This window comes from Enterococcus sp. AZ188 (assembly GCF_050544075.1).
Taxonomy (GTDB): domain Bacteria; phylum Bacillota; class Bacilli; order Lactobacillales; family Enterococcaceae; genus Enterococcus_D; species Enterococcus_D entomosocium.
This window is the reverse complement of sequence record NZ_CP172943.1, coordinates 1,305,211-1,535,896: the sequence shown is the minus strand read 5'-3', so window position 1 is coordinate 1,535,896 and position 230,686 is coordinate 1,305,211. Positions and strand designations below refer to the sequence as shown.

At 42.6% G+C, this 230,686-nt stretch carries 200 protein-coding genes, 1 tRNA gene, 3 riboswitches and 3 other annotated features (2 of these 207 running past the window's edge); of the genes, 50 read left to right on the top strand and 151 right to left on the bottom strand.

What is annotated here, in order from left to right; translation table 11 throughout:
* The 21 genes from IGI86_RS07080 to IGI86_RS06980 form a co-directional block, all read right to left on the bottom strand.
* A protein-coding gene (locus tag IGI86_RS07080) for a serine hydrolase domain-containing protein (protein WP_008381404.1) crosses the window boundary here: on the bottom strand, positions 1 to 619 show its 5' portion. Its footprint begins 365 nt before the window's first position; the window shows 619 of its 984 coding nt (coding positions 1-619); it begins with the start codon at positions 617 to 619; its stop codon lies off the left edge, out of view.
* A 140-nt stretch (positions 620 to 759) separates the two neighbouring features.
* The gene (locus IGI86_RS07075; protein ID WP_061054032.1) at positions 760 to 1,296 is read right to left on the bottom strand and encodes a CDP-alcohol phosphatidyltransferase family protein; all 537 of its coding nucleotides are present in this window, start codon (positions 1,294 to 1,296) and stop codon (positions 760 to 762) included.
* A 143-nt stretch (positions 1,297 to 1,439) separates the two neighbouring features.
* Positions 1,440 to 2,123: a M23 family metallopeptidase gene (locus IGI86_RS07070; protein ID WP_034878607.1), complete on the bottom strand. Its 684-nt coding sequence runs from the start codon at positions 2,121 to 2,123 to the stop codon at positions 1,440 to 1,442.
* Between the two features lie 302 nt (positions 2,124 to 2,425).
* Positions 2,426 to 4,399, bottom strand: coding sequence for an FtsX-like permease family protein (locus IGI86_RS07065; RefSeq protein ID WP_430617859.1), 1,974 nt, complete (start codon positions 4,397 to 4,399; stop codon positions 2,426 to 2,428).
* Between the two features lie 3 nt (positions 4,400 to 4,402).
* A complete protein-coding gene (locus IGI86_RS07060) occupies positions 4,403 to 5,161 on the bottom strand; it encodes an ABC transporter ATP-binding protein (RefSeq protein WP_005236354.1) in 759 nt (252 codons plus the stop codon).
* Positions 5,162 to 5,254: 93 nt separating this feature from the next.
* Positions 5,255 to 6,238, bottom strand: coding sequence for a sensor histidine kinase (locus IGI86_RS07055; RefSeq protein WP_086317327.1), 984 nt, complete (start codon positions 6,236 to 6,238; stop codon positions 5,255 to 5,257).
* On the bottom strand, positions 6,231 to 6,923 hold the full coding sequence (locus tag IGI86_RS07050; RefSeq protein ID WP_086299510.1) for a response regulator transcription factor: 693 nt from the start codon (positions 6,921 to 6,923) through the stop codon (positions 6,231 to 6,233). The genes IGI86_RS07055 and IGI86_RS07050 overlap by 8 nt, the downstream gene beginning before the upstream one ends.
* A gap of 107 nt (positions 6,924 to 7,030) precedes the next feature.
* On the bottom strand, positions 7,031 to 7,861 hold the full coding sequence (locus IGI86_RS07045; protein ID WP_086299511.1) for a prenyltransferase: 831 nt from the start codon (positions 7,859 to 7,861) through the stop codon (positions 7,031 to 7,033).
* Between the two features lie 331 nt (positions 7,862 to 8,192).
* A complete protein-coding gene (locus IGI86_RS07040) occupies positions 8,193 to 8,621 on the bottom strand; it encodes a VOC family protein (protein WP_008381416.1) in 429 nt (142 codons plus the stop codon).
* A 74-nt stretch (positions 8,622 to 8,695) separates the two neighbouring features.
* The gene (locus IGI86_RS07035) at positions 8,696 to 10,357 is read right to left on the bottom strand and encodes a phosphoenolpyruvate carboxykinase (ATP) (protein WP_086299513.1); all 1,662 of its coding nucleotides are present in this window, start codon (positions 10,355 to 10,357) and stop codon (positions 8,696 to 8,698) included.
* Between the two features lie 423 nt (positions 10,358 to 10,780).
* Positions 10,781 to 12,148, bottom strand: a complete 1,368-nt coding sequence (gene rlmD, locus IGI86_RS07030; protein ID WP_008381419.1) for a 23S rRNA (uracil(1939)-C(5))-methyltransferase RlmD — start codon at positions 12,146 to 12,148, stop codon at positions 10,781 to 10,783.
* A gap of 244 nt (positions 12,149 to 12,392) precedes the next feature.
* On the bottom strand, positions 12,393 to 14,222 hold the full coding sequence (typA, locus tag IGI86_RS07025; RefSeq protein ID WP_005236363.1) for a translational GTPase TypA: 1,830 nt from the start codon (positions 14,220 to 14,222) through the stop codon (positions 12,393 to 12,395).
* A 127-nt stretch (positions 14,223 to 14,349) separates the two neighbouring features.
* Entirely contained in the window at positions 14,350 to 15,687 is a 1,338-nt protein-coding gene (locus IGI86_RS07020; RefSeq protein ID WP_061054025.1) for a sensor histidine kinase, read from the bottom strand.
* Between the two features lie 27 nt (positions 15,688 to 15,714).
* Positions 15,715 to 16,416, bottom strand: coding sequence for a LytR/AlgR family response regulator transcription factor (locus tag IGI86_RS07015; RefSeq protein ID WP_087627605.1), 702 nt, complete (start codon positions 16,414 to 16,416; stop codon positions 15,715 to 15,717).
* Between the two features lie 197 nt (positions 16,417 to 16,613).
* Positions 16,614 to 17,075, bottom strand: coding sequence for a hypothetical protein (locus tag IGI86_RS07010; protein ID WP_086317321.1), 462 nt, complete (start codon positions 17,073 to 17,075; stop codon positions 16,614 to 16,616).
* On the bottom strand, positions 17,072 to 20,143 hold the full coding sequence (locus tag IGI86_RS07005; protein WP_260661680.1) for a glycoside hydrolase family 3 protein: 3,072 nt from the start codon (positions 20,141 to 20,143) through the stop codon (positions 17,072 to 17,074). Before IGI86_RS07005 ends, IGI86_RS07010 begins: the two co-directional genes overlap by 4 nt.
* Positions 20,144 to 20,223: 80 nt before the next feature.
* Complete coding sequence (locus tag IGI86_RS07000; RefSeq protein WP_016611074.1) at positions 20,224 to 21,798, bottom strand: MFS transporter; 1,575 nt, start codon at positions 21,796 to 21,798, stop codon at positions 20,224 to 20,226.
* A complete protein-coding gene (locus tag IGI86_RS06995; protein WP_228766594.1) occupies positions 21,795 to 24,356 on the bottom strand; it encodes an alpha-L-rhamnosidase in 2,562 nt (853 codons plus the stop codon). The genes IGI86_RS07000 and IGI86_RS06995 overlap by 4 nt, the downstream gene beginning before the upstream one ends.
* 10 nt (positions 24,357 to 24,366) lie before the next feature.
* The gene (locus IGI86_RS06990; RefSeq protein ID WP_101698954.1) at positions 24,367 to 26,751 is read right to left on the bottom strand and encodes a glycoside hydrolase family 2 TIM barrel-domain containing protein; all 2,385 of its coding nucleotides are present in this window, start codon (positions 26,749 to 26,751) and stop codon (positions 24,367 to 24,369) included.
* A 190-nt stretch (positions 26,752 to 26,941) separates the two neighbouring features.
* Entirely contained in the window at positions 26,942 to 27,952 is a 1,011-nt protein-coding gene (locus IGI86_RS06985; RefSeq protein ID WP_101698953.1) for a glycosyltransferase family 2 protein, read from the bottom strand.
* 91 nt (positions 27,953 to 28,043) lie between these two features.
* Entirely contained in the window at positions 28,044 to 30,476 is a 2,433-nt protein-coding gene (locus IGI86_RS06980; RefSeq protein ID WP_430617858.1) for a glycoside hydrolase family 3 C-terminal domain-containing protein, read from the bottom strand.
* 234 nt (positions 30,477 to 30,710) lie between these two features.
* Between IGI86_RS06980 and glf the strand changes: the two genes are divergently transcribed.
* Positions 30,711 to 31,838: a UDP-galactopyranose mutase gene (glf, locus tag IGI86_RS06975; RefSeq protein ID WP_086317311.1), complete on the top strand. Its 1,128-nt coding sequence runs from the start codon at positions 30,711 to 30,713 to the stop codon at positions 31,836 to 31,838.
* A gap of 132 nt (positions 31,839 to 31,970) precedes the next feature.
* On the opposite strand, the gene IGI86_RS06970 is transcribed toward glf, so the two are convergent.
* From IGI86_RS06970 to IGI86_RS06960, 3 genes are all read right to left on the bottom strand, one after another.
* Positions 31,971 to 32,738, bottom strand: a complete 768-nt coding sequence (locus tag IGI86_RS06970; RefSeq protein ID WP_005236366.1) for an inositol monophosphatase family protein — start codon at positions 32,736 to 32,738, stop codon at positions 31,971 to 31,973.
* 8 nt (positions 32,739 to 32,746) lie between these two features.
* Positions 32,747 to 33,019, bottom strand: a complete 273-nt coding sequence (locus tag IGI86_RS06965; RefSeq protein WP_008381425.1) for a UPF0223 family protein — start codon at positions 33,017 to 33,019, stop codon at positions 32,747 to 32,749.
* 207 nt (positions 33,020 to 33,226) lie between these two features.
* A complete protein-coding gene (locus IGI86_RS06960) occupies positions 33,227 to 34,132 on the bottom strand; it encodes a hypothetical protein (protein ID WP_430617857.1) in 906 nt (301 codons plus the stop codon).
* A gap of 188 nt (positions 34,133 to 34,320) precedes the next feature.
* Here IGI86_RS06960 and IGI86_RS06955 point away from each other — a divergent pair, with 188 nt between their 5' ends.
* On the top strand, positions 34,321 to 34,845 hold the full coding sequence (locus IGI86_RS06955) for a type 1 glutamine amidotransferase domain-containing protein (RefSeq protein WP_005236373.1): 525 nt from the start codon (positions 34,321 to 34,323) through the stop codon (positions 34,843 to 34,845).
* Between the two features lie 72 nt (positions 34,846 to 34,917).
* On the opposite strand, the gene IGI86_RS06950 is transcribed toward IGI86_RS06955, so the two are convergent.
* The 19 genes from IGI86_RS06950 to purC all read right to left on the bottom strand — a co-directional run bounded on the left by IGI86_RS06950 (position 34,918) and on the right by purC (position 60,292).
* Entirely contained in the window at positions 34,918 to 36,117 is a 1,200-nt protein-coding gene (locus IGI86_RS06950) for an MFS transporter (protein WP_142424589.1), read from the bottom strand.
* A gap of 162 nt (positions 36,118 to 36,279) precedes the next feature.
* The gene (locus IGI86_RS06945) at positions 36,280 to 37,551 is read right to left on the bottom strand and encodes an O-acetylhomoserine aminocarboxypropyltransferase/cysteine synthase family protein (protein WP_430617856.1); all 1,272 of its coding nucleotides are present in this window, start codon (positions 37,549 to 37,551) and stop codon (positions 36,280 to 36,282) included.
* 50 nt (positions 37,552 to 37,601) lie between these two features.
* Positions 37,602 to 37,855: a binding site (T-box leader), on the bottom strand.
* Between the two features lie 110 nt (positions 37,856 to 37,965).
* Positions 37,966 to 39,372: a dihydrolipoyl dehydrogenase gene (gene lpdA, locus IGI86_RS06940; RefSeq protein WP_430617855.1), complete on the bottom strand. Its 1,407-nt coding sequence runs from the start codon at positions 39,370 to 39,372 to the stop codon at positions 37,966 to 37,968.
* A 7-nt stretch (positions 39,373 to 39,379) separates the two neighbouring features.
* On the bottom strand, positions 39,380 to 41,026 hold the full coding sequence (locus IGI86_RS06935) for a dihydrolipoyllysine-residue acetyltransferase (protein WP_005236379.1): 1,647 nt from the start codon (positions 41,024 to 41,026) through the stop codon (positions 39,380 to 39,382).
* A 25-nt stretch (positions 41,027 to 41,051) separates the two neighbouring features.
* Positions 41,052 to 42,029 carry an alpha-ketoacid dehydrogenase subunit beta gene (locus tag IGI86_RS06930; protein WP_005230047.1) on the bottom strand — a complete coding sequence of 326 codons (978 nt, stop codon included), beginning with the start codon at positions 42,027 to 42,029 and terminating at the stop codon, positions 41,052 to 41,054.
* Positions 42,030 to 42,031: 2 nt separating this feature from the next.
* Complete coding sequence (gene pdhA, locus IGI86_RS06925; protein WP_430617854.1) at positions 42,032 to 43,141, bottom strand: pyruvate dehydrogenase (acetyl-transferring) E1 component subunit alpha; 1,110 nt, start codon at positions 43,139 to 43,141, stop codon at positions 42,032 to 42,034.
* Between the two features lie 434 nt (positions 43,142 to 43,575).
* Positions 43,576 to 46,167 carry a magnesium-translocating P-type ATPase gene (mgtA, locus tag IGI86_RS06920; RefSeq protein ID WP_429969912.1) on the bottom strand — a complete coding sequence of 864 codons (2,592 nt, stop codon included), beginning with the start codon at positions 46,165 to 46,167 and terminating at the stop codon, positions 43,576 to 43,578.
* Positions 46,168 to 46,354: 187 nt separating this feature from the next.
* A riboswitch (M-box (ykoK) riboswitch) is annotated at positions 46,355 to 46,526 on the bottom strand.
* A gap of 398 nt (positions 46,527 to 46,924) precedes the next feature.
* Positions 46,925 to 48,025 (bottom strand): non-hydrolyzing UDP-N-acetylglucosamine 2-epimerase, encoded by a 1,101-nt coding sequence (gene wecB, locus IGI86_RS06915; RefSeq protein WP_430617853.1) that lies wholly within the window; start codon positions 48,023 to 48,025, stop codon positions 46,925 to 46,927.
* A 121-nt stretch (positions 48,026 to 48,146) separates the two neighbouring features.
* Positions 48,147 to 49,124 carry a GMP reductase gene (gene guaC / locus IGI86_RS06910; RefSeq protein WP_005230038.1) on the bottom strand — a complete coding sequence of 326 codons (978 nt, stop codon included), beginning with the start codon at positions 49,122 to 49,124 and terminating at the stop codon, positions 48,147 to 48,149.
* A gap of 210 nt (positions 49,125 to 49,334) precedes the next feature.
* A complete protein-coding gene (locus IGI86_RS06905) occupies positions 49,335 to 50,249 on the bottom strand; it encodes an aldo/keto reductase (protein WP_086317297.1) in 915 nt (304 codons plus the stop codon).
* A gap of 167 nt (positions 50,250 to 50,416) precedes the next feature.
* Positions 50,417 to 51,703, bottom strand: coding sequence for a phosphoribosylamine--glycine ligase (gene purD, locus IGI86_RS06900; RefSeq protein WP_430617852.1), 1,287 nt, complete (start codon positions 51,701 to 51,703; stop codon positions 50,417 to 50,419).
* Positions 51,704 to 51,719: 16 nt separating this feature from the next.
* Positions 51,720 to 53,255: a bifunctional phosphoribosylaminoimidazolecarboxamide formyltransferase/IMP cyclohydrolase gene (gene purH, locus IGI86_RS06895; RefSeq protein ID WP_430617851.1), complete on the bottom strand. Its 1,536-nt coding sequence runs from the start codon at positions 53,253 to 53,255 to the stop codon at positions 51,720 to 51,722.
* A complete protein-coding gene (gene purN, locus IGI86_RS06890) occupies positions 53,248 to 53,832 on the bottom strand; it encodes a phosphoribosylglycinamide formyltransferase (RefSeq protein WP_016620869.1) in 585 nt (194 codons plus the stop codon). Before purN ends, purH begins: the two co-directional genes overlap by 8 nt.
* Positions 53,829 to 54,875: a phosphoribosylformylglycinamidine cyclo-ligase gene (gene purM, locus IGI86_RS06885; protein WP_430617850.1), complete on the bottom strand. Its 1,047-nt coding sequence runs from the start codon at positions 54,873 to 54,875 to the stop codon at positions 53,829 to 53,831. The genes purN and purM overlap by 4 nt, the downstream gene beginning before the upstream one ends.
* Positions 54,876 to 54,999: 124 nt before the next feature.
* Positions 55,000 to 56,424: an amidophosphoribosyltransferase gene (gene purF, locus IGI86_RS06880; protein ID WP_016613330.1), complete on the bottom strand. Its 1,425-nt coding sequence runs from the start codon at positions 56,422 to 56,424 to the stop codon at positions 55,000 to 55,002.
* Positions 56,409 to 58,637, bottom strand: coding sequence for a phosphoribosylformylglycinamidine synthase subunit PurL (gene purL / locus IGI86_RS06875; RefSeq protein ID WP_430617849.1), 2,229 nt, complete (start codon positions 58,635 to 58,637; stop codon positions 56,409 to 56,411). The genes purF and purL overlap by 16 nt, the downstream gene beginning before the upstream one ends.
* Entirely contained in the window at positions 58,630 to 59,307 is a 678-nt protein-coding gene (purQ, locus tag IGI86_RS06870) for a phosphoribosylformylglycinamidine synthase subunit PurQ (RefSeq protein ID WP_016613328.1), read from the bottom strand. The genes purL and purQ overlap by 8 nt, the downstream gene beginning before the upstream one ends.
* The gene (gene purS / locus IGI86_RS06865) at positions 59,304 to 59,576 is read right to left on the bottom strand and encodes a phosphoribosylformylglycinamidine synthase subunit PurS (RefSeq protein ID WP_005230018.1); all 273 of its coding nucleotides are present in this window, start codon (positions 59,574 to 59,576) and stop codon (positions 59,304 to 59,306) included. Before purS ends, purQ begins: the two co-directional genes overlap by 4 nt.
* Positions 59,567 to 60,292, bottom strand: coding sequence for a phosphoribosylaminoimidazolesuccinocarboxamide synthase (purC, locus tag IGI86_RS06860; protein ID WP_016620872.1), 726 nt, complete (start codon positions 60,290 to 60,292; stop codon positions 59,567 to 59,569). The genes purS and purC overlap by 10 nt, the downstream gene beginning before the upstream one ends.
* Positions 60,293 to 60,506: 214 nt before the next feature.
* Here purC and IGI86_RS06855 point away from each other — a divergent pair, with 214 nt between their 5' ends.
* The 3 genes from IGI86_RS06855 (at position 60,507) to IGI86_RS06845 (ending at position 63,698) form a co-directional block, all read left to right on the top strand.
* Positions 60,507 to 60,941: a hypothetical protein gene (locus tag IGI86_RS06855; protein WP_005236409.1), complete on the top strand. Its 435-nt coding sequence runs from the start codon at positions 60,507 to 60,509 to the stop codon at positions 60,939 to 60,941.
* Between the two features lie 101 nt (positions 60,942 to 61,042).
* Complete coding sequence (locus IGI86_RS06850; protein WP_430617848.1) at positions 61,043 to 61,648, top strand: DUF1054 domain-containing protein; 606 nt, start codon at positions 61,043 to 61,045, stop codon at positions 61,646 to 61,648.
* A gap of 1 nt (position 61,649) precedes the next feature.
* Positions 61,650 to 63,698 carry a penicillin-binding transpeptidase domain-containing protein gene (locus IGI86_RS06845; RefSeq protein WP_016620874.1) on the top strand — a complete coding sequence of 683 codons (2,049 nt, stop codon included), beginning with the start codon at positions 61,650 to 61,652 and terminating at the stop codon, positions 63,696 to 63,698.
* A 45-nt stretch (positions 63,699 to 63,743) separates the two neighbouring features.
* On the opposite strand, the gene purB is transcribed toward IGI86_RS06845, so the two are convergent.
* The 9 genes from purB to IGI86_RS06800 form a co-directional block, all read right to left on the bottom strand.
* Entirely contained in the window at positions 63,744 to 65,042 is a 1,299-nt protein-coding gene (gene purB, locus IGI86_RS06840) for an adenylosuccinate lyase (RefSeq protein WP_008381467.1), read from the bottom strand.
* Between the two features lie 13 nt (positions 65,043 to 65,055).
* Positions 65,056 to 66,183 (bottom strand): 5-(carboxyamino)imidazole ribonucleotide synthase, encoded by a 1,128-nt coding sequence (gene purK, locus IGI86_RS06835; protein ID WP_016613325.1) that lies wholly within the window; start codon positions 66,181 to 66,183, stop codon positions 65,056 to 65,058.
* Positions 66,167 to 66,655, bottom strand: coding sequence for a 5-(carboxyamino)imidazole ribonucleotide mutase (gene purE, locus IGI86_RS06830; protein ID WP_005236418.1), 489 nt, complete (start codon positions 66,653 to 66,655; stop codon positions 66,167 to 66,169). The genes purK and purE overlap by 17 nt, the downstream gene beginning before the upstream one ends.
* Positions 66,656 to 66,986: 331 nt before the next feature.
* Positions 66,987 to 68,291 (bottom strand): nucleobase:cation symporter-2 family protein, encoded by a 1,305-nt coding sequence (locus tag IGI86_RS06825; RefSeq protein WP_016613324.1) that lies wholly within the window; start codon positions 68,289 to 68,291, stop codon positions 66,987 to 66,989.
* The gene (locus tag IGI86_RS06820; RefSeq protein WP_430617847.1) at positions 68,291 to 68,872 is read right to left on the bottom strand and encodes a xanthine phosphoribosyltransferase; all 582 of its coding nucleotides are present in this window, start codon (positions 68,870 to 68,872) and stop codon (positions 68,291 to 68,293) included. Before IGI86_RS06820 ends, IGI86_RS06825 begins: the two co-directional genes overlap by 1 nt.
* Before the next feature lie 77 nt (positions 68,873 to 68,949).
* Positions 68,950 to 69,047: riboswitch (purine riboswitch) on the bottom strand.
* Positions 69,048 to 69,129: 82 nt separating this feature from the next.
* Positions 69,130 to 69,807 (bottom strand): hydrolase, encoded by a 678-nt coding sequence (locus tag IGI86_RS06815; protein ID WP_008381475.1) that lies wholly within the window; start codon positions 69,805 to 69,807, stop codon positions 69,130 to 69,132.
* Between the two features lie 20 nt (positions 69,808 to 69,827).
* Positions 69,828 to 70,433, bottom strand: a complete 606-nt coding sequence (locus IGI86_RS06810) for a glycoside hydrolase family 73 protein (RefSeq protein WP_005236425.1) — start codon at positions 70,431 to 70,433, stop codon at positions 69,828 to 69,830.
* Positions 70,430 to 71,440, bottom strand: a complete 1,011-nt coding sequence (locus IGI86_RS06805; protein WP_016620877.1) for a M15 family metallopeptidase — start codon at positions 71,438 to 71,440, stop codon at positions 70,430 to 70,432. The genes IGI86_RS06810 and IGI86_RS06805 overlap by 4 nt, the downstream gene beginning before the upstream one ends.
* Before the next feature lie 32 nt (positions 71,441 to 71,472).
* Positions 71,473 to 71,976 carry a hypothetical protein gene (locus IGI86_RS06800; RefSeq protein ID WP_430617846.1) on the bottom strand — a complete coding sequence of 168 codons (504 nt, stop codon included), beginning with the start codon at positions 71,974 to 71,976 and terminating at the stop codon, positions 71,473 to 71,475.
* A gap of 123 nt (positions 71,977 to 72,099) precedes the next feature.
* Between IGI86_RS06800 and IGI86_RS06795 the strand changes: the two genes are divergently transcribed.
* The gene (locus IGI86_RS06795) at positions 72,100 to 73,056 is read left to right on the top strand and encodes a Gfo/Idh/MocA family protein (protein ID WP_016613320.1); all 957 of its coding nucleotides are present in this window, start codon (positions 72,100 to 72,102) and stop codon (positions 73,054 to 73,056) included.
* A gap of 33 nt (positions 73,057 to 73,089) precedes the next feature.
* Here the strand turns inward: IGI86_RS06795 and IGI86_RS06790 are convergent, their stop codons facing one another.
* Positions 73,090 to 74,052: an aromatic acid exporter family protein gene (locus tag IGI86_RS06790; RefSeq protein WP_034872222.1), complete on the bottom strand. Its 963-nt coding sequence runs from the start codon at positions 74,050 to 74,052 to the stop codon at positions 73,090 to 73,092.
* A gap of 98 nt (positions 74,053 to 74,150) precedes the next feature.
* Between IGI86_RS06790 and IGI86_RS06785 the strand changes: the two genes are divergently transcribed.
* Positions 74,151 to 74,750, top strand: a complete 600-nt coding sequence (locus IGI86_RS06785) for an FUSC family protein (RefSeq protein ID WP_005231932.1) — start codon at positions 74,151 to 74,153, stop codon at positions 74,748 to 74,750.
* Between the two features lie 44 nt (positions 74,751 to 74,794).
* On the opposite strand, the gene IGI86_RS06780 is transcribed toward IGI86_RS06785, so the two are convergent.
* The 5 genes from IGI86_RS06780 to IGI86_RS06760 form a co-directional block, all read right to left on the bottom strand.
* A complete protein-coding gene (locus IGI86_RS06780; RefSeq protein WP_430617845.1) occupies positions 74,795 to 78,217 on the bottom strand; it encodes an FtsX-like permease family protein in 3,423 nt (1,140 codons plus the stop codon).
* A complete protein-coding gene (locus IGI86_RS06775) occupies positions 78,218 to 78,919 on the bottom strand; it encodes an ABC transporter ATP-binding protein (RefSeq protein WP_008381485.1) in 702 nt (233 codons plus the stop codon).
* A 160-nt stretch (positions 78,920 to 79,079) separates the two neighbouring features.
* Positions 79,080 to 79,919 carry an SDR family oxidoreductase gene (locus tag IGI86_RS06770; RefSeq protein ID WP_430617844.1) on the bottom strand — a complete coding sequence of 280 codons (840 nt, stop codon included), beginning with the start codon at positions 79,917 to 79,919 and terminating at the stop codon, positions 79,080 to 79,082.
* 122 nt (positions 79,920 to 80,041) lie between these two features.
* Entirely contained in the window at positions 80,042 to 81,187 is a 1,146-nt protein-coding gene (gene nagA / locus IGI86_RS06765; protein WP_005236444.1) for an N-acetylglucosamine-6-phosphate deacetylase, read from the bottom strand.
* 68 nt (positions 81,188 to 81,255) lie between these two features.
* Positions 81,256 to 82,101, bottom strand: a complete 846-nt coding sequence (locus IGI86_RS06760) for a helix-turn-helix domain-containing protein (RefSeq protein ID WP_008381491.1) — start codon at positions 82,099 to 82,101, stop codon at positions 81,256 to 81,258.
* Positions 82,102 to 82,261: 160 nt separating this feature from the next.
* On the opposite strand from IGI86_RS06760, the gene IGI86_RS06755 reads away from it, so the two are divergent.
* A complete protein-coding gene (locus tag IGI86_RS06755; protein WP_005236448.1) occupies positions 82,262 to 82,441 on the top strand; it encodes a hypothetical protein in 180 nt (59 codons plus the stop codon).
* Between the two features lie 55 nt (positions 82,442 to 82,496).
* On the opposite strand, the gene IGI86_RS06750 is transcribed toward IGI86_RS06755, so the two are convergent.
* The 4 genes from IGI86_RS06750 to IGI86_RS06735 all read right to left on the bottom strand — a co-directional run bounded on the left by IGI86_RS06750 (position 82,497) and on the right by IGI86_RS06735 (position 87,092).
* Entirely contained in the window at positions 82,497 to 83,714 is a 1,218-nt protein-coding gene (locus IGI86_RS06750) for a pyridoxal phosphate-dependent aminotransferase (protein WP_005236450.1), read from the bottom strand.
* Positions 83,715 to 83,882: 168 nt separating this feature from the next.
* Positions 83,883 to 84,758 (bottom strand): ABC transporter ATP-binding protein, encoded by an 876-nt coding sequence (locus tag IGI86_RS06745; RefSeq protein WP_144330945.1) that lies wholly within the window; start codon positions 84,756 to 84,758, stop codon positions 83,883 to 83,885.
* Positions 84,759 to 84,768: 10 nt separating this feature from the next.
* Positions 84,769 to 85,983 carry an ABC transporter permease subunit gene (locus IGI86_RS06740; protein WP_005236453.1) on the bottom strand — a complete coding sequence of 405 codons (1,215 nt, stop codon included), beginning with the start codon at positions 85,981 to 85,983 and terminating at the stop codon, positions 84,769 to 84,771.
* Positions 85,980 to 87,092: a hypothetical protein gene (locus tag IGI86_RS06735; RefSeq protein ID WP_430617843.1), complete on the bottom strand. Its 1,113-nt coding sequence runs from the start codon at positions 87,090 to 87,092 to the stop codon at positions 85,980 to 85,982. Before IGI86_RS06735 ends, IGI86_RS06740 begins: the two co-directional genes overlap by 4 nt.
* A 196-nt stretch (positions 87,093 to 87,288) precedes the next feature.
* Here IGI86_RS06735 and IGI86_RS06730 point away from each other — a divergent pair.
* The 3 genes from IGI86_RS06730 (at position 87,289) to IGI86_RS06720 (ending at position 90,483) form a co-directional block, all read left to right on the top strand.
* A tRNA-Leu gene (locus tag IGI86_RS06730) sits at positions 87,289 to 87,371 on the top strand.
* Between the two features lie 404 nt (positions 87,372 to 87,775).
* Complete coding sequence (locus tag IGI86_RS06725; RefSeq protein ID WP_430617842.1) at positions 87,776 to 89,011, top strand: Ltp family lipoprotein; 1,236 nt, start codon at positions 87,776 to 87,778, stop codon at positions 89,009 to 89,011.
* A gap of 200 nt (positions 89,012 to 89,211) precedes the next feature.
* A complete protein-coding gene (locus IGI86_RS06720; RefSeq protein WP_430617841.1) occupies positions 89,212 to 90,483 on the top strand; it encodes a hypothetical protein in 1,272 nt (423 codons plus the stop codon).
* A gap of 92 nt (positions 90,484 to 90,575) precedes the next feature.
* Here IGI86_RS06720 and IGI86_RS06715 read toward each other — a convergent pair whose 3' ends face one another.
* From IGI86_RS06715 to IGI86_RS06660, 12 genes are all read right to left on the bottom strand, one after another.
* Complete coding sequence (locus IGI86_RS06715) at positions 90,576 to 90,803, bottom strand: hypothetical protein (RefSeq protein ID WP_005229963.1); 228 nt, start codon at positions 90,801 to 90,803, stop codon at positions 90,576 to 90,578.
* Positions 90,804 to 90,867: 64 nt separating this feature from the next.
* A complete protein-coding gene (locus IGI86_RS06710) occupies positions 90,868 to 91,740 on the bottom strand; it encodes a VOC family protein (RefSeq protein WP_430617840.1) in 873 nt (290 codons plus the stop codon).
* A gap of 165 nt (positions 91,741 to 91,905) precedes the next feature.
* Entirely contained in the window at positions 91,906 to 92,739 is an 834-nt protein-coding gene (locus IGI86_RS06705) for a sugar phosphate isomerase/epimerase family protein (RefSeq protein ID WP_430617839.1), read from the bottom strand.
* A gap of 149 nt (positions 92,740 to 92,888) precedes the next feature.
* Entirely contained in the window at positions 92,889 to 94,382 is a 1,494-nt protein-coding gene (locus tag IGI86_RS06700) for an extracellular solute-binding protein (protein WP_086317253.1), read from the bottom strand.
* Positions 94,383 to 94,385: 3 nt separating this feature from the next.
* Positions 94,386 to 95,978: a glycoside hydrolase family 43 protein gene (locus IGI86_RS06695; RefSeq protein WP_430617838.1), complete on the bottom strand. Its 1,593-nt coding sequence runs from the start codon at positions 95,976 to 95,978 to the stop codon at positions 94,386 to 94,388.
* Positions 95,975 to 96,421 (bottom strand): DUF4064 domain-containing protein, encoded by a 447-nt coding sequence (locus tag IGI86_RS06690; protein ID WP_430617837.1) that lies wholly within the window; start codon positions 96,419 to 96,421, stop codon positions 95,975 to 95,977. Before IGI86_RS06690 ends, IGI86_RS06695 begins: the two co-directional genes overlap by 4 nt.
* Complete coding sequence (locus IGI86_RS06685; RefSeq protein ID WP_430617836.1) at positions 96,418 to 97,335, bottom strand: pectinesterase family protein; 918 nt, start codon at positions 97,333 to 97,335, stop codon at positions 96,418 to 96,420. Before IGI86_RS06685 ends, IGI86_RS06690 begins: the two co-directional genes overlap by 4 nt.
* A complete protein-coding gene (locus IGI86_RS06680) occupies positions 97,296 to 98,186 on the bottom strand; it encodes a dienelactone hydrolase family protein (protein ID WP_061053997.1) in 891 nt (296 codons plus the stop codon). The genes IGI86_RS06685 and IGI86_RS06680 overlap by 40 nt, the downstream gene beginning before the upstream one ends.
* On the bottom strand, positions 98,183 to 99,499 hold the full coding sequence (locus tag IGI86_RS06675; RefSeq protein ID WP_373193282.1) for a glycoside hydrolase family 28 protein: 1,317 nt from the start codon (positions 99,497 to 99,499) through the stop codon (positions 98,183 to 98,185). Before IGI86_RS06675 ends, IGI86_RS06680 begins: the two co-directional genes overlap by 4 nt.
* Positions 99,496 to 100,617: a glycoside hydrolase family 88/105 protein gene (locus IGI86_RS06670; RefSeq protein WP_430617835.1), complete on the bottom strand. Its 1,122-nt coding sequence runs from the start codon at positions 100,615 to 100,617 to the stop codon at positions 99,496 to 99,498. The genes IGI86_RS06675 and IGI86_RS06670 overlap by 4 nt, the downstream gene beginning before the upstream one ends.
* A gap of 166 nt (positions 100,618 to 100,783) precedes the next feature.
* Positions 100,784 to 101,461, bottom strand: a complete 678-nt coding sequence (locus IGI86_RS06665; protein WP_194199470.1) for a YesL family protein — start codon at positions 101,459 to 101,461, stop codon at positions 100,784 to 100,786.
* Positions 101,462 to 101,476: 15 nt separating this feature from the next.
* Positions 101,477 to 102,445 carry an ABC transporter permease gene (locus IGI86_RS06660; protein WP_008381525.1) on the bottom strand — a complete coding sequence of 323 codons (969 nt, stop codon included), beginning with the start codon at positions 102,443 to 102,445 and terminating at the stop codon, positions 101,477 to 101,479.
* A gap of 259 nt (positions 102,446 to 102,704) precedes the next feature.
* Here IGI86_RS06660 and IGI86_RS06655 point away from each other — a divergent pair, with 259 nt between their 5' ends.
* Positions 102,705 to 103,592, top strand: coding sequence for a carbohydrate ABC transporter permease (locus IGI86_RS06655; protein WP_008381527.1), 888 nt, complete (start codon positions 102,705 to 102,707; stop codon positions 103,590 to 103,592).
* 62 nt (positions 103,593 to 103,654) lie between these two features.
* On the opposite strand, the gene IGI86_RS06650 is transcribed toward IGI86_RS06655, so the two are convergent.
* On the bottom strand, positions 103,655 to 105,868 hold the full coding sequence (locus IGI86_RS06650; RefSeq protein WP_430617834.1) for an AraC family transcriptional regulator: 2,214 nt from the start codon (positions 105,866 to 105,868) through the stop codon (positions 103,655 to 103,657).
* A gap of 162 nt (positions 105,869 to 106,030) precedes the next feature.
* On the opposite strand from IGI86_RS06650, the gene IGI86_RS06645 reads away from it, so the two are divergent.
* The 5 genes from IGI86_RS06645 (at position 106,031) to IGI86_RS06625 (ending at position 112,100) form a co-directional block, all read left to right on the top strand.
* Positions 106,031 to 107,011: a LacI family DNA-binding transcriptional regulator gene (locus IGI86_RS06645; RefSeq protein ID WP_430617833.1), complete on the top strand. Its 981-nt coding sequence runs from the start codon at positions 106,031 to 106,033 to the stop codon at positions 107,009 to 107,011.
* Between the two features lie 70 nt (positions 107,012 to 107,081).
* Entirely contained in the window at positions 107,082 to 108,485 is a 1,404-nt protein-coding gene (locus tag IGI86_RS06640; RefSeq protein ID WP_429969927.1) for a tagaturonate reductase, read from the top strand.
* Between the two features lie 12 nt (positions 108,486 to 108,497).
* Entirely contained in the window at positions 108,498 to 110,009 is a 1,512-nt protein-coding gene (locus IGI86_RS06635) for a UxaA family hydrolase (protein WP_430617832.1), read from the top strand.
* Positions 110,010 to 110,029: 20 nt separating this feature from the next.
* Positions 110,030 to 111,418, top strand: coding sequence for a glucuronate isomerase (gene uxaC, locus IGI86_RS06630; RefSeq protein WP_430617831.1), 1,389 nt, complete (start codon positions 110,030 to 110,032; stop codon positions 111,416 to 111,418).
* A gap of 10 nt (positions 111,419 to 111,428) precedes the next feature.
* Positions 111,429 to 112,100, top strand: coding sequence for a rhamnogalacturonan acetylesterase (locus tag IGI86_RS06625; protein ID WP_430617830.1), 672 nt, complete (start codon positions 111,429 to 111,431; stop codon positions 112,098 to 112,100).
* A gap of 258 nt (positions 112,101 to 112,358) precedes the next feature.
* Here IGI86_RS06625 and IGI86_RS06620 read toward each other — a convergent pair whose 3' ends face one another.
* The 5 genes from IGI86_RS06620 to IGI86_RS06600 form a co-directional block, all read right to left on the bottom strand.
* A complete protein-coding gene (locus IGI86_RS06620; protein WP_005229917.1) occupies positions 112,359 to 113,165 on the bottom strand; it encodes a gluconate 5-dehydrogenase in 807 nt (268 codons plus the stop codon).
* 21 nt (positions 113,166 to 113,186) lie between these two features.
* The gene (gene kduI, locus IGI86_RS06615) at positions 113,187 to 114,029 is read right to left on the bottom strand and encodes a 5-dehydro-4-deoxy-D-glucuronate isomerase (RefSeq protein WP_005229915.1); all 843 of its coding nucleotides are present in this window, start codon (positions 114,027 to 114,029) and stop codon (positions 113,187 to 113,189) included.
* 12 nt (positions 114,030 to 114,041) lie between these two features.
* Complete coding sequence (locus IGI86_RS06610) at positions 114,042 to 115,040, bottom strand: PfkB family carbohydrate kinase (protein WP_430617829.1); 999 nt, start codon at positions 115,038 to 115,040, stop codon at positions 114,042 to 114,044.
* A gap of 1 nt (position 115,041) precedes the next feature.
* Positions 115,042 to 115,689: a bifunctional 4-hydroxy-2-oxoglutarate aldolase/2-dehydro-3-deoxy-phosphogluconate aldolase gene (locus IGI86_RS06605; RefSeq protein WP_430617828.1), complete on the bottom strand. Its 648-nt coding sequence runs from the start codon at positions 115,687 to 115,689 to the stop codon at positions 115,042 to 115,044.
* A gap of 110 nt (positions 115,690 to 115,799) precedes the next feature.
* The gene (locus IGI86_RS06600; protein WP_016621204.1) at positions 115,800 to 116,552 is read right to left on the bottom strand and encodes an IclR family transcriptional regulator; all 753 of its coding nucleotides are present in this window, start codon (positions 116,550 to 116,552) and stop codon (positions 115,800 to 115,802) included.
* A 151-nt stretch (positions 116,553 to 116,703) separates the two neighbouring features.
* Between IGI86_RS06600 and IGI86_RS06595 the strand changes: the two genes are divergently transcribed.
* Positions 116,704 to 117,444 carry a MurR/RpiR family transcriptional regulator gene (locus IGI86_RS06595; protein ID WP_008381545.1) on the top strand — a complete coding sequence of 247 codons (741 nt, stop codon included), beginning with the start codon at positions 116,704 to 116,706 and terminating at the stop codon, positions 117,442 to 117,444.
* 18 nt (positions 117,445 to 117,462) lie between these two features.
* On the opposite strand, the gene IGI86_RS06590 is transcribed toward IGI86_RS06595, so the two are convergent.
* From IGI86_RS06590 to recQ, 15 genes are all read right to left on the bottom strand, one after another.
* The gene (locus IGI86_RS06590; protein WP_430617827.1) at positions 117,463 to 118,836 is read right to left on the bottom strand and encodes a gluconokinase; all 1,374 of its coding nucleotides are present in this window, start codon (positions 118,834 to 118,836) and stop codon (positions 117,463 to 117,465) included.
* A gap of 220 nt (positions 118,837 to 119,056) precedes the next feature.
* Entirely contained in the window at positions 119,057 to 120,388 is a 1,332-nt protein-coding gene (locus IGI86_RS06585) for a 6-phospho-alpha-glucosidase (protein WP_086338716.1), read from the bottom strand.
* Positions 120,388 to 122,016, bottom strand: coding sequence for a PTS transporter subunit EIIC (locus IGI86_RS06580; RefSeq protein ID WP_430617826.1), 1,629 nt, complete (start codon positions 122,014 to 122,016; stop codon positions 120,388 to 120,390). The genes IGI86_RS06585 and IGI86_RS06580 overlap by 1 nt, the downstream gene beginning before the upstream one ends.
* A gap of 164 nt (positions 122,017 to 122,180) precedes the next feature.
* Positions 122,181 to 122,759, bottom strand: a complete 579-nt coding sequence (locus IGI86_RS06575) for a hypothetical protein (RefSeq protein ID WP_430617825.1) — start codon at positions 122,757 to 122,759, stop codon at positions 122,181 to 122,183.
* Between the two features lie 15 nt (positions 122,760 to 122,774).
* A complete protein-coding gene (locus IGI86_RS06570) occupies positions 122,775 to 124,418 on the bottom strand; it encodes an ABC transporter (RefSeq protein WP_430617824.1) in 1,644 nt (547 codons plus the stop codon).
* A gap of 18 nt (positions 124,419 to 124,436) precedes the next feature.
* Entirely contained in the window at positions 124,437 to 125,312 is an 876-nt protein-coding gene (locus tag IGI86_RS06565) for a carbohydrate ABC transporter permease (protein WP_005236529.1), read from the bottom strand.
* Between the two features lie 12 nt (positions 125,313 to 125,324).
* Positions 125,325 to 126,272, bottom strand: a complete 948-nt coding sequence (locus tag IGI86_RS06560; protein WP_086317229.1) for an ABC transporter permease — start codon at positions 126,270 to 126,272, stop codon at positions 125,325 to 125,327.
* Positions 126,273 to 126,329: 57 nt separating this feature from the next.
* Entirely contained in the window at positions 126,330 to 127,247 is a 918-nt protein-coding gene (locus tag IGI86_RS06555) for an ROK family protein (protein WP_176273492.1), read from the bottom strand.
* Between the two features lie 13 nt (positions 127,248 to 127,260).
* On the bottom strand, positions 127,261 to 128,262 hold the full coding sequence (locus IGI86_RS06550) for a LacI family DNA-binding transcriptional regulator (protein ID WP_430617823.1): 1,002 nt from the start codon (positions 128,260 to 128,262) through the stop codon (positions 127,261 to 127,263).
* A 223-nt stretch (positions 128,263 to 128,485) separates the two neighbouring features.
* Positions 128,486 to 130,630: a glycoside hydrolase family 3 N-terminal domain-containing protein gene (locus tag IGI86_RS06545; RefSeq protein ID WP_430617822.1), complete on the bottom strand. Its 2,145-nt coding sequence runs from the start codon at positions 130,628 to 130,630 to the stop codon at positions 128,486 to 128,488.
* A gap of 303 nt (positions 130,631 to 130,933) precedes the next feature.
* A complete protein-coding gene (locus IGI86_RS06540; protein ID WP_430617821.1) occupies positions 130,934 to 133,249 on the bottom strand; it encodes a WxL domain-containing protein in 2,316 nt (771 codons plus the stop codon).
* 45 nt (positions 133,250 to 133,294) lie between these two features.
* Positions 133,295 to 133,660, bottom strand: coding sequence for a hypothetical protein (locus IGI86_RS06535; RefSeq protein WP_008381556.1), 366 nt, complete (start codon positions 133,658 to 133,660; stop codon positions 133,295 to 133,297).
* Between the two features lie 545 nt (positions 133,661 to 134,205).
* Positions 134,206 to 134,946, bottom strand: coding sequence for a MurR/RpiR family transcriptional regulator (locus tag IGI86_RS06530; RefSeq protein ID WP_005236546.1), 741 nt, complete (start codon positions 134,944 to 134,946; stop codon positions 134,206 to 134,208).
* A 57-nt stretch (positions 134,947 to 135,003) separates the two neighbouring features.
* Positions 135,004 to 135,423 (bottom strand): GNAT family N-acetyltransferase, encoded by a 420-nt coding sequence (locus tag IGI86_RS06525; protein ID WP_005236549.1) that lies wholly within the window; start codon positions 135,421 to 135,423, stop codon positions 135,004 to 135,006.
* A gap of 57 nt (positions 135,424 to 135,480) precedes the next feature.
* A complete protein-coding gene (recQ, locus tag IGI86_RS06520; RefSeq protein ID WP_061053985.1) occupies positions 135,481 to 137,247 on the bottom strand; it encodes a DNA helicase RecQ in 1,767 nt (588 codons plus the stop codon).
* Between the two features lie 118 nt (positions 137,248 to 137,365).
* Between recQ and IGI86_RS06515 the strand changes: the two genes are divergently transcribed.
* Positions 137,366 to 138,481 carry an NAD(P)/FAD-dependent oxidoreductase gene (locus tag IGI86_RS06515; protein ID WP_430617820.1) on the top strand — a complete coding sequence of 372 codons (1,116 nt, stop codon included), beginning with the start codon at positions 137,366 to 137,368 and terminating at the stop codon, positions 138,479 to 138,481.
* 93 nt (positions 138,482 to 138,574) lie between these two features.
* On the opposite strand, the gene IGI86_RS06510 is transcribed toward IGI86_RS06515, so the two are convergent.
* Together IGI86_RS06510 and IGI86_RS06505 are read right to left on the bottom strand one after the other, a co-directional pair.
* The gene (locus IGI86_RS06510) at positions 138,575 to 139,585 is read right to left on the bottom strand and encodes a plasmid pRiA4b ORF-3 family protein (protein ID WP_008381564.1); all 1,011 of its coding nucleotides are present in this window, start codon (positions 139,583 to 139,585) and stop codon (positions 138,575 to 138,577) included.
* 65 nt (positions 139,586 to 139,650) lie between these two features.
* Entirely contained in the window at positions 139,651 to 141,189 is a 1,539-nt protein-coding gene (locus tag IGI86_RS06505; protein ID WP_430617819.1) for a metal ABC transporter solute-binding protein, Zn/Mn family, read from the bottom strand.
* Positions 141,190 to 141,512: 323 nt separating this feature from the next.
* Positions 141,513 to 141,612, top strand: a riboswitch (TPP riboswitch).
* Positions 141,613 to 141,706: 94 nt separating this feature from the next.
* Between IGI86_RS06505 and IGI86_RS06500 the strand changes: the two genes are divergently transcribed.
* Genes IGI86_RS06500 through IGI86_RS06485 form a run of 4 tightly spaced genes read left to right on the top strand, consistent with a single transcriptional unit; the run spans position 141,707 to position 144,941 of the window.
* Positions 141,707 to 142,330, top strand: coding sequence for a YkoF family thiamine/hydroxymethylpyrimidine-binding protein (locus IGI86_RS06500; protein WP_005236559.1), 624 nt, complete (start codon positions 141,707 to 141,709; stop codon positions 142,328 to 142,330).
* Positions 142,323 to 142,925, top strand: a complete 603-nt coding sequence (locus tag IGI86_RS06495) for an ECF transporter S component (protein WP_430617818.1) — start codon at positions 142,323 to 142,325, stop codon at positions 142,923 to 142,925. The genes IGI86_RS06500 and IGI86_RS06495 overlap by 8 nt, the downstream gene beginning before the upstream one ends.
* On the top strand, positions 142,922 to 144,334 hold the full coding sequence (locus tag IGI86_RS06490; protein WP_008381568.1) for an ABC transporter ATP-binding protein: 1,413 nt from the start codon (positions 142,922 to 142,924) through the stop codon (positions 144,332 to 144,334). Before IGI86_RS06495 ends, IGI86_RS06490 begins: the two co-directional genes overlap by 4 nt.
* Entirely contained in the window at positions 144,261 to 144,941 is a 681-nt protein-coding gene (locus tag IGI86_RS06485; RefSeq protein WP_086299561.1) for an energy-coupling factor transporter transmembrane component T, read from the top strand. The genes IGI86_RS06490 and IGI86_RS06485 overlap by 74 nt, the downstream gene beginning before the upstream one ends.
* A 62-nt stretch (positions 144,942 to 145,003) precedes the next feature.
* Here IGI86_RS06485 and IGI86_RS06480 read toward each other — a convergent pair whose 3' ends face one another.
* Positions 145,004 to 145,522, bottom strand: a complete 519-nt coding sequence (locus IGI86_RS06480) for a signal peptidase I (RefSeq protein ID WP_016613282.1) — start codon at positions 145,520 to 145,522, stop codon at positions 145,004 to 145,006.
* A gap of 306 nt (positions 145,523 to 145,828) precedes the next feature.
* Here IGI86_RS06480 and IGI86_RS06475 point away from each other — a divergent pair, with 306 nt between their 5' ends.
* Both IGI86_RS06475 and proS read left to right on the top strand, forming a co-directional pair.
* Complete coding sequence (locus IGI86_RS06475) at positions 145,829 to 147,541, top strand: hypothetical protein (RefSeq protein ID WP_196044345.1); 1,713 nt, start codon at positions 145,829 to 145,831, stop codon at positions 147,539 to 147,541.
* Positions 147,542 to 147,637: 96 nt separating this feature from the next.
* Positions 147,638 to 147,842, top strand: a binding site (T-box leader).
* Between the two features lie 41 nt (positions 147,843 to 147,883).
* Positions 147,884 to 149,317: a proline--tRNA ligase gene (proS, locus tag IGI86_RS06470; RefSeq protein ID WP_005236573.1), complete on the top strand. Its 1,434-nt coding sequence runs from the start codon at positions 147,884 to 147,886 to the stop codon at positions 149,315 to 149,317.
* Between the two features lie 47 nt (positions 149,318 to 149,364).
* On the opposite strand, the gene IGI86_RS06465 is transcribed toward proS, so the two are convergent.
* From IGI86_RS06465 to IGI86_RS06440, 6 genes are all read right to left on the bottom strand, one after another.
* Positions 149,365 to 150,369: a lipoate--protein ligase gene (locus IGI86_RS06465; protein ID WP_005236575.1), complete on the bottom strand. Its 1,005-nt coding sequence runs from the start codon at positions 150,367 to 150,369 to the stop codon at positions 149,365 to 149,367.
* An 18-nt stretch (positions 150,370 to 150,387) separates the two neighbouring features.
* Positions 150,388 to 151,128: an MBL fold metallo-hydrolase gene (locus IGI86_RS06460; RefSeq protein ID WP_086317214.1), complete on the bottom strand. Its 741-nt coding sequence runs from the start codon at positions 151,126 to 151,128 to the stop codon at positions 150,388 to 150,390.
* A gap of 207 nt (positions 151,129 to 151,335) precedes the next feature.
* Positions 151,336 to 152,121, bottom strand: a complete 786-nt coding sequence (locus IGI86_RS06455) for a DUF975 family protein (RefSeq protein ID WP_228100676.1) — start codon at positions 152,119 to 152,121, stop codon at positions 151,336 to 151,338.
* Positions 152,122 to 152,130: 9 nt separating this feature from the next.
* Entirely contained in the window at positions 152,131 to 153,213 is a 1,083-nt protein-coding gene (locus IGI86_RS06450) for a M42 family metallopeptidase (protein ID WP_008381585.1), read from the bottom strand.
* Between the two features lie 189 nt (positions 153,214 to 153,402).
* On the bottom strand, positions 153,403 to 155,457 hold the full coding sequence (locus IGI86_RS06445) for an FtsX-like permease family protein (RefSeq protein ID WP_005236604.1): 2,055 nt from the start codon (positions 155,455 to 155,457) through the stop codon (positions 153,403 to 153,405).
* On the bottom strand, positions 155,447 to 156,211 hold the full coding sequence (locus tag IGI86_RS06440) for an ABC transporter ATP-binding protein (RefSeq protein WP_005236606.1): 765 nt from the start codon (positions 156,209 to 156,211) through the stop codon (positions 155,447 to 155,449). The genes IGI86_RS06445 and IGI86_RS06440 overlap by 11 nt, the downstream gene beginning before the upstream one ends.
* A gap of 286 nt (positions 156,212 to 156,497) precedes the next feature.
* Between IGI86_RS06440 and nrdD the strand changes: the two genes are divergently transcribed.
* Together nrdD and nrdG are read left to right on the top strand one after the other, a co-directional pair.
* Positions 156,498 to 158,693 carry an anaerobic ribonucleoside-triphosphate reductase gene (gene nrdD, locus IGI86_RS06435; RefSeq protein ID WP_005236607.1) on the top strand — a complete coding sequence of 732 codons (2,196 nt, stop codon included), beginning with the start codon at positions 156,498 to 156,500 and terminating at the stop codon, positions 158,691 to 158,693.
* Between the two features lie 80 nt (positions 158,694 to 158,773).
* Complete coding sequence (gene nrdG, locus IGI86_RS06430) at positions 158,774 to 159,370, top strand: anaerobic ribonucleoside-triphosphate reductase activating protein (RefSeq protein WP_005236608.1); 597 nt, start codon at positions 158,774 to 158,776, stop codon at positions 159,368 to 159,370.
* Between the two features lie 136 nt (positions 159,371 to 159,506).
* Here nrdG and IGI86_RS06425 read toward each other — a convergent pair whose 3' ends face one another.
* The 13 genes from IGI86_RS06425 to dnaX all read right to left on the bottom strand — a co-directional run bounded on the left by IGI86_RS06425 (position 159,507) and on the right by dnaX (position 169,983).
* Positions 159,507 to 160,163, bottom strand: a complete 657-nt coding sequence (locus IGI86_RS06425) for a DNA alkylation repair protein (protein WP_420657389.1) — start codon at positions 160,161 to 160,163, stop codon at positions 159,507 to 159,509.
* 20 nt (positions 160,164 to 160,183) lie between these two features.
* Positions 160,184 to 161,308, bottom strand: a complete 1,125-nt coding sequence (gene dinB, locus IGI86_RS06420; protein WP_005236610.1) for a DNA polymerase IV — start codon at positions 161,306 to 161,308, stop codon at positions 160,184 to 160,186.
* 150 nt (positions 161,309 to 161,458) lie between these two features.
* Positions 161,459 to 161,800, bottom strand: coding sequence for a P-II family nitrogen regulator (locus IGI86_RS06415; RefSeq protein ID WP_005229830.1), 342 nt, complete (start codon positions 161,798 to 161,800; stop codon positions 161,459 to 161,461).
* Positions 161,801 to 161,816: 16 nt separating this feature from the next.
* A complete protein-coding gene (locus IGI86_RS06410) occupies positions 161,817 to 163,034 on the bottom strand; it encodes an ammonium transporter (protein WP_005236611.1) in 1,218 nt (405 codons plus the stop codon).
* Between the two features lie 172 nt (positions 163,035 to 163,206).
* Positions 163,207 to 164,067, bottom strand: coding sequence for a 16S rRNA (cytidine(1402)-2'-O)-methyltransferase (gene rsmI, locus IGI86_RS06405; RefSeq protein ID WP_400450159.1), 861 nt, complete (start codon positions 164,065 to 164,067; stop codon positions 163,207 to 163,209).
* 74 nt (positions 164,068 to 164,141) lie between these two features.
* Entirely contained in the window at positions 164,142 to 164,489 is a 348-nt protein-coding gene (locus tag IGI86_RS06400; protein ID WP_077452675.1) for a DNA replication initiation control protein YabA, read from the bottom strand.
* A 19-nt stretch (positions 164,490 to 164,508) separates the two neighbouring features.
* On the bottom strand, positions 164,509 to 165,309 hold the full coding sequence (locus IGI86_RS06395) for a PSP1 domain-containing protein (RefSeq protein WP_086317208.1): 801 nt from the start codon (positions 165,307 to 165,309) through the stop codon (positions 164,509 to 164,511).
* Positions 165,310 to 165,338: 29 nt separating this feature from the next.
* Positions 165,339 to 166,271, bottom strand: coding sequence for a DNA polymerase III subunit delta' (holB, locus tag IGI86_RS06390; protein WP_005236622.1), 933 nt, complete (start codon positions 166,269 to 166,271; stop codon positions 165,339 to 165,341).
* Positions 166,272 to 166,285: 14 nt separating this feature from the next.
* Positions 166,286 to 166,615, bottom strand: a complete 330-nt coding sequence (locus IGI86_RS06385) for a cyclic-di-AMP receptor (RefSeq protein WP_005229817.1) — start codon at positions 166,613 to 166,615, stop codon at positions 166,286 to 166,288.
* A 32-nt stretch (positions 166,616 to 166,647) separates the two neighbouring features.
* Entirely contained in the window at positions 166,648 to 167,295 is a 648-nt protein-coding gene (gene tmk / locus IGI86_RS06380) for a dTMP kinase (RefSeq protein WP_005229815.1), read from the bottom strand.
* Positions 167,296 to 167,315: 20 nt separating this feature from the next.
* Positions 167,316 to 167,912 (bottom strand): recombination mediator RecR, encoded by a 597-nt coding sequence (gene recR / locus IGI86_RS06375; RefSeq protein WP_005229813.1) that lies wholly within the window; start codon positions 167,910 to 167,912, stop codon positions 167,316 to 167,318.
* Between the two features lie 14 nt (positions 167,913 to 167,926).
* Positions 167,927 to 168,241 (bottom strand): YbaB/EbfC family nucleoid-associated protein, encoded by a 315-nt coding sequence (locus tag IGI86_RS06370; protein WP_139960206.1) that lies wholly within the window; start codon positions 168,239 to 168,241, stop codon positions 167,927 to 167,929.
* Positions 168,242 to 168,261: 20 nt separating this feature from the next.
* Positions 168,262 to 169,983, bottom strand: a complete 1,722-nt coding sequence (gene dnaX / locus IGI86_RS06365) for a DNA polymerase III subunit gamma/tau (protein ID WP_016621226.1) — start codon at positions 169,981 to 169,983, stop codon at positions 168,262 to 168,264.
* 283 nt (positions 169,984 to 170,266) lie between these two features.
* Between dnaX and IGI86_RS06360 the strand changes: the two genes are divergently transcribed.
* The 5 genes from IGI86_RS06360 to IGI86_RS06340 all read left to right on the top strand — a co-directional run bounded on the left by IGI86_RS06360 (position 170,267) and on the right by IGI86_RS06340 (position 175,544).
* The gene (locus IGI86_RS06360) at positions 170,267 to 171,493 is read left to right on the top strand and encodes an SPFH domain-containing protein (RefSeq protein WP_086338102.1); all 1,227 of its coding nucleotides are present in this window, start codon (positions 170,267 to 170,269) and stop codon (positions 171,491 to 171,493) included.
* Between the two features lie 16 nt (positions 171,494 to 171,509).
* Complete coding sequence (locus tag IGI86_RS06355) at positions 171,510 to 172,631, top strand: TFIIB-type zinc ribbon-containing protein (RefSeq protein WP_430617817.1); 1,122 nt, start codon at positions 171,510 to 171,512, stop codon at positions 172,629 to 172,631.
* Positions 172,628 to 173,449 (top strand): TPM domain-containing protein, encoded by an 822-nt coding sequence (locus IGI86_RS06350; protein WP_005236637.1) that lies wholly within the window; start codon positions 172,628 to 172,630, stop codon positions 173,447 to 173,449. The genes IGI86_RS06355 and IGI86_RS06350 overlap by 4 nt, the downstream gene beginning before the upstream one ends.
* Positions 173,450 to 173,546: 97 nt before the next feature.
* Positions 173,547 to 175,097, top strand: coding sequence for an ATP-binding cassette domain-containing protein (locus tag IGI86_RS06345; protein ID WP_430617816.1), 1,551 nt, complete (start codon positions 173,547 to 173,549; stop codon positions 175,095 to 175,097).
* Positions 175,098 to 175,106: 9 nt separating this feature from the next.
* Entirely contained in the window at positions 175,107 to 175,544 is a 438-nt protein-coding gene (locus tag IGI86_RS06340) for a helix-turn-helix domain-containing protein (RefSeq protein WP_008381614.1), read from the top strand.
* 95 nt (positions 175,545 to 175,639) lie between these two features.
* On the opposite strand, the gene IGI86_RS06335 is transcribed toward IGI86_RS06340, so the two are convergent.
* Positions 175,640 to 176,608, bottom strand: coding sequence for a pyridoxal-phosphate dependent enzyme (locus tag IGI86_RS06335; protein ID WP_005236650.1), 969 nt, complete (start codon positions 176,606 to 176,608; stop codon positions 175,640 to 175,642).
* 210 nt (positions 176,609 to 176,818) lie between these two features.
* On the opposite strand from IGI86_RS06335, the gene IGI86_RS06330 reads away from it, so the two are divergent.
* Positions 176,819 to 177,838, top strand: coding sequence for a branched-chain amino acid aminotransferase (locus tag IGI86_RS06330; protein ID WP_430617815.1), 1,020 nt, complete (start codon positions 176,819 to 176,821; stop codon positions 177,836 to 177,838).
* A 149-nt stretch (positions 177,839 to 177,987) separates the two neighbouring features.
* Positions 177,988 to 178,161: a hypothetical protein gene (locus IGI86_RS06325; RefSeq protein WP_005236653.1), complete on the top strand. Its 174-nt coding sequence runs from the start codon at positions 177,988 to 177,990 to the stop codon at positions 178,159 to 178,161.
* Positions 178,162 to 178,280: 119 nt separating this feature from the next.
* Here the strand turns inward: IGI86_RS06325 and rplL are convergent, their stop codons facing one another.
* The 4 genes from rplL to rplK all read right to left on the bottom strand — a co-directional run bounded on the left by rplL (position 178,281) and on the right by rplK (position 180,681).
* Positions 178,281 to 178,652: a 50S ribosomal protein L7/L12 gene (gene rplL / locus IGI86_RS06320; RefSeq protein ID WP_003127081.1), complete on the bottom strand. Its 372-nt coding sequence runs from the start codon at positions 178,650 to 178,652 to the stop codon at positions 178,281 to 178,283.
* 60 nt (positions 178,653 to 178,712) lie between these two features.
* A complete protein-coding gene (gene rplJ, locus IGI86_RS06315) occupies positions 178,713 to 179,213 on the bottom strand; it encodes a 50S ribosomal protein L10 (RefSeq protein ID WP_005236672.1) in 501 nt (166 codons plus the stop codon).
* Positions 179,214 to 179,278: 65 nt separating this feature from the next.
* Positions 179,279 to 179,405: a sequence feature (ribosomal protein L10 leader region), on the bottom strand.
* Positions 179,406 to 179,468: 63 nt separating this feature from the next.
* Positions 179,469 to 180,158, bottom strand: a complete 690-nt coding sequence (rplA, locus tag IGI86_RS06310; protein ID WP_005229790.1) for a 50S ribosomal protein L1 — start codon at positions 180,156 to 180,158, stop codon at positions 179,469 to 179,471.
* 100 nt (positions 180,159 to 180,258) lie between these two features.
* Positions 180,259 to 180,681: a 50S ribosomal protein L11 gene (rplK, locus tag IGI86_RS06305; RefSeq protein WP_005229787.1), complete on the bottom strand. Its 423-nt coding sequence runs from the start codon at positions 180,679 to 180,681 to the stop codon at positions 180,259 to 180,261.
* Between the two features lie 318 nt (positions 180,682 to 180,999).
* On the opposite strand from rplK, the gene sdaAB reads away from it, so the two are divergent.
* Entirely contained in the window at positions 181,000 to 181,665 is a 666-nt protein-coding gene (gene sdaAB, locus IGI86_RS06300; protein ID WP_005229781.1) for an L-serine ammonia-lyase, iron-sulfur-dependent subunit beta, read from the top strand.
* Between the two features lie 13 nt (positions 181,666 to 181,678).
* Positions 181,679 to 182,551: an L-serine ammonia-lyase, iron-sulfur-dependent, subunit alpha gene (gene sdaAA, locus IGI86_RS06295; protein WP_008381622.1), complete on the top strand. Its 873-nt coding sequence runs from the start codon at positions 181,679 to 181,681 to the stop codon at positions 182,549 to 182,551.
* A 160-nt stretch (positions 182,552 to 182,711) separates the two neighbouring features.
* On the opposite strand, the gene IGI86_RS06290 is transcribed toward sdaAA, so the two are convergent.
* The 4 genes from IGI86_RS06290 to rpmG form a co-directional block, all read right to left on the bottom strand.
* Positions 182,712 to 184,196 (bottom strand): DUF1576 domain-containing protein, encoded by a 1,485-nt coding sequence (locus tag IGI86_RS06290; protein ID WP_430617814.1) that lies wholly within the window; start codon positions 184,194 to 184,196, stop codon positions 182,712 to 182,714.
* 129 nt (positions 184,197 to 184,325) lie between these two features.
* A complete protein-coding gene (gene nusG / locus IGI86_RS06285; RefSeq protein ID WP_005229769.1) occupies positions 184,326 to 184,868 on the bottom strand; it encodes a transcription termination/antitermination protein NusG in 543 nt (180 codons plus the stop codon).
* Positions 184,869 to 184,987: 119 nt separating this feature from the next.
* Positions 184,988 to 185,158 (bottom strand): preprotein translocase subunit SecE, encoded by a 171-nt coding sequence (gene secE, locus IGI86_RS06280; RefSeq protein ID WP_005229766.1) that lies wholly within the window; start codon positions 185,156 to 185,158, stop codon positions 184,988 to 184,990.
* A gap of 12 nt (positions 185,159 to 185,170) precedes the next feature.
* On the bottom strand, positions 185,171 to 185,323 hold the full coding sequence (gene rpmG, locus IGI86_RS06275; protein ID WP_005229764.1) for a 50S ribosomal protein L33: 153 nt from the start codon (positions 185,321 to 185,323) through the stop codon (positions 185,171 to 185,173).
* Between the two features lie 155 nt (positions 185,324 to 185,478).
* On the opposite strand from rpmG, the gene cbpA reads away from it, so the two are divergent.
* Positions 185,479 to 186,117, top strand: coding sequence for a cyclic di-AMP binding protein CbpA (gene cbpA / locus IGI86_RS06270; RefSeq protein WP_008379786.1), 639 nt, complete (start codon positions 185,479 to 185,481; stop codon positions 186,115 to 186,117).
* An 83-nt stretch (positions 186,118 to 186,200) separates the two neighbouring features.
* Here cbpA and IGI86_RS06265 read toward each other — a convergent pair whose 3' ends face one another.
* Positions 186,201 to 186,710: a QueT transporter family protein gene (locus tag IGI86_RS06265; protein ID WP_005236682.1), complete on the bottom strand. Its 510-nt coding sequence runs from the start codon at positions 186,708 to 186,710 to the stop codon at positions 186,201 to 186,203.
* Between the two features lie 628 nt (positions 186,711 to 187,338).
* Positions 187,339 to 188,037 carry a hypothetical protein gene (locus IGI86_RS06260; protein ID WP_430617813.1) on the bottom strand — a complete coding sequence of 233 codons (699 nt, stop codon included), beginning with the start codon at positions 188,035 to 188,037 and terminating at the stop codon, positions 187,339 to 187,341.
* Between the two features lie 367 nt (positions 188,038 to 188,404).
* Here IGI86_RS06260 and IGI86_RS06255 point away from each other — a divergent pair, with 367 nt between their 5' ends.
* Positions 188,405 to 188,932, top strand: a complete 528-nt coding sequence (locus IGI86_RS06255) for an FUSC family protein (protein ID WP_016621330.1) — start codon at positions 188,405 to 188,407, stop codon at positions 188,930 to 188,932.
* Positions 188,933 to 188,990: 58 nt separating this feature from the next.
* Here the strand turns inward: IGI86_RS06255 and bsh are convergent, their stop codons facing one another.
* Positions 188,991 to 189,965, bottom strand: a complete 975-nt coding sequence (gene bsh, locus IGI86_RS06250) for a choloylglycine hydrolase (protein ID WP_005236690.1) — start codon at positions 189,963 to 189,965, stop codon at positions 188,991 to 188,993.
* 394 nt (positions 189,966 to 190,359) lie between these two features.
* On the opposite strand from bsh, the gene IGI86_RS06245 reads away from it, so the two are divergent.
* The 3 genes from IGI86_RS06245 (at position 190,360) to IGI86_RS06235 (ending at position 192,570) form a co-directional block, all read left to right on the top strand.
* Positions 190,360 to 190,872 (top strand): membrane lipoprotein lipid attachment site-containing protein, encoded by a 513-nt coding sequence (locus IGI86_RS06245; protein ID WP_008379783.1) that lies wholly within the window; start codon positions 190,360 to 190,362, stop codon positions 190,870 to 190,872.
* Between the two features lie 16 nt (positions 190,873 to 190,888).
* Positions 190,889 to 191,137 carry a hypothetical protein gene (locus IGI86_RS06240; RefSeq protein WP_005236692.1) on the top strand — a complete coding sequence of 83 codons (249 nt, stop codon included), beginning with the start codon at positions 190,889 to 190,891 and terminating at the stop codon, positions 191,135 to 191,137.
* Between the two features lie 461 nt (positions 191,138 to 191,598).
* Positions 191,599 to 192,570 (top strand): diacylglycerol/lipid kinase family protein, encoded by a 972-nt coding sequence (locus tag IGI86_RS06235; RefSeq protein WP_005236695.1) that lies wholly within the window; start codon positions 191,599 to 191,601, stop codon positions 192,568 to 192,570.
* A 52-nt stretch (positions 192,571 to 192,622) separates the two neighbouring features.
* Here the strand turns inward: IGI86_RS06235 and IGI86_RS06230 are convergent, their stop codons facing one another.
* Genes IGI86_RS06230 through IGI86_RS06220 form a run of 3 tightly spaced genes read right to left on the bottom strand, consistent with a single transcriptional unit; the run spans position 192,623 to position 195,873 of the window.
* Positions 192,623 to 193,795 (bottom strand): ABC transporter permease, encoded by a 1,173-nt coding sequence (locus IGI86_RS06230; RefSeq protein WP_086299576.1) that lies wholly within the window; start codon positions 193,793 to 193,795, stop codon positions 192,623 to 192,625.
* The gene (locus tag IGI86_RS06225) at positions 193,782 to 194,927 is read right to left on the bottom strand and encodes an ABC transporter permease (RefSeq protein ID WP_086299577.1); all 1,146 of its coding nucleotides are present in this window, start codon (positions 194,925 to 194,927) and stop codon (positions 193,782 to 193,784) included. Before IGI86_RS06225 ends, IGI86_RS06230 begins: the two co-directional genes overlap by 14 nt.
* 13 nt (positions 194,928 to 194,940) lie before the next feature.
* Complete coding sequence (locus IGI86_RS06220; RefSeq protein ID WP_005236700.1) at positions 194,941 to 195,873, bottom strand: ABC transporter ATP-binding protein; 933 nt, start codon at positions 195,871 to 195,873, stop codon at positions 194,941 to 194,943.
* Positions 195,874 to 195,959: 86 nt separating this feature from the next.
* Between IGI86_RS06220 and IGI86_RS06215 the strand changes: the two genes are divergently transcribed.
* Positions 195,960 to 197,069 (top strand): sensor histidine kinase, encoded by a 1,110-nt coding sequence (locus IGI86_RS06215; protein WP_430617945.1) that lies wholly within the window; start codon positions 195,960 to 195,962, stop codon positions 197,067 to 197,069.
* Positions 197,066 to 197,689, top strand: a complete 624-nt coding sequence (locus IGI86_RS06210; protein WP_430617812.1) for a response regulator — start codon at positions 197,066 to 197,068, stop codon at positions 197,687 to 197,689. The genes IGI86_RS06215 and IGI86_RS06210 overlap by 4 nt, the downstream gene beginning before the upstream one ends.
* A gap of 99 nt (positions 197,690 to 197,788) precedes the next feature.
* Here the strand turns inward: IGI86_RS06210 and IGI86_RS06205 are convergent, their stop codons facing one another.
* The 5 genes from IGI86_RS06205 to IGI86_RS06185 all read right to left on the bottom strand — a co-directional run bounded on the left by IGI86_RS06205 (position 197,789) and on the right by IGI86_RS06185 (position 203,165).
* Positions 197,789 to 198,016: a hypothetical protein gene (locus IGI86_RS06205; protein ID WP_005236708.1), complete on the bottom strand. Its 228-nt coding sequence runs from the start codon at positions 198,014 to 198,016 to the stop codon at positions 197,789 to 197,791.
* Positions 198,017 to 198,112: 96 nt separating this feature from the next.
* Entirely contained in the window at positions 198,113 to 200,773 is a 2,661-nt protein-coding gene (recD2, locus tag IGI86_RS06200; protein WP_086372734.1) for an SF1B family DNA helicase RecD2, read from the bottom strand.
* A gap of 20 nt (positions 200,774 to 200,793) precedes the next feature.
* The gene (locus IGI86_RS06195) at positions 200,794 to 201,447 is read right to left on the bottom strand and encodes a histidine phosphatase family protein (protein WP_430617811.1); all 654 of its coding nucleotides are present in this window, start codon (positions 201,445 to 201,447) and stop codon (positions 200,794 to 200,796) included.
* A 17-nt stretch (positions 201,448 to 201,464) separates the two neighbouring features.
* Positions 201,465 to 201,968: a tRNA (uridine(34)/cytosine(34)/5-carboxymethylaminomethyluridine(34)-2'-O)-methyltransferase TrmL gene (gene trmL / locus IGI86_RS06190; RefSeq protein ID WP_008379765.1), complete on the bottom strand. Its 504-nt coding sequence runs from the start codon at positions 201,966 to 201,968 to the stop codon at positions 201,465 to 201,467.
* Positions 201,969 to 202,322: 354 nt separating this feature from the next.
* A complete protein-coding gene (locus tag IGI86_RS06185) occupies positions 202,323 to 203,165 on the bottom strand; it encodes a methyltransferase domain-containing protein (protein ID WP_086338095.1) in 843 nt (280 codons plus the stop codon).
* Positions 203,166 to 203,267: 102 nt separating this feature from the next.
* On the opposite strand from IGI86_RS06185, the gene IGI86_RS06180 reads away from it, so the two are divergent.
* Positions 203,268 to 203,909 carry a copper homeostasis protein CutC gene (locus IGI86_RS06180; RefSeq protein ID WP_016621321.1) on the top strand — a complete coding sequence of 214 codons (642 nt, stop codon included), beginning with the start codon at positions 203,268 to 203,270 and terminating at the stop codon, positions 203,907 to 203,909.
* Between the two features lie 75 nt (positions 203,910 to 203,984).
* On the opposite strand, the gene IGI86_RS06175 is transcribed toward IGI86_RS06180, so the two are convergent.
* Complete coding sequence (locus tag IGI86_RS06175) at positions 203,985 to 205,766, bottom strand: ABC transporter ATP-binding protein (RefSeq protein ID WP_430617810.1); 1,782 nt, start codon at positions 205,764 to 205,766, stop codon at positions 203,985 to 203,987.
* Positions 205,753 to 207,504, bottom strand: coding sequence for an ABC transporter ATP-binding protein (locus IGI86_RS06170; protein WP_061053974.1), 1,752 nt, complete (start codon positions 207,502 to 207,504; stop codon positions 205,753 to 205,755). Before IGI86_RS06170 ends, IGI86_RS06175 begins: the two co-directional genes overlap by 14 nt.
* 144 nt (positions 207,505 to 207,648) lie before the next feature.
* Here IGI86_RS06170 and IGI86_RS06165 point away from each other — a divergent pair, with 144 nt between their 5' ends.
* Positions 207,649 to 208,485, top strand: coding sequence for an AraC family transcriptional regulator (locus IGI86_RS06165; protein WP_005236722.1), 837 nt, complete (start codon positions 207,649 to 207,651; stop codon positions 208,483 to 208,485).
* 59 nt (positions 208,486 to 208,544) lie between these two features.
* On the opposite strand, the gene mgtE is transcribed toward IGI86_RS06165, so the two are convergent.
* From mgtE to IGI86_RS06145, 4 genes are read right to left on the bottom strand one after another with little or no spacing between them, the layout of a single operon-like run.
* Complete coding sequence (mgtE, locus tag IGI86_RS06160; RefSeq protein ID WP_005229714.1) at positions 208,545 to 209,909, bottom strand: magnesium transporter; 1,365 nt, start codon at positions 209,907 to 209,909, stop codon at positions 208,545 to 208,547.
* Between the two features lie 17 nt (positions 209,910 to 209,926).
* Positions 209,927 to 210,826, bottom strand: coding sequence for an RluA family pseudouridine synthase (locus tag IGI86_RS06155; RefSeq protein WP_034872214.1), 900 nt, complete (start codon positions 210,824 to 210,826; stop codon positions 209,927 to 209,929).
* A 4-nt stretch (positions 210,827 to 210,830) separates the two neighbouring features.
* Entirely contained in the window at positions 210,831 to 211,628 is a 798-nt protein-coding gene (locus IGI86_RS06150; RefSeq protein WP_430617944.1) for an NAD kinase, read from the bottom strand.
* Positions 211,629 to 211,633: 5 nt separating this feature from the next.
* A complete protein-coding gene (locus IGI86_RS06145) occupies positions 211,634 to 212,302 on the bottom strand; it encodes a GTP pyrophosphokinase (RefSeq protein ID WP_005236729.1) in 669 nt (222 codons plus the stop codon).
* Positions 212,303 to 212,498: 196 nt separating this feature from the next.
* Between IGI86_RS06145 and IGI86_RS06140 the strand changes: the two genes are divergently transcribed.
* Positions 212,499 to 213,077 (top strand): CYTH domain-containing protein, encoded by a 579-nt coding sequence (locus IGI86_RS06140; protein ID WP_005236734.1) that lies wholly within the window; start codon positions 212,499 to 212,501, stop codon positions 213,075 to 213,077.
* A 105-nt stretch (positions 213,078 to 213,182) separates the two neighbouring features.
* The gene (locus IGI86_RS06135; protein WP_008379746.1) at positions 213,183 to 213,839 is read left to right on the top strand and encodes a DsbA family protein; all 657 of its coding nucleotides are present in this window, start codon (positions 213,183 to 213,185) and stop codon (positions 213,837 to 213,839) included.
* A 135-nt stretch (positions 213,840 to 213,974) separates the two neighbouring features.
* Here the strand turns inward: IGI86_RS06135 and pepF are convergent, their stop codons facing one another.
* From pepF to IGI86_RS06110, 5 genes are all read right to left on the bottom strand, one after another.
* Positions 213,975 to 215,792: an oligoendopeptidase F gene (gene pepF, locus IGI86_RS06130; RefSeq protein WP_430617809.1), complete on the bottom strand. Its 1,818-nt coding sequence runs from the start codon at positions 215,790 to 215,792 to the stop codon at positions 213,975 to 213,977.
* Between the two features lie 60 nt (positions 215,793 to 215,852).
* Positions 215,853 to 216,851 carry a competence protein CoiA gene (locus IGI86_RS06125; RefSeq protein ID WP_430617808.1) on the bottom strand — a complete coding sequence of 333 codons (999 nt, stop codon included), beginning with the start codon at positions 216,849 to 216,851 and terminating at the stop codon, positions 215,853 to 215,855.
* A 100-nt stretch (positions 216,852 to 216,951) separates the two neighbouring features.
* The gene (locus IGI86_RS06120) at positions 216,952 to 217,602 is read right to left on the bottom strand and encodes an adaptor protein MecA (protein WP_005236753.1); all 651 of its coding nucleotides are present in this window, start codon (positions 217,600 to 217,602) and stop codon (positions 216,952 to 216,954) included.
* 152 nt (positions 217,603 to 217,754) lie between these two features.
* A complete protein-coding gene (gene spxA / locus IGI86_RS06115; RefSeq protein WP_003127030.1) occupies positions 217,755 to 218,153 on the bottom strand; it encodes a transcriptional regulator SpxA in 399 nt (132 codons plus the stop codon).
* 704 nt (positions 218,154 to 218,857) lie between these two features.
* A complete protein-coding gene (locus tag IGI86_RS06110) occupies positions 218,858 to 220,594 on the bottom strand; it encodes an ABC transporter ATP-binding protein (protein ID WP_430617807.1) in 1,737 nt (578 codons plus the stop codon).
* 244 nt (positions 220,595 to 220,838) lie between these two features.
* On the opposite strand from IGI86_RS06110, the gene IGI86_RS06105 reads away from it, so the two are divergent.
* Positions 220,839 to 221,573 (top strand): HAD family hydrolase, encoded by a 735-nt coding sequence (locus tag IGI86_RS06105; protein ID WP_430617806.1) that lies wholly within the window; start codon positions 220,839 to 220,841, stop codon positions 221,571 to 221,573.
* Between the two features lie 46 nt (positions 221,574 to 221,619).
* On the opposite strand, the gene IGI86_RS06100 is transcribed toward IGI86_RS06105, so the two are convergent.
* Genes IGI86_RS06100 through IGI86_RS06090 form a run of 3 tightly spaced genes read right to left on the bottom strand, consistent with a single transcriptional unit; the run spans position 221,620 to position 229,053 of the window.
* Positions 221,620 to 224,784 (bottom strand): SNF2 helicase associated domain-containing protein, encoded by a 3,165-nt coding sequence (locus tag IGI86_RS06100; RefSeq protein WP_430617805.1) that lies wholly within the window; start codon positions 224,782 to 224,784, stop codon positions 221,620 to 221,622.
* 16 nt (positions 224,785 to 224,800) lie between these two features.
* Positions 224,801 to 227,929 carry an SbcC/MukB-like Walker B domain-containing protein gene (locus IGI86_RS06095; RefSeq protein ID WP_430617804.1) on the bottom strand — a complete coding sequence of 1,043 codons (3,129 nt, stop codon included), beginning with the start codon at positions 227,927 to 227,929 and terminating at the stop codon, positions 224,801 to 224,803.
* Positions 227,930 to 227,931: 2 nt separating this feature from the next.
* Positions 227,932 to 229,053: an exonuclease SbcCD subunit D gene (locus tag IGI86_RS06090; RefSeq protein WP_005236763.1), complete on the bottom strand. Its 1,122-nt coding sequence runs from the start codon at positions 229,051 to 229,053 to the stop codon at positions 227,932 to 227,934.
* 254 nt (positions 229,054 to 229,307) lie between these two features.
* Between IGI86_RS06090 and anmK the strand changes: the two genes are divergently transcribed.
* Together anmK and IGI86_RS06080 are read left to right on the top strand one after the other, a co-directional pair.
* A complete protein-coding gene (gene anmK / locus IGI86_RS06085; protein WP_034872212.1) occupies positions 229,308 to 230,468 on the top strand; it encodes an anhydro-N-acetylmuramic acid kinase AnmK in 1,161 nt (386 codons plus the stop codon).
* 21 nt (positions 230,469 to 230,489) lie between these two features.
* On the top strand, positions 230,490 to 230,686 hold the start of the coding sequence (locus IGI86_RS06080) for a PTS sugar transporter subunit IIC (RefSeq protein WP_008379718.1). 1,099 nt of this gene lie beyond the right edge of the window; the window shows 197 of its 1,296 coding nt (coding positions 1-197); the start codon lies at positions 230,490 to 230,492; its stop codon lies off the right edge, out of view.

Here is a 230,686-nt window from a genome sequence, read left to right as displayed (position 1 = left end):
AAGGATCGCAAAACCAAACTGGTTTTTTTGGTGCCTTGCTCATTGTAAAGTGCTTATGTTCTTGTGCCGTTTTCGCATAATAATTGGTTATTTCGGCTACACCAAGAGGGCGAAATAAATAATGGTTCGCATAATCAACGGTCGTCATTCCAGAAGCTTTCGCTAACAAACCAGTGAGGATCTGCAGACAAACGGTTTGATAATTGAATTCATTTGTCACTCCTTTTCTTCCTCCCAATAAATCAAGGGAGGCGCTGGTCCAGTCGTCACTCGAACAAACTTTTGTCCATGGATCACCTTTGCATTTATACGGGGCTCGCATCGTTAATAGGTGTTTGATGGTAATATCGTGAATCGTTTTTTCGCCCCGTTTTACGGAATAGTCTGGAAAATAATCGAGTACTTTGTCATTGACACTCCTGATGAGGCCTTGATCTATCGCTATTCCGACTAGTAGAGAAACGATACTTTTCGTAGCGGACATAAGGTGGCAAGTATCGTCTGGCTTATACTCATGCCATTCATCCGAGTAAACTTCCTTTCCATTTTGGTAGGCAGAAATTTGGCAAATATTGGGCTGGTTTTTACTGATACATGCATGCAGTTCTTGTCTGTTCATTTGTGAAGCCTCCCTTCAAAGATAAGCATAGTACCATTAAAAATTGTTTTCAATGTTATTTTTAAAATTGTTTTTGAAAGGACTTTTAAAAGACTACTTCAGAGGAACAAACAAAAAAGGCCCTCAATGATAGAGGTACCTTACATAAAACTTTCGAATATCGATTTTTGATTTCTATCCAGTTTTTTTGCGAGGATCGTTATCAACAATTCTTCTAATGCCGAAATAGTGGCGATGGTCCCCAAAATCAAGACAACAATTCTTTCATGGAATACGATGAGCAGCAATGGAAAAATACATAAAAGAAATCCGACTGCTTTGTTGAGCCATGTATGCAGACTGCTAAAAGACTGAAATTTTACATAGCCAATCAGATAACTGACGAAGCGGATGATAGCGATCACCAAGATCCAAACCATGATCGTTTGGGTTTCCAAAAGCTGCGGTAGAAAAGAAAGAAAGACAGCGAGAAAAAAGCTTACATCTGCGAAACTATCTAGTAAGGCACCGACCTCACTCGTGAGGTTCATCCTTCTTGCTAGTAGCCCATCGACAAGGTCACTTAAAAAACAATAGGAATAAAGCAGCCAAAACCAGCCAGACATTGGCTGAAGGAATAGTAAAAGTGGTGCTAGAATCAGTCGAGAAGTAGTAATGATATTGGGTAATTGCTTCATTTGTTCCCCCTGAAATACATTTTCTGAATACCTAAGATTGTTGCAAGTTTTTTAAAGAAGCTCAGAAACGTTAAAATGTTCTTTCTTCTAAGCATTTCGGCGATGCCCCCCTATCAAAGTCTCACAGCTAGTCCCTAATGCTCCTATAAAAATCGTATCCGTTCTGTACTATCTGGTATCTGATTCCGAACTTTTATCCATCGTCCTGCTCGGTAAACCTCGTATTCTTCAAAGCGACAAGGCAGCCCTTTTGCATAGGCGATATCGTTACTGTCCATCACTTGAAAATGCAAATGAGGTGAAGTCGAATTGCCGGAATGCCCGACATTGCCAATCACCATCCCTTTGGTGATTTTTTGTCCTACGGAAACTTTGATGGATCCTTTTTGCAAATGGACGAATGCCATATATACGCCCTCAGAAGCTTTTATCACAATGTAGTTGCCAGCTATTTGTTGATACTCATCTTTTTGTTCATTAAAAAACAAGCCATTTTTTAAAGCAATCGAAAAATCGACAACCCAATGAACGACTTTGCGTTCCCGATAGCCCTCTCTTACAACAATCACTTCACCATCACAGGGCGCATAGATTTCTTTGCCCCAACAATAACAGTTCTCAAGGGGAACTCCTAAGAAGAAATAGCGCAGAAAGCTTCGGTCGTGAAAAGCTTTTGTTTTCCCCTCAAAATCGACTTGTAAAAAATCAAACGCATAACGTAACCCCATTCGATCAGTGCCATGACTAGGAATCTTCTTGGCTGGTGTAGTCGGCGCAAGCCACTCACCTCTTAAGGGAAATTCAATGGTTATCGGCTGCTCTTTCATAGGACTTTCTCCTTTTTGGATCACATGATCTCTTTTATTTGGAAATGACTATCAGCCTCGCGGCAATCTATACCTGTGCTTTACTCCTTTTCACTATAGGTCACCTAAGCCTTTTTTTCAACTCTAAAAAAGTGGGCTAATAGGAGTAGCTAAAAAAAAACACCTCAATCATATAGTGATTCCAAAAAGTTAGATCAAAAATTCTAACTTCTAGAAGTCGCTTCATGGATGAGGTGTTCTCACATTCTATTTTACTGTAGGTCCTGTCGGTGACGACTCGTTCGACTAACTTTTTTTAACGGCTATTGTTTTCGCTCCACAAGTCGGTAGTAGACTCTTGCAGTGATGAAATACACCATTAAATAGATCATTGTAAACAGCAGAACAGAGATCATCGATACCGTGATCAATAAGTTGCGATCTGTCAGACCAAAAAGAAGCAACAACTTCCGAATCATCGGCAAAGCAAATGCGAGATGGATGATCGCTGCCGCCAATGGAAATGAGAAAATCATCAAGACTTGCTGCTGGATCACTTGTTTGACTTCCTTATGGCTTAACCCAACTTTTTGCAAGATCTCGAAGCGTTCTTTGTCCTCCATCCCTTCGGAAACTTGTTTATAATAAATGATCAATGCGGCAGCTAAAATAAAGACCACACCAAAAATCAAGCCTAAGAAGAAGAAGCCGCCGGTAAAGGTTTTGGTCTCACCTTCAAAAAGATCTTTTGACTGAACGCTCGCATTAGCATCTGCTGCCAGAAGTTCGCTGCGAATCTCTTTTGCGATCGCTTCGCGATCGCTTTCTTCTGCTGCTTGAAAATTAAAGACTGTTGTTGTCATTGGTTGCTGGTAAAGTTGAAAATCTTCTTTTTGATACCAAGAGCTTAGCTTTTCAGTAAGCCACTGATCATCCGCCACAAGAACAAGATGCTGAACCGGGTTTTCTGTTTTCGTGAATGTTGGCAGTTCCTTCACTTCCCGCAAACGAAATTGACGATCATCGATCGTGGTCTTTTCTGGTAATGCTTGTTGGGTCCAAGTTGCGGGAAAAACAAATAATTCATCTTCAGCAGGTCCTGTTTTCCCGCTGATTTCATGGTATTCAGACCTGGTAAGAAAAGTAAGGTACACGGCTTTATCTAAACTATCACTATTTTCTTCAAAAGTGGTTGAAGGAACAAAGTTTAGGCCCTCAAAGGTAAAAAGCAATGGTCTTGTTGTAGTGACTTGCTGGCGCTCTTTGATCGTTAGCTTCTCTTCAAGTCCATCAATCACTGTGTTGATTTGCTGGGAATCAGCCGCTGACTCAATTTGAACATCGTATGGAAAACGAGTTTCGATCACATTCTTTTGTCCAAAGTAAAGACTGGCGGTCGTAGCAACTGTCACTAACACCATCGTTGATAAAATACAAATACTTGCTAAACCAGCCGCATTTTGCTTCATCCGATACAGCATGGTAGAGATATTGATAAAATGGGTCGTTTGATAATAATAGGTCGTTCGTTTTCTTAAAAACTGCAATGCTTTGATACTACCAGCAATAAACAACAGATAGGTAGCCAAGATTACGAGGATGACGGCGACAAAGAACAGGCCTAAGGCACTGATGGGAGACTTGATCGTCACAGAGATCGTATAGCCCGCCACTAAACAAAGGACACCTAATAGTGCTAAAATGCCTTTCGCGCGAGGCTCTTTTTCATTACGCTTGCTTCCCTGTAGTAATTGAAGTGGATTGGTTTTGCGTACTTGCAACAGGTCAAATAAAAATAGACAACCAAACACGCACATAAAATAGAGGATCACAAATCCAATGCTCTCAAATGAAAGTTTAAAAACAAAGAATTCACCTACGGCTAAGATTTTCTTCAGAATCAAAAATCCTAATCGTGCAAACAATAAGCCACTGATCAACCCGGCCGCAAGACTAATAAGAAAACTGTAAAAGAGTTCCCAAAAGACCACGAAGGCTATCTCGCGTTTTCCTAGTCCCAAAACATTGTAGAGACCAAATTCTTTTTTTCGCTGCTTGATCAAAAAGTTATTGGTGTAAAAGGAAAAGATCGCCGCAAAGATCATCAGGATGATATTTCCTAAATGAAACATGAAAATGGCGCTTTGACTACTAGGAAGTTCCTTCATCCCCGGATTGTTCACGATGATTTGCGTCATCATCAAAACAGCTACCAAGAAACTCATGGATACTAAAAAGGGTGTGTAGGCTTTGGCATTTTTACGTAAATTGGAGAAGGCGATTTTTTGAAAGAACATTCGTTACTCCTCCTTCGCAAAAACAGCAGTCATTGTTTCGGCGATTGCTTCTAGAAAAGCGGTATCACTCCGTTCTCCTCGATACAACTGGTGAAATACATACCCGTCTTTGATAAACAAGACGCGTTGTGCGCGACTGGCTGCGATCGAACTGTGGGTGACCATCACGATCGTCTGTCCGTTTTGATTGATCTGCTGAAATAATGTCAGTAGTTGATCAGAGGTTTTCGAATCCAGCGCTCCGGTTGGCTCATCTGCTAATAGCAGTTCTGGTTTTGTGATGATCGCTCGTGCGACGGCAACACGTTGCTTTTGTCCGCCAGACAATTCATACGGGTAATGCTGCAATAAATCGGCGATCCCTAAAGTTTGTACAATAGGCTGAAGCTGCAATTCCATTTGTTTGACGGAAACTTTCGATAAAACTAATGGCAATAAAATATTGTCCTTTACCGTAAAAGTGTCCAATAAATTAAAGTCTTGAAAGACAAAGCCTAAGTGATCCCGTCGAAAACTTGCTGCATCTTTTTCTTTGATGGTGGTCAAATCGATGCCATTCAGCTGCATCTCACCCGCTGTCGGTTGGTCTAACGTCGCCATCAAGTTCAGTAGCGTACTCTTCCCCGAACCTGATTCCCCCATGATGGCTACATATTCCCCTTCTTCTACCTTAAAGGTGATATTCTTCAACGCTTCGACGGGTTGCCCATTCAGCTGGCTTTGATAGATTTTTTTTACTTGTTGAATGTTTAAAAGTGTCATCTTGTTCCCTCCTTCCTTTTTAGAATAAGCTGACTGGCAGAAAAAAGCGACTTACAATAAAAACCGCAAACTTACAGTGTTGAAAGTTTGCGGCTATCGGTTATTTGTGGTGGGAAAATGAAGTGTGACGATGGTTCCCTGTCCCACTTCAGAATCAATCGCTAAACGGCAGCCGATTTTTTCAGCCGCTTGTTGACTCATATATAAGCCTAGCCCGCTCGCTCGTTGCTGAAAGCGACCATTTTGTCCCGTATATCCTTTCTCAAACACCCTTGGCAAGTCTTCCTTACGAATACCAATGCCGCTATCTTGAATCACTAAGGCATTGTCTTTAGTGAAAACATTAATGCCACCGGTTTCAGTATACTTCAAGCTGTTGAAAAGAACCTGTTCAAAAATAAAAATGAGCCACTTTCGATCAGATGTCACCGTCAAATCCACTGCCATATCCAGTTGCAGATTCTTTTTCGAGAAAAACAAGGCATACTTTTTGATTGTTTGACGAACAAGGGGCTCTAAAGCAATCGACTCAAAGACAAAATCATCATTCGCTAAATTTTGTCGCAAATAATTCAACATCATTTGCAAGTAATCGTTCACCTTAAATAATTCCGCTTTGACCTCCGTCGGTGACAGGGTATCGCTTTGAACCAAAAGATCCAACGCCGCTAGAGGCGTTTTGATTTGATGAAGCCACAAGCCGAAATCTTCATAAATTTCTTCATTTTTCACGGTCGCTTTGTATTCAGACAGAGTTTTTTCTTTTGCCATCTGCCTAAGAAGCGTTTGATACTCGTCTTCTAGCCGATTTCGAGTGGTCGGCAAGAACGCCAACGCCGCTTCCGTCATACGTTCTTTTCTTAATAAATGCTGTAGCTGCTTTCTTTTTTGTGCGTAACGAAAATAATGAAAAAGGGAAAGACCTCCTAAAATCACCCCTGAAAAAACCGCATAGTCAATGAAGGGTTCTAATGGAAGGCTGTGAAGAAAGAATAACCCTAGTAGACCCGCACTAAATAGCAGGTAAACGAGATAAAACTTTCCATACAACACGAAATATTCTTTCACATTAGTCATAGGCGTGTTCCTTTTCTATCAAATAGCCTTTATTCTTTACCGTTTGGATCAAATCGGATAGTTCGATCTGGCTCAATTTTTTTCGCAAACGAGTCATATTGACGGCTAATGTATTGTTATCGATGAACTCTTCACTATTCCAGAGCATTTCAATGATGGTCTCTTTGGCTACGATCTTCCCTCGATGCTGCAAAAGCAAGGAAAGAATCCGAGCTTCATTTGGAGAAAGCGGCAACTGTTCCCCCTGATTTTTTAATACATTTTCTGTTGGATAAAAGGTTACTTGCCCTATGTCAAAGGTCAGCGATTGTTGGTGGCTATACTGATAGCTGCGCCGCAGCAACGCTTGGATTTTTGCCAAAACGAAGGCTAAATCAAAGGGTTTTGTTAAATAATCATCCGCCCCCATGTTCATCGCCATGATTTGATTCATCTGCTGATCCATCGACGAAAGAAAAATGATCGGTACTTCTGACGCCTTGCGAATTTCTTGGCACCAATGATACCCATTGTAATAAGGCAAGGAGATATCTAAAAGAACGAGATCAGGTTTGATGTCGTGAAACTCTTGCAAGAGTTCAGCAAAATTCTTGGCCGAATGGCATTCGTATCCCCACTGCTGCAAATAATCGGCTAAAACAGAGACGATCGTCGCATCATCTTCAACCAGATAGATTCTTTGCATGTCTTTCTCCCCTCTGTTGATTATTCGGTCGGTTCTTTAGAGACAGTGTACCAGAAAAGAAAAAGAATCGTCTAGATGGAGGAACATTCCAAAGGTCTGTTTTTTCCTTAATCTTCTGCCAAGTGAGCAAGGATTTCTTGGTACCGTCGGGTGGCGAAGGAACTAATTTGTCCTTTTTTACAAAAATTCAGTTTCCCCAGTTTTGGTACAACCCGTTCTACAATAACATTGCCATTTTTAACTTTCGATTCAAACTGCTGCAAAGCCTCCAGAAACCGTGCGTCTTTTCTGGCAGAAGGATAAAAAGACAAGACATACAGATAATAAAAAAGATTGTACCCTCTAAAGGGGTATTCTGTCTGCATAAACAATGTGCCCATTCCGTAATGACAGGGACTGATTGGCTGACGAATCTCCCAATGAGCAAGCAAGCATTCGATTGCTTGATTAAGTGTTTCCATCTGTTCACGATCATGAGTATATCGAAAGGCATCAAGGACCGTTAACGTCGTCATCGGGGTTGAATAGCGGGTCTCCGGGCCGCGACCAAAACTGTATTTATTGCACTTCCAGCCGCCATCTGTTTCCTGAGTATCAAGAAAATAGTGAAAGGTCTGTTGTAGCCGCGGGTCCCTTGCGTTACCAAGAGCACACAGCGTTCGCAAAGCCAGCGCTGTATGACAGGGATAAATCCCCCCTGATGGCGAAATTTTAAATCTGCCATCTTCTCTCCATCCTTGAAAGATCAATGCAGCGGTCTCTTTTAATAAGTTCTCCTCAGGCGACATACCAAGTTCAAGCAAATAATGAGGACACTCTAAGGTTGTAAAGGGTGCTCCTTTCAGTAATTTATGGTCTGGCGTCGACCATAAATCGGCGCCATGATCATATTGACGGGAAATGATCGCTTCGATATCTTGCTGAACCGTCTGATCCATATTGTTCCTCCTCCATTTCTTAAGTGCCCTGCAATCAACGCAACAATCCTTATTGACCCACAATGCAACAGCTTCTAGAATGATAAAATCGACGTTTTTCAACACATGAGTTAGATTTTTGTATTCGAATTGTCCAAATAAATTTTAGGAACCAACGAGTTTTTCAGGATGGACGTACTTAAAAAAAGAGTGTTCAGATTTTCCTGATGACAGGTTCTAAAATAGTTTCTCTCTAAACTCGCCTGATTATGCTAGCCCCTTAATGAAAGATCACCTTAATAAGAACGCGCTCACGCAATAATTTAATGCCACACTCTTCTAGTTAAAGGAATCAGGCATAATGAAATAGTTCAAAACGAATGCCTTCTGGGCTTTCAAAGAATAAGGCATAGTAGTTAGGAGCGATGCGCTCTTTGTACTCCATTGGTCGATCGTGAAGGATCTTTACCCCTAAGGCTTTTATTTTGGGAAAGATCGCATCTACTACTTCGCGGCTTTCCGCCTTAAACGCCATGTGCTGAACCGAGCCAGGTTTTCTTGAATCGATTTTCTCCTTCTTCCATTCTTTTCGTGGGGAACAAATACCGAAATCAAATGAATCCCCTATATATTCTACTACTTCCATATCGGCATGTTCTAAATACCCAGAATATTTCTTCTGAAGGTCGAAACCTAATAGTGCAAATAATTGATCATAAAAACCTTCTGCTTTTTTTACATCATTGACTGTGATTTGGATATGGTGAAACTGAATGTTCATAATCGCTCCTTTCTGGCTAACAAAATAAGTGTTTCAGGAAGAAAAGCCGCTTGCGGAAGTTTGATTCAATGGGATTAGCCAGGAAGCTCATTTAATGTAGAAATCACATTTCCCATTGCCTTTGCTACCTCTTTAGGCAACTTATTATAGCCATCATTTTCTGTTTCTTGAGCCAAAATAAAGTCCAGCCGTCCTTGCATCCGCTCTCTTAAATGAGCAACATAGGAGGCATCTTGAAAATCGACTTCGAACCCTGTTACTGGCAGGTAACTCATTTCTGTGATTTCACCAAACCTCTTAAAATTGGCCTCGCCTTCCACAATTTTTTCAATCGATGTCAGCGTGACTTCAGGTGTGACCTTCTTGTCTTTGTAAAAGCCTGTATTTAAAATATAACAAGCCGTTTGGTTTTCTTTGAATAAGTTCATGAAATGGGCAAAATCTTCTTTTAAAGGATAGACTCTAAATGGATTGGCATAAGGCTCGATGACCAGTTTATCTATATCCGTGGTCTCGACAACATGTTCAGCTGTCGTGCGCTTCGTAGCTAAGGTCAAACCAAAAACAGCGGCTAAAATCGGATCGTCAATTTTTACTACAGGAGGTAGCGTGTCATCTTTCATGATCCAAAATACTGCATCGATCGGCGAATCTAAATGATCCACCCGGTTAGGTGTGACATACCGTGATTTGACGGTTCGACCATTCCCGTTACGAATATCTTGGGTGACGATGACCTTTTTTCCTTCCTCGTCTAAAGTGACCCCAACATTTTGACAGGTGATAAAGTAGCGGACATTTGGGTTGGTTAATGGATAGTCTTGCGTTTTATCAAAATAAGAAGGCTCCAGAGCAGTGGACGCACCATTTGTTCGATTGATCACAAACGCATCGTCATGCAGAACCTTGATATCATATTTGCCATCATGTTCTGCCAATGTAATGGTCGATTTTCCTGATCCTGAAAGACCAAAAGCAGCTATCGTAAATGTTCGATTCGGTAGCTGATATTGCTTCATTCCTCCATGACACGCCACAAAGCCATTGCGATGCGCGGTAGCCCAAGCCAAAGTTAATGTCGCTTTTTTCAATTCACCAAAATAGTTTAAGCCTAAGACTGCCGCAACATTGTGTTCAGGATCAAAGAGAGACAGCCCATAAGGAAAATCAGGATGTGTCCAGTCCGGATCAGCGTACAAGAAAATATCTGTCTCTGGATAGTTCTTGGAATGTTGATACCTTTCCTGCCATGATTTCGTCAGCATTTGAAAATTCAACAAATAAGAATAAAAATTGGTTTCATAGTACTCTGGTAGCAACAGGTGTGCTTTGACCATAAACGCTTCGTCTAACCCTACGACAACTTCACCGCCATAGAATTTTTTACGTGTCCCTTGAAATAAAGCATCTCTTAAAATCCCTTCATACAATTTTCGATCAATCCCGGGATGTCCGATGATGCGTCGAGCTGCCGCTGTCCGTCCAACAACTTTTCCGTCATTAAACACGATGACTTTAGCATCCTCTGGTAGTCCTAACTCCTTGGTGTGTGTGACCGGCATATCCGTAAGAATAGCACCTGAAGATTCTTTTGCTAAGCAATAGGCCGTGGCTAGATCATGAATCCAAGTGACATTGTTCCCATAAAAAGCTGACTCTATCAACACTTTAAAACTCGACAAATGCGTATTCTGCGGTGTAATCTCTTTGTGTGAAAATGCACGAATCGTTGCCATGTGTAATCCCTCCTAACAAAAATTTTCTATTCACTACGTTTATTATAATACTTTCTAATCACCACACGCCATATTTTTATACACATTAACTATAAATTGCCGACAAACCATTTTGTTAAAGGATTTGGATCTCTGCATATTTGAAGCTTCACTGCTTTTTGCATTGATTTTTTCCCCGCTCATCAATAGTGAGAAAGAACAAAAAAACTGGCACAGAAAGAGTATCTTTCAGTTCCAGTTTCTGGTTTTATATTTCATCCATTCTAAACGTCACAATCGACGTAACTAGATAGACAGATGGGTTTTAGTTGCTTATTTCTCAATTGACTTGCTTTCTCTAGTAACTTTGCTATCGTAAGATTTTATGACAATTACCATAAAAAGAATTCAAGATCAAAATTGCTGAAAAAAACTTGTTGTTTCTTAACGACGTTCTAACAACACGACACACTCCACATGGGTCGTTTGTGGGAACAAATCAACAGGTTGGACTTCTTTTGTCACATACCCTTCTTCCGCAAATAACGCGAGGTCACGAGCCAAGGTTGCTGGATTGCAGGAAATGTAGACGATGCGCTCTGGTTTAACCGCAGCAGTCGTTTCGATAAAGCTAGCATCTAAACCTTTGCGAGGTGGATCAACGAAGACGACTGTCGGTTGAATGCCTTCGCGTAGCCATTGCGGCATGATTTTTTCGGCTTTACCGATAAAATAATGCACGTTTTCGACACCATTTCTTTTGGCATTGGCTTTGGCATCGTTCACTGCTTCAGGAATGACTTCCATCCCTAACACTTCTTTCACGCGATCAGCCAAACTAATCCCGATCGTTCCGATTCCTGCATAAGCATCCACAACGACATCATTTTCAGACAGTTGCGCCATCTCGAAGGCGGTTTGATACAAGACTTCTGTTTGCGCTGTGTTGACTTGGTAGAAAGATTTCGCTGAGATTTGGAAGGTTTTACCTAATAATTGATCATCGATCGATGACTTGCCATACAACACACGCTCGAATTCCCCCATGATCACATTGGTTTTTTCTTCATTGATGTTTTGAATGACAGAAACAACTTCTGGAATCTCTTCGTGGATCACTTCCGCGATTTCTTCTCCTTTGAAGAATTTCGGTTTACGTGTCACTAATACGACCATCATTTCACCTGAGTGATGCCCACGACGAACGACAATGTGGCGTAAGAACCCTTCATGGGCTTCTTCATTGTAGGCTTTGACATTGAACCGCTGCAAAATATCTCTGACTTTGATGATTGCTTGATCGATGTTTGGATCTTGAATATAAAAGTCTTCGATCGGTACCAGAGTATGGCTGTTTTTGCGGTAAAATCCAGTCGTTAATTCCCCATGGATTTTTTGCACAGGGATTTGCGCTTTGTTGCGGTAACCAAATGGTTTTTCCATTCCGATTGGCGCATTGACTGTGATTTCAGGCAATTTGGCGATTTTAGCCAAAACATTCTCTACTTGCTGCTGTTTGAAGGCTAATTGTTTGTCATAGCTCAAATGACTCAATGGAGCGATCCCGGTGCGCAACAATGCTTCATTCGGCAATTCTTGCCGATCAGGACTTGCTTGCAACAATTTCATCACTTTGGCAAAACCAAATTTGTTGCCGACTTTCAACACTTTGACTAAGGCACGTTCATTTGGCAGGGTGTTTTCAATAAATAATAAGTACCCATCGACTTTGGCGATCCCATTTCCTTCATGGGAAAGATCCAAAATATCAACTTCAAGTTCCTGATTCTTTTTAACAGGATAATTTTTCATAGATTTCTCCTTTGTGCTTGCTTTCTTCATTTTAAAAAGGAATGGCCGAAATTGCAAGCGGTGTTTATTCTAACGGTTCAACTTGACTTCGAGCAAAAAAGAACCGAAGGAGGGAAATCGGCTGATTGCTTTTTCTGGGTCCTGCGGCGAAGAGCCGCTGCAACACAGGAGCAATCCCTTTTCCATCCTTCGGAAAATCGAACAGATCAGAAGTGTTTAAAACTTTTGATCACTGTTTTAGTTATCAGTTATTTTTCTTTTTCTGTGATTTTTCCCGTTCGCTCTTGTTCAAGATTTGTTTTCTTAAACGAATGCTTTCTGGTGTTACTTCACAGTATTCATCATCATTCAAGAATTCCAGTGATTCTTCCAAAGAAAGAATACGAGGTTTCTTGATAACTGAGGTTTGGTCTTTGTTTGCAGAACGGACGTTGGTCATTTGTTTTGCTTTCGTGATATTGACCGTTAAGTCTTTGTCACGAGAGTTTTCACCAATGATCATTCCTTCGTACACTTCGGTACCTGGTTCAACGAAGACCGTTCCACGTTCTTCAATACTCATGATCGAGTAAGTCGTTGCTTTTCCTGTATCGATCGATACAAGTGCGCCTTGATGACGGCCACCAATTTGTCCTTGGATCATTGGCAAATATTGATCGAAGGTGTGGTGCATGATGCCGTAGCCGCGAGTCATTGATAGGAATTCTGTCGTGTAACCGATCAAGCCACGAGCTGGTGCCAAGAAAATGATCCGTACTTGTCCATTCCCTGTATTGATCATATCTTGCATTTCTGCTTTACGCATTCCCAATGATTCGATTACTGATCCCATGTATTCTTCTGGGGTATCGATTTGCACCCGTTCAAATGGTTCGCATTTCACGCCATCGATTTCGCGTTCGATAACTTCTGGACGAGAAACTTGCAATTCAAAGCCTTCACGACGCATATTTTCGATCAAAATTGACAAATGAAGTTCGCCACGTCCAGAAACGATCCATGAATCAGGTCCGATTGGATCCACACGCAATGAAACGTCTGTTTGCAATTGCGCCATTAAGCGTTCTTCAATTTTACGAGCGGTTACGAATTTTCCTTCGCGACCCGCAAATGGTGAATTGTTCACGATAAAGGTCATTTGCAAAGTTGGTTCATCAATGTGTAAAACAGGTAATGAATCTTGATGATCGATTGGTGTAACAGTTTCACCAACGAAGATATCTTCCATCCCAGAAACAGCAATCAAATCACCGGCTTTGGCTTCTTGGATTTCCAAACGTTTCAAACCGAAGAAACCGAAAAGTTTCGTCACACGGAATTTTTTAACTTCTCCGTTTAATTTCATCAATGCAACTTGGTCGCCGACTTTGATTGATCCGCGGAAGACACGGCCAATACCGATACGTCCAACGTAGTCATTGTAATCAAGCAATGATACTTGGAATTGCAATGGTTCGTCGCTGTTGTCGATTGGCGCTGGAATATGTTCGATGATCGTATCAAACAATGGTGCCATCGTTTTTTGTTGATCAGCAGGATCATCTGATTCACTTGAAGTTCCGTTAATCGCAGAAGCGTAGATCACTGGGAAGTCCAATTGGTCATCGTCGGCACCTAATTCGATAAATAGTTCTAAGACTTCATCGACAACATGCTCAGGACGAGCAGATGGTTTGTCGATTTTGTTGACAACTACGATTGGCACTAAGTGTTGTTCCAACGCTTTTTTCAATACGAAACGTGTTTGAGGCATCGTTCCTTCATAAGCATCAACAACCAAAACAACACCATCGACCATTTTCATGATCCGCTCTACTTCACCACCAAAGTCCGCGTGTCCTGGGGTATCCATGATATTGATTTTTGTACCGTTGTATTCAACCGCTGTATTTTTCGCTAAGATCGTGATGCCACGTTCTTTTTCGATCGCATTTGAATCCATCGCCCGTTCTTGTAATTGGGTATGGCTATCTAACGTTTGGGATTGTTTCAATAATTCATCAACTAATGTAGTTTTTCCGTGGTCAACGTGGGCAATAATAGCGACGTTGCGGATATCATTTCTAATATTCAATTTATAAACTCCTTTTTTGGTGACATTGCACTCGACAAGCCATTATACCAGAATTTCTTTCTGAAATATAGTGCAAAGTTTTCATTTTTACAGAAAAAGCAGACATCTTAGCGATATCTGCTCCAATTTATCCTCGTTTTGGCATAGAATGCCTTACGGGAAACAGCAATTTCAGTTCAAACCAGCCATCTTCTGTTTGGATCACCATCGTTCCTTTGTATTTATTCACCGTTTCGCGGACACTTTTTAATCCATACCCATGAAAATGTTTGTCTTTCTTGGTAGTGATCGGCAAGCCGTTTTCAAACGTTAAGGGTTCTTCGTAGCGATTTTCTAGGCAGATCAAAAGCATCTCCCCTTTACGGCTGATTTTCAATTGAATCAAGCGATTATCTTCTTTGGTGATTTTGCGGACACTTTCAATGGCATTGTCGATAATATTACCAAAAAGCGTACTGATATCCACTGAATTCATAAAAGAAAGGCTTGCCCCATCTGCAATCACGGTGAAGGTGATTTTTTCTTTCTGACAAAAGATTTGTTTTCCTGTCAAAACAATATCTAACACACTATTGCCAGTGTCCATCCTTAAGTCATACGAGTTGATTTCTTTTTCCATGACAGCCAAATAATCCTGTGTCTCCTGCGAGAGAGGATCATTTTTCAAAATATTGATCAAGTGTTTCAGGTCGTGATACTTTTGATTAATGATCTCAATGCTTCTTTCCGAGGTTTGATAATTGATCATTTGATTTTTTAGCAAGCTTTCTAACTTCTGAACCTCAAATTTTTGTTTCATTTCATTCAATTGAACGTGGTAGGCAAACAGCAGCGCCACTCCCCCAAAATCCACCATCGTTCGAATATTAAAAATATCTCTAGCCATGCTGCCACTAAAAGGAGTATTTTGATACACATAGCTGATATTGCTCATGGTGAAAACAACGATCACGATAATCATCACCGAAGTGATTTCTCGATAGGTGATCACTTGTTCGGCACTTTCGATCACAAATCGTTTTTCCAATTTGTACAAAAGGCCTAACAGCATACTGCATCCCAAAAAAATAAACGCATAGGTCCCGATATAATCGAAGGAAACTTTGAAATCCAGTACAAGGAAATAGTAGATTTGATACGTGAGTGATGCAGCAAATTCACCTACGATAAATGCCCGTGCAGTGAAATACAAGGCATTTTTCCACGGAATCTCAGCAGTGGTAAAAAGAAATAGAAACATTATAAGTGCTGAAATGATAATGATCGGAATAAAATAGACTTGTGAGACATCGGCATTGATGATTTCCATATGCAGATACAAGATCAAAAGGAATACAAAGACCCGCCCAATTTTTTTCTTGGTTAGCTTCTCTGTTTTCGTCAGTAATACGAAAAGTAAGGTACTCATCCAATAAGCGATCGCATAAAAAATACCTGGAGTTTCTGATAGTTGATACGGGGACAAAATTGCTTCACCTCATCTAATAGTCATTTAGACATGCCATTGTTTCGCCAGTGTATCCATGATCAATTTGCGTTTTCCTCGGCTGATAGGCAACTCTGCTTCTCCAACGATCACAGTCGAATGATTAATACCCGTGATATGCCTCAGATTGACAATAAACCCACGATGGATCCGTAAAAAACGATCTGGTTGTAACTGCTGTTCCAATTCCCGCATGACACCGATCGATTCTAATTCTTGATCCGTTAATTTAAAAATCAATTTATGTCCTTGGCTTTCCACGTACTGAATCGCGTCTTGATTGACGCGATAATAATTCTGTCCGGCTTTAATACGCAGAAAACTGTCTTCTTTCATCTTCAGTCGCTTGATTGTTTTTTTTAAATACTCCGACAACGAATAATAATTAAAGGGTTTAAGGATATAGCCAATTGCATTGACATCATAGCCTTTGACTGCATATTGCGCCGTACTGGTAATAAAAATGACGAAGACATCGGAATCCCGCTTGCGAATTTCCTCGATCGCTGACATTCCATCGATCAATGGTAGATGGATATCCATCAACAGCAAATCAAATTCCGAGTCATAACGCTCTACGAAATCATACCCATCATGAAAGGTTTCTACTTGAAAAACGACTCCTTCTTTTTCTTGAAAAGTTTGTAAATAAGACAAGAGCTGTTGCCGATATTCTTCTTGATCTTCCACGATTCCAACACGGATCATGCGCTCACCAGCCCGCTGCGTTTTTTTATAGTCATAGTATTCAATCTCCCTCCTCATAAAAAGTAAAGCGTTTTTTTTGTCGTTTTTCTTTTTTTATTTTAACATAGTTCGTTATTTGTGAATCGATTGTTTTTACGCAGGAAAAGCATAGAGAACGAACGCTTTCACGTCATCTCTATGCTTTATTTTTTATCGCTTTAACCAGTAACTGTTTTCTTCTGTCCAACATCGAAAAAGGCTGCGATGACAGAGATCAACCAAGTGGCTACGAAGATAACGATGATCATGATGGCTTGTGAGCCCGCATCGAACGCCGCTTCATTGTTCATTTCAAGGTTAGAGCCGAAAATATAGCCAAAGGATTCAAGTCGCATGCTGATGAAGCGCACTCCACCTAAGATAATCAATAAACTAGCTACGATACGGCTGATATCAGCTGCCATTAACAGTGATTTGGTTTTTGCATGAAAGGATAACCCAATCGTCAAAAGCAGGAATACTAGCGCTGCTGCTAACAAATACAAAACATTGACTTGCATGTCTTGATAATACGCTTTATTAACGTTGGAGATATACAAGAAGACCAAACTCGTCGTAAGGACGAAAACCAGCAGATAGATATACAAACTGATTTTTTGTTTCTTTAGCATTGTCATCATTGTTCCGCTCCCTTCTTCTTCATTGAAATAAAGACATAGCCACCAAAGCTAATAACTGCTACTGCAAGGCCGCCATAGATTCCGACGGTCATGGCTGTCTCCCACCATGGCGTAATTCGGATCGTCTGAACATTTTGGGCGGCACTTTGGGCATAGGCATATAATTGATACTTCATGTTTTCTCTCGCTTGTTCAACAAATTGCGCATCTTGGGCTGCCAAATCAACGGTCAGATAAGGCCAAGCCTCTAAGACATTCGCCATCGTCTCATTTGAGGCAAAATCTGCCATCATCGTAACGCCTGCCATAATAATGGATTCTGGACGGAAGTAGCCGTTGTTGTTGACCATATCTGTCGTCAATAAGCCATTAAAGCCCCACTCTTCTCGTAAAATATTGATCAACATTGGGACAGAATTATTCCCATTCGTTGCACCGATCCGACTGAAGGTCACCATTGCACCTAACGCGCCCGCATCCTCAAATGATCCTTGGAAGGCACGTAAATCGCCTTCACGTGCTTTTTGCTCCGTCATATAAGGCGCGATGCCACTTCGTTGTGTTTCTTGATCATTAAATGCCAGATGTTTTGGACCGATTATGATTCCGTAGTCCAAGGCACCTTTGACTGTATTTGCCGACATATAATTAGACAACATTGGGTCTTCCGAATAGTATTCATGGTTTCTTCCGTTGTAAGGGGTCCGATGAATATTAGCTGCTGTCCCCCAAATCAAGTAATTTCCACTCCATAGACCGTCATTACCAAGTAAGTTGCCCCATTCTTCTGCCAGCTCATGACTAAAGGTGCTGCCGATGATCGTAGCATTTGCCATCGTTCCTAGATGGTAATCAGCATTTTCATCATCTTCATTTAACCCTCGACCACTTAGCGTTGTGCCGAAACCATTCGGACCGTCATTTTGATAAACGAGTGGCGAATTGATTTCTTCAATGACATCACTCGTACTTCCACCTTTAGCGATTCGCGGTATCAAAATGTCTAAAGGAATCTGATTGACTAGCTGATCCCAACGAATATCATCGATGTCAGTGACCCCTGCCATATCAGAAAACATCAATGGGTCTTCGATTCCATCTACATTGGCTTCCCCATTTTCCGTAAATTGATAGTTTTCATTCGCAAGGTTTTGGACCCATTCTTCCACTTTGTCACCGTCGATCGTCAAATCGTCATAGGTTCGAGGAAAAGTTCCTGCCCAATCTTGTCGAGTAAGATAGGTGGCATAGTCTGGTTTGTAGTAGTTGATGTCGGCATCTTCCAGCTGATTCACGATCGCCGTGCCATTTTCAGAATAAGCAAATGTTTCTTCGTCAACGGTTCCTTCTTCACCGATCGCCACACTCACTACCTGAGCTTCATTTCCATCGGTATCATGCCCTTTAGCTGCCAATACTGCATTGACGGCTTCGTGTGCTCCATCACCAACAGCAAAATAATAATCGCCGCCATCTAAAATATACCCGCCTAATCCGTCTTTCGCTGTCGAATCCCAGCTAGCCATATATTTCATGTCAACTTCGATCGTAACTGTTTGCGATTCAGAAGGCTCTAATAGCTCTGTTTTCTCAAATCCGATGAGATTGACAGCTGCCTTTTCGATGTTTTGCTCACGATTATAGTCCGTGTATGGCGCATTAAAGTATAGCTGACTAGCAAATTTACCGCTTACATTTCCTGTATTGGTAACAGTCACTGTCGCAGTTACTTTATTGTTTTCTTCGTCGATATCGATCGCATCTAAACGCTGGTCAAAGGTCGTATAAGAAAGACCAAACCCAAAATCATAGGTCACTTCATTGGCATAATCCCAAACGTCTGCCCCATCGATCGCACCGACGTTGCTATCGGCTTGTCCAGCACCGACCACTGTATCATAATAGCGGGTTTCATAATATTTATAACCGGTATAAATTCCTTCGGCTTGGATCAAGTAGTGGTCGGCAGCTAATGACGCATCCCCACCAAAGCTTCCTAAAGGAGAAGTTGCTGGCAGTTCCCCCATCAAGGATTCCTCAAAACGAATTTGAGATAGATCATCCAACTCAATTTTACCAAAATTCTGCATCGCAGGGGAATTCGCAGTTGCAACAGCATAGGTGTCCGTCAAGCGTCCTGAAGGATTGACTGCTCCCGTCAAAATATCGGCAACACCTAAGAAGCCATAAGCACCAGGGAACCCAACGTACAAAATAGCATCGATGGCATCGTCTTTTTCCAGCTCGTCGATTTCCATCGTCGAACTGCTGTTGATCATAACGATCACGCGATCGAAGTTTTCTTTCGCAAGCTCAATCAAGGCTTTCTCATTTTCAACTAGACCTAGCGGCGTATCCGTACCATAAACTTCTTGATCGATGCCTTTTTCTCCAGGATAGTAATCACTGCCCTCAGAGCCTGGTCGTGAAATCACCACAATGGCGGCATCATTATACTCAGCAAAGCTTTCTGTAAAGTCGGAATCATCATTTTGTGCCGTCTCATAAAGATCTGTTGCTGGTTCAGATGGTTCATAAGGGGTTGAAAAATTAGCTGGACGATGCCCGTAGATCGGAACGGTATTCCCAAAACGCTCAAAAGAGCCGGTCTGGATCTCCCCCAGACCATTGTAGATCTCCGTCATCGTAGGATTTAATTCAAATCCTCGTTCCTCTAAAGCTTCTTGCAGATTGATTTGGGAATCGCCAACAACGGTACTCCCCATTGTCCCACCTAAAAATGGATAAGCACTCCCCATCCCCAACAAGGTGACCCGATTCTCTGTTTCCGCTAGGGGCAACGCTTGATTTTGATTTTTTAATAAAACGGTCCCTTCTGCTGACATTCGTTCACCCAGGTCACGATGTGCTTGGATCAGCTCCGCACTAGTTTCGTAATCAGAAGTGAATTTGTCATCATTGATGATTTTGGTACTTGAAGTCCCAAGGGCACCATCAATGATCGGGCGCCACTGATCTGCAACGCCGGTCAAGCCCATCAAAGCACCTGACATCGATAATGACAGTGCAGTCATCCCTCTGCATAGTCGTGATAGATTTTGATTCATGTAGATTTCCTCCTTTTTTCAACTCATGTTTTCCCTTTGGATATGTTTCTTGAATGGTATTTTCTTATCTACTCCCTCCTTTAGGTTTTCATCGCTTCTTGCGATTGTTTTGCCCGTTGTTCTTCTAAAATCAATCGTTCTTGGGGATCGATCCATTCTCCGCCAGATTGGAGAACCTTTTCCTTCTGACTAGCTAAGATCAGCGCCTGATCTTCTTTCGTGTGCTTTTCTACGGTTAGAAAAAGGAGCAAGATCGCAATACCCGCATAACAAATCAACTCAAACCCTAAAAATGCCCAAACAAGAACGGACGAAACTTGTGCGTTTTGGGTGACAGCAGTCGGGTCATAGCCGCTGAGCGTCAGCAAACTGTTGACTAAGGCATTCCCAACCCCTGTCAGACCTACCATGATCGAACCGTAAACAGACATCGTAAACCCATCGCTACGAAAGCCATTTTTGGCTTCTAAGTGATCCAGCACATCTGAAAGTAGCGCTAGTGTCACAAACATCGCAGGCACAGCACCGATCCCTTTTAAAACCAAACCGATGGCAACCGTTGTGAAATCATGGACATCGATAAAACTGATCAGGCCACCTACCACAGCAAAAACGATCCCTAGCAAAACGGAATTGCGTTTACCCAGTTTGTTTGCCAGCGGCCATGCCACCAACATCCCAATTGCGGTCGGTAAACCAGCGATCAAACCTAGTGAGCCCATTGCGACACCGGCAGAGGCTTCGTCGACCACGGAACTAAACATCCAGCGAGCGTAATACCCCATCGATCCGTTTTTTACGAGCCCACCGAACTGGAACAAGAAGAAGTAAGAGATGATCAACCACCAATACTTATCCGAAATACAGGCGGAGAACTGCTTTTTCAAAGAAATCTTCTCTTCTTTGATCGCTAGTTTGGCGTTTTCTTCAGTGATTCGTTCTCGGGTAAAGTAATACTCTAAGAAAATGGCTAGAAACGTCGTGACACATAAAAAGATCATCATCACGCGCCAGTTGTTATAGCTAGCTGCTCGATCGATCACACCCTCCGTCGAAACGAAAAGATAGCTTTGTAACAAGATCGGCACTAAGATACTTCCGCCTAACCCGACAGCCGCTACACCCGAGGCATTAGAAAATGTCGCTAATTTGCCGCGCTGATTACTATCTCGTGTGGATAAGGCGACCATGGAACTATGTGCTGTGTAAAAGAATGGATAGGCTACGGCGTAATAAAAATTATAGGAAAACGCCAGCCAGATCATCTGTAACGTCGGGGATGCGTTCGTTGGTGTAATGAATAGAAATACGATCGCTATCACCAATAACGGTGCAGAAATCAACATATACGGTCGAGCTTTTCCCTGGCTGGTTCGCGTATTATCGATTAATCGACCAACGAATAAGTTACCCAAAATGACAAAGACCACTGAGATTAATGGTAATAAGGCTGAAAAATGCCCGAACTGATTTGTATCTGTCCAACCAATCACATCTGAATAATAACGGTTCAAATAGGCACCGAAGATCGCATTGGAAAGCAATGCCAAAAAAGGCCCAATAAAATATCCTAGAAAAACTTCTTTCTTTTCGACTTTTGCGGTGGTGATTTTAGTCTTGAAGGCGGGCGCTTCAAAGAGTGTTTTGACTTTCATGCGCTGCTTCCTCCTATTGCTTCTGAAAAATGATACTGTCCGTTGGTCAACTGATGGCGCTGACCACTAGGCATTTGTAAATAAGCGGTCGTCCCGATAGGTACCTGCACTTCAATCGAAAAGTAACCATCAGCGATCTGCCAATTGCTGATAATTTCGCCATAACTACACCTTACTTTCGTCTTGGCAAAGGTCAGATCACCACCAATGATCGGTCGCACAGTGAACGCTTGATAGCCGCCTTTGATCGGTTCGATCCCGGCGATCCGCCGATAGAAAAAGTCGCCGACTGCCCCGCTGGCATAATGATTGAAGGAAACCATTCCATTGGTTCCATCATCGGCACCCGTATTACTAGTACCGTCTTCTCTCAAGGCATCCCAGCGTTCCCAAATCGTTGTGCCGCCAGCTTTTACTTGAAAAAGCCAAGATGGGCAGGTATCTGTTAAAAGCATTCGATAGGCTTCTTCTACATACCCATTATCTGCCAATGCAAACAAAATATACGGGGTACCAGGAAAACCGGTGCCGATATGATATTCGTTTTCTCGTACCAAACGTGCCAGGTTGGCTGCCGCTTTTTTCGCATCTGTCTCTGAAAGCATTTGGTAATAAAGCGGTAAGACATACGCAGTTTGAAATTCTTTTTTCACACGGGCATCTTTGTCCATCAGTAATTGGCGATAAGCAGTGGATGTTTCATGAAAAATTTTCTGATAGTACGTGCTATCTTCAGAATAGCCCAAGATCGTTGCAATCTGTGCTAAAAGATTGCTGGTGTTGGCAAGGCTAGCCGTGCCTGTCCATTTGCCCCGCAGCATCCACGTCCAAAGTTTGCCTTCAGGGGCGACCCAATCGCCATAATGATGCAGCAAACGCCAAATTCGTCGGTGCTTGCCAAAGGAAAACAGTTGTGCCCAAAACAGACACGCTTTGTGGTATTTCTTCATCGCATGGTATGTGGTGCGCAGGATTTCTGGATCACCACTACTTAAGTACTCCGCCCATGGAACCAAAATCACGGCATCTCCCCAGTGATCAACGGCCATTGGGATCATGATCTCCCATTGAAAAGGCACGACCACCAGCGGTACGGTTACTGGAATTCCGCCACTTTTTCTTTGTTCTGAACGGACATCTTGAAGCCACTTCTCATAAAAACGACGCATATCAAAGTTAGTAGAAGCCGTTCGAGCAAACAAAGCAATATCCCCGGTCCAGCCCATTCGTTCATCCCGTTGGGGGCAATCGGTGGGAATATCGACAAAATTAGATTTTGCTCCCCACAAAATGTTGCTTTGCAACTGATTCAACTGAGGATTAGAACAAGTAAAAGAGCCGGTTTCCCTTACGTCAGAATACAAAGCGATTCCTTCAATGGTGATTGCTTCTGGATCGATTCCTTCGACACTCAGATAGCGAAAGCCCATGTAGGTCAACCGTGGCTGATAGACTTGCTTTCCCTCCTTGCAGGTGTAAATAATTGCTTGCTTCGCAGTCCTGAGCGGTTCGGTAAACAGTTCGCCATCCATCAAAATTTCAGCATGTCTGATCGTTAGTTTCTGACCTTCATTTCCTTGAATGGTCAGCTTGACAATACCGGCAAAATTTTGCCCCATGTCATAGAGCCATTTTCCACTCGGTGATCGTGTCATTGACGTTGGCTCAAAAACCTCATGCTCTCGCACAGGTACACCAATTTGGGCAATGATCCGCGGCTTGATTTTGACTGTTTCAAGGGAAGCTGGTTGCCACGAGCGTTGCGTTTCATGGAACCGTGCATCGTAAATTTCGCCGTTGTAAAATTCCGCCTCTTTTAACGGACCCTCCATTGCTGTTTGCCAGTTTGTATCAGTAACGATCTTCTCAAAAGACCCATCACTGTATTCAATGTGAACCTCCGCTAAAAAGGCTTGTCTTTTGGCATAGACGCGGTTGCGTCGTGCGTAGGTAAACGCACCAGAAGCCCATCCTCCTGCCACGACAACTTCCATTTCGTTGCTCTTTGCCAACTGTTTTGTGATGTCATACGTTTGATACTGCAACTGATGTTTATAAGAGGTGAAACCTGGAGCAAAATAGTCGCGACCAATTTTTTCTCCATTCAGGGTCATCTCATAGATCCCTAACGCTGTGGCATAAATCCGTGCCTTAACAACTGACTTTTCACAGGAAAAGGTATGTTTGAAGTACATCGGTTTTGGCGATGCTTTCTTCTCCGTAAAACGATAACTTCCATTGGTGATCCATGATGCTAAAAATGAACCGTCCATCTTCCCCGTCTCAAAATCGCAACTGGCTGCTGCTTGATTTCCTTGATCATCTTCTACTGTCAAATGGACGGTATAGGTGGCGAAAGGCTCCAATGGCGGACCATCGTAATAATGATGGTTCCCACTGGTCGCATCGCACGTCCATTCCCCCAGCGTTAAGACTGCTTTTTTGATCGTTGTATTTTGTCTTTGACTGGCAACGGTATAGGAAAAACAAGGATTGGACTTATCAGTGACGCATTCTTTTTCTAAATCTTCAACAGTAAAACGCGTAATCTCTAGCATACATCCTCCTTCATTTCGTGTCATTGCTTTTTTTCACTACTTCGTTTATCTGAATGGCTGTACGCTCAGACCTACTTCCGTCAGCTGCCATCAGTTCGATTTCGTTTGCTTCAGAATCAGCTTGCACGATCGCTAGTGCTTCGCCATAATAGGTTTTCGTTTTCGAACCAGTATAGCCTTCTGGGTTGTAAGGACAAGCATGACCTAACCCTAATAGCTTACCGCCTTTGACAGAAACCGCGACTTCATGGTTTTCCATCGGCTTTAAAATGCCGTTGCGATCGGTATACCGCAAACGAATAAAGGCCAGCCCTCGAGGAGAAACAGTACTACTTTCAGGTTCAAGCGTTAACTGAGTTTCTTTTTGTGCGGTCACTAAAGAACTACGGCCAATTTCTTGCTCATTTTCGTCATAGGAAACAACGGTCAATGTGCCACTTTGATAAGTGGTCTTGACGACGGTTCGACAATCATTTTTCATTTTTTTCTTAACGACGAGCTGATCATTCAAATAAAGAGCGATTTGAGCCGCTCGAGCATAGACTTCTACTTCGGCTTTCTGACCTTCGCAGCCCGGCCATGTCCAAGAAGGCATCGCATCCGTCAATTTCCATGCGGATGGTGAATGTTTGCCTTTTTGATAAACAGGCTTCACCGCTAAAAGGGGCGTTGTGGTTTTTTCGAATGCCACTTTTGTGTAAAGGGTTTCGCCACCTGCTGCACCGGTGATATCCAAGCGACCGCTTCCAGCGGTCAACCAACCAGCTGGACTGGCATTTTTAGGATAGGCATCTTCATAAACCCACGAACCAATACCGGCTTCACCGATATAGTCCATGCCTGCCCACACGAAATCCCCAATAATACGAGGGTGTTTTTTTGCCAGTTCCAAGAAATAAAAAGCATCCTTACAGAAAGTTTCTGTGCCTAAAATCAGGCGCTTTGGATATTTTTTCAGGTCTTTTTTATAGCGTAAAATGCCGTAATTGTAGCCGGCTATGTCCATATTGGCAAATGATTCATAGGTCGTGCGGTCACTTCCTCTGAGGGTGGCCCCCAACTTCATGGTTTTATCGCCCAACAAACCAGCCAGCTTATTATAAAACTCACTTCCGACAGCTTTTTTCTTTTCTTTTTGGGCTTTTTCATCAGTATAGACCCCAAAGCCTAATGAGCTTAGATAATTGAAAAAGATGTTGACACCACATGTTACCGGTCGCGTTGGGTCCAACCCATGCAAGTGTTCCGTTAACTCTTTCGTCAGCTCGATCCCCCGTGGTTCGGCTGTTTCCGAGACTTCATTCCCCGTCGAATAGAGGATCACGCTAGGATGATTAAAATCTTTGTCCACCATATCAGCAAGATCCTGACGCCACCAATCACTAAAATCATTGGCATAATCGTAACGGGTTTTATGGGTGTACCACATGTCGACATATTCATCCATGACCAGCATTCCCAACTCGTCACAAGCATCAAGTAGTGCTTTTGAGCAAGGATTATGGGCTGAACGAATCGCATTATAGCCAGCTTCTTGCAAGAGCTTGACTTTTCGTCTTTCGGCATCTGGAAAAGCAGCGGCGCCTAACAAGCCGTTGTCATGATGTATACAGGCCCCTTTTAAGATGCGACGAACCCCATTGATCAAAAGCCCCGCTTCCGAATCCCAAGTCAAGGTCCTCAGACCAAAACGTGTCTGGTATTGACTCCCTTCGTACTCAACTTGACACTCGTATAAGTTCGGCTCTTCTGGTGACCATGCCTTTGCATTGGGCAGCGGTAGGTTGATCTGTGCTGATCCGTCGATCGAGACATTCGTCCTTGCGATCACTTCCTCCCCATCGACAATCGAGACCCGCGCTTCGCCGTTACTGTTGGATTTTAAAGTCAATGAAATCACTGGTGGTTTTGTTGATACAGTAGTGATTTTTATGCCATTTAGCAAAAGATGCTTTTTCGGTAAAACCAGCAGATTGACGGGACGGTAAATCCCTGTGCCAGTGTACCAGCGACTATTTGGCTGATCGGCATTTCGGGCAATGACCTCAATGGTATTTTCCGATCCAAAGTGCAAAAACGCATCCGCTTCGACATAAAAGTTGGTGTATCCGTATGGACGAAAACCAGCCTTTTTTCCATTGATGATCACTTCGGCGTTGCGATAGACTCCTTCAAATTCAAAAACGACTTTTTTATCTTGGTAGTCCTCAGGCACGAAAAATGTTTTCTTATAGAGGTAATCAAGTCCTTCATACCAGCCGATGTTGGCAGCGCCTAAACTCGATTCGCTTCGTGGCTCTTCGCGCATTGCATCATGTGGGATGGAAACAGGTTTCTGATTGTTTGTGCCTAAAACACCACAGACCCAACCTTCATTAAAATTTATGATCTCCAAAAGAATCCCTCTTTCTTCCTCAATTCTTTACGAAACCAATTATAGCGTGCACAACACGCAAAAAAACGCTTTCTCACGAATGGTCGACTTTTTTGCACGAACGGTTATGATCTCCAAAAAAAAGACAAACCTCATTGATTCATAAGGTTTGTCCACTGTCTTGAAATAATCTTATCTGAATTGATTTCCTTCAATTAAAGCCATAAAATTTTTGAGCAAGGTGGTAAAAGCCTAACGAAGCTTTTCGCCCGATGGCACCTGGGAAATGGACGCCGTGTCCTAAGAGACCGAACCGTAAACGAAAATACAGCAGCTGATCACGAGAGCGAATCAACTTCCACAGCTCCTTTTTCTTTAGCAAGCTTTCTTTCGACCCTTCTTTGATCAACAAAATCGTTGAAACAGTTGTGATTGCTTCTAAATATCGACGCATATAACGAGTGAGTTCTTTGCCGGTTTGATCCAGTGAAAGATAGTAATCGATCATTGTCCGGTTGACTTTCAATTGCTGGTCGATACGACTGATCATCACTTTTTCATTGACGGACTGATCCGATCGACCAATATAATAGCGATAAAAATCGACATTTAAGTAGACCATTTTTTTGACGTAGGGCAATGGTTCATAGACATACAGATTATCTACATAAAAGGTATGTTTGGGCAACTGCAAGTTTGCTTTTTCTAATACGCTTTTGCGATAGATCACCGAGTGCATCAATAGGTACTTACTGAACGGAAATCGCACGTCCCCCCAGCCGAATGGTTCATTTTCTGGCAAGAAGCGCTGATAATGAATGCAACGCTTGTTTTTCTTCCACTGGGTTTCATAGACGTAATTACTAATAACCATATCGACCGAATTTGCCTGTGGATCGCTTGTCAAAAAGATCAAAATTTGTTGATAGGCCTTTTCATCTACCCAATCGTCGCTATCTACGATTTTGATGAAGGTCCCACTAGCAGCTTGTAAGCCCGTATTGATCGCTTGACCATGACCGCCGTTTTCTTGATGGACTGCTTTGATTTGCCTTGGGTAAGATCGCTGATAGCGTTCAGCGATCGCTCCGGTTTGATCATGGGACCCGTCATTTACAATAATGATCTCAACGGTCTCTCCCCCTACTAATAATGAATCAATACAGCGTTCCATATAATCTTGCGAATTGTAGCATGGAACAATTATACTTAAAGTTTTCACACTTGATCCCTTCCCCACATTTAACTTTTCTGCTTCTTTCCCCAAAGTGTTGCAGCAGATTTATTTTTGTCTTTTGAAAAACATGTAACGATCAGTGAAGCTGCGATAGTTGTTTCTTGTACTTTCTTTGAAGCTTTTTGTTGCGGATAAATGCCCGACAAAGCCCGAAGCTTCCTTTGAAGAAATGCCCATTACACATAACCAACAATTGGTCGATCATTGCCATGCTGACCATTCCATTGGTCATCTTGGCGATGCCACGAAACGGCATGTTCCAAATGAACAATAAGTTTAGAGCCAATTTTCCTTTCTTTTCATTGCGCTTCCTCATGGTATTCAAGACAAGAAAAATCAAACGACCTAGAGGACTTTTTGCCTGCTGCAACTCTGCAATGGTACTGTTTTTGGCTAATGGCTGATTGCTTGATTCTTGCGGTAATGGTTGGTTCAAAAACTGTGCAAAATCATGTAGCGTTGCTTGTTCGATCCGCTCAGGATAAATAGCTTGTTCGTTCACCGTTCTTGGTCGTAAAGTGGCGGCTTTCTGATCGATCAAAAGCGTGCCTTGAAGTTGGCTCTCTTCACAATTCCCACCAATAAATAGGGTATATTCTCCTGCCTCAACTGCCCAGCAATTTTGTTGGCTGTCATAAACACGAAAGGTCTTATCATCAAAAGGCAATGTGATCGTACGTTTTTCACCACTGGCTAAGGCTACTTTTTTGAATCCTTTTAATTCTTTTTTCGGTCGCATCAGTTGACTGTCTTTCAAACCAACATACAATTGGACCACTTCTTCACCGTCTCGATTCCCAACATTTTCAATTGTAAATTTTACTTGATTTTCTTCAATGATTAAACCACTATAAGCAAATTCCGTATAACTTAGACCGTAGCCAAATGGAAACAAAACTGGTTTTTTAAACGTGTCATAATAACGATAACCGACAAACAGTCGCTCTTTGTAATAAGCGAAACGACCTCTTGCTGGGAATTCTTGACCGAACAAAACATCGTCATAGGAATAAGGATAACTTTCTGCTAGTTTTCCGCTCGGATTATACCGACCGAAGATCACATCCAGCATCGCAGAAGCCCCGGCTTGTCCACCTAAGTAGCCATGGAGCACACCAGCAGCTTTATCTAGCCAGGGCATTTCAACAACCCCTCCCGCAGACAAAACAACGATTACTTTTGCAGTCGTCTGACAAAGTTTTTCGATCAACTGATTTTGATTTGCGGGCATCGCCAACGTCTCACGATCGATCCCTTCACTTTCATAGCTCTCATCAAGTCCGGCAAAGACCAGCACAACCTCACAGTCAGCTGCTAAAGAAACAGCTTCTTCGATCAATGCTGCTTGTTCTGTTGCTGTTTTACTACTACTTTTTCGGACATAGCCTTGTGCATAACCTGCCATTTCAGGAGTATAATCGCCAATCTTTTCTAAAATCGACTCGACTTGTTTCGCATTTACCATCGAAGACCCCGCACCTTGGTACCGAGGTGTTTGAGCAAAATCGCCAATAATTCCAACCTTTTGCTTAGGATTTAAAGGCAAGCAGTTGTCATCATTTTTAAGCAGAACCACGCTGCTTCTGGCTGCTTCTCTTGCGACTGTATGATGCTTTGCCCAATCGATCGCATCTGTTCCAGATTGCTTCTTCGTCTCTGAGAAGACCGCTGCTAGTTCAGCAACCCGTACATCAAGCTCCGACTCAGCCAAACGATTCCTTTCAATTGCTTCAATAATTTCTTGTGCGCCAGCGATCCCTTGCCCTGGCATCGCCAAATGACAGCCATTTCTGACCCCTTCAACATGGTCATTATCCCCGCCCCAGTCGGAGACAACAAAGCCAGCAAATCCCCATTCATCTCGGAGAATCTCTTGTAATAAGCGTTTGTTTTCATTGGCGTAAATGCCATTGATCATATTATAGGCGCTCATGATACTTTTAGGTTTTCCTTCAGTGACGGCGATTTCAAAATTTGTTAAATACATTTCTCGTAATGTCCGCTGATCAACGATGGAATCCGATGCCATTCGTCTCGTTTCTTGACTATTGACAGCAAAATGCTTCGGGCAGGCAATCGTCCCGTTTTCTTGAATACCTCTGATATTTGCAGCCGCCATTTTCCCTGCCAAATAAGGGTCCTCACTGAAATACTCAAAATTGCGCCCGCCTTTAGGATTTCGCTTGATGTTCAGACCTGGACCCAAAACGACATCAACCTCTAACGCTTTTGCTTCTAATCCAATACATTCACCAACCTTCGCAGCAAGTTCACAGTCCCAGCTGTTTGCAATTGTTGCCGCCGGCGGAAAACAAGTTGCTGGAACGCTTTCATTCAGCCCCAGGTGATCTGCTTCTCCCATTTGTTTACGAATACCGTGCGGACCATCTGCCATAAAAATCGATGGACAGATCGCTGGCAGCTCATGTGTCTCCCAAGTATTTTTTCCTGAAACAAACAATGCCTTTTGTAAACGTGTTAATTCTGCGATTTTTTCTTGGCTATTCATCTAAACCCAACTTTCTGCTATGTATAAATCATACGTCTATAAATCTACTAGCAGTAGTTTATCATGGAAACGCCAAGCAATGAGCGCCCTTTCATGAACGGTCGCTTTTTGCTCATGAATAACCAGCCAATTATAAAGATTCTTTGACTCTTTCAGAAAACGCTTGCTTTGATCGGTGGCAGCCTTTATCTTAGAATTTGTATATCTTAAACAAAAGCTGAGAGGAGCGAACACATGAAGACTGGCAACTACCAGTACTTGATCGTTGGTGCGGGCTTATTCGGGTCGATCTTTGCCCATGAAGCAGCCAGAAAAGGGCATCGTTGTCTGGTGATCGATAAGCGTGACCACATCGGAGGCAACTTGTATACTTATCAAGAAGACGGCATCACGGTTCATCAATACGGCGCCCATATTTTCCACACGGATAGCAAAGAGATTTGGGCTTATATGAATCGCTTTGCTGACTTCATTCCTTTTACCAATCAAGTCTTGGCGAACTACCAAGACCAACTCTATAACTTGCCTTTTAATATGAATACCTTTTATCAACTGTGGGGCGTGCGAACGCCTGCAGAAGCGCAAGAAGAGATTAAACAGCAAATTGAAAGTGCCGGTATAACAGGAAAGCCTAAAAACCTTGAAGAACAGGCGATCCAATTAGTGGGAACCGATATTTATCGTAAGCTGATAGCCGGTTATACGCAGAAGCAATGGGGAAAGCCCCCTAGCGAGTTGCCGAGCTTTATCATTCGTCGACTGCCGATTCGTTTCACCTATGATAACAATTATTTCAACCATCGGTTTCAAGGAATTCCCGAAGGTGGCTATACGCCGATTTTCCAGAAATTATTAGATGATGATCGGATCGATGTTTGTTTGAAAACGGACTTTGAAGCTGAAAAAGCAGCCTATTTAGCACGTTTTCCTAAAATAATCTATACAGGACCGATCGATGCCTTTTTCGACCAAAGATACGGTCCTCTAGAATATCGTTCGTTACGTTTTGAAACAACCAAACATCCATCACCAAACCTTCAAGGAAATCCCGTAATCAATTACACGGATGAAAAGATTCCCTTTACCCGCAGCATGGAATGGAAACACTTCGATAAGCAAGGTGAGTCAGATACAACCATTCTTACCAAAGAATATCCAGCCCCATTCACGATTGGTGCTGAACCCTATTATCCTATCAATGACGAAAAAAATAACCAGCTGTATAAAAAATACAAACAGCTGGCTGCGAAACAGCCGCAAGTCCTGTTCGGAGGACGTCTCGGCTCGTATCGGTATTTAGATATGGATCAAATCGTCAGTGAAGCATTAAAGCTAGCACAAAAAGAACTTACTGCGAACTAAAAAGGCTGGGCTGCCGTTTTCGCTACTTAGGGACAGCGTTGACTACCACCAGGTCCAACTAGTGGGAAACGGAGCCAGCCTTTTTTTCTATGAGCGTCAGTTCATCGGTTATCAGATAGTAGGCATGCTTTCTTATTGATTAACGATCGCCAATAATTCTTCAAAAGCTTTCGGTGTACCGCCGACAAACAATTCCCGTCCATTCAGGGATAGTGGCTCTCCTTTGATGTTTGCCATTTTTAATCCAAGGGTTTCTAACAAAACACCCCCTGGCGCATAATCCCATGGCGCAAGATGAGAAAGATAGCCTGCTCTTTGTCCTTTAGCGAGGGCGATCAACTCTACCCCAGCACATCCAGTCATACGAATGCCTAATGCTTTGTCACTGACTTCAGTTTCGTGGTGGCGGTTATGGATCAACATGGGTGAATTCAAGCCAACGAGACCCTCGGATAAGGCAATATCTTTCGGCGGTTCGATCTTCTTGCCATTGTTATAAACACCAATCTCTGGACCCCCCCATAAGAATTCATCTTTCATGACATTATAGACAAAGCCAAAGCGCCCTTTGCCCTCTTCGTAGATCGCGATCATGATACAAAAGTTTTCTTTTTCCAACACGAAATTCATGGTTCCATCGATCGGATCAATGATGAAGACCCGTCCACTCATGTCGGCAAGTGTGTCCAGTCCGTTTTCTTCACCTAAAATTTTGGCATCCGGATCATAGGATTGGATCTTACCAATCAGAAAATCTTGCGTGGCTTTATCCAATTCTGTCACTAAGTCTTTCCGTCCTGATTTTGTCTCGACCACCAAGTCTTCTTTATTTAAATTGCCTTTGATCCTTTCGCCTGCAGCGATCATCCACTGGCGAACTTCATTAACGATTTCATGCATTCGTTGATCTACCCTTTCATTTTTAGTTTTCCCTCAGTCTTTTTCGCTGCCTGCACGGCATGGTATAACGAATAGCCTGATAGTTCTTCAAATTCTCTACCTAAACGGCGTTCCTCGCCAATGCTGGGAACGACTTTCTTAAAGGCTTGATACGCCTCAAGAAACGTGCTGCTAGGAAGGCCTTTTTCATAGGCTTGTTCTAACCGTTCCCACATCTTCATGACGACGACCATTTCATCCGTCGACCAATCTAAGTCCAGAGGATATTGATAATCCCGCATATTACCACTCCTATTCATCTTATTCAGTGTACCACAAAATTGAAAATAGGTCAGAGCCTCCGCTGCAAAAAAGGTACATTCTGGCAATGAATGTACCTCTGGTTTACAAACTATTTGGATTTCTAGAAGCTGAACTCCATGAATCTCAAATAAGAAGGAAATTCCTTTGTTCTTTCAACGAGATCGCTGATTAAAAGATGACCGATTTCAAAAAGGTTCGTCTAGAAAAGCCCGCAAAAACAAAAAATTTTTAATGATAGCAATTGATTTCCACCACTGTTTACTAATGAAAAACTCTGGGTAATCTGTTCCCCATTGCCATGGAATGACAAATGATCCGTCTGCTTGTTGGTGTTCTAAAATTTCTTCGGCTTCTTTTTTACATATTTCTTCACTAAAAATCCCAAGCAGCTGCTCTCTTGTAAAGAAAAAATTTGAAGGTTTGCTGACATAAGACGTGAACCACTCTTCTGGCTCGTTTGAGACAGTATGGCGAATTTGCTGGAATAAGATCTCGCGAAAGCGGTCATTTGCTAAAACAGGCTGATACTGGATTTCTTCACAGTCTTGTAATAATTCTAGATAGACGACTAATGTGTGCATTTCACTGGTTGGCTCCTTAAGGAAACTTGCAACTGCTGTTTCGGCGATTTCTTGTGCTTTTTGATAGAGGGTCGTTTCGCCTGTTCTTAAGATCGTACCAGCTAGACTGGCCGTTGGGTTGTCTGCTGGCACGCCCACAGGACTCTCCCACCAAATCGCATGCGGATAGGATACCATTGACGGCACTTGGTTGAACCATTTCCCTTTAGAAAATTCTTTTCCACTAGCTAAATACCTTAGAATCCCTTGGACTTGTGGATTTGACGAATGAAGGCATTCAAGCTCTCGTAAAATTCGACATGCCTCCCACACTGCAATCGGTGTACTATTGGGATTCCAATAATCAGGTTCCAAACCATGCCCATAACCACCATCTTCATTTTGGTAGACTTGTAACGCCTGTAATACAGCCTCGCGAGATCCATTTTCAAAATGGTACTGCCAACGAGCAAGGTCTAAAGGGCGTGCGTTTTTGTAAATAAATTTTCGTGCTTTTTCGAATGCTTCCATATCTTCGCCTCCTTTGGCTTTCTTTTATTATCGCTTACTCCCCTAATGATTACAACGCTTACATCAATATCATTTCTCTGAACGACCATTCTCAGAATAGCTTCTTGGCATTTTTCAGGAAGCATACTTTTGGTGTTTCCCTTGGCATGATGTTACAGTAAGAATAACAAGAAAAAGGAGGAATTCTCTTGCGTTTAGAAAACAAAAAAATCATTGCCTTAGTCGACAATGATTTCGAAGATTTAGAACTTTGGTATCCGGTCCATCGGTTACGGGAAGAAGGCGCACAAGTCGATTTAGTCGGTGAAGAAGCGCATAAAACGTATATTGGCAAATATGGTGTACCCGCAGAATCAGCCTATGCTTTTTCTGATATTCACGCCGATGACTACGATGCCATCTTAGTTCCGGGTGGTTGGGCACCTGATAAATTACGGCGTTTCCCAGAGGTCATCTCTTTCGTGCGAACGATGGACAAAGACCAAAAAATCATTGGACAAATCTGTCATGCAGGCTGGGTCTTGATTTCTGCGAATATCCTGCAAGGCAAGACGGTTACCAGTACACCAGGCATCAAAGATGATATGACAAATGCTGGAGCCACATGGGTCGATACACCTGTGGTTACGGATGGACATATCGTTTCCAGCCGCCGTCCCCCAGATCTACCAGACTATATGCGGGAATTTATTGCTGTTTTAGAAAAGAAATAGTACCCATTGATCAGATTCAAAAGAGTTGCGACCGAAGGAAATACGGCCGCAACTCTTTTTTCTACCTATCGATCATTCGCTTATGATCGCTAATTTTTTGTTGCTTTTAGGGATTTTTTTCACACCGATAAAGGTCAATGCAGCACCCAAAACGGCAAACCCAGTCCCAATCAAAAGCATTTCCCAGACACCGAAGCTTTGGATCAGCATCCCCCCTAAAAGGTTGCCGATCACGCCACCGATCGTGGTAGCGATAATGATGATCGTTTGTCCAAAAACCCGGTCTTCATCTGCCAAACTATGGTTGAACAAATAAGCAGAAGCAGGAATAAACAAGGCAAAACTAACCCCTTGCATCAAATGGCTAATTTCCATCAGGATGATGGAGCTGATCAACAGCATCAGCACCCCACGAATGGCAAAGGCAACACTGGACAGCAACAGCCAAAAACGGCTAGACCGTATCCTCACTAACTGTTCAAAGAAAATCATACCCGGCAATTCGCATAACGCCGCAATCATCAGGGCGATGCCAACTTCCTTACTGCCACCGCCAATATCGGCAAAAATTTGTGCCAAAAAACTGTTGATCATCGTGTGGAAGCTAAAGAGAAAGCTAAACCCGACAAAGAGAAAGAGCAAAAAAGGATATTTTTTCAAAAAGGCACCTGAATGACTTTGTTCTGTAAGCATCACGGGCATTTCTGGCTTCTTGATCGCTGGCAGCAAAAGCAAAATAATGAGAAACAAAACGGCTTGCCCGATAGCGATCATTGGTAAAAGGGCTGCCGAAAACTCCTCTAAGAGCTGCCCCAGTAAAAAGGAGGTACCCGCAAATCCTAGTGACCCACCGGCACGGGAAAAGCCAAAATTGATTTTGTTGCCGCTATTTGTGTATTCAAACGCCAAGGCGTTGAGAAAGGACTGCATGGAAACGAGCAAAATCCCTCCTAAAACATAGGTCAGTATTGATAATCCAGGGACCATCACACCTGCTAAGAGCACCGCGACCACGCCGATTGTCATCGTTTTCAAGACAACGATCAGTGGTACTTTGCTTTTTTTGATAATGACTTGACTGATGAAGGGCTGCAAAATCGTAGACGCAATATTGACTAGGGCTAAAATACCGCCAATTTTTGCTGGATCGACCTTGAAATAAATCAAAAAGAGTGTCGCAAAGCCATAGATTGAGCAAAACATCATCCAATAAAGAAATTGCAAACTTGTGTAGTAAAACCGAATCCTCTTGTCACTTGCATGATTACGCATACATCCCCCACCTTATCCATATTCCTTAGCAACTAAATATAGCATAGAACCGATGGATTTACTATCCTTCTATCAACAGAAACCGCAGTTTTATTTGAAACACTAACTAGCAACAAAAAAGCGCAGCATAGTATCCTGCGCTTTTCCTACTGCTTCAACTATTTAGAGCTGTTGGAAGGCTTGCGTGAGATCTTCCAATAGATCGTTGATGTTTTCCAATCCAATGGATAGGCGAATCGTCTCTGGACGAATTTTGGCTGCTGCAAGTTCTTCTACGCTAAGCTGGGAATGGGTCGTCGAAGCTGGATGGATGATCAAGGACTTTGCATCCCCGACATTTGCCAGCAAAGAGAAGAGCTTGGTTGCGCCACAAAAGGTTTTGCTTGCTTCTGCCCCACCCTTTAATCCAAAGGAAAAGACGGAACTGGTCCCTTTGGAGAAATACTCCTGCGCCCGTTCAAAATAGGGGCTGTCCGGCAGGGTTGGGAAATGAACCCAAGAGACTTCCGAGTGCTCGGCTAAAAATTCAGCAACTTGTTGCGCATTTTCTACATGACGTTCCATCCGCAACGAGAGGGTCTCGATTCCTAACAGCAACACCCATGAATTGAAGGGAGAAATCGCAGCACCTGTATCCCGTAAAAGAATCGTTCGAGCCCGAGTGATATAGGCAGCGTTACCAGCGGCTTCTACCCATGAGATTCCATGGTAGCTATGATCGGGAACGACCAGCTTGGGAAATTTGCCGTTTGTCCAATCAAAGTTGCCGCTGTCGATAATGGCCCCTCCCAAAGCAGCACCGTGACCACCGAGGTATTTTGTCGTGGAATAAACGACGATGTCCGCCCCATGCTCAAATCCTCGAAACAGATAGGGAGTCGCAAAGGTATTGTCAATGATGAGGGGAATCCCTGCTTCATGAGCGATCGCTGCAATCTTTTTAAAGTCGGCAATATCAATATCTGGATTGCCTAAAGACTCTAGAAAAACTGCTTTGGTATTTTCTTGGATGGCTGCTTTTAGTGCTGCCAGATCTTCACTATCAACAAAGCTTGTAGTGATGCCAAAATCTGGCAACGTATGAGCGAATAAATTATAGGTCCCCCCATAAATTGAAGCAGCAGAAACGATATGATCTCCTGCTTGTGCAAGATTTAAAATCGCATAGGTGATCGCTGCTGAGCCAGAAGCCGTTGCTAACGCACCGACACCGCCTTCTAAGAGGGCTAGTCGTTCTTCTAGAACAGCCGTTGTTGGATTGGTAATACGGGTATAGATATTGCCATTCTCACTAAGACTAAATCTCGCTGCCGCTTGATCTGCGTCCTCAAACACATACGATGTGGTTTGATAAATGGGTACGGCGCGACTCCCTGTGGTAGGATCTGGTGTTTGTCCTCCGTGTAATTGAATCGTCTCAAATCTTTCTGTCATACTATTCCTCCTTAATAATACAAATAAAAAAGCCCTCTGATATCGAAATATCAAAGGACGTGTTTACGTGTTACCACCTTTATTCAAGCAAACTTTCCAGCATGCTTCTCAGCAAGTACGCGACAAATAAACGTCGTTATACTCTGACGCGATAGCGGGCGCACCCGGATCTTCTTATCTTTCGTACAAGTTCAGAAGATCACCTCTGAGGCCATTTTCGATTGATTCTACAAGTTCTTCTTGCACCCTACGAAGACTCTCTAGGCTTGCCAAATCAATGTACTTTCCTCATCAACGGTTGAAATATTAAGAGCATCGTATCATTTCCAGAAGATTCTGTCAATAGCATAGGATCGCTTTATTTCTGGTGATAAAAAAACTCGTTCACCAAATGATGAACGAGTTTCACAAAGCTTAAATGTGGATTGGTAATCCTAGAGCTAACTCAGCAGCATCCATTGTGATCTCACCTAGAGATGGATGTGGATGGATCGTTAACGCGATATCTTCTGCGTTCATGCCAGATTCAATAGCAAGAGCAAGTTCTGAAACCATATCGCTTGCTCCTAGACCAGCAATTTGCGCACCGATGATCACATTGTCTTCAACCGTTGTTACTAAGCGGATGAATCCTTCAGTTTTTCCTAGAGATAACGCACGACCGTTACCTGAGAATGGGAATTTGAATGCTTTTGCTTCAATTCCAGCATCTTTGGCATCTTTGATCGTCATACCGACAGAAGCCAATTCTGGGTCAGTAAAGGCAACTGCTGGCATTGCTTTGTAATCAACGGCAACTTTTTTACCAGAGATTGCTTCAGCAGCGATTTTTGCTTCGTAGCTAGCTTTATGTGCTAATGCAGCACCAGGTACGATATCACCAATTGCGTAGATGTTTGATACGTTGGTACGGCCTTGTTTGTCAACCATGATCAATCCGCGTTCGCCTACTTCAACACCTGCTTGTTCTAAGCCCATGTCATCAGTATTTGGACGACGACCAACAGTAACCATCACGTAATCAGCAGTAACTGATTCTTCTTTACCATCTACGGCATATTTGACAGTTACGCTATCGCCATTGTCAATTGCTTCTTTCGCCATTGCGTTCGTAACGACTGTTACACCTTTTTTCGCAAAGTCTTCTTCAACCAATTTGACCATGTCTTTTTCATAGGTTGGCAAGATTTGAGGAGAGCCTTCAAGGATCGTTACTTCTGCCCCTAGGTTTGCATAAGCTGCACCTAGTTCAGAACCGATGACACCGCCACCGATAACAACGAATTTTTTAGGAACTTCTTTTAATGCCAATCCGCCAGTTGAATCAAGAACACGTCCGCCGAATTTGAAACCAGGGATTTCAATTGGGCGAGAACCTGTTGCGATGATTGCATTGTTGAAAGAGTATGTTTGTGCTGAATCTGGGTGGATGACACGCAATGTGTGATCATCAACGAAGAAAGCTTCTCCTTCAATCGTTTCTACTTTGTGTTTTTTCAATAGGAAACCAACACCTGAAGTTAACGTTTTAACGACTTTGTTGTCTTTCCATTCTTGTGTTTTGGTAAAATCAAGGGAAACATTTTCACTTGTTACACCAAACATTGTTGAATCCAAAGATTCTTGATAATGATGACCTGCAGCGATCAAGGCTTTTGAAGGGATACAACCAACGTTCAAACAAACGCCGCCGATGTATTCTCTTTCAATGATTGCTACTTTTTGTCCCATTTCAGCAGCGCGGATGGCAGCTACATAGCCGCCAGGTCCCGCACCGATTACAACTGTATCTAATTCAACAGCAAAATCTCCAACTACCATTTGTTAATCATCCTTCCATCATTAATAGCTCTGGATCAGCTAATAGACGTTTGATATTATTCATTGCTTGTTGCGCTGTTGCGCCATCAACGATACGGTGGTCGAAGCTTAATGAAAGTTTCATCACACGTCCGACAACGATTTCGCCTTCAGCGTTTACGATTGGTTGTTGCGCGATTGTACCTACACCCAAAATAGCTACTTCAGGGTAGTTGATTACTGGAGTGAACCAGCCGCCACCAACTGAACCGATGTTACTGATTGTGATGGTACCATTACGCATATCATCTGCAGCCAATTTGCCGTCATGAGCAAGTTTTGCTTTTTCGTTGATTTCATCAGCGATAGCAAACATGCCTTTACGATCTGCATCTTTTACGTTTGGTACATACAACCCATGGTCAGTATCTGTTGCGATACCGATGTTGTAATAGTTTTTGTATACGATCTCTTGTTTTGCATCATCGATCGACGCATTCAAGATAGGGAATTTTTTCACTGTTGCAGTCAATGCTTTTACAACATATGGTAAGAAAGTAAGTTTTGTGCCGTTTGCAGCAGCAACTTCTTTGAATTTCTTACGATTATCCCATAGGTTTGTTACTTCAACTTCATCATGCAAGGTTACATGAGGTGCTGTTTGTTTGCTGTTTACCATCGCTTTAGCGATTGCTTTACGTGTAGGTGTTAAGGCAACACGTTCTTCTAAATCACCTAAGTTTGATTTGAAGGCTTTTGCTGGAGCTGCTGGTTTGCTTTCAGTTGCTGCAGCTTTTGTTTCTTCTTTCGCAGGAGCTTGAGTTTCAGCTTTTGCAGCTTGTCCGCCACCTGATAGGAAGTTTTCGATGTCTTCTTTTGTTACACGTCCGCCTTTACCTGTTGCTGATACTTGGGAAATATCCACATCTTTTTCGCGAGCGAATTGACGGACAGAAGGCATAGCCAAGACACGTTTGTTAGGATCTGCTGCTTCAACAACACTTGCTGAACCAGAAGTTTCCACTTTTTCTTTTGGTGCTTCTGCAGGTGCGCTTGATGAAGCAGGCGCACTGTTGTGACCAGGTGCGTCGATTTCAACTAAAACATCACCAACATTTGCAACTGTTCCTTCAGCAACAACGATGTTTTTCACTGTTCCTGTTACTGGAGATGGGATTTCTTCGACTGATTTGTCGTTTTGAACTTCAAGCAACGTATCGTCTTCATTGATGGTATCTCCTGCTTTAACGAACCATTTTACGATTTCGCCTTCTGCAATTCCTTCACCGATATCTGGTAATTTGAATTGGAAAACGCCTGCGCCTTCAGAAGAACCAGCTGATGCTTCAGCCGTTTCCGTTGTAGGTTCTGCTGCTGGTTTTGCTGGTGTTTGAGACTCTGCTGCTACACCTGCATCGCCTTCGTTGTCTTCATGTCCTGGTGCATCGATCTCAACAAGGACATCTCCAACGTTTGCGACTGTACCTTCAGGGACAACGATGTTTTTCACTGTTCCTGTTACTGGAGATGGAATTTCTTCCACTGATTTATCATTTTGAACTTCTAGTAAGGTATCATCTTCATTGATGGTATCCCCTGCTTTGACGAACCATTTTACGATTTCGCCTTCTGCAATTCCTTCACCGATATCCGGTAATTTAAATTGAAATGCCATTTTCTATTCTTCCCTTCTTCAACTATTAAAAGTTCACGATTTCTTTCACTTTGTCTTCGATGTCTTTTGCATTTGGCAACCAAATGTTTTCAGCTTGACCGAATGGGAAGATCGTATCTGGTGCAGACACGCGTCCGATTGGAGCTTCTAGTGATAGAACCGCACGTTCAGAAATTTCAGAAACGACTTGAGCGCCAACACCTGCTTGTTTTTGTGCTTCTTGAACGACAACCACACGACCAGTTTTTTCAACTGATTTGATGATCGTTTCAACATCAAGAGGAGCAACTGTACGCAAGTCGATAATTTCAGCGTTGATGTTTTCTTTCGCTAAGTTGTCAGCAGCTTTGATTGCTTCACGAACCATTGCACCATAAGTGATGATTGAAACATCAGAACCTTCACGAGTTACTGCTGCTTTGTCTAAAGGAACTTCGTATGCTTCTTCTGGCACTTCTTCACGGAATGAACGGTAAAGTTTCATGTGCTCTAAGAAAACAACTGGGTCATTGCTGCGGATAGAAGCAATCAATAATCCTTTTGCATCATATGGGTTTGATGGAATAACGACACGGATACCAGGTGATTGAGCGATCAATCCTTCCAAGTTATCTGAGTGCAATTCTGGTGTGTGCACACCGCCACCAAATGGTGAACGAATAGTGATTGGTAAATTACGTGTACCACCCATACGGTAACGAGTACGCGCCATTTGACCAACGATTTCGTCAAATGTTTCAAATACGAAACCAAAGAATTGGATTTCTGGAACTGGACGGAAACCTTCTAATGCTAAACCGAAAGCCAAGCCGCCGATACCAGATTCAGCAAGAGGGGTATCGAAGACACGATCTTCGCCGAATTTTTCTTGTAAACCTTCTGTTGCACGGAAAACCCCGCCGTTTTTACCGACATCTTCACCAAAGACTAAAATCTCTTTGTCATTTTCCATTTCAACAGCTAAGGCATCTGTAATTGCTTGAATCATTGTTTTTTGTGCCATGACTATTTCGACTCCTTCGCTTCGTAAGTTGCAATTTGTTCTTTAATGTTTTGTGGTTGTACTTCAAACATGTTTTTCAAGAAATCTGAAACTTTTTGTTTTGGCACGCGGTCCGCTTCAGCGATCGCTGCTTTGATTTCTTCTTTTGTTTGTTCAATGACTTGTTCTTCTTTTTCTTCAGACCAAAGTCCTTTTTCAGTTAGGTAAGTACGGAAACGTACCAATGGATCTTTTTGTTGCCATTCGCTGTCCATGTCTTTTGAACGGTAACGGGTTGGATCATCACCAGACAATGTATGTGGACCGTAACGGTAAGTCAAGGTTTCAATCAATACAGGACCGTTGCCGTTTGCTGCCCATTCACGAGCTGCTTTAGAAACATAGTACACTGCCAATGGATCCATACCGTCAACTTGGATACCAGGGATCCCAGCTGCTGCAGCTTTTTGTGCCAATGTTGGTGCCGCGCTTTGTACTTCACGAGGTGTAGAGATCGCAAAACCATTGTTTTGGATATAGAATACAGCGTTTGCATGGTAAGCCCCTGCAAAGTTGATTGCTTCATAGAAGTCCCCTTGTGAAGAACCGCCATCACCTGTATAAGTGAATACAACATTTTTCTTGTTGCGTTTTTTCAATCCTAAAGCAACACCGGCTGCTTGGACGTATTGTGCACCAATAATGATTTGTGGTGGCAATGCTTTTAAATCTTCTGGATAAAGGTTCCCAGCAGCGTGGCCACGTGACCATAAGAAAGCTTCTTTCAATGGCAGACCGTGTTGGATCAATTGTGGTACATCACGGTAACCAGGTAATAAAACGTCTTCTTTTTCAAAAGCAAATTGACTTGCTAATTGGCTTGCTTCTTGTCCAGCAGTTGGCGCGAAGAAACCTAAACGACCTTGACGGTTTAACGCAGTTGAGCGTTGGTCTAATACACGAGACCATACCATACGAGTCATCAATTCAACTAATTCGTCGTCACTTAAATCTGGTACTAACTCTTGATTTACAATTTTCCCGTCTTTGTCCAAAGCTTGGTAAGTTGGAAAATCCGCATTGACTTGCTCCAAAATCGCTTGGAAATCAAGTGCTTTTTGTTTTTTTGCCATCTTGACACACTTTCCTCTCTGATATAAAAATTCACTTTCGTATGTAACAGGGTTTAAATCTGTACTATCGAAATTTCATTTACTCTTATAAATTATCATTTAACTTCGAAAATGACAAGTGAAAAGGGTATTTTTTTTAATAAAAGAATTCCCACTGTAGCAACTCTTAAGAAAACATTAGTGAAATTAATCACATTAAAGCAATCGCTTTCTTCAATTTTTTCTTTTCAGATTCTTTTTTTTATTTAAGAATAGTACAGCATCCACCATTCCGCTAAACAGATTTATCATTAACCTCCTTTTATCACTTGTGAAGGATTCGACTTGAATCAAAGAGAAATTTCTTAATATGAGAAAAAAATAATACAGAGAACAGATAAAAAGAAACAGATCGGCGATTTTCCCCCTGTTAGGAAGAACGCCGACCTGTTTTTTTAAATCCATTCTCTCGTGACATGAATGTAAATGCGTTTCGCAAACTCAACTGTTACTAAATAAGCTAGATTGATACCGACATACCATGGCCAGTAACTTGATGGCAGTGCTGCAAAATCAAAGACGGTATGCAATGGCGTCAAGATGACCAAGAAGCCAATTGCAATCGCTAGAACACTTGAAATCAAAACTGCAGGTGATGCGATACTTTTGATAAATGGTAATTTTCTCGTTCTGATCATGTGAACGACTAAGGTTTGTGTCGTCAAGCCAATCATAAACCATCCTGCTTGGAACAAGGCTTGCTCTTGGATGGTATTTGCACTAAAGACATGCCACATCATAAAGAAAGTCAAAATATCGAAGATGCTGCTGACAGGTCCAATGCCGACGGTAAACTTCAATAGTCCACCCACTTGCCATTTAACTGGTTTTTCTAACTCTTCTTTATCTACGTTGTCCCATGGGATCGTCAATTGGGCCATATCGTACACCAAGTTTTGAACCAACAGTTGAATGGACAACATTGGTAAGAAAGGTAAAAAGGCACTAGCAACTAAGATCGAGAACACATTCCCGAAATTCGAACTCAAAGTCATTTTGATGTACTTCATCATATTGGTAAATACTTTGCGGCCTTCGATGACCCCTTTATCAAGGACATTCAAACTTTTTTCTAATAAAATGATCGAGCTGGCATCTTTGGTGATATCTGCTGCGGTATCAACCGAGATACCAACATCTGCTGTACGTAAAGCAGGCGCGTCGTTGATGCCATCTCCCATAAAGCCGACCGTATGGCCTGCCGCTTGAATGGTTTCAATGATTCGGGATTTTTGCATTGGATTTAATTTTGCAAACAGATTAGTTTTTGCAGCTTTCTCTGCTAACTCTTCATCTGACAGATGATCTATATCGGTTCCTAACAAGTATTCATCTGCATCAATACCAACATCTCGACAAACTTTTTGCGCAACGATCGCATTATCTCCCGTTAACACTTTGACATTGATGCCATGACCGTGTAAAGAAGCAATCGCTGTTTTTGCTGTTTCTTTTGCTGGATCTAAGAAGCCCATAAAGCCAATCATGATCATATCTTGTTCATCTTCTACAGAATAAACGGCATCTGCGTGGGCATCTCGTTTTACAGCAACAGTCAACACGCGCATTCCTTGTTTATTCAAGCGCAAATTCACTTGACGCAATTGTTTTCTCAATTGAGGAGTCAATTCCATCACTTTGCCATCAACTTCTACGTACTTGCAGACTTGTTCCATTTCCTCGGCGGCACCTTTAGTGACCATCAGTTGATGACCATCTGCATTGACAACAACCGTCAAGCGGCGACGTGAGAAGTCAAACGGAATCTCATCGATTTTTGTCACATCGTTAAATGGCGCTGCCAAGCCTTCTTCTTCATAGTAGTTTAAGACAGCAATATCCATCAGGTTTTTCCACCCTGTTTGATAGTAAGAATTTAAATACGTCATATCAAGGACTTGTTTATCTTCTACGCCAAATGGGTTTAAATGCTGTACCAGTACAACACGATCTTCGGTGATCGTACCCGTTTTATCGGTACATAGTACATCCATTGCACCTAAGTTTTGAATCGAAGGCAATTCTTTGACGATCACTTTTTCTTTTGATAAAGAGATCGCCCCTTTGGCTAAGTTACTGGTGACGATCATTGGTAGCATTTCTGGCGTCAAACCAACTGCTACTGCAATCGCGAAGAACAACGCTTCGCCCCAATCGCCCTTGGTCAAACCATTGATCAATAAAACGATTGGGAAAAGAACCATGACCATTCGCAACAATAGCTTGCTGACTTTTGTTAAGCCATCTTCAAAGGTTGTTTTGCCCCGTTTCGTGGTCGCATTTTTGGCAATATCACCGAAGAAAGTACTTTGACCGGTTTTCAAAATAATGGCTTTTCCTTGACCACTTAAGACATCGGTACCCATGAAAACAAGATCTTGCATATCTAGTGCAGAAATTTGTTCATCGCTTTCTTTGATCCCAGCATCGACAAATTTTTCAACGGGCATTGATTCGCCTGTTAATGAAGATTGATTGATAAATAAATCTTTGGTCCAAATCAAGATCGCATCCGCAGGGATCATGTCGCCAGTTGCTAAGGTGACGATGTCTCCAGGAACGACTTCATCCATTGGAATTTCTCTCGTGATTCCATCTCTGGTTACGGAACAAGTATTTTCAATAAGTTCTTTTAACGCTAAGCTTGCTTTTTGGGAACGGTATTCTTGGACGAAAGTAATCATGACACTGGCTAAAATCATGATTCCCATCACGATCACTGCTTCAATATCGCCTGTTACAAAAGAAATAACCATTAATAATGCCAAAACTAACACAAAAGGATCTTTGAAAGCACCTAGGATCATCAACCAAGCAGGTGTTGGTTTTTGCGCATCCACTTTGTTTGGACCGTACTCTGCCAAACGTTCTGCAGCATCTTCTTCCGATAACCCTTGGAAGGATGTCCGCATTTCCATCAGCAATTCTCTTTCGGTCAATTTTGCCAGTAATTTTAGTTCTTGATCTTTCGATAGTTTTTTTAACATCTTTTTTTCCTCCTAGCACTTAGGAGTTGCTTACGCCACCCCTAGCGATTCGATAATTACTCCGCTGTTTCATCTGGGGACTGGGGTATTCCATGTGAATCTTCCTTTCTTTTTATTAGGTAAGTCACTGTGGAACATGCGTAAAAGACACAAAAAAACGCACGCTCCCAATAAGCATGCGTAAAAAACTCATGATCATTGTAGAGCTTTAGCACTATAGGGCGTAGATAGCAAATCTGCTATCAGCTACTTTGGGTTTAACCTTCACGATTAGACCTGTCCTACCAACTAAGTATCTCTCGATACTTTTGCGGCAGCAGCTTGTGTCCATATAGGAGCCTCACCTAACAATTATTTGTATAAAATGTCAGTTCGCCGGAAGTCTATCTTCCAACTACCCACATAATAACTGCTATCCTAGCCAATGTCAACCGCAACAATGGAAAATAGCACCCTTTTTTCATAGATTTTCGTTGGTTTTCAAATGAAAGGTCTTACAATAAAATAACAACGTTAAAGAACTGCTGTGATTTTATATGTGACAAAACTTCTTTTACACGAATAGATAGAGAGAAATCCTCTCAGGGCAAAACCCAGAATCCATCAAGTCACTTCGGCTATCTCATTGAAGGAGAGAATGTAATAAATTTCCAAACTCGAATAAAAAATAGACAGCCATTTAAATAAACAGCTGCCTATTTCTCTTTCATATCCGATTCTGAAAAATGATTTTTTCTATATTCTTTCGATCCAGCTCTCACGAAAAATGATCTGCTAAAATTTTCAAGATTCGCCGACTAGCTTTCCCATCGCCATAGGGATTTTCTGCATGTGCCATGGCATTGTAAGCTTCTGGATCCTCTAGTAGTCGCTTCGTTTCTTGATAAACCGCAGCTTCAGACGTACCGATCAGTTTTAACGTACCTGCAGCAATTCCTTCTGGGCGCTCTGTTGTATCTCGCAAGACCAAAACAGGAACGCCTAACGACGGTGCTTCTTCTTGGACACCACCAGAATCCGTCAAAATCAATGTGCTTTGATTGGCAACATTGTGAAAATCAATGACATCTAAAGGCTCAATCAGCGTGACATTTTCTAGTTCCCCAAGTATCTCCATAGCAATCCCTCGGACTTGAGGATTTTTATGCATAGGAAAAACCACTTTGATGGTTGGTTTCTCCTTAGCGATCTTCGCTAAAGCGCGGAAGACTTGCTTCATCGGAACACCTAAGTTCTCGCGACGGTGCATTGTCAGAAGAATCATGGTTTGATCTGCTGCAGAAAGTTCTGGATGCTGATAGTCCTCCGAGATCGTATAACGCATCGCATCAATGGCGGTATTTCCCGTTACAAAAATTGCAGCTTTATTGCGATTTTCCGCTAATAAATTTTCTTTGCTTTGGACAGTTGGCGCAAAATAAAAATCCGCTAATACATCGATCAGCTGACGATTGGCTTCCTCCGGATAAGGAGATTTTTTGTTCCATGTGCGCAAACCGGCTTCCACATGCCCCACAGGAATTTGCTGATAAAAGGCGGCCGTTGCGGCTGCATAAGCGGTGGTCGTATCCCCATGAACCAGCACGATATCAGGAGTTTCTTTTTGCAGGATCGGTTCTAGATCTAGTAAAACTTTGGTGGTGATCCCTGTTAAAGTTTGCCCTAAAGTCATAATATCCAGATCATAGTCTGGTGTGATCTCAAAAACCGTTAATACTTGATCCAACATTTCTCGATGCTGCGCCGTCACCACAACGATCGATGCAAAACGCGGGTCGTTTTCCAATTCCTTTACTAGTGGCGCCATTTTGATGGCTTCCGGTCTGGTACCGAACACTGACATCACTTTGATTGTCATTTGGTCACCCGCTCCTCTACTCTTCGTTGCTTCTATTATAACGAAGAAAACAGAAAAACAAAATGGTTCTTCTTACAAAAAAAGAAACGACCAATAGAAGGTCGCTTCTTTAGTATCCTGTTTAGATCGTATCTCCATTAAAAATCGAATTTTTCACGATTACGTAATCCACTTTACGAATCGATTCTAAATCTTTTCCACCTGCATAAGAGATCGATGACTGCAAGTCTTGCTGCATTTCAACTAACGTGTCTTTCAAAGAACCTTTGTATTGAATCCAAATTTTCTTTCCTTCCACGTTTTTCTTTTCACCTTTTTGAAATTCTGATGCAGAACCAAAGTATTCTTTCATCACAACGCCGTTTTCTACCTTGGTTTCTCCTGGTGATTCTTCATGACCTGCAAACAATGAACCGATCATGACCATTGTTGCACCGAAACGGACAGATTTAGCGATATCGCCGTGTGTCCGAATGCCGCCATCTGCAATGATTGGTTTGCGAGCAGCTTTGGCACACCAGCGTAGTGCTGCTAACTGCCAGCCGCCAGTCCCGAAACCAGTTTTGATTTTTGTGATACACACTTTCCCAGGTCCAATGCCGACTTTTGTTGCATCTGCACCAGCGTTTTCCAATTCACGAACTGCTTCTGGCGTTCCAACATTTCCAGCGATCACAAACGTTGCTGGCAAATGCTTCTTGATGTGTTGGATCATATTGATCACGGCGTTTGAGTGGCCATGAGCAATATCGATCGTAATAAAATCAGGAACAAGCTCTTTGTCAGCTAGTTCTTCCACAAAGGCATATTCATTTTCTTTGACACCTACGCTGATAGAAGCAATCAAGCCACGGCTCTTCATTTTTTTGATAAATGGAATCCGCGCTTCTTCATCAAAGCGGTGCATAATATAAAAATAGCCATTTTCAGCTAAAAATTCTGCGATCGAATCATCAATAATCGTTTGCATATTTGCAGGAACAACAGGCATTTTAAACGAGTGTCCGCCTAATGTCACCGTGGTATCACATTCTGAACGGCTGTTCACGATACACTTGTTAGGAATCAGTTGTATATCTTCGTAATCAAAAACTTTCATGTCAAACATAAAAATATCCTCCAAATCTTACTAAGAGTGAAGCAAGCATCAAATGGCCTCAGCCTATTTTTAACGCCCACAACAATTTAAACCACCTGGAAATGAAATACAAGCTTTTTAGAAATACTTTTTGAAAAAAAAGGATGAATGTTCGTCTTTCGCGAACATTCATCCTTATAACAACTGAATAAAACGGAATTTACGTATAAATTAAGGCAAGATGTTCCCTGCTGCTTTATACACTTCATACCATTCATGGCGGGTCAATACGATCGAAGATGCTTGCGCGATTTCTTCGATCCGATGTGGAGTCATCGTTCCAGCAATCACTTGCATGTTTGCAGGGTGACGTAAGATCCACGCAGAAGCAATACCTGTCGGTGTCGTTTGATACTTGTCCGCTAGTTCGGTCAATTTTTCGTTCAACTCTGGGAATTTCTCGTTACCGATAAAGACACCTTCGAAGAAACCATATTGATACGGAGACCAAGCTTGGATCGTCATCTCATGCAAGCGAGAATATTCAAGAATTTCTCCATCATGATCGACACTACCAGCATCCGTCATGTTGACATGAATTCCTTGATCGATCATTCCTGTATGCATGATCCCGAATTGCAGTTGATTCGCTACTAAAGGTTGGGAAACATATTTTTTCAATAGCTCGATTTGACCAGGTTTTTGATTGCTGACACCGAAGTATTTCACTTTACCGTCTTTTTCTAATTGGTCAAAGGCTGCTGCCACTTCTTCTGGTTCAAACAAAGTGTCAGGGCGATGCAATAATAACGCATCTAAATGATCAGTTTTCAATCGTTGCAAACTACCTTCCACAGAAGAGATGATATGCTCTTTCGAAAAATCAAACATTTCACCTGGAACGATGCCGCATTTTGATTGAATAAATAAATCTTCTCTTTTAGCTGCCGTTTTTGCTAACGCTTCTGCAAAAATCGTTTCACATTCACCGCGACCATAAATATCCGCATGGTCAAAGAAGGTAATGTCATTTTCAATCGCAGTCGTCAAGACCTTCACAGGATCTTTGGCATTGTTGATTCGCATCAAGCCTAAAATCACGCTGGATACTTCTAAATCAGTGGGACCGAATTTAATTTTTTTCACGTAAAGTTCCTCCTTATTTAAACTACATTCCTATTTTATCACAACAAGATGAAAACGCTATACCAACGTCAAAAAAACCTCCCATAAAACGAAAACCACCAGCACAACCGATTGGTTCTACTGGCAGCCCTCCTTTTTTCAGTTTGTGTTATGCACAGAAATGTTCTTTACTTCATCGCCTTTGATGAGTTGCTATATTGCAAGGCTTTATCGCCGATATCGTTTCGGTAATATAAGCCAGATAAAGACAACCTGCTGATTGCTTCATAGACCTTCTTTTGTGCAGCAGCTAAATTCTCTGCTGATGCTTCCACAAGAAAAACGCGCCCACCAGCTGCCGTCAAACCACCTTGGTCGGCAGCTTCATCCACTCCTGCATAAAAGAATTGCGTTCCTTCTCCTTCAGGGCTTGGGACAGGCATTCCTTGCTGATACTTGCCTGGATATCCTTGAGAGGCAATCACGACACCGATCGAAGCCGATTGATTCCATTGGATCGTAGGTACTTGGTCCTGTAAGAGATCATCAATGATCTGGGCTAGACTGCTTTTTAAACGACTTAACACGACTTGTGTTTCTGGATCGCCGAAACGCGCATTGAATTCGATGACTTTCGGTCCATCATTGGTAGCAATCAGACCTGCATAGAGAATCCCCGTAAACGGTGTATTGTTGCGAATCATCCCTTTTGCTGCAGGAAGTAAAACTTCTGCTACCGCTTGATCGACCATTTCTTGCGGAATCTGCGGTACCGGCGTATAAGCCCCCATACCTCCTGTATTCGGACCTAAATCGCCATCGAAGGCACGTTTATGGTCTTGGGCAATGACCATTGGATAGACGGCTTCGCCCTTCACAAATGCCAATAGCGAAAACTCCTCGCCAGCCAAAAACTCTTCGATCACCACTTTTGCACCACTTTCACCGAAAGCATTTTGCTCCAGCATCGCTTCGACTGCTGCGTTTGCTTCTTCAATGGTTTCCGCGACAACCACGCCTTTGCCCGCCGCTAAACCATCTGCTTTGATGACGATTGGCGCACCTTTACGTTGGATATAGGCTTTTGCCTGGGCACTATCTGTAAAGCTTTGATAGTCTGCTGTTGGAATGTGATTGGTTCGCATCAATTCTTTGGCAAACTCTTTTGATCCTTCAATCATCGCTGCTTGGCGATTGGGGCCAAAAATTTCCAATCCCGCCCCCTGAAAATCATCTACGATGCCATTTAGCAACGGAACTTCCGGACCAACGAAGGTCCAATCAACCTCCTGCTCTTGAGCAAAAGCAATTAGACTTTCATGATCGGACTCTTCAATTGCGACTGTCTTAATCCCGTCTTTTCGCATACCGGGATTGCCCTTCGCACAAAAGACTGTTTCCACTTGAGGATCCTGCAGAAACTTTTTTGCGACGGCATGCTCTCTACCGCCACTACCAATAACAAGTATTTTCATCGTCTTCTCCTATTTCTTAGTGTTTAAAATGACGAACACCAGTAAAGACCATCGCCACACCGTATTTATCTGCCATGTCGATCGACTCTTGATCTTTGATACTGCCACCAGGTTGAATAATCGCTTTGATTCCTTGTTGCGCTGCATATTCAACACTGTCATCCATTGGGAAAAAGGCGTCGCTTGCCAGCACTGAACCAGCCAGTTTTTTGTTTTCACGGGCTTGTTCGACGGCGATTTTCACCGAACCCACGCGGTTCATTTGACCAGCGCCGATCCCGACGGTTTGCTGTTGATTGGCTAAAACGATCGCATTGGACTTCACGTGTTTCACCGCTTTCCAAGCAAATGCCAAGGCTGCGATTTCTACTGGTGTCGGCTGTCTTTTGGTCACCACGGTCCAATCTGCTGGTGACTCCATTTGATCATCTGGTTCTTGCACCAATAAGCCTCCAAGGACAGAGACAACTTCTGGCTGTTTGGCTGCTTTTTCGAAATCAACAACCAGCAGGCGCAGATTTTTTTTCTTCGTTAAGATTTCTAGTGCTTCTTCTTCAAATGCAGGTGCAATGATGATCTCAAGAAAAATCCGCTGCAGTTGCTCCGCAGTTGCCACATCAACTGGACGATTCAAAACAATGATCCCGCCAAAAATCGACACTGGGTCTGCTTCGTAAGCTTCTTGGAAAGCTTCAGCAATCGTTTCTCCACTTCCGATCCCACAGGGATTCATGTGCTTGAGGGCTACTGCAGTTGGCTCTGTAAATTCTTCTGCGATCCGCAAGGCAGCGTCAGCATCTTTAATGTTGTTGTAAGACAATTCTTTGCCGTGGATTTGTTTTGCGCTGGCAATCGAATAGGGCACGGGTAATGCATCTTGATAGAAGGAAGCTTTCTGATGACTATTTTCACCATAACGCAATGTTTGTTTCAAAACATAGGTTTTCGTCAAGGTCTCTGTTTCTGTTTCAGCCACCGCTTTGGTCAAGTATTCACCAATCAAGGCATCGTAAGCGGCGGTATGGCGGAAGACTTTGGCAGCTAATTTCTTTCTTGATGCCAACGTCGTATTGCCTTCCTTCAGCTCAGTTAAAACCCAGTCGTAATCGTTGGGATCAACGACAACAGTTACTGAGGCATGATTTTTCGCCGCAGAACGTAGCATGCTTGGTCCGCCGATGTCGATATTTTCGATTGCGTCGGCTTCTGTGACGTCAAGCTTACTGATGGTTTCTTTAAATGGATAAAGATTGACGACAACAAGGTCGATCGGTAAAATGCCATGCTCAGCCATTGCCTCCATATGAGAAGGCAGATCACGCCGTCCTAACAGACCACCATGCACCCGTGGATGTAGCGTCTTGACCCTACCATCCATCATTTCAGGAAATTCTGTGACCGCTTCGATGCCGATCGGTTGAAGCCCCGCTTGTTCCAAGGCCGTTTTTGTCCCGCCAGTTGAGATAATCTCAAATCCTAAATTGGTCAATTCTTGGACAAATGGTACGAGTCCTTCTTTGTCAGACACACTGATTAATGCACGTTTATTCACGATTCGATAGCCCCTTTTCCACGATTTCAGCTAAAACAGCTGGATAGATTTGATGTTCTACTTGATGAATTTTTTCTGTCACATTTGCTAATGTATCGTCGGTGTCGATCCGAACGATTTCTTGGGCAATGATTGGCCCTGTGTCAATGCCGGCATCGACATAATGAACCGTCACTCCCGTCACTTTCACGCCGTAAGCGAAGGCATCGGCGATCCCAGATTTACCTGGGAAACTCGGCAACAAGGAGGGATGGATATTGATGACTCTGCCTTCATAAGCGGATAATAGAGTGTTGCCGATGATTCGCATATACCCTGCTAAAACAATAAAATCGATGGCATGATCCTGCAATTCTTCGATCAATTTATTTTCAAAGGCTGCTTTTGATGCAAATGCCGCTGGCTCTATGACAAGCGTTTCATAGTCTCTCGCGCGGGCTTTTTCTATTACTGGCGCTGCAGGTTTATCGGAAAAGACCAACCCGATCTGCGCTCCTTTGATTTTATTTGCTTGGATCGCATCGGCGATCGCTGTAAAATTGCTGCCCGTTCCAGAAGCAAAGACGGCGATCCTCATCGGACTGCCTCTTTGAAGCAAACGGCTTCGTTGTTACGTTTGGTCACTTTACCGATCCGGTATGCTTGTTCTTCATTGGCGGATAGAAGTGCCATCACTGCCGCAACATTTTCTGGCGCAACGGCTAAGACCATACCGATACCCATATTGAAAATCTCGAACATTTCTTGATGAGGAATCGCGCCATGAGTAGCGATCAGATCAAATATTGGCAACTGCGGCCAAGTGTCTAAGGCGATTTCTGCCGCAAGTCCTTCAGGCAGCATCCGTGGGATATTTTCAACAAAGCCGCCACCAGTGATATGAGAAATTCCAGCTAACAATCCTTCTATCAATAAAGGTTTCAGTGCATCAACGTAAATTCTCGTTGGCGTCAATAAACTTTCTGCAAGCGTTTGGTTGCCAAGTTCCGCAAACGTTTCTGCTCCTGTATAGCCATGTTGTTCAAAAAAGATTTTTCTGACTAAAGAGTACCCATTGGAGTGAATGCCTGAAGAAGGCAAACCAATCAGCTCATCGCCCTCTTTGATGGTTTCTCCAGTGATCAACCGACTTTTTTCGACGATCCCTACGGCGAAACCAGCAAGATCATATTCTTCCGGCTGATACATCCCCGGCATTTCAGCGGTTTCTCCACCAATCAGGGCAGCACCCGCTTGCACACAGCCCTCTGCGACACCAGCAATGATTTGTTCGATCTTTGCCGGATCGTTTTTACCAACTGCAACATAGTCAAGGAAGTAGATAGGTTCTGCCCCTTGAGCGACGATATCATTCACACACATCGCGACGCAATCAATGCCGATCGTTGTGTGCTGTTCTTGTTGGATCGCCAACAAAAGCTTGGTTCCTACACCATCAGTCCCAGAAACGAGTACCGGTTCTTTCAATTGGTACGATGATAAGTCAAAACAGCCACCAAAGCCCCCGATTGCCCCCATCACGCCTAGCCGTTCTGTTCGTTTCACATGCTTTTTGATCCGTTCGACTACTTCATAACCGGCTTCGACATCGACACCGGCTTTTGCATATGCATTTGCCACGTTTGTTCCTCCTCAATCATTCATCCGCTCTTCTTCATTCAGCTCATTCGTCGTTAACGCAAGTAAACCAGCGGTCCTTCACTGCTTCGTTTGAAAAACCATTTTTGTCTACTATTTATTCAGCTTATTCAGCTAAAGACGCGAGATAGTTTTCTTCATAATCATACAAAGGGGTTGGATAATCGCCATTGAAATAGGCCATACACAATCCTGAGTAAGGTGCGTCGAAATCTAAACCGATCGCTTCGATCAACCCGTCTTCACTTAAAAAGGCCAAAGAATCTGCTTCGATTTTTTCACAAATCTCAGCTTCCGTATATTTGGCTGCGATCAATTCTTTTCTCGTTTGAATGTCGATCCCGTAAAAACATGGATAGCGCAAAGGCGGCGAACCGATACGCACATGAACTTCTTTGGCACCTGCCTCTTTTAGCAGTTGCACGATACGGCGGCTGGTGGTTCCTCGGACGATCGAATCGTCGACTAGAATCACTCGTTTGCCTTCGACTACGCCACGAACAGCTGAGAGCTTCATTCGCACGCCTTGCTCTCTTAACTCCTGTGTCGGTTGAATAAACGTTCGTGCAATGTATTGATTTTTTACTAAGCCCAATTCATAAGGAATACCTGAAGCTTCTGCGTACCCGCTGGCAGCAGATAAGGATGAATTCGGTACACCAATGACCATATCCGCTTCGATCGGCGCCTCTTTTGCCAAGCGACGGCCCATATTTTTACGGGCACGATGAACATTGACGCCAGCGATGTTGGAATCAGGACGGGCAAAATAAATAAACTCCATCGAACAAATCGCCGGTTGTACTTCTTGGGTATACTGCTCGATTTGAATGCCTGCATCATCAATGATCACGACTTCGCCCGGTCGGACATCACGAATAAATTCCGCACCGATGACTTCCAACGCACAGGTTTCTGAAGCCACCACATAAGCACCATTGACCATTTTCCCGATTGACAATGGCCGAAAGCCATTGGGGTCTAGTGCTGCGATCATGGCATTTTCCGTCAGTAAAAGGTACGCAAATCCACCTTTAACTTGATTTAATGCCTCCTTGACCCGATCCATAAAAAGCGGTTCTTCGCTGCGACGGATCAAGTGCATGAGAATCTCTGTATCGGAATTCGAGTGGAAAATCGCACCAGCCTCTTCTAATGATTTCCGTAGACTTTTCGCATTCGTCAAGTTGCCGTTATGAGCTAAGCCAATCTGCTGATCAAAAAATTTGAATAAAAACGGTTGAATATTATCAACGCTACCATTACCAGCAGTTGCGTAACGAACGTGACCAATGGCAGCATCTCCTGTCAGACGCTGGAGGACACGTTCATCCGAAAACACTTCCGCTAGCAACCCTAAATCACGGTGACCATTGAGTTTTCCCGCATCATTCGTGACGATCCCAGCACCCTCTTGGCCGCGATGTTGCAAACTGTGTAGTCCGAAGTAGGTGACACGAGCGGCATCTGGATGACCCCAAACACCAAAAACCCCACATTCCTCGTTGAGGCTCTTTACTTCATTAAACATGGAATGGCTTCCTCCCATTTCAATTTCGCCTCAGTAAGGGGCATCTCGATCGTATCATCTTGTGCTTGCATGCGAATCTGGCCATCAGCAGTCACTTCCCCGATCGCTATTGCAGCAGCACCTACCAGTGCTTCAAAAGCTGCTTGCTTATCAGGTGCGACTGAAAGCACAAAACGGGATTGGGTTTCTGAAAACAATTGTGCTGCTGGCAATGACACGGTCACATTTAGACCAAAGCCCTTGTCAAAAGCGGATTCGGCTAAAGCGATCGCTAAACCACCTTCGGCACAGTCGTGGGCACTTTGAACAAGACCTGCTTGGATCGCTGCGGTAACCAATTGTTGGTTCATTTTTTCTGTTTCAAGGTCAAAGGACATTAAACGCCCAGCGATCTTTCCTGTCTGCAGTTTTTGCAATTCAGACCCATTGAAGTCAGCATGGGTTTCCCCTAGGATATAGATCACATCCCCTGCTGCTTGGAAATGCTGCGTCGTGATATGCGCCAGCTCTTCGATCAATCCGACCATCCCAATTACAGGCGTTGGATAGACCGATTGTCCGTCCGTTTCGTTGTATAAGGAGACGTTCCCAGAGATTACTGGTGTCTCTAGTACACGACAAGCTTCTGAGATCCCGTCAGCAGCCGTAGATAACTCCCAGAATCCTTCTGGTTTATCTGGCGAGCCGAAGTTAAGGCAGTCAGTGATCGCCAATGGACGCCCACCGGAAGCGACGATATTTCGAGCAGCTTCTGCAACTGCGATCTGTCCGCCGACTTCAGGATCTAAGTAGAGGTAACGAGCATTACAGTCAGTCGTCATCGCCAAGGCTTTATTGGTTCCCTTGATTCGTAAAACGGCCGCATCACTGCCGGGTCCTACCACGGTATTGGTACGAACTTGCGAATCGTAGGTTTCAAAAATCGAGCGTTTCGAAGCGATCGTCGGCTGCTGCAGCAGGTCCGCAAATACAGACGTTGCTGAATGAATCACTGGAACAAAGTCCGGTGTTTCCTTAAACACTTTGATCCGTGCTGGTTCTGCCATCTCTTTGTAGTAAGTCGGTGCATCTTCAGCTAAAGCATCCACTGGTAAATTAGCGACTTCCTGTCCATGATGGAACAAACGATAGTTGCCATCATCCGTCACTTCACCGATCACGACTGCTTCTAGATCGTATTTCTTAAAGAGGGCTTCCACTTCAGCTTCATGCCCTTTTTTGACACAGATCAGCATCCGCTCTTGGGATTCTGACAACATCATTTCATAAGGCGTCATATTAGTTTCTCGTTGTGGAACATCATCTAATGTTAAGCGCAAACCTGATCCGGCTTTTGATGCCATCTCGGCACTAGAAGAAACCAATCCAGCAGCACCCATATCTTGAATTCCGACTAAAATGTCCGAATGATCCACGATCAATTCCAAACAAGCTTCCAACAAAAGTTTTTCCATAAAAGGATCACCGACTTGTACGGCGGAACGTTGTTGTTCTTCTCCTTCGACAAATTCTTCCGATGCAAAAGTCGCCCCGTGTATCCCGTCGCGTCCTGTTTTTGCGCCGACATACATGATGGTGTTTCCAACACCTTTGGCCTGCCCTTTTTGAATATCCTTGTGAGCAATGATCCCTACACACATGGCATTGACTAATGGATTGCCTTCATAACAAGGGTCAAATGCCACTTCACCACCGACGGTCGGAATCCCAATACAGTTGCCATAGCCACTGATCCCAGCAACGACTTCTTCCAAAAGATATTTCGTTCTTGGATTATCTAACTCACCAAATCGTAAGGAGTCTAAAACAGCAATCGGTCTTGCTCCCATACTAAAGATGTCGCGGATGATCCCACCAACACCAGTTGCTGCTCCTTCATAAGGTTCCACCGCAGAAGGATGATTATGGCTTTCCGCTTTAAATACGACAGCTAGATCATCGCCGATATCCACGATGCCCGCACCTTCTCCCGGACCTTGCAGTACTTGCGGCCCATCTGTCGGGAATTTCCGCAAAACAGGTTTGGAATTTTTGTAAGAACAATGTTCACTCCACATCACTGAAAAGAGTCCAGTTTCGGTATAGTTTGGTAAACGTCCCAAAATATCTTCTGAGATCATCCGATATTCTTCTTGGGTCAATCCCCATTGCTCGTATAATTTCGTGTCTTTGATTTCTTGTGGTGTAGGTTCTTTTACGATCATTTTATCCATTTACCGGCACCTTCCCAAAATTTTTCAATAATGAAGCAAAAAACTTCTTGCCATCTTCTGAGCCTAATAAACTTTCCATCGCTCGTTCTGGATGAGGCATCATGCCTAGGACATTGCCTGCTTTGTTGCAGATACCAGCGATATTGTGTAGACTGCCGTTGACGTTATCTTCATAACGGAAAACGATTTGATTGTTAGCAACCAATTCCTGATAAGTCGTTTCATCACAATAATAATTGCCCTCACCATGAGCGACAGGAAGCGTAATGACTTGATCCGTTTCATATTCAGAAGTAAAAGCTGTTCGATTATTCACTTGCAGACGGACCGGCTTGCAAATAAAATGCAATGATTCATTTCTTTGTAAAACCCCTGGTAACAAGCCCGCTTCCGTTAAAATTTGAAACCCATTGCAGGTACCAAAGACAGGTTTGCCTTCATTTGCCAAACGAATGACCTCTGACATGATCGTAGAAAAACGGGCAATCGCTCCGCATCTTAAGTAATCACCATAAGAAAATCCTCCTGGAAGCAAAACACCGTCAAAACCGGCTAAGCTTTCTGCATCATGGCGCACATATTCTGCTTCTGCCCCCATGATATCTTTGATTGCCCACATCAAATCAACATCACAATTTGATCCAGGAAAGACGATCACTGCAAATTTCATAGGGCTGCTTCCTCCATTTGAACTATTTCATAACGGTAGGTTTCCATATTGACGTTTGCTAAAAGTTTGTCACAGATCGCTTCAATCTCCTCTGCTACTGCTGCTTGTGTTTGATTGTTGGAAGGTGTCACTTTGATTTCAAAGTATTTCCCGATGCGAATATCACTGACATCTTGATATCCTAAGCGATGAACAGCTCCTTTGACGGCTTCTCCTTGAGGGTCCAAAACAGATTCCTTATAAGTGACGTAAACTTTGACTAAATACATGTTGAATTCTCCTTTTCTAAACGATTTAAAACTTCTTCATAAACAGGAACGATGTCCCCTAAATCACGACGATAGACATCTTTATCAAGATGTTCATTTGTACCCATATCCCATAAGCGGCAAGTATCTGGTGAGATCTCATCAGCCAGGAGCAACTCGCCCTTCTTGGTTTTTCCGATCTCGATTTTAAAATCGATCAGTTGAATCTGGATACTTGCAAAGATTTCCAGTAACGCAGCGTTGACTTGTAGCGCCAGTTTTTTGATCTGGTCCAGTTCCTCTTTTGTAGCAAGACCCAGATAGAACACATGATCGTCATTGATAAACGGATCATCTAAACGATCCTCTTTGTAGTAAAACTCCACGATCGGCTTTGGCAGTCTGGTTCCTTCTTCGATGCCCAAGCGCTTTGAAAAACTACCAGCAGCCGTATTGCGAACAACGACTTCTAAAGGAATCATGGTGACAGCTCGAATTAATTGTTCGTGTTTAGACACTAATTGAAGAAAGTGACTTGGGACATTTTTATCAGCTAAACGCTGAAAAAGATGCGCAGTGATCTGATTGTTTAGGGCACCCTTCCCTGCGACTGCATCTTTCTTTAAACCGTTCAGCGCAGTTGCTTGGTCCAGATAAAGGACTCTCAACACATCTTCTTCGTTGGTTTTAAACAATTTCTTGGCTTTTCCTTCATAAAGAAGCACTTCTGATTCCATATTCCACCTCAGTTAAGTATTATTTTTCACATAGCGATGACACACATCTTTATTTGTTTATTATTCTAACAACGCTGAAAAAGCGGGTCAACGATTATCTGTACATTTACACATTAATAAACACGAATGTTCGCCTTTTATCCCGTCGAGCAAGTTTACCTCTCCCGTTTGACTGGCGAAGGGTTTTATAAAGCGTTTACAACATTCTATTTTCATGCTATATTTAGGTCGTATTGTAGCTACATTCAAGGAGGAGTACTATATGTGGTCGCTAAAGAATCGTGCTGAACTTTTTTTAGCTCATTTAACAGACAAAGAAAAACAACAGCTCCATAACGAATTATTGGCCGTGCAGCAAATCCTTTCCATTAACCAACAAACGAGTTTCTATGTATTCAGTCCCTTCAAAAAAGGGGCACGTCCTCACTATGCAGAAGAACAAAAAAGAGTTCTACAATTTCAAAATGGCCGCAATGACGAATTGATCATTCACCAGATACATCGTCAAAGCTTATTTAAACATACGTATTCTTTCCGTATTTATTTTAATTTAGAAGAAATGGACTTTTCTTTTTTAGACGATCTTTTGCATCTTTTGAAGGAACAAAGTCAAGCCCCTACCTTTAACTTAAGTCATGCTACGCACTGACGGGTGATCACTAAATAAAAATAAGATAAAAAAAACAAAAGCCCGAAATTTTACGGGCTTTTTTTGTTATACTGTTTTCAGACAAAAGAAAGGACACGATTATGCTATTTACAAAACAGTCATTTGATGCTTTTGCTTTAGAAACATTAGAAGAAAGAATGGAACAAATCCGTTCAGAGATCCAGCCGGTTTTCCAAACCATCGGCGAGGCAGCGATCCCATTATTTGAAGAAAGCTGTCAAGAACCTTTTTATTTGCATATCGCACAGCATCGGCGTAGAACCGTCTACCCTCCTGCCGAAACGTGGGCGGGGATCGGCCCTAACAAGCGTGGTTATAAAATGGATGCCCACTTTCAAATTGGGATCAATCAAGCGTATGTCTTTGTTTGGCTCAGTGTGATCGATCAACCGAAAAATCAAGCAACGATCGCGGAATCTTGGCTGGCTCATAAAGAATTATTTGATCAATTGCCAGCAGACTTTACGCTATCTCCTGATCATACCAAGTATGACCACTCTCCAATCGCTAAATGGCCAACCTACTTAGAACGATTACAGAAAGTCAAAAAAAGTGAACTTCAGATTGGCAAGATTTTTCCGAAAAAAATGATCGAAGACGTTGAGATGGCGGATATTTTAGCAGTTTATCAAACGCTGTTGCCGCTTTATCACGCCCGTTTGTCGGCACTAAAGGAGGAACAATAATATGTCAGAAAACCGGCGCTCTCGCAAAGAAAAACCAGCGAAAAAACCTAAGCGTTTCGTCTGGCTGGCACTCCCTGCCGCCTTATTAGTACTTGGTGGCGGTTATTATGGCTATACAGTCTATCAAAATCGACAAGAAGAAGCAGCAGCAAAAAAAGTCCTCAATTCCTTTATCGGTGCTATATCTGATCAGAAGTACAGCAATCTATCTGCTTTACTGACCGAAGAAAGTTTGGAATCAAACGGCTTTACCGCAGACGAAGTCTCAGCAAAATACGAAGCGATTTTCACTGGTATCGGTGCCGAATCATTTAAAGCTTCAGGAATTGAGGTAACGCCCGATGATAAGGATTCCGATCAATTCAATTTCCAATACAACGGTTCCTTAACCACCTCGTTAGGTGAATTAACCGAGCTGTCTTATAGTGGCACGATTACTCTGGCTGATGACCAAGCCAAGATCGATTGGTCGCCTCAATTGATTTTTCCGGGAATGGAAGGACAAGACAAAGTTAGTATCTCTGTAGATAATGCCACACGTGGAGAAATCTTAGACCGAAACAACGAACCGCTAGCAGAAAATGGCACGCTCTATCAACTAGGCGTCATTCCAGGACAGCTGGGTACGGGAGACGAAAAAACCGCCAATATCAAAGCAATCGCGGAGCGTTTTGACCTAACAGAAGATGCGATCGATCAAGCATTGGCTCAATCGTGGGTCCAAGATGAGTTGTTCGTTCCCTTGAAGATTATCGAACCAACCGATGAAATGCCAACTGGAACAAGTTTAAAAGAAACGACGGGACGGACTTATCCTCTTGGAGAAGCCGCTGCCCAGTTGATTGGTTATCTAGGGAACGTGACTGCAGAAGATATCGAAAAGGATGAAACGCTAGCAAGCAACGGACAAATTGGTCGTAGTGGTCTGGAAGCTGCCTTTGACAAAGAGTTGCGGGGCGAAAATGGCGGAAAAATCGCCATCACAGATGAAGACGGTGCTGAAAAATCGGTTCTTTTAGAAAAAGAACGGGCAGATGGTAAAGATATCCAACTGACCATTGACGCACAAGCCCAAAAGACAGCTTTTGACGCCTTACAAAATCAGGCGGGGTCCACGGTCGTCACAGAACCAAAAACCGGTGATCTGCTGGTATTAGCCAGCTCACCGAGTTATGATCCCAATAAAATGACCCAAGGGATCTCCCAAGAAGACTACGATGCGTATGAACAAAACGAAGACTTGCCTTTCATCAGCCGCTTTGCTACGGCCTATGCGCCAGGTTCGACCTTTAAGACTATCACGGCAGCGATTGGCTTAGAAAACGGTACGATCGACCCTACCCAAAGTATTGCGATTGATGGATTGAAGTGGCAAAAAGACAGCTCTTGGGGGGACTACTTTGTCACCAGAGTCAGCGATGTAGCTTCTGTCAATCTAAAAGATGCACTGGTTTACTCTGATAACATCTATATGGCACAACAAACCTTAGCTATGGGTGAAGATGCTTTTCGTAACGGTTTGTCGAAATTGATTTTTGGTGAAACGTTGGATTTACCGATTGCGATGAATCCTGCTCAAATTTCCAATGAAGACTCCTTCAACTCAGAGATTTTACTGGCAGATACCGGCTATGGACAAGGAGAACTGTTACTGAATCCCATTCAGCAAGCTGCTGCTTATTCGGTCTTTGCCAATCAAGGAAAACTGGTTTATCCTCGTTTATTGAAAGAGGCAGAGCAAAAAGACAAAGAAGTCTTTAAACCAGAGACGATTGAGCAAATCAATCAAGATTTGACAGCTGTTGTCTCAGATGCCAACGGAACGGCACACTCTTTGGCAGCGCTGAACATTCCGCTAGCTGCCAAAACAGGAACTGCTGAAATCAAAGAAAAGCAAGATGAAAAAGGCCAAGAAAACAGCTTCTTATTCGCCTTCGATTCGCAAGATCAAGGATTTCTGATGGTTTCCATGTTAGAAGATCGCCAGGAAAACCAATCAGCAACTGGTTTAGCACCTGATCTATTGACCTACTTAGCTGAAAATTATTAAAAAAGCCGCAACCTTAAGACGGAGGTCTCAAGGTTGCAGCTTTTTTTATTCGGCTAAACCGACACGTTCAAAGATCGTGTCAACTTGTTTTAAATGATGGTTGTAATCAAACGCATCATCCAAATCAGCTTTGGTCAAAACATCCGTGATTGCTGGATCAGCTTCTAACAATGGGCGGAAATCCGTTTGTTCATCCCAAGCTTGCGCTGTTTTCGGCTGAACCAAGTCATAGGCTTGCTCTCTGGTCATCCCGTGATCGATCAATTTCAACATCACCCGTTGGCTGTAGATCAATCCAAAGGTCGCATTCATATTGCGCTTCATATTCTCTGGGAAAACGGTCAGATTTTTGACGATATTGCCAAAGCGATTCAGCATGTAATCGATCAAAATCGTCGTATCCGGAATAATGATCCGTTCTGCCGATGAATGTGAGATATCCCGTTCATGCCAAAGGGAGACATTTTCATAAGCCGTCACCATATGACCGCGAACGACTCTTGCAAGTCCGGCCATATTTTCAGAACCGATTGGGTTACGCTTATGGGGCATGGCAGAAGAACCTTTTTGTCCTTTGGCGAAGAATTCTTCAACTTCCCGCGTTTCTGATTTTTGTAGTCCACGGATCTCGGTGGCAAATTTCTCAATGCTCGTTGCGATCAACGCCATTGCTGAGAAATATTCAGCATGTAGGTCACGAGGCAATACTTGCGTGGAAATATCTTGCGCACGAATCCCTAGTTTTTCACAGACATACTCTTCGACAAATGGAGGGATATTTGCAAAGGTTCCAACAGCACCACTGATCTTTCCAGCTTCGACCCCTTTTGCTGCCCGCTCAAAACGTTCAACATTGCGTTTCATTTCTGAATACCACAAGGCTAATTTCAAGCCAAAGGTCGTTGGTTCCGCATGAACACCATGGGTACGTCCCATCATCACGGTATGCTTGTATTCTTTGGCTTTTTCGCCAATGATCGTCACGAAACGGTTCAAATCTTCACGAATCAAATCGTTGGCTTGTTTCATCAAGTAGCCATACGCCGTATCAACAACATCCGTCGACGTCAAGCCGTAGTGGACCCATTTACTTTCATCACCCAAAGATTCAGAGACTGCTCGGGTAAAAGCAACCACATCATGTCGCGTTTGCGCTTCGATCTCTAAGATACGGTCGATATCAAAGGATGCTTTTTCACGAATCAATGCAACATCCTCTTTCGGTATCTCTCCTAATTCCGCCCAAGCTTCGTCAGCTAAAATCTCGACTTCTAGCCACGCTTGGTAGCGATTTTGATCGGTCCAAATAGCACCCATTTCTGGTCTTGTATAACGCTCTAACATGTTTTTATCTCCTTTAATCCCAAATATTGGTTTGATAGATTTCTTCAGTGGTTTCTGCAATATCTTCCGTCAAAATAGTGATATGTCCCATTTTTCGACCGGTTTTTGCTTCTTCTTTGCCATAGTAATGAAATTGCCAAGCAGGTTTTGTGGCAATCAACTCATAGGTTTCTGTCAATTCATCTCCTAAGACATTGACCATGACTGCAGGTGAAAGCAAAGAAACTTCCGGCAACGGCCAGCCACAGATTCCGCGGATATGAGCGTCAAACTGACTCATGGAACAAGCTTCGATCGAATAGTGACCCGAATTATGCGGACGTGGTGCCAATTCATTGACATACAAGCCGCCGCTTTTGGTCAGGAACATTTCGATGGCTAAAACGCCTTGCAGATCCAATGCCTTCGCAATAATATGAGCGATCCGTTTGGCTTCTTCGGCAACTTCTGGATCAATGCGCGCAGGAGCAATCGTTTGATGCAAAATATTGTTACGGTGGATATTTTCTACCACTGGGAAAGTGGTAAAGGTTTCTCCATTACCGGCAACTAAAATCGATAATTCTTTTTCAAAAGGAATCCATGCTTCTAATTCGCAAGTTCCTTCGCGAAGTAAATTCATGGAAGGCGCCAAATCAGCCGTACTGTAAAGCACGTGCTGTCCTTTTCCGTCATAGCCGCCTCTGGTGGTTTTTAATACACAAGGGTAACCAATGCTATCGATGGCATCTTGGATGTCTGTCGGGCTGATGATCGTGGCATAAGGTGCAATCACGATATTGTTTGCCTCTAAAAATGACTTCTCTAACAAACGATCTTGAGTGATTGCTAACAGATCGGTGCCTTGAGGGATATGTGAGTAAGGCAAAATAGAGTTCAATGCTTCAACACTGACATTTTCAAATTCATAGGTGATTACATCGGCACGTCGAGCCATTTCTTCTAAAGCAAACACATCATCATAGGCAGCAACAATATGCCAATCAGCGACTTGGGCTGTTGGACAATTGGCAGTAGGGTCTAAAACGCCAACCCGAAAGCCCATTTCTTTGGCACTCATTGCCATCATACGACCTAGCTGTCCTCCGCCAACGATTCCGATCGTTGCGTTGGGCATTAAAGGTTTAATCAAGTTGATCACTACTTTCCAATACGATTTCTTTTAATGTATTTCTTCGTGCGTCTAATTTCTCCGCTATCTCTAAATCATACATGGAAAGCATCTGGGCTGCAAGTAGTCCTGCGTTAGTTGCGCCAGCTTTTCCGATCGCCGTTGTTGCTACTGGTACACCACCCGGCATTTGCACGATCGATAAAAGGGAATCCAAACCGTTTAATGCGCGTGATTGGACGGGAACACCAATGACCGGCAATGTTGTTTTAGCTGCCACCATTCCCGGCAAATGGGCAGCGCCACCCGCTCCTGCAACAATGACTTTAATCCCTTTTTCTCGGGCTGTTTCTGCAAATTCGAACATCAAATCTGGTGTACGATGTGCCGAAACGACTTTTTTCTGATAAGGTATCGCTAACTCATCTAAAATCAAGCAGCACTCCTTCATTGTTTCCCAATCTGATTGACTTCCCATAATCACTGCAACTGCTGGTTTCATTCAATTTTCCCTCCACTGATTTTTTACGATTCTCTTCTGAATAAACCTCAGAAGTATTTTTCTTACGAAAATCATTTTGTTAGCAACCTTTTGAAGCTACGTCTGAGATATCCCAAAGTCACATGGCTCTGCTAACATTCACTTTCACCTCTAAATAGTAACGAGTTGCCCGAGCAATGTCAAAATATTTTCGAACTATTAACAAATTTTACTTTCCATTGTTCGCTTTTATCTCAAAGATATGTATTCAACACGTCAGATATCCGATAATAAGACAAATAAAGGAACAATACAAAAAATCCAGACGAATCCTCGTCTGGATCAAATAAACTTACTGTTGCAAGCGCAATTCCGTCACTTCGTCTGTTTCTTTCGGCAGTCCATTAAAGAACAGATTCAAAACAATGGCAGTCAAACTACTCATGACGATCCCATTGCCTGTAAACATTTGAACGGTTTCAGGCATTTGACTGAATAAAGTGGGCATCATATTGAACCCTAAACCAAAACCGATTGATACTGCAATCACTAACAAGTTCTTGTCATTCATAAAATCAACTTTGCTCAGCATTCTCATCCCTTGAACAGCCACCATGCCAAACATCACTAACATGCCGCCGCCAAGCACTGCCTCTGGAATGATCTGTGCAATGGCACCGACTTTTGGAAACAACCCTAATACGATCAAAAAGATTGCTGAAAAGAAAATCGGACGGCGCGTCTTAATGCCTGAAAGTTGAACCAAACCTACGTTTTGTGAAAATCCAGTATAAGGAAACGTATTGAAGATCCCACCAAGGATCACCGCCAAGCCCTCCGCACGATAGCCGCGCTTTAAGTCATTGCCTGTAATCGGTTTTTCAGTAATGTCTCCCAGTGCAAAATAAACGCCTGTGGATTCTACCAAACTAACGATGGAAATAATGATCATCAAGACGATCGACCACAGATCAAAGGTTGGTAAACCGAAATAAAAAGGCTGAGGCAAATGAAACACAGGTGCATGAGTGATGGCAGAAAGATCAACCAAGCCTAATAATGCTGCTAAAATAGTCCCACCGATCAAACCGATCAGTACGGCAATCGAGCGAATAAAGCCTTTGCCAAACACTTGCACGCCAATGATCAGCGCAATCGTCACAAAGCCTAACAATAAATTCGTTGGATCACCAAAGTTAGCAGCTGCGGCATCCCCTCCACCGATTTTGGTGATGGCGACTGGAATCAAGGTCAAGCCGATGACGGTAATCACCGTTCCTGTCACCAATGGAGGGAACAAAACTTTGATTTTCGAAAAAATGCCGGCGATCAAGACAATGAAAATCCCAGCAGCAATGATCGCTCCGTAAATCGCACTGATTCCTGATTTGGTGCCAATCAAAATCAATGGGGAGACAGCTTGGATGGCACAACCTAAAACGACTGGTAGGCCGATCCCAAAAAAGCGGGTGACGACTAATTGCAAAAGCGTAGCGATTCCGCACATGAAAATATCGATCGAGATCAAATACGTCATCTGCGCTTCATTAAAGCCGAGGCCTGTTCCAATCAACAAAGGGACGGCAACAGCTCCTGCATACATCGCTAGCAAATGCTGCAAGCCTAAAACTGCTGAACGGCTATTCGTTTCTTTCATTAGGCATCTCCTTCTAAAAAGCTGACTTGTCCCTCAGACAATGAGGCGATCCGTGCTAGTGAAACAACAGGAATCCCCATTTCTTCAAGTAATTGTCGACCACTTTGGAATGATTTTTCAATCACGATACCGATACCGACGACGTTGGCTCCTGCTTGTTGACACAGTTCGATCAACCCTTTTGCTGCTTGTCCGTTTGCTAAAAAATCATCAATAATCAAGACTGTATCCTCAGAGGACAAAAATTTCTTGGAAATCGATACTTGGCTGGTCACTTGCTTAGTAAAGGAATAGACAGATGCAGTCAGCAGCTCTTCATCCATCGTCAAACTCTTTGCTTTACGGGCAAAGATCATTGGTACTTGTAACTGTTCTGCAGTATAAAGCGCTGGTGCGATCCCTGAAGCTTCGATGGTCACTACTTTTGTGATGCCGCTTCCTTGAAACCGTTCCGCGAAGACTGTACCGATTTCTTTCATCAACTCATAATCCACTTGGTGGGTCAAAAATTGGTCCACTTTAAGAACCCCTTCGCCCAGCACATTTCCATGTGTTTTGATACGCTCAATTAATTTTTCCATCCTAGCTCTCCTCGTTCCTTTCTATTCCATCCTGAAAAAAAAAGACACTCTTTTTGCCAAAGCAAAAAAAGTGTCTAACAGGCACGATTTTTACTTATAGTCCGATATTTACGGTATCGGGTAGAGACTGTCGACCATATTTCGACGATATACAAGTAATTTTTAAATGATAGATTCGATTATGCCTGTCTTTGATTAAAAACACAAGCATGGAATGCCCTTTATAAATAAAAATATTCTCATTTGTGGATCATTTGCTACTCTGGTTTCTCCATATCACGATAGTGCTCCATCTTTTTACTGAAAAGCTCCCCGTTGGAAGGCGGCGTGTAAGTGATCGCATTCGCACCTGCTTCAATCGTTTCTAAGATGCTCTCCTCAGTTGGACCACCCGTTGCAATGATCGGCAGCTTCGGATATTTTTTACGGAAGAAAGCCACGGTATCCGCTGTGTCCTTGCCGGCACTGATATTGATGACCTTCACACCAGCTTCAAGTTTGGCATCAATTTCAGTATACTTACTCGTTACGGTACTGATAACGGGAATATCCACGACTTTACAGACTTGCTCCACAGTTTTCAATGGCGTGGGTCCGTTTAAGACGACCCCGATCGATCCCTGAGCTTCAGCAAACATGCTCATATAAGAAGAGCGGAATCCTTGGGTCAAGCCGCCGCCGACACCAGAAAACACTGGAATATCTGCTGCTTCGATAATTGCTTTCGTAATTGCTGGGTGCGGTGTAAAAGGATAGACCGCTATCACAGCGTCCGCATTTGTATTACGGATGATCGCAATATCCGTAGTAAAAATAATGGAGCGGATTTGTTTCCCAAATATTTGAATGCCGCTAGCCTCTCGAATAACTTTAGGCACTTTGACGATATCTTTGCGTAAATCAGTGGTGATTTTTGGCATATATTTTTCTTCCATAAGCAGCCAACTCTCTTTTCTTATTGATCAAATCGATTCAATTGGTAGGTTTCAATGACTTGAATGATTTTGCTGGCATAATCTGGATCCGTTGCATACCCTGCATCTTGTAAGGCTTGTGCGGCACTGCGGTAGTCGTTTGCTGTCAAGACATCTACATAAAGCGCAGGATTCCAATCAACACCATTTACAAACAACATCGTATGATCATCCATTGATTCTTCCCAAGTATCATAGACACGAAAATCTCCTTGAATCGTGACCCATTCTCCATTATAAAACTCTTGGGTATCTAATGTCACCTTTTTTGAATGACCAAATGACTTGATGCCAAATAAATTATTGTATTTGCTGGCTAGAGAACTCTGGCCCCAATCTGATTCAAGAATCGCCTGACCTATAATGATACTTGGTAAAATCCCATAGCCTTTTTGCAGTTCTTGCGCGTAAGGAGCAATGCGATCGATAAATTCTTCATGAGAGATCGCTTCAGTATTTGTTTCTTCCTCTTTCGGAAGAGGATCCGCCAAACTATTTAAGGAAAAAATAAAAGCAATCCCAATTAAGAATAACCCTAGAAAGACTAATGGGAAACGAGTCTTCTGTTTTTTTCGTCTTGCACTCATTTTTTCACTTCCTTTGTCTGACTAAACACGTTCTTAGCGAACAAATCGCCTCCACTCATCAACAACTCTTCTTGTGCTCGTTGACTATTTTCTTGATTTCTAGTAAGAGAATTAGTAAAGATCCAGTCCTCCTGCAAAGGATCTGCCAATTCGTGATACGACAGTTCTGCTTCTTTACGAGTGATGTGTTCTTTTGCCTCATCAAGAAACTCTTCGAATGTTACCTCATGTTCTTCAATATATGTCGCCACTTCGACGCCTACATAGCGTAAATGCCATGGTTCATAATCGATTTGGGTAATGTCATGTTTTCCTTTCGGATAACGGATGATGAACCCATACTCTCTCGCATGGGCTTGTAGCCATTTTCCACCGTCTGTAACGCCGAACCCCTCATTGAGAAGTTCGCCTGTATGATTTTGATACCAGTCTTCATCGATTACGTCAATCGCAAGACCGGTATGGTGCTCACTATATCCCGGTTCAGTAAAGGTCAGTTTCGTGATACGAATTGCTTCTTCTTTTGTATTCCCTTGGCGGATCAAGCTATTGACATTGGCATCGAATATTTCCTGTTGATACTCTACCGAACGGTAAGCAGAGACCATGACTAAAGGATGTCCAGCCACCTTTGCTGCCTCAGCTAGTTCTTCGTATGCCGAAACGATTCGCTTGTCCACAAGGTAGCCATTTGATAATTTCCCCAAATCTTCTTGCGCGATTTCGCTGACGATTTTATTTTTTGGTCCTACCAGAGCCAACGACCAATCATTCAATGAGACAGTTGGGAAATCATCTTCGTTCACTTCATCACTAACAGCTGCTTGTTCTTGCGCATCCTCTGAGTATTCCGTCGAAGTTTGACTGCTGGATTCAGTTGTTGTGCTCGTCACTGTTTGAGTAGTAGAACGAGCGATACTTAGATTCTTTATTGGGGTGACTGCGGTCACTCGATTCACTTGTATGGTTAGGAGAACCAAAAACAAGAATCCTGCTGCCGCAGCCATTCCATAATACTTTTTCAAAAAATACCCTACCTTTAATTATAAGTTTCTTCCAGATTTTCTTTAACCCACTCTAACAACTCGATTTTTTCATTGCGGATCTGCTGCTGAACAACAGCGGGCAATCGGAAGTTTAATATATCATCATAACCCCACTCATCATACGTAATACTGACTCTCAAATCAAGGTATTGGGCTGTTTCTTCAGATTCTGTTAACAATTCGACTTTTGCTAAATCGCTACCTAGCCACGTTCTGGCGATTTGGGTTTTCATTTTTTTGAACTCGACGACCGCTTGATTGCGTTTTTCTGGATAAATGACGGTCTGGCGAATGATTTTTTGGATCAGCATCCATTCATAATCCGAAAACAGCAGTTTCACTTTCTGATTTTCAGCAGGCGATAAACTCATTGTGCCGGTTTTCCAAGCTTCCCATTGCTCCTCAGTGATTCCTAAATGTGTCTCATAAAACTGTTTTTCTGATGTATATTGCTCGATAATCGTATTTAAAATAATGGCTATTGATACATTATGCATATGTTATCCCTCCTCTTCTATATTTTACTGAAAGTCAGCCGTAATGGAAACTTTTTGCGATTGTTTTTGATTATTTTAAAGAATTCATTTCTTTTGTTATACTAAATATGAAGGAGATGATCAATGATGAAAAAATACCGTTGGGGAATGATTGGACTTGGAGACATCGCGACACAATTTGCCGCTGGTTTTTCCAATGAAGCAAGTGAACTGTATGGAGTCAGCGCCCGCAGTTTGCCAAAAGTCCAGGCCTTTGCCGAAAAATACGCTATCCCCCATGCTTATGAAAGCACAGATGCTATGCTGGAAGATCCGCAAATTGATATTGTGTACATTGCAGTACCTAATGATCTTCATCACGAATTTATTATGAAAGCTCTAATGGCCGGAAAACATGTCCTCTGTGAAAAAGCCATTACGACCAGTGCCGATGAATTAGCTGAAGAATTGACCTTAGCCAAAGAAAAAAATCTGATCTTAGAAGAAGCTATGACGATCTTCAATATGCCGGTTTATGCACGTTTGAAAGAAGAGATCGATGCTGGACGCTTAGGAAAATTAAAAATGATCCAAGCACCATTTGGCAGCTATAAAGATCCTGATCCCACCAATCGTTTCTTCAACCCAGATTTAGGTGGCGGTGCGTTACTGGATATTGGCACATATGCCGTTTCATTTGCTCGCTTTTTCATGACGGATACGCCAGAAGTGGCGTTTAGCAGCATGAAGCCCTTCTCTACTGGTGTAGACGAACAATCTGTAACGATCCTCCAAAATCCAGCTGATGAAATGGCTAGTGTCACGCTGACTTTCCAAGCGAAAATGCCTAAAACAGGTATCGTTGCTTTTGAAGAAGGGTACATTACGGTGGATGAGTATCCTCGTGCGGACAAAGCCATGATTCATTTCCGCGATGGGTCAAATGAGGTCATCGAAGCTGGTGACAGTAATCAAGCCCTTAATTATGAAATTGCCAATATGATCAAAGCCATCAATGGCGATATCGAAGGATCAATCCACTTGACCACCGATGTCATTGACGTTCTTGATCAAATGCAAGCTTTTTGGGAACAACAGTAAAAGTGAAAAGACTCCTTTGCAGGAGTCTTTTTTTTAGCGCTCCATCGTCTGAATCTGTTCAGAAAAGTCGGCTTTGATTTCAATAAAACTTTTAAAGGTTTGCAGAAACTGAAACAGCTGAGCCCGATTTTCAAATTCTGCTCTTGTTTGCGGCAATGGTTTTTGTCGATAATCTTCGTATAAAGCTGCAATTTTTGCCAAGATCTCTTTTCCATCGTTATTTTCATGAAAGGACTCGGCGGTAAAGGATAGCAGCTCTTGAAACGCATTTGTATAGGCTTCTTCTACCCAAAACAATTGTAATAGATCAACCATTTCCAAGAGTAAGCGCGCTTGACTTTGCCGCATGGTGAAATACTCTTCATAATAAGAGGCTTCTCCTCGCCACTGGTTTTCACTATGAACCATCGCTTGCTGTTTGCCTTGCTTGATTTCTCCTAACAATGCTTGGCAAACATGAGGGAGCGTCGCCTTTTCTTTTTCTGTTAACGCGATCGACATGTCTTTTAAAAGACTTTTAAACGTTTCTTCCACCAACTGCTGTTTTTCTTTCAATGCCCGTTCGCCGTCTGGCATATACAAGTTAAATAAAAGTGCAAAGCCGATGCCAATACTCATCAACAAAAAAGCATTTCCAATCAATGGCCAAGCAAAAGAACGTTCCATCATATAATGGGTCACCAATACCGAATTGACCACGATCCCATCGGTTAATTTGAAATAGACTGCCGTCGGAATAAATAGGAAGAGAAAAAGAACAAAGCCCAGCGGACCAAAGCCTAAAAGATGAAAGCTGACAAAAGCTAGGAGCGTCGCGATCGCCAAGGAAACCAAGCGACCGATTCCTGTAAAGAGCGAGGTTTTCTTTGTATTCCCAACACTCAAAATTGCGATGATCCCTGCGGCTGGCGCATACAATAGACCGATCTGCTGAGCAAGAAACATGGACAAACCGGCAGCAACTGCTGTCTTCACTGTTCTCAATCCAATTTTCATTTTTGTCACCTCCTTTGAAAAGTATACTAAATTGTGAGGAATAAGACTAGAATTTCTCAACAGCATTGGGTATGATTAAGTAAAGGGGGCATTCTACCATGAAACTGGGGCGTTTTCGCTTAGGTATGCGAACGATAAAAACAGCCATCGCTGTCATGCTTTGTATTCTGCTCTTTCATTTCCTTGATCGCGGCCAGCCTTTGATTGCTGCCTTGTCTGCTGTCTTTTCATTGCGACAAGACCTGACAACAACAATCTCTTTTGGGAAATCACGGGTACTAGGAAATACGATCGGCGGCGGTACAGCCATTTTTTATTTTTTGACGAAGCAATATTTTCAAAATGATTTTCTGATCGAATTGTTTGTCCTGCCCGCACTGGTCATCTTTGTCATCGTTTTTTCAGATGGCATCAATAACAATTCTGGCATCATCTCTGCCATTGCGACGATGCTGTTGATCACTTCCAGTGTCCCACAAGGGGAATCGATCATCTTTGCATTGGACCGTGTGCTTGATACCTTTATCGGTACCTTAGTTGCCCTGTCAATCAATTTTGTTATTCGACCACCTGAGGAAGAGAAAAAAGATGAGATTCAAGAAGATTTGGTCGTGCTAAGGCAAAAAGAGCTTGAACTAAAAGCCATGCTAGAAGAAGTCCAAGGGGAAATCTCTGAGCAAGAAAAACAAGAAAAATAAAAACAGCCTTTTTCCAGAATGCTTCTGAAAAAAGGCTGTTTTTGTTACTCATTGGCTTTCAAGGCATCGATCATATTGACATGTTTCAACTTGAAATACATCGCGATCCCTACCACGCCTGAAAACAAGCAGGTCAATCCCGCTGCATACACATAGCTCATTGGTTCGACTGTCGGTGAAAACATGGCGATATCAACTTCGATGGTCTGTAAGACAAATTGATGCTGAAGCACCCCTAATAACAAGCCAAAACCAATACCGAAAATCGTTAAAAAGATATTCTCACGAAAGACGTACATCGTCACTTCTCGATCATAAAAGCCTAATACTTTGATAGTCGACAACTCGCGGATCCGTTCCGCTATATTGATATTGTTCAAGTTGTACAACACGATAAAGGCTAATGCCCCTGCTGACGTGATCAAGATCCAAATGACGATGTTCAAGGTTGCTGTCGTGTCATCTAAGGCATCCGCTGAAGCTGAGAGGAAGGAAACATTGATGACATTATCTTGTGCCATCAGGTCAGCTGCGATCGCTTCTTCATCTGTTTTGCTTAAGCGCTGATTGAATTTCAATAACTCACTATTGTAAGCATGCGTTTCCTGAAAGATCTTTTCGTACGTTTCAGGTGTCAAATAAGCAAAATGGCCCGTGTAGTTTTCTGCGATGGCAGCTACCTTCAGTTGAAATTCCTCGCCGCTTTCATTCGTCAACGTTATCGTATCACCCACCGATAATCCAAACAACTTAGCAAGCTTTTCATTGATGATGGCACCCTCTCCTTCTAGCTCGTAAGCTTCTCCTGAAACCCGATCATTCAAGTGGACAAATCTCGATAAAGCCGCAGGATCTTCTGGCACGGTGACGGTTACTTCTTGCTGCGTGACCCCCGATTGAGCCAACGTCAGACTTTCCGTATGCAAGAATAACCCTGCTTCAAAGCCTTCAATATCTTCTGCGGCGGCTTTTGTTTCACTCATTGCTTCCGAATCCTCGTCATCAAAGGTAATCACCGCCTGATATTGCCAGATTTTCTCAAACTGCAAAGGAATGATATTGCTGATGGAATCTCTCAGGCCAAACCCAGTTAAAATCATCGACGTGCAACCAGCGATTCCTAAGATGGTCATGAGCATTCTTGACTTGTAGCGAAACAGGTTTCGCATTGTAACTTTTTGAATAAAACTTAAGTGCCGCCATAAAAAAGTGATTCTTTCTAAGAGAATTCGTTTCCCTGTTTTTGGGGCCTTTGGTCTCAACAAGGAAGCCGATGACTGTCTTAAATCAAATCGTAAAACCAGCAGCGCAATTCCGATGGTGCAAAGCAAGCTAACACCCACAGCAATCAATGAAAGCCGCAAATACCATGGGGTGTCATACTCCGTGAGATTGTAAAGCGGTCCATAAGCTTGAATGATGATTGCTGGAAAAAAGGAAAAGCCTACTGCTAGGCCCAATACAGCACCTGTGAAGCCTGCTGCAGAGGAATAAAGCAAAAATTTCTGTCCAATCTCCCAGTTGCGATAGCCTAGTGCTTTCAACGTTCCGATCTCACTGCGTTTTTCATCGATCATCCGCGTCATAGTGGTTAGACTCACTAAGGCTGCGATCAAAAAGAAAATGACTGGAAAAATCGTCGCTAACGAAGAAACGCGTTCCGCATTGTCTTGGTATTCTGAATAACCAGGATTCGCATCGCGGTTCGCGACACGATAAACTGCCGGTTTTAGCTCCAACAATTCCTGCTCTTTTTCCGCAACTTCTTTTTTGACATCTTCAAGCTTTTCGCGTTCTTTTGGTGCTCTTTCTTTAAATTCGGCTAGCTTTTCTTGAAGGGTTGCTTCGTTTTCTCGGTATTCCAGCCAGCCCTTGTCTAGCAAAGACTGACCATTAGCTTGCTCAGAAGCTAAAGTCTCACGAGCAACACTCAGCTGCGATTCTCCTTGAGTGATCTGGGTCTGAGCCTGTGCCAATTCTTGGCGTCCGGCACTGACCTGGCTCCAGCCAGCGTTGACTTGCTGTTGCGCCCGTTGAAGTTGCACTTCTTGTTCATTGATTGCAGCCAGTTGTCCGCTTAATTGGGCACGTTGTTGCTCACCTTCAGCAATGAGTGGATTCAATGTATCTTCAGCTGCCGTCAGCATAGTAGCAATCATCGTTTCATCGATTTCCTCCAGATCAGGAATCGGACCAAGGACATCTGTCGGTAGGTTCAACTGTGCCAGAGCGGCTGTTACTTGTGCATAGACGGTAGGCAGCTGGGCCATTTGCTCCTCTGCAGAAAGTTGACCCACACTTCTGATTTGATCCATGCCTTGGTATGCCAGCGCAAGTTGCTCCTCCACTTGTTGGGTGCCACTTTGTAGTTCTGACTTTTGTGCTGAAATGGGCGCTAACTGGGCTTGGGCTGATTTTACTTGGGCTTCTTGCTGAAGCAACGCTTGTTCGCTTTGATCCAGCAGTCGTTGGTTTTCCGCCAACGCTTGCTTACCCTCAGCTATTTTTTGTGCTTCACTATTCAACTGCTCTTGGGCAGCTTGAATTTCTGTTTGGAAAGCTGCTTCTTGTTCCGTCAGTTCCCGGTGCGCCTGCGCTAATTTTTCTTGTGCGTCGTCGAGTTCCCTTTGTGCTTCTTGCAGAGCCGTTTCTCCGTTGCGGATCTGTTCTTTGGCTTCGTCAATGGCTGGTTGTGCTTCATCGATCAGCTCTTGTCTGCGTCCTTGCGCCCGAGGAGCCAACTTTTTCTCAACTTCAGCACTTATTTGATCTCTTTTCGTCTGATACGCCACTGAATAGCTTTCCATTTGAGATAAGTCATCAAAGCGAACTAAAAATCGGGCGTACGCACTTTCTTTAAAATCCTCCTCAGGAATCACCGCAAAGTAATCCACTGTCCCATTACCAACGGTACTGTTCCCCCGATGAAAGTTCTCAATATATTCAGGACTATTGACAAAGCCCACGATCGTGAAGGTATGGGTTTTTAATTGATTTTCGCCACTTTCTGGCAACTCAAAGGATTCATCTAATTCGAAACCACCACTATTTTGTGCCGCTTGATCTAAGGCGATTTCCCCTGATTTTTGCGGCAATCGACCAGAAGTCACCTCATATTGATTGACAGGTCGATCAGTTGAAAGAGAGAAGACACGAATCACAGCACGATGATTTTCGGCATTGATATCAGCGATCTGCTCCGTCTCAACCGCTGTGACGCCAGGCATTTCCTCAATGATTTGCCGATCGGTATCCGACAACCCCAAAGTTGAAGCAATTGTAAGGTCGGCTAATTGTTGGCGAGAAAAGTAATCTTCAGCAGCTTGTTTCATATTAGGGCCGGTGGCGCTGATCCCGACAAAAAAAGCGACTCCTAAAAAGATAATGCCTAAAATGGACAAAAATCGCCCGGGTGCTTGCCTAATTTCACGTAAACTGGAACGTAATAATGTTTTTTTCATAGGCATTTACCAAGAAATAGAGGCAATTGGAATCGGATGAGTATTTTTTTCCATCTTGCGAACCTTTGCGTCATTGATATGGATCACGCGATCCGCCATGGGAGCCAATGCACTGTTGTGTGTAATGATCAAAACGGTCGTCCCAGTCTCGCGAGCTGTTTTTTCTAAAATAGCCAAAATCTGTTTTCCCGTTTCATAGTCAAGTGCCCCAGTTGGTTCATCACAAAGCAGCAGTTTGGGCTTCTTGGCTATGGCACGAGCAATCGTGACCCTTTGCTGTTCACCGCCAGACAATTGTGCAGGAAAGTGATCCAAGCGATCACCTAATCCAACTTGGGTCAAAATCTCAGCTGCATCAAGTGCTTCGGGTACGATTTGTGCCGACAGTTCCACATTTTCTCTAGCCGTCAAGTTCGGCACCAAATTGTAAAATTGAAAGACAAATCCGACGTCTTTGCGACGATAGGTCGTTAGTTGTTTAGCATCAAAACCAGCAATATCCGTTCCATCGACAATCACTTGGCCGCTGTCACATTGATCCATCCCGCCTAGTATGTTCAAAACGGTGGACTTACCGGCGCCACTAGGACCAAGGATCAGCGCGATCTCGCCTTTCTCTACGGAAAAAGAGACGCCATCATTGGCAGCAATCACCGTATCGCCCATTGTGTATTTCTTCACTTCTTTCACTACTTCAATATAACTCATTTTATTCCTCCAAGAATTCCAGCGCCGCATGCGCTTTCTCGCTTAACAGTGTATCACACTTTTTCCCTTGAAAGAAACCGCAAAAAAGCAGCACAAGGTCGTGCTGCTAAAAAACAAGTCATTTATTCAAAGTGATCCAGATTGGCAAAAGCAAAACAAATCATTTTGTGTGGTCCGCAATTCTTTGTTGCGTTTCTTGCCATAGTTTCTGTGCTTGTTGCTGCTCCTTCGGGATCTCGGTTAGGACTGCTTGACGATCAACAAAGTAGCGGCCACTGATACCCGCAACGTCTGGACTTAGCGCTAAGTAAATCGCTGTATCTGCCCCTTCTTCGGCTGTTTTAAAAAAAGGCGTCAACATTTTATAAATAGATTGACCAAATCCTGTTTGTCGACTGACCCCTAAGCTGGTCGCCACAGCTCCCGGATGCAAGGAATTAGCAGTAACGGTCGTATTGCGTAGCTGAAACGCAAGCGCATCCGTAAATAAAATCAGGGCTTTTTTTGAGCGGCCATATTCCCGCCAAGGGAAAAAATCCGGTACATCGAAAAAGCGCTGATCTTTTTTCTTTACAAATTTGTAGGCGCCGGATGACACATTGACGACCCTGCCGGCATCGGCACGTTTTATTAGCGGCAATAACTGACGGGTCAGTTCAAAATGCCCCACGTAGTTTACGCCCAGCATTTGTTCAAATCCATCGGCTGTTCGCTCTTTTTTTAAATTGACGATGCCTGCATTATTGATCAGTACATCCAATTTCTCAAAGCGGGCGTTGATTTCAGCGGCTGACTTGCGTACGCTAGCCAACGACCCCAAATCACCGATCACTAGATCGATGCTTGGATTGCCTGTATCTTCCTTCAAACGTTGCTGTGCTGCCTGCCCTCGTTCGGCAGAACGGCAATACAAAATCACATGCATCCCCAATTCTGCCAATTGTTTGGCTGTTGCAAAGCCCATACCGGCATTGGCGCCGGTAACTAAAATCGTCTTCAAATCCCCATCATCTCCTTCATAGGATGTCGTTTTCTTTCATCATAACTGAAAACAAAAAAATCTGCTCAAAAAACAGATCAAGAGAAGCTCTCTTCTTGTTTCTTTAAGCAGATTGTTTTATTTTACGCCTGGTAGCGGCAGACGCCATCTAAATAGGTGGCTGTTACATTCATTTCTTGATCCAAAACAATAAAGTCAGCTGGGCGACCTTGTTTGATCATGCCGCAAGCATGGTCAATTTTACAGCTGATTGCTGGAATCAAGCTGGCCATCATGACCGCTTCTTGAGGGGTAGCGATTCCCCAGTCTACTACATTTTTCACAGCTTCTTTTAGTTTCAAAATACTACCAGCAAGATTGCCAGTTTCCATTCGAGCCGTTCCGTCTTTCACCACTACTGGAAATTCACCTAAAATATAATCACCATCTGGCATGCCGCCAGCCATCATACAGTCAGTGATCAAGGCAACATGGTCGTGACCAGCTTTTTCCATCAAAATCTCAGCTGCTTGAGGATGCACATGGTGGCCATCACAAATCAACTCTGAAAAAACTTCTTTTAATGAAAGTAGGGCACCAACCATTCCAGGCTCGCGATGGTTTAATCCGCGCATACCGTTGAATGCATGAACAAAAACGCTAGCACCAGCTTCAACTGCTGTTTGCGCTTCTTGTAATGTACCGTTACTATGGCCTAGAGCAACCACTACGCCTTCTTCCGTCACTTGCGAAACAAACTCACTCACACCTTCTCGCTCAGGAGCCAAGGCGATTTTTTTGATAATTCCACCAGAAGCTTCTTGCCATTCATGGAAGGTATCGATATCAGGATCACCAAAATAAATTGGATTTTGTGCACCTTTATGTTCTTCAGTAAAGAATGGGCCTTCAAAATAGATCCCTTGGATTTTTGCTCCTGTAACTTCGTCTTTGACTTTCCCAACGGTTTCAGCAACATCCCGCAACCGTTCTTTGCTGGATGTTAAGGTTGTTGGCAAGAAGGAAGTCACACCACATGATAAAAGGCCTTCCGACATGGCTTTAATGCCTTCTGCATCGTTGTCCATCACATCATGGTTCATAAATCCGTGGATATGAGTATCCACAAGACCCGGTGCTACCCATTTGCCTGAATAATCTTCTACGTCTGCACCAGAAGGGACTTCATCGACGATCGCTCCGAATTTCCCCTCTTTGACCTCCAGGTAACCAGGGCCATGAACCGCTGATTTTAGAAAGAATTTGTCTGCGTAAATATATTTATTCATCTTGATCGCTCCTCTATTTCTTTTCTTCCTTAAAAGTACTCTTATTTAGGGAAGAAGTCAAGAAAGGTCTACACCACTTTGTCAGATTGGCGAATATCCATGACAGCACGATACAGCTGAAAACTTTTTTCGGCTGCATTTTCTTCTTTCAGTCTATAAAGTAAGTGTCCCTTCAGTTCAAACAATTCTTCTAGAAAATACAAACTGTTTTTTTCTCTGGCTAAGGAAATGCCTTCGTTCGTTACCTTTAGCGCGAGGCAATCTTCTTGTTGCTCCTTTAAAAAGACCGCATAATTGTAGTAAATTTTGGTCAATGATGTGGAGAGACGTTCCGGCGGCAGTGCGTGCATGGCATCGTAAGCTTTTTCTAAGTAAAAACGAGCCTCACCCAGTTGCAGCAAATCACTATAGACGCGACCCATGCAGCTCAGGATACGAATTTCCATCACCGACACATTGGTCTTATCCTGTTGATAGGAGTAGGCCAATCCTTTTTTCAGCGCCTCAAGGGCGGCATCATAGTTTTGATCGAGGAAATAATCACAGCTGCCTAGATAGTAGTAATACATTTGCATATCTGAATCCAGATACAAATAATCCTTGATCGCCTTATCTTCCATTTTTTCCCGCATTTCTTGAAACTGCTTATGGACAAAATGTGATTCGATTTCGGCAAAGATTTGATTGGTTTTGTTGATCTCTTCCGAATGAAGCATCATTACTTGATCTAAGGTGACTCCTAAGCGTTGGCAGATTTGGTACATCACCCAGACATTCGGCAACTCTTCGTTGTTTTCAATACGGCTTAAAACACTTTGCGAACAAATATCTTCCGCTAACATCTTCTGTGTCATCTTTCGTTTCAACCGAATCGAACGGATATTTTGACCAAAAGATTCTTCTTTTTTCTTCATAATTGTCCTCCAGGGGGAATTCTTATAAAAACCGAACGTTTCTTGTCAAAAATGCGAATTCGCATTTTTAATTTTCTTTATTTTAGCACATAATGACAAAAAGGAAAGCAATTTCAAGAATGTCTTGTTATTTTTCCACAATTTCAAATGAGGTGTTAAGATGACGATCGACAGTACGATCTTTTTTACATGGGATGGCAAGAAGTATCAAGGGATCATCGAACGAGAATATGAGAACTCTGTTCTGGTTCAAGTCACCGATCCTAGTGCTGAAATGCTGGATAAATTTACCAATCGAATGATTGTGAGCAAAAAAATTTGTCAACCAGTTGCCGAATAAAAACATAAGCACCACTCCCTCACGGTTGTTGAAGGAGCGGTGCTTTTTTATATTTTTATTTCTGACGATAGGACGCCAAAAATTCTGTCATTTTTTCAGCAGTCGTTTTTAAGTCTTCCATATTAGGAAGATAAACGATTCGGAAATGATCTGGCTGTTGCCAGTTGAACCCACCGCCGTGAACCAGCAAGATGTGGTGCTCGTGTAAAAAGTCTAAAACAAATTGTTCATCATTGGTGATATTAAAGCGTTGAATATCAATTTTAGGGAAAATATAAAAGGCGGCTTTCGGTTTCACCGCTGACAATCCCGGAATGTCATTGATTGCCTTGTGGATAAACGCTCTTTGTTCATAAATACGACCACCTGGTAATAGTAACTCATCAGAACTTTGATAGCCTCCTAATGCGGTCTGAACGATTTGTTGCGATAAGACATTCGAACACAGTCGCATCGAAGATAGCATATTCAAGCCTTCGATATAGTCTTTCACATGGGACTTGTCGCCACTGAGGACCATCCAGCCCACACGGAAACCTGCCACTCGATGAGACTTAGACAAGCCACCTAGCGTCACAACGAATCGATCTGGCGCTAATGTAGCAATCGGCACATGGACATAATCATCCATGACTAATCGGTCATAGATCTCATCAGAGAAAATGATCAAGTCATGCTCACGAGCAACGTCGACGATTTGCTCCAAAATTTCTTTTGGATAAACGGCTCCTGTTGGATTGTTCGGATTAATAATGACGATCGCTTTGGTTTTGCTGGTGACCTTAGCTTTGATGTCCTCGATATCAGGATTCCAATCTGCTTGTTCATCACAAATATAATGGACGGGCTTTCCGCCAGCTAATGAGATCGAAGCAGTCCACAAAGGATAGTCAGGCATCGGCACGAGCACTTCGTCCCCATTGTTACATAGGCCCTGCATACACATCGTGATCAGCTCGGAAACACCATTACCTGTGTAAATATCATTGATGGTCACATCAGGAAATTTCTGTAATTGATAATATTGTTCGATCGCTTTACGGGCAGAAAAAATCCCTTTCGAATCAGAATATCCTTCCGATTCTCGCACGTTCATAATCAGGTCTCTAACGATCTCATTTGGGGCTTCGAACCCAAAAGGCGCGGGATTCCCCGTATTTAATTTCAAGATACTGATGCCTTCTTCTTGCATCCGATCGGCTTCTTCTAAAACTGGGCCGCGCACATCATAACTGACCCCTTCAAGTTTTGACGACTTCGAAAATTTCTTCATATTCCATTTCTCCTTTAACCATAGGTCAACGTCAGGTTATTGGTTCTCGTCGTTGATCTCTTTTCAGATTGAACCTATTATAGCAAAAAACTTTTACCTATGGCGAAATTTTTTTGCTTCTCCTTCATCTGTGCTTGTCCCGCTCTCATCTCGTAAATAGTGCGGCAGTCAGTGATTTTCAGGAAAATACGTCAAATACAATTCATTTAGTGCCAAGTGCCCCACAGAAAAATCAGTGATCCCTGCAGCGATAAACCGTTGCGGTAGCTGAGAATCGCTGATTTCTACCAGATAGATCCGTCCTTGCAGATCGATGGTCACCGTCGTTAATTCTGGAAAAGCCACCAAAAAATCTGCCGAGTCCGTTTTTAAGTACAACGGTTGATTGACTAACGACTTGCGACCAAAGTATTCGTGAATGATCTTGCCGTCTTTTAAAAACAAGACCCGATCCGCGTAGGAATCCAAATTCGTCAAAATATGCGAAGCAATCACGATCGCTTTCTTTTGCGCTCGCAAGGCTTTTAATACGTTAGAGATCAATTCCACATTGGTCGGATCCAAGCCATTCATGACTTCATCCATCAGCATATAAGGCGTATCCGTCACGATCTGCATCGCAAAACAAAGACGTTGCCGCATGCCCAGCGAATAGGTACCCACAGGACGTTTGATATAGTCACTCATCCGCAAACGATCAATCGTTTCTTCCACTAAGTGTTCCTCTGAACGCCACATTCGCTGATACAGCTTGAGATGCTCGAAACCACTCAAATCATTGTACAAATCATTTTGGTCAGGAAAAAACGAAATTTGTTGATGCGCTGCCACTTCTGATTTTTTGGTCACATATACTTGACTGCCATTCAAAAATACTGCGCCTTCATTCGGCTGGATGAAATTCATCGCCACATTCAATAGCGTGGATTTCCCGGTGCCGTTAGGGGCGACTAACCCGACGATTTCCCCGGGAGAAAAGGCAATGGAAAGCTGATCCAATACTTTTCTCGTATACGTGACCGTCACATTTTTCAGTTCTAACATATCGTTCCTCCTATGCCAAATGAAATTTTTTGCGTTGGATCGTCACGAAGAAACACATTTCGATCAGAAGCCAAACGCCTCCTAATAAAAGCAACCCTTTTTCCATCGTAAACCCTGCAGAACCAAAATAAAAACGTGTCCAGCCTGAAAGGACTTGTCCCACATTTTGATACAGATAGACATACAGCGTTTTATCAAGGTAAGCACTGAACCAACGTCTTTGGAAAATATAGGGTGAAAGCAAGCAAAAACCAGCCAAAAGCAAATTAACCAGTTCTGAGCGAAACAGGGCACTGAACAACAAGATGCCGCGACAATAAATAAACTGCAAAAAAAGCGTCGCAAGAAAACATTGGCCTATAAAAAGACCGATGGCTTGTGTTTCAAAAGCGTTGAAATCTGTGATCGGGTAGCGAGCATCAAAGGTCGGTGATAAAATCGTGACCGGTAGTTCCAGGGAACCAAAGCCGAATTGAATGCCAGAACCCAACCAGAGAAAGAACATGGTCCCAAGCGTTGCAATTGCAGAACCGACCATCAATACTGCCGTTTTGCTCCAAAGGATCTCTTCTGCCGATAATGGCAGTGAAAGAAATAGGGATTTATGTCTTCGTTCTTTTGGCAAACAATCGATCGCCAGAAATAAAGAAACAGCAAGCAATAGAATCGGTAAATATCCAGTAAAACTTCGCTGCAATGCCTGTATCCCCGTTTTTTGCTCCATGACTGCTTGCGAGAGTTTCTTATTCGGCAACTGGCTGAAGGCTTCCATAAGCTTAGCGGTTGAAGCATAACCAAAGCGACCGTCATAGGCAGCGTAGTAATTTTGAAACGTATAATAATCCGGTGTATAAAAAACATTTCGTTCATCGGTAAACTGCAACGCCAACTGGTACCACGTAGTTGTTCCTCGTGCATAAGCTTGCCAGTTTTCATCAGCTAGTGCATCTAATCGTTGTTTTTCCGCTTCGTTCCATGGGGTAAACATTTCAACTGCTAAGCTTGCCGACCAATGGTCAGAAGGATTGGCTGCTTGTTGATCAAGAAAATCTTGTCGCACAGTATAGCGTTGTTGCATTTCTGTTTTATCTACTCGTTCAATCGGGCGAAAATCTTTTTGCCAAAAACTGTAAACGCCGCTATAGATAAGAAGCAAGCAAAAAAGACCAATAGTTTTCTTGCTCTTTAAGAGTTGTCGTAATTCAAATAAAAAATAGTCTTTCATCCTTTGCCTCCTCTCAACAAGCGATTCTGTTTATCCGCAACGAGCATCAAAGCTATACAAAGGAAGATCCACACCACCGTCAGCAGCCAACTAGCATAGACTCCCCAAGAAGTACCAGAACCCAATGCAAAGGCGCCCGAATAAAATTTATCCATAGCAGCTATATGAACTGGTAACAGTGGGATCTTTTGCAGCATCGGAATCAAGCCGAGCCCATAAAAAAGCACCAGCAAAAAGAAAGAGACGTATCGATTGGCTGCGATCATGTTCATGACAAAACCTAAGCATTCGATCAAACCAATCAGCAAGCCAAAAGAAACCAGGCTATATAAAACGCTCTGCCAAAAAGGTAAGGCTACCCAATCCCCATTGAGATAGACGGCTACTGGATACTGCCAATCCCCGAACTCCCCCAGAAGGCTCATTGAAAGAAAGACGCCTAAGAAGAACACAATCAAAACGCCTAAATTTGTAATCCCTTTAACCACAATTTTACTTAACATCCGAATCGGAAAAATCTGCGGGTACGAGCGAATCAAAGAGAAGTGTTCTCTTTCTTCTATCAAATTGTCACTGGCAAAAAAAGCCCAAAAGAAGAAGCCAAAATTCAGCAAAAACGTTATTGCCAAAGCGACAGCGGTCTGGGCATTGGCAGCAGTGAGGACCGGCTCTTTTTCTTGCTCGACTAAAGCTTGATAGACCTTCTGATCTTGTTCGATTGCCCATAAAGGTGGCAAAAATCCTTTGTCATCAACTTCTGACGCCCAAATCTGCTTTTTTAGTTCTGCAATTTGAATACTCGTTTGATTAAATCGTTCGTATTCTTCCATAATCAAGTTGGATAACTGTCGCGAAGTCAGTGTATTGTTTTCAAGCAAAAGTTGATACACCTCTTGTTCAGCAGGTGAACCCGACTGATTGGCTTGGTAGCGATCAACAAGCCGTGAGGCTTCCGCTTTTTCTGCAGTGATCGTGGCGGTTAAGTTGATGGGTTCCATCAGCTTCAAATAAATGGAAAAACAGCAACCTAAACTAAAGGCACCAATGAGCAGGAAGAGGAACGTTTTCTGTTTGACAGATTTAGCTAACTGGTTTTTAAAGTAGTTCATTTGCTCTCCTCTCAAAAAAATAATTATTCATTCTTTTAGCATACCTTTTATGGAAAAAAATGCAATCTAAAGTCTGAAAATTCTTTCAAATAGCATTAGGAAAAGTTATTGACAAACCTGTTGAAAATCAGGTAAGATATTTTCTAGACGCGGCGTGACAGAACTACCTCAGCCTGCGTTTCCTTCTATAGTATTTGCGGAAATGACGGAATGGCAGACGTGCAAGATTGAGGGTCTTGTGAGCAATCGCTCGTGTGGGTTCAAATCCCATTTTCCGCATCCTTACAGCTTCCCCATTATGGGAAGCTGTTTTTTTGTTTGCTCAAAAGATTCCCCATGGCGATCCTTCGATGAATTCTTTCGATCGCTTTGACCTTGAGCGTCTACTCCTAGAAAGTTGATACGAAGCTTCCTTTCCCAAATGTAAAAATCGATAAAAACTCTTTTATCATTGCATTTCACACTATTTTTCATATAAAATGAATAATATAACAATTATTCTCAAAAGCTGGTTCGATGCTCCGCTTTTTCTTATTGGCGGATCAGAAACAGTTGCCTGAATTTACTGGTGATGAAAAATCTTTTCAGCATTTTTCCCATTCACCTTCTCTCCTCCTTCCCCCAGATAAACAAACCTCTTCCGACCGTTTTCTCAGTTACTTTCGATAGAAAGAAGGAGCCTAATGAAAAAAAGAGTACTGATCACCCTATTGTCATTCGTTATTTTACTTATCGGTTGCGCAAAGGCAGATGAAGAACTGTCAGAGACCGTTGCACTTGGCATCGACGCACGACTGGAATATACAAACCAATCCGGAACGGGCTGGGCCTATTATCACCCAGCAACCTTAGAGTTGTTGATTGCCGGCAGTCAAGCCGAATTGGCTATTTTGGAAGAGCTTGATTCTTCCGACGAAGATCTTTATCAGTTAATCAGCCACACAATTGATTTGATGGCAACCGCTGAACGAGCGTTAGTGGAGCGTCGGATCGATGTCCCTGCTTGGTTTGCTGCCCGCATTGGTTATAGCCAGGCTCTGGCTGCGATTCATGAACGGAGCCCTATCATTCTCAGTAATCAAGACAACCTCAACCGTCTACTGGAGGTAGCAAACGAAACGATTCCTGAAGCCGACCCGCGTCAAAAGCTGGGGCTTTTGGCAGACGATATTGCGCAGCTTCAGCAGCTCACCGAAGATGAGCTAACTCTTCATCGCAGGATCAAACTTGACGACGAACTCACCGCCACTGTTTACCACACAAGTGAAATGAATGTTGACGTCTTCGTTTTTTCGAAGCCCGAAGAGGAGTACGCATCTGGATTTACTGTTCTTAATCGGGAAACTGCCGACGAGCAAAAAGCTGCATTCTATGAAACGATTTTACGAGGGCTGGTCGTAAATATTCCTCGTGAATCGTTGATGTTTATGAATCGATTCGATCAATCTTCAGATGAACATCAGCTGGCGGTGATGACCTATGGCTTTGATCATGACATTGATCAAGACATGGTCACTACCGTGTATCAACAGCTTCAAGAAGCAAACGCCAAACAAGAAGCAACTACGGCTTTGCAGCAAGAGCAAAGCCAGCAAAACCAGGACGAACAAACTCAGACCGAGAATGAAGGAGCTTCAGAACAAAGACGAGCGATCGCACGTGCCGAATCCTATACGAACCTCATGGCTTTCTCACGTGCACGATTGATCCAACAATTAGAATTTGAAGGGTTTACCCATAATGATGCGCAATGGGCAGTTGATCAGCTCACGATTGATTGGAACGAGCAGGCGTTGAAGAAAGCAAATAGTTACCATTCCTTGATGAGTCTTCCTCCAGACAACATTCGCCGGTTATTGACTTTTGAAGACTTTTCAGAAGAACAAATCGACTACGCAATGACAAACATGGGTAACTAAAAACTAGCGAAGAAAAGGACATCGCGATGCCCATATGCTGTTGTAGTGACCTCAAAAAGTTAGGTTTTTTGGTCTAACTTTGGGGGCTCAGTTGATGTCCCTTGTATTGTGGCTATGTTTATACCCAAGAAAGTGCTCGATCTGATGCGTTCATTCGAACAAAATGGCGAAGTTTACCAGAGTCCCCGAGGAGGAGAAAAATGAAAAAACAAGTTTTGTTGCCATTATTACTGATACTATCCCTGATTTCAGGATGTGGGACGATAAATTTAGCAAGTCCTGAGGAACTTTCTGAGCGCATCGGCGCCGCTTTGGATGCAGGTTGGGAACATACCTATCATGCAGAAAATCTGACTTATGAGTTAAGTATTGACAATCTCGAACTGATGATTCGAGGCAAAGAAGCAGAATTGGCCTTTCTAGAGCAGGTCAACAGCAACTCAAAACACAAGGCAGCATTCATTGAAAACACGGAAAAAATGGTTGAACTCGCCCAAGAAGCGATTGATGCTCGCCATTTGGATATGCCGAGTTGGGTTGCCGCTCGAAATGGCCGTGTCGAAGCCTTACTTGCCCTCCATGAGGAAAGCCCCATCATCGTCAGTAGACGAGCAAAATTGCAAGAATTATTCAATGAATACGAAGAAGATTTGGCACTAGTGACAGCTAGGGCAAACACTCCACTTGCCGATGAAGAAGCGTTCAATGAAGATACACGAGAAAAGCTTGGTTTGACGCCTGATACACTTGAACGTTTACACCAACAAAGCGACGACCAAGATATCGAGTGGCAGACCACTATTGATTTGGTGAACGGCGTGACCATGAATGTCTTTTCAACAAAACATGAGCCAGTGGAGATTCTCACATTTACGAATGCTGGTGAGACCTACCCTTCCGCAATCACTTTGTTTAATGGGCAAACGACGGAAATCGTTCCCGAGATAATGACTCCTTACGAAGCCGTTTCCGCTTATTTTTATGAAATTGCCGATGCTGTTTATGAAACGATTCCAGTCGGTTATCGATTTCTGGTTGAATCACTATGGATTGAACTGGAAAACGACAATCGTTTTCAATTTAGAACCTACGTGTTTGATAACGAATTGACCGAGGAAACGATTTTAGCAGGGTTTCATCTCGCCCCGACTGTAGCAGCACGCTATGAGCGCGAAAACAATGCGACAGAACGAGAACGTGAAGCTTTTTTCCTCGTTAGAGCGCAAGGAAATCGTCGCTTTTATTCAAAACAAGAGATGGCAGAACTGTTAGAAACAGAAGGTTTCACTGCGGAGGAAACACAATGGGCACTAGAGACCCTTGACGTAGATTGGTATCGCCATGCTTTAGGGCGTGCCAATCAATCCCGCCGGGTGTTAGGGATCCGTCAAAGAAATATGGCTGCTCATCTTGAAGGGAACGGCTTCTTACCTGATGAGATCGAATTTGCGATTGAAAACATGGAAAATTAGTATGTAGTGGACGAGACAGACCAAATTTCCCATTTTTTCTTAGCGTAAACAAAAAACCGACCAATCTTCCTGTTTAAGATTGGCCGGTTTCTTTATTTTTTGGTTTTGATTGGTACCATGGCTTTGCGCCGATGCTGCTTCATTATTGCTTGAAGACCATAGACACCAACTCCGATAATTCCTGCAAAAGCCGAAAAAGCAATAAAAATCACAGGAGACGCCCCACTTTCTATTAATTGTTTCCCTTGGACAAAGAAAAATAAGCCCATGCTGATCAATAATGCTAGAAATAGTGATTGTCCCGCCCCGTTTTTTTTCATGCTTGCTCTCCTTTTACTTGATTATAGGTTATTCTCTCATTTCATGAATGAAAAAACCTCCATCTTAAGGCTGATTCTTTCTTTCGATGATCAGATTGATCCCATTCGGATCAGTCAAATGCAAGCGGCTGTCTGTTTCTAACTCATAAGAAACGCCACTTGCCTTTAGATGACTTCGTAACGTAGAAAAAGCCAAAGCTGGCAAAACGATCGTAAAGTACGCTAAGCCTAGATCCTTTTCCTCCATAGCTGGAACATTTCTTCCCATCCAAATATTCGATCCGATATGGTGATGATACGAACCAGCAGCAAAAAACTTTGCTTGGCTACCAAAATCTGAAGTCAAACGCATGCCTAAAACTTCGGTGTAGAATTCTTCTGTTTTTGCCAGATCCGCCACTTTCAAATGGACGTGCCCCACCGTGGTGCCAACTGGAAAAGTCGTTTGTGATCGGTCAGCGGCTCCCAGCACGCCTTGCGCGTCCATTTCGATAGTAACGCCCACGATCTCACCGTCTGCTCGAATATCCCAGTCACTCTTCGGTTTGTCACGATACACTTCGATCCCGTTTCCTTCTGGATCGGTCAGGTATAACGCTTCACTATACCCATGATCGCTAGCACCATCCAGAGGGGCTTTGGCCTCCAAATAATGAATCAGCATATTTCCTAGGTCTTTACGGCTAGGCAAAAGAAACGCCGTATGGAAAAGGCCTGTTTTCCGTGTCAAAGGCAACGGATCACTTACCTTCTCTAGGACTAAAAGCTCTTGTGTCCCCACGCCCAATCGCGCGTGATCTACACTTTGCTCCAATAAAGTTAGGCCAATCACGTCCGAATAAAACCGGCTCATTTTTTCCATATTCGCTACTTTTAAAACGACTTTGCCAATTGCGGCTGTTGCATCGATTTGATAGGTTGATTGAATCATTGTCATCGCTATTTCCTCTTTTCTAAACAGTTAAGTTCACTTGTACCTTTAAGTATAACACTAACTTTTAGTAAGTAAATAAATCTGCTTGTTGAGGAAAGGATTCCTTGATCTCCCGTGACTCCTTGTAACAAAGCTTTTCCTCATCAGTCACAATCAAAGACAGCTCGCTCACTTTTGCAATGCTTCAATCAGTGAAATGGCCGGCTGCATCGCTTCTTCGGTCGTCCCTTCTAACACAACATAACAAAATGGCTTGTATTCAGCGGTGATGGCCAATAGTTGTTGATAATCAATCCTTCCTTCTCCCAATGGCACTACCTTGATTTTACCATCGATTACTTGATAGTCCTTCAAGTGCAAGCAAACGATGGCATCACCAAAGCGGGAAAAAGCTTCCCTTGTCAAAGCGACTTGCTCTTGATAGTTCTTCGCCGTAATCAGATTGGTTGGATCAAAGATGATCCCTAAATAGTCAGACGGTACTCGTTCCAGCAATTCTTCGATTCGATCGATCGATGATAGTGGATGATTCAAGCCCGCTTCAATTCCTAGCATCACTTGATGTCTCTTAGCCACTTGGACCAAACGCTTGATCACCTGAACCAAATCATCGAAAACGACGTCACTGAAATTTTCCTCGGTATACCCCATATTTGGCAAAACCGAACCAGTTTCACTTGCAACCATAGCTGAATCAAAGTATTTGGCATGTGCGAGATAGGTCTCGAATCTGGATAAAATCGCTTCCCGTTTTTCCAGATCAGGATGGATCAGATTACTATAACAACTCAATAAAGCGACCTGAACATAAGATTGACCAAAAACACGTTTGAAAAAGCGGCCTAAACCAGGGCTTAATTGCTCTGGCTCTGCCCATTGCGGGAAGGATTTATTTAATGCAAATTGAATGTTATGAATGTTTTTGGCGGCAATTTTTTGCGCTAATTCTTCTGGGGACCCATAATTCTTTAAATCATGCCCCCGAACAGTTAGTTGAAACATAGCTTCTCCTTTCTTCACTGCTTTTGAAGCAAAAAGAAGACCAAGCAGCGAATCACTTCAACTGGTCTTGGTCTTCCAATCATTCAGCAGTAGCGGCTCCTCACTTCATCCATTCCTTCTCAACAGATGATCAGAACCTTTTGTGACCTTTATTGTTGTGAACGATAATCTTCCGTGAACTCATCAATGATTTGCTGTCCACCATTTCTTAAGAAGGTTTCGATCGCTGTATCAAACCCATCGATCTCGATTTCCCCAGTCATATATTGGTAGTAAGCGTCTGAGATTCCTTCAATCAAGCTTGACCATGAACGATCATAGGTTTCAGAGGTCAGCGATTGTGCAGGATTGATCACCGCAAACTCTTCATTTTCCCGAATCTTTTCATTGGCTAAGTTGACATATGGGTTGCTTGAAGGGAAAACTGTTACTAATTCTGATGGACGAGACGAAGAAAATGGTTGTACTTCTTGTTGCCACTTCGTATCATCTAAACGGACATAGACACCCTCATCATCAATTTCATAATGGACCCCTTCGATCCCTTGCGTCATCAAGGTAAACGGCTCTTCGTCCATCAAATCGTTGATAAATTTCAAAACAACACGTAAGTCTTCTTCGGTTTCAACATTGTTTTTCGGAATGGCTAACCAACCGCCCATTCCACCATTGGTATCAGAAAGGATACGACGTTCCACATTTTCATGGACGATATCATTGATCAAGACCCATTCCATATGCTCTTCATCAGTACCAGCTGCATCATCAATGTAGTTACGTACTTCTTGCAAACCACTCAATACAATCCCACCACGACCTTGAACGATATAGTTCTTCTGATCATTTTTCGCCATTACCGCAAAATCAGAATTCATCCAGCCGTTATCATAGATATTACGGAACCATTCCATTGCTTCTTTGTATTCTGGTTGCATAAAGGATGGCATCACTTCATCATCATCCGTGATCGTAAACCAATTGTCTGCACCAAAGTAACCTGAAAGTGAACGGAACCCAACATTAAAGGACTCATCACGTTCAACGAATCCGACCGTGTCATCTACCCCATTGCCATCTGGGTCTCCTTCTGTAAAGGCTTGTGCCACAGCTGATAATTCTTCTAAAGTCGATGGCACGTCCAACCCTAAATTGTCTAACCAATCTTTTCTTACGAGGACACCATAACGAGCGATCGGTTTTAGAAACGGTACACCATAGATATGACCATCGATCCGAGAAGATTCTAAGCGATCCTCAGAAATTTCTGCCAGATTCGGAAACTCTTCTAAATAGGGTTCCACATCCCAGAACATTCCAGATGCTAGCGAACTACGGACGGTTGTGTTATTGATTTCTGTCAAACTTACGATATCTGCTAAAGAATTTGACGCTAATGCTGCATTCAAGCGTTCTGTTTTTGATGCGTCCGGCACCCATGTAAAGTCGATCTCGACCCCTGTATATTCTTCTAACTGTTGTGTTACATCCCCAGACGGAGGTGAAGCGGTATGCAGCATTGCCATCCAAGAAATACTTGTTTTTTCATCACTTTCTGGTCCATCAGATGAACCTCCGCCATCGCCGCAGCCTGCTAAAAACAGTCCTGCACATAATAATAAACTTGCTACTTTCAACTTTTTCATTCGTTACCCTTCTTTCTCTATTTTTAGGGAATCATCATCGAGCGGATCTTTCCCTTGATACTTAAAGTACGTAAAATCGGCATAGCTTCCAGCAAAGTGATCTAGATCATGGGCACTGATTCCAATGAAATTCCCTGTAAAACCACCAGACAAGAACTGGATGTTTTGCTTTTTAAAGGGATGCCACGTTTGTGATTGCCGATAGAACCATTCTGCTTCTAGATAAGAACCGACTACTTTCAATCCGATCGGCTCACTTGAAGCAGCGAGGGGCAATTTATCTGGGAACAAGTGAAATTCTCCTTCACAACACCGAATCAGACGAAAGATCTTGCCGTCTTTTTCATCATAAGTCACATAGAAAAACAAATAGTTTTCTTCGTTTAAGAACAGCGACAATCCAGCCATCTGATTAAACGATTGGGGGTGGTATTCCATCGCTGTTTCAGCTTCAAAACAAAAGTCTTGTTGACGAATCGCCAATAAGTGCTTATGAAAGTTCGATTGCATCGATTCTCCGCCGATCAATCGCAAATACCCTGGTCGCTTACTCAGATTGCACCACTCTTCATTGGGCAGCAATCGCCTACCGTTCCATGCTTTTTGCAATGATCCTTTAAAATCATCCATAAAAACAGCAGGTGATGCCCTTTGCTTCTGAGCGTCGCTAGCGAGTCTGATGGTTTGATCTGGGATCGTATCATCATTGCTAAGACGCAGCCATCCTTCGTGATCCCAATAGACGGTTTGGAGTGCCGTCTCTCGTCCAAGGATCGCTGCCTCTTCTACTGGCCGAGTCATCAAATAGCTCATGACCCATTCTCCTGATGGTGCAATCGTCAAACTGCCATGACCTGTACATTGAAAAGGGGAATCTTCGCGCTGATAGGCACGCATCATGGGAAAATGCGGATCTACTTCATAAGGCCCAGTGATGGTTTTACTACGACAAACCGTTACCGCATGACCTGCACCCGTTCCTCCTTCTGCCGTCAGTAAGTAATAACACTCATTGTGGTAATAAAGATGCGGTGCTTCAGTCTTCGCCAGCTGGGTTCCAGAAAAAATTGGCACTCTGTCACCGATCAATCGGCCTTGTACTTCAGAGTATTCTTGGAGCACGATCCCCACCGATTTATTTGGTGTATCCTTACGATAATCCCAAAGCGCATTCAATAACCAGATACGCCCCTCTTGATCATGAAACAAGGACGGATCAAAGCCACTACCATTTAAGTAAATGGGCTCACTCCATGGCCCATGAATCGTAGGAGCCGTGATGAGATAGTTTCGACAGTCTTTGAAGGGACGTGTCGTGTTGCGAACATTTGTATAGACACAATAGTATTGTCCGTTTGCGTAACTGATTTGCGGTGCCCAAATGCTGCAATTTGCTGTGTTACCTAATAAAACCACCTGATTGGTCAGAATATCTGTTTCATGGGACCAATTGACTAGATCTCGAGAACAGTAGACCCGAATTCCTGGCAACCACTCAAAGGAAGAAACCGCTAAATAATAAGTATCCTCGACTTTTAAAATACTCGGATCAGGATGAAACCCTCTTAAAATCGGATTATTGATCATTGCCTTCATGCAACCCCTCCTTGTTTGCTGACTGTGTCCGTTGTTTTTTTGTTGTGTCGGTCATCGTGATGGAGAAAACAAAAACCCGCCGCTAAAAAGAAACAAAAGGCAATCGGAAAAGCGATCATTTGACTACCAATCAATGTCACGACACCAGTCAAAAAATAAATAGCACAAGATTGCATTCGATAATTACGATAGCGAACCAGCATCGTCGCCACTGAAACCAATATCAGGAGTGCCAACAGCGTGAAGCCAAACCAAGCACCGAGTGTTTGAAATTGCGCCAATGCTGCTTCTGCCGTCATTTGATTCAGTACAGTGGGAAACACACGTTGAAAGATCTCTTCGAACTGCTGGACAGTCATTTGATTGATCGCCAAGGAAAAGCCGCCCATAAACACCAGAGCGAGAACCATCCCGATCCAGCCAGACCATTTTGCCTTGCTCATTTTTCTATCACTCCTTCGATAGTCACCCATTCAGGACGTTTGGGGCTTGTTTGGTAACAACACATTCGCTCCGTGAACGCGACCGTTTGGTGGCTTGCTGTTTTTCCCCAATCAGACCATCCGCAAGGGGCGAGCTGTTGATCAAAGCAGCAGGATAAAAAGGTGACTTTGGCGTCATTACGCCAAGGACGGCCTAAATAATAGGCTTTGTCCCCTGTCACTCGGCACCGATCGAAGGTTAACCCGCTTGCTTGTTTGCTGGTTGAGGCAGCAGTAACGTAGTTCGTTTGTGGTGTATTTTTACAATGCAAGCGACACTCTTCAAAGGTGGCGGAACCACCGCCAAAAATAAAATCGACTGTTCCACTGATCCTGCAATGCAAAAACAAACTCTGTTGTTGGTCAAAGATTGTTTTTCGCCAAGGACTGATCATTGGTTCGCCTTCTTTGGTATATTTTGGCAATGGACCCAGACACAAGGTATCTTGAAAAGCATCGAGATGACAGCGTTCGAAGCGAATGTCATCCCCTTCGATATAGACGGCAACTGCTTGCCCGACTGCTTGCCCATACCCTGCGTCATTGATGATGGTCAGGTTTTTTACAAAGACTTCTCGGCTATTGATAAAGAGCGTCGCTGTTTGAAAGGTTCCTCTTTTTTGCCCATTTTCATCGGTTTGCTCGGCAGCCAAGTGGTAGCATAAGAACGTGTGGGGTTCCGCGATCAACGTAAGCTGGTTTTTATAGATTTTCACCTGTTCTTGATACACGCCAGAGGCGATCGTGATCTCACAAGGTGCGTTTAAGGCTTCAGCAGCCAACACGGCTGCTTGGATACTCGTAAAATCACCCTTTTGCGGCTCTTTACTAACCTTTAGCTTGATAGGAGGTGCTGTTTTAGAAATTCGATCCACTGCGCTCTCATCTCCTTGGTTTCTTCATGACCGCCTGGCAAGCAACACGCCTGCCAATGCTCCTTGTAGCCTATTGCTTCATAATGCTGCCCGATCTGCTGATCCAAACGAGCGACGCCGCTTGAGGGGCAGCCACGATCCTCTTTGCCAACCAAACTCAAACGCGGGCGTGGTGCGATCTGTTTTTGGATGGCCGCAGTCGTAAAGTCTTTCAACACATTAGGAACATAATAGTAAAACCCATGTTTGCTTAGACAGTCCTCTTCGATCAATGCTTGATAGTCCACTTGTGCTGCCATGTCCACCACCACTGATATCCGTTCATCAAGCGCTGCCAACCACCAGCTCATCAAACCACCCATAGAAAGTCCCAATGTGGCGATAGCGAAATGTTTCACTTCTTTGCGGGAAGCAAGATAGGTCAAAAACTGTTGATTGTCATAGATTCGTTGTCCCCATAATGTTTTGCCTTGCAACAGAAACCGCTTGTAGCTATCATTCTCACCGTTTTTTCGTTCGCCAAAGCCCCACATGTCGATCACCCCAACGGCGACGCCCAACTTCATAAATGTCGCGAATAGGCTTTCTTTTTGCATATAACACGGACTTTGTCGCAGTTCTTCTTTCCCCCTCGTGAAGTCGCCGCCATGAGAATGATTGAACAAAACGAGTGGAACAGGTTGCTGACAGCTGGGATAAGCAAAGTATGCAGGGACATCCTCTTCTTGATTTAATCGTAGAAGTAAATGTTCCAAGGTATAATTTTGCACTTGCTCTTTTGTTTGCTGAACCACTTGTGGTGCAACTTTCATATCAGGACCTAGCAGCTGTAGTAACTGAGGATTCCTCACAAAAAATCTCCTTGAAATGCCAGAGGCTGACGATTCTCAAATGATTGTGTGACGGTGATTTCCCGACTATTCTCGATATGGAACGCTTCAGTTACGCCTTCCAAATTGATACGATCAAACTGAATATTCCTTCCACAGCCAATATAAAAGCCTTGTTTTGTCATCTCTTCAATACCTGTCATCATTGCAGGCTTTCCTGGAATTGGGTGTTCAGCCATAGAGACAGCAATATCTTGGAAAGTGATATCTGAAATAAATTGTTCAGCCAAGCCATAAACAAACCCAGCGGCCGCATGAACATTCCGAGCCGAGATATTTGCAAAATGGATTCTCCGAAAATGAGGGGTTTCCTCGGTGATCGGGTACGGATTTTTATCCCAAACATACTTTTCTTTGCCTTTCGGTCCACAGAAATAGTAAAGATTTAAAGTGAATGGACAGATAACATTATCCATCACAATGTTATTCACTCGAATATCTTCGATCGTTCCGCCACGTCCCCGACGGGATTTCAACCGAATCCCACGATCGGTATCTTGAAAAATACAATTACTGATGGTGACATTACGAATATCGCCGCTCATCTCACTACCTAGAACGACTGCCCCATGCCCATGAAGCATATGGCAATTTACGATCGTGATATTCTCACAAGCGACCCGTTCTTTGGTGTCCTCCGTTCCTGATTTGATGGCGATACAATCATCACCAACATCGATATGACAGTTACTGATGCGGACATTTTTACAAGATTCAGGATCGATCCCATCCGTATTTGGCGAATCCGCTGGATTTTTGATGCGAAGATTATCGATCGTTAGATCTTGGCAAAGAATCGGATTGACGGTCCAACTTGGTGAATCGACAAGACGGATATCTTTCAACGTAATCTGCTGGCAAGAGTCAAAACTGATTAATTTTGGTCGTGGATAAGCAAGCTGTTCGCGGTTTTCCCGAAAGGTCTTCCACCATCTTTGCCCTTGTCCATCAAGCATTCCTAATCCTGTGACAGCGATATTTTCCGCATTCTCGGCATATAAACAAGAGGCATAAACTTCCCGTTTGACCCCTTCCCAGCGAGACACGACGACGGGATAGTCTTTGGGATCATCAGAAAATACTAAGGTCGCCCCCAATAGTAGGTGAAGTTCAATGTTACTTTTTAAAAAGAGCGCACCTGTCGGATAGCGTCCTGCTGAAAAAGTGATTCTGCCTCCTCCTTGTTGATGCAATTCATCAATTTTTTCTTGAATCGCTTCTGTCAACAGACCTTCTTTTCCTTGTAAATCAGCTGTAGTCAATTGGATATTCATTTCTTGCTTCCTTCCTCCGTTAATGGTTGCAGCAGTAAACTCGCTTGTAAAAAGGCACCGTATCCTTTGAAATCATTCGTGATAACGGGTTCACTGATATAGTAAACAAACGTACCATCCCGATTATCTGGTCCACCAAGACCAGCAACTTCACAGTTTCTGATCAGATTCAACCAACCTTCTTCTGTTAAAAAGACAAACTCGTCCAGCAATCCTTGATAGGTCTCTTGGGCAAACACTTGCCATTTTTGATCGATGATCCCTGCTTTGACTGCTTTCGCTGTTGCGTAACAAATCATTGAAGAAGCAGATGCTTCTAAATAATTCCCACGCTCCCTGCCTTTATCTAAGACTTGATACCACACTTTTTTCTGGGGATCTCTTACTTTAGCAAGAGCTTCTAGACAGGAGACAAACATGTTTTCTAATGGATTCTTCTGCTCTGATTCCTTTAATAGCACCATCGTATCTGTGAGAGCCATCATGAACCATCCCATTGACCGTCCCCAGAAATTTTTTGAACAACCGGTCTTGGGATCTGCCCACGGCTGGACTTTTTGTTCATCCCACGCGTGATACAAAAGACCCGTTTTTGGATCTAGGGTATGCGTAAAGCATAAGGTGAATTGCTTGATTACATCTGCCAATGCTTCTTCTTTATCAAATGTCAGTGCGTATTCTGTCAAAAATGGGGCCCCCATATATAAGCCATCTAACCACATTTGATACGGATAGATTTTTTTATGCCAGAACCCGCCTTCGCTTGTTCTTGGCATCTGCTGTAATTGTTGATACAGCGTGTCCAAGGCGATCTTGTATTTTGAAGCACCTGTTTCTTTGTATAGTAAGAATAAACATTTGCCATTATTGATGTAATCGATATTCATCGCATCCATCTGATAGTTTTTGATACAACCGTCTTCGTCAATATAAACATCCATCGTGTTTTGGATATAGTCGAAATAGCGTTTATCACCAGTTTGCTCATAGGCTTCTTTCACGCCTTGTAAAACGACCCCGATGTCATAGGACCATTTTCCGTGATAAATTTTTTCTTTGCATAAGTAGTCATAGCGCTCAAATAATGTGTTCAAAGCAATTTTCGAATAGTTCTTCATGTACGATACTTCCTTTTATTGTAGTCTCCTCAATTCATAGAGCTGTTTCAATGAATCCGTTTTACTGGCTGTATTTCATGAGGGTTCAGCTTGTTCTGCTATTTTTCAGGTGTTTTCTAGTGACCGTTTTGTTCACGGACCAGTAAAAGTCTTTGAGCCGTTTTCTTTAGATAATGACCTCATCTCCTTTACTGGCAACGGTTTGCTCCGTAGTCGATGCCGTTTTTGAAACCACCTGATCTGTTTCAATTGGGTGGATATCTTGAAGAATTTTTTTACCAGCAAGGGCAAAAACACCACCAACTAAGCTGCTCCCCATCAAAATGAGGCCGCTCAAGAAATAGCTGCCAAGGACTAAATAGCCAACGATCAAAATCGACCAACTAATGATCGAATAATGCAGATAGCCTAAACCTAACAACGCACTCCCTCGCAGGATCTCAAACACGGTCACAAAGTTAGTGGCTGCCATGACGGTATACACGTGCATGAATAGAAAGAGAAACGCAATCAAAAAGAGGACATTCGCTACTTGGATAAACCATGGAAATGGCGCAAATATGTTGGTGATCACGATCGCTGCAATGATGAGAAACAACCAACTGATCAGCACCGATTGTCGGAACCGTTCTTTACTATAGTAGAAAAAACTTTTGATCAAAGGCGGTCGTTCGTGAAGACGAAGCCAGCGATCATAATATTTCATCATGGCATACGAGGCTGGTCCGATTCCCAAAAAGATTCCCCCCAGAAGTGTCACACTTAGCCAAAGAAAATGAAGGGCGATCAGGGTCAAAAACGCGGTTAGCCCATCGTTGATTTTCGTGATTTTCTCAATCGTCATATGATCCCCTCTTTCTTAATAGATACCATCTTCCCCAATTTTTTTCGCCAAACGATTCGCAAAGACAACGAGGATCAAACCTACAAGACCTTTAAACAGCCCAACAGCTGTCGAGTAACTCAATTGACCATTTTGAATCCCGGCGGTATAGACAAAGGTATCAAAGATTTGGGCAACCTCACGGTTCATTGAGTTCATTAATAGGAACATATGCTCAAAGCCCATATCTAAGATCGAACCGATTTTTAAAATCATTAAGGTCACAATCGTCGGACGAATACACGGCAACGTGATGTGCCACATTTTACGTAGTTTGCCAGCCCCATCCATATCCGCAGCTTCATAAAGCTGTTCATCAACATTGGTAATAGCGGCTAGATAGACGATCGTCCCCCAACCGGCACCTTTCCAAAGATCTTGGAAAATGTACATTGGACGTAGCCAAGTACGGCTAGTTAAGAATGGGATACGTTCCCCACCAAGACTTTCGATCATGTTATTGATCACACCGCCTTCAGTCGTCAACAGGACGTAGAAGATTGAAACTACGATCACCCACGACATAAAATGAGGCAAATAAATAATCGTCTGGATACTTTTTTTCAAGCGACGGTTATTTACTTCATTTAACATAAGCGCCAATAAAATAGGAAAAGGGAAGGAAATCGTGATATTTAAGAAAAACATGATCAGCGTGTTGCGCATCAACATCACAAAAGTATCTTCAGTAAAGAGCCGAATAAAATGAGTAAACCCAACAAAGGGACTGCCTAAGATCCCTAAGAATGGCTGGTAGTCTTGAAAAGCGATGACTAAACCGCCCATTGGAATGTAACGAAAGATAATAAAATATAAAATACCTGGCAATACCATAATATAGAGCGCACGATTTTTTCTGATTTGCGCCCATTTTTTCTTTTTCAACCGCAGTCGCTGTTCTTCTTCAGTAAGTGGTGAGAAGTAATTATCAACTTTTGTTTCCATACTTGTTCCTCCGAGTTTTTTTGATTTGATAGTCCCATGGTAGCGTGTAAGAAAGATAACGTATATAATCATTTTCTCAGCATTGGAAAGGCATACATTTTTTAGGATTATTTCTCGGTCGAATTGGAAAACCATTGATTTATCAACGTTTGTCATGATTGTGATTTTTTTAACATGTAAAAGTGATTATATACGTTGTCCCCGCCTCATGATACGTTGGAAATACCTATTTAAGTAAAAAAAGATGGAGGTTTTTCCTATGCAACAAACCCTAAAAAAAACGAACCGCCCGAAGAGTGAACGGGTTGTTCAAGGATTTATTATCGGTTTTCTACTACTCTTTACCTTAATGTGTCTCTTGCCTTTTCTGAACATTCTCGGAAGCTCCTTTGCTTCTTCTTCTGAGATTGCGACACGAACATTTATCATTATCCCACGTGAATTTAGCTTAAATGCTTACCGGTATATTCTCTCGACTCCCACGATTTTTACGAGTATTGGTGTTTCCCTTTTTGTGACCATCGTCGGAACGGTTCTTTCAATGATCTTGACCTCTTTTATGGCCTATGCTCTTTCAAGAAAATATTTGCATGGACGTGGCATCTTCAATTTTATTGTCGTATTTACGATGTTGTTTAGCGGAGGGATGATCCCAAGTTTTATTTTGGTACAAAGCCTCGGCTTGATCGATTCTCTCTGGGCACTGATCTTACCGAGTGCCATCAGTGCATATAATATGATCATTATGAGAAACTTTTTCCAAGGGATTCCTGATAGTTTAGAGGAATCAGCAAAAATGGATGGTTGCTCTGATTGGGGCGTCTTTTTCCGTATCATCTTACCTCTTTCCTTACCATCGATTGCGACGATCTCTTTGTTCTACGCTGTTAGTTATTGGAATACTTATCAATCAGCGATTTTGTACATCAATGATTCAGCGAAATGGCCGATCCAAGTGCTCCTTCGACAAATCGTGATTGTCTCCAGCGGGATGAACGCCGATGCCGCTAGTGTCGATGTTGTCCCCCCAGCACAATCCGTGAAAATGGCCGTGATCGTCGTTGCGACTTTGCCAATGTTGATCGCCTATCCATTTGTCCAGAAGTATTTCGTGAAAGGTGCCATGGTTGGTTCCGTCAAAGGGTAGCCAACAGGCAGCAAAGAAAAAAAGCGTTTTTTGATCGTTGATCAAAAAACGCTTTTTTTCTTTTAATCTTTGGATCGTTTGCGATACTCTCCGGGTGTCATCTGTTCTTTCTTTTTGAAAAAGCGGATGAAGTTTTGAGAGTTGGTATATTGTAGGTTGGCGGCGATTTCTTTGATGGTCAAATCGGTTTCTCTTAACCACTTTTTCGCGACTTGCAATCGATAGTTTTGTAAGTAATCGGCGAAATTGATGGATAATTCCTTTTTAAACACATTACTTAAGTAATTGGCATTATAATGCAACTGTTCAGCAATGCTATCTAAGGAGAGATCTTGGTCGTATTGTTGGTGTACGATCAAGACCATCTTTTCAGACAAGGAGCGAATTTCTCGATCTGTTTTGGCTTGTGTCGTTTCAACGATAGGTAAAACTAACTCTTGATAGATGATTTGCTCAACTTTGAACAAACTGGTTTGGTTGAGCACGGATTGATAGACTTTACGACTATTCTGCAAGCTAGTATGATCTGCTCCTAGGAGTTGCCCTAGCTGAACGATACTGTTGATCAACTTAAACAAGGCACTTTCAATCGTCAACGGATTTTTGTTTTCATGAATGATTTCGCGTACGACTTCTGTGTAACTCGTTTTGATGGTCGCTAGATCCCCACTACGCATTGCATCCAAAAAGGTGCTTTCTGCTTCTCTAGGGTACTGAACGATCGCGTTATTGTCTAATTGTGCCGCAATGTCGTCAAAAAAGATAATGACTTCTTCCCCTAAATTCATTCGATAGTGCAAGGCTTCTTTAGCGTTATCAACCGCTAATTTGGTTTCTACGAGGCGGTCGTAGGATTGTGAGACCCCACAACTTATTTTGATTTTCAAGTAATCTTTTGCCGCTTGATGGATCTTTTGACAATAGGTCAATACTTGTTTTTGGTCAACTGATTCAGGAAGCTTTAAAATTGTTCCTTGGGTTTCTTGACTGGAGATGATTGGCTGAAAACGCAAATTGGCCGGAATGATTTCAGAAACGAGATTCTCGATGGCAAGCAAGAAAATATCAATAGTCGCTGTTTCTCGTCCACACAAATCATCGATTTGAATCAGTAATACGGCAAAGTGTTCCGTTTCGGATACTTCATACCCAAATTGTGACAGTTTTAAGTGACTATCTGCTTCTGAGATACAGCCGCGAAACAAGTTTAATAGAAACAAGGATTCTAACTCGGGCTTTTGATGTTCAACTTTAACAGCAAGATCGTGGTTTTGATGTAAGACCTGGTCGATATCGGAAATCAACTGATTAACTTCTAATTTCTGACCTTGTTTTTTTGGCTTTAAAAGCTCACCGATCCGATTGATGGGTGAGGTAGCCACGATCGCAATGCGATAGGATACTAATAAAAAGAGGATGATCAAAAGACTGCCAATCACGATCAAACCGCTTCTTAATTCACGGATTGCTTGCGAAACACTGGCAGGTGCCAGACGGATCACATGATACCACTGATTGTAATCCGATTGTGTGACCACATACTTATTGTTTTCTTTGTCAGTGAAGATACCATCGTCGTGGGCAGCTGCGATCATTGTTTCGTGTAAGTCAGAATCGATCACTTCACCATTATCGAAAAGCAGTTGTCCGTCCGCATGAAAAATATTCAAAAAGGAATCGTCATGATCTGCCACCAACTGCGCAATGGTATGGTCTTGGATTTCAGCGATCCCCAAAGCAGTGGTTTCCTGTCGAAACACAGGCAGCGTCATCACCATTTTTAAATAGCCATCTTCTGGCAACCAATACAAGTAGCGTTGGTTGTCGATCAACGCTTGAAAAGCAGCGAATTCAGTATCATCGATCTGTTTTAAGGAGCCTTCTTCGATTTTCCAATGCTGATTCAAATTCACCAATTGGTAGCTGGCGTTTTCGATCCCCATCACACCAATGTAAGCAAGTTGCGAATTGATCTCTCGCACTTGTCGATAATTCGTCACGGAAAATGGCTGTTCCATCGTATCGGAAAAGCTTTGAGTACTGCTATATGTAGAAAAGGCATACTCCACCATCTGAATTTTTTGATCCAGATTTTCTTTGACTTGGTTGACCAAATTATGTTGACTTTGCAAAAACGTTTCTTGAATGTTTTGATACGTTCGATGATAAATGACCCCGCTAAATCCAACGATTAAAGCGCTACCAATTAGAAAAATCAAAATAAATATTTTATAAAACAAGTTGGATGTTTGATGATAGCTTAAAAAGAATTTCATAGACTCCCTCCCATTACCTAACTATCTTCTTTTATACTAGCACATCCCAGAAAAAGTTCCTATGTTATTTTGAAAAATGTTTCACGTGTGCATCCTTGGTGTATTGACATTCTCGTGGGAACAAGCTATGCTTGAATCAAGCAAAAAGGAAGAAGGTTTTCTATGGTCACGATCAAAGATATCGCCAAAGTCGCTGGTGTTTCACATACAACTGTTTCTCGTGCGTTAAACGATAGCCCATTAATCAAGCCAGAAACAAAAAAGAAGATCGCAGCCATCGCTGAATCTTTACACTATGTGCCCAATGTCAATGCCAAAAGTCTGGTGAATCAGAAATCTTATATCATTGGTCTTTATTTTTCTCATCTATCCATTGGTACTTCCGATAGCTTTTTAGTCGAAGTGATCAAAGGAATCAGTGATACCCTACCATCCGAATATACTTTGGCGGTTCATGAATTATTGCAATCCGATACATTTGATGAAGAGCCGAATCGCCTAGATGGAGCGATCGTGATGAGTCAAAGTGATCGTGATGACGGCTTTATCGCTGCTCTTTCAAAGAAAAACATTCCCATCGTCGTTTTGAATCGTCAATTGCGGGATGCAACCTTGATGAATGTCACTAGTAATGATGCCCAAGGGGTCTATCAAATGATCACCTATGTGCTTGAACAAGGCTTTCGAAAGATCGCCATGATCGAAGGGATCGCTTCCTTTGGCTCCGCTAGAGAGCGCCGCAAAGGATTTATGAAAGCGATTCAAGAAAAGCAGCTTGTCTGCCCGAAAGAATACTTCGTAGCTGGCGACTACTCGTTGGAAAGTGGTCAGCTGGGTGCCCAGCAACTACTCGCTTTACCTGAACCACCTGAAGTGATTTTTTGCGCCAATGATGATATGGCGATCGGGGCGATCAATGCCTGTCATCAAGCAGGACGAAAGATCCCAGAGGAGATCGGTATCATCGGTTTTGATGATAGTTCTTTTTCTCCCTATACGTATCCCCCATTAACAACGATCCGCAAACCAGTCTATGAAATGAGTCAATTGGCAGCAACTCTGCTGTTGCAAGCATTTGCCAATCAAGTAGTTGAGAAACAACATTTCTTTGATACCTCGTTAATCATTCGTCAATCGCTGTAAGCCTCTTGTTTTCAAGAGCGCTTACGCAAAAATGTTAACGTGTGCATAACTATTTTTTAAGGAGGATTCTATGAAAAAAATTACCGAACAACCCCATCAAACCTATCCAGCCCGAGTGATTCAATTCGGGGAAGGCAATTTTATGCGGGGCTTTTTTAACTGGCAGCTGCAGCAAATGAACAAGCAAGGTCTTTTTAATGGCAGTGCCATTGTGGTACAGCCGATTGATCACGGCTTGAAAGAGCTGTTGGCACAACAAGAAAATCTCTACACCGTTATCTTAGAAGGACTTGTCGATGGCGCTCCTTCTCAAACATTTGAAGTCGTCTCCACCATTGATCAAGTGCTGAATCCTTATCAGCAATGGGAAGACTATCTTGCTTTAGCCGAAGATGAGCAACTCGAGATCATCGTTTCTAATACGACGGAAGCAGGTATTGCGTTTCACCCAGAGGATACCTTATACGATACCCCTCCCCACAGTTTCCCTGCAAAACTGACCGCTCTTTTGTATCGTCGTTTTCAACGACAAAAACCGGGATTTTTGATCATTCCTTGTGAATTAATCGATCGGAATGGTGAAAAACTAAAAGAGATCGTCTTACAATATGCCGCATTATGGTCTTTGGAGTCAGACTTCGTCAACTGGTTAGAAAAAGAAAACACCTTCTGCTGCAGCTTAGTCGATCGGATCGTTCCAGGATATCCTCGCGATAAAGTGGCACAATACCAAGAGATTCTTGGCTATGAGGATGCCGTAATGGTCACTGCGGAACCCTTTATGCTCTGGGTGATCGAAGGAAGCGGCGTAGCCGAAAAGCTTCCCTTGCAAGAAGCTGGGTTGAATGTGATCGTGACAGAAGATATGACCCCCTATCGTGAACAAAAAGTACATTTATTAAATGGTCCTCATACGGCGATGGTTCCACTCGGTCTTTTAGCTGGTTTAGAAACCGTTGAAGAAGTAATGAACGACCGTGATTTTGCAGCCTTTTTGGATGGTCTTTTTCTGGAAGAGTTGATTCCAATGCTTGATTTGCCTAAAGCGCAGCTTGCAGCTTATGCGGAACAAATCAAAGAGCGCTTCAGAAATCCTTATGTGAAGCATCAGCTGCAATCGATCGCTTTAAACAGCGTCTCAAAATTCCGTGCGCGTCTTCAACCAGTCTTAACTCGTTATGTCCAACAAAACCAGCAGTTACCAAAACGAATCACTGCCGCACTGGCAGGGTTGCTGACTTTCTATCTCACTCGACCTTTTCAAGATGATGACCTAGTGACAACCATATTTCAGCAAGTGAAACAATTACCAGCAGAAAGACAGATCGCCACTCTATTAAAAAATGAGCAACTCTGGCATGCAGACCTGAGCTTTATGACAGCGACAATCAATGAAATGTGCGCATGTCTAAAACAAGACGGACCCCGCCAGTTACTTGCGTCGATTGACACCCCTGAGCCAAGTTTGAAATAAAGGAGAATCTTTATGTCCAGCACATTAACAGAAACACCCGCGCAACTATTGAAATTGCACCCTAATGATAATGTCGCAGTCGCATTAAAACCACTAGCTGCTAAAACGACCCTTTCATTTGAAGACCAAACGATCACCCTTTTTGAGGATATTCCACAAGGACACAAAATCGCCCTCAAAGATCTAGCACAATCACAAGACGTGATCAAATATGGCTATCCCATTGGACATCTCTTAGCTGACGTGAAAACTGGCCAATGGTTGCATACCCACAATGTCAAAACCAACCTTTCTGGTACCTTAGCATACACCTATGCCCCTGATTTGCATCCCGTCCGTTATCCAAAAAGGGCTGCGACGTTCCAAGGGTACCGGCGGGCAAATGGCAAAGTTGGGATTCGTAATGATTTACTGATCGTGCCAACAGTTGGTTGTATCAATGGTATCGCTGAGATCATTGTTGAAAATTTCAAGAAGAATCATCCAGATCTTGGCACTTTTGATCATATTACGATCCTTAAACATCCCTACGGCTGCTCCCAGTTAGGCCAAGATCATCAAAACACCCGTCAAATTTTAATTGATGCGGTGCATCATCCAAATGCCGGTGGCGTCTTGGTCTTTGGCTTAGGTTGTGAGAACAACACCGTTCCCGAGTTTAAGAAAAACCTGGGTGACTACGATCCAAAGCGCGTCAAATTTATGGTGGCACAGGAAAGCGACGATGAAATTGCGGTCGGCGAAAGCTTATTAGAAGAATTACTGGAAGCAGCAAAAGAGGATCAACGAGAAGCCGTTCCCTTGAGTGATCTAAAGATCGGGTTAAAATGTGGGGGTTCTGACGGGTTTTCTGGGATCACCGCCAACCCTTTGTTGGGGGCATTTTCTGACTTTTTAGTTTCTCAAGGTGGCAGCACGGTCTTGACGGAAGTACCCGAAATGTTTGGCGCTGAACAAGTCTTGATGGCGCGTGCACAAGATGAAGCAACCTTTGAAAAAATTCTCCATCTAATCAACGACTTTAAAGATTATTTCCTTGCTTACGGTGAACCGGTCTATGAAAATCCTTCTCCTGGCAATAAGGCAGGCGGTATCACTACGCTAGAAGATAAGTCATTAGGCTGTACCCAAAAATCTGGGACTTCCGCTGTCGTCGATGTCTTAAAATATGGGGAAAAACTCCGTAAGCCAGGCTTGAGCCTGCTGGAAGGTCCAGGAAACGATCTTGTTGCCGCTTCTGCACTGGCTTCTGCCGATTGCCAACTCGTCTTATTTACCACTGGTCGCGGCACGCCATTTGGTGCCTATGTGCCGACCATGAAAGTTGCCACGAATCAAGAGATTTACCAGAAGAAACCCCACTGGATGGATTTCAACGCTGGTCGCTTGTTGGAAGAGCCGATGGAGGTCGTGCTGGAAGACTTTATTCAAGCGATCATCGATACTGCCAGTGGAAAACCGACGCGTAATGAAGCCAACAACGTTCGTGAGATCGCCATCTTTAAAAATGGTGTGACACTATAACCAAAGAAAAGAGGTTCGACATGTTTTTAAATGAAAACTATTTACTGCCAAATGAAATTGCTCAAACCCTATACCATGACTATGCCAAAGAGCTGCCGATTATTGATTACCACTGCCACCTAGACCCGAAAGAAATCTATGCGGATCGGCCCTTTAAAACTATCACCGAGGCATGGCTAAGTGGTGATCATTACAAGTGGCGGTTGATGCGCGCTTGTGGCGTACCCGAAGAAGCGATTACGGGCAATGCCAGTGATTATGAAAAATTTTTGGCATGGTGTCAAACAGTGCCAAAATTGGTGGGAAATCCCCTTTACAGTTGGACCCATTTAGAATTAAAGCGATTTTTTGCGATCGATCTTCCCGTTACTGAAGAAAATGCCGAAACTTTGTGGAGGCTATGCAACGAAAAATTGCAGCAAAAAGACTTTACCCGAAGAGCTTTGATTGCTCGCAGTAACGTCGAGATCGTTTGCACCACAGATGATCCAGTCGATGATCTTCACTATCATCACCAATTAAGCCAAACAGAACAACGTTTTCGGGTCTTGCCGACCTTTCGACCTGACAAAGCGTTACAAATCGACCATCCGAATTTTCTTACCTATGTTACCAAACTCGAAAAGAGTGTCGAAAACGCGATCACTACCTACGATGCTTTCTTGACAGCCTTGCGGGACCGTGTAACCTACTTTCACCAGCATCACTGCCGCTTGTCTGACCATGCGCTGGATACTTTAGTGTATGCTGCGGACGAACAGTTATCTCTTGAAGCAATTTTTGCCAAAGCATTAGCTGGAGAATCTTTGGAGGAAAACGAAGTCTCGTTCTTCAAAACCAATGTTCTAGTTGAACTGATGAAGCTGTATCACGAACATGGTTGGACGATGCAATTGCATGTCCATGCGTACCGTAACTGCAATCAACGAATGTTTGAGCGCTTGGGACCAGATACGGGCTACGATGGCATCAATGATCAACCACTGACTCAAAACTTGCAGAAATTATTGAACGCTGCTGATGCGCAGGACCATTTGCCTCAAACGATTCTCTACTCCTTAAATCCCAATGACTATGATGCACTCGTCGCTTTGATGGGGTGCTTCCAGCAAGAAGGCAATAATAAATTGCAGTTAGGATCTGGCTGGTGGTATAACGACACCCGCGCAGGCATGCGTCACCAATTGACGAAATTCGCAGATGGCAGTGTGATCTTTAACTTTGTCGGCATGCTGACGGATTCAAGAAGCTTTTTGTCTTACACCCGTCATGAATATTTCCGACGCGTCTTTTGTGAATGGCTTGCTGAGATCGTTGTACGTGGTGAAGCCCCTGCTGATCTTCGTCAGTTAAAACCATTAGTAGAAAATGTCTGTTATCAAAACGCCAGCAACTACTTCAAATTTTAGGAGAAAGCAAATGGTAAAAATCGTCATCGTCGGTGATTCCACCGCATCGATCAAAGAGCCTAGCGCTCGTCCAGAAACGGGCTGGGGAGAAAAAATCTCACGCTATCTACCCCAGCATCAAATCGTCAACTTGGCAAAAAATGGGCGTTCCTCCAAGAGCTTCATTGAAGAAGGACGCTTGTTGCAGGCAGAAAAAGAACTACATGCTGGTGATTATCTCTTGATTCAATTTGGACACAATGATCAAAAAACAGATAGTCGCGGCACGACACCTGTTGAATATCAGCATAATTTAGCAACCTACGTGCAAACGGCACGCCAGCAGCAAGCGACACCGATCCTATTGACCTCGATCACTCGTTTGCATTACGTGGACCAACAGCAACTTGATCCTTTGGCAGTCGGTCCTTACCCAGAAGCAATGCGTGCTTTGGCTACCTCCTTGGATGTGGTCTGCCTGGATCTTTTTGCCGCAACACAACGGTTCTTTTCAGCGCTGGAACCACAACAGGCGAAAACCTATTTTCTTCATTTAGAAAAAAACCAGCACCCCAATTATCCAGCCGGCATTACGGATAACACGCATTTGAATGACCAGGGTGCTACAGCCGTTGCCAAATTAGTTGCAGAATGTTTGAAAAATTCTCCATTACCGCTTGCACAACAAGTTTTGTTAGATTGAAACTCATTGTTCGTGTTGAATCTTCCCCTAACATAAATACGCTACCTGATTTTAAAAAGAGCAACTCAAGCAAAACGCTGCGAAGAACATTTTCCTTCACAGCGTTTTGCTTTTCCTTCTTTTTAAAAGATTTGTTTGCAATTGCTTTGCTTCAACCCATTAATCGCCAAGCTACCTTTTAAAAACCTGCATTTCTTGGGTGTTGTACCATAAAAATGGGAACGATTGCAATCGTCCCCATCCTTACTACTGATTGTTTTATTCAGGTTGTTTCCCGATATACGCCAAGATACCGCCATCTACATATAAGACATGGCCATTGACAAAGTTTGATGCCTCAGAAGCTAAGAAAACCGTTGGTCCTGCTAAATCTTCTGGCTCACCCCAACGGGCAGCAGGTGTTTTCGCTACGATAAATTGATCAAAGGGGTGACGAGAACCGTCTGGTTGGATCTCTCGTAATGGTGCAGTTTGCGGTGTTGCAATATAACCAGGTCCGATCCCATTACATTGGATGTTTGCTGAACCAAATTCGGCACAAATGTTTTTCGTCAACATTTTCAAGCCGCCTTTAGCCGCTGCGTAACCAGCCACCGTTTCTCTTCCCAATTCACTCATCATTGAGCAAATGTTAATGATTTTTCCATGTCCTTTTTTGATCATTGACGGTAAGACTGCTTTTGAAACGATAAATGGAGCGTTCAAGTCCACGTCAACGACTTGGCGGAAGTCTTCAGCAGACATCTCCAACATCGGGATTCGTTTGATGATCCCAGCATTATTGACTAAGATATCAATCACGCCAACTTCTTCTTCGATCTGCTTGACCATTTCGTTGACTGCTTTTTCATCCGTTACATCACAGACATAGCCGTGGGCTTCGATCCCTGCTTCACGATAGTTTGCTAATCCTTTATCCACTGATTCTTGATCCAAGTTGTTAAAAACGATCGTTGCTCCTGCTGCTGCTAATGAACGAGCGATCGTAAAACCGATCCCATAGACAGCGCCTGTCACTAATGCGATCTTACCATCTAAACGAAATTGATCCATTGAAAAATCCATAATTGATAAACCCTCTTTCTTTTATTTTAAGTCGTCCATTGCCACCATATCCATGTCGGTATAGGTGATATTTTCGCCACACATTGCCCAGATAAAGGAGTAGTTACTGGTTCCAACACCCGAATGGATCGACCAGCTTGGAGAAATAACTGCTTGTTCTTCACTAACGACTAAATGCTTCGTTTCATCTGGTTTGCCCATCATATGGAACACTTTTGTGTCTTCGTTGGCAAAATCAAAATACACATATGCTTCCATCCGACGTTCATGGGTATGACTTGGCATCGTATTCCAAGCACTGCCTGGTTCTAAGATCGTGTACCCCATTTGTAATTGACAGCTTTCACAAACATTTGGGTGAATGTATTGATAAATTTTCCGTTCATTTAATGTCAAGCCCTCGCCTGTCTCCATTGGTGTGACTTGATCGATACTGATTTTTACATTTGGGTATTTCTTATGTGCTGGCACGCAAGATAGATAGAATTTCGCTGGATTTGCTGGATCATCAGAGTGAAACAAGACTTGTTTGGTTTCCTTGCCGATATAGTAGCCGTCTTGTTTTTTCATTGGTTCTTTTTGGCCATCGATCGTGATCGCACCAGGTCCTCCAATATTGATGACGCCTAATTCGCGACGTTCTAAGAAGTATTCCACCCCTAATTCGCTGCTTAATTGCACTTCTAACGCTTCTTCCGTCGGTGTCACTCCGCCAAAGATCATCCGATCATTGTGGGTATAAGTCAGCATGATTTGTCCTGGTGTGAAAATTTTCTCTACCAAAAATTCTCTGCGTAATTCCTCGGTACTATAGTGACGAATATCAAGTGGACTATGGGTATAGCGTGTTTCCATGTGTTGCATGTTTTATTCCTCCTATCGGATAATTTTTCCTGAACCTGTTGCAATAAATTCTTGTATCTCATTGGCGCTAAACTGATTACAGTCGCCATGGATCGTATGTTTCAAAGCAGAAGCTGCAGTTGCAAAATCAATGATTTCTTGGTCTTGTTTCTTCGTGACAAGACCATGTAGGATACCAGCTGAAAAGGCATCGCCACCTCCGACGCGATCAACGATTGGATTGATCTCATGGGTAGCAGAAACGACATAATTGCCGTTGTGCCATAGGCTTCCTGTCAATTGATTGTGACTTGCTGAGAGCACCTGACGACTAGTTGAATAAAAGAGCTGGATATTTGGGTATTTCCGATGCATTTCTTGATAATAGTAGTCATCTTCGACTTCCTCTGTTGGAGCTGATACATCCATAAAGACTTGGGCATCTAACTGTCCTGCCGAGCAATAATCGACATAGGGGAGCACTTCTTGCAAAAAGACGCGTGCTTCAGCGGTCGTCCACAGCTTTCCACGATAATTGATATCGAAACTGATTTTACAACCAGCTGCTTTCGCTTCTTTGATCAACGTCAGCAAAAGTGTCTTCCAAGTCGTTGAAAGAGCGGGCGTGATCCCTGAAAGGTGAACAATATCAACCCCATCAAAAAGGTCAGATTGCCACTCATTTTCTTTCATTTGAGCAAAGCTAGAGCCTGCGCGATCATAAACCACTCGCGCTGCTCGTTCCCCGATACCGGTTTCAATATAGTAAGTACCTAGTCGGGAACCGCCACGAAGCAAGTGACGACAATCGACGCCATAGCTTCGTAAATGATGAAAAACGGCATCTCCTAAAGCATTTTCCGGCACTTTACTAGCAAAAGAAACGTGATGACCAAAATTTGCCAAGGAAATCGCAACATTGGCTTCCCCGCCACCATAATGGGCAGCAAACGTCGAACTATGGGCGATTCGGTCGCCTAACGTTGTCGATAGACGCAACATGATTTCTCCTAGTGTCAGAATGTTTGCCATCTTACTTTCCTCGAATCTCTTTTAATTTTGCCGCATATTGTTTCGCTACTTCTGTTACTTTGTCAAAATCCCCACTTGCTGCTGGCGCTAACAAATTCCCCCCTACACCAGCGGCTACAACACCCGCTGCAAACCATTCTTGCATGTTGTCTAAGCTGACACCACCGGTCGGCATAATGTTTAATTGTGGCAATGGCGCTTTGAAGGCCGAGATGATACTTGGTCCATACGCACTACCCGGGAATAGTTTAATGATATCTGCGCCTGCTTTTAAGGCGTCCTTCATTTCTGAAATGGTCATGCAGCCAGGCAGATACGGGATTTGATATAAATTACATAATTCAGCCGTTTCTTGATCAAAGGTTGGGCTGACGACATATTCTGCTCCTGCCATGATCGCTAAGCGGGCGGTCACTGCATCAAGAACGGTCCCCGCACCAACAACTACCTCTGGATTCTCTTTGAAGGTTGCTACTAATTCAGCGATTACATCCGCCGCTTGAGGCACTGTAAAAGTCAACTCAATGCCGGTGATCCCCCCTGCAACGATCGCTTTACTTGCTTGTAGTGCTTCTTCTTTTGAAGCGCCACGTACAACAGCGATCACACCGCTTTCCTTTAGTTTCATTAAATTCGCTACTTTTTTCATTAAGACCCTCCACTTATTTCCTATTTGGAAAATGGTATTTATTATAAAGAAACTTACACGTTCATTATACCGTTCTCGTTTTTATTTGCAAGGGCTTTCCATTAAAAAGTTTATAACGCTTGTTCAATTTGTTGTTTTGTCGCAATAATCGCATCGATCAATGTCGTTTTGTATTCTGGGGTCAAGCGGTATTTCGGTAGGCTGATAGAAAACGCCCCAACGATCTCCTGATCTTTTATCAGTGAGGCGCCGATGCAATAGATTTCTTGTTCCATTTCTTCATCATCAAAGGCTACTTGGTTCGCTTTTGCCTGTTCCAATTCTTTCTTCAACTTCAACTGATTTGTAATGGTATTTTCGGTATAAGCGGTTAAAGGCGTTGCTGCCAAGTACTCCTCTACTTGAGGGGCATCAAACTCCGCTAAAACGGCTTTCCCCATGGCAGAGCTATACAACGGTCTTGTGATTCCTACTTTTGAAGACATGCGGATCGTTTGATTCTGAGGCTCCAATTTATTGACATAAAGAATCTCATTGGCGGTCAAGACCCCTAAGTGGATCGTTTCATCCGCCGTTTTCTGCAATGCTTCCAAGTATGGCAAGCTGATTTCCACTAAATCAAGCTCTTGAATGTTTTGATTCGCATACTTGATCAGCTTAGACCCTAAGCGATAATTCTTCTCTTTGTCGCGTTTGACATAGCCGATCATTTGTAGCGTTTCCAATATTTTCAAAGCTGTGGATGGGGTCAGTTTCGTTGCTTCTGAAATTTCTTGCAATGGTTTACTTGGCGCTTCTGCTAGATAATCTAAAATGGTTGCTGCTTTTAGTAGTACGGTTCCATATGGCTTTTGTGTCATCATTTCTCCACCTTTATTTTCTATATAAGAAATTATAATATCTTTTTAGGAAATGCACAATCTTTTTTCCTATATATCAGCATGACGCGATTCCTATTTTACTTTCTGTCGTTATTCATTGTATGATGAAGACAAGACAAAGGAGTGCCGAACAATGGACTTAAATGTATTGATCAAAGGAAAAAAATTGACTGACAATGAGCTGCAAATTCTTGATTATTTGCTTGCAAATACCGCTGCGATCGATGGACTGCCCTTAAGAGAAATCGCTAAAACGATCTACACTTCCCCAGCAACCATCGTGCGGCTTGCGCAAAAACTAGGTTTTTCTGGCTATCTAGAGCTGCTTTACTTCTTAAAGAATCGCTTGAAAAATCAGACGATCACTGAAGCCGCCATCGATTACCAAATTGACGCTGCCAGTATTGCAGATACGATCGAAGCGATCAAAGAAATCTATGGACAAAACAAGAACAAGTTTATTACGATTTATGCCACAGGTTTTTCGGGGATCGTGGCAGAATACCTACACAAAAAAATGCTTGTCAACGGCATCAAAACCTTATTAGTCAGTGCTTCTGACTCAGGTGGGATCATTAGTAACAACATCGAGAACATCAGTATGTTGATTACTATCTCTAAATCTGGCGAAACACAAAAAGTGCTGGAAAAGATGGCATTAGCCAATGAACATCACATACCAACTGTTTTGTTTTGTGGGAACGGTGAGCATCGCGCCAATCAACTAGCGACCTTTTCCTTTGAAGTGACAGATGAACGTCCCTACGACACCCAAAACATCCAGTACACTAGCTTCTTTGGCAAACTGCTCTTATTGATGGAATATATCGTCGACGCTTTCACGTGTGTTGAAAAAGAAAACCAGCAACCCTAGTGGATTGCTGGTTTTTGCTTATGCTTGAAAATACGTTTTTGCCAGTTCTTGATAAAGCGCGTGGTTCTGCGGATCAGGAACAAATTTTTCATCTGGCTGATCTTGCCGCACAACAGAGCTTTTGTATAAATCATACAAGCCGAATATCGGTTCGTTTTCATCGGAAAGATAACAGGTCAGCCCCAACACATCCGCGGTCATTTGACCTAAAAGTTTTGTTTGAAAGAAACCACCACTTACAGTGACTGCCCCTTCCAACTGCGCCATTTGCTTTAATAAATCGATGTTCATCAGCATGCCTTCGATGACTGCTCGCAACATGTCTGAGCGATTGTGTTTCAGGGTCAAGCCAGAAAAACCGCCTGTGATCTCATTTGTCCAAAAGGGTGCCCGTTCCCCGTTTAAATAGGGGAAAAAACGTAAGCCGTTGCTGCCGATCGGTGATTCCTCCATGACTTGCGGCAGATAATGATAAAACCCATCAGGATCTTCTGATAAGGTCTCTTTTGCCCAAGCAAGGACACAGCCACCATTATTCGAAGGTGCCCCTACGACATAGAGGTCATCTTGCAGATAGTAGCAAAAATTTTGTTTTTGGTCATCAAAGACGGTGGTCTCACTTACTTTACGAACCGCCGCACTGGTCCCGATCGTCAAGCTGTTGCGGATCCCTGTAGAAATATAGCCAGCATATGCTGCCAAACACCCATCGCTAGCCCCACACATCACTTCTACCTCAGGCTTCAAGCCACACCGCTGCGCCATCTCCTCGGTAATCAAAAAACGATCAGTCGGTGCACATAAAGACGCTAATTGGGCTTTTGAAAGGGATAAATAGGTGAGAATCTTTTGACTCCATTGCTTTTCTTTCAAAGAAAAAAGACCGGTTGCTGATGCGGTACTATAATCGATCCGTGCTTGTCCGGTAAACAACGCCATTGCTAGTTCTTTTAAGCCTAACCATTTCGTCTCTTTGGAATATGAACCACTTGTTTGAAAGTAAGCCAGTTTCGCAAAGGGAGACATTGCATGGATCGGTGTCCCTGTCTCTTCATAAAACGTTGCCGCCAGATCCGTTTGACGAAAGGCCGTCATCGTTTGACTCGCTTGATTGTCTGACCAAATGTAAATCTCTTCTGCTGTCTCACCAGCCACTGGCATCAAACTGTGCATGGCGGTACTGAACCCGATCACTGTGATTGCCGCTTTTAATTGAGCGGGAATCGTTGTGACACCACTGATCAATTGGCTACTAATCTGGGTCGCTGATTGGGTCTGTTTTAACCCGTGGCTATGGGTTTTGATTGGTAATGACTGTGAGTAAATGATTTTCCGATCTTCAATGACCCCAAATTTTATGGCTGTCGTGCCGATATCAATCCCTAAAAACATCGCATTGCTCCCTCTCATCTGATTCAATTAGCTTTATTCTACCATAGTTAGTGGCATATTCTAGCATACCTGTCTGATCGTTTTGTTGAGAAGACGTTTAGTGATGATTTTCTTCAGAGAAGTATTCTTCTACAGCAAAAATCAAAAAAAGAAAGATTCTTGGAGAATCTTCCTCTTTCCAGTTAGCCAATCAGCAAATGTTTCGCAAATGTGAAACAAATCAAGACAATCCTGGCCAGTAATCACCATTTTCCGAGACCAAATCATCGAGTAACTCTTTGGCTACTTTTGCGCTAGGAATCGTTTTGGAAAGGCTTAACGCTTGCCACATTTTTTGATAGCTCTTTTCCACATATGCTTCGACCACTAATTTTTCCACAGTCACCTGTTGGAACATGAGCGCTTGTTGGAAGGCAGGAATTTTTCCTTGAGCGAGGGCTTCTGGTCCATCAGAACCGACGATACATGGCACTTCCACCATGGCATCATCCGGGAAGTTCGCAATCGCGCCGTTGTTTTCCACAATCATGACCATTCGCTCATGCGTATTAAAAGCGATGGCGCGTGCCAAATCAACGATAAAGGTTGCATGGGCATCAATCTCAAAAGCGATCCCTTCAGCAGATCCTTGTGCAGTGATCTTTTTGGCATGATCGAACACTCGTCTTTCCCGTCCTTCCATCACTTCATTGGAACGCGTATACTCTGGGTGTTCTTTCATGTGTTCGTAGACGTAATCTGGGTATAAATAATACTTCAAGTACGTATTTGGCAGATATTCTGGTGTGAGAGCCAAGAGGTCTTTGGCTTTTTTGTGGGTGTCTTGCCAACTTGGGTCTGTATGTTGGGTATCCACTTCGATCTGCGTCAAATAGCCATGTTCTGCAACATAGTCACGTATGGTTTGAATGTACTCCGTGCCTTCTTTGTCTTTGACACTAGTCCACCAGCCAAAATGATTCAAGCCAAAGTAGCGAACTTCTAACTCCTCTGGCTGTTTGCCAATGATTTGCGACATGCGACGCAACGTGCCCACGGGCATGTCACAGATATTCAGAACTTTTGATTTAGGACGCAAGACTCGACATGCTTCAGCTACGATTGCAGCCGGATTGGAATAATTCAGCATCCAACAATCGGGGGAATACTTTTCCATGTAATCAATGATCTCCAGCATACCAGTGATGCTGCGCATCCCATAAGCGATCCCTCCTGGACCACAGGTTTCTTGACCAAAGACGCCATGACGCAAGGGGACTTTTTCATCTTTTTCCCGCATATCATACTTTCCTACTCGGATATGCGCCATACAGAAATCGACATCGCTGAAGGCTTCTTCAGGATCCGTCGTAAATGAAAATTCGATTTGCGGTGCTTGTTCTTTTAATAAAATCGCCAGGGCTTCGCCGAGGATCGCTTGGCGTGCTTCATCATTGTCGTATAGTTTCAGCTTTCTTAAAGGAAAGCGTTCTTGATTGTCAAGTAGCATCATAACGATTCCCGGGGTAAAGGTACTGCCGCCCCCTGCGATCACTACTGAAAAATTTTTCATCATTCAATCTCTCCTTCTCTTCCAAGATAATTTTCTAATTCTTCCCGCACTTTCGGCACAGTCAACCCGTAAACGACATGGACATTTTCACCATTTTTGATCACGCCTTTGGCTTGTGTTTCGTCTTTTAGTAGCGCTTCATCCACGAGTTCAGGATCCTTTAGTTTTAAACGTAAGCGGGTATAGCAGTTGTCGATGGTTTTGATATTGTCATCGCCACCTAGCGCTTTGGTGATGATTGCTGAGATACTTGTTTCACCAGTCGGACTAATGGCGGCTTGGTCACTCGCCATGACCCCGACACCTGCTCCAGCAAGTTGTTTTTCTTTGTACTCTTTCTTCGAATACAGTTTGGTCTCTGTCCCATCTTCTTCACGCCCGACCGTTTTCAAATTCAGTTTCGTGATCAAAAAGCGGAACAAGAAGTAATAAAGAAAGAAGAAGACGACTCCGACGATCAAGTACACTGGCCAGCGAGTTTTCTCGATCCCTAAGGGCAAGTTGTACAAAAGAAAGTCGATGAAGCCATTCGGTCCGATGGCGCGAGAACCAAAGAGATTTAACGCCACCATGCTCAAGCCGCTAAGTGCAGAATGAATGACGAACAAAACAGGTGCCACGAACATAAAAGAAAATTCGATTGGTTCAGTCACACCTGCAATAAAGGAAGTGACGACAGCTGGAATCAAAATGGCTTTGACTTTGACTTTATTTTCTGGTTTTGCCGTTTGATACATCGCCAAACAGGCACCGATCAGTCCAAACATTTTTGAGATCCCACGAGCGTCCCAAATGACACTTTGCGATAATACGCGGACTGCTGGGTCAGCAATTTCCGCAAAATAAATGTTTCGTGCCCCTTCAAAGACTTGACCGCCAACTTCTGCGACACCGCCTAATGAGGTATACAAAAACGGCGTGTAGATCAAGTGATGCAAGCCAGTTGGAATCAATAAGCGTTCCAACATACCGTACAAGAAGATGCCAAAGTTGCCCGTTTGTTGAATGATGCCGCCTAAACCGTCGATGCCAGTTTGTATTACTGGCCATATAAATGTGGAAACGATGGCTAATAACACGACGACCGGAATCAAGACAATAAAGACGAAGCGCGCGCCGCCATAAACTTGAAAGGCATTGTTAAAGCTCGTATCGATAAAACGATTATGGATCAATGCTACGACGATCCCTAAAATGATCCCCAGAAAGACACCCATATCCAACACTTGGATTCCTAAAACGATTGCTTGTCCTGAACCTTGAAGGGCATCGGTTGGAACCAACATCCCCCGAAGTTCCATGAATTTATTCATGGCATTCAAGAAGACGAAATAACCTAACAACGCGGTAAATCCCGCTTCAGCTTTTTTCTTATTAGCTAACCCTAGAGCAATCCCGACACAAAAAATAATGCCCAAATTGGTTAAAATCGGTAATAAGGAAGCGGACAAGATACTACCAAAACCGGTGGTTATCGGATTATCCAAAAAGGGAAACTGCTCAAGCAAGCGGACATTTGTAAACACATTCCCAACGGCAATCAATATCCCTGCGATCGGCAAAATCAAAACGGGCACAAACATTGCCTTGGAGAATTTCTGCATCGCATCCATCACTTTTTCTTTCATTGAGGAAACTCCTTTGTAGTTGATTTGTAGGTTCATTATAGGAAACATTTGTTACTAATAGAATAGCAAACGTTTTCAATTCAATGCGTTTCAAAGATTGGAATGTGTTTCATCCTGTCTACTTCCTTGCTAGTGGCGATTACAAGCAACAAAAAAAGAGTGAATCAAGATTGATCCACTCTTTTTAGATGCAACACTTTTTGATAGAAATACAAGGGCCCAGACAGACAAAACAGATAGAAGATACCTGGTGCTGATTGCCATGTGAAGAAATAGCCGATCGCTGCTAGGACTAAGATTCCGATCCCTTTATGGTAGTGCATCATCGTAAAGAAAAAACTACTACGAAAAAGGTCAAACAAGTTTTGCCGATCTTGCATTTTTGATTGCATCACATACAGGTTAATGTTGTAGGAAAACAAAAAAGTAAGAAAAATGATGGTCAAAAAAGAGAAAAACAATGAATTCGTCAAAGTAGCAGAACGCCACAAGCTGAGTCCGCATAAAAATGAGAAGAGATTGAAGAGCCCTAGTGGCAGAGTCTTCAATAACGCGCTTTTGCTATTTTTCAAAAAGGGTTTTAGCAGTTTTGCTTCAGGATGTTCGTAAGCATCGACCACTGCTCGCAAAGCGGCTGGAAACGTGATGATCGGAAACGATACCACTAAAAACAAGAGATTCAATACCAGCATACGAAAAACGATTTCGCAAAGACGATAAAAACGACTCTCTAAAGCAAACATCACACTCACACACCTTTAGTTTAATTTTTCAATATTTTCAGCGATTTTCTCATTTCGATAATCAACGATTGCTGACCAACCATTATTTTCTCGTTCTTGTAAGTAATCTTCCCAAATCTGACGTCCCGTTTCTTCCGAGTCTGCCTGAATAAAGTTGACTAAAGCTTGCACTCTTGCTGTGTTGATGGAAGTGAGGTTTCTTGCTTCAGAACCGGTGCGAGGATCAATGTCTTCGATCTCAAAACGCGGCGCCAATTTGTCTTGCGACCATTCCACCATCTGCCGAATCGATGTTGCTGGTTTTTGTCCCATTTGAATGGCGTAATTGTCATTGCCAACAAACCAATAAGAACCTAAACCAATTTCCTTATCAAAGCGAGCAATATCAGAATTTCGTAACGCTTCTGTTTCTTCTGAGTACTCAACCACGCCATCCACAAGATTGTATGTTTCCCCTTCGATACCAAAGGTAGTGACCATCGTGCCATACTCACTTGCTAAATACGTCAAAAGTTCCATGGCTTTTTGGGGTTCTTTTGTCGACGTCGTGATGAAGGTTTGTGTCCATCCACCAATATTTCCGCCAGTAAAAGTGGAATCATCGCCATTCGAATTTTTCGGACCATCGACGGCAATATAGGTTTGCTCAGGATTACGGGCATTATTATCGGACATAAACTCATTGAGTCCCTTCGTATTCGTATGCAGGTAAGCAAAATAACGCCCTTGTCCTAGTTTTTCCTTCATCGTGTTGTCATTGTCTGAAAACTGGTCATTGTTGATGTATCCCTCATTGTACGCTTTTCTAAATGTCTCGATCCAAGTGATGTACTCCTCATCAGCGTCACGATCATTGAATTGACCGTCTACACTTGGTGCGATACTGAGAAAGTCTTGCAAAGTACCACCATAGGCGCCATCCCCACCATTGGAAATATCTAGTGCAGTCGAAGCAAATGGGACTAGAGCTGCACCATCATCTGCTGTCGGAAATGCTTCTTTTGCCCGTTTTAACGCATCTAAAAATCCTTCTGGCGTCGACATATCGGGTTCACCTAACGCTTCGTAAATATCTTTGCGGACAATGAAAACTTGGTCTCCCACTACATTGCCGTCCTCATAATCTTGTGCAGTCGTGGAAAAGCTCGGGTATCCATAAATGTTGCCATCTTCTAAAGTAAACCATTGAACAGATTCCGGTTTCGCTGCATGTTCTAAGAAGTAAGGGTCATATTTTTCTGCCAAAAGATTCAATGGCAAGGCAAATTTTGTCGCTTCATTTGCAGCAGACAGGTTTTTATCGAAGGTCATGATATCTGGAAGATCGCCACCAGCTAGCATCGTATTAAGGTTCTCGTCATTCCCTGAAATAAATTCGACATTGATATTCATGTCTTCTTTGATTTTTCGCGTCACAGTGTCTTTGCCCCACCCCGGCTGAGCATACCAATCAAAATTGACATACCATTTTAAGGTAGCTTCATGGTCGGTGTCTTTTTGCCAGCTTGGTGTATCTTTGTCTGCTTCAAAGCGAGCTTCTGGCAGATCTTCTACCTCAGCAGCTCCTTTTGACTCGCTGCTGGAATTACCACAGGCACCTAATACCATGACTGATGTACATACGAGACCGATCCCTAAAAATAATTTGCTTGCTTTCATTTTTTTCTCTCCTTTTGTCTATTCTTTTACTGATCCAAGAGTCATCCCTTGAATAAAGTACTTTTGTAAAAATGGGTAGATCACGACGACAGGAACCGTCGTTACCACCATGGTTGCTAATTGCAATGACTGTGAAGTTGTATTTCTGACAACATTGGTTCCGGTCGCCACTGCGGGCGATAGATTTTCCGAAACGATCCGAAATAGTAGCATTTGTAAAGGATATAAACTACGATCATCCACATAGATATTGGCGGTCATGTAGTCGTTCCACTGAAAGACGCCGTGGAATAATGCAATGGTTGCCAAAACTGGAAGGGACAATGGCAAAATGATTTTCACGAAAATAATAAAAGGATTGGCGCCATCCATCATGGCAGATTCTTCCAGCGAAAATGGAATGCTCCGGAAAAAATTCATCAAAATCACCATATCGTAAAAAGAAAATAAGACAGGAATGATGTAAACCCAAAAATTATTTAACAATCCTAATTCTTTGAATAAGAGAAAGGTTGGGATCATTCCTCCGGAAACGAACATCGTTAAAATCCCCATGTTCATGTAGATTTTCCGTCCCATTAAGTTTCTGCGACTCATCCCATAGGCGACCATCGCCGTTAATGCCGTATGCAAAACAACGCCAATCACTGTTTTTGCAACTGAGATAACAAAAGCTTTATAGATCGCAGAATCTTCAAAAACGGTGTAGTAACTTTCTAGTGAAAATTCCCGTGGCCAGAAATAGATTCCCCCTCTTGCGGCATCGGTTGCATCATTGAACGACAAAGCGACGATATTCCATAATGGCAACGCAATGATGGCTAAAAAGAATACCATGAAAATCACATTGGCGGTATTGAAGATCTTCTCATCTTTTGAAAATGTTTGTTTCATACTTTTCCTCCTCTAAAAGACTGATTCATCACTGATTTTTTTGGTCAAAAGATGACTTCCTACTACGAGGATCAAAGAAACAACCGACACAAACAGGCCAACGGCGGTCGCATAGGAGAAGTCTCCTTGTTGGATCCCCATTTTATAGACAAATGAATTAATGACTTCACTGGACTGATAATTGACAGGGTTTTGTAAGACGAGTGTCTGATCGAGGTTTGAACCCAATAACCCACCCACTGACAAAACAAATGTCAAGGCGATAATATGACGGATCGAAGGAATCGTGATCCGCGTGATCTGCTGGAACTTCGTGGCGCCATCCATTCTAGCTGCTTCATAAAGAGCTGGATTGATCCCCGTCATAGCAGCGATGTATAAAATCGTATTCCATCCAACTTCTTTCCAAATATCGGAAATGACTGCAATCGCCCAATATTTTTCGGGATCGGTCAAGAAGCGGATCGGTTCATCGATCAACCCAAAACCTAACAGTAAATTATTGACCAGACCGGTATCAGACAACCACGTAATAAACATGCCACCTAAGATGACCCAAGAAAGAAAGTGCGGCAAATAAGACACCGTTTGAACGACCTTCTTCAAGCGCACATGAACGATTTCATTGATCAATACCGCTAAACCAATCGCCGCTGGAAAGCCAATCAGTAGTTTAAAAAAGCTGATGCCCAATGTATTACTCATCACCGTCCAAAACATTGAATCACTAAAAAATTCTTGAAAATATTGAGTACCGACCCACTCCGCATTTGCGATCGAATCAAGAACTGAGTAATCTTTAAACGCGATAACGATCCCATACAATGGGATAAAATTAAAAATAATCATCAAGATAATACCTGGCCAAACCATCGCTTGATAAAAGCTTTGGCTTTTTAGTTTTTGCAAAAATGACCTTTTCTGTGGGGTTGCTTTTAGTATGACACCTTTTGATTCCATTTTTCCACCCTTTCTAAAACGCTTACTTTTTCACCCAAAGGAAATACATGCTTTCCTTTATTGGTTCATCAATTGATAGACCGCACCAATCATACCAGCATCATTTTTTAATTTTGCTCGTTGAATCGGTGCAATCGTGCGACCTTCTAAATAACCAATACTTTCATGGCGAGCTTTTAGCTGGCTCATGGTCTCTTCAAGCCTTGTCATGAAACCATCATTTTCACTGACCCCACCACCAACCAAAATCAGCTCGGGATCAAATGTACTGATCAAATTCAGTAAGCCCACTGATAAATCTTGGAAAAATTGAGCAATCACTTGGTTCGCTACTACTTCTCCTTGTTCTCCTCTCTGGAAGATCTCGACTGCATCTTGAGGCAGATCACTTCGCCCTTGTTGCTGAAGTGCCAGTTGATACTGATGGCAAAGACCACCCACGATGGCTGCTCGTTGATTCAAGGAAACTGACTCTAGATTTCCCTGTTCAGGCAATGTGTCGATCAGCATCCACCCAAATTCACCTGCCATGCCATGACTGCCTCGATAGAGCTGATTGTTGACGATGATCCCGCCACCAATACCAGTTCCCACAACAAGACAAAGATAGTTCTCACAAGCCTGTGCATGCCCAAGCCATTTTTCAGCAATCGCTGCAGCATTGGCATCATTTTCAACAAGGACTGGCAGCTTGACACGTTTCTCTAATTCCAACTTTAGGTTGATTCCATAAAGCGGTTTGATTGATCCTGCCGTGATCATCGTGCCATCTTTTTGGATGATGCCCGGTGCGCTAATACCGACACCTTCGATCACTGCATCTTGCTGCAGCGATTCGATCAATGCTGTGATGGATTGCAAAAATTTTTCTTTTTCATGAATGGTTGGCATCTGTCCTTTCTTCACAATTTCACCCGTTCTCAAAATCACACCATATTTGATAGCCGTTCCTCCAACATCAATTCCAATAAACATTGCTTCACCCTCATTATTCATTTACTTGTTTTGTCGATTGCTTAATACTCAATTCTCCTGGTAAAACGTAGGAGACACCACATGCATTTTCCTCAATCATTTCGATCAAGTGGTATACTGCCGTGACCCCTTGCAATTGGATTGGATTTTTCACAGTCGTCAACCGAGGCATGAAATAGTCCAAGAGATCGATGCCATCAAAGCCAATTACGCTGAAATCATCCGGCACCCGCCACTTGGTCTCATGGATCGCCTTGACCGTTCCTATCGCACTAAGATCATTTCCCGCCAGAAACGCTGTGGGTAAATCTTTCTGCTCTAGCAAAAACTGTTGCACGCGGACTCTCGTTCGTTCTTCTTCAAAGAACCCCTGCAATTGATAGTCCGACCGTTTAGAAACCCCTGCCTCGTTTAATGCTTCTAAATACCCTCTTAAACGCTCATCACTATCATAAACACCAGTAATACCACTGATAAAGGCAATTTTTTTGTGGCCAAGTGACAAAAGATACTCGGTGGCTGCTTTCCCTTTTTCGAAAGAATCAAAGACTACACTGCCGAAGTTCTTCTCTTGAATGTTTCGATCGATAAAGACGGCTTTGATTTGTTCTCGTTCCATCGCAGCCAAATCCTGCTTCGTTAAAAAATCTTCAAATCCAATAATGCCATCAACAACACCACCTAAAATACTATTGAGGACAACGCGCTTATCTGCAGATAAAAACACGTTGACTGCATACCCATGTTTTTCTGCCTCTCTGGCAATGGCTTCAACTAGTACGCTAAAGTAGGGGCCCTTAATGCTGGTGGTGTAAAAACCAAGCATCTTGGTTTTCGTGTTTTTTAATTGTTTGCCCATCAAATTTGGGACATAATGCAACCGCTGCGCGGCAGCCATCACACGTTCTTTCGTTGCGGGCCGAACAACATCGACACCGTTTAATGCTTTAGACACGGTCGCAATCGACACGTTTGCCTCCTTTGCCACTTCCCGAATCGTGATTCGATTTGTCAAATGATTCTCCCCTCCTGAAGGATTCTTCCCAAAAATAAAAACGTTTTTATTTTGCTGAAAAAATCAACGACCACTCTAAGGTTGGCCATCCGATAAACCAACTATATATAAAAACGTTTTCACCCACAATGGTTCTAGGACTAGTTGGCGCATGTACCAGCACCTTGAAACCTGTGCCACTTTGGTACAAGTTGTACCCGAAAAAAAAAGCCTCGAAAGGCTTTTAAATCGTGAGCGTACCAATCAACTTCGCTGAGGCAGCAGCAAAGCCAAGGTATAAGGAAATCGTACCAAGATCACTTTTTGTCGAGAAATCAGAATGAACGTAAGCAAAATCCTCTGGTGTAACATAGAATGAATGCTGCCTTTCTTCGGCTGCAGCAAGATGGATTTTTTGCCATTGTTTCAATTCCCTCATCGGTCGTGCTACTTCCGTAACATCGTCTCTGCTATAGAGTTGCAATGTCGTTGTATGCGGCACATCGCCCTCATTTTTCAGTGTGCAACTGATCTCAAATGGCGCACCCTTTTCCTGAGGAATAATGATTTGGGTGTGGGTAATCGTGCATTTACTATAGCCTATCCCCGAGCCAAAAGAAAACAACGGCTCATTTTTTTCATCCATATAGCGCGAAATATATTTTTGATCACTATTCTCTTCTGTCAGTGGCCGACCTGTAGAGAGTTGAGCATAAGTCAACGGCAACTGTCCTTCTGCCCTTGGAAAACTCATAGCTAAACGTCCTTGCGGTTCAGATTCGCCCATCAACAAATCTGCCAATGCATTACCGCCTTCTGATCCAGGGAACCAGGCAATCATGATTGCTTGACAAAGAGGCTCGATGGCGGTCAAAACCAGTGGTCTGCCACAGAAAAGAATCGTTGCGATCCTAGGATTGACCTGACTTACTGCTTCAATCAATGCTTCTTGATTTCTTGATAAAGAAAGTTTGGTCAGACTTGCCGCTTCTCCCGCTTCCTCGCTGGTTTCCCCCAGAGCCAATAAAACGACCTCAGCTCCTTTAGCGACTTTACACGCCTCATCAAGAAAGGCGCTCGTCAACATTTCCCCATCAGGGTACGATAAGACAGTTAAGTCAATTTCTTTTTGAGAAAGACCTTCCGCTAAGGAGACCGCAGCCTCTGGTTTGCCGATCCACGACCAAGCCCCCAAAAGATCCTTTGAATCTGCTTTGGGACCGATCAGCGCGACCTTTTGTTTTTTCTGCAAAGGCAACAGTGCTTGGTTTTTCAGAAGAACCGTTGTTTGCTTTGCTGCTTCTCTTGAAAGAAGACGGGTTTCCTTTAGGAGTCTAGGCGTTAAGTTTTCCGGTGCTAACCCTCTATAAGGGTCTTCAAAAAGGCCTAGCTTGTTCTTTAAATGTAGCACATGAAAAACCGCCTTATTCAACTGCTCTTTCATAGCAGGATCTGCCTGAATGATTTGCTCTAGTGCGTTCAAATAGCAATCACTCATCATATCCATTTCGACACCTGCAGTAAAAGCTTTCTGTGCGGCTTCCTTTCGATCAGCAGCTACACGATGCGCCATCAATTCCGCCACCGCTGCCCAATCTGAGATGATCAAGCCATCAAACCCAAGCTTTTCTCGCAATACTTCCTGCAACAATGGTTGATTGGCTGTGGCCGGCACACCATGGATCGTATTAAAAGAAGTCATGACCAATTCTGCACCAGCTTCAATCGCCGCCTGAAACGCGGGCAGATAATTTTGGTAGAGCTCCAGATCAGACAAATCGACAGTATGGTAATCCCGGCCGCCTTCTGCAGCGCCATAGCCGATAAAGTGTTTGACACAAGCAGCAATTCGCTGTTTATTTTCTGCAAGGGAAGCAGTTCCTTGATACCCTCGTACATAAGCAGCCGTCAACACCGCAGATAAGGTCGGATCTTCCCCATTACTTTCCAAGACCCTCCCCCAGCGCGCGTCTTTAACATGATCCGCCATCGGTGAAAACGTGACATGGACACCAGCTTCTGCCGCTTCTTTTGCTGAAGCTTTAGCAACCTCTTCCACTAACTGCGCATCAAAGGAAGATGCTAATGCCAGTGGAATTGGGAAAATCGTTTCATACCCATGGATAACATCTGCCATAAAAACAAGAGGAATCTTTAAGCGACTTTTCTCAAGATAAGACGTTTGGATGGCATACACTTGTTCCGCAGTATGAGTGCCCAACACAGAACCAATCGAAAATAATTGGTCTTCACTCATGTGCCATTGTTGCATCGGACCGGTGATTTCTCCTCCTTGCGCAAAAAAATCTGGCGTCAATTGGACCAACTGGCCCACTTTTTCAGCTACAGTCATTTGGTCAATCAGTTCTTTTAGTTTTACGGTTTCCACTACTATTCTCTCCAATCATTAGGCTCTCTTCTTTTGCTTATCGAACTTGCGGCATTTGCTCCTTCTTAGCAGAAGCAACATGTTGCCGATTCCTTTCATTCAGTATAATTAAAAACGTTTTCAAAAAAAGACGATCTTCATACTTTGGTGCAACTCATGGCAAAAAGGAAAAATCTTCATCATGGTACAAGGTGTACCATAAATAATGGATAACACCAAATCCCCTGATACATCCGACATTGTGTCTTCTCCGATTCTAACAAAAAGAAGCTGCAATTCGCTGCAGCTTCTTTTTGTTTATTGTTAAGGAACAAATGAAAGTTCCCAAAGAATGGTTGCTGAATATCTCGTGGCTTGAGGAGTCGCACTAATTGGTACCTCAAGTTTGACACTTTGATCCATTGTTTCTCGATCGCCAAAGCGCTGGACCCAAGTGCCTCTGCCTTGGTTGGCACCTGTTTGTGCGATTATCTCCGCATTTCCAACAGTCAGTGCTGCTTGCTGTTTATGAGTAGGTGGCTCAGACACGTTTTCTCGAGTCGTTACTACATCGATATTGTCTAATAAAATTCTAGCACCAGTCAGTTGATGCCCTTCATCACTTTCAAAAGGCTCTCGTAAGGTTGCACGGAGGGTCCATCCAGAATTTTCCCGCCTCCGATCTGAAACCTGCACATAATTAGGCCGTAGATTATCATTTGGATCAGCCGGCTGAAGGAGTTTTTGCGGCAGGGCATCGTAGGTCGTCGTTTCTGACCGAATGCCAACTGTCCCAAACTGGAATTGGGAAACAAAATCCAAGCTGACAAACCCTTGTTCTGCATCAATCTCAGGCGGATTCTCAGGATTTACTTGCGTATCCGGATCAAGAGGGTCTACTGGTTGCGGAGTACTTTCCAAACCATAAACCAGCCAGTATTCTTGTTCATCTCGGGTGACTCTTGTTTCCAGCGGCTGACCGTCCCGCTCGTAAAGATATTGATAATAAGGAATTGTCAAAGGCAAGATATCAACCGATTCATTTACGAATTCTCCTTGATAGGTTGGTTCCCTCAATGCTACCCCTTCTTCATCTATGTGATTGATCTTGATGTTCGATGGCACGCGATCAAATAAAAAAGTAACATTCTGATGGAAAGGCTGCGGCATAATAGCAAATGTACCTGGGTCAAAGTGTTCTGTGACATACTCAACCCCGTAATAGTCATACCCTAACTGATAGGGTTCATCGCTCTCTCGGTTCTTGGGGTCAAGGGTATGAAGGAAACGTAATGGTAGTTCTAATGTTTCAGTTGGTAGAATATCCTCCCCTGTCTCTCGATCTCGATAATCCACATGGACGGTTCCGGTACCAATGTAATAATTCATCTCTTCAAAATAAAAGGTATGGCGATCACTTCTCGCACCAGTACTACCAGATATAATAAATGCCATTGCAGAAATATCTGATGGCTGCCAATCACTGATGTCACGTTCCCATATCATATCTCTATAAGTAACTTTAAACCAGCGACCTTCATTATTTGGCTGATATTCAATCAGGATCGGATCATCTGCTCCGTTTCTAGCACCCGTAGTTGCTGCTGGAGCATCACCTTCCATATATGTTTCCAGTAATAATGGTGTCCTATGATAAATAAAGCCAGCAAAGGGCGCTCCATTGACAGCTATAGGATCCCTCTCAACGATAAAACCATCCTCGCCAAAAGAACCACGGCTATCATTATAGTTATTGTCTAGCTTAAAAGCGAACGCATCCCTCAAACCTCCGATTCCAAACGCATTGCCATCATAACCTATCCTATAGGTCTCAGAATTGTGAAAGCCAAATGCCATTCCATCTGCGCCAAGTGGTTTAGACCCAATATTGGCTTTACCTTTAAGCGTAAATGGCTGATCCAGACTAATTCTGTCTTTTAACGTAACATAACCGACTGACCTAGATATATCTTCTGTTAGTACTAATAGCCCAGTTTCATCATTGTAAGTAGCAGTGCCTTGGACATCAAAGTGTTCTCTAAAATTGTTTTTGTTAATTGTCACTTCGACCATCTGTCCACTTCTATCATCAGCTTCTGGCTCTCTCGCTTCCGCATCCGCAGCTTGATCTGCTTCCGCAGAGTCATTCTCTTCTTCAGTCGAATCAGTGTCTTCGGCCTCCGTATGATCTAAGATCAGCAGGCGCTGCGTAGCAGTCTCGGCAACGATGATCTCATATTCTCCGATCGTATCCACAAGAATCGGTAAGACAAAAGTCGTTTGTGGGGTCTCGCTGTTCAGCTGCCACACACCTTCGTGGTCTGTTGCTACCACCGTCAGTTCATCGTTCAAAGCTTCCTGATCAATGATTATTTCCTGAGGCAACGCGATGTCCACCGTTTCGAGGGCAACTTCTGAGTAGAAAATAAAATCTATTACGTGCTCGACCTCGCCTTGGATCAGTTCCTCCGCAAAGGAGATTTCTCCACTCACTTCATCGTCGGCCTTCTCCTCGTGTTCTTCCTCTGGTGTCCACGAAAAAATCGTCTCGGCATTCATGATTGTTAATGTTGTAATCAGTGGGAGTAAGGCAAGTAGAACCAGCAACCACTTATTTTTTTTGCGAAAAAATGAGTTCATCGCATTCACTCCTAAATGTCATTTCTCTTATTTTCCCCATGGGATCTAGCCCCACTTAGGGAATGTTGATTTCCCTTTTTTGATAAGTTGTTTTACTACGTATATGTTAAGTGCGGTGATCAGCAAGAGACTTCCAAGAATCACCCAATCCAACCGTTGAATGAAGTTTGTCTGGGGCAGCTGCCCGCCGGGTTTACCCGTGTCTTGCGGTGGACGCGGAACAGGACCGGTTGGTGGAGATGGTTCTGGTTGATCCAAAGGCTCATAAATCCCGGTAAACCCCACTGTCCCCTCCGTTTCCGTTGAACGTCTCTCCTCGCCAAAACTCGTTCTTGTAAACCCGAAAGCGAACAATAAGACCAAACATACTTTCAAAGCCCTTCCTCTAATAGATGCACCGTTGATATCCATTCTCCCTCCTCCTTGTGAGTTGTTCATTTCGAAAACGATCGTTTTTGAGACGTGTTATTTTATTAAAGCCAATCTCTTTACAAAAGCCTAAATAGTACTGTTTATATGGAATTCATTCTATCTTGATCGTAGTCGTACTTGATATCTCAAAAACCATGGTTTTCAAACATGTCATACTAATTATATCGATGTTCTACTTAGAATAAAATTCACGATATTCCTCGATCGATGAATATCCTGCATGAAGTTAAAAAAAACATACGTTTCATTCATATGTTATTGTTGCAACTATTTTAGAAACTTGCCATCTCCCTTTTATACAACAAAAAGCTCAATGATCTTAGATTACGTTATTCCTTTAATCCTCGACACCTTGAATCGACGCTTCATGTCAGGCGTCCCTCTCATTTTCTATCAACAAGACTGAACCGTAATTAGCTTGCTAAAATGCAAAAAAACAAACAGGTCCAAAAGTCATCAAAAGAAAAGTCTCTTGATCCATTAAACCTGTTTGTTTTTTTCATTTATTAAAGGAAAAATGTAGCTTATTCCCCTGCGGATAAAGAAAACTGACGAACCGTCTCCGACAACGCTTCGACTAAGAAAAGGCAAGGAATTTGCGTCGTCAAATCTTCATACTTGTTGATGCGTTTCACATCAACTGAATAGTCTAAGACATAATCGGACATTCGCCCCAGTGTGCTGTTGGCGTCACTGGTGATTGCTACAGTGGTGAAGTCAGGATTATTACGAAAGCCATTGACCACTTCAATGATCTCGGTGGTCGTTCCGGTGATTGAAAGGACCACGATCATATTGTCTGACGTATGTTTCAGCTTCGCAAAGATTGGATAGGTATTATCCACCAAAGCATAACTGTTAAATCCGATTGTGGCAAAACGGCGGGCAGCATATTCACACATTGAACCTGACGCACCGATGCCATAAAAAATAATATTCTCACATTCCAGCATTCGTTCAGCGATTCGCCGGATTTTTCCTTCGATGTCTCGCGGGAAGCGTTCCGGATCCAAAACGGTCATACTGCTAAAAAAACTGACAGCATCTAACTCAGGTGCTTTGAACTGGGTACGAAATTCTGTAAAGCTCTCATACCCTAATTTACGGATAAAGCGCATAACAGAAGAAGCTGAGGTGTGGGATTCAAGCGCGATCTCACGAACCCGCATATAGGGAATCTTATCACTTTGGCTCGACATATAATGATAAATCGCACGATCGGTCTCTGATAACTCATTGAAATCGATTTTTCCAAAAAAAGACATAGTAAACGCTCCTATTTTCTCATTCTCCTATCAATGTACCACAAGCTAGCAAAAACATCACAACTGTTTGATAAGAAATAATTCCATCGGCTGTTCAAATCCAGGACTTGTCAAAAGTAACCCACCGGCATCTTGGTAACCAAGGTTGCGATAGAAATGCTGTGCTTGCTCGTCGACTTGCGTGGAAGTCAAACAAAGAGCATGGCCGGCTGCTTTTTGCTGTTGTTCCCAATAAGTAACCAACCGTTTCCCAAGTCCCTTGCCTTGATGCGCTTCTGCGATCACTAACATGGTACAAAAAGGAATCGTGTCCCAGAAAAAATTGTAGCGCAGTAACCCTACTGGCTGTTCGTCTGCAACTATCACATAAGCAGTTTTTTCCATTATCTTTTTGGCGAAGACTTCCTTTGGTAAGTGAGTATCCAAAGAAAACCAAAACGCTTGATCTGCAGCTATTGCCGGTCGAATCGTAATCACTGATTTTTCGTCCCTTCCTGCTGTTTTTTTGTCTTATCGTAGAGAAAATGGTCTATTTTAGTCACTTTCCGTCTTTTCGTATTCAGAAAGCAATGCTAAAAAGGCATCGCCATACTTATCCAATTTGTTTTGGCCAACCCCTTTGATCTGTAAAAAATCGATCGGCGTTTTTGGCTGAACTTCCGCCAATTCTCGCAGTGTTTTATCAGAAAAAACGACATACGGCGGCAAATTTTGTTCTTGTGCGAGATTCAATCGTAAGGTGCGCAGTTGATCGAACAGTTCATCATCAACCACTAACTGTTTGACTTTGGTTTGTTTTCTATAAACTTTTGCTTTTCCAAGCAACACATCAATCCCCGCATTGGTCACACTTAACAAAGGGTATTGCCCTTCTGACGGCAAAAGATACCCTGATGCTGTTAAATAATCGATCAGCTGATTGACTTCCTTTTGAGACCAATCTTTCATTAATCCATAAGTTGGTAACTTTTCAAAGCCCCACTGTTTGACTTTTTGGTCGCCAGAGCCCGTTAGCACTTTCCCCACCAAGGCTTTCCCGAAGCGTTCGCCCATTCGTTTCACACATGACAACACTTTTTGTGTATCCACTGTGATATCCACTTGTTCTCTTTCATCAAGGCAATTGCTGCAACGACCGCAATCGGAACCATCTTCTCCAAAATAACGCAAAATATAGCGCTGTAAGCACAGTTGGGTATGTCCGTATTGGCTCATCTCCCGCAATTTCAAGTATTCGTTTTGGCGATAAAGAATATCTGATTCGGATTGATCGATAAAGAATTGCTGAATCTGCATGTCTTGTGGAGCATAAAGTAAGATCGCATCACTGGGTTCGCCGTCTCGTCCGGCACGCCCGGCTTCCTGATAATAAGACTCCAAATTTCCAGGTATCTGGGCATGGATCACGAAACGGACATTGCTTTTGTTGATTCCCATCCCGAATGCATTGGTCGCTACCATCACTTGCAGGCGGTCATAAAGAAATTCTTCTTGGAAAAATGAGCGCTCTTCTTCTGAAAGTCCGCCATGGTAATACCCGACGGACACGCGTTCATGTTTCAACAGGTGATAGATCCGTTCCACTTCCTTGCGGGTACTGGCGTAAATGATACCTGATTGTCCTTGGTTCATTTTCAAATACGTTGTGATGTAGGTATCTTTTTGATCCTTGACGACTTGAAAAGCCAAATTTTCCCGAGCAAACCCGGTTTTGACTTGATTTTCTGCCGGAATTGAAAGTAAGTTTTCGATGTCTTCGGCAACTTTGGGTGTAGCTGTCGCGGTAAGGGCAACGATCGTTGGCTTCTGCTCCCAGTTTTCGATCGTTTCGGCGAGTCGCAGATAGCTCGGGCGAAAATCATGTCCCCATTGGGAAATACAGTGGGCTTCATCAACGGCCAATAAAGCGATCGGCATCTGCCGCAATGAGTAGCGGAAAGATTCTGAGTCTAAGCGTTCTGGCGAAACATAAAGCAGTTTGATTCGCCCTTGGCGTGCTTCTTGCAAGCGTTGATTGATCTGTGCTCCTGTCAAGGAAGAATTGATATACGCTGCTGGGATCCCCATATCAACGAGGCTATCTACTTGGTCTTTCATTAATGAAATCAAAGGGGAGATGACCAAGGTCACTCCATCCAGCAAGAGCGCTGGCAATTGATAACAAATGGATTTCCCTCCACCTGTGGGCATGATTCCCAAAACATTTTGTTGTGTTAAAATAGATTGAATAATCGTCTCTTGACCTTCACGAAACTGTGAATAGCCAAAATGTTCTTTTAAGACTGTTTGAATAGTTTGCATAATACCCTCTTTTCCATTTCCTTATTATACGCAATTAAGTACGCAAAGAAAACGGCATTAAGAGAACTTTCGATTTTTATTCGCTTTTCAATGAAATCAAACAAAGGAGTCTTCTACTATGAAAAAAGTTATGATTATCGGCGGTGGGATCATCGGTTTGACCCTCGCCAATTATCTTGATAAAACCAAATTTGACGTGACTGTCATTGATTCCCTCATCGGTCAAGCAACATCTGCCAGCGCTGGCATCATTTCCCCTTGGCTATCCAAACGCCGCAATAAAAAATGGTACCAGTTAGCACAAGAGGGAGCCGCTTTCTTCCCGAAATTGGTACGGGATTTTGCTTTAGATGAATCCATCTATGCCCCATGTGGCACTTTGGTAGTGCGACCAGAAAAGGCGCTTCAAGAACTGGCAGAATTAGCTGAAAATCGACGTAAGGCGGCACCAGGAATCGGCGAAATCGACTTACTGACGGGCTCACAAACCAAAGAGGTATTGCCATTACTAAAAGAAATGCCCTCTTTACGAATCACAGGCGGTGGCCGCTTAGATGGTCAGGCTTATCTTGCCCACTTAAAAGCAAACGCTCAGCAGCAGCAAGTGACTTTTATTGAAGAAAAAGCTGAGATCGTCAGAAACGGCCACCATTGGCAAATCAAAACCAAGGATCACTTTCTTGAGACCGAGATTCTTTGCCTGACAGCTGGACCGGGATTACTAGACTTGTTATCACCTTTAGGGTATCAGGTTGATATCCGTCCGCAAAAAGGCCAGTTGCTCTCTTTTGCCACCAACCTGCCGACAAACAGTTGGCCGGTCGCCATGCTAGAAGGCGAAGGCGACTTGATTCCCTTCTCTAATGGTCAAATTTTATTAGGCGCTACTCATGAAAATGATGCTGGTTGGGATTTGACACCTACTGAAGCAGCTCAACAGCAATTGATGACAGGAATCGGTGCTTTTCTTGAAGCCCCCGAAGCACTCTTTGCTGCCCCAATGACTATGCGAGTCGGCACACGCGCTTATACCTCTGATTTTGCGCCTTTCTTTGGGGAAGTGCCTGATGAAACGAATTTGTTCGCCGCCAGCGGGCTAGGTTCTTCCGGTTTAACGACGGGACCTTACATCGGTTATCTTCTAGCAAATCGGATCAATGAGGTACATGCGCAACCAACAGACTTCTCGTCCTACACCAAACCGATGACAGAGTATATCAAAAAGCGCCTTTGATAGGAAACCACTAAAAAACCACCAGAACCGTTACGGCCTGGTGGTTGTGCTGTTTGATTCTTGTAAAATTACGGACAATTTCCTAACTACTAGTTAAACATATTCTCCTGTTTCCCAATAATCGAGTAAAACTTCATTGATGATCTCACGATCCAGTGGTTCACGGATATCATCATCAAAGGCATCTTCGATCGGGACATCGCCCACAGCTTTGATACAAACCGGGACGACCGGATTCGGATGATCCTCTGCTGTCAACACTTTTTCAATCTTGATCTTATGTGTCCAATCTGCCCCCATATCATAAATATAGGTCATGGACTTACAATACTGAAAATCTTGGTCAATAGCGGACGCATCCGTTGGAACGGAATTGCCTAAGCCGATCGATTTCGAGCCGGCAATAAACAAATACAAATGTTGATTCATCCACTCAAAGGCAATCTGGATCAAAATATGTAGCTGTTCATAGGTCAGCCCTGCAGGAATAATCAAACGACGCCAAATTGGCGGACGGTATCCTTCTAAATCAATACGGACCTGATAGGCGACCGGCGTATCTGCTGCGTCATCAAAGGCCGTATGTTTTGTTGGAAATGGGACGATTTTTGGCGAGATTGCAGCAATCCGTGGGTCATCAACGGGCAATAGATCATGTTCTTCGGGATCGGTATCTTTAATCATTGCTAACATCGCTTCTTTCTTTTCAGCTGACCAAAACTGTGGTTTGGACATCCGAGCGAAAAAGATAGGTTGTTTTTCAGCCAATACAAAGGCAATTTCTAGGTATTGCGATTTGGTAATATGCTTTTCTTTATACATGCAGTAATAAAAGTCTTCAATGGCTGTTTTGGCAAACGGAAGAAAATTTAGACTGTACGGTACTTCTTGAGGCAGCATTTCAGTATATACCCATTCAACAAAGACTTTGTCTTTTAGTTTGGTCATGCCGCCATCTGTTTCCGCGCAAAAGATCAAGTAAAAAACAGGATCTAAGTAATGCTCAAGATCGTCGTCACTAACCACACTGGGTCCGCCATACAAATCAACGTGATCCATCATCCGGTCAATCACTTTCGCTAATTTCTTCAATGTTTTTTCCAAAAAAATCTCGCTCCTTCCTATCAAGTTTACTTTGACGAAAAGAGCGAGGATTGTCAATCTTTTTTTTAATGGGAGAGCATTTCCTGTGCAATTTCTAATCCGCTCATCCCCGTTGGGTAATAGGTCGGCCAATGCTCCATTTCCTCTAGTAACGCTTCATGACTCTCGTTGCCAAAGTAGATATGGAAATGATGTGAAGCACCTGGTGCGATCATATGGTCGCTAAATTGGATATATTTGAACGCCGCATCTTCATCGGTGCTTTCAAATAAGAAGCGTACGCCACGATTACCAGCTGAGTAGTTCAAAACCTCTTTGCCAGTATACACATACTTAGCTTCTTTCTCTGTACCATCATCAAAAATAAATGTCATTGTATTGTCTGTGATCTTGATCTGAGCAACATCCGTTTGATACCCTGTCGTATAATACTCTTTGTATTCGTCAGCCGTCATTTTCTTGTCCATTTTTGCTTTATAATCAAACACTTGATCCAATGTTCCGTCTTGTAAAAATGGGTAAACGGATTGCCAGTCTCCTGCCCAGTCAGATAAAGGACGGTCTTGTACATCGGCATCCTCAAAGTAGCCGTTATAAACTGTTTTTTCTTTTTCGGCTTCAGCCATTTCTTTGTCATTTGCTACATCGGTGGTTTTTCTCAAGGCATCGCGGTTTTGCTCCATAATTGAAATGTAGTCTTCCCCGTTATCCATCTGCTCTTGGGTCAAGCCTTCTAATGGATTCAAAACAGCCAGTTCGACTCCTGCTTCTGACGCTAACGTCCGGGCAATGCTGTCTTTGGCATTTTCTTCAAAATAGATCGTCTGAATGCCTGTTTCTTGAACGAACTCTTTTAGTTCTGCGATCCGTGAAGCGGAAGGCTCTTCACTTGGTGAAAGACCGGAGATCGGAACTTGGGTCAATCCGTATTCTAAAGCTAAATAACCAAAAGCGGCGTGCTGCGTTACAAAATGATTTTGCGCCGGATTGCTAAATGCTTCTTCATACGATTCATGAAGATCTTGTAACTGTGCTAAATAATTTGCAGCATTTTCAGCAAAGGCTGTCGCTTTCGCTGGATAAGCCTCACTCAGCTGGTCACGGATCGCCTCTACTTGTTTCATGGCTAAGCTTGGGGCTAACCAGACATGGGGATCTAATTCATGAGAATGACCATCATCGTCGTGGTCATGATCGTGGTCGTGGTCATCGTCACCGGGTAACAGGACCATTCCTTCTGTGGCTTTAACCACTGTCACATCCCCGTCATTTAACGTGGCTTCAATCGAAGGAACCCACATTTCCATGTTCTCGTTGTTGTAGACGAAAACATCCGCATCTTGGATCTTTGCCATATCTTTTGCAGAAGGTTCATAATCGTGGGAATCAGTGCCCGCGGGCATCAATAATTCAACCTCCCCTTCATCCCCTACAACTTGACGAGTAAAATCATACATCGGATAAAACGTAGCCATGACCTGGATTTGTTCATTATCAGAAGCAGCGTTGCCTGATTGTTCAGTTGCATCAGAGCCTCCTTGTCCACAGGCCGCCAAAGCTAGGGCTACTGTTGATAACATCGTTATTTTAAAAAACTTCTTCATTTTCAAAATACACTCCTTTTTATTTTTCCATATTTCCTTTTCCTCGGCAAAACACTGATAAATCAATTACGATTTACAAAAACAAAACGTAACGTTTACGTTTTACCATCGGTTTTCTACTTTACACAACTATTTACCCCTTGTCAACAGCTTTTCAAGATGTTTTTTTATATGTAAAAACTTTCATATGTACCACTGCTGATATCATTATTAACTTACTGAATGGATCGGTTGATTCGGCAACAATCGGCAAATGACGAAAATTGCTATCTATTGTCCTTTGTCGCCTCCTGTGCTACACTCGAGGGGTAATTGAATACAAGATTATCCACTAGGGGCGCTTTATGCTGAGATAGACGTATGTCTGGTCCCTTAGAACCTGATTTGGTTAGTACCAACGTAGGGAAGTGGCAGCGCATGATTTTTCGCGTTCCCATTTTTTCTGTCTACGTGTGGATAGAAAAAGGAGGAACGCTTTTTTTGTAGACAGAAAAACCATCGAGAGGAGAAGAGAAAAATGACAAATGAACCAATCGCCTGTGCGGCAGATGGGATCGATATCACGGGGTGCCGAGTTAGCTTGTACCCAATGAAAGACCATTTCGCGCAACAAATTTTAACAAGTATCGAAAAAACGAATACGAGCGCTGTTTGGCAGCAGACCGATCTGTTCAGTACCCTTTTTCGAGGGGAAGCGCCTAGTGTCATAGACGCAGCAGAGGCGCTATTTATCAACGCCTACGAATCAAAGACACACCTCGTGGGTGAGTTTACTTTTTCCAAAGGCTGTCCCGGAGACACTGCGGGTGACACATTCTTGAATGGCGAACAGGCGCAACCCAATAAAGGAAAGAACCTTGCGAATGGTGACTTTTTGGTTGATTGCAAATATTCGTTTTACGTATTTGGCGAAAATCATTATATGGAAGAAATCGCCACGATCGTCCAGCTGGCAGAGACTCATGGCTTGAGCCCTCGTTCCGCTCACTATGTGACGATGCTGACCGGATCAGCAAGCCAACTCTTTGCGTATTTTGAAGCCGCATTAGCCTATGCCCATGACCATCTCCCCCACTATGTTCTGGAAGCGACTGTTTCGGTCAATAGCCCTTCAAAAAAGGAGGCGATGCCACATGACTAAGTGGGCTTTGAAAGATGTCATCATGGTAGGAATTGCTTCGTTGATTTTTGGCGTGATCTATCTTGGGGCTGTCCATTTCGGATTGTTGTTAGGTACGCTTCTAACGCCCTTTGGATTATCTGTCTTAGCCAATGAGTTTATCTTTGGTGTTTGGTTCATGGCGGCAGCTTTTGCCGGATATGTGCTACGTAAGCCGGGAGCAGCTACGATCACTGAAATGATTGCGGCTCTTTTAGAAGTGTTTATGGGAAATTTTTATGGACCTATCATTTTTATTAGCGGTTTTGTACAGGGGATCGGAACAGAAGCCGGCTTTGCATTAGGCCGCTACCGACGCTACGGGTGGTTCCCTTTAGTTACTGGAGCCGTGGGCGCCACGATCACGAGTTTTCTTTGGGGAATCATTCGGTCAAATTTCATTAACCTACAATGGCAGTTGCTGTTGGCGATCTTTCTTATTCGCTTGCTTTCTTCGTTATTCTTTTCAGCCTTTTTAGTGAAGATCGTCTGTGACCACTTGACACGGATGGGGGTCCTCAACAGTTACCCCATTGCTGAAGATCAAACGATCATCGTCAAACGGAAAACCGCATGAGCCTGTCGGTAAAAAACGGCAGTTTTTTGGTGGATCAAAAGCGACTTGAATTGACTCTGTCTTTGGCCCCTGGTGAAACAAAAGGGATTTATGGTGCTTCAGGAACAGGAAAAAGCACCCTTTTCCATCTCTTAGCGGGACTAAATGAGAAGGGGTTTGATGGAGGGACGTATACGATTGACGGCCAAACGATGAACCAGCTTTCCATCCGGGAAAGAAGCACGTCCGTCAGCTTATTGTTTCAAAATCCTGATATGCAATTTTGCATGGCAACACCTCGAGAAGAGTTGCTTTTCTGTTTAGAGAATCAATGTATTCCCCAAAAAGACATGCCAAACAAAGTGGCTGAAGCTTTGGCATTTTGCGAGATTACCCACCTTGCTGATCAACCTTTCACGACCTTGTCTGGTGGTGAAAAACAGCTAGCCGCATTGGCTTGTTGTCTGATATTAAAAAGTCGTTACTTGCTTTTGGACGAACCCTTTGCCAATTTGGATTCGGACACAAGTCAAAAAGTCATACGAAAACTGCAGCAAATCCAACACAAAAATGCTCTTGGTATTTTATTGATCGATCATCAAATCAAAGAGACCGCTAACTGGGTCGATGAGTGGCTGCTGATTGAAGAGGAATTCAGAACGATCAATCAAGCAGCGCTCCGCCAACTTGATCAGCACCTACGCAAGTCGCTGCCGCTTGTGAACATTAAATCGACTTCTAACGAAAAACGGCTTTCATTTCAAAATTTCCGATTACCCATCCGAAACCATGAAATTGTTTTCCCAGATCTTGCCTTTGATAAGGGCTCACTGATTGGAATCACTGGACGTAGCGGCAGCGGCAAGTCTTCGTTTTTAAAAGCTATTTTACAGCAGCAGGCCTATAAGGGGGATATTCTTTTGGCAGGTAAACCAATCAAGAAGTATCCGTCACCTTTTCGCTCCATCAGTTGGATCATGCAAAATCCGCAAGACCAATTTTTGGCAGCTACCGTTGCGCAAGAGCTTAGCCAAGGAAGCGCCCCGACCGAGAGCGACAAACTACTCGAAAAATTGCGTCTGCAAAACAAGAGTGCCCAGTCGCCTTTTCTACTGAGTCAAGGACAGCAACGGCGCTTGGCTGTTGCCTCCTTACTGCAGCGCCCGGTCGACCTACTGCTAGTAGACGAGCCGACATATGGTCAAGATGTCACACAAGCTTGGCAGATCATGGAGCTATTAGCTGCTAAAGCAACCACTGGCACGTTAGTTTTGATCGTTAGTCACGATGTCTTATTGTTGCAACAGTTTTGCTCGCAAATCATTGATTTCAATTGCTATCAAAAGGAGGTCGCAGATGCGTACACTCAATCCCACAGTCAAGTTATTCGCCATTTTAGGACTCGCCTTAGTGGTTTCTTTTCAAAATAATTTCAGATTGAATTTATTGCTCTCTGTCCTATTCTTCGTTATTACTGTAAAAGAGCGCTCCTTGAAAAAAAGTCTTTTGCTCTTTTCTGCATTAACACTGGCAGCTGTAGGGGTCTTTTTCACTGGTCTCCTTTACTATCAAGACCATCAAGGCGCTCCCTCCTCAACGGCAGCTATTCACTATGGGCTTGACATGGCGAGCCGAATCTACTGCTTCGGTATTCTGGGAAGTTCTTTCAGTGTGACGACCACGATCAATGAATTGATTTATTCGCTGCAGCAACAGCTGCACCTGCCTGCCGTTTTTGCGTACGGTCTGCTCGCTGCGTTTCAAATTGCTCCGATCATTCCAGCAGAGTATCAAAACATCCGCAATAGCATGCGTTCCAGAGGAATCTCAGTCAATTCGTTTTCTTTCAAAATGTTGATTCCTTTACTCGTCAAATCCATTCGCTGGTCCGAACTTTTGGCGACGGCAATGCTTTCAAGAGGTTTCGACGGTGAAGGAAAGCGAACTTATGCCAAGACATTTCGAATCACTTTTATGGATACGCTGTTTTTATCCTTATGTTTGATGGTGGGACTTGGCGGAACACTCATCCTATAAAGGGGAAAGAGACAAAAAGACAAAGAAACGTAAGGGTTTCTTTGTCTTTTTTCATTGATTTATTAAGAAGTGATCGTCTTTTTTACTGAGCCAGATTTGATTTGGTAAAACGTAACAAACATCGTCGTTGCTAATATATACAAGGCGAAAAGAAGATACATGTTTTTAAACAGCTGGATCGTCGTTTGGTTCAACCAGGCCCCTACTTTAGGAATATAAAATATCGGCTGGCCAATCAATTGACTTTTTTGAATTTCGTTTGGTTCCATCTGATTTTGATTGTCGCCAATGGTGTAGAGCACCGATTGATTTTCCCCAACCGCAACGATTCGCCGCGTCCGCATCTGTCTACCTTGATCAACATAATACGTTACTTCGTTGCCAACCACTAAATTATCTTCAGAAGCTTTTTTTACAAAAAGGAGTGTCCCTTCAGAATATGTCGGTTCCATTGCATCACTAGCAACAATAGCCATTGTGAAACCAAACGCATGTGGGATCACCACAATTAGTACAGACAGCAGCATGAACATCAGTACAAAAAGTGAGAGCATGATACTTTGTTTTGGAAAAAGCTTCATTTTCTATTCTCCTTCTAAACCTCAGTTTCTTTTATGATTCTATAACATAACTCTATTTTTTTCAAATATTTAAAAACGTTTCGTTGAATTTTTATACGAAGATTACTCGATTATTATTTGACTTTATTTAATTATTTATATTATGCTAAAGGCGATTAAAAAACAGAGGAGAAAAAGTATGCCTTTTTTAAATAACAAGTTTTTTTAAAGCGTTGGATTCCCTTCATCCTTCTGGTCCTATTTTTACTGGGAAGTATTGTCTTTTTTCTCGTTCTTTTTTTATTCCCAACTTCTGATATCCATGCAGTGGAGAAAAAGGAAGACTGGATTTTCTATGCTGAGGACAATCCCGAATCTACTTTTATTAGCCGTTATGTGAAACATTTACCTAGTGTAAAAGCCAATGATCGTTTTGTGATGAAGCGAAAAATGACCAACGATTATAAATACCCTACAATGTTACTAATTGGCGATCATCAACACATGACTGTCTATCTCGATGATCAAGAAATTTACACCAACGATGAGCCCAATGATCCACTGACTCTCAATCATCCAGGCAAAACATTGTCTTTTATCACCTTGCCTGAGGATTATGTTGGTAAAACCTTGAAAATATACGTGACTAGTCCTTTTGACACCTATTCTGGCTTCCCAGCAGAAGTCTTTTTTGGCCCTGCAAATGCACTGATCGGCTATGTCTTCAGTCTGTCAATTTTAAATATTTACATTCTTTTATTTACTGGTTTTATTTGTATCATCAATTTATTTTATGTCTTAGTTTCTTTTATCAATCAACGAAGGCTGAAAATATCTTCTCTCTTATTCAGCGGCTTTGCCTTAACAGCAGGCTTGGAAGCGGGCTTCAGCGATATGCTTGGTGGACTACTGTTTCCCCCAATCGTCAACTCTGTAATGTTAAATATTCTTTCTATTATTACACCAATGTTTTTGATCGGCTTTTACTGCACGAATATGCATTTTATTCGCAAGTACTACCAGAAATGGTTATACTTCCACTATTCATTCGGTCTGTTAGCGATACTTTTCGCACTTTTCCAAGCACAAAGTTTGCCCGTCATCATGAATTATATGTTCTTGTTGAATATTACCAGTACCTTCATTACTTCTTTTGCAGCAATCTATGAAGCATTGAAAAAAAATCCTTTTTATGTCATTTGTGCGCCTTGGATCGTGATTGCGGCTATTGGTCATTGTTTCTTGTATATTCAGGATATTTTAGTTTTGCCACAATCTGATATCAATTGGCGTTCGATCATCTTTTTCTTATTAATTATCATTTTTACTTGCTACGGCTTCCTTGAACTCTTTTTTGCCAGCGAGGGTAAAAATAAGCAGATCGATACGGCAGACATCAAAGTGCGTTTATATGAGAACCAACAAGCGATCAGCCCTGAACAAACGTTAAAATGGCAGCAAGTTTTACGGACCATCAAACAAAGAACCCATACGGTCAAGGATATGTTAGAAGATCAGCAGTTGGCAGCGGCCTATGAAGGCCTTAGTGAGATTGAAGAACAGATCAAGCAGCAGTTAACGAGTCCTTCCGTTGAAAAAGAATCACTCACGACGATGCTGCTTGCTAATTATAAACACACAGCTGCTCAAAAAAGGATCACCTTTGCCTGTGATGGCATCATAGAACCACTGGAACAATTGGCGGAAAATGATCGTCTATCCTTGATTGCTCATTGCCTAGAGTACGCCATCCGATACACTTGTGCGGTCACTGATCCTCAAAAGCGAAGACTCGCGTTGAGGGTGAATGACACGAACGGCCAGTTGCATATCGACTGCCAAATGCCGCTTCTCTCAAATGAAGAAGCAGAAAAACTACAGAACAATGAAACCAAACGACAGGCGATGCAGGCTGACATGCAAATGCTAGAACAACTTTGTTTAACCTACCAAGGAAGTATCCGGATTGAAGAAACTGACGGGCTTCACCTCTTGCATTTGACACTTAGGGCGAAAATAGATCCGCTGTCTTTCGACTGACCGTCTTGCTACATTAGTTTTAAAGGAGCGATTTTAAGAAAAAGCGAAAAAACTCTTGCTTTTTTCGCTTTTTCGCTTTAGCATGATAAAGAACAGCAACAAGCATTGGAATAGTAGTTTTATGATGGTCTTAGAGAGTCGATGGCAGCTGAAAAATCGACACCCACTGATAAAATGAACCTACCCAATGGCAATGACCGCAAAACGGTCGGTGGAAAGGCCTTATCCTTTACGAGTTGGATTATCCCGATAGATAATCAACAAAGGTGGTACCGCGAAATCCAAGCATTTCGTCCTTTTTTAGGACGAGATGCTTTTTTATTTTTTTAAGGAGGAAAAAGAATGACACAAAAAAATGATTTTACAGAATGGTATATCCAAACGATCCAAAAAGCCGAATTGATGGCTTACTCCCCAGTGAAAGGCTCCATTATTTTCCGTCCTGACGGCTTCGAACTTTGGGAGCATATCCAAGAAGAGTTCAATCGATTCTTGAAAAAAGAGGGCATTCGCAATGCGTACTTCCCAATGCTGATTCCGCAAAATTTCTTTATGAAAGAAGCCGATCATATTGAAGGTTTTGCGCCTGAATTGCCATGGGTCACAGAAGTCGGTAATGAAAAATTGGAAGAACCTTTGGCCTTGCGTCCAACCTCAGAAACCATGATTGGCTCTGCCTTTTCTGATTGGATCAACTCCTACCGTGACCTGCCTTATGAAATCAATCAATGGGCAAACGTCTTTCGTTGGGAAAAGAAAACATTGCCTTTCTTGCGTACCTCAGAGTTTTTATGGCAAGAAGGCCATACCGCTCATGAAAACGAAGAAGATGCACGTCAACGCACCATGAAAATCTTGGATGAATATGCCCGCCTTTGCGAAGAATTCCTAGCGATCCCTGTTTATCGCGGACAAAAAACCCCTTCTGAGCGTTTTGCTGGAGCAGTTGATACTTATTCGATCGAAGCGATGATGAAAGACGGCAAAGCAGTCCAAGCAGGAACCAGCCACTACATGGGGACAAAATTTGCTGAAGCATTTGATATTACGTATTTAACGAAAGAAAACAAGCATGTCCATGCCCACACAACCTCTTGGGGTGTCTCTACCCGCTTGTTGGGGGCCTTGATCATGACCCATGGCGATGAAAATGGGTTAGTTTTCCCACCAACCATTGCACCAACCCAAGTTGTGTTGTTACCAGTCGGTCCATGGAAAAAGAATCCAGCCATCTTAGAAAAATTAGAAGAACTGTATGCCAACTTTAAAGCCAAGGGCATTCGTGTTCGATTGGATGATTCTGATAACTCACCTGGCTATAAGTTCAATGAATGGGAACTAAAAGGCGCTTGCTTGCGAATCGAATGTGGCCCAAGAGATTTAGAAGCTGGCAAAGTGATGGTCAAAGTCCGCGACTTGGCTGACAAGCAAACAGTCGCCCTTGAGGACTTGGAAGCCTTCGTTGATCAAGAACTGCAAGCAATGACCCCACGCTTATTGGCAGCTGCGAAGGAACGTAACAAAGATAATGAGTACACCAACATCGATACATTGGATGAACTAAAAGCCCATATCGAAACGTGCAAACAAGAAGACAAAGTGACTGGCTTTGTTTTGATCGGTTGGGACGGCTCGGAAGAAACGGAAGCGAAAATCAAAGAAGAAACCGGCTTTACTACCCGAAACATTCCGTTTGAAGCACCAATGGAAAAAACAGTCGATATCGTCAGTGGCAAACCTGCCAAGCATACCGTTTGGATCGCCCGCGCATACTAATAGAAAAAACGAAGCAGCCAGATTGAAAAGGCTGCTTCGTTTTTTGATTAATAAATCAATGAAAGAAAATCTTCAGGCGTGATGTTGCCAAAATATTTTTTAACATCAATGTTGGCGATGACTTGTGCCAAATCTTCCTTGGCATAACGAGTTCCGATCAGGGCTTGTTCGACATCTGCAATGTCCCCTAGTCCGAAAAAGTCGCCAAAGATTTTGGCATCCGTGATTTTTCCTTCTGCCACATTCAAACGAACTTCGATGGAGCCGATTGGGAAGCGATGACGGCGTTCAATATCAAAAGCTGGAGATTTACCGTAATTCCAATCCCAGTTGCGATAATACTTATCGGAAATCTCATTGATCTTGACCCAATCCTCTTCAGTCAGTTCATAGGTTTTGACTTCTTCCACGGAATCGACACCAAAAATCTTCAATAAGATTTCTTGACGGAACTCTTCAGTCGTCATGTCTTGCTTCTCTTTTGGCAAGAATGGTTTGATGTTGGTCACTCTTGAGCGGATCGATTTGATGCCTTTTGATTCGATTTTGTCTTTGCGGACTTTCAAGGCGTTGACCACTTCATTGATGTCACTGTCAAACATGATCGTCCCATGAGCAAACATCCGGCCATTCGTTGCGTACATCGCATTCCCAGAAAACTTCATGTCATTGATCACAAGGTCGTTGCGCCCTTTTAGTTGCGCCCCTTCAACACCCATCTCATGCAAGGCTTGGACGATTGGTTTGGTCAGTTTTTCAAAATCTCTGAAAGAATTGCCATCGTCAGGCATAATAAAGCTGAAATTCAAGTTTCCGAAATCATGATAGACTGCTCCGCCGCCGCTGAAACGACGAACGACATGAATACCATGTTCATCCACATATTCCTTATTGATCTCTTCGATCGTATTTTGATTGCGTCCAATGATAATCGATGGTTCATTAATGTAAAAAAGTAAGATTGGTTCATCCACTTTCATTTCTTGAAGAAGAAAAATCTCGATGGCTAAATTGATGCGTGGGTCGTTCAGTTCATTCGGTACAAAAAGCATACTATTCGTTCCTCCTAATTAGATGATTTCTACTATTTTTTGAACAGCCGCCAACTCAACAGGGATTCCATTGGCAGCTAGCGCAGCCTCTTCTCGTAACTGTTCTAAGTCACCGTGTTGCGGCAAATGCGTCAACATTAATTTTTTCACCTGCGCTGCATGGGCGATCTCCCCTGCTTCTTTTGAAGTAAAATGAGCCTTGTGCCGCTCATTTCCTGCAAAAAGATAGGTATCTGCCAAGAATAAGTCAGCCCCTTCAGCAAACGCAACGAAAGATTCTAAATAGCCAGAGTCTCCAGTAAAAACAAAGACCTTGCCCGTACTTTTCTCAACAAATCGCATGGCATAGCAAGTGACTGGATGGATCGTTTTCATAAAGGTAATGGTGAACGGGCCCAATTCCAACGACTTAGACTGAAGGTAATCAAATCCTTGAGTCACTCCCGGCATCGTCAGACTTTCAAAATGAACCCTGTCCTCCCCATGACCGTAGATCGGCAAAACCTGCCGTTCTTCGTTTTCGGGATATAATTGCCAATAGTATTGTAATACCCCCAGATCCGCAATATGATCGTGATGGTAATGTGTCAAAATCACTGCATCTAAGTCTAAGGGATCAAGGATCTTTTCTAATTGGACCAAGGTGGTACTTCCCGCATCAAGCAGCAAATGAAAGCCATCTGACTCTACTAAATAGCCAGTAGTCCCTTCACCATTATACGGATAGGCACCTAAACAGCCTAAGACAGTTATTTTCACATGTGTTTCCTCCTCTTTGGCTCCAGCTGATTTTCTACTTCTTTTATGCTATCACATCTCAGCTGATTTGACTAAAATCCGACCATTTTTTTTGCGAAAAAGGATCAAGAAAATGAGAAAAAAACGACGTCTATTGATGAATCCCTTGAATGAGTGTTCAACTCTATCCTTAAGGAACCATTCCAATGGTACGTCGTCTTTTTTTGCTTATCTGATCAGCGCTCGTTGTTCATTGATCAATTCTTCATAGAATGCTGCGTTGACCGCATACGCATAGGCGTTTGCCCACAACATCCCGATCAAAAGCGCCAAGAAACCCAGAATAAACCAACCAATCAGTGATAACTGCAGCCAAATGTATTGCCCCAGATGCGGCCGTAAGAGAGCAAAGGCTACTTTGATAGACTGAAGAACCCCTAATTCCGGTTGATCATAGCGCAGATAGATTGCTAATTGGATCACACCAGTAACGACTTGTGACAAAAAGAAGAACAAAATGATGGAGAGAAAGGTCCCAATCACAAAAGCGACCGAACCATTAAACATAGCCACATCAACAGAGATTCCCCGATTAAAATTTAATACCAAGTCCAAATACTGATTGAGTCCTGATAAGACAAACTGCGGCAAGAAAATCGCAAAACTCAAAAGATAATTTAAAAGCGCGCTCACTAAATTTAATAGCAAAAACGGTACATACAGACGCTTATCAAAGACTAGAAAAATATCCGCCACCTGGATTCCTCTGCCACGAACCAGATAGAGTGCCATGATACTCAATGCTACCGAAAACGCAAAGAAGACAAAATTATCCAAGATCAGATCGATCCAGCTCCCTGCATTGTTTGCACCAAAAGAAGTCCCAATACTACTAAAAAGCGAGCTGACCACCGCTTGAACGGCAACCGTCGCTAAAATACTTAAGACGAACGTTCCCCAGAATCCTCGCAAGGAGTTTTTAGCCGTCTCACGAATCATTGTGTTTGATCTCATAGGCTCACCTTAATAACTGCGCAATGCTTTAACGGTTTTATCATCTAAGCGGCGGACCACTTCCGTTACAAGCTTAACTGTATTAAAGTAATCATCCTCATGAATGACGGAAGTATGCGAGTGCAAGTAACGAACGGGCACTGTAATAGCGATCGAAGGAACCCCATCACGAGTCAAATGCATTTGTCCGGCATCAGTTCCTCCACCAGTGATTACGGTATATTGGAAGGGAATCTCCATCTCTTCGGCGACATCGATCACAAAATTCAATAATTTCTTGTGAGGAATCATGGAAGCATCGAAAATCAAGACTTGTGGGCCTTTGCCTAACACAGAATCCGCTTCTTTTGGTGTCATTCCAGGTGTGTCCCCAGCGGTACCAGTATCTAGTGCGATAGCGATATCAGGATTCACTAAGTGAGTGCTTGTTCGCGCACCTCGTAGTCCAACTTCTTCCATCACGTCACTGCCGGCAAACAAGCAGTTTGGATGTCCTTCTGCTGCCAAGGTTTCTAATACCCGCAGTGATACCGCCGTACCGATTCGATTGTCCCATGCTTTTGCTAGCAAAAATTTGCTGTCGTTCATCCGTTTGTATTGGATATAGGGAGTGATCATGTCTCCAGGACGGATGCCCCAACCTTTGGCTTCTTCTTCGCTTGACGCGCCAATATCGATGAACATATCTTTGATATCGTAAGGTTTGTTTCGAGTCTCTGGACTCAACACATGGGGTGGTTTTGAGCCGACGACACCGTGGATCACTTTGCCTTCATTGGTTTTGATCTCCACTTGCTGTGCCAGCATCACTTGCCCCCACCAGCCCCCAAGGGTTTGAAATTCAATAAAGCCTTTTTCTGTGATTTTTGTTACCATAAAGCCGACTTCATCCATATGTCCCGAAATAAAAATTTTCGGACCGCCGCCATCACCAACATGTTTGGCAATGACACTTCCTAAACCATCAAAAAAGATATCTTCAGCAAAGTCTTTGGCATATTCTTTAAAGACTTCACGCACTTCCTCCTCATTCCCAGGAACCCCACGTGCAGTCGTTAGGTCTATTAAAAGCTGTTCTTCTTTTTTCTCCATTTCGCTTCCTCCTTTGTCTCGTTGATTATGATTATACCATTCTCTTAATCTGGTACCAGAGGGAAATACAAAAAGATTGGTTAAATGAAAAAAACGCTCCTCGTTTTGTAGTGATCCTCAAGGTTAGATTTTTTGGTCTAACCTTTAAGGTTCGCTTCAATTCTAGGGATCGTTTTAGAAAGAATTCAATCAAGTTTCAATAATCCGCAGACACAGCTTGACGGTAATCAAATAGGCAAACAGATAGACGACTGCTGCCACTGCTGCAAACAAATGAGCAACCCAATACCCGGGACTATCGATGATCTGTGTGAAAGTATTGATGGCAAATACCGCATGCAAAATCGCCAATAAGGTGCCAGGCATAAAAATCCAAATGTTTTGCCAGTACACCAACTTGCGCACTTCATTACGGGTGTAGCCTAATTTTGTCAATAGTCGGTAATTGTACTTTTCCCGCTCCGTGTTAGAAAATTGCCGAACGATCAAACTACTAGACGTGGTGATCAAAACGATCACCCCAACAAATAGCGATACGAACAAAATGATTCCTGCTTGTCGTCGCACCCCGCGCATTGTTGTAAAGCGATTGGCTAACGTTAGCCGATATGCGGTCGTCTGACCACTATCACTACTTGAATCCCGAGCGGTCTCTGGATAAAAGCGTACGTTTTTTTGGTCGTCGCTAAATTCATAGGTCAATGGATGCGCCCACTCGATTGGCAGCTCTTCATCCAACAACTGTGTCAGCGCGTCTGTTTGCACCTTTTCGGTCTGTAAATAAGCAATGGTATAGGTGAATCCTTTGATTTGTTGGTACGCCTCATCTTGAATGACAAGGACATTGGGTAAAGAATAGCGTAAAGCACTATCACCAAAATAATCTTGTTCGGCTTGAATGAGTTTAAAATTATGCTGACTGCCGACTTTGACTTCATCGCGATATGTGATAAATGAGCGAGTTACGTCGTATTGACTGTCAAAAAGTACAGCTTGCTTATCAGTACTCAGTCGAATCTCAGGAGCACCCGGAACCAGTTTTCGCAGACGCTGATAATCCGAAAGTGCCACCAGATTCACCATCATATTTTCGACACTTTCATCTTGCAACTCTCCTAGGTAGCGTGTCTGCACCGTCATATTGGTCATTTTGTAGGGAATTGCTTGTTCCGCTGTAATTGGCACATCCGACTTTTCTAAAAGGGTACGCAAGGCCCCTGCCTGCTCTCCTGACACCTGAAAGGAAGTTGGATAGATACGGTTCGTTGCTTGGTAATTCAAAGAGATGACCCCCATTGTTCCCCCTATCAATGAAATCGCGATTGCAGTGATAATCGTCAAAAGGGCGTAGCTTTTCCACGTCCTTTGCAAGTAAGCACGCACGTTATTGTAAGCAATCAACTTCGCCCCTTTGATAAGGCGTTTTTTTGGTTTACTCAAAAAATACAACAGTGCTGGCAAGGAACAATCAAAAAAGAGATAGGTTGCCGTTATACAGCAAAATAGAATCAGTAAAGGGATCCATAGAATCGCTGAAAAATCTTGCGTATACGTGATATAGTTGGTCCATGTTTCCCTTAGGGTCAATGACAGATAATACCCTACCCCAAGTAAAATCAGACCTAGGACCCCCATCAATGTACGAAACGGAGTCATTTTCATTTTTTTGATCGGTAAGCGGTATTCGGTCTTGATCAATTCACTCATTGGGGTACGCCAAACAAAAAGGATCACTTGAATACTCAATATAATCATTGCGGCGATAAAGACAAAGACCGTCGAAAAAATCGATTGCGGTGAATTAAAGAAATGACTGGTCAAATTTAGGCCCATCGCCCGAATCAAAATCATTGAGAAGAATTTTGAAAAAATAATTCCCATAAAGATACCGGTCACTAGAGAGAAAAAATTTAGTAAAAACGTTTCCCGTAGCAACAGCCAAGCAAGACGACCTTGCCGCAACCCCAAAAGCTGGTAAACACTGATTTCTTTTTGTCGCTGACTAAGAAAAAAATGATTGGCACTCAGCATAAAAAACAAGACGACAAAGGCAACCACACTGCTGCCGAATCCTAAAACCCCTTCAATGCGGATGTCTTGCTGGACCCGTTGATTCAGCAGACGATCATTCATCAAGGCGTTAAAGGAATAAAAAATCATCACGGCGGTCATCATACAAATAAAATACACCATATAATTGCGAAACTGCCGCAAAAAACTCCGCCAGCCGATTTTAAACAACATGGCGCGGACCGCCTCCAATCGTAGCCTGCATATCGATGATTTTTTCGAAAAATTCCTGACGGCTGCCTTTTTTGACAACTTCCGCAAAGAAGACACCATCGCGAATGAACAGAATCCGATTGCAGTAGCTGGCGGTAAAAGGATCGTGGGTGACCATCAAGATCGTCGTTTTTTCTTGTTGATTGATTTGCGCTAAATACCGTAACAATTCTGTTGCCGCTTTTGAATCAAGGGCTCCCGTGGGTTCATCAGCAAAAAGGACCGCCGGACGACTGATGATCGCCCGAGCAGCAGCGACCCTTTGTTTTTGCCCTACAGACAATTCTTCTGGGTAGCGATCCAACAAGTGTTCGATCCCTAACAAATTGGCCGTCTCCTCGATACGTACTTGGGTTTCCTTCACGGGCAAGCGATCAATCGCTAAAGGCAGCAAAATATTGTCTCTGGCTGTCAATGTCTCTAAAAGATTAAAATCTTGAAAGATGAAGCCAATCTGCTGACGGCGAAAATCGCTGAGGGCTTTTTCCGACATTCGGGTAATGTCTTTGCCATCGATATAGATCGAGCCTAAGCTAGGTCGCATGATTGAAGACAAAAGATTCATCAAGGTCGTTTTCCCAGCACCGCTTGGCCCCATGACCCCAACAAATTCTCCTTGATCCACTGCAAAAGAAAGGTTATCTAATACTTTGGTTTGATTGAAACGGGTGCCGTAACTTTTTGTCAGATGCTTCACATCGATCATATTTTTCACACAGAACCCTCCTTTAAAAAAATTCTCTCCTTATGGTAGCATACTTTATCATTGAATACTTCTGCTTCAAAACAGAGAAAAAATAAATTTAAAAAAGTTTTTATTCATTATGTGAAACATGGAACAACCAAATCCTTAATCTTATCAAGTTTTCTCGGAAACACCTAAATGAATATACACCATATATTGTGTATATCCAAAACACAAACCCTTTTCGACTACTATATATAGTTGCTCATTTCTACAATTTGTTTTATTATATTGTGGAAGATAAGGAGTGGTAGAAATGATGAACATTAAGAGAAATCCTGAGCAAGGGTTGGAAAGACAGTCCGCTTTGCGTCAGTTAAAAATCGTAAAACGTGATGGACGGCTTGTCGATTTTGATGATCAAAAAATTTATGATGCGTTAGTGAAAGCCCTGAGAAAAATCAACGGTGAGCTTTCTCCCATCGACCACGAAAAAATCACCGAGATCGTTGACAGTGTCGATCACGAGATCGCGGAACGTTTTCGTACAAATGTAAAAATCTATGAGATCCAAAATATCGTCGAGCATATCTTGTTAGCAAAGAACGAGTATGCCTTGGCTGAAGAATATATCAACTACCGGACCCATCGTGATTTCGAACGCAGCAAAGCAACAGACATCAACTTTACGATCAATAAATTGATGAATAAAGATCAATCGGTCGTCAATGAAAATGCCAATAAGGATAGTAACGTGTTCAACACACAACGTGATTTGACCGCTGGGATCGTAGGAAAATCGATTGGTTTGAAAATGCTGCCTCCTCACGTGGCAAATGCCCACCAAAAAGGCGACATTCATTACCATGACTTGGATTATCATCCATATACCCCAATGACTAACTGCTGCCTAATCGATTTTAAAGGCATGCTAAATAATGGGTTTAAAATTGGGAACGCCGAAGTGGAATCGCCAAAATCGATCCAAACGGCCACCGCTCAAATCTCACAAATCATTGCAAATGTAGCATCGAGTCAATATGGTGGCTGTTCTGCTGATCGAACAGATGAATTATTGGCTCCTTTTGCTGAGTTGAATTACCAAAAACATTTAAAAGATGCCGAAGAATGGATTGAGACACCCGAACGTCGGGAAGCTTACGCGAAGAGCAAAACCCGCAAAGATATCTACGATGCAATGCAAAGTCTAGAATACGAAATCAATACGTTATTCACCTCTAACGGACAAACGCCGTTTACTTCCCTTGGCTTTGGTTTAGGAACCAACTGGTTCGAACGGGAAATTCAACGAGCGATTCTCCAAATTCGCATCAACGGGTTAGGCAGTGAAAAGCGTACTGCTATTTTCCCGAAATTGATTTTTAGTATTCGCCGTGGGGTCAACTTGGCACCTACCGATCCGAACTATGATATTAAAGAACTGGCTTTAGAATGTGCCACTAAACGGATGTATCCGGATATTTTGAATTATGATAAATTGGTTGAATTGACTGGCAGCTTTAAAGTGCCGATGGGCTGTCGTTCTTTCTTGCAAGGCTGGAAAAACGAACGTGGTGAAGAAATCAATGTCGGTCGGATGAATCTAGGTGTCGTGACATTGAATATTCCACGGATCGCCTTAGAAGCAAATGGCGATCAAGAAAAATTCTGGTCACTGCTGGAGGACCGTCTGCAAATCGTTAAAGATGCCCTTGTCTATCGAGTGGAACGCTGTAAAGAAGCGAGTCCCGCCAATGCGCCGATCCTTTATATGTATGGGGCTTTCGGTGAACGTTTGGATCGCAAAGACAATGTCAACGAATTATTCAAAAACAAACGTGCCACTGTTTCGCTTGGTTACATTGGTTTATACGAAGCTGCTTCGGCTTTTTACGGTGGAACTTGGGAACAAGACCCAGAAGCAAAGGCCTTTACGATGGCGATCGTGAAAGAATTGAAAGCTCATGCCGATGCCTGGGGCGATGAATACGGCTATCATTTCAGTGTGTACTCGACCCCTAGTGAAAGCTTGACCGATCGTTTCTGTCGCTTAGATACCGAAAAATTCGGTGAAGTTGAAAATATTACCGACAAAGAATATTATACCAATAGCTTCCACTATGATGTGCGGAAAAATCCGACACCATTTGAGAAACTTGATTTTGAAAAGGACTATCCAAAATACTGTTCTGGTGGCTTTATTCATTACTGTGAATATCCAGTCTTGCAGCAAAATCCAAAAGCGTTAGAAGCAGTTTGGGATTACGCATATGATCGGGTCGCTTATCTTGGAACAAATACCCCTATCGACCACTGTTACGAGTGCGGATATGAAGGAGACTTTAATCCAACCGAACGAGGCTTTGAATGTCCACAATGTGGCAATCACGATCCAAAAAGTTGTGATGTTGTCAAAAGAACCTGCGGGTATCTTGGAAATCCTCAAGCTCGCCCGATGGTCAACGGTCGTCACAAAGAAATCTCTGCTCGGGTCAAACATTTGCAAGAATAATCATAAAAGGAGTGTTAGATTTCTTCTACACTCCTTTTATCGAACAACCCCTGTAATTCACAATAGAAAGAAGTTTTCTTATGAGAAATCCTAAGCCCCAAGAATGGAAAGCAAACGAGTACAGTCAAAATTATATCGCTGATTACAAAGCCTTCAACTTTGTGGACGGTGAAGGCATCCGAAATAGTTTATATGTGAGCGGCTGCCTGTTTGCTTGTGAAGGCTGTTTCAACAAAGCCGTCCAAAACTTTCGCTACGGCACACCTTTTACCCAAGAGCTAGAGGATCGAATCATTGAGGATCTGCGACATGACTATGTTCAAGGACTGACCCTCCTAGGCGGCGAACCTTTCTTGAACACGACGGTCTGTCTGAAAGTTGTTGATCGCGTTCGCGCCGAATTTGGTCATAGCAAGGACATTTGGAGCTGGTCAGGCTACACTTACGAAGAACTGCTCTTGGAAACCCCTGACAAACTAGAACTTTTATCCAAAATTGATATTTTGGTGGACGGCCGTTTTGAACTCAGCAAGCGAAACCTAAACTTGCAGTTTCGTGGTAGCAGCAATCAACGAATCATTGATCTTGCTGCATCTCGAGAACAAGGAAAAGCGGTTATCTGGGCAAAGTGCAAAGATGCTGAAGCAAGTTACGAACAAATCAAAAAACAAATTTAACGACTCAAAACACCGTGCATCTTGAGATGACCCCAAAAATTAGACCAAAAAATCGAACTTTTGGGGTCACCACATCTTCCTTCAAAGATGATGCACGGTGTTTTTTTTGTTATATAAAAATCAGTGACCAAGCTTTTTAAAGGTACTTACTTGCTTCACGAACCGTCAAAGGCGCCAGACTTTTTTGATGGCGTAGAAGAAAATCTTGGACCCACAGAGGATTCGTCTTGGCATAGTCTCGCAAGCTCCAGCCAATGGCTTTGTTGATAAAGAATTCAGAACTCCCCAAATTGTTGACAAGGATCTCTTCAAGTAATGGTCGATCCATCTGTTCTTTTTGCAACAATTGGTGAAGAATCGCCACTCGCCGTAGCCAAAGATTATCCTCAAGACTCCAACGAAGCATCTCAGCCTTTAACGCTGGCAGTCGGCGAACAAGCTTTCTGACGACCTCACTTAGTGCGTCCACGCTATCCCACCAAGATTTCGTTATGACTAACTGTTCAATTTTTCCTAGATCAACGGCTGATAAAAAGGGCTCCAGCGCCACTAAATAATCAATCGCAAGGTACTGGTGTTCCCGATAGCTGCTTTGCCAACATTGATCGATAAATTCCCAATCGATTCGTTTCATTTGTTTTGCTACTTTAAAGGCTGCTTTTTCCTGCTGACGGCGCAACGGTGTAGGGATGCCTAAAAACTCAAACTGATGCCGCATATAGGCGGCCATTTTTTCACTTCGTTCTTCATCAGCCAAAGCAATCATCGTTTCATATACTTGATAGATCGTCATATTGGTCCTCCTTTTTAGGTCTACTGATCGTCAGATGTTTGCCATAAAGGCAGTACGATATTTTCATAGGTCAGAGGATCGAGATTTGTGACGGTGATTCCCAAAAGACGAATGCCTTTTTCAAGACCTAAAATCTCTTCCCAAATGAGACTGGCTTCCGAAAATAACTGTTCTTTTTTATGAACGTAAATCGGCAAAGTCACTCGTTTAGTGATCGTAGAGTAATCACTGTAACGGACTTTCAACACGACTGTTTTGCCATGTTTCTGTGTGCGCTTTAGTGATCTCTCAACTTCTTCTGCGATGGCGCGTAATTGACTTAAGACTTGTTCTTCACTCGTTAATGGATTGCCATATGTATGCTCCTTACCGACTGATTTTCGTTCTCTGGTCACACTGACTGGTGAATCATGGATTCCTCTAACTTTACGATACAAAGAATACCCCATTTTGCCAAATTCGCGGATCAACGCCATCTCACTCCAAGCGTATAGATCTGCTCCTGTAAAAATGCCTAACTCATGCATCCTGGGGACAGTTTTCTTCCCGATCCCATGAAATTTATCGATGGGTAGTTGTTGTAAAAAGGCCACTGCCTCATCCGGCATCACCACTGTTAACCCTCGTGGTTTATGATAATCCGAGGACAATTTTGCCAAAAACTTGTTGTAACTGACGCCTGCCGAACAAGTCAAATGGGTCTCATGCCAGATGTCTCGCTGAATCAGACGAGCGATCTTAATTGCTGAAGGACAGTTGATTTTGTTAACTGTGACGTCCAGATACGCTTCATCAATTGAAACTGGTTCGATGATGTCGGTGTATCGGTGAAAAATTTCTCTGACTTGCTGGGACACTTCACGATACTTTTGATGATTCCCCGGTTTAAAAATCGCTTGCGGACAAAGCTCGTAGGCTTTTTGTGCGCTCATTGCCGAATGGATGCCATATTGTCGCGCCAGATAATTCGCTGTCGTGACCACTCCTCGGCCGCCGGTATCACTTGGGTGACGGGCAATGACAAGGGGATGCTTGGCCAGCTCAGGATCATCCCGTTCTTCCACCGAAGCAAAAAAAGCATCCATATCAATATGAATAATTTTGCGGCTCGTATCATTTTTTAAGGGAAATTGCAGTTCCGACATCGTTGCTCACCTCGCTTCTTATTATAAACGAACAGAAGTTCCCTATCAAGCAAGGAATCAAGACAAAGACGCAAAAAGGACCAATTTTCATTGGCCCTTTCCTATACGTTCGCTACTTTTGCTGCACGGTTCATGACCCAAGAAGTTCTGCTATAAGGCAGCTTCTCCTCGTTCATTGGTGCGAATCCGAATCGCTTCTTCCAAAGGGTAGACGAATATTTTGCCATCACCGACTTCATCTGTCCGACAGATCGATACAATCAGCTCAATCACGGCATCGACTTTTTCATCTGCCAAAACAAAGCGGACATTTACTTTCGGTAAAAGAGTCGTGATCACTTCTTGGCCACGAATAAACTCTTTTAACCCTTTTTGATTGCCACACCCGAGAACTTGACTGACCGTCATCCCACTGATCAGATCCGATTGATCCAAAGCGGCTTTTAGCTCCTCTAATTTTTCTTGGCGAATAATCGCTTCAACTTTTTTCATGACTGCTCCTCCACTCTTAAGAATCTAACCCCATAAAGGTAGGATAGGCCGTTTCATCATGTTCGATCCGATCCATCCCCACCGCTTCTTCTTGCTGAGATACGCGAATCGGCATCACCCATTTGATCAAGGTAATTATGACAAAGGATAGGATACCAGCGAACAAAATCGTAAATACGATACTTTCGGCTTGTGCGATAAAAAGATCAACACCGCCATAAAGCAATCCTGAATGTCCGCCAACAGCGGGATCGGCAAAGATCCCGGTCATCAAACCACCGAAGATTCCGCCTACCCCGTGACAACCAAAGGCATCCAATGCATCATCTAACCCTAATCGATGTTTGATGACGGAAATAAAGAAGTAACAAAACGGACTGACTAAAGCGCCAATGATAAAGGAAGACCAAAGGGAGACAAACCCCGCCCCTGGTGTGATGGCAACTAAGCCCACCACTGCACCTGTACAAGCACCGACGATTGTCGGTTTTCCCACGACGATTTTTTCGATCAGCATCCAAGAAAGCATCGCACTGGCTGCTGCTGTATTCGTGGTCATTAGGGCGTGGATCGCTAGACCATCAGCTGCTAACGCAGAGCCAGCATTAAAGCCAAACCAGCCAAACCATAAAAGACCGGCACCTAGTACAACAAAGGGAATATTATGAGGACGATATTCGGTTTGATGAAATTCTCGTCGCTTACCGACAACGATCGCTAAGACTAGCCCACTGATTCCCGAACTGATGTGAACGACATTGCCTCCTGCAAAGTCGATCGAGCCGATCGCATCTAAGAAGCCACCGCCCCACACCATATGCGCCATTGGAAAATACACAAAAACCAGCCAGAAGCCAATAAATAGAAAAATAGCAGAGAACCGCATTCTTCCAACGACTGATCCAGTGATAATCGCCGTTGTGATCAAAGCAAACATCATTTGAAAGGCAGCAAACAACCCTTCTGGAATTCCCTCTCCTTCTGACATCGAAACATGATTGAAAAAGACTTTGTCTAAATTGCCAATAAATGATCCTGTCCCGCTAAAGGATAATGTATACCCTAGAGCGACCCAGAGGACGGACGCCAAGCCCATCGTACAAATCACCATCATCATGGTATTGAGGATGTTTTTGCGTCGTTCCAATCCTCCATAAAAAAATGCCAATGCTGGAGTCATTAGAAAAACCATACCGCTACAAATTAAAATAAATGCAATATTCCCTGTATCCATTTTACACGCCTCCCTTTCTATATGTTAGCTATCCTAACATCATATTTTCGAATAATCTAGATTTTTCTGAGAAAAACATGAATTTTCTGAAAATAGCTGACTTTATATGTTAGGTAATATCACATAAGTAAGCGTGTGAACAAAAAAAATACCGAGAGAAGTCTCGGTATGATTACTCTTCTATTTGGTGATACGCTTGATAGACAAGCTGTTTCTTTACTTGATTACGTTTAGCCACTTCTTTGATTGCTTCTTTTGAGGACATTTCGGCCTCTTCCATCAAGGCAGCTACTTGTTCTGCGTAACTTCCTTCATAAACAATTTCATGTATTTCAGAAGAGCCTTCCACCAACAGACAGCATTCTCCTTTGATTGGCTGCTGCTCTAAATAGTCGATCAATTCAGAAAAGGTCCCTCGCAAGTATTCTTCATGGATTTTTGTCAATTCTCGGCAAATGACTGCCTGACGTTCACCAAATACCTCTAGCATTGTTTCAATCGTCGCTGCGATTCGATAGGGTGACTCATAAAAAATCATCGTTGCTTTCTGGGTCGCTAATTCACTCAAGGCTTGTTTTTGTTCTTTTTTCTTACGAGGTAAAAAGCCATAAAAAAGATTTGGTTGCGGCGATAAGCCTGAAGCAATCAACGCTGTCAAACCTGCCGTAGGTCCCGGAAGCGCAATCACCGCGATTCCTTCAGCTAGACAGGCCTTGACTAATTCATGCCCCGGATCACTGATGGAGGGCATACCAGCATCGCTGCATTGGGCAATGGTTTTGCCCATCTGCAGCTGTTCTACCAACTGCGGAACTCGCTCTTTATAATTGTGTTCATGTAAGCTTTTTTGCGGTGTCGAGATCTCAAAATGATTCAACAATTTCTGGGTATTGCGAGTATCTTCACTTGCAATCAGGTCCGCTTCTTTTAAAATTTTGACACAACGGACCGTCATATCTTCCAAGTTCCCGATCGGTGTCGGAACAAGATACAGTTTTCCAGTGTCTTGTTTATAACTTTGTTGCTTTTGCATGTACTGCTCCTTTCGAAAAAAAGACCAGTGGAAACTGATCTTTTTTCTAACGAACCTATTAGACTGTCAGTCAGTTATTTGCCGCTTTCACGATAGATCACTTCTAGACAAAATGCACAAGGTTCATCATGTTCTCTGCGAGAACCGTATAAGTCATAACAAACATGAAATCCTTCTTCGTAAATCTTTTCTAAATTCATTCGTGATTTAGAAAGTTCTTGTTTGACCGATTCAGCGGGTGCATCTGCCACTTGGTTCAACTCACGAATGTGTTCACGTAAGCGTTGATTTTCCAATTCTAATGTCGTATTTTTTTCGACGATTTCTTGCAAAGACTGCTTCATTTCCGCTAGATTATTTAAGGAATTTTGCAACTCCGATTCTAACTGATTCAATCCGTCATATATTGATCGTTTGTCCATGCTCATTATGGTCACCTACTTATTTTGTCACTAGTTCTTCATAATCATATTCGATTGGTGTTTGCCGATCATGCAAACGGACTTTGATCACTCGGCTCAACAGATCCAGCCCAACCACACGTCCTTTGCCATCTGGCGTTTCAACTTCCTTGCCGCGATCCGGCAATTCTTTTTTCGCCCGCTCATATTCTTCACTTTCATACTTAAGACAGCACATCAAACGACCGCATAATCCTGAGATTTTCGCAGGATTCAAGGAAAGTCCTTGATCTTTAGCCATCTTGATGGATACAGGGATAAAATCCCCTAAAAACGTCGCACAGCATAGTTTGCGACCACAGGGCCCAACTCCGCCTAGTGCCTTCGCTTCATCCCTGACACCGATTTGGCGCAGTTCAATCCGGGTATGAAATTCACTTGCCAAGTCTTTGACTAATTCGCGAAAGTCAACACGGCTTTCTGCAGTAAACGAAAAAATCAGTTTTGTCCGCTCAAAGGTATAGGCTACTCGAATCAGTTTCATTGGCAACTGATGTGCGCGGATTTTTTCTTTTCCAATTTTTAACGCTTCATCTGCCGCCTTTTGATTGGCTGCTGCCTGTTCCAAATCTTTCTTCGTCGCCCGACGTAAGATAGGTTTGACTACCTGAGGCAAATCGCTCTCATTCATTTCTCTGCTTTTGGTGACGACTGTGGCAAGACATTTAGCATCTTGTGCTTCCACGATGACTTGGTCATTTATAGTATAGGTCTGTTTTTTCGGTGTGTAAAAATAAATCTGGCCTACGTCATGATAACGCACTCCGACAACTTCGATCATCTCTGGTCTCCTTTTCCGGCTGCTGCGTTTTATCCATAGATGATTTTCACGGAAAATTGTTCTGCCACACCTTGGAAAGACACATTGGCTTGCAACTTTTTTTGTGCTTGCAATGCGGCTTCAATGGCACGATTGATCTCTTTTCCCCATAAACCTTGCCCCAACAATCGATCCCGCTCCTCTTGAAAGTAAAATAACAAGAGCAAAAAGATTTCTGATTGCTGATTTTTTTCTTTTGCTAGACCCAATAATTTTTTCTGAACAAAAATAAATGCTTGCGGGTCTTTCTTCAAAAGGTAATTCACCCAACGCTTAACAGCATCCTTAGTTTCATTAAACCATTCATCTTGCGAGATTTCAACTGCTTTATGATAACTATTGGTCAAGTGGCTTAGAAGTCGGCTTGTCTCTTTAGAAAGTCCCTCTTCTTGTAACTTTTCTTGCAGTTTTTCTTTTGACAAAGGAGAGAAATGAATGATCTGACAGCGAGACTGGATGGTTGGCAAAATACGACCAAGGCTCTCCGTTTCTAAGATCGCCAGAAAGTTTCCCACTGGTTCTTCTAAAAACTTTAGTAAACTGTTGGCAGCGCTGTTGTTCATTTTGTCAGCTTGAGACAAAATAAAGATTTTCAAACGGCTTTCAAAGCCGCTTTTTGAGAACTCCTCTTGCAGCTGTCGAATCTGGTCGACTTTGATCATCTGCCCATCAGGTTCAATTTGGATAACGTCAGGATGCTCTCCTTGGGCGATCCGTAGACAATTGCTGCATGCACCACATGGCGCTTCTTCTTGTACATTGGCACAAAAAAGGCGTTTTGCGAGCCATAGACTTAGTTCATGCTTGCCAGTCCCCTTGTCCCCTTCAAAAAGATAAGCATGAGCAATGCGCCCATGCTTGATACTTTTTTTTAGTTGGGCAAAAACAAGAGGCTGGTATTCTTGTAGAAATAACTCCTCCATGAAATGCTCCTTTTTTAATATTGATGGAATCCGTCAACTGGCAGCACGAATACGGTGGCGCCACCGACTTCGACTTCGACTGGATAAGGAACTTGACCATCTAAGGATATATCTAGTGACATCGGTGTCGAGACATATTGCTTTCTTGATTGACAGGTTTTTTTAATCAATTCTAACGCATCTTGCACACGGTCATCTTCAATACCAATGATAAACGTACTATTACCAGCCTTTAAAAAACCACCCGTTGATGACAATTTTGTAGCACGGATATTGGCATCAATAAACTCATTTGCCAAACGATTACTGTCTTTGTCTTGTACGATTGCCATAATTAATTTCATGGGACCATCTCCTTTGTGTTATCCAACCTACCCTAGATTGATTTGAAGTAAGCAGGATACGATTCAACGATTGCTGAATAGCTGGATTCAACAACTTCTTGTAACCCCATTCTAGCATCAATCTTATGAATGCGTACAGGATTTTCTTCCGCTAGCTTTAGATACGCATGACGAACCCGTTGATGAAACTCCAATCCTTCCGAATCTAGTCGGTCATATTGATGTGCACGATTTTCTTGGATGCGACGCAAGCCAGTATCAGAGTCAACATCTAGATACAAGGTAAAATCAGGGGTCGTTCCTTCCGTCGCAAACTCGTTGATCCGTGCGATCTCAGGAATCCCGATGCGACGTCCAGCTCCTTGATAGGCAAGCGAACTGTCAACAAAGCGGTCACAGATCACGATGTGTCCGGCGTTCAATGCCGGCAGGACAACCTCAATCAAGTGTTGGCGGCGTGCCGCTGCATAAAGTAAGGCTTCGGTCCGCTCATCCATTTCTTCATTTCGCGGATCTAAAATAATTTTACGAATTTTTTCAGCGATTTTAACTCCGCCAGGTTCTCTTGTTTTAACGATTTTTCTTGTTGCTTCAAGCTGTAACCGAGGATACAATTCTTCGATCACACTGGTTTTTCCAGCACCATCCGGTCCTTCGATGGTTATAAACAATCCATTCACCCTAATTGCCTCCAATATCTTTATAATTCTCGGCGACCTTCTACTGCTTTTAGCAAGGTCACTTCATCCGCGTATTCAATATCGCTGCCCACAGATAAGCCATGAGCCAAACGCGTGACTTTAATACCGGCAGGCTTGATCAAACGCGACATATACATCGCCGTCGCTTCGCCTTCCGTGGTCGCATTGGTCGCAATGATCACTTCTTTGACCTGATCATCATGCAGCCGCTGTATCAGGGATGCAATGTTGATATCTTCTGGACCTGTCCCTTCCATCGGGGATAACACGCCATGCAGCACATGATAAAGTCCATGATACTCGCGGACTTTTTCTAATGCCATGACATCTTTAGGCTCTTCAACTACTAAAATCGTTTCTTTGTCTCTTGTGGGATCACTGCAGATTTCACAAGGATCTTCTTCCGTTATATTTCCGCAAATACTGCAAAAGTGCAAATCTCGTTTAACACTAAGCAACGATTTAGCAAACTCATTGACGACTTCTTCTTTCATATCAATCGTATAAAATGCCAAACGTGTTGCGGTTTTTTGTCCAATTCCCGGCAGTTTCATGTAACTGTCGATCAATCGGGCGATCGGTTCAGGATATTGCACCGTCATTTCTCCTTTTATAGACCCGGAATGTTTCTTGTATATTTGCCCATTTTTTGTTCCGATTCTTTTTCAATTTTCTTTAATCCGTCATTGATGGCTAAAATGATCATATCTTGCAGCATTTCCACATCGTCAGCATCAACGATTGCTTCATTGATAGCAATGTCTTGTAACGTCTTATCGCCAGTAAAGGTCGCTTTGACATAGCCATTTGTCGATTCGCCGATAAATTCTTTGCTGTTTAGTGCTTCTTGTTCTTTCATCATTTCTTTTTGCATTTTTTGCATTTGTTTCATCATGCCTTGCATATTTCCCATGCCTCGCATCATTATTCATCACTCCATATTCATTAATTTTCTTCAATGCTGGTTAATTCACCAAATAACTCTTGCGCTTTTGTTACTAAGTCGTCATTTTCTGGTTCGACAGGAGCGGCTTCGGTCTCTTCTTGCTCTACTTCAATTTCTGACTCTTCCGTTGCTTGACCGCCAGCCAAAAACTCTTGTCGTAGCGTCGGCCAACTTTCTTTTGTAATAAAGACAGCCTGTGGGGCGTAGTCTTTGATCATACGGGACAATTGATTATGGATCATCAATTGAAACTCTTGGTCGTTACTTGCTCGCTGACATAAGATCTCATAGTCAAAAGCGATCACGACGCCCGATTCGCTGGCAGCTTTTGCTTCACTGGAGTGCAGCATAGCTCTTTGCGTCACGGAAAGAGACATCAAAAGATCGTCCCAAACATTACGAACATTTGCCAAGTCTTTCTTCGTTGCACTTTTCAGCACTTGGAACACGCGTTCCTTTGGTAAACGGAACGTAGTGGTCGCCTTGGTTTTCTTCACTGGCGCGGTGGTTTCAGCAACGGCACCTGTCGGTCGATTCTCTTGCAGTCGTTGCACCTCTGCCTGAAGTTTTTGCAGTGCTTGACGTAACTGCGCCACTTCTTGACTATTGTCAGCTGAATTGCTGGCAACAGCAGCACTTTCTGGATCATTGGCTAATTTGACCACAGCCACTTCCAAATAGATCGTAGGATTGTTCGTAAATCGTACTTCATTTTGCGTATCGTTTAAGACCGTGATCCAGTGATAGATTTTTGCTGGCGGGGTAATTTTTGCCAGTGTTTGAAACGCTTCAGTCAACTGCAGAGACTTTTCAGATAGCAGCTGCGGCGCTTGTTGATACATCAGCAAGTCTCGACAATAAACCAACAAGTTTTCCAATAAACGGCGGGCTTCTTTACCAGAGGCTAATAACTCCCGCAAGGTCGCTAACGCATCGGCAACTTCTTTTTCCCCACAAGCCTGCATCAGACGGTCCATCATTTCATAGGACAAGCTGCCCGTCACTTCTAAAGCATCTTGGGTCGTTACGGTTCCATCACTAAAAGCGATCGCCTGGTCGGTGATACTCAAGGCATCCCGCATACCGCCTTCTGCGGCTCGCGCAATGATCTGTAAAGCTTCTGCTTCGTAATTGATCTCGCTAGTAGTAAGGACCGTTTCCAAATGACCCACGATGTCTTGCGTATTGATCCGTTTGAAATCAAATCGTTGGGTTCGGGAAATAATCGTTGCTGGAATCTTATGGGGCTCTGTTGTTGCCAAAATAAAGACAACATTTTTCCGTGGTTCTTCCAATGTTTTTAGTAATGCATTAAATGCGCCTGTTGACAGCATGTGCACTTCATCAATGATATAAACTTTGTATTCTGCTTGGGTCGGTGCATAGTTCGCACGATCACGAATAAAGCGAATTTCTTCTACACCGTTGTTACTTGCCGCATCGATTTCGATCACGTCTTCTTGCGTTCCTGCTGTGATTGAGCGACACATGTCACACTCATTGCAAGGCTCGCCATTGACTTGGTTCGGACAATTGATGGCTTTGGCAAAAATTTTCGCTGCACTTGTTTTCCCGGTTCCTCGAGGGCCCGTAAACAAGTAAGCATGCGAGATTTGATTTTGATCGATTGCATTTTTTAAGGTTTGGGTAATTGCTTTTTGTCCGACAACATCATCAAAACGCTGAGAACGCCAAACACGATATAATGCTTGATAGGCCATAGTTTTCCACACTCATTTCAAAATTCGCTACCTTCTATTATACGTAATATCAGCTAAAAAAACCACCGTTTGCGTGGTGGAATCTCAAAAGAAATGGAAATTTAATTCGAAGAGCCATTCCGCGCGCTTTCACTCACTATATCCTTTTATTCCTCCCTATTTTCAAGAAAAAAGACCATTCCTCTTCTCCAACTTTAGACTGATAACGTAAATCTCACCTCCTATGGTATAATGAATCTACGTTCATCTATTGTGATGAAAACAATTTAAAGGAGGACTGAAAATGGGTATTATCAAAGCGGCAACAAGCGCAATTGGCGGCGGATTAGCAGATCAATGGCTAGAGGTGATCGAGCCTGACAATATGAGCGATTCGACAGTAATGACAAAAGGTGTCAAAGTGCGGCGTAATGACAAACGCGGTTCTAACAGAAAAGGCACGGAAGATGTCATCACTGATGGGTCAGTGATCCATGTCTATCCGAATATGATGATGTTATTGGTTGATGGCGGGCGAATCATCGATTATACCGCTGAAGAAGGCTACTATACCGTCAAAAATGAATTAGCGCCTTCGATGTTGAACGGTTCATTGAAAGATGCGATTTCTGAAACCTTCGACCGCTTTAAGTTTGGCGGCGTTACACCACAAAAACAACAAGTTTTTTATATCAATCTTCAAGAAATCAAAGGAATTCGCTTCGGTACTTCATCGCCTTTGAACTATTTTGACAACTTTTATAACGCAGAACTATTCTTACGGGCGCACGGAAACTATTCCTTACGAATTACCGATCCAATTTTGTTCTATACGAATGCGATCCCAAAAAACAAAAGTCAAGTCGATATCAACGACATCAATGAGCAGTACTTAGCTGAATTTTTGACCGCCCTACAAACAGCGATCAACAAAATGTCCGCTGATGGCGAACGAATTTCTTACGTTCCATCTAAGAGCATGGAATTAAGCAAATATATGGGAACGGTTCTTGATGACAGCTGGCGAGAACTCCGCGGCATGGAAATCGTTTCTGTTGCCGTAGCGAGCATCTCTTATACGGATGATTCCGTAAAACTGATCAACATGCGGAACCAAGGGGCAATGTTAGGCGACCCTTCGATTCGTGAAGGCTATGTTCAAGGTTCGGTTGCTCGTGGTATGGAATCTGCCGGTAGCAATGCCGCTGGGGCTACGACTGGGTTTGTTGGCATGGGCATGGGGATGAATGCTGGTGGCGGTTATTTGAACCAAGCGTCACAAAACAACCAACAGCAAATGCAGCAACAGGCTTCCGCACAAACCAACGCAGATCATTGGGACTGTCCACAATGCGGCACCTCTAATACTGGTAAATTCTGCAGCAATTGCGGGACGCCAAAACCAACGAGCGATGGACCAAGCCTGAAAATGAAATGCAGCGATTGTGGTGAAGTGATCGATTTAGCCAACGGCATTCCAAAATTCTGTCCGAATTGTGGCAAACCTTTCAAAGGTGTCCCAGTAGACTAATTGAGGAGGATTGCTGATGGATGTTATCACACATAAGTGCCCCAATTGTGGGGGCGCTTTAACCTTTGAACCTGGTGATCAAAAATTTCATTGTCCATTTTGTCTGAGTATTTTTACTGAAGACGAAGTCACTGCCTTCGAAGAAAAGCAAAAAGAAGCGCAGATGGCCGATACTCCTGTCTCAGATCCTTCTGTAACGACCGAAGCCGAACCGTCCCTTCAAGAAGAAGTTAGAGAGCAAGCCGATGCACAAGCGGGGCAGATGGACCTTTTTACCTGCCCCAGCTGCGGTGCAGAAATCGTGACGGATGCAACGACGGCCGCAACCTACTGCTACTTTTGCCACAATCCTGTCGTCTTGTCAGGACGGCTTTCAGGAGAATTTTTACCTAACAAAGTCCTCCCTTTTGCCATCGAAAAGGAAGAAGCAACTGCGAAATTCTTAGAATGGGCGCAAAAGAAAAAATTTGTGCCACGGGATTTCTTCGATCAAGCACAAGTAGAGAAATTGACTGGTGTGTACTTCCCTTATTGGGTCGTCGATGCTGAGATGAATGGCTCGCTTTCAGGTATGGGTACCTCTTTGCGTATTTGGCGCGTTGGTGATATTGAATATACTGAGCACAAACAATACGATGTCTTGCGACGAGGAAAAATCAAGGTGAATGAATTGCTCAAGCATGCGCTGTCAAAAAACGTTCAGCAAAAAATGGTGACTGGCGTTCAGCCGTTTCCCCTTGAAAAAGCTGTTAATTTTCGCAGTCAATATTTAGCCGGCTTCCAAGCAGAAAAAAGAGACATTGAATACATTGATCTTTCTGACGAAGTCAAAAACGAATTATCGGGTTATGCTGAAAATCTGCTAGCAGGTACCGTCAATGGCTATACTAGTTTTAAACGCAACAATCGTTCCATCAATCTAACAAAAGAAGAAAACAACTACGTTTTGCTTCCTGTATGGCTAGTGACCTATCGAGCCGATGATGAAAACAAGAGTGCCTTTTATTATGCGATGAATGGGCAAACCGGAAAAGTCAGCGGTGTTTTACCGATTAGTTACAAGCGCTTGGGAATCGTCAGTGGCGCAATTTTCGCGGCAACGACCATCCTCGCATTGATTGGAGCGTATTTCTTATGAAAAAACTATCTTATTTGTTGTTACTGCTGGTTGGTTTTTTCTTAACCGCCCTGCCCGCCTTCGCAGCCGAAGAGACAGTCGCAGACCACGCTGGACTCTTTACCGAACAAGAGATCCAGAAGTTGAACGAAGAAGCAGAAGCGCTGAATGCAAAGATCAAAGGCGAAGTTTTTATTCAAACAACAAACAGCAATACGGGAGATATCGAGTTGTACACTGATCGATATCTTTCAAGACGGATCGGCAACGACAACAACGGTTCGGCATTGGTGATCGATATGGCGCAACGGAAATTTCACGTTTCGACTTCCGGAAATATGATCGATTATCTTACCGATTCACGTCTAGATAAGCTACTTGATGCGGTATTTGACCAGATGGCAGAGGGAAATTATTATCAAGCTGCATTGGTCTATCTGCAAAAAGCAGAGGGTTTTGTGGAAGCAGGTGTTCCTGCCGATCATTATCGTATCGATCGTGATACCGGAAAAATTACTTATTACAAAGTGATAACGCCACTAGAAATTGCTATTTGCTTAGCGATCGCGGCAGTGATCAGTATCGCTTTTTTCATCATTGTTAAATCCCGTTACCAATTAAAAATGGGCGGCTACAAATTTAACTATCTAGAAAAATCAAGTATTGATCTGACCCAAAAAGAAGATCGCTTAGTCAATTCCTTTGTCACAACCAGACGCATCCCCCGTCCTTCGAATAATGGTGGAGGCGGTGGTGGCGGTTTTTCTGGCGGCGGCGGTGGCAGTACGACCCACTCTTCTGGTGGCGGAACATTCGGCGGCGGCGGACGCAGCTTTTGATTTTTCAAGAGTTCCTTTAATCAGGAACTCTTTTTTTGTTGACAATTTTCATAAAAACATCTACCATTTAGGAAAATATAGGAAATGAGTTGATTTTATGTTTGAAATTATTAGAAACAATAAACTTTTTATCAGTTTGAGTAGTTTGCTAGTTTTTTTGACTGTCCTGACAAACCTCGCTTTCCCTTTGCTTCTACAAGAAGATCACGCACTTCGCTTTGATCATCTCGTCGGCTTATTAGCGTTCATATTAAGTATTACTTATTGCGCGCAATTCTTATTGATTGTGATGAAAGAGCGCTATGCAGCTTCGATGAATGTTCGCCATCTCTTAGAATTGTTAAAAAAAATGAAAAGGAAGAGTTATGTAGAACTCTCTGAAAAGGAGCCCACTTATCTATTAAACCGCATTTTTGGCGTTGTTGATTCCTTATACTTGTTTATTTGCGGTAGTTTTAGCGAAGCCATTCGCTGCTTTTTCTTATTGCTGATCCCACTTTTTTTGTGTTTCCAATTGCATTATTTACTGGGTTTCATTTTACTATCGCTATTTCCCATCAATGTTTTTGGGTTTCGATGGATCAATCAACAGTTGAGTATTAAGATGAAAAATATGCAAGAAGCATTTGCTCTTAGCAATAAGGAAATGTTAACAACATTGTCCCATATTGATACAATGAAGCAATGGAGTGACGCTGTTCTTGAGCAGCTGTTTTCCTCTCAATTGACATTGATGTATCAAACATTAGCAAACACCAATACTTTTGCCCAAACGACTAGTTTAGTCCTTAATGCGATCAATCAGATCGCCCAGATCGGCGTCTATTTGTTTATGATTCAAGGAATATTACAAGATGAACTGCCAACCTCTGCGTTGATTTTGATTGGCGTGCTATTACCCATTTACTTTTCTGCATTAAGTGGTTTAACGAAAATCAATCTTGATACAGCTACTCTGAGGACCAATCAACGTTTTGTTAACGAAGAATTGGCTGCTCCCGATGACCGCTGGAACCAAACGTGTGAAGCTACTCTGAGTCTTACTTTCGACCACCCTGTCGTATCCATTGGCAACCACAGCTTTTCCTTTCCCATTGAAGAAACCTTGAAACCTGGTGAACATATTTACTTGGCTGGCGCTTCAGGAAAAGGAAAATCAACGTTTTTAAAGGCAATTGCTGGCCTTTATCCATCAGAAGGAATTTCGCTTTCAACGAAGAGGAAACGCATCAAGCCAAGAAACCCTGAAACAGATAAAACCCTCTACCTTGCTCAAGACCCTACGATTCTCTCTCGGACAATTGAAGAAAATCTTGTATGGGGAAGAAAAATGACGGGAGAAGAAAAAACAATTATCGAAACCTCTGGTATTTTAGCGCCCATTTTTCAACAGCGCTCATGGACTAGCAGGCTTACGGAAAATGGTGCCGACTTGTCTGGAGGAGAAAAGCAAAGAATCGCTCTAGCTCGCATATTATTAAGTGATGCCGAAATCATTCTTTTAGACGAAGCTACCAGCAGCCTTGATGATGAAGCTGCCGAAAAGATTATGAAGTGTTTAAAAAAACATGCAGAAAAACGCATGATCATCTATACTAGTCATAAGAAAGAGGAGCAACGCTTTTGTGATCGTACAATCGCTTTGTAGGAGGAACCGATGAAAGATTATTATACCGTTGAAGAAGTCGCTGAAAAACTGGGCGTAACGACTCGAACCATCCGAAATTATCAAAAGACCAACCAACTTAAAGGGACAAAAATTGGCGGGCAGTGGCGCTTTTCTTACAAAGATGTGGCTTCGTTGATGGGCGAACCATTTGAAGATCCCCTGCTTTCTTTTGCTTCAATACGTTCAGAAAAACAGATACCCGAAAGCTTACTTGCCATTGATTTCTTTATTGAATCAGAGGAATTGCTACAACAGCAAAAAAAAATCGTTATTGATGAGTTCAATGCACTTTATTCAGGGGAAAGTCGGCGTTTTTACTTTGAAAAAATCAACCCAACGATGGCACGATTTACATTGGTCGGACCGTTGAAATATGTAACAACCTTTGGACAGTGGATCGAAACAATACTTTCTCTCCCAAAGTAATCATCTGAGCGCCTGCTTTGAATTTAAAAGAAGAGACCCAATTAGGAGAATGTCTAATCAGGTCTCTTCTTTCTTTTTTGGAAGGCTTGTTGCACTCAGATGATTTCCTTAAACACAGAGAAATCAATATTGCCGCCGGAGACCAATGCCACAGTTTTCTTTCCTCGAAGCAAATGATCGATCTGTCCGCTTAAAATCGCCGCCGTACTTAATGCACCAGCCCCTTCTGCGATGACTTTTTCCCTCAATGCTAAGTAATGGATCGCTTGTTCGATATCGGATTCTTCAACTAAGACCGTTTCATCGATACGGGTCTTTAAAACATCATAGGTCAGTTCCCCTGCCAAAGCAACATCACAGCCATCGGCGATCGTTCTACTGCGGCGATTGGCTACTAGCTTTTGCTGCCAAAGTGAGGCGATCATGCCATAAACGCCATAGGATTGAACGCCGATGATTTTGACTTCTGGACGAAGTTCTTTTAAGGCTAAAGCAATCCCAGCAATCAACCCACCACCGCCGATGGGAATAATGACATTATCAACATCTGGAAGATCCTCCAACAGTTCGATCGCAATCGTTCCTTGCCCCTCCATTACTGCACGATCATCAAAGGGAGAGACAAATACTTCGCCACTATCTTTCATGGCGTCTAGTGTCAGTTGTTTGGTTTCATCAAACGTCTCTCCTGCTAAAACGACTTGTGCGCCATAACTTCTTGTCGCCTCTATTTTTGTTTTGGCAGCCGTTAATGGCATAAAGATTCGGACATTGATCCCCAGTAACGATCCGGCGAGAGCAACACCTTGCGCATGATTTCCTGCAGAACAGGCAATGACACCGCGAAGTTTTTCTGCATCAGTCAATGACGCGAGTTTGTTATACGCCCCCCGCGCTTTAAAGGAGCCGGTACGCTGTAGATTTTCTAATTTCAAAAATATCGTGCCCTCTTTTTCTTTGCCTAAAATATTACTTGGTGCAAGTGGTGTATGGATCATGATTGGTTTCAATCGTCGATACGCAGCAGCGATCCCCAGACTGTCCGTCAACACTTCCTCAATCACAAACGTTCCCCCTTTTTTGTTTTTTTATACTCTCATTGAAGCACAGAACTTGTAGAAAAACAATCTGGGGAACTCGTACAAGCAAAGATCGGTTCCCCTTTCTTTACACGTCACTGTCACCAAATATTCTTACAGAAGAATTTTCAGAAAATAATGACATTTCTTTTCTGAAGTGCTATACTTAGAAAAATTAAAAAAGGGTGTGAACGAATGACAATCGATTGGTCAAATTTAGGGTTTTCTTATATCAAAACGCCATGGCGTTTTTTGGCAACATGGAAAGACGGTTCTTGGAATGAAGGCGAACTTACCGAGGATAATTATCTGCATATCCACGAGGGATCAACCGCTCTTCATTATGGACAGCAATGTTTTGAAGGACTAAAAGCCTACCGAAGAAAAGATGGCGGCATCAATTTGTTCCGTCCAGACGAAAATAGCAAACGGATGAACCGCAGTGCCTATCGCCTGCGTATGCCAGAGGTTCATGAGGCCTTTTTCTTAGATGCGGTAAAACAAGTAGTAAAAGCAAATCAGGAATATGTTCCGCCTTATGGCAGCGGCGCCACCTTGTATATTCGTCCTCTATTGATTGGCGTCGGAGAAAATATCGGTGTCAGCCCAGCACCAGAGTATATTTTTACGGTTTTTTGTATGCCGGTCGGACCTTACTTTAAGGGCGGATTGACACCAACCAATTTCATTGTTTCTGATTATGATCGCGCGGCACCAAATGGTACTGGCGCAGCCAAAGTTGGTGGAAATTATGCGGCGAGTTTGTTACCTGGATACGAAGCCCATCAACGGAAATTTTCCGATTGCATCTACCTTGATCCAGAAACGCATACCAAAATCGAAGAAGTCGGTTCTGCCAACTTTTTCGGGATCACGGCTGCTAATGAATTTGTGACACCAAAATCTCCTTCTATTTTACCAAGTATCACAAAATATTCATTGCTGCATCTAGCGCAACATTCATTAGGATTAACCCCTGTGGAAGGTGATGTTTATCTCAATGAGCTGGATCGTTTTGTCGAAGCGGGTGCCTGCGGAACAGCTGCTGTTATTTCCCCGATCGGCGGGATCCAAAACGGCGAGGATTTCCATGTGTTCTATAGCGAAACGGAAGTTGGTCCACAAACAAAAGCATTGTATCACCAATTGACCGGCATTCAATTCGGCGATATTTCGGCACCAACCGGTTGGATCTTTGATGTTCCATTGGATTAAGCGAACCGGGCTACATCCTCTTCAACCGAACGATCACTACGGACCGTTCGGTTTTTCTCTTTCTATCGATCAATTTATCATCACTGCATCAGAATTGATTGCCACAACTCTTTTGACTTGTTACAATCATAGCAAAGGGAGGCGTAATGATGGGCAAACGATTCGGCTATTCTTTGCTAGCAACAGCCTTGTATTTGGTGGTTTCCAATATTGGTAATCTCGTTTTTGGTATTAACCGCAGCTTTAGTTGGACCACAACGTTGTGGGAAGCATTTTTCTTTTTTATTTTCGTGTTCTTATTCCAACAATTTCGAAAAAAATAAGCAGCGATCCTCGCTCATAAAAAAACGAGGATCGCTGCTTATTACTTTTTAGGAATCTCAGCCTCTAACAAAAAAAGCGCCAAACCCCTTCATACGAAAGGATTTGACACTAAGAAAAATTATTTAACTGTTACTGAAGCGCCAACTTCTTCTAAAGCTGCTTTCAATGCTTCAGCTTCGTCTTTAGAGATGCCTTCTTTAACTGCTGAAGGAGCTCCGTCAACGACTGCTTTCGCTTCTTTCAAGCCTAAGCCAGTTGCTTCACGAACTGCTTTGATAACTTTAACTTTTTGATCGCCAGCTGCAGTCAATTCTACAGTGAATTCAGTTTGTTCTTCAGCAGCACCAGCATCGCCAGCTCCACCAGCTACAGCTACAGGAGCTGCAGCAGATACGCCAAATTCTTCTTCGATAGCTTTAATTAAATCGTTTAATTCTAAGATTGTCGCGCCTTTTAGCTCTTCGACAATGTTTTCAATGTTCAATGCCATTTTGTTTTCCTCCATTTAAGTAAGTAGTTTAGTTTTTAATACTGAAAAATTATGCGGCAATTATGCTGCATCTTCTTCTTTTTCTGCCACTGCTTTGACAGCGTAAGCCACGTTGCGGATAGGTGCTTGTAGCACAGATAGCAACATAGAAAGAAGTCCTTCGCGGTTTGGCAATTTCGCCAATGCAGTAATTTCTTCCAATGAAGAAACTTTGCCTTCGATGATACCGCCTTTGATTTCTAAAGCTTTTGCGTCTTTTGCGAAATCGTTAATGATTTTTGCAGGTGCAACAACGTCTTCGTTACTGAATGCTACGGCAGTAGGGCCAGTGAATACTTCACCTAAACCTTCTAGACCAGCTTTTTCAGCAGCACGAGAAAGAATTGAGTTTTTGATAACTTTCATCTCAACGTTTGCATCACGCAATTGTTTACGTAAGCGAGTTACTTCATCAACAGTTAGTCCACGGTAGTCAACAACGACTACAGATGCGGCTGCAGAGAATTTTGCACTCACTTCATCAACGATCGCGGATTTTTTAGCGATAGCTGCTTCACTCATTTATATTTCACCTCCTGATTTTGATGGAAGAGTTTCTTCGAAACAAACTGTTCCTTTGTCCTATAAAGGACAATAAAAAAACTCTATGCCACCGTAGACATAGAGGGACTATTGAAGATTCTCAATAAACGTCCTCGGTAGGAAATTAAGGCAAATGCCACCTACTGTCTTCGGTACAGTTAAACTTTTAACCTTGACTACCTTACCACAGATAAGGTAGTCAAGTCAATAAAAGTTTTGAATTTTTGTATTAAATTAGAAAGAAGCTTGTTCTACATGGATCCCAGGACCAAATGTTGTTGTAACTGAGATATTTTTCATGTATTGCCCTTTTGCTGCTGAAGGCTTAGCTTTCAACAATGTTTCATGGATCGTTTTGAAGTTTTCAATCAATTTGTCATCTTCAAAAGAAACTTTTCCGATTGGTACGTGGATGTTCCCAGCTTTGTCAACACGGTAAGTAACTTTACCAGCTTTTACTTCGTTAACTGCTTTTGTTACGTCCATTGTTACTGTACCAGTTTTAGGGTTAGGCATCAAACCTTTAGGGCCTAATACACGACCTAATTTACCAACAGTAGCCATCATGTCAGGCGTTGCAACAACAACGTCAAAATCGAACCAGCCACCTTGGATTTTTTGAACCATATCGTCGTCACCAACGAAATCAGCACCAGCTGCTTCTGCTTCTTTGGCTTTATCGCCTTTAGCAAAAACTAAAACTGTTTGTGTTTTACCAGTACCGTTTGGTAATACAACCGCGCCACGGATTTGTTGATCCGCTTTTTTAGGGTCTACGTTTAATTTGTAAGCAACTTCAACCGTTGCGTCGAATTTTGCAATATTTGTTTCTTTTGCCAAAGCTACTGCTTCTTCAACTGAATAAGCTTTTGTAGCATCAACTTTTTTCAATGCTTCTTGCATTTTTTTGCTTTTTTTAGCCATTTTGTTTCCTCCTTGATGTGGTTATAACGGTAGAACCTCCCACGTGTCCCATATTTTTCAATATGAAGCCGACTGAGAAGCTACTTCCTTAGGGCTGTAATTATTCTACAGTGATCCCCATGCTTCGTGCAGTTCCTTCAACCATGCGCATTGCTGCTTCAACGTCAGCTGCGTTTAGGTCTTCCATTTTCAATTCAGCGATTTCTTTTACTTGATCGCGTGAAACTTTTGCAACTTTTGTTTTGTTTGGTTCGCCTGAACCTTTTTCAACGTTTGCTGCTTTTTTCAACAATACTGCTGCTGGTGGTGTTTTTGTAACGAACGTAAATGAACGGTCTTCGTATACAGAGATCACTACTGGAATGATCAAACCTGCTTGATCAGCTGTACGAGCATTGAATTCTTTAGTGAATCCCATGATGTTGATACCCGCTTGACCTAGCGCAGGACCTACCGGCGGAGCTGGTGTTGCTTTACCTGCAGGAATTTGCAATTTAACGATTTTTTCTACTTTTTTTGCCACGAGACATACCTCCTTGAGTCCGTGATGTGGTTAATTGGAGATCCAAATTTCTCCTCCCACTTTGGTGATTCATGTGCACACACAAAAAACGTGTGACGAAAGCACACTGGAATATTATAGCATCTTTATGGAATAATTCAAGGTTTTTCAGCTGATTTTTTTGAAAAAATGCTCACCAGCGCTTTTCGTTAGTCCATCGCTAAAAAAAGAAATAAAAATCACTTGCTTTTGGTCTGCTTTTTTCATTCTCTCATTTTTTTATGCTACACTACTACTGGAATTCTTCCCTATTCGTTTACTACTATCGAGGTGAAAAAAATGGAACAATTAAAATACCGCAGTGTATTTGACATAATCGGACCCATCATGGTGGGTCCCAGCAGTTCTCATACCGCCGGTGCTGCCCGGATCGGAAAAATCGTTCGCAGTATTTTTGGCGAACAGCCAGACAGTGTAGATATCCTGTTGTATGAATCGTTTGCTAAAACCTATCGCGGTCATGGAACCGATATTGCGTTAGTTGGCGGTCTCTTAGGCATGGAGCCAGATGATGCTCGCCTAGCGGACTCTTTAAAAATCGCTTATGAGAAAGGGATCGAAGTCTTATTCGTCCCTAAAAAAGAAAAAGCGGAACATCCGAATATGGTCAAGATGATTTTGACAAAAGGTAGCCACAAACTATCTGTCACTGGCATCTCGATCGGTGGTGGCAACATTCAAATCTCAGAGCTTAACGGCTTCAAAATTTCTCTGACACTGGGTACCCCTACTTATGTGATCGTCCATCAAGATGTTCCGGGAATGATTGCGAAAGTAACCAATTTACTATCAGAGGCTCAAATCAATATCGGTACGATGACCGTTACGAGAGAAGCTGTCGGTGATAAAGCAATCATGATCATCGAAGTCGATCAGCGCAATGATCAGCTGGCGCAACAAATCAAAGTTTTGCCGCACGTTTACAGCGCTGCGTATTTTGATTAAAGGAGATAAGCACATGTTCTATACAATAGAAGAGTTAGTAATAGAAAGTAAAAATTATCCTTCCGTTGCAGAGATGATGATTGCGATCGAAGCAGAAAATACTGGTCGTAGTCGCGAACAAATCCTTGCAATCATGGAAAAGAATTTAGTTGTTATGGAACAATCAGTCGCTGAAGGTGTCGCTGGTGTAAAATCGGTGACGGGATTGACCGGCGGCGATGCGACTCGCATGAACGACTACCTTGCTGCCGGTGATTTTTTAAGCGGAGAAACCATTCTACAAGCGGTCCAAAATGCCATTGCAGTCAACGAAGTCAATGCGAAAATGGGCTTGATCTGTGCAACACCGACTGCCGGTAGTGCGGGTGTTGTTTCTGGTGTATTGATGGCCGTACGTGAGCGTTTGGCACTGACTCGAGCGCAACAAGTCGACTTTTTGTTTACAGCCGGCGCCTTTGGCCTGGTGATTGCCAACAATGCCTCGATTTCCGGTGCCGAAGGCGGTTGTCAAGCAGAGATCGGTTCTGCTAGCGCAATGGCAGCGGCGGCTTTGGTTTGTGCAAAAGGTGGCACCCCCCACCAAGCGGCTCAAGCGGTGGCGATCACCCTCAAGAATATGATGGGCTTGATTTGTGACCCTGTCGCGGGCTTAGTCGAGGTCCCCTGCGTGAAGCGCAATGCCCTGGGATCTTCCCAGGCCTTTATCTCTGCCGACATGGCATTAGCAGGAATCGAAAGTGTCATCCCACCTGATGAAGTGGTCTTAGCGATGTATCAAGTCGGACGACAAATGCCTAGCATTTTCAAGGAAACGGCTGAAGGTGGTCTAGCCATGACGCCGACTGCCCAACGCCTACAGGCAGAAATCTTAGAAGCCAATCGTTGATGTTTTTTTAGAAATGAACACGAATAAAAACCAACCAAGAACAACCAATCGTTGCTTGTTCTTGGTTGGTTTTCATTTTCCCATTATTTCCAACGACGAAAAGGCAAGCACTCCCTACTTGTTAAACAAGTAACAAATGACATTGGCGGTTTTTCTACTCCTACTCGCTTACCCTATAGTGTTTCTTTTGGGCAACGGGTTTTAATACCTTCACAGGCTCGGAAAATTTAGGTTTTCCTTCTGTTTGATCCAATGGGACCAATGGCTGCTCGCTTTCTTGTGCTTTCAAGTCCATTTGTGGTTTTTCATCCTTGGTAGCTTGCGCCTGATCGGCTGATTTTTGCCAAAGCTGTTTGCTGAGATCCAATAAGGGAATGATCATCATGGCGACTAGCCCGCCAGAAAAACCATTGTTATACAGATTCAAACCTCCATGTAAGAAATCAATATTCAGTACCATTGAGGCGTGCACAAAACCGACCACCAAGCCGCCTTTCCAGCCATAGGCATTTGTTACTGCACAGAGCATCATCGCAAAAATCGCTGACGTGACTGTAACCGTCTCGTTGATGGTGTATACGCTCAATAGATTGGCAATCGTCACCCCTGCCAATAAAGGCAGCGAGTTAAAGACATGAGAGCCACAAGCAGAAAAGCCGATGACGCAAAAGATCGCACCGATAACTGGTCCATTTAAAACCGCACCAATACTGACGACATATGCCACAAGCAAAAACGTCATCAATCCCATGTTGATCATCGTATTATAAACGCCGGTATCACGTAAGATATCTCGTTCGATTTTGCCACTATGAGACCAAATCGCTCGCATATTCAATCGTTTTTTCTTGATTGCCATCAGTGACCCATAGCCTACGAACACACTTCCTAAAACCAGCATCATGAGAATCAAACGCGGCTGCTGTTCTTGCGACACCAATGTTCTTAGCTCAATCGTTAGGCCAAACATCCGACAGATAGCGGCGACTAATGTACACAACATTCCTGAAGTGAATCCAGCACTGTATAAACTGACGCTTTGAAATAGTCCTTGAAAATATAAGGCCATGGGAACCATCAAAAAACCGGTAAAAATTCCAATACCGTACCCCATCACCAAGCTAAAATAAGGCGGTAGTGAGTCATTGAATGCAAAATAGCTGACGATTGGAGAAACCGACGATCCATACAAGGCAATCAACAGAAATTTTTTCAATGGTTCATTCATAAAATACGAATACAGACGGACGCCTAAAAATATCGGGATAAAATTTAGTAGATTTTTCCCAAAAAAACCATACCCAGTCACCATAAAGATAGCAGACACCGCGCCTCCTGTAATCGGCACCCGATAATGATAGCAAATCGAGATCGCTACAAACGTCATCAAACTGCTGTTTAATAAAGCCGACCCTACAGAAGTCATAGCAATATAATCTGTCACAAGATGACTTTCCGAAAATAAAATCAACTTGAGCTCTTCGACTGCCACCCTTGGATCGAAAAACAACATGGCAAAGAAAAACAGCAGCAAATTAAAAAGAAACAACAAGCTATACCCATTATGTACAGAGATCATCCCTTTAGTATGGGGATGAAAATCATTGTGAAACTTTACTCTAAAAAAAGCAAATAATTTTGACATAAGACCCCTTCCTCTTATAAAGCGCTTACTCATTTTGAGAAAAAAAAGTGGGCCAACGAATTGGTCCACTTTATTCTCATTACTGTTATTTTACCGTAAATGAGCCGTTCATGCTAGTCTATCCGGCAGTTAAATTTTATCTACTTGCTCAAAATCAAGTTCTGTACTCGTTTCACGACCGAACATATCGATGTTCACTTTTAGTTTTTGTTTTTCTTCATCGATTTCTGCTACTTGACCTTCTAAACCAGAGAACGCACCTTCGATGATCTTGACGGTTTCGCCAATTTCTACTTCCAGTTCAACTGTCCGAGTACTCATACCGATCGAACGTAAAATTGAATTGATTTCTTCTTGTAATAAAGGCGCTGGCTTGCTTCCTGCACCATGGGAACCAACGAAACCTGTTACCCCAGGAGTATTACGTACAACGTACCAAGATTCATCCGTCATGACCATTTCAACTAATACATAGCCAGGAAATGTTTTATGAACGATTTCTTTGGTTTTGCCGTTTTTTTCTTCTGTTTCTACTTCTTCGGGAACGACGACACGGAAAATATAATCACCCATCCCCATGCTTTGTGCACGTGACTCTAGGTTCGCTTTTACTTTGTTTTCATAGCCAGAATACGTATGCAGTACATACCAATTTTTTTCAAAAGATTCCATTTTTTTCGGACTCCCCATCTTTTTTGTAAAATAAAAAAACCTCAGCTGCACCGAAGTTTTTCCTCAAAGCGATTATAGCACGATTTGTGATAAATGACTAGCGCTATCAGTAAGAAGTGTTACTTTAGGATCCAATTGAAGACCGTTTGAATCAGTGTGTCCATCACAAAGAACATCAATGCAAAAATAATGGTTGTTTGAATCACCACAAATGTATCTTTGCGTAATTGTTTTTTTGATGGCCAAGAAACGTTTTTCATTTCTTCAACAACATTTTTCAAAAATTTCATTCGATTCCCTCCTTACTTCGTTTCACGATGCAAAGTATATTGATTGCAATACTTGCAAAATTTGTTGATTTCAAGGCGTTCGCCTTTTTTACCTTCACTGACTGATTTTGAATAGTTGCGGGATCCGCAGACAGAACAAGCCAAAGCAGCTTTTTTCGTTGCCATCTTAGTGTCCTCCCCCTTTTTATAAAGTTTTCCAACACTAAAAATACCATTTATTTAAGATTGTGTCAATTTTTGATTTTCTGTCGTATAAATATAGTTTCTGCTGATTTTGTGGTATGATAATGGTGTTAAATGGGTATTTGGGAGGGAGAATTATGTTATTAAAAACAATGGTTTACAAAAAACGCGATTTAACAACGGTAAAGGAAACAGCTACCTTAGAAGAAGCGCTGGCAATTTTAGAAGAGTCTGGTTATCGTTGTGTGCCTATCCTAGATGAATCAGGAAAGATTTTTAGAGGAAATATTTATAAAATGCACATCTATCGCCATAAAGCAAATGGCGGTGACATGACTTTACCCGTCACCTATCTGCTAAAAAATGCGACGAAGTTCATTTATGTCAACTCTTCATTTTTTAAGGTTTTCTTCACAATCAAAGAATTGCCTTATATTGCGGTACTAGATGAAAACAATCAATTTTACGGCATCTTGACTCATAGTTCCTTATTGAATATGTTATCACAATCATGGAGCGTCGAACAAGGAAGCTATGTGTTGACGATCGCATCAACAGGACAACAAGGCGACTTAGCGGTTATCTCAAAAATAATCGCAAAATACAGCAGTATCGCTAGCTGTATCACTCTCGACATCGGTAAAGACGAATTTATTCGTCGTACGATGATCACTTTACCAGCAAACACATCAAAAGAATTATGCGACAAGATCGTTGCGCAACTAGAAGCGAAAAACTTCAAAGTTGTGGAGATCGAAGACTTAAAAGCAGAATAAAATAAAAGATCATTCCTTCATTTCTTAGGAATGATCTTTTTTCTTGTTTTTTGAGAACCATCAAAGCAAAAAACAAGCTTTTTTTACACGCGCTTATCGAAGCGAACGGCACGATTGATGATATACATCACCGGTGCCGTAATCGTCATTACAATAAATTCACTCAATGCCGTTGTTGCAAATGTTGGCCAGAAAGGCAATGCTAAGGTGATATTTAGCATAATCGCAATCAGGAACATACTTAATGAAAAAACAATGGTATTAAATGCCAGTCTTACGAAAACATTTGGAATCTTCTTATATACCAATGCAGTTGCTCCTAAAGCCAAGAAGCTTCCGAAACCGCCGAATACGACATCCAAGATCCCCATTCCAAAGAACATGTTATACACTATAACCCCGCCAACGACACCCCACATCAATTTTCTGTTGAAAACGACCAAGTGATTCAATCCTTCAGATATCCTAAATTGAATCGCTCCTGAAGCAACGGGTGAGACTAGAACCGTTACAGCAACATAAAGTGCCATAATGATCCCATTGGCTGCGACGGCACGCAAACGTTGATTGGTTAGATTTGTTGATTTTTCCATTTGATCCCTACTTTCTCCGAGTTTTGATTACGCGGGATGGTTGATGAACCGCGGTGCGCTTCGCACAAGTACTTATTATACACATTAATAGCCATATATCAATGTTAAACCGGCCATTTAATCATCAAATCATCTCGAAATCACCTGACAAAACTTTATGCAGATGGAATTGCTCCCTCTATTCCTTCATCCGTTGATTCAAAGAAACACTTCGCAGCTTTCATTTTCTAGCCCTATTCGACTATCAATGAATCATCCATCGTCAGATTTCCTAATGGCTTGTGATTCAATCTTTACCCTTGAAAGAGAGGGGAAAAATATTATTTTTACGCCTACCGAAGAAATGAACGATGAAGATGGTGGCTTTGTGTTGAAACCTCGCTAAATCAAGGCGCATCTCGTGATGAAAGGTTAAGTGCTGAATTACTTTAAGATTCGTCGGATCTACGCACAGAAATCATCTTGAATACGTAAAACATCCCTTTTCGCTAACGGAAAGGGATGTTTAGAATGAATCAGACGATTCAGTTACTTTTTGATCAAAAATAGCTCTCTTCTCGTTGCCTCGTTACCTTTTTGGTAAAGCAATTTCTCATAGTTGTTTACTCAGCGAATGCCTGCCACACCTCTATTTAGCTGGTCGAAAGCCCGCTTTGTAGGCTTCCACCTCTGTCTTGAACATCCGAATTGGACTGGTCGTTTTATTATAATATTGACTCCCCGGTATATGATAAATCTTTTGTTTGGAGCCTTTGATCAGCCCTTTGCCCCGTTTGTCTACATATTTTTTCAGTCCATCTCTAAATGCATCATTCGTCGTTCCAGGTGCTTTCCCACCTTTTTTCACCAGTTTGACCTGGATTGCTTCCAATTGAAAACCAAAGCCAGACGTTCCTGAAGACTGTCCGTTTTTCGCCCACCCCATCCAGCCAAATTGTTGTGCATTGACTCGATAATAGACATCGTAATACTTAGCGATCTCACCGGTGAGTTTGATTTGGATCGCCTCCAACCGTTGTCCTTTTCCACTTGTACCAGACAGAGTCCCATTTTTTCTAAACGATTTTTCCCATCCTTGTTTCTGAATGGAGGTTTTATATTCAATATTCCCTTTGTATTTTTCGTTAGTAATTTTTATCTTGATTGCTTCAAGTCGCTTGGCTTTCCCTGTGGTCCCTGACGTCTGACCGTTTGTTTTCCATGATTGCCACCCTTGAGACTGGATATTTGTTTGATAGCTCACACTTGGTGAAGATGCAGCAAAAACTGTCATCGGAAAAACAACAAAGCCAAGTAAAAGAACAAATAGTATGAACACTTTTTTCATTTTAAACCCTCCTTATTTTGATTATCTCAATATAATATCTAAAAAACAAACTTTTTATGAACAATAAATATTTTTTTATCAAAACACTTATTTAAACGTTGAACAGACTGAGAAATAAAAAAAGGAGTCTTAAGCGATGGCAACGAAAGTCAATTCATTTAGGGTTGGGGTCACTTATTGTATTCCTTTCAACACTCAAAGTTGAAAATTGCATGGTATCAAGCTAGCTTCTCGACGACTGATAAAATTTGCCTGTCAACGTACGATGAAAGAATCGTTGTTCATTTTTCTGAAAATCTAAGCAATTGACCGTCTGCAATGTGGTATAATCGACTTCGTTGAAATTTATTTTGAGAGGATGGCATGATTGAACTTATTTGGATTGACCTTTGGCTTAAGAAATGTAAAAACTGGAATCAGTGTATTCCTCTGTATTTTGGTTAGTGTTCTTTTGAATCGTGAAACCTACGTCGTATCAACGATCACAGCTGTTTTCACATTAAGAGAAGATCATGAGAATACCGTCAAATACGGGAAACATCGGATTGCCGGTAACAGCTTCGGCGCAATCGCTTCTGTATTTTGTATTGCGATATTTAACTTTTTCGGACATTCGTCCTTTATTCAAATGATTGCAATCCCTTTAGTGATCATGTTAATGATCGCTTTATTGGTCAAATTTGATTACTCCGAGGGAACAGTTGGTGCTTGTGCCACACTATTGACGATTTTATTTATGATTCCTCAAACTGAATCTTACTTGTATGCTTTTAATCGAATTGTTGATAGTTTTATCGGCATGACGATTGCAATATTGGTGAACCGCTTTTTTCCATTTCCGAATAAAAGTACCGCAGGGACGAAGACGACAACAAATGAGAGTGATTCATTTTAAAAATGAAAAAGAAAAAAACCATCTCAAAACAGCTTTGAGATGGCTTTTTAAGAATGGATCAGTTACTGAAAAGAACTTGTTGGTCTTCAATTAATGGATAAGAAATCGGTACATTACCTTCCAAATCTTCTTTATTCATATCAACTGCAACGATTTGACTATTTTCATACGTACGATAGTAATAGATTCCTTTATCTGTATTGCAGCAAGAAGAATAAATCGTGTACTCATAGCGCTCATTGCCTATGTCACAAAGTCCTTTTTGTTGCTCAACCGAACCTAAAATATGGAAGAACTGACTAATGCTTTCGGATTCAGATTCTCCAGAAACGGAATTCAATCGGGTAAAAGCTACTTTGACAAAGCGAGACATCGAAGAAAGATCTCCTGGCAGACCTAAGCCGCCCATTCCACGACTATATTCATCAAAATCCACCTTGTCAGAAAAATGAGTTTCCGGAGTTTTCGATGATAACACACGGTAATTATTCAAATTGAACAATTGATAGTCAAATGGTGGATTATTTGTCAAAACTCCCACCGGATTTTCATGAATATGAAGGCCATCACTCATACTTTCCACAACGATGGCACTTTTTTTATCAGCAATCATCCAATGCAAAGGCGATAGAGGCAAATCTTCACTAAAATTGATCCGAACGAGATTGACATTGGCTAATAGCCCTTTTACCTCTTCGACAGTAGCGCATTGTCCTAAGAGCCATGGGATGAACTCAAAAGGCGTAACATTCTCTTTTCCTTCTTGAAATTCATTGTAGACAGCATTTTCTGGAAAATTCAATCCAGCGATACCTAAACCTTTTTCATTGACCGCATCATAATACAGTGGATACTCAGCGACACCAGCAGCAATCCCAATCATTGCGTAATGGTGATCTATTTCACTTACTTTGCGAAATTTGAATGGATAATTTCTCGGAGTAATGGTCACTACTTCTTTATAAGAAACATCATAATCAAAATTTCTGCCAAAATAATGATCTTTCGTTACATAAGTTAACGCAGTACACATAATACTTCCTCCTAAAATAAGTTTTTTACACTTCTAATTTACTCCTATCGCTTTTTTTTAACAAGGAAAAAGCAATAAATAATAATAAAAAAATAATTAGATATATTATAGTTATTTTAATATCTTTTCTCCATAAAATGCAAACCTTTTGAATTTTTACACAAAATAAAAAAACGCTTTTTTTATCACTATTTATAACAATATGCATAAACATAGTTAAATAATGGTTAAAATAACCAGATACTTCTTTATTCGTGAGGCTTTTCAAGGTAAAATAAATAAAGTATCTAAAAAAGAAAGGATATGTTCTTTTTTAGATACAAAAAAATATTTCTTCATAAATTATAATATAAGCAAAATATTACAATTTATTTTGAAAAAAAGGGGTTTAAAAATGAAAAAGATTTTATTTGGTTTTGTACTAGTATCCACTTTATTCCTGGCTGGTTGCTCTAGTGAAGATGTGGAAAGTGATACTGTCGAATCGTCACAACAAACAACTGAAACAACAATGGAAAGCTCCGAAGATTCTGAGGATGTCGCTGCTTCTGAAGAAGAAGAGATTGAAACTAATGAGAGCTCAGAAGAAGAAATTGACAGCCAAGCGAATGAGCAAGCTTCTGATGAATTGGAAGCACAACTTGAAAAATTATCTGATACGTACGCTGATCTGATCGCAGAAGTTGAAGGGTATATTGCCAATCCTGAAACTTATGATTTGTCCGCTTACACTTCTGTTATGCGTAGCTACACTGATTTGATGAGAGAATTTCAAACAACCACTGAGACAATTGAAGCGGCTGATCTAGGTGACGGCTGGGCTTACTACGATATCTATATGGATATTTTAGAAGAATCTGTGAAACTAACTGAAGCCTTCGCCAATCTACCAGAAATGCAGCAATAACTAAAGGAGCTCTCCTATGAAAAAAGTACTAATTAAGCTAGTACGGATTTTATGTGTGATCACAATAATCCTTAACATACTAGGCACCTCTGCTTTGTTTTATCTTGCCCATACTCAAAATTTACTGGGATTTATGTTTCAAACATGGCAAAATAATCCGTTTAATTTTAGTAATTACGATGTGCTGATAATCAATAATGCGATTATATTTTTAGTGGTTCCAATTTTGATTTTAATTTTTGTGAAAAATCCAAAAAAAGAATGACTGCTACTTTCTAAAAGACATAAAAGCAAAATCGAATGAAAACTCGGTTTTGCTTTTCCTTTATCTTTTATTTAAACTATTTAAATTTATCTAAAAGACAACTACCAAATCATGTAAGCGATTGCCAAAAGAGAAAAATGTGCTATACTATAAGTGTAAGGAGCAAGGATTCCCAGTAAAGCAGACGAAGCAGGTTCTGCAAGAAAAGAATTGTTGTCAACTTAGAATAAAAGACAAAGGATGTGGGAATTTGAGTTACTCCTTACTAATTGAATAGGATTCGGCGATGGGCATCATTACCTGAGGATCAAAGTGGACATAAGAACCTTTGAAAACCCAGAAAGCACAATCGTCGAATCTATTTTTTTGCTCTTTTTTCAGGCATCGTCTCCCCGCCTTCTGTCGAAACATGCTATAATTAACCGCATTGAACGAAAAAACGATATGGAGCTATTCATAAAATGAACTATTATTATCACTTCCTCGTAAACCCTGCTTCAGGTAGTGGACGAGGAAAAAAAGCGGCGGAACGTGTGCAAAGAATCGTAAAAAAACATCGTTTCCCCCATCAAATCTACCTAACCAAATCACCCGGCGACGAACGGTACATCACCAGAAAACTCTTAAAAGAACGCCTTTTGCCTTGGGATGATGTCTATTTAGAAAATGGCGAGATGCTTTATCCATTATTGGTGGTTATCGGCGGTGATGGAACGCTGCACCAAGTAGTATCAGAGTTACAACTTGAACAACAACAAATTCCCGTTGCTTACATCCCCGCTGGCTCGGGAAACGATTTTGCGCGAAGTATCGATCTGCCACGAGAGCCGGAAAAAGCGTTTTGGAAAATTGCCGGTACTACTAAGCCCCAAGAATTGGCCATTATCCGCTATGAAGAGCAGATCCAAGAGGAAAACGGCATCGCTCTTAATAATGTGGGTATTGGTCTTGATGCGGCAATCGTCTATACCACCAATCACTCTGTGGCAAAAAGCAGTCTTAATAAGTTCAACCTCGGCTCCTTTTCCTATATCGCTGCAATTATCCGCGTTTTGTTTCTTCAAAGAGGTTTTCCGATCTTAGTCGAGTGTAATGGGCAACAATTCAGTTATAAAAAAGCTTTTTTGTGCACCACGACCAATCATCCTTACTTTGGCGGCGGTGTTGCAATCGCCCCAACCGCTTCAGTCAGAGAGAAAAAGTTTGATTTCGTACTCGTTGAGCGTGTGTCGATTTTCAAGATTTTCTGGCTGATCGGTTTACTGATGCGTAAGAAACACATGAATTCACGCTACTTTCATCATCTCTCCACGTCGAAGCTGAGAATTATCTCTACCGTGCCCCAACATGGACAAGAAGATGGCGAAGAAATGGGCCAACGTCCCTTTGATATTACCTTTACTACTGCCAATCAATTATTTTGGTGCCCATAAAGAAAACGATACAAATCAGCAACGATTTGTATCGTTTTTTTCTGTGTACCTGTTAGTTTTTCGCTGAGTTGTACTGCCAACGAGGACTGCCTTCTTTTCCCAAAACAAAATGAATCATTGAAAATACTGCTGCAAATGCAACCAAGACAAAGCCATTGAACCAAAACGATTCAGTAAACCCTTGATTGTACGTGAGGGTCTCGCTAATCAAGGTATTGTTTTGAACAAACCAATACGTTGGTGTAAACGCCGCGATTTTATTGACGATATCTGGCAGGAAATTAGCTGATACAAAGACACCACCGATAAAACAGCTGCCGGTTATAAAGATATTGCTGATCCCGCCGATTGCTTCTGAATTTTTCACCAGGGAAGTGACACACGCCGAGACGCTGATGACTGGTAATAAAAACAAGAACGTGTTCAAAATGTGGTACCAAGCTGCTGTATCCCAAGACGTGCGGATCACTAATAACACCATCAGTAATAAAAAGCCGAAAGTTAAGAGCAGCGAATAACTGATCAAGCTTAACAGGATTTTCCGCTGTAAGACACGTTTAGCAAGAGGGGCGCTCTGGTTTCGCTTGCTGATTGCTTTGCGATTAAAGGCCATATTGATCACGCCAAACCCGCTAAATATTGATAGAAAGAGACCATATGACAATAAATTAAAGGTCATGCCTGTTAACATTTTTTTCATTCGTTGACTATATTCTGTACTGAGTTCAACTTGCCCAGTGACGGCTAGCGCTGTTTGTGCTTGTTCTATCGCCTCACTAACTGTTTTACCTTCTTCTTTAAAAAGCAAAAGCGTCTGTAAGTACGTGTTCACTTGCTGGGTGACAATGGTTTTAGAGAAAGCATCTGGCCGGCTTTGAATCTCGATTGCTGGCATCTGGCCGGCCTCCACCTGTTCCTTGAAATCTACTGGTAAATGCAAGACGATGTTTATGCGATTAAAATAAAGGGCATCATCAATTTCTTTTTGTGAGGTACCCTCCAAAGTGACCAAGGTCTGCTTCTCCTTCAAGTAGTCCCGAAGACCGTCAACGACTGGCGACTCCTCTTCACTGATCAAAGCAATGTTGGCTTCTTGTAAAGAGGTGTTTTCGACGTCGATGCTTTGTGCATAAAAGAATGTAACTCCCACAGTGATCAGTACTCCAATTAGTAAGTTCGACTTATTGGCCTTCAGTAAAGTCCAAATCGTTTTATAAAGCGTCATAGCGCACCCCTCTTTCGATCCAAGTATTTCCAATTGCGAAAAGGACGATAAAGCCAGTCAACCATAAAAGATTGGTATAAAAGCTAGCCAGATCTGTATAGTAGTATAATTGATAGAGACTTTCACTGATCAAATTGACGAGATTTATTTGCCCCAGTATCGGCACATGTAGATCAAGCCAATACTTGATTTGTTCCGAGCCCATCATCCCGGCAAAAAAGCTCATCGCCATCGTCACGGAAATCAAAATGCCATCCTTTTGCACCAGATTCATTTTTGGCGTCAGATTTCCAATCAATGTTCCTAGCAAAATCGCACACAATGATCCCAACGCGGCAACCAGTAGTAGCCACTGCCATCGTTCACCAAAGTCTACTTGATAGACAAAACGAAAAACCGCTAAAATAATGTAGACTTCTACTAACACAATCGTAAAACTCGCCGCTAAATTCGCACTTGAAACCAATGTGCGTTTTCTTGGTATCAAGGAAAGCCGAATCCCATTCGCGGATTGATTGGCTTGCTGATCCTGAACATTGCGAACACCCCACATCGTCCCATAGAGGATCGCCATCCCAATCAAAGTAAAGAAATAAAAACTTTTAACACTCATGTCACGATCAGCATTCACTTCTTGAAAAGTCGCTTCCTGTTCAAACGCGGCCATAATTGGTGCAAGATCAAGCGTTTCAAGTTCTGCTGCTTTACTAGAAATAATCGCTGTACGTTGTAAAAATTGATCCATTACATTTTTCATCAACGTCTGACTCATGCCCGCTTGCCCCACATGGAGTGAAATCGTTTCGTCAGCTATCAGATAAAACCCAGCTAAATCACCCACATTCAGCTCTTCAACTGCCTCTGCTTCTGATAGTTCCTTAAGGTCAAATAATGGTTTTTCATTGATTTCCACTTGTTCAAGGACCGCGGAAAAATTTTCCGAAAGCGCTGATTGATCCCCGTTTTTTACGATTCCCGTCGTGATTGTCTCTAAATTTCCTGCTTGATCGATCTCCCCAAAGGCCGCCATAAACATTAGGCCTAAGAGAATGGGAAACGCCAACGTCCAAAACAGCATGGATTTATTTCGCAACAGCACTTTTGTGCGATATTTGTAAAAATGCCAAAACATGTTTTCCCCTCCTTTAGTCTCTCAATTCCTTGCCCGTGATCTCTAAAAAGACATCATTTAAGGTCGCTTCTTTGGTTGCAATTTTTCCGTAACTGATTTTCTCTGCTTGTAAGAGCGTCAAAATGGGGAGCAAGACCGTATTGAGTTCCGTCGTTGTTACTTGGAGCTGTCCCTCTTTATAAACGATCCCGTCAGCAGTAATGGTGGTTTGAATTGTAGCCAATACATGGTCTGGCAGTAAGGGGATGTCGATGGTCAAACGATCTGCCGTGCGTACCATGTCTTTCAGAGATTCCTTGGTCCCTTTGGCAATCACCTGTCCCTGATCCATAATCACGATCTGGTCACAAAGAATTTCCACTTCTTCCATGTAATGGGTCGTATAAACGATCGTTGCTCCTTGGCGATTCAGCTCTTTGATGCTTTCCAAAATTTTATTACGACTTTGGGGATCGACGGCGACTGTTGGTTCATCTAAAAAAATCAAGCGTGGCTTATGAGCGATCCCACAGGCAATATTCAACCGTCGTTTCAAGCCACCACTCAGCTCACCTGGATGGAAAGTCACGAAATTTTCCAATCCCACTAATTGTATGACTTCTTCGATCAATGCTTGCCGTTTCTCTTTGTCAGCAACATATAAACCACAAAAATAATCGATATTTTCTTGTACACTTAGTTCTTCAAAGACGGCAACATCTTGAGGAACGACGCCGATCATTGCTTTAACGGCATAGTTTTCAGGGGTCATGGTTGATCCAAACAGTTTAATGGTGCCTTTGTCATAATTTAGCAAAGAGAGCATACAATTGATAGCAGTCGATTTCCCACTACCGTTTGGTCCCAATAATCCTAAAACTTCCCCTTCTTGTACTTGCAGATCAAAATGATTCAATGCTACAAAATCACCATAGCGTTTAACTAATTTATCAATTTCAATAATCATGATGAAAAACTCCTTCCAAATTTCTTGTTAATCTGACTATAATAAAGTTTAAGAAAAGAAACTAGTGACGATTGACCAAATCAACTATGACATTTGTCACAATGAAGGAGTCTGCCATGTCCAAATCTCGACTACTCAGCGAAGCTGGCTTTCTACTCGCAATCTCGTTGCTTCTATTGGTAAATCAAGGATTTGTTGCCGTACAAGTCATTTTTTTGCTGATCGCTATTTTCTTCACTGGTGTCAGTTATTTATTGCCTAAGAAAGCAAGCTGGTTTTTTCAAGTTATTCTATTGCTTCTATGTACTTTTTGGTCAGAGCTTGCCCTCTTTCTGCCTGCAATGATGCGGGTGATCGCTCCTGAAGAAAGAAAAGATGACATTCTATCTTTATTAGGATTTTTATTGATCGCAACAGTTGGCAATCAATCCCCCTCCAAGATCGCCTTTGTCATCCTTTTGTTGCTTTTTGCTTTTTACTTACGTAAAAAAGAACAGCGAATGTCTGCTCTTGAGAAAAAGTACATCGCTTCAAAAGATACTCATTGGGAAAAACAGCAGCAATTATCGCAGCAAAACAAAGTACTAGCCTTATCACAAGAAACAAAATTGGCCTTACAAATTGCCGAAGAACGAAATCGAATCGCGCGAGATATCCATGACAATGTTGGCCATCTGCTGTCGAGTGCCATTTTGCAGATTGGCGCACTTGAAATGATCAATCAAGAACCAAAACTAAATGAGCCCTTAGCAAATTTGAGTGCTACGGTTCACACTGGCATGGATCGTATCCGCCAAAGCGTTCATGATCTCCATGAGACATCGATTACTTTCCAACAGTCCTTAGAGTTTCTGATTGCTGATTTTCCATCTTCAGTCACGATTGAAGGAACCTTATTTGAAGGATTGAACGAAGCCCAGCAAAATTGTTTCTTAATGGTGATCAAAGAAGCCTTGACCAACAGCATCAAACACAGTCATGCCAAAACCGTTGTCTTGCATTTTCGGACACTGCCTGCTTTTTTCCGCTTGCAAATCACCAATGACGGGGTCCGCGGATCTCAAATGGCTAAAACTGGAATCGGTCTGAAAACGATGCGTCAACGGGTCCAAGAACAACAAGGACAAGTTCATATCTTACAAGAAAACCAACGCTTTCAGTTGACGATCATTTTACCAAAGGAGGAACACCAATGATTACTGTAGTTATTATTGACGATGATCCGTTTGTGACGACCTCGTTGCAAACCATTTTAGAAAGCACAGAAGAAATTCGTGTATTAGGCATCGGTCATTGTGCCAAAGACGCCATTGACCTCTATGAAACTCATCGTCCTGACGTTTTGCTGACGGACATCCGCATGCCGGAACAAACTGGGATCGATGCTGCCAAAGAAATACTGGCTAAATTTCCCCACGCGATCCTTTTGCTATTGACTACCTTCAAAGATGAAGAATACATTCGAGAAGCCTTTTCCATCGGTGTGAAAGGTTATTTGATCAAACAGAATTTACAGGCAATCATCCCTTCTGTCAAAGCCTCTTATAATGGCCAAGTTGTCTTTGGGAATGAAATCGTTGAGACCTTCACGCAGCTAATGAAGAACGAACCATCAATTGACAATCAAGCTTTCTTTAGCGAACGTGAATTTGCGATCATCAAAGAAGTAGCAGCGGGTAAAAACAATAAAGAAATCGCCGATGCCTTGTATTTGAGTGATGGAACCGTTCGTAATTACATCAGCCAATTACTAGAAAAGCTGGGGTTACGGGATCGCACGCAATTAGCAATCTATTTTTATCAGCATTTACAGTGAGTCTCATTAGACACAAAAAACCTGAAGAAATGCGCCTTTGCATTCTTCAGGTTTCTTTCTATTCGATTATTCAACAGTTGGTTTCTTCTTGGTAGAAAATCATGGATTTCCAGGACTGCCAGGATTCGTTGGGTTATTTGGTGTGTTAGGCGGGAAAATCGGCGCCTTATCTAACGTTTTTTCTAATCCTGATTCTTCCCGTTCGCCTCGTTCTGCATCAGGGCTTTCATCTAATTTAAATTCTTTTTCCATCTCATCCAATTTTTTAAAGTCGTTGCCAGATTCTTTTGCGAGTTTTGCTAATTTGTCTTCGGTTTCTTTCGCCATAATGTAACGCCTCCTTTTGATTTCAGCTTAGCATAAGAAGCTGAAAAACCAAAAGAAAGCGCTCACTAACAACCCATTTTTAGCATTTTCTCATCGTTATAATCCCTCGTTTTTTACGGGCATAAAGTCGTACGGAGAACAGTCCTTCATCCCAATCATTGGATCTACTAAATGCTTTTTGACCATCGTTAAGGTCAGCACACCATCGTTTTGCGTTTCTTCGATGAGTGCTTCTTCCCCCGTAGTCCCTTCACTTAGGACCTTATCCCCTGACAGAGGCTTGGCCGTTTCTGTCTGATTTGATGCCGACGGCTCAGGCTCGGCAAAAGCAAACAAGTCCAACCCACTATCTGGTGACTTTTCTGTCGCTTGCTGGTTAGCAGCAGCTTCAGTGCTGGGATTTTCCTTTGGCTTCGAAGCTACCATTTTTGCCTTCGTGTTCTCAGAGGAATCATTATAAAACGGATCATCGGCTTCCTCAAACTGAGCCAATTTCGCCCGTTGCAGCGGCGTCATTTCTTCCGTGCCATTGATACGTTCTTTTAATGTCGTTAAGCGAGTGGCAGATTCGTGACTGACACAGGTTTGGTAGGCTTGCGGTTCACCAAGTAAAATCAGCATCTCTTTGCTGCGAGTCACAGCGGTATATAGCAAATTGCGCTGCAGCATACGTTGGTATTGATGAACCATCGGCAAAATAACCATTTGAAATTCACTACCTTGGGATTTATGGATCGAACAACAGTAGGATAATGTGATCTTGTTCCATTCATTACGCTTATAGGTCACTTCATTGGCATCAAATTGAATGACCAGTTCGTCAACCTTGTCTTCCGACTGTTTGGCTAGAGTGATCCCAACGATTTGGCCCATATCGCCATTAAACACGTTATCTTCAGGAGAGTTTACCAACTGCAAGACCTTATCGCCGATACGATACACCGTATCATTGAAGGTGACCTCTTTTTTGGTTCCATCGTTGGGGTTAAAAATCTCTTGCATCATTTTATTCAGAGCATCGATCCCAGCTGCCCCACGATACATCGGCGCCAACACTTGAATATCTTGCGGCGTATAACCTTTGTCTTTCGCCCGTTTCACGATCTGAGCGATCAACGGTTCGATCTTGTACGCATCACACGCAAAGAAAGAACGATCTTTTTGGTTTTGTGTAAAATCAGCAGGCAGCTGCCCGTTTTTGATGGCGTGGGCCAGTGGAATAATACTTGATCCATCTCCTTGACGATAGATTTCCGTCAATTCTTGTTTCGGGATCGCATCGATCGCTAGCAAATCATGAAGGACTTGTCCTGGTCCCACAGAAGGAAGCTGATCTTTATCCCCCACAAAAATCACTTGCATGTTTGTAGGGATCGACTTAAAGAGCGTATTCGCCAACCACGTATCGACCATTGACATCTCATCGACGATCAGTAAACCGCCTTCTAACTCTTTGGGACTAATCGATGGTGCTTTTTCACGGCCATTCAATCCTAACAAACGATGGATCGTACCACTTGGCAAACCAGTCGTTTCGTTCATCCGTTTGGCGGCTCGACCAGTCGGTGCTGCCAAGAGAATCGGAAAGGTTTCGTCGCTGTATTTTGATGGTTCTAAGTCCAAATCGTTCAACTCAGCAAATAATTGTACGATCCCATTGATCACTGTTGTTTTCCCAGTACCTGGGCCACCTGTCAAAATAAACAATGGCGATCGGATTGCTTCTTTGATCGCTTCTTCTTGCGAGGAACCATAGGTGATGCCTAAGTGCTTTTCTATTTTACGTAACGTTTTACTGATTTTTTTCTCAGGATAGACGATTTCTTTTTTGCGGGAAAGCAAGCGTTCGATGGAACTGGCAATTCCCCATTCAGAAAAGTACAAACTATTTTCATATAAACGGGTTTCTTCTTGTTGGATCTTTCCTTCTTCCACTAGATGAATGATCGTTGATGCCAAATCGTCAGGCGCAATCTCAATGGGGCGGCTCGTTTCTAATAGGCGCAGTGTCTGCTCTAACAAATCTTGGGCGTGGATAAAGGTATTGCCCGTCTGCAAGGACTGGGCGAAGATTTGATGCAAGACCGCCGCTCGAAACCGTTGCGGTGACGAAGCCTCGATCCCCAGCTGTTCAGCGATGCCATCTGCGCGTTTAAAGCCAATGCCTTCAATGTCTTCCACCAGCTGATATGGATTCTCCTCAATAATGGATAGCGCCTCATTTTTGTAGGCTTGATAGATAGCAAAAGATAGCTGGCTACCAAAGCCATAGCGACTCAAGCCAACGATTACTTGATCCATCCCATGGTTTTGCCGAACGGTATCTAAAATCATTTTTTGCTTACTTTCATTTAACCCTGGAATCTGCTCCAACAATGCCGGTTCTTCCAGCATCCGGTCGATCGCTTCTTCTCCTAAAAGATCAACGATTTTTTCAGCGGTCTTCTTGCCGATCCCAGGAAATTTTTCTCCAGAAAGGTAGGCGATCAACCCTTGTTCAGAGGTCGGTTGTTCTTGTTGGTAGCTTTCGGCCTTCAACTGGACGCCATACTTGGGATGATTGACCAGCTCACCAAAAAACCGATACTTTTCCTCTTCTTGGATTTCGCCGAAACTACCAGTAACGACGATCTCCGAGTCTTTGTAGTCGGCATTATTCTCAGTGACTTTAACTAATAGTACTTTATAAAAATTGCTGGGATTCTGGAAAAAGATGGCGGCAACATGGCCGACAAAAAACGTTCTTTCTGGAATCATGGTGCCGCTCCTTTCATGGTTTACAATAAAGCGTCTAATCCTGCCTGATTGCTTAAAAAGCTTGCTTCATTCCAAAGTTTCAGCTCAAAAGGCAGTACTTTTTGGTCATTGGTCTCTAAAAGGCTTAAGCTGTTGTTGACTAGTCCACCTTGCTCTCTTAATTCGGCTAATGTTTTGCCTGCAAGCCACTGGATAGCAGCCGTAAAGGATGCCCCATGACCGACGAACAATAATGGGCCTTCATGCTGTATCACCGCATCCATGACGACGGTCTCGATCCGGCTCAATGTTTCTTGGATCGGCTCTCCCTTAAAGGCACTGGGATCGTAGCGATCAAGATGATTACGCAGATCAGTCAATTGTTGAGGATACTTCTCATGCATTTCATCGATAGAACGTCCTTCTAATTCACCAAGTCCGATCTCACGCAGGTTCTCATTATAAATAATTTCAACAGGGTGATGGAGCCTTGTTTGGATCTCTTGGGCAGTTACTTTTGCTCGTAAAGACGTGCTTGAATAAATCTTCTCAAAAGGAATAGCAGCCAGATGATCACCGAGCAGTTTGATCTCTTCATGACTTTCCGGCAATAACGGTGAATCCCCTAGCATCCCTTGAAAGCGGCGCGCTTGGTTCCACTCTGTTTTTCCGTGACGGGTAAAGTATAATTGCATCGAACAAGCCTCGTTTCTTAATCTAGTTTGTCGTTCTCATAATGGTGTGTCAATTCCAGCTGTGGGAAGCCTTGCTGCCGCAAAACTTCATAAATGATCAAAGCAGCCGTATTTGATAGATTTAGGGAACGAACATGCTCATCATTCATCGGAATGCGTAGGCATTTTTCGGCATGCTCACGCATAAAGCTTTCCGGAAGCCCCGTCGTTTCTTTCCCAAAAATAAAGAACTGATCATCATCTGCGGTATAATCGACGTCAGAATACACGCGATTGGCAAATTTCGAGATCAGGTACAACGGACGCTCTCCTAAAAAGTCCATAAAAGTAGCCAAATCTTTGTGATAGGTGATATTGACATCATGCCAATAATCAAGTCCTGCCCGCTTCAATTGCTTGTCATCCGTTGAAAAGCCTAGTGGCTCTATTAAGTGTAAATGAGTATTTGTTGCTGCACAAGTACGTGCAATGTTCCCCGTATTGGCCGGGATCTGAGGTTCAAAAAGAACGATGTGATTCATAGATAAAAACTCCTTTCGATCGGATATTGCCGATCGGTTCTCGCATTGATTTGTGTTTTTACACCTTACGTTTTCCATTTCATTCTCAATAGCTTCTTCAATAACTTCTATAGTACCATATTTTGGCACACTTGTTTTTCTAGAAACAACATTTTTTGTGTGCTTTTTTGGGCATAAAAAAAAACGTACCAACTCGGTGTCGATCACTGCGAGTCGTTACGTTAGTGAAGCTCTTTTCACTAACTTTTATCAGAACAGGAACCTGATAAAAACCAATGAAAAATGACTTGAGAACAATATATCACTCCCATGGCATGATTGCAAGAGTAAATAACAAAAAAGTTCAAAATATTTTCAGGAAATTTTCGCAATCAACACCTCAACATCAACAGTGATCTGTGTCAAAGGGGTCTGCCGCAGCTTTTCTTTCCTTTCCTCCGAAGCCCCCCACTCTAACGGCGACATGGCAAGTAAATCTTGCCGATTTTCTTCAGGGATCGCAAAAACATGCGTTACTCTTTGACGGGATGCGGTGGGATAGTGTTCAAAAAATTTGCTAACGACCCGTTCATTCGAATACTGCTGTTTTGTTTCATCATCAGGATAAAAAGCGGCTCGTAGTTCTTTTAAATAATCCGCCGCAGGGACGACTTTGATCAACTGTCCACCCTTTTTCAAAATGCGGTTGAACTCCCCGTAATTTGACGGTGAAAACAGATTGAAAATCGTATCAAAGCTCGCTTCAGCAAACGGCAGGTTGGTCAGATCCGCCACACACCAAAAAGCCGGTACGTTTTGATTGGTTGCTAGATAGACCCCGTCTTTGGCGATATCAAAGCCGACAGCCGCCTGAGTCTTTTCATTGACCATCTGCGCAAGGAAACTGCCTTCACCGCAGCCGACATCTAAAAGATACTCAGCAGCCCCCAAAGCTGCTTTGATGGTCTCAAGGACTGGTGCATACATGCCGCTAGCGATCATACGTTGACGCGGCAAAAACAGTGCTTGATCATAATCTGCTTTAACTTGATGATCCAAAAAGAAAAGTGTGCCTTTCTTTGATAAGTCAAATCGATGACGATTTGGACAAACCAAGCCATTTTCGGTTGGGAAAAATGCTTGGCGGCACAATGGACATTCAAATAAGTGATAATGGGCGTTTAAAAAAAGGCGCCCCCGATCGATTTTTTTTAACATTCAACTTCCCTCATCTCTGCTCTACTTTAGCATATTCTTGTGGTAGAATGCTAGTGGATAGAATAACAAATCAATTGAACACCCATCTATTGGAGGTAAATCATGTTAAAAGAATTTTGTGCAGAAAATTATACCAATATTCCCTTAGCAATCGCACGAGGCGCACAGCGGATTGAACTCTGTGATAATTTAGCGGTCGGCGGAACAACACCAAGTACCGGCGTGCAAGAAGAAGTCCTGCAGTATGCTGGCGAAAAAGGAATACCCGTTATGACGATCATCCGACCTCGAGGCGGTGATTTTGTTTACAATGACACTGAGTTGAAAATCATGCACACCGACTTGATCGAAGCAAAAAAGCTAGGAACAGACGGCGTTGTTCTAGGTTGCTTAACACCTAGCGGCTGGTTGGACGAAGAAGCATTGGAGCTATTGTTAGAAACTGCAGAAGGCTTGCAGGTTACTTTTCACATGGCCTTCGACGCAATTCCTGCAGCGCGCCAATTTAAAGCGATCGATTGGTTAGCTGAGCATGGCGTACAGCGGATTTTGACCCATGGTGGTGCTGCAGGGACTCCGATTGAAGACAACTTCGATCATCTGAAAGAATTGATCGCCTATGCTGGTGAGCGTTTAACGATTTTACCTGGCGGTGGCATTTCCTTTGAAAATGCCCAACATGTTGCTGATACATTAGGTGTAAAAGAAGTTCATGGAACCAGAATCGTCGACCTTAATGATTGAGCTTGCGTGACACAAAAGAATCACGCAAAGAAATCCCCACAAACGATGCGTTTCAATCATTTGTGGGGATTCTTTTTAGATGGCTTGCAGTAAGTCGTATTGTGATTGATACAAATGGTGGTACAAGCCTTTTTGTGCCATTAGCTGATCATGGTTACCCGATTCAGCGATCGTGCCCCCTGCCACGTAAAAGATTCGATCAGAATTTTTGATCGTGGACAGCCGGTGAGCAATGATAAAAGAGGTTCTGCCTTCTAACAGCTTCAACAATCCTTCTTGCAGCAATTCTTCTGTCTTCGTATCGATACTTGAGGTCGCTTCATCTAAGATCAAAATTTTTGGATCAGCCAACAACGCTCGGGCAAAGGAAATCAGTTGCCGTTGCCCTGCAGATAAAGTGCTTCCTCGTTCTTCGACGACGGTTTGATAGCCGTCTTTCAACTCCGTGATAAAGTCGTGAGCACGGACGATTTTTGCTGCTTCGATGATCTCTTCTTCTGTCGCATCTAATTTTCCATAGCGAATATTCTCTATGATCGTTCCTGAGAAAATAAAGGTATCTTGCAGCATGACCCCCATTTGTGAACGCAGCGATTCCAGCGTCACGTCACGAACGTCCATCCCATCTACTTTAACACTGCCTTCATTGACATCATAAAAGCGGCTCAGCAAATTGATGATCGTGGTTTTCCCAGCACCAGTAGGGCCAACCAAGGCAATGCTTTCCCCGGGTTCGATGTGGAAGTCGACATCAGAAAGAATGTTTTTGCCTTCTTCGTATCGGAAGGTCACGTGTTCAAAATCAACGGTTCCTTTCATCGTCGGCAATACTTTTGCATCTGGTTTGTCTTCGATATCTGGCACTTCATCCATCGTTTCAAAAATCCGTTCAAGATAGGCTGTTGCTGTAATCAAAGAATTATAAAAATTCCCGATATTGATGACTGGATTCCAAAAATTATTGATATAACTGATAAAAGCGATCAACGTACCTGTGCTGACATCGACACCGATTTGGCGAATGCCGACAAAATAAATCAAGCAAGTCGTAATGACTGAAATGTTTTGCACCCCAGGCCACATGAGAAACTGAATTTTGACAGCTTTCATCCAGGAAGTCCGATAATCATTGCTGACTTCTTGGAAAATCTCTGCATTTTCTTCTTCCCGTGCGAAGGATTGGGTAATCTTGATGCCGGCAATACTTTCATGAATGTAAGCATTTAAATTGGACTGTTTATTACTCAACTCCTGATAGGCTTTGCGCTGGTTATTTTTGATTACCATCACCATGATGAACAAAATTGGCAGCAACGCAAGGGAATATAGGGTCAATTTGAAGTCGATCGCAAACATAAAGATCAAGGTGATGATGACGTTGAAAACATCGGAAATCAAATTGATCAGGCCATTACTCAACAGGTCACTCAGTGTATTGATGTAGTTTACGATGCGGATCAAGATCTTGCCATGGGGCCTTGTATCAAAATAAGAAAACGGCAGCCGCTGCAGATGTTCAAAAATATCAAAGCGCATATCCTTCAAAACATCTTGCCCAATATTCGTGATATGGTAAATACGATAACGCATGCAGACGCCAATAACGATCAAGGTCACTAAAAAGGCAGCTCCTAAAAGCAGCAATTGATTGACATTTTTTTCAGGAATCGATGAGTCGATGGCGATCTTCGTGAAAACGGGCGCCAGCATTCCTGCTAAGTTTGCCAGGATGATCGTAAATAGTACTTTCCCAATGCTTTTTTTATACGGTACGACGTATTGGGACAAACGCTTGAAATCCTTCCAGCTAAATTCCTGGTCTAATTCCTCATCCACATCAAATTTATTTCTCGCCATCGTCTTCACCTCCTGACAAACCTAATTGTTTTTGATACACTTCATAGTATTTACCTCGCAGTTTGACAAGTTCTTCGTGGGTGCCTTGTTCAACGACCCGCCCTTTTTCCATCATCAAGATCTGATCGGCTTCTCGAACGGAGGAGATGCGATGCGCAATGATAAACGTTGTCTTCTCTCCAGTTAATTTCGTTAGTTCTTGTTGGATCTTCGATTCTGTTTCCATATCGACGGCAGATGTCGTATCATCCAAAATCAAGATCGATGGATCTTTCGCTAGAGCCCGTGCGAGGGAGATCCGTTGTTTTTGACCACCAGAAAGTCCGACGCCTCTTTCACCGACAATTGTCTCATAGCCTTGAGGCATTCGAGAAATAAAGGTATCTGCATCGGCGACTACCGCCATTTGCCGAATAAAGCCTTCATCTGCTAAAGGATTTCCAAAAGCAATATTGTCAGAGATGGTATTAGAAAACAAGAAGACATCTTGCATCACCATTGAAATGTTTTCCCGCATTTGTCGCACAGGATACTCTTTGGCATTTTTCCCATCAATGAATACTTCCCCTTCAGTCGGGTCATAAAAACGACCGACTAAATTCACTAAGGTCGTTTTCCCAGACCCAGTTTCGCCTAAAATCCCTAACGTTTGTCCTGGCCCGATGGTGAAGTTGATGTTTTCCAACACATTTTGATCCGGGTCATCTGAAAAGTGGAACGAGACATCTTTGAATTCCACAAACCCTTTGATCGGTTCTAATTTTTCTTGTTGGTGAACCGGTATTTTCGATTCTTGTGCTAGCATTTGTCGAATTTTGATACAAGCTGCAGAAAATCGCTGAACATCGTTGATCAACCAACCGCTCATACGCATAGGGTTATTCAACATCCATAGATAGCCATTAAATGCAACGAGATCACCTAATGTCATCTCCCCATTGATTACGAAAATTCCGCCTAAGACTAAGGCAATGACTGACAAACTTCCTGCTAAGCCATCAAGCCATGGCAGATAAGTGCGGGAAACTTTGGCAGATGCCATGTTGCGGGTCTTAAAATCTTCGTTGTAGGAGCGAAATTTTTCGATCTCAAAATTTTCACGAGCAAAAGCTTTCACCACCCGATTGCCACCAATATTTTCTTCTACCATTGAGTTCAAGCGCGAAAAGCTCTCACGAATATCAAAAAACAGTGGGTGTGCTTTTTTAGACATGCGATTCGTCAACAGAAAAATGATCGGTGTGACAGCCACCAATGCCAACATCAATTTCCAATCAATAAAGCTCATGACCACCACCGCAGAAAAGAACCACAAGATACATTCAGCGATATTATAGGTCACCCAAGAAACAAAGTGGCGTATGGCATCAGTATCCCCGGTCATTCGTGCCATAATATCTCCAACCCGTGTGTGATTAAAAAAGTCGAAATCCAATTCCTGCAGTTTCTGATACAAGTCTTCCCGTAAATCGTATAGCGTATTTTGTCCGACCCGTTCAAATAAAATTTGATAACTATAGCGGACAATGGTGCGAATGACGGTCGTTGCGATCATGATCAACAGTAATGGAATCAATAAGTGCGTTTTTTGCTGATTGATGACATCATCGATCACCATTCCTCCCAAGTACGGATTAACAATGATCAGCGCTGCATTGATCACTAAAAACAGGATCGCCAATATGATTTTTCCGCGGTTCTTTTTGGCATAGCGCCAGATCCATTGTGTATTACTCATCTAATTCCCCCTCTCGTTGTTAAGCTTAGCGTTTTGAAAAGCGATTTGAATGGTTTTTCTTACTCATTTTGATGTAAAATATTAGTAAGAAGCACCATTCCCTTTTTTTATCGGAGATGGGCACCCAATTGGAGTGAATCAGCCATGAATTTAGTTAACCCTCGGACCTTCAATCCCGAAATCATCTATCTCTTTGACCCATGGACGCAAGCAGAAAGTCATGGAGAAATGCATCATCATGACTTTTTAGAAATCAGCGTCTTGTTAGAAGGAGAAAGTACGTATTATTTTGAAAAAGAACCAGCGAAGAAAATTCGTGCTGGCAGTGTCATGCTTTTTAATCCTGGTGTCGACCACTGCGAATTACAGCCTAAAGGCACTCGCTCCCACCAGTTGCATATTGGACTGAAGAATATTTCCTTGGAAGGATTCAAGCGAAATTTTTTCCCCAACAAACACCCATTGTTAGAATTAGGCAAATACCATCATCAAGTTTTGGAAAAAGCGTGGCAGTTGGTGCGAGAAAGCAGTGAAGAGCGGGATGAGTTTCAGTTGATGCAAAAAGCTGTCTTGATGGAGATGCTCGTCTATATTTTACGCGGACTAAATGAAGACCACATCAATGTCGTTCCTTACCTTTCCAAAAGCCAAAGAAGACAACAACAAATCGTCAACTATACCGTCTATTATTTGGAAAATCATTATAAAGAAGAAATCACCTTGGAAAAACTGGCACAAGATCAATTTCTCAGTCCGACGTACCTTTCCAAGATTTTTAAAGAAGCGACAGGAGTCAGCCCCATTAACTATTTGATAGAAATCCGCCTAAAACGTGCCAAAGACATGCTAAAAAATGACAACCTCACGATCAAGGAAGTCGCCTCTGCAGTTGGCTATCAAGATGCCTATCACTTTAGCAAGTCTTTTAAAAAACTTTATGGCGTCTCTCCTTCTGGGGTGTTGCCAAAACCAAAAAATTAAAAAGCAAGCCAATGATTCTTCACTCGAAGAAAAATCATCGGCTTGCTTTTATTTTTTATTCATTGAATAAAATAGTTCATAAAAAGACTGGCAATATTGAAATAGATCAAAACACTGGTCAAATCACTGAGGGTCGTAATAAACGGACCGCTCGCCACTGCCGGATCAAACCCAAGCTTATCCATTAGCATCGGAATCAAACTTCCCGCTAAGTTGGCTACTGTGATGGCACACATCATAGCCATCCCGATCACAAACCCTAGAATCGGATTTTGTTTCCAGACAGCCACAATAGCAAAAATCGTCAATCCGGTAATAGCTCCTGTGAAAAGTCCTGTAAGCACCTCACCGACCACTGTTTTCATAAAGCTATTTTCTTTATCATCATTGATCGCCAAGCGGCGTACGGCTACCGCTAAAGATTGGGTACCGGCATTGCCGGCAGTTCCGGTGATCAGTGAGATAAAGACGGCGAGAATACTTGCTTCACTAACTAACTCTTCATAATGGCTGATTAAACTGGCGGTTGCCATTCCGAGAAAGAGTAAGGTGATGAGCCAAGGTAACCTTCTCGAAGAAGCTTTGATCGGGTTTTCACTGACTTCTTCTACATTGACCCCTGCCAAACCCGAGTAATCACTGGCTGCTTCATCATCGATAACGTCGATGATATCATCGACGGTCACGATCCCTAATAGGTGATCGTCATAATCGGTGACTGGCAATGCGAGAAAGTCATAATCCCGGAAGGTCTGAGCGACATCCTCTTGGTCATCTCCAACATGAACCGACATCACCCGCTCGTTCAAAATATCAGCAATCATGGTATCTTCATCATTGATGATCAAGTCTCTTAAAGAAATAACGCCCACAAGTTTGTTGTCGGTATCCACGACGTAAATATAATAAATCGTCTCAGCAACATCTGCGGCATTTTTTAAGACATACATCGCTGAACGAACCGTTTGGTTGGCAACAATGGAAACAAACTCGGTTGTCATCAATGATCCAGCTGTTTCATCTTCATAATGCAATAGTTCTTTGATCTCGCTAGCGGCTTCAGCAGTCATCAGACTCAAATATTTGGCCGTTTGTTTCTTGTCTAATGTATTCAGTAGATCGACAGCATTATCGGTATACATCTCTGCTAACATCGTTGCAGCATATGCCGGCCGCATTTCTGAAAGATAGTCCACCATGTTTTCATCGTCTTCTTCAATGACGTCAAACATGTCTGCCAATTCTTTCGGCGATAGATACGTATAGACGATTTGTCGATCGTCTGCTTCTAGAGATTGGTAGAATTGACCCTGCTCGTAGATATGCAGATCCAAGAATGCCTCACGAAATCCCTGGATATCATTGTCTTTTAGTGCTTGATTCAGTTGATCAAATCGTTCGGTTAATTCTTGATTTTCATCCAATCTCTTCACCTCATTTGTTATTGCTTATCGATAGCTGAACAAACAGCGGCCATGTCTGCAGGTAAAGGCAGTTCAAAAGCCAACGGTTCATTCGTAAAGGGATGCTGGAATTGCAGCTGACAGCAATGAAGTGCCTGTCGTCTGATCCCAAAAGCCATTGGTCCCCCATACATCTCGTCTCCTAGTAAGGGACAACCGATTGCAGAAAAATGGACCCTTATTTGATGTGTCCGGCCTGTGTGTAGTTGAATGTCGACTAATGCGCAATCTGAATTGCGCTGTTTTAGCCAATACTCCGTACGTGCCTCTTTTCCTTCTTCACTGACCTTGCGTTTCAAAAGCGAGGTCAGGTCCCTAGCGATAGGCAAATCGATCTCGCTATGGGCGGATAATGCGGAAAGATCTCCCGCAACGAGGGCTTGATATTTTTTAACAACTTGCTTCTTCCGTAACTGGCTATCCAGCTTCGCATGGGCAAAGCCGTGTTTTGCAAAAAGCATCAATCCTGATGTGTCACGGTCTAAGCGAGTCACTACATGGATCACTTGATCTTCATAGTGTTGCGCTTGATAGTAGGCCTTGACTCGATTGGCCATCGTGCCAGTCGGATGATATTGCGCAGGAATCGATGAGATGCCAGCCGGCTTATTCACGATTAACAGATGGGCATCTTCATACACAATCTCAATAGGTGTCGGATCAGCCAGCATCGTTTCATGTTCCCCTTCAGGAGGAATTACAATAGTTACCCTATCATTTTGCGCCAAAGAAAACAAGACGTTTTGCTCGTGGTCGTTCACAAATATCTTTCCGCCTTGAAATTTTATTTTCGCTAGCAGACCTTTGGATACTCCTTGTTCCTTCAAAAAATATTTGACTTGCTGCCCTTGTCCGGTATATTGATACGTAAATTCCATGAGTTTATTCTTCTCCAATAAAGGAATCTTTGACACGATTCCAAAAATGCATATGCCGATAAGACGCAAAATGAATCCGTTCATCGGCAATCCGGTAATAGATTGCGTCGATTTCTTCTTGCTCGATGGTAAATTGATCAATCGTCACTAAATAGTCGGTACTTTGTTGCAGTTGCACTTTGACCCACTCGTGATGACCCACGACGATCGGTGATCCAAGTGTCCGAAAGACGCGATTGTTCAAAGAAGCAATCTCTGCTAATTGAAACGCATTGATACTTGGGTGCAATACTGCCCCACCAACACTTTTGTTATAGGCAGTTGAGCCGGTTGGCGTTGAGATCGAGAGGCCATCCCCGCGAAACTTTTCAAAGAGGTCTTCTTTAATAGAAATATCGGCAACCATGGTGCGATTGCCGCGTTTGATCGTTGATTCGTTCAATGCCAGGAAATGCTTGTCTGGTTTGCCATTTGCATAAGTGATTCGGACATCCAATACAGGATAACTGACACTCTTTTGATGGTCATTGCATAAAGACTCTACCAATTCATCCAATTCATAGTCACGCCAATCTGTATAAAAGCCGAGGTGTCCCGTATGGACCCCTAAAAATTGTACTTGGTCTAACTTATGGTTGAACAAGTGAAAAGCAGAAAGAAGCGTACCATCTCCACCAACAGAGATCACTAATTCAGGGTTCTCTTGATCGATCTTGTTTTCAGACTGCTCCAGGAGGACAGTTAAACGCTTCGTCACTTCTACTGACTTGCTTTCTTGATTATGGACGATTGCCACGCGGATGCCTTTCATTCTGATTCCTCCTTCGGCAACTTGGGCGTGTCATGTCCGCCGCGTTTGCCTTTCCCATGAGAAAACAACCGCTGTGCCTCTTGGATCTCTTCACGAATATTAGACATCTCTTCATCTAGCTGGTAGGCTGCTTCTGCCGAACGTCGTAGTCGCTCGCTAATTTCATCGGGAAATTCCCCTTGGTATTTGTAGTTCAATGAATGTTCAATCGTTGCCCAAAAGTTCATCGCCAGTGTACGAATTTGTACCTCTGCTAAGATAATTTTTTCTCCATCGATCAATTGAACTGGATACTCGATCACCAGATGATACGAGCGGTAACCACTGACTTTTTTATTGGTAATATAGTCACGTTCAATAATGACTTTCATGTCTTTACGTGTCCGCAACAGTTCAACGACTTGGTGAATGTCTTCCACAAACTGACACATGATTCGCAAACCGGCGATGTCAGACATTTCTTCTTCAAGACGATCCAGTGCGATTCCTCGTAATTTGCTTTTTGTTAAAATGCTATCTACTGGCTTGACACGCCCCGTGACAAATTCAATGGGAACATGTTTGTTTTGTTCCCGATATTGTTTTCTTATGCCTCTTAATTTTACTTTTAATTCTGAAACCGCCTGTTCATAAGGCGCTAAGAATTCTTCCCAATCTCGAATCATTCTTCTCCCTCGATTCTGTTCATAACATACCTCTTATTCTACCATACTCTTGGAATAAAACTGAATGGACAGAAGTGCAGAAGCAAAAGATTTTTTTGTCTGCCCCAATCGTTTCCGCTTTTCTTTGTTTAGTTTCTTTGACGGAATAGCTGAAACAGCGTACACTATGTTTGCAATAGAAAGAGAGTGAAAATCATTGGTCGAACAAGTAGAGATTGAATATAAAACAATGTTGACGGAAAAAGAATACCACCAGTTGCTTGCTTATTACAAATTGTCAGAAAAAGCCTTCAAGACGCAAACCAATTATTACTTTGATACGCAAGACTATAAACTGCGAGAAAAGCATTTTGGCTTACGCATTCGCACAACTTCTACCAATGCAGAATTAACGCTAAAGACCCCCATTGAACACGGTCTGTTAGAAACGACTGATCCTTTGACAATCGAAACCGCAGCGTCATTGATCGCGTCAGAAAAAATTTTAAAAACAGGTGTGGTTGCTCAACGCTTAAAAGCAGCGAATATCGAACCTGATTCATTACACATGATCGCAGCATTAAAAACGAAACGGGCGGAATTTCCGATCAATGAAGGATTACTTGCTTTGGATGAAAGCTGGTATGGTCAACAGCATGATTATGAGTTAGAGCTAGAAGTCAGTGAGCCAATTCAAGGAAAACTTGCCTTTCAATCGTTATTGCATTCTTTTGGTGTTCCTTACCGACCAGCAAAAAACAAGATCATTCGAGCCGTTGAAGAAAAATCATTGTAGGATGCCCTTTTGCTTACTTTTTTCGCGTTTTTTTGCTATATTTAATAAAACATACTTATTTTGTTTTTCAAGTTACTCAAGAATCTTAATTGGGGAGAGATTCAAATGATCGAACTTTTTTTATTTATTAATCCGATTGGGCCTATTTGTTATGATATCGAAAAAGAGATTCTCAACAAATTAAACACGAGCCGCAAAAAAATCCATTTGCAGATCCTGCCTTTCGTTAACTTGTTTTCCGTAGGTGTTTCAATGGACTATTTGTCCATGAATAAGGCGGATTTGGTCTTGCGAAATGAACAGACCAACCAAATCTATGCTGCGTCATTGGATTATAAAGCAGCCCAGTTGCAAGGAAAAAAAATTGCTCGGGATTTCTTATTGAAATTGCAACAACGGATAGGGATCGAAAAACAGGAATATTGTGACACCTTAGTGAAAGATCTATTTTCAGAAACGAATGGTGATTTAGAGATGTTCCTAGAAGATCGTACATCTGAGTTAGTGAAAAAGAACTTTGCCACCGATCAGAGGGTAGCGAAAGACATGGGCATCACGATCACACCTTCTGCTGTGGTGTATGATTTTTCAAGTGAAGAAGAATATGGGGTCCTTTTAGAAGGATCAGAGGAACTGAGAAGTCTTCCTCTCGTCTGTGGTACAGCAACAGAACTCGATACATTTATGCAAAAAGCTCAGTCTTTGAAAGCACCAAAACTTTCCACTATTCATGAAATTGATCGAGGGTTGATTCTTTTATGAAACCCTATTCAATAGCGACGCTGCGCAGCGAGCCAAACGATGATCTTGTGTTTGGCTCGCTGCGCAGCGTTTTTCATTGCGGGAGGAACAAAAAAACAAACCAATCCTTTTCGGACTGGTTTGTACTCTTTTCAATTATGCTTCGATTTCTTTTACGAGTTCTTCCAATTCATTCAAGCGTTGCTCAAATACTTTCATTGCATCTTCAATATAATCTGCTTTCGTCATATCTACGCCTGCTTTTTTCATGACTTCGATTGGATAATCACTACGTCCGGCTTTCAAATAGTTCAAATAGTTAGTTAAGGCATCAGGTTCGCCAGCTAAGATTTTCTTCGCCAAAGCAGAAGCTGCCGAAAAACCAGTTGAATATTGGTAAACATAGTAATTGTAATAGAAATGCGGAATGCGTGACCACTCAAGACGAATCTCCGGATCTTTTTCAACTGATGGTCCGTAGTATTTTGCATTTAACTCGGCATAGCTCTCGCTTAAGAATTCACTGGTCAACGGCGTTCCTTTCGCATCTTCCACGTGCATGAAGTGTTCAAACTCGGCAAATTGCGTTTGACGGAAAATCGTTCCTTTGAATCCATCAAGAAAATGATTCAAGACATAGGCTTTGACCCGCGGATCAGTCTCAGTCTGAAGCATGTATTCCGTTAAAATATTTTCATTCGTGGTTGAAGCGATTTCTGCTAAGAAGATCGAGTAATCCCCATAGGCATAAGGCTGGTTATTCCGTGTGAAGTAACTATGCACACTGTGTCCCATTTCATGAACGAGGGTAAAGAGTTGATCCAATCGATCATTCCAGTTCATTAAGATATAAGGCAGTGTGTCATAAGCACCTGAAGAATAGGCACCACTGCGTTTGCCTTTGTTTTCAACGACATCGATCCACCGATTGCTGAAGGCTTCTTCAACTACAGCTAGATACTCTTCCCCTAATGGTTTTAACGCTTCTTTCGCTTTTTCGACTGCTTCTTCATAGGTATAGCGAATCGGTGCTTCCCCTAAAATCGGCGTGTACACATCATACATATGAAGCGTGTCGACAGCCAACAGGCGTTTTCTTAATGCCATATATCGGTGTAATAATGGCAAATGCTGATTAACGACGTCCACTAAGGTATCATAGACACTTTCAGGAATATGATTGGCACTCAAAGCGGCTTGGCGTGCCGAGTCGTATTTACGGGCTTTGGCTTTAAAGTTGTGGGCTTTGATATTCGTACTTAAGGTTTGGGCAAAGGTATTGCGGAATTGCTCATAAACGCCATAGAGACCTTTAAAGGCCGCTTCCCGAACAGACCGATCCGTGCTTTCCATCAACTCACCGTATACACCATGAGATAGCTGTACTTTTTCCCCGTTTTCATCTTCAACTACTGGAAAATCCAAATCAGCATTGTTTAAAACAGAAAAAATGTTGCCGGATGCTCCAAAAATTTCGCCTGCTCCGGCCAATAGCGCTTCTTGATCGGCAGGCAAAACATGGGGCCGCTCGTTAATAGTTTTTTCGATCATATGACGATAAACAGCTAGTTTCGGTTCTTGATCGAAATAGCCCCAAATCGTTTCATCGGACATCGTCAATAACTCGGGATCAAACCAAGCAACGGCTTCACTTACTTGCGCAACTAAACTGCTGGCTTTCGCATATAAGCCTTGATAAGTCGTATTAGCGGTATCTTGATCATTTTTCAAATGACTGTAAACATACAGTTTCTCTAAACGGCGAGAAAGATCTAAGACAAATTCTAAAGCGGATAGGAAGGCTTGTGGCCCATCTGCTAAAGTGCCTTGGTAACTGCTAGCTTCTTTGAGCTGTGCTTGGATTTCTTGAAATTCTATGTCAAAAGCCGCATCATCGGCATAGATTTTCGTTAAGTCCCACGTTTTTTCGACTGGAATCGATTCACGTGCTGGTAATTGTTTTGTTTCTGACATTCCCTTCACTCCTTGTTCATTGGTTAAAAATATCTTATCACACTTTTCAACGAAACCAAATCATTGGCTTGAAAAAGAAACCGAATTTTCTAAATATTGGCATTCTTGAAAGATTTCTCTCAGTATTTCTCTTTGATCAAGCAAAGGAAAGCACCATTGCCAATGCAGCTTCCTCAATTGAATCAACCACTGTTCAAAACTAATGGGACATTCACTTAAATAGAGAAAGCGAAAAATCAGTATGTGGTGTTCAAATAAAAAGCCAAACCGACTTTCACAATAGCACCAAAGAGGCAACTGTGAGACATTCCCATTCAACGGGTATACTATTTCTTGAATCTCTCTGATTTTAGGCAGTCTGTTTCGCAGTTTTCGAATCACCCACAAACGATAATCGACCGCTACCCATTCAATAGAATGGTGGGTATCTGATTCATCTGCTTCGTACAAAGGTCGAAGTGTCTCTTTCCTGTATGGCTCCCCTTTTTGTATAGCGCTTCGTCGACTGATTACCCCTTCTTGATAGTGCCATTTGATTTGGTGCAGCCGCACCAAGGCCTGATTTCGCGTATCAATGAGCCACAAGCAAAAACCAGTAGACGGATAAGTACAACAGGCTTTTGCCAAAAGCGACCAATGGCGTTTCGGATACATTTTGGTCCCTAGGATCCACCAAGGCTGATAACCATTTGCTAAATAAGTGCTGGTTCGTTCCAGAAATCGTGAAAACTTGAGTGAAGAACACTGGACTTCAACGGCAATATTTTTGTAACAGAGATCAGATCGCTGCTTAAGTTGCGGCAAGTAGGCTTCAAGTTCAATATCCATCTCTTGATACCATTCAAACAAAAGTTGTTTTGCTTCCAAGTGCTCCTTCGTCTCCCCTTCACTGTATGTCTGACAATCAGTAATGGCTTGATGGGCAAAGTGGGACTGTCGCTTAGGTCCTTGCCTCAAAATCACTTCTTTCTGACAGCCTGGGCAATAAAAAGGGCCCGAGGATTTCTTTGCCCCTTTCGCTAGGATGACTTCTTTTCTTTGGTTCAACGCTTTCAACATCTGGCTCACCTCAATAAGAGGTACGCCAGATTCGTCAAACACAATTAAAAAAGCCAAAAACATTGTTAAAATGTCCTTGGCTGGAAATGATTTTCATTCATTAATCATTCTTGAAATAGAAACGAGTCAATTCAAGTGCATCGTTTTCCATGATCAACTCACCGTATTCTGATAAAACTTCGGGCGTCACTGAAGTCCTTTGGGCAAATTCCATCAAATAAGAAAGTGCATTTTCCACTTCAATATCAGTAATATCTGCATCCATAAATCGAATTTCAATATAATAATGGTTACCCATTTGGTAAAGATTGGTTGCAACGGAATCCAAATATACTTCGGATGCCAATTGAATCATATCTTCGAATCGCAACAACTCGAATACAAAACGATTGCCGATTTCTTCTGCTTGCTCTGACTCTTGTAATTGAGCCGCTACATGTTTTTTCAACATATCGGTAATGTCTTCATTCGCTTCATCGTTCATCTCATCAAAATTTTCCATTCCTTCTGGTGGAAGATTTTTGCTAATAAACAATTCTAACCCATCGCCTTTAGGCAAGACTTGGAAAGTTACAGCTTCACTGCCTTTAAATTCTTCGTCAATATCAACTTCTTCAAGAATACTGTAAAAGAAGTTTTCAATTTCATTGTGATTTCCTAGAAGGTCAAGAAAAGTGATGCCTCTCGCAGCTAAGTCTTCACTTTTGATCAATACACGAATGGTGTTCTCATTGATATGTTCCATTTCCATATTAGCTACACCTCACTTTTGCTACTCACTATAGGTTCATTGTATCGAAACCTGATAAAAAGTAAAGAGAAAACGAATATCCTCTTAAGAAAAACGTAAAAACTCAAAAAAAGACTCACTTTCTACGAGAAAGCGAGTCGATGAAGTCAAATTTATAAGCCTGCCATTAATTGCGCTTGTCTTAGTTCCAGTTGGCGAACATCCCTAGGTAAGAACCGACGAATTTCATCTTCGTTAAACCCAACTTGCAATCGTTTTTCATCGATCATAATTGGCCGACGCAATAATCCTGGATTTTCTTGAACAAGTGTCAATAAATCTTTTAGGGGCAGGTCATCTAGATCCATATTCAACTTTTGGAATACTTTGGATCTGGTGGAAATAATTTCTTCTGTGCCATCTTCTGTCATTTGTAGAATTGCCTTAAGCTCAGAAATATTTAACGGTTCTGAAAAAATATTTCTTTCAACAAAAGGGATTTCGTGCTCTTGTAACCACGCACGAGCTTTGCGACAAGATGTGCAACTTGGGGAAGTGTATAGTGTCAACAACGTGCATCTCTCCTTTTTAATTTTCAATCAAGCAAGTCCTGTTCCCTCGCTTGATTTCAATTATACAGGTTTAACTAAAAAAAATCTAGTCTAAATCTCATATTTTTTAATAAAACTCGAAAGTTATATTAAAAGCGAAACCTTTTAGGCAAAAGGTTTCACTCAAAAAGTTTATTTTTAAATGAGAAAAATCAAATTTTTTTTTAATATTACTTCTTTTATACAACAGTGTGTCAAAGGTGTATCAAAAAGATGTCAGAATATTAAAATACTCTTTTAGTTGAATCCCGCGTTTTTTAATTTCCCCTCTGTAATTACATGTGTAATCAAAAAAACGGAGGAAAAACCAAGTCCATGGCTCAATCGTTTTCAAAGGAAAAATTTCACGATCCCTTGTTGCCTTGGAAACGACAGGGCTACAATAAAAATATATGTTATTTTTTCCAGAGAAGATTCTCAACCAATGTCTTCATTCTTGATTCCATTGTATCACATTCCTTTTTAATCAGAAAACCATACAAGTATTTCTGTCATAATCGACAATAAAACAGTAGGAGAAATGAATATCTGCTTATAAATGAAAAGGGTTTCTCACAAAAATTTAGTGAAAAACGATCAACCTAAGAAACCCATCTTTTATGCTTTTTCCTGACAAAGTATAAAAAGACTAGCGTTTTCTTGGATTGATCGTTCAATTCTTTCTTCTAAGAGAGAGAAGGTTCTCCATCACGAGCGAATTGCGCATCATGCAATGCGCGATAATGTCCCTTTTTCGCCATCAAATCTTCATGGGTCCCCTCTTCTAAGATGCCTTTATCACTAACGACGATAATGCGTGTCGCATGTTTGATCGTTGCGAGGCGATGGGCAATGATCAAGGTTGTACGGCCATCTGCCAAAGAATTCAATGACTCTTGAATCACTTGCTCGGTTTCCGTATCCAACGCTGATGTTGCTTCATCTAATATCAAAATCGGCGGGTTTTTTAAGAACATCCGAGCAATCGCTACCCGCTGCTTTTGACCACCGGATAATTTGACTCCTCGTTCACCGATGACCGTATCTAACCCATCCGTCATTTGATCGATGACCTTTTCTAAGTGTGCTAATTTAACTGCCTTTAAAATCTCCTCTTCTGTTGCATCAAGTTTGCCATAAGCAATATTTTCTCGAATCGTTCCCGGGAAAAGAAAGACATCTTGCTGCACAGTCCCAATCTGCTGACGTAAAGAAGCCAAGGTCATCTCCTGAATATTGATGCCGTCAATCGTAATGGCGCCTTCAGTGACTTCATAAAAACGCGGCAACAAGTTGCATAACGTGGTTTTCCCTGAGCCACTTTGCCCGACGAAGGCGATCGTCTCGCCAGCTTTGATCGATAAATCGATGTGATTCAAGACTTTCGTCGCATCCGCATAAGAAAAAGAAACATCTTGGTAGACGATATCCCCTTTTAATGATTGAACAACCCGTACCCCTGGTTTGTCTTTGATCGTCGGTTCTTTATCCAATTCTTCGGTCAATCGTTTGAAGCCAGCGATGCCTTTCGGATAGCTTTCAATCATCGTATTGACCTTCTCAATTGGTCTAACAAAGACATTCGATAATAAAATAAACCCTACAAACTGGCCATTCGTCAGTTCACCACGAATCACGTAGTAAGCACCAAAAATCAGAGCAAACAAGTTGATCAAGCGAATCAGAAAGTAATTATACGCTGAGCTGATCGCCATTACCTTATAAAAAAGGATCTTCGATTGCCGATAGATTTCGCTCAATCCATCAAAGCGTTTATGTTCGAACGTTTCATTAGCAAACGATTGGGTCACTCGAATGCCGCTAACAGATGCTTCCACTCCGGCGTTGAACTCACCGAGGTTGTCATAGATCTGTGTATTGACTTTGGTCATTTTCTTATTGAAAAAAACCAAGGCAATCGTAATCAATGGAATCAACGCAAATGTCGCTACCGCTAATTGAACGTGCATATTCAACATCAATAGGAATGCCCCCACCAAAGTCATAATGGTAATAAAAACATCTTCTGGCCCATGGTGAGCGACTTCAGAGATTTCAAAGAGATCCGTGGTCAAGCGACTGATCAGCTTGCCGGTCTTTTGATTGTCATAATATTCAAAAGATTGGGTCTGCAGATGTCGAAACAGTTCTTGACGCATATCTGTCTCAATATTGACCCCAAGTTTATGACCATAAAAAACCACGATATATTGCAACACAGTATTGATCACATAAAACAAGAACAAGCCTAAGCAAGCCAATAGTATCAAGCGAAAGTTGTTCTGGGGCATGATCTTATCGATTACTTGGTTGACGGCAACGGGAAAGGCCAGTTCTAATAAACCAGCAAATACCGCACAAGTAAAATCTAGCATAAATAGTGACCGATACGGTCGATAATAACGAAAAAACCTTTTTAACACATTTCCCCCTCCTCAATAGCTTTCATTATAAGCAACTCTTTGAAGAAATGCAAAATGAGAAACATGTGAAAATGGGTAAAATTCACTATAATTTTGAAAACCTATCAAGGCGCGGATTTCTAAAAACAGTAAATAAAACCTTTATTTCACAAGGCTTTCCCTCTTTTTTTTAGAGTCATAATGGCTTATGATTGATTCGAAAACAAACTGAAAATTTTCACTAACTCTGAAAGGCGTGTCTCTTTTGATCACTAGTATTCTTTTTGATGTCGATGATACCTTATATGACCAGCAACAACCATTTCGTAATGCCATAACCTCATGCTTTCCACAAATTGCCCGCAAGGACCTAACCGCTCTTTATTTGCGTTTTCGCGTACATAGCGATGAACAGTTTGGAAGGGTATTGGCGAATGAATGGACGCTGGAGCATTTTCGTTATTACCGGCTGACTCATTCTCTAACGGACTTAGGTTATTTCCCTACTACTATGGAAGAAAGCTGCCAGTTTCAGCTGTGCTATGAACAAGAACTAGATGCTATCACGCTACATCCAGAAGTTGAGTCAACCTTGAGTTATTTGTCCAAATTGCCAATCAAATTAGGAATTATTACTAACGGTCCCACCGACCACCAACAAAAGAAGTTGAATCAGTTGCAACTGACTCGATGGATCAAACCAGAGCATATGATCATTTCACAAGCAACCGGTTATCAGAAACCAGAACTAGAAATTTTCCAATTGGCAGAAACCGCCTTTGCTCTTGATCCAGAAACAACACTGTACGTAGGTGACAACTTTGATAATGATGTAGTGGGCTGCAAAAAAGCCGGTTGGCAAGCCTTGTGGTTCAATCATCGTCTTCGTCAGGCGCCTAATGGATTGGAAGATTTACCCGATGTGTCGATCACTGCTTTCTCGCAGCTCCAAGAAAGTATTGACGCCCTCTTGCAGCTTCCTGCATACGCCTATAACTAAAAAACATGGACCTTCGCTTCAAGCGGGTCCATGTTTTTTTGAATGCTTAATGTTCTTCGCCGATACTCAAAATTAAGCGAATATCTTCTTCGGTCATTTGTTGAAGCTGGGTTTCATTGCCTTGAATCACTTTTTGGAAAAGCTCACGCTTTTCTTGTTGCAATGCATCCATTCGTTCTTCAATGGTTCCTTCGGCGATCATTCGCCAGACTTCGACTACATTTTTTTGACCGATCCGATGGGCTCGTCCAGCGGCTTGTTCTTCCACTGCCGGGTTCCACCATAAATCGTATAAAATCACTGTATCTGCACCAGTCAGATTTAGTCCAGTTCCTCCTGCTTTTAATGAGATCAAGAAGACATCTTTTTCGCCACTATTAAAAGCATTGACCATCGTCAAACGATCTTGCGGCGGTGTGCTGCCACGCAAATAGAAGGATTCAAACCCTTCCTGGGCTAATTCTTCTTCAATGATCGAAAGCATACTGGTGAACTGAGAAAATAGCAGGACACGACGGCCATTTTCTTTGGCTGCTAAGAGTAAATCTTTGACCTGCTCAAGTTTCCCAGAAGACCCTTCGTAGTCCTCCACGAATAATCGAGGGTCACAGCAGATTTGCCGTAGACGAGTCAAGCCAGCTAAAATACTGATCCGATTTTTGCGGAAAGACGTAGAATCCATTTGCGCGATTTCTTCTCGCATTTGTCGCAAATACGCCAAATAAATTTTCTTTTGTTCCTCTGTTAGGACACTGTAATAATTTGTTTCCAGCTTTTGCGGCAAATCATGTAACACAGATTTTTTATCTCTTCGCAAAATGAAGGGTTTGATCATTTTTGCAATTTCTTGTGTAGACAGTTCCTTAAATTTCTGCTTGTTGGGGAAAAAGCCTGGCATAATCATTTGGAACAAGGACCACAATTCTTCTAAATTGTTCTCGATCGGTGTGCCACTGAGGGCGAACCGCTGCGGAACTTCCAAGGATCGCAATGCCTGTGCCGTTTTGGTCGCGCTGTTTTTGACCATCTGTGCTTCATCTAAAATCAAACACGATAACTCTAGTGCTTGATAGGCATCAATGTCCTGACGCAAGCTTGCATACGAAGTAATTCGGACATCCGCTGATTGCGCCATCTGCGCTTCTCGCTCTTCTTTCGTTCCACTGATGACAGTCGCTGAAATTGAAGGTGCGAACCGTTTGATTTCTTGCTGCCAGTTGAATGTTAGACTGGCTGGTGCCACGATCAATGCATTCAATTTTTGATGCTCTTGTTTCTCAGAAAGCAAATAGCCAATGGTTTGGACGGTCTTCCCTAACCCCATTTCATCAGCAAGAATACCGCCAAATTGATAATGGCTCAACATTTTTAGCCAACGAAAGCCAACTTCTTGGTACTGCCGCAACTCAGCATGCAAGTTGTCTGGCAACTGTGCCTCAAAGTTTTCTGGATGGATCAAATCTTCCGTCATTTGCTGAAAACCTGTACTAAAACTCGCTTGATCGGCAAACTGTTCTTGCAGTAATAGCCCTTGATTCAATGGGACTTGGATTGCCCCGTTTTTCGTATCTAACGAGAGCCGTAATTTTTTGAGGGCAGCACTTGCTTCTTGAAACTCTTCCGACTCCAGCGAAAGAACTTGACCATTTTCTGTGGTATAAAATTGCGCAGATTGCAACAGACTCCGCAAAACATCGTTGATCTCTGATTCTTGAATGCCGCTAACATCAAACTTGATATCCAACCAAGAACCATTCTCTTCAATCACGATTTCTGGTCGATGATGCTGGGCATCAAGGTAGAGTTCCCGCAGCTTCTTGCCGATCCGCACTTCCCCTAATTGTCTCAAGACCGGGATCTCTCTCGTAAAAAAGGTATAGAGTTGCTCGCCTAGTGGTAGATTTTTTTGCCAATTTTTGCTGCTGGCTTGATAGCCAAAGGTTTCAATAATGGCTTCGATCCGTGCTTCTTGTTGGAAATCACGTAAAATCTCTGGATGATTTTCTGGCATGTATTGATGTTTTTCATCACTTGAAAAAACGACTTCTCCATAAGTAAAATCAACTTGTAGATCTACTTGACCTTTGATTTTCCGCAAGGAGAAAACTGCTTTCAATTCAGATTCTTCGATGTCATTTTGAACCTCAGGAGCCACTTGGACACGCCCAATTTTTCGCAAATAAGGCAAAACTTTCATAAAGAGATTCGCCAGCTCTTCTTTTGGATAATCAATGATTGGCTGTTCAAAACGTTTAAACAGCTGCTGCATCGTGACATAGATCTCCTTTTGCTCGACAGTCAATTCATAAAATGTTCCGTCCAACAGCCCCCAGTTATAATAACTAAGTAAGTGGTCGAAGTCTTTTACGAACTGCAGCGGAAAATGATCCGTTTCTTTTGTAACTGAAAACGTCAATGGTTCCCCCGATTGGAAGTCTACTTGGCTGACCTTGGTTTCACCAATGGTGATTTGCGTGTAGACATCATTGAATTGCAATAGCAGTTCTTTGCCGAATTCAACGGGCAGAAGCAAGTATTTTTTATCAAGTTTGCCATTGATTTGAATGCCCGCTTGCCCCATTAATTGTTGGGTTTGCGCGATTCCTGTCAATCGATTCAATAAAGCTCGATTTTTCTCATCAAAGGCATCCGCAGAAAGCAAAAAGGTCTGTTGCTTATTGGCCGCATATTGCTTGTTCTCTTGATACATCTGTAAAAATTTATAAATGTTTTTGACGACATAGGTCCTGGCCGTGCCGCGATGCCCGACCTTCAAAGAGACCCCTAAAATATCCATCTCTTGGTGATAAGGATTTGTCGCAATCGTATCTACCCGAAATTCAATCTGTAATGGTTTACTCGCTTCCTTTTCGCTGTCTAAGCGAGCAAAACCATTGGAAAACATCTCTGAAGCAGAAAAGGCCTTTTTGATGGGGGTTTGTTCATTGATTTTTCGTGTTTTTCCTTGTTGGCGTAAATAGAGTTCGACGGCCACCGTATGTTTGCAATAATGATGTTCTTCCCAATAGGGACATTGGCAATAATCCACTTCTTTGGCAGTAGCATCCAAAGTAACTAAATACAATTCTGTTCCGAGTACTTCTGCATGCCACACATTTTTTTCTTTATCCGGGGTGACAGACAGGACACGGCCTTCATTAAGATACGTTCTCCCCCGCTCGATTACTTTTTCTGGAATACTCCACTTCATAAGAGCCCTCCTCTCCTTATTCTTTTATTCGGATCCGGCTTTGCCCGCTGCCGTTGGTTTCTACGAAAACTTGCTGCAGGATCCTTGCCCGCAGTTCTCGAACATGACTGATGATCCCAATCATGCGCCCTTCATTTTCGATCATTTCTAATGCTTCCATCGCCATTTCCAATGATTCTTCATCAAGCGAGCCAAACCCTTCATCGATGAAAAGTGCTTCGATCTCAATCCCGCCAGCTCGTTGCTGGATCACATCTGCTAAAGAGATTGCTAACGCTAAGGCTGCAATAAAGCTTTCACCGCCTGACAGTGTATGTGCTCTTCTGACTTGACCGGCATTATCGTCATAGATGTCAATTTCTAAGCCTGTTGAGCTTCGATAGCTACCAACTTTATCCGCTAATTCAAATTGATAGCGGCCACGGGTCAAACGGGACAAGCGTTCATTGGCGACTTCTAAGATCTCCGTCAAAAATTGTTGCAACACATACCGTTCCAAGCTGGTTTTCTTCGTGTTTTCGCCATTGATGGTTTCTGCCAACTGTTGAAGTTGGCCTAATTGGGCAAGTTCTTCTACATTTTTCTGATAAATGACTTGCAACTCGACAAATAACCGTTGATTGCTGTTGACCTTCTCCTGTTTGCGAACCGTTTCTTGCTGTAATTTCTCCATCACAGTCTGCAACTGAAGGTAGGTCGTTTCCAATTGGATTAAATCCATTGTCGCCTGCTCTTTTAATTGGGTATCTAGCAATATCAGACGCTGTTGAACAAACGCCGTTTCTTGCTCATAGGTTTTGATTTCTTCTGTCAGAAGGGTTGTTTGAGGAGCTTGGGCAATCAATTCCCGCATTGCTTCTTCAGTCATCGCTGCTTCTTGCAATCGTTGCATCAGCCGTTGTTCTGCTTTCGCCTTGGCGGCTTGCTTTTCTTCGAAAAATTGTTGTACATTCTTCAACTTCTCTGAAAGGATCGCTTGCTGCTCTTTGATCTGTGCTTCTTGCCGGGCATCCGCCTCGATTTGTTGCGTATATTCCCTTAGTAAAAGATGAATTGACGCTAAATCGGCTTGTAGTTGTTGGTAAGTAGCACCACCAAGTTGTTCTTGCAAAGAGGCCAATTTTCCTGCCGCAAGTTGGCGCGCTTCCTCGGCCTTTTTTGCTTGCTCACTGACTTGCTGATAGGATTCATCTAACTTTGTCAATTGCCCCTTTACTGCCTGATATGTTTTTTGCGCTGCTTCGTAAGAGGAGGCTTTTTGCTGATTGATAGATTGTCGTTTTTTTAATTCCTGTGCAATCGTTTCTTCAGTAAGCTTCTCTTGCGTTTCGAAAGGCTGTAACCTAGCGTATGCCTGCTGAACGTCGTTCCAAGCAGCAGCCGCTTGCTTTTCCGCCGAAACGCTTGTCGCTTGCCATTCATTGATCCGCAATAACGCTTGTTCTTGAAGCGTTTGATTTGCCGATACCTGCTGTTGGACTATCGTCAATTTTTCTTGCATTTGCTCAAGTCTTTGCTCACTCGCAAGAATGTCCTCAATGGGATAGGTCGTATGCTCCTGTGCATTCGGATGATCCAATGATCCACACACGGGACAAGGTTCATTTTCTTCCAATAAAAGACGAAGCCGCGCAATTTGCATCCGAGCATTTTGACTGGTTTCTTGTTTTAGCGTTTTTTGCAGCGCTAGCAAAGATGTTTCTAGTTGCTGTTTTTCAAGGACCAAATCCGAATGAATTTGTTGTTGTTCCCCTGTTTTTTGCTCTGCTTCACGAACCAGTGCCTTTGCTTGCTGCCATTTTTCAATTAGCAATTGTGTTTCAGCTAGTTTTAATGCTTCTGTTTGAAATGTTCTTAACGTTTCAATTTTTTCTACCAGTTGCTGCTCTTGTGTTTTGGTGTTAGCAAGCACTTGAGTAATTTTGGTCAATTTGCCCGTTTGCTGCTGTGCTGCTTTTTCCTGCTGTGCCACTTCTTCTCGCTGCTTTTCTGTGCGTTGCGCCAATGGAATCTGCTGCTGGATCTGTTGGCTTCTTTGATTGGCAGCTTCATGCTTTTTCTTAGTCTCTTCGATCAACGGTCTTTGTTCTTGCCAGCTTACTTGTTGCCGCTGAACATCTTGCAACAGCTGCTTCGTTTCGTCGATTTGCTGTGCTGCTTGCTGCGCTTCATTTACGCGTTCTTCTTTTTGCTGCATGATTTCTTGATGTTCAAGCGCCCACACAAGTTGGGTCAATCGTGCTTTTTTTTGATCGATCTCGTTTTTTTGGGCATTCAACAGTTGTGCTTTTTCTTGTAGTTCTTGCCATTCGATCCGAGCATTTTCGATTTCTTTTGCACGGTAAAAGGCATCTTGCGCAGCTTTCATTTCTTGCGTTGCCTGGTCTTTTCTCTGCAATAACTTTTGAAGTTGAATCTGTTGTTTCTCTAAATCTTGCGCCCATAAAGTCAGACATTCCGCAACCGTTAAAACTTCTTGCACTTCTTCCCATTCAAAACGCTCCATGATCTGCGAAGCGACTAGTTGCTGATGTTCAAGCTTTCTACTTTGTGCTTTGACTTGCTCTTTTAGCCATTCATTAAATTGCTGGTACATTTCTGTACCAAATAGATTTCGTAAAACCCGTTCTTTCTCGTTACTACTGGCAATCAGAAAATTACGAAATTCTCCTTGCGGCAACATCATGATTTGAAAAAACTGTTTTGCATCCAGCTGCAGCAGATCCTTGATAAACGCATCAACTTCTGTCCGTTTACTGATCTGCTTTTTCTCTTTGCCATCGGCGTCAAAAATCGTCAATTGAACTTTTGCCGTTTGGTTAGTGACACCGTCACCACGTTTTTTTGCTAACGTCTGTTCCGGTTTCCGTTGGATCTGGTAGGTAAAACGCTGATGTTCAAAAGTAAACGTGACGCTGGTCTCTTCGGTTGGTGAAGCAAACATCGATCGCATTTCTTTGCCTGAGCGCAGATTCCCCGATGTTTCACCGAACAAGGCAAACGTCATTCCATCGAAAATCGTCGTTTTTCCTGCACCAGTTTTGCCGCTGATCAAAAACAACCCGCCAGCTTGCAGCTGACTAAAATCCAATTTTTCATCAATGAATGGACCAAAATTTTTCATTTGTAAAGACTTCGGTTGCATGACTATTCCCTCTTTTCCACGACAAATGCTTCATTTAATCCTTGTTCGATCCATTTGGTTTGTGAATCGAGCAATGAATCTCCCGTCATTTCTTGAAAAAAATGACTGATCAAGGTCTGCGGGTCGGTTTCTCGTGTCGTTAGCTGTCTTTTTTTCGTCTGTTCTCGTCCATTCAACCGTTCGACAGACAAAATAAATGGATAGATTTTTCGCAACTGATTCATCATATTTGGAATCACAGCACGATCCGTCAGCAGAAAATGCCAAAACGCCTCCCGATCCAGATCACGGTAAAAAACCGGATCGATCAACTCCTCAAAGGACGCCGTCAGCTGCTGGATATCCCTTTTTGGTGTCAGTGGAATAAATTCATTGGTATCTTTTACGGTATCAATAAGATAGATCCCTTTTTGGTTCGTCCGTTCAGAAAGGGAAAATTTCAGAGGTGAGCCGCTGTACCCGATCTTTGGGTGTTTGAGAGCCGTATTGGCATGTAAATGGCCTAAAACAACCCGATCAAAAGGCGCAAAAGCGGTGGTCGGTACGCTGTCCAATCCGCCAACTTGAATTTTTGTTTCTGAATCTGTTTGGCTAGAACCCGCCACAAAAAAATGGGTCACTAGCACTTGCTTTTTGGACGAGTCAAAGTTCTTGGTCATCTCCTCAATGACTCTTTGGACACTATCAGAAATCTTCATTAATGGTTCATCAAAAAACAAGCGGGCCTCGATGGGTTCGAAATACGGTAGTAAAAAGAATTGTGTATCGTCAAACTCAACCGGATGCAAACTTTGTTCGATGCTGGTGGACAGGTAAAAGCGTGTTTGTTGAAACCACTGACTGCCGGTTTCTAAACGAGTTGGACTATCATGATTTCCTGAGATAGCCAATAATGGCAGTTCATTCGTTAAATTGATTTCAGCGATTTTTTCATTTAGTAATTTGACTGCATCAACAGCAGGAACCGAACGATCATAAAGGTCCCCCGCAATGACGATGGCATCGACCTTTTCTGCTCTTGCTAGCGCTATGATTTGATCAATGATTGCTCGTTGGTCTTCCAGCAGATCATAGCCATGTAGTTTTTTTCCGATGTGCCAATCAGCTGTATGTATAAAGCGCATTTCTTCACCTTCTTAAAAAATATCCTTCCAATCATTATACCACTTTCCCTGATCGTTAGACATCTCTCTTCCAGCGAAATTTCATTTACCACCCATTTTTGATAAAAATAGCGAACACCTAACATCATTATGTTGAAATGTTTTTTCAATTATAAATTTATATCTTGAAATATAATTACACTTCATTTACAATGAGTGTGAAATCGAATTCAACAATCGCTTTCATCACTATTCTAAAAGAAAGGAGAAACGATATGCTTGCAATAGGACTCATGTCAGGAACCAGTTTGGATGGAATCGACGCTGCTTTAGTAAAAATCAACGGCTGCGGTACCGAAACTGACGTCCAGCTGATGGAAATGCTCACACTGCCCATTGGTGAAGAATTGAAGGAACGAATAAAAACTGCTTGTGATCCGGTGGAATCAAATGTTCCCCTCATCTGCCAATTAAATACTGAATTAGGGTATCAATTTTTGAAAGCGTGTCAAATCCTCTGCCAAAAAGCCGGTATTGAAGAAAAAAGCATTGATTTTGTTGCCAGCCACGGACAAACGATCTGGCACTCCCCCGATGCTGATCCAGCGAAAAACAGCACCTTGCAAATTGGCGAACCTTCGATTATTGCTTATGGCTTACAAACGAAAGTCGTCGCCGATTTCCGAGTGATGGATATGGCTGCTGGCGGGCAAGGAGCGCCCCTTGTACCTTATACGGACTATCTGCTTTATCAATCAGACGATAAAAATCGCTTATTGCAAAATATTGGCGGCATCGGCAACGTTACGGTTCTGCCTAAAAATGGTGGCTTAAGCGAATTATATGCTTTTGATACAGGTCCAGGAAACATGGTCATCGATGAACTAATGGTTCAGCTATTCGGTCAGCCTTATGATGCGTTTGGTGAAACAGCCCGAGCGGGAGCAATTATACCCACCTTGCAAAAGGAATTAAGAACTCATTTTTATTTGTCCCAGCAACCGCCGAAAAGCACTGGACGTGAACAATTTGGCAAACATTTTGTGCAGCAGCTAATGACCGAATATCCCCAAGTAGCATCGGAAGACTTGGTGAGGACTTTAACCGATTTCACCGCATTTTCCATTGCTGACAGTTACCAAAGGTTCATTTTCCCTCAGTTGGGAACAAATGATATTGAAGTGATTCTTTCAGGTGGTGGCGCCCATAACCATCTGCTGATTGAGATGATCAAAGGCTATTTACCCGAAACAGTAGCCGTTGTAACACAAGATGACATTGGCGGTTCGAACGATGCCAAAGAAGCGGTGGCTTTCGCCATCTTAGGAAATGAAACCCTTCACAGCCGTGTCAACAATGCCCCTGCAGCAACCGGGGCAGCCCAAGGCGTGATTTTAGGAAAAATCATTCCGAATCCATGGGAAACAAAAATGTAAAACATCTTAGGAGGATAAACCATGTTAGATAAATTCACTCAGTTCATCGAACGCCATCTGGCAGGACCGATGGAAAAACTTGGCAGCCAGCGTCATTTGCGAGCGGTTCGTGACGGGATCGTTTCAACATTGCCATTGATTATCGTCAGTTCGTTCTTTATGATTTTAGCCTTTCCACCGCTGCCTCAAAGTTGGGGCATCTATCAATTCTTGTCTAG

What these genes read in the sequence shown, in the direction of transcription:
- IGI86_RS07075 (WP_061054032.1), bottom strand. Translation starts at nt 1,296, where the DNA reads ATGAAGCAATTACCCAATATCATTACTACTTCTCGACTGATTCTAGCA.
- IGI86_RS07070 (WP_034878607.1), bottom strand. Translation starts at nt 2,123, where the DNA reads ATGAAAGAGCAGCCGATAACCATTGAATTTCCCTTAAGAGGTGAGTGG.
- IGI86_RS07065 (WP_430617859.1), bottom strand. Translation starts at nt 4,399, where the DNA reads ATGTTCTTTCAAAAAATCGCCTTCTCCAATTTACGTAAAAATGCCAAA.
- IGI86_RS07060 (WP_005236354.1), bottom strand. Translation starts at nt 5,161, where the DNA reads ATGACACTTTTAAACATTCAACAAGTAAAAAAAATCTATCAAAGCCAG.
- IGI86_RS07055 (WP_086317327.1), bottom strand. Translation starts at nt 6,238, where the DNA reads ATGACTAATGTGAAAGAATATTTCGTGTTGTATGGAAAGTTTTATCTC.
- IGI86_RS07050 (WP_086299510.1), bottom strand. Translation starts at nt 6,923, where the DNA reads ATGCAAAGAATCTATCTGGTTGAAGATGATGCGACGATCGTCTCTGTT.
- IGI86_RS07045 (WP_086299511.1), bottom strand. Translation starts at nt 7,861, where the DNA reads ATGGATCAGACGGTTCAGCAAGATATCGAAGCGATCATTTCCCGTCAA.
- IGI86_RS07040 (WP_008381416.1), bottom strand. Translation starts at nt 8,621, where the DNA reads ATGAACATTCAGTTTCACCATATCCAAATCACAGTCAATGATGTAAAA.
- IGI86_RS07035 (WP_086299513.1), bottom strand. Translation starts at nt 10,357, where the DNA reads ATGGCAACGATTCGTGCATTTTCACACAAAGAGATTACACCGCAGAAT.
- rlmD (WP_008381419.1), bottom strand. Translation starts at nt 12,148, where the DNA reads ATGAAAAATTATCCTGTTAAAAAGAATCAGGAACTTGAAGTTGATATT.
- IGI86_RS07015 (WP_087627605.1), bottom strand. Translation starts at nt 16,416, where the DNA reads ATGATCCGTGTTGGAATCGTGGAAGATCAAGAAGAATATCGGCAACAG.
- IGI86_RS07010 (WP_086317321.1), bottom strand. Translation starts at nt 17,075, where the DNA reads ATGATGACAATGCTAAAGAAACAAAAAATCAGTTTGTATATCTATCTG.
- IGI86_RS07005 (WP_260661680.1), bottom strand. Translation starts at nt 20,143, where the DNA reads ATGAATCAAAATCTATCACGACTATGCAGAGGGATGACTGCACTGTCA.
- IGI86_RS07000 (WP_016611074.1), bottom strand. Translation starts at nt 21,798, where the DNA reads ATGAAAGTCAAAACACTCTTTGAAGCGCCCGCCTTCAAGACTAAAATC.
- IGI86_RS06995 (WP_228766594.1), bottom strand. Translation starts at nt 24,356, where the DNA reads ATGCTAGAGATTACGCGTTTTACTGTTGAAGATTTAGAAAAAGAATGC.
- IGI86_RS06980 (WP_430617858.1), bottom strand. Translation starts at nt 30,476, where the DNA reads ATGAATAGCCAAGAAAAAATCGCAGAATTAACACGTTTACAAAAGGCA.
- glf (WP_086317311.1), top strand. Translation starts at nt 30,711, where the DNA reads ATGAAGACTGGCAACTACCAGTACTTGATCGTTGGTGCGGGCTTATTC.
- IGI86_RS06970 (WP_005236366.1), bottom strand. Translation starts at nt 32,738, where the DNA reads ATGCATGAAATCGTTAATGAAGTTCGCCAGTGGATGATCGCTGCAGGC.
- IGI86_RS06965 (WP_008381425.1), bottom strand. Translation starts at nt 33,019, where the DNA reads ATGCGGGATTATCAATATCCTCTGGACTTAGATTGGTCGACGGATGAA.
- IGI86_RS06960 (WP_430617857.1), bottom strand. Translation starts at nt 34,132, where the DNA reads ATGGAAGCATTCGAAAAAGCACGAAAATTTATTTACAAAAACGCACGC.
- IGI86_RS06950 (WP_142424589.1), bottom strand. Translation starts at nt 36,117, where the DNA reads ATGCGTAATCATGCAAGTGACAAGAGGATTCGGTTTTACTACACAAGT.
- IGI86_RS06945 (WP_430617856.1), bottom strand. Translation starts at nt 37,551, where the DNA reads ATGACAGAAAGATTTGAGACGATTCAATTACACGGAGGACAAACACCA.
- lpdA (WP_430617855.1), bottom strand. Translation starts at nt 39,372, where the DNA reads ATGGTAGTTGGAGATTTTGCTGTTGAATTAGATACAGTTGTAATCGGT.
- IGI86_RS06935 (WP_005236379.1), bottom strand. Translation starts at nt 41,026, where the DNA reads ATGGCATTTCAATTTAAATTACCGGATATCGGTGAAGGAATTGCAGAA.
- IGI86_RS06930 (WP_005230047.1), bottom strand. Translation starts at nt 42,029, where the DNA reads ATGGCACAAAAAACAATGATTCAAGCAATTACAGATGCCTTAGCTGTT.
- pdhA (WP_430617854.1), bottom strand. Translation starts at nt 43,141, where the DNA reads ATGGCAAAAAAACAAAAAGCACTTGATTTCCAAGCGATTTTGGAGCAA.
- mgtA (WP_429969912.1), bottom strand. Translation starts at nt 46,167, where the DNA reads ATGTTAAAAAAACTATCGAAAGATCAAGAACTAAAATTACTGGCAAAA.
- wecB (WP_430617853.1), bottom strand. Translation starts at nt 48,025, where the DNA reads ATGACAATCAAAGTGATGTCAGTGTTCGGTACCAGACCGGAAGCCATC.
- guaC (WP_005230038.1), bottom strand. Translation starts at nt 49,124, where the DNA reads ATGAAAGTTTTTGATTACGAAGATATACAACTGATTCCTAACAAGTGT.
- purD (WP_430617852.1), bottom strand. Translation starts at nt 51,703, where the DNA reads ATGAAAATACTTGTTATTGGTAGTGGCGGTAGAGAGCATGCCGTCGCA.
- purN (WP_016620869.1), bottom strand. Translation starts at nt 53,832, where the DNA reads ATGAGGATCGCCGTCTTTGCTTCTGGAACGGGCAGCAATTTTACAGCG.
- purF (WP_016613330.1), bottom strand. Translation starts at nt 56,424, where the DNA reads ATGTTTAATGAAGTAAAGAGCCTCAACGAGGAATGTGGGGTTTTTGGT.
- purL (WP_430617849.1), bottom strand. Translation starts at nt 58,637, where the DNA reads ATGGATAAAATGATCGTAAAAGAACCTACACCACAAGAAATCAAAGAC.
- purQ (WP_016613328.1), bottom strand. Translation starts at nt 59,307, where the DNA reads ATGAAATTTGCAGTGATCGTCTTTCCTGGATCAAATTGTGATGTTGAT.
- purS (WP_005230018.1), bottom strand. Translation starts at nt 59,576, where the DNA reads ATGTATTTAGTCAAAGTTTACGTCACTTATAAGGAATCTGTTTTGGAC.
- purC (WP_016620872.1), bottom strand. Translation starts at nt 60,292, where the DNA reads ATGGAATCAGAAGTGCTTCTTTATGAAGGAAAAGCCAAGAAATTGTTT.
- IGI86_RS06855 (WP_005236409.1), top strand. Translation starts at nt 60,507, where the DNA reads ATGCTATATTTAGGTCGTATTGTAGCTACATTCAAGGAGGAGTACTAT.
- IGI86_RS06850 (WP_430617848.1), top strand. Translation starts at nt 61,043, where the DNA reads ATGCTATTTACAAAACAGTCATTTGATGCTTTTGCTTTAGAAACATTA.
- IGI86_RS06845 (WP_016620874.1), top strand. Translation starts at nt 61,650, where the DNA reads ATGTCAGAAAACCGGCGCTCTCGCAAAGAAAAACCAGCGAAAAAACCT.
- purB (WP_008381467.1), bottom strand. Translation starts at nt 65,042, where the DNA reads ATGTTAGAGCGTTATACAAGACCAGAAATGGGTGCTATTTGGACCGAT.
- purE (WP_005236418.1), bottom strand. Translation starts at nt 66,655, where the DNA reads ATGAAACCAGCAGTTGCAGTGATTATGGGAAGTCAATCAGATTGGGAA.
- IGI86_RS06825 (WP_016613324.1), bottom strand. Translation starts at nt 68,291, where the DNA reads ATGAAAGAAACGAATAGCCGTTCAGCAGTTTTAGGCTTGCAGCATTTG.
- IGI86_RS06820 (WP_430617847.1), bottom strand. Translation starts at nt 68,872, where the DNA reads ATGGAAAAATTAATTGAGCGTATCAAAACACATGGAAATGTGCTGGGC.
- IGI86_RS06815 (WP_008381475.1), bottom strand. Translation starts at nt 69,807, where the DNA reads ATGGAAGAAAAATATATGCCAAAAATCACCACTGATTTACGCAAAGAT.
- IGI86_RS06810 (WP_005236425.1), bottom strand. Translation starts at nt 70,433, where the DNA reads ATGAGTGCAAGACGAAAAAAACAGAAGACTCGTTTCCCATTAGTCTTT.
- IGI86_RS06805 (WP_016620877.1), bottom strand. Translation starts at nt 71,440, where the DNA reads ATGGCTGCGGCAGCAGGATTCTTGTTTTTGGTTCTCCTAACCATACAA.
- IGI86_RS06800 (WP_430617846.1), bottom strand. Translation starts at nt 71,976, where the DNA reads ATGCATAATGTATCAATAGCCATTATTTTAAATACGATTATCGAGCAA.
- IGI86_RS06795 (WP_016613320.1), top strand. Translation starts at nt 72,100, where the DNA reads ATGATGAAAAAATACCGTTGGGGAATGATTGGACTTGGAGACATCGCG.
- IGI86_RS06790 (WP_034872222.1), bottom strand. Translation starts at nt 74,052, where the DNA reads ATGAAAATTGGATTGAGAACAGTGAAGACAGCAGTTGCTGCCGGTTTG.
- IGI86_RS06785 (WP_005231932.1), top strand. Translation starts at nt 74,151, where the DNA reads ATGAAACTGGGGCGTTTTCGCTTAGGTATGCGAACGATAAAAACAGCC.
- IGI86_RS06780 (WP_430617845.1), bottom strand. Translation starts at nt 78,217, where the DNA reads ATGCCTATGAAAAAAACATTATTACGTTCCAGTTTACGTGAAATTAGG.
- IGI86_RS06775 (WP_008381485.1), bottom strand. Translation starts at nt 78,919, where the DNA reads ATGAGTTATATTGAAGTAGTGAAAGAAGTGAAGAAATACACAATGGGC.
- nagA (WP_005236444.1), bottom strand. Translation starts at nt 81,187, where the DNA reads ATGAATAAATATATTTACGCAGACAAATTCTTTCTAAAATCAGCGGTT.
- IGI86_RS06760 (WP_008381491.1), bottom strand. Translation starts at nt 82,101, where the DNA reads ATGAAGAAAAAAGAAGAATCTTTTGGTCAAAATATCCGTTCGATTCGG.
- IGI86_RS06755 (WP_005236448.1), top strand. Translation starts at nt 82,262, where the DNA reads ATGACGATCGACAGTACGATCTTTTTTACATGGGATGGCAAGAAGTAT.
- IGI86_RS06750 (WP_005236450.1), bottom strand. Translation starts at nt 83,714, where the DNA reads ATGAAGAAATTTTCGAAGTCGTCAAAACTTGAAGGGGTCAGTTATGAT.
- IGI86_RS06745 (WP_144330945.1), bottom strand. Translation starts at nt 84,758, where the DNA reads ATGTTAGAACTGAAAAATGTGACGGTCACGTATACGAGAAAAGTATTG.
- IGI86_RS06740 (WP_005236453.1), bottom strand. Translation starts at nt 85,983, where the DNA reads ATGAAAGACTATTTTTTATTTGAATTACGACAACTCTTAAAGAGCAAG.
- IGI86_RS06735 (WP_430617843.1), bottom strand. Translation starts at nt 87,092, where the DNA reads ATGAACTACTTTAAAAACCAGTTAGCTAAATCTGTCAAACAGAAAACG.
- IGI86_RS06725 (WP_430617842.1), top strand. Translation starts at nt 87,776, where the DNA reads ATGAAAAAAAGAGTACTGATCACCCTATTGTCATTCGTTATTTTACTT.
- IGI86_RS06720 (WP_430617841.1), top strand. Translation starts at nt 89,212, where the DNA reads ATGAAAAAACAAGTTTTGTTGCCATTATTACTGATACTATCCCTGATT.
- IGI86_RS06715 (WP_005229963.1), bottom strand. Translation starts at nt 90,803, where the DNA reads ATGAAAAAAAACGGGGCGGGACAATCACTATTTCTAGCATTATTGATC.
- IGI86_RS06710 (WP_430617840.1), bottom strand. Translation starts at nt 91,740, where the DNA reads ATGACAATGATTCAATCAACCTATCAAATCGATGCAACAGCCGCAATT.
- IGI86_RS06705 (WP_430617839.1), bottom strand. Translation starts at nt 92,739, where the DNA reads ATGTTTCAACTAACTGTTCGGGGGCATGATTTAAAGAATTATGGGTCC.
- IGI86_RS06700 (WP_086317253.1), bottom strand. Translation starts at nt 94,382, where the DNA reads ATGAAAAAGTTGAAAGTAGCAAGTTTATTATTATGTGCAGGACTGTTT.
- IGI86_RS06695 (WP_430617838.1), bottom strand. Translation starts at nt 95,978, where the DNA reads ATGAAGGCAATGATCAATAATCCGATTTTAAGAGGGTTTCATCCTGAT.
- IGI86_RS06690 (WP_430617837.1), bottom strand. Translation starts at nt 96,421, where the DNA reads ATGAGCAAGGCAAAATGGTCTGGCTGGATCGGGATGGTTCTCGCTCTG.
- IGI86_RS06675 (WP_373193282.1), bottom strand. Translation starts at nt 99,499, where the DNA reads ATGAATATCCAATTGACTACAGCTGATTTACAAGGAAAAGAAGGTCTG.
- IGI86_RS06670 (WP_430617835.1), bottom strand. Translation starts at nt 100,617, where the DNA reads ATGAAGAACTATTCGAAAATTGCTTTGAACACATTATTTGAGCGCTAT.
- IGI86_RS06665 (WP_194199470.1), bottom strand. Translation starts at nt 101,461, where the DNA reads ATGACGATTGAGAAAATCACGAAAATCAACGATGGGCTAACCGCGTTT.
- IGI86_RS06660 (WP_008381525.1), bottom strand. Translation starts at nt 102,445, where the DNA reads ATGGAAACAAAAGTTGATAATTACTTCTCACCACTTACTGAAGAAGAA.
- IGI86_RS06655 (WP_008381527.1), top strand. Translation starts at nt 102,705, where the DNA reads ATGCAACAAACCCTAAAAAAAACGAACCGCCCGAAGAGTGAACGGGTT.
- IGI86_RS06650 (WP_430617834.1), bottom strand. Translation starts at nt 105,868, where the DNA reads ATGAAATTCTTTTTAAGCTATCATCAAACATCCAACTTGTTTTATAAA.
- IGI86_RS06645 (WP_430617833.1), top strand. Translation starts at nt 106,031, where the DNA reads ATGGTCACGATCAAAGATATCGCCAAAGTCGCTGGTGTTTCACATACA.
- IGI86_RS06640 (WP_429969927.1), top strand. Translation starts at nt 107,082, where the DNA reads ATGAAAAAAATTACCGAACAACCCCATCAAACCTATCCAGCCCGAGTG.
- IGI86_RS06635 (WP_430617832.1), top strand. Translation starts at nt 108,498, where the DNA reads ATGTCCAGCACATTAACAGAAACACCCGCGCAACTATTGAAATTGCAC.
- uxaC (WP_430617831.1), top strand. Translation starts at nt 110,030, where the DNA reads ATGTTTTTAAATGAAAACTATTTACTGCCAAATGAAATTGCTCAAACC.
- IGI86_RS06625 (WP_430617830.1), top strand. Translation starts at nt 111,429, where the DNA reads ATGGTAAAAATCGTCATCGTCGGTGATTCCACCGCATCGATCAAAGAG.
- IGI86_RS06620 (WP_005229917.1), bottom strand. Translation starts at nt 113,165, where the DNA reads ATGGATTTTTCAATGGATCAATTTCGTTTAGATGGTAAGATCGCATTA.
- kduI (WP_005229915.1), bottom strand. Translation starts at nt 114,029, where the DNA reads ATGCAACACATGGAAACACGCTATACCCATAGTCCACTTGATATTCGT.
- IGI86_RS06610 (WP_430617829.1), bottom strand. Translation starts at nt 115,040, where the DNA reads ATGGCAAACATTCTGACACTAGGAGAAATCATGTTGCGTCTATCGACA.
- IGI86_RS06605 (WP_430617828.1), bottom strand. Translation starts at nt 115,689, where the DNA reads ATGAAAAAAGTAGCGAATTTAATGAAACTAAAGGAAAGCGGTGTGATC.
- IGI86_RS06600 (WP_016621204.1), bottom strand. Translation starts at nt 116,552, where the DNA reads ATGATGACACAAAAGCCATATGGAACCGTACTACTAAAAGCAGCAACC.
- IGI86_RS06595 (WP_008381545.1), top strand. Translation starts at nt 116,704, where the DNA reads ATGGACTTAAATGTATTGATCAAAGGAAAAAAATTGACTGACAATGAG.
- IGI86_RS06590 (WP_430617827.1), bottom strand. Translation starts at nt 118,836, where the DNA reads ATGTTTTTAGGGATTGATATCGGCACGACAGCCATAAAATTTGGGGTC.
- IGI86_RS06585 (WP_086338716.1), bottom strand. Translation starts at nt 120,388, where the DNA reads ATGAAAAATTTTTCAGTAGTGATCGCAGGGGGCGGCAGTACCTTTACC.
- IGI86_RS06580 (WP_430617826.1), bottom strand. Translation starts at nt 122,016, where the DNA reads ATGAAAGAAAAAGTGATGGATGCGATGCAGAAATTCTCCAAGGCAATG.
- IGI86_RS06575 (WP_430617825.1), bottom strand. Translation starts at nt 122,759, where the DNA reads ATGTTTGCTTTAGAGAGTCGTTTTTATCGTCTTTGCGAAATCGTTTTT.
- IGI86_RS06570 (WP_430617824.1), bottom strand. Translation starts at nt 124,418, where the DNA reads ATGAAAGCAAGCAAATTATTTTTAGGGATCGGTCTCGTATGTACATCA.
- IGI86_RS06565 (WP_005236529.1), bottom strand. Translation starts at nt 125,312, where the DNA reads ATGAAACAAACATTTTCAAAAGATGAGAAGATCTTCAATACCGCCAAT.
- IGI86_RS06560 (WP_086317229.1), bottom strand. Translation starts at nt 126,272, where the DNA reads ATGGAATCAAAAGGTGTCATACTAAAAGCAACCCCACAGAAAAGGTCA.
- IGI86_RS06555 (WP_176273492.1), bottom strand. Translation starts at nt 127,247, where the DNA reads ATGTTTATTGGAATTGATGTTGGAGGAACGGCTATCAAATATGGTGTG.
- IGI86_RS06540 (WP_430617821.1), bottom strand. Translation starts at nt 133,249, where the DNA reads ATGAACTCATTTTTTCGCAAAAAAAATAAGTGGTTGCTGGTTCTACTT.
- IGI86_RS06535 (WP_008381556.1), bottom strand. Translation starts at nt 133,660, where the DNA reads ATGGATATCAACGGTGCATCTATTAGAGGAAGGGCTTTGAAAGTATGT.
- IGI86_RS06530 (WP_005236546.1), bottom strand. Translation starts at nt 134,946, where the DNA reads ATGTCTTTTTTTGGAAAAATCGATTTCAATGAGTTATCAGAGACCGAT.
- recQ (WP_061053985.1), bottom strand. Translation starts at nt 137,247, where the DNA reads ATGCAAACTATTCAAACAGTCTTAAAAGAACATTTTGGCTATTCACAG.
- IGI86_RS06515 (WP_430617820.1), top strand. Translation starts at nt 137,366, where the DNA reads ATGAAAAAAGTTATGATTATCGGCGGTGGGATCATCGGTTTGACCCTC.
- IGI86_RS06505 (WP_430617819.1), bottom strand. Translation starts at nt 141,189, where the DNA reads ATGAAGAAGTTTTTTAAAATAACGATGTTATCAACAGTAGCCCTAGCT.
- IGI86_RS06500 (WP_005236559.1), top strand. Translation starts at nt 141,707, where the DNA reads ATGACAAATGAACCAATCGCCTGTGCGGCAGATGGGATCGATATCACG.
- IGI86_RS06495 (WP_430617818.1), top strand. Translation starts at nt 142,323, where the DNA reads ATGACTAAGTGGGCTTTGAAAGATGTCATCATGGTAGGAATTGCTTCG.
- IGI86_RS06490 (WP_008381568.1), top strand. Translation starts at nt 142,922, where the DNA reads ATGAGCCTGTCGGTAAAAAACGGCAGTTTTTTGGTGGATCAAAAGCGA.
- IGI86_RS06485 (WP_086299561.1), top strand. Translation starts at nt 144,261, where the DNA reads ATGCGTACACTCAATCCCACAGTCAAGTTATTCGCCATTTTAGGACTC.
- IGI86_RS06480 (WP_016613282.1), bottom strand. Translation starts at nt 145,522, where the DNA reads ATGAAGCTTTTTCCAAAACAAAGTATCATGCTCTCACTTTTTGTACTG.
- proS (WP_005236573.1), top strand. Translation starts at nt 147,884, where the DNA reads ATGACACAAAAAAATGATTTTACAGAATGGTATATCCAAACGATCCAA.
- IGI86_RS06465 (WP_005236575.1), bottom strand. Translation starts at nt 150,369, where the DNA reads ATGCTTTTTGTACCGAATGAACTGAACGACCCACGCATCAATTTAGCC.
- IGI86_RS06455 (WP_228100676.1), bottom strand. Translation starts at nt 152,121, where the DNA reads ATGAGATCAAACACAATGATTCGTGAGACGGCTAAAAACTCCTTGCGA.
- IGI86_RS06450 (WP_008381585.1), bottom strand. Translation starts at nt 153,213, where the DNA reads ATGGAGAAAAAAGAAGAACAGCTTTTAATAGACCTAACGACTGCACGT.
- IGI86_RS06445 (WP_005236604.1), bottom strand. Translation starts at nt 155,457, where the DNA reads ATGTTGTTTAAAATCGGCTGGCGGAGTTTTTTGCGGCAGTTTCGCAAT.
- nrdD (WP_005236607.1), top strand. Translation starts at nt 156,498, where the DNA reads ATGATGAACATTAAGAGAAATCCTGAGCAAGGGTTGGAAAGACAGTCC.
- nrdG (WP_005236608.1), top strand. Translation starts at nt 158,774, where the DNA reads ATGAGAAATCCTAAGCCCCAAGAATGGAAAGCAAACGAGTACAGTCAA.
- IGI86_RS06425 (WP_420657389.1), bottom strand. Translation starts at nt 160,163, where the DNA reads ATGACGATCTATCAAGTATATGAAACGATGATTGCTTTGGCTGATGAA.
- dinB (WP_005236610.1), bottom strand. Translation starts at nt 161,308, where the DNA reads ATGTCGGAACTGCAATTTCCCTTAAAAAATGATACGAGCCGCAAAATT.
- IGI86_RS06415 (WP_005229830.1), bottom strand. Translation starts at nt 161,800, where the DNA reads ATGAAAAAAGTTGAAGCGATTATTCGCCAAGAAAAATTAGAGGAGCTA.
- IGI86_RS06410 (WP_005236611.1), bottom strand. Translation starts at nt 163,034, where the DNA reads ATGGATACAGGGAATATTGCATTTATTTTAATTTGTAGCGGTATGGTT.
- rsmI (WP_400450159.1), bottom strand. Translation starts at nt 164,067, where the DNA reads ATGCAAAAGCAACAAAGTTATAAACAAGACACTGGAAAACTGTATCTT.
- IGI86_RS06400 (WP_077452675.1), bottom strand. Translation starts at nt 164,489, where the DNA reads ATGGACAAACGATCAATATATGACGGATTGAATCAGTTAGAATCGGAG.
- IGI86_RS06395 (WP_086317208.1), bottom strand. Translation starts at nt 165,309, where the DNA reads ATGATCGAAGTTGTCGGAGTGCGTTATCATGACGTAGGCCAGATTTAT.
- holB (WP_005236622.1), bottom strand. Translation starts at nt 166,271, where the DNA reads ATGGAGGAGTTATTTCTACAAGAATACCAGCCTCTTGTTTTTGCCCAA.
- IGI86_RS06385 (WP_005229817.1), bottom strand. Translation starts at nt 166,615, where the DNA reads ATGAAATTAATTATGGCAATCGTACAAGACAAAGACAGTAATCGTTTG.
- IGI86_RS06370 (WP_139960206.1), bottom strand. Translation starts at nt 168,241, where the DNA reads ATGATGCGAGGCATGGGAAATATGCAAGGCATGATGAAACAAATGCAA.
- dnaX (WP_016621226.1), bottom strand. Translation starts at nt 169,983, where the DNA reads ATGGCCTATCAAGCATTATATCGTGTTTGGCGTTCTCAGCGTTTTGAT.
- IGI86_RS06360 (WP_086338102.1), top strand. Translation starts at nt 170,267, where the DNA reads ATGGGTATTATCAAAGCGGCAACAAGCGCAATTGGCGGCGGATTAGCA.
- IGI86_RS06355 (WP_430617817.1), top strand. Translation starts at nt 171,510, where the DNA reads ATGGATGTTATCACACATAAGTGCCCCAATTGTGGGGGCGCTTTAACC.
- IGI86_RS06350 (WP_005236637.1), top strand. Translation starts at nt 172,628, where the DNA reads ATGAAAAAACTATCTTATTTGTTGTTACTGCTGGTTGGTTTTTTCTTA.
- IGI86_RS06345 (WP_430617816.1), top strand. Translation starts at nt 173,547, where the DNA reads ATGTTTGAAATTATTAGAAACAATAAACTTTTTATCAGTTTGAGTAGT.
- IGI86_RS06340 (WP_008381614.1), top strand. Translation starts at nt 175,107, where the DNA reads ATGAAAGATTATTATACCGTTGAAGAAGTCGCTGAAAAACTGGGCGTA.
- IGI86_RS06330 (WP_430617815.1), top strand. Translation starts at nt 176,819, where the DNA reads ATGACAATCGATTGGTCAAATTTAGGGTTTTCTTATATCAAAACGCCA.
- IGI86_RS06325 (WP_005236653.1), top strand. Translation starts at nt 177,988, where the DNA reads ATGGGCAAACGATTCGGCTATTCTTTGCTAGCAACAGCCTTGTATTTG.
- rplL (WP_003127081.1), bottom strand. Translation starts at nt 178,652, where the DNA reads ATGGCATTGAACATTGAAAACATTGTCGAAGAGCTAAAAGGCGCGACA.
- rplJ (WP_005236672.1), bottom strand. Translation starts at nt 179,213, where the DNA reads ATGAGTGAAGCAGCTATCGCTAAAAAATCCGCGATCGTTGATGAAGTG.
- rplA (WP_005229790.1), bottom strand. Translation starts at nt 180,158, where the DNA reads ATGGCTAAAAAAAGCAAAAAAATGCAAGAAGCATTGAAAAAAGTTGAT.
- sdaAB (WP_005229781.1), top strand. Translation starts at nt 181,000, where the DNA reads ATGGAACAATTAAAATACCGCAGTGTATTTGACATAATCGGACCCATC.
- sdaAA (WP_008381622.1), top strand. Translation starts at nt 181,679, where the DNA reads ATGTTCTATACAATAGAAGAGTTAGTAATAGAAAGTAAAAATTATCCT.
- IGI86_RS06290 (WP_430617814.1), bottom strand. Translation starts at nt 184,196, where the DNA reads ATGTCAAAATTATTTGCTTTTTTTAGAGTAAAGTTTCACAATGATTTT.
- nusG (WP_005229769.1), bottom strand. Translation starts at nt 184,868, where the DNA reads ATGGAATCTTTTGAAAAAAATTGGTATGTACTGCATACGTATTCTGGC.
- secE (WP_005229766.1), bottom strand. Translation starts at nt 185,158, where the DNA reads ATGAAATTTTTGAAAAATGTTGTTGAAGAAATGAAAAACGTTTCTTGG.
- rpmG (WP_005229764.1), bottom strand. Translation starts at nt 185,323, where the DNA reads ATGGCAACGAAAAAAGCTGCTTTGGCTTGTTCTGTCTGCGGATCCCGC.
- cbpA (WP_008379786.1), top strand. Translation starts at nt 185,479, where the DNA reads ATGTTATTAAAAACAATGGTTTACAAAAAACGCGATTTAACAACGGTA.
- IGI86_RS06265 (WP_005236682.1), bottom strand. Translation starts at nt 186,710, where the DNA reads ATGGAAAAATCAACAAATCTAACCAATCAACGTTTGCGTGCCGTCGCA.
- IGI86_RS06260 (WP_430617813.1), bottom strand. Translation starts at nt 188,037, where the DNA reads ATGAAAAAAGTGTTCATACTATTTGTTCTTTTACTTGGCTTTGTTGTT.
- bsh (WP_005236690.1), bottom strand. Translation starts at nt 189,965, where the DNA reads ATGTGTACTGCGTTAACTTATGTAACGAAAGATCATTATTTTGGCAGA.
- IGI86_RS06245 (WP_008379783.1), top strand. Translation starts at nt 190,360, where the DNA reads ATGAAAAAGATTTTATTTGGTTTTGTACTAGTATCCACTTTATTCCTG.
- IGI86_RS06240 (WP_005236692.1), top strand. Translation starts at nt 190,889, where the DNA reads ATGAAAAAAGTACTAATTAAGCTAGTACGGATTTTATGTGTGATCACA.
- IGI86_RS06235 (WP_005236695.1), top strand. Translation starts at nt 191,599, where the DNA reads ATGAACTATTATTATCACTTCCTCGTAAACCCTGCTTCAGGTAGTGGA.
- IGI86_RS06230 (WP_086299576.1), bottom strand. Translation starts at nt 193,795, where the DNA reads ATGACGCTTTATAAAACGATTTGGACTTTACTGAAGGCCAATAAGTCG.
- IGI86_RS06225 (WP_086299577.1), bottom strand. Translation starts at nt 194,927, where the DNA reads ATGTTTTGGCATTTTTACAAATATCGCACAAAAGTGCTGTTGCGAAAT.
- IGI86_RS06220 (WP_005236700.1), bottom strand. Translation starts at nt 195,873, where the DNA reads ATGATTATTGAAATTGATAAATTAGTTAAACGCTATGGTGATTTTGTA.
- IGI86_RS06215 (WP_430617945.1), top strand. Translation starts at nt 195,960, where the DNA reads ATGACATTTGTCACAATGAAGGAGTCTGCCATGTCCAAATCTCGACTA.
- IGI86_RS06210 (WP_430617812.1), top strand. Translation starts at nt 197,066, where the DNA reads ATGATTACTGTAGTTATTATTGACGATGATCCGTTTGTGACGACCTCG.
- IGI86_RS06205 (WP_005236708.1), bottom strand. Translation starts at nt 198,016, where the DNA reads ATGGCGAAAGAAACCGAAGACAAATTAGCAAAACTCGCAAAAGAATCT.
- recD2 (WP_086372734.1), bottom strand. Translation starts at nt 200,773, where the DNA reads ATGATTCCAGAAAGAACGTTTTTTGTCGGCCATGTTGCCGCCATCTTT.
- IGI86_RS06195 (WP_430617811.1), bottom strand. Translation starts at nt 201,447, where the DNA reads ATGCAATTATACTTTACCCGTCACGGAAAAACAGAGTGGAACCAAGCG.
- trmL (WP_008379765.1), bottom strand. Translation starts at nt 201,968, where the DNA reads ATGAATCACATCGTTCTTTTTGAACCTCAGATCCCGGCCAATACGGGG.
- IGI86_RS06185 (WP_086338095.1), bottom strand. Translation starts at nt 203,165, where the DNA reads ATGTTAAAAAAAATCGATCGGGGGCGCCTTTTTTTAAACGCCCATTAT.
- IGI86_RS06180 (WP_016621321.1), top strand. Translation starts at nt 203,268, where the DNA reads ATGTTAAAAGAATTTTGTGCAGAAAATTATACCAATATTCCCTTAGCA.
- IGI86_RS06175 (WP_430617810.1), bottom strand. Translation starts at nt 205,766, where the DNA reads ATGGCGAGAAATAAATTTGATGTGGATGAGGAATTAGACCAGGAATTT.
- IGI86_RS06170 (WP_061053974.1), bottom strand. Translation starts at nt 207,504, where the DNA reads ATGAGTAATACACAATGGATCTGGCGCTATGCCAAAAAGAACCGCGGA.
- IGI86_RS06165 (WP_005236722.1), top strand. Translation starts at nt 207,649, where the DNA reads ATGAATTTAGTTAACCCTCGGACCTTCAATCCCGAAATCATCTATCTC.
- IGI86_RS06155 (WP_034872214.1), bottom strand. Translation starts at nt 210,826, where the DNA reads ATGGAATTTACGTATCAATATACCGGACAAGGGCAGCAAGTCAAATAT.
- IGI86_RS06145 (WP_005236729.1), bottom strand. Translation starts at nt 212,302, where the DNA reads ATGATTCGAGATTGGGAAGAATTCTTAGCGCCTTATGAACAGGCGGTT.
- IGI86_RS06135 (WP_008379746.1), top strand. Translation starts at nt 213,183, where the DNA reads ATGATCGAACTTTTTTTATTTATTAATCCGATTGGGCCTATTTGTTAT.
- pepF (WP_430617809.1), bottom strand. Translation starts at nt 215,792, where the DNA reads ATGTCAGAAACAAAACAATTACCAGCACGTGAATCGATTCCAGTCGAA.
- IGI86_RS06125 (WP_430617808.1), bottom strand. Translation starts at nt 216,851, where the DNA reads ATGTTGAAAGCGTTGAACCAAAGAAAAGAAGTCATCCTAGCGAAAGGG.
- IGI86_RS06120 (WP_005236753.1), bottom strand. Translation starts at nt 217,602, where the DNA reads ATGGAAATGGAACATATCAATGAGAACACCATTCGTGTATTGATCAAA.
- IGI86_RS06100 (WP_430617805.1), bottom strand. Translation starts at nt 224,784, where the DNA reads ATGAAGTGGAGTATTCCAGAAAAAGTAATCGAGCGGGGGAGAACGTAT.
- IGI86_RS06095 (WP_430617804.1), bottom strand. Translation starts at nt 227,929, where the DNA reads ATGCAACCGAAGTCTTTACAAATGAAAAATTTTGGTCCATTCATTGAT.
- IGI86_RS06090 (WP_005236763.1), bottom strand. Translation starts at nt 229,053, where the DNA reads ATGCGCTTTATACATACAGCTGATTGGCACATCGGAAAAAAACTACAT.
- anmK (WP_034872212.1), top strand. Translation starts at nt 229,308, where the DNA reads ATGCTTGCAATAGGACTCATGTCAGGAACCAGTTTGGATGGAATCGAC.